This window comes from Pseudomonas sp. R3-18-08 (assembly GCF_003852065.1).
In the GTDB taxonomy this organism is placed as follows: Bacteria; Pseudomonadota; Gammaproteobacteria; order Pseudomonadales; family Pseudomonadaceae; genus Aquipseudomonas.
The window spans coordinates 1,368,699-1,594,146 of record NZ_CP027729.1; the positions used below are offsets into that span (position 1 = coordinate 1,368,699).

Sequence of the window (225,448 nt, forward strand, 5' to 3'; positions counted from 1 at the left end):
CTGTTCCTGCCGGGGTTCAGCTTGCGCGACAAGGTCACCGAAGTCTCCGGTCGCGGCGTAGGCCTGGATGCGGTGCAGCATATGGTGCGTCAATTGCGTGGCGCGGTGGTGCTGGAGCAGACGGCAGGGCAGGGCAGCCGTTTTCATCTGGAGGTGCCGCTGACCCTGTCGGTGGTGCGCAGCCTGGTGGTAGAAGTCGGCGAAGAGGCGTATGCCTTCCCGCTGGCGCACATCGAACGCATGTGCGACCTGGCCCCCGAGGACATTGTGCAACTGGAAGGTCGCCAGCATTTCTGGCACGAGGGCCGGCATGTCGGGCTGGTCGCCGCCAGCCAGCTATTGCAGCGTCCACCGGGGCAGACCCCTTCGGAAACCTTGAAGGTGGTAGTGATCCGCGAGCGCGATGCCGTGTATGGGATTGCCGTGGAACGCTTCATCGGCGAGCGCACCCTGGTGGTATTGCCGCTGGATGCTCGCCTGGGCAAGGTCCAGGATATTTCCGCCGGAGCCTTGCTCGACGATGGCTCGGTGGTGTTGATCGTCGACGTGGAAGACATGCTGCGTTCGGTGGACAAGTTGCTCAACACCGGCCGCCTGGAGCGCATCGCAAGGCGCAGCCAGCAGGCCACCGAAGCGCCGCGCAAGCGCGTGCTGGTGGTGGACGACTCGCTGACCGTGCGTGAGCTGCAACGCAAGTTATTACTCAATCGCGGTTATGAAGTGGCCGTCGCGGTCGATGGCATGGATGGCTGGAACGCATTGCGCTCCGAGGATTTCGACCTGCTTATCACAGATATTGATATGCCACGCATGGACGGTATTGAATTGGTCACACTCTTGCGCCGTGACAGTCGCCTGCAATCGTTGCCGGTGATGGTGGTTTCCTACAAGGACCGCGAAGAAGACCGACGCCGTGGCCTCGACGCCGGCGCCGACTATTATTTAGCCAAAGCCAGCTTCCACGACGACGCCCTGCTCGACGCCGTGGTTGAATTGATTGGAGGCGCCCGGGCATGAGGATTGCAATCGTCAATGACATGCCGTTGGCCGTCGAGGCGTTGCGTCGCGCCTTGAGTTTCGAGCCCGCCCATGAAGTGGTGTGGGTCGCCAGCAATGGCCTGGAAGCGGTGCAGCGTTGCGCTGAGGTGATCCCGGATTTGATCCTGATGGACTTGATCATGCCGGTGATGGACGGCGTGGAAGCGACCCGCCAGATCATGGCCGATACGCCATGCCCGATCGTGATCGTCACCGTGGACCGCCAGGCCAACGTCAGCCGTGTCTTTGAAGCCATGGGCCACGGCGCGTTGGATGTGGTGGACACGCCAGCGCTGGGGGTGGGCAACCCCAAGGATGCGGCGGCGCCGTTGTTGCGCAAGATCCTCAATATTGGCTGGCTGATCGGCCAGCGCGGCAGCCGCGTGCGTGCTGAAACCGCGCCGCAGCGCAGCACCGGCAAGCGCCAAAGCCTGGTGGCCATTGGTTCGTCGGCGGGTGGCCCGGCGGCCCTGGAAGTGCTGCTCAAGGGGTTGCCGCGTGACTTTCCTGCCGCGATCGTGCTGGTGCAGCATGTGGATCAGGTGTTCGCCGCCGGAATGGCCGAGTGGTTGAGCAGTGCGTCCGGCCTGCCGGTGCGCCTGGCCCGTGAAGGGGAGCCGCCCCAAAGCGGGGTGGTCTTGCTGGCCGGTACCAACCACCATATTCGCTTGTTGAAAAATGGCACGCTAGCCTATACCGCAGAGCCGGTGAACGAAATTTACCGGCCTTCCATCGATGTGTTTTTTGAAAGTGTCGCCAGCCATTGGAACAGTGACGCCGTCGGCGTACTGCTGACCGGCATGGGGCGCGACGGGGCCCAGGGCCTCAAGTTGATGCGAGAACAAGGATATTTGACCATCGCCCAGGACCAGAACAGTTCGGCGGTGTATGGCATGCCCAAAGCGGCAGCGGCGATTGACGCCGCTGTTGAAATTCGCCCACTGGACAGAATTGCGCCGCGACTGCTGGAGGTCTTTGCAAAATGATCGAACATCTCCCGCTGTGCTGGTTTGCAGGCAGTAATTCAGGTGACTGCACATGATTGATTTACAACTCGACGGCTTCAAGACCGACGAAAACGCCGCCATGGTGCTGCTGGTCGACGACCAGGCCATGATCGGCGAAGCCGTGCGGCGCGGCCTGGCCCATGAAGAAAACATCGACTTCCACTTTTGCGCCGACCCGCACCAGGCCATCTCCCAGGCGATTCGCATCAAGCCGACGGTGATCCTGCAAGACCTGGTCATGCCCGGCCTCGACGGCCTGACCCTGGTGCGCGAATACCGCAATCACCCGGCCACGGCGAATATCCCGATCATCGTGCTCTCCACCAAAGAGGACCCGCTGATCAAGAGCGCAGCCTTTGCGGCCGGGGCCAACGATTACCTGGTCAAGCTGCCGGACAATATCGAATTGGTGGCGCGCATCCGTTATCACTCGCGCTCCTACATGACCCTGTTGCAGCGGGACGCGGCTTACCGCGCGCTGCGGGTCAGCCAGCAACAGTTGCTGGACACCAACCTGGTGCTGCAACGGCTGATGAACTCCGATGGTTTGACCGGGCTGTCCAATCGCCGTCACTTCGACGAATACCTGGAACTGGAATGGCGCCGTGCCATGCGCGACCAGACCCAGCTCTCCTTGTTGATGATCGACGTGGACTTCTTCAAGACCTTCAACGATAGCTTCGGGCACGTCGAAGGCGACGAAGCCCTGCGCAAAGTCGCCGCCACCATCCGTGAAGCCAGCAGCCGCCCTTCGGACCTGCCGGCGCGCTACGGCGGTGAAGAATTCGCGTTGGTGCTGCCCAACACCTCGCCGGGCGGTGCGCGGCTGGTCGCGGAAAAACTGCGCATGGCGGTGGCCGCGCTGAACATTCCGCATATCGCGCCGGCTGAAGGCGCTAGCCTGACCATCAGCATTGGGCTGTCGACGTTGACACCCGTTCAGGGCACCGATTGCCGCCAGTTGATCATGGCGGCGGACAAGGGGTTGTATATGGCAAAGCACAATGGGCGTAATCAGGTCGGTATCGAGTAACTCAAGGCCGGCTCAGAGCCAAATGTGGGAGGGGGCTTGCTCCCGATGGCGGTGTGTCAGCTCAGGATAAACTGACAGACAGACTGCATCGGGGCACAGGTATCTACACAATTTTGCAGCAGCCTCCGGTAACCACGATGCGAAGCGAGCCGCTCTTGATCTTGATCTTAAGCGCCCCCTTAAACCACGCTGGCCGGAATTCGGCATTGATTTGGAGGGTAAACCGGCAGGGATGCCGGTTTAGCCGCCCCGCGCCATGGATGGCGCGTGGCGGCGGCCCTCCAAATCAATGTCGGATTACGGGCACACCGAGCCTAGGCGAGGTGCCGAGTGGTGGGGCAAGAGCCCTTTTGGTTACTTTTGGGGCTCTTTTCCAAAAGTGACCCGCCGTAAGGGCGGAACCCTAAGCCGCCGTTACCGCAGCAACGGATATGTACTCGCTCTGATCCAACATAATGGTCTGCTGCCAGGCCGCCATCGGGGGCAAGTCGAATCGTCGCACCGCCCCTCCCACATTTAGATCTTCATTGGCCTTGGGATTGTGTACCAATCCGCGCCTTTTCGGCCAGGCGGGCTGCCGTTTCCAGGCGTTTGCCGTTATACTCGCCGGCTTTCAAAAGTTCGCCAACGAGTGCTGCCCGCCATGGAAATCAACCCGATCCTGAACACCATCAAGGACCTGTCCGAGCGCTCCGAAACTATTCGGGGGTATCTTTGACTACGATCAAAAGCATGAGCGTCTGACCGAAGTCAATCGCGAGCTTGAAGATCCGAGTGTCTGGAACAAACCTGAATATGCCCAGGAACTGGGCCGCGAGCGCGCTGCGCTGGCGCAGATCGTCGACACGCTCGACGAGCTGAACACCGGCCTGGCCGACTGCCGCGACCTGCTGGACATGGCCGTTGAAGAAGATGACGAAGGCGCAGTGGGCGATGTCGTCGCCGAGCTGGCCCGTCTCGAGGAAAACCTCGCCAAGCTTGAATTTCGCCGCATGTTCAGCCACGAAATGGACCCGAACAACGCCTACCTGGACATCCAGGCCGGTTCCGGCGGCACCGAGGCCCAGGACTGGGCCAACATCCTGCTGCGCATGTACCTGCGCTGGGCCGACAAACGCGGTTTCGACGCGACCATCATGGAACTGTCCGCCGGTGAAGTAGCGGGCATCAAGGGCGCCACCGTGCACATCAAGGGTGAATACGCCTTTGGCTGGCTGCGTACCGAGATCGGCGTACACCGCCTGGTGCGCAAGAGCCCGTTCGACTCCGGCAACCGTCGCCATACCTCGTTCTCCGCTGTTTTCGTCTCGCCAGAGATCGATGACAAGGTGGAAATCGAGATCAACCCGGCCGACCTGCGTATCGACACCTACCGCTCCTCCGGTGCCGGTGGCCAGCACGTAAACACCACCGACTCGGCCGTCCGTATCACCCACGTACCGACCAACACCGTGGTCAGTTGCCAGAACGAGCGTTCCCAGCACGCGAACAAGGACACCGCCATGAAAATGTTGCGGGCCAAGTTGTACGAGCAGGAAATGCAGAAGCGCAACGCCGCTTCTCAAGCACTGGAAGACACCAAGTCGGACATCGGTTGGGGTCACCAGATCCGCTCCTATGTGCTCGATGCGTCGCGGATCAAGGATTTGCGCACTAACATCGAACGCAGCGACTGCGACAAGGTGCTCGACGGCGATATCGACGAATACCTGGAAGCCAGCCTCAAATCGGGCCTCTAAAGAACCCTGTAGGAGCGGGGGGGACGCCTAGTCCTTGCCTCGCGATCCCCAGCCGAAGGCTGGGGAAAACGTATCTGTGATGGAATTTCAAAAGACATGAGCGACCAACAACTCGACCCGCAAGCCCTGCAACAGGAAGAAAACTCCCTGATCGCCCTGCGCAAGGAAAAGCTTGCTGCCGAGCGCGCCAAGGGTAACGCCTTCCCCAACGACTTCCGCCGCGAAAACTACTGCGATGCCTTGCAGAAGCAGTACGCGGACAAGACCAAGGAAGAGCTGGCAGAAGCGGCGATCCCGGTCAAGGTGGCGGGTCGCATCATGCTCAACCGTGGCTCGTTCATGGTGATCCAGGACATGACCGGGCGTATCCAGGTCTACGTCAACCGCAAGACCCTTTCCGAAGAAACCCTGGCCTCGGTGAAAACCTGGGACATGGGCGACATCATCGCCGCCGAAGGCACCCTGGCTCGTTCCGGCAAGGGCGACCTGTATGTCGAAATGACCAGCGTACGCCTGCTGACCAAGTCGCTGCGCCCGCTGCCGGACAAGCACCACGGCCTGACCGACACCGAGCAGCGCTACCGCCAGCGCTACGTTGACCTGATCGTCAACGAAGACGTGCGCCAGACCTTCCGCGTGCGTTCGCAAGTCATCGCCCACATCCGCAGCTTCCTGATGCAGCGTGACTTCCTCGAAGTGGAAACGCCGATGCTGCAGACCATCCCCGGTGGTGCCGCAGCCAAGCCGTTCGAAACCCACCACAATGCGCTGGACCTGCCAATGTTCCTGCGTATCGCGCCGGAGCTGTACCTCAAGCGCCTGGTGGTCGGCGGTTTCGAGAAAGTCTTCGAAATCAACCGCAACTTCCGTAACGAAGGCGTCTCGACCCGGCACAACCCTGAATTCACCATGTTGGAGTTCTACCAGGCCTACGCCGACTACGAAGACAACATGGACCTCACCGAAGAACTGTTCCGCGAGCTGGCGCAGCTTGTTCTCGGGACTACCGACGTGCCGTACGGCGACAAGGTTTTCCACTTCGGCGAGCCGTTCGTGCGCCTGTCGGTGTTCGACTCGATCCTCAAGTACAACCCTGAGCTGACCGCCGATGATCTGAACGACATCGACAAGGCCCGTGCCATCGCCAAGAAAGCCGGCGCCAAGGTGCTGGGCTTCGAAGGCCTGGGCAAACTGCAGGTGATGATTTTCGAAGAGTTGGTGGAGCACAAGCTGGAACAGCCGCACTTCATTACCCAGTACCCGTTCGAAGTGTCGCCGCTGGCCCGTCGCAACGATGACAACCCGAACGTCACCGACCGTTTCGAGCTGTTCATCGGTGGCCGCGAAATCGCCAACGCCTATTCCGAGCTGAACGACGCGGAAGACCAGGCCGAGCGCTTCATGGCCCAGGTGGCCGACAAGGACGCCGGCGACGACGAAGCCATGCACTACGACGCCGACTTCGTACGTGCCCTGGAATATGGCATGCCGCCAACCGCCGGTGAAGGTATCGGCATCGACCGCCTGGTGATGCTGTTGACCAACTCGCCGTCGATCCGCGATGTGATCTTGTTCCCGCACATGCGGCCACAAGCGTAACCGTAGCGAAATCCGAAGCCGCCTTTTATAAGGCGGCTTTTTTATGTGGCGTGTACTCGCGTCAAGCAAACAGCGCCAGGGTTTTGTTGATGGTTGATCGTTCCCACGCTCTGCGTAGGAATGCATCTTGTGACGCTCCGCGTCACGCTTAAAAGAGGAAGTGTGGTGAACCGCGTAATGGCTCAAGAAGGCGCCGCCGGCATTGCCGCTGCCGTGGCTGAAAGCGTCCAGTACCAAGGCCGCAAGGCCAGCCGCCGGGGCAGTGAACAACGCCGGCAAGACATTCTCGATGCGGCCATGCGCATCGTGGTCCGCGAGGGGGTCCGTGCCGTGCGCCACCGGGCCGTGGCGGCGGAGGCCGGCGTGCCGTTGTCGGCGACCACGTACTATTTCAAAGACATCGATGACCTGCTCACCGACACCTTTGCTCAATACGTCGAGCGCAGCGCTGCCTTCATGGGCAAACTGTGGGTGCGCAACGAAGGCCTGCTGCGCGAGATGGTCGCGTATGGCGATGGCAGCCCGGCATCGCGCTCGCAGCTCGCCGATGACATTGCGCGGCTGACCGCCGACTACGTGCAGCGCCAACTGGCCAACCGCCGTGAATACCTGATGGCCGAGCAGGCCTTCCGCCAGGAAGCCTTGTTGAATCCGCGCCTGGCCGAACTGGTACGCTCCCACCAACAGATCCTGTTGCAGGGCACCGGGCAGTTTTTCCAGGTATTGGGCTCCCGCGAGCCGCAACAGGATGCCAAGGTGTTGACGGCGATTATCAGTCGGATGGAATATCAGGGCCTGTTGGGCGGCGCAGAGCCTCTGACCGGTGACGAGATGCTGGAGATACTCAAGCGTTACATGCACCTGGTATTGGCTTCGGTCTGATACCAGCAAGGCCACGTTTAAAGAGGAAGCACCGGGTGGACGATTACCAGCAGACGATACGCACCTTGTCCGATCGCATTGTGCTGGCGCAAACGCCGATCCGCGTCCTCGACGCCGTGAAGTGGGACGAGAATATTCGCCAGGGCTTTCTCAAGGCCAAGGGCAAGGCCATGCCCGCCGTGGATCGCGATTACTACCTGAACCGCCCGTTGTCGTTCGACTCCAGTGCGGTCAAGCTGGAATTCCAGAACATCGAGCGCGACATCACCCGCCGCCTCGGCCAGTTCAGCCCGGTGGGGCAGATCATGCGCCGTATGTGCCGGGAGTACCGCATGGTCGTGCGTATGCTCGAAGCCCGTGGCACCGAGGATTTCGGCCTGATTTCCCAGGAGCTCTACGGCGCCGCGTCCGACGCCTTCCATGCCGGTGACCCGACCCTGGCCGACCTGGGCCTGATGCTCTCGGACTACCTGAACAATATCGACGGCCGTGGCGACCTCAAGGACGAAGCCAAGACCTTGACCGCCAAGGACGCCGTCGCCTTGCTGCAAACGCGCTTGAACAAAGTGTTCGGCGAGGCCGAAGAAACCATCCGCGTGTTCGAATCCGATGGCATCGTCGCCGACGCGGCGGCGGGCGCCGACTACATTAAGATCCGCGCCGACGCGATGTTCAACGACCGTGACGTGCGCGCCCTGGAGGTGCACGAAGGCCTGGTGCATGTGGGCACCACCCTCAATGGTCAGAACCAGCCGATCTGCACGTTCCTGTCCAAGGGCCCACCCTCGTCCACCGTGACCCAGGAAGGTCTGGCGATCCTGATGGAGATCATCACGTTCGCCTCCTACCCCAGCCGGCTGCGCAAACTGACCAACCGCACCCGCGCCATTCATATGGTGGAGGAGGGCGCCGACTTCCTGCAGGTGTTCGAATTCTTCCGCGAGCAAGGCTTTGAAATGGCTGAAAGCTACGGCAACGCCAGTCGCGTGTTCCGTGGCTCGGTGCCCACTGGCTTGCCGTTTACCAAGGATCTGTCCTACCTCAAAGGCTTTATCATGGTCTACAACTACATCCAGCTGGCCGTGCGCAAGGGCAAGTTGGAACAAGTGCCGTTGTTGTTCTGCGGCAAGACCACCCTTGAAGATATGCGCACCTTGCGCCAACTGGTCGATGAAGGCCTGGTAGTGCCGCCCAAATACCTGCCCGAACAGTTCCGCGACATGAACGCACTGGCGGCGTGGATGTGCTTCTCCAACTTCCTCAACCATTTGAGCCTGGACCGCATCGAGGCGGACTACTCCAATATCCTGTAAGGGTGCTGGCTATTTTCAACTCACCCACGAGGCTTCAACGGATGAGAATCCTCGGCATACTTTGCCTGCTACTCACATTGAACGGCTGCAGCTCTCTGCTGTTCTACCCGGAGCCCGGCCAGCCGTTCACGCCGGAAAAAGCCCACCTTGCGTACCGCGACGTCACCCTCACCACCGCCGACGGCGTAAAGCTGCACGCCTGGTGGCTACCCGCCAAGCCCGGCGTGCCACTCAAAGGCACGGTGCTGCACCTGCACGGCAATGGTGGCAATCTGGCCTGGCACCTGGGCGGGAGTTGGTGGTTGCCGGAGCAGGGCTACCAAGTGCTGTTGCTCGACTATCGCGGCTATGGGCTCTCCGAAGGCAAGCCGTCATTGCCGGCGATTTATCAGGATGTGGACGCCGCGTTCAGTTGGCTCGATCAGGCGCCCGAAGTCCGCGGCCAGCCGCTGATCGTCCTTGGCCAGAGCCTGGGCGGTGCGTTGGCCGTGCATTATCTGGCGGCCCACCCCGAGCGCCAGTCCCGGCTCAAGGCCCTGGTATTGGATGGTGTGCCCGCCAGTTATCGTGACGTGGGACAATTTGCCCTGAGCACGTCCTGGTTAACATGGCCGTTGCAGGTCCCTCTGTCCTGGCTGGTACCCGACGCCGACAGCGCGATCAACGCCATGCCCCAACTGACTGGCGTGCCCAAGCTGCTGTTTCACAGCCTGGATGATCCAATCGTGCCCTTGTCCAACGGTATCCGCCTGTACCAGGCGGCGCCCGCACCCAGGGTGCTGCAACTGACGCGCGGTGGGCATGTGCAGACATTTGCCGACAAGACCTGGCAAACCGTAATGCTGCGTTACCTGGATGACCCGCTGCACTTCAACGGCCTGCGTCGTCTAGGCGAAATCCCGAATTATCCCCTACCTGAAGCTGACCCATCAGAGAGCCCGCAATGAGTGAAGAGCGCAATATGATCCCGCTGATTCTCACTGGCATCGGCACCATCATCGGTACTGTCGGTTGCCTGTGGTACTACGGCTACCTGCACTTCGCCAAGCCGGAGGATGCGCTGTTGCTCAGCGATTTCACGATGCTCAAGACCGTGCCGGGTGAGGACTACAAAGTCTCGTTGACCCCTGCCGCTCAAGTGGCGCAGTGCATTGATGGCGTATTGGTGATGTTCGACACCGACCAGAAAGGCCTGAGTGGCGTGCTGGTGAATAACAAGAAGCAGGCAGTGCGTTGCATGGGGCAGGAAACCCCACAACTGCAGCAGTGACGGCCGGCTTCCCCGCCGTGGGAAAGTGCCGTTATCTCTACAGATTATGGATTTGTCACCTGTCAGTCCGCCCGGCTGAGCGGAACCATCCTGACGCTCCCACCACAGATATGGACTGATTGGCGCTGCCGATCAGTCCATTTTATTCATTGGTTGGAGTGAGCGTTTATGGCGGGAATCAACGGCGTATCGGGTGGTGCAAACATGGGTGGCCTGGGCGGTGTCGGTAATACCGGCAATCGCCAGGGGGGCTCGCAGCAGGGGCTCGACCAACAGATTCAAGATGTAAAGAATCAGATTCAGGAGCTTAAATCCAAAGGTTCTCAGGAAAACCAGGGAAGTAGCGGTGGCGGTGGCGAAGATCCTCTCAAGGCATTGGAGGAACTGCTGAAGAAACTGCTCGCCCAGAAAGCTGGCGGGGCGCAGGGTGGTCAAGGCGCACAAGATGGCCAAAGCGGGGGACAAAGCGACGGTCAGGGCCAGGGCCAGATCCAGTCTCCGCCATCACAAGGTACAGGCTCCGTCGACTACTGATGGGTGCCTCTGGAAAACCGCCTTCATTGGCGGTTTTTCAGGTTGCATCAAGCGACCGGTTTTGTTGTTGACGCGATATCTGGAACCGTATCGCGTCAGATGCCACAGACAGCGATGAAACTACACAAAGCGGGGCCTAGAATGTGGCGATAACCATTGCTGCAATACGCAACATGTTGGACATGGCCAGGGAGCATCAGAAGCTGGAGCGCAGAGACGCTGAGGGCGATGAACTCAAGCAACTGATGGATAAGCTGTCGCAAAATGCTTATGGCCCCAAAATCGAAATGCCTGCCGACGATACTCACCGCACCATCCAGTTTGACGAACCCAAAAAAAACCCACCGTAAGGTGGGTTTTTTCATGCCGCTTAAACCAATCAGTTAGCGACGGAAGAACGTGGCTTGACCGGTTGGTTGTCGTTGGAGATGGTCACTTCAACGCGGCGGTTCATTGCACGGCCCGATACGCTGCCGTTGTCGGCAACCGGGTATTCCTTGCCGTAGCCCTGGGTCACGATGCGCGAGATATCCACGCCTTGCTGTGCCAGTGCACGTTGCACGGAAGCCGCGCGGCGCTCGGACAGGCTCTGGTTGTACGAGTCGGAACCGGTGCTGTCGGTGTAGCCTTCGACAATCACTTTACGGTCTGGGTTGTCGCGCAGGAACTGAGCCAGCTTGGTGATATTCACCAGGCCGCTGGACTTCAGGTCGGACTTGTTGGTGGCGAACAGTACGTCACCAAAGGTCACCAGGGTGCCGCGATCGGTTTGCTTGGCGTTCAAGCTGTCTTGCAGTTGCTTGATCTGCGCGTCACGGGCGTCCAGCAGGGCGCGGGCACGTTCGTCGCCAGCGTTTTTCAGCTTGGCTTCGGACTCACGCAGAGAAATGGTGTCTTTGGCCACTTCTACACGCTGGTTGGTCAGGTAAGCCAACTGGTCGACTTTCTTCTCGTCTTCCTTGTCGCGGTAGGCCTTGTCTGCCTTGTCCAGCCACTCGCTGGCGTCTTTGGTTTCCAGCGCTGCGAGCTTGGTAGCCTGCGGGTTGGTTTGCAGGGCCGTGAAATTGGTCCGTGCGTTTTCCAGATTTGCGTTCGGCGGGGTGGAGCAGGCTGCCAAGGCAACGCTCATCGCCAACAGGGCAGGGATCATCAATTGTTTACGCATAGTCGTGTCGTCCTTTCAATTCGATATCAGGTGCGATGCAGTCAAGGGGCAGCGGCTTACTTCTGCTGGATAGCAGCCGGGCGCATGCCTTCCTTACGCAACTCGTCAACTGCTTTCTGGGAATCCTTCACCGCTTGCTCAGCCTTGGCAGCCTGGGCTTTACGCTCAGCGACACGAGCGTCCCACTCGGCTTGTTCAGCCAACTGACGCGCTTTGTCGTAGTTCTTGTCGTGCATGGCGATTTCGGCTTCTTTGAGCTTGTCCTGGGCCGACTTCATTTCCACGGCTGCAAACTCGGTACCGCCGGCGCTGACCGCGCTGTTGACCGCAGATTGGGTCACTGCGTATTGCTCGGTCGGCGGGTTGCCGGCACAGCCAGCCAGAACGAAGCTGGTGCCGATTGCCAGCGCGGCCAATTTGAGCCCGCGCAGGTGGTTAAACGAGGATTTGGCAGTGCTGGTCTTCATCGTCTTCAACTCCATTGGATAACTCCTGAAAAATCCATCCTGGCGTTCGTTTGCGGGCCCGGCGGTTAAGCACATGACGCCAGTTCAAACGAGCGTTCCAAGTGATGGCTTACTGGCTGTGACCGGATGCTTTTTTCAAAAGTTCAGCGGAGATGGCGATTTGCCTAAAAAAATATCTGACTGAATGGTCAGCATCAGAAAATTGGAACTTTCACCCCGCGCAGTGGTACGCCGGGCCGCTGAAAGGCCCGGAATACAGGGGTTGAATCGGTTTGAATAAGGGGAGATCAGTGCTGCGATTCGTCAGCACTCGCTGACAAATCATGCAGATAGCGGCGCGACAACGTCAGAAAGCGCGGTGTGGGCCCGACGTCTTCATACAGCGGGTCGCCTTCCTCATCGGTGGCAATCACCTGCTGGCCCTTGACGTAGGGAAAGCTGGCTTCCAGCTCTTCGAGGGCGGCGCCGATCAGTTCGCCAAGCAGCTCTTCGGTGTGGCGCTTGGGGTACATCTCGGCGAGGGCAGCCAGCCGCGCGGCGGCTTCTACGTCCAGATGAATCGCGTATTGGGTTTGGGTCAGTCGACCCTTGGCGGTTTCTTCCCAATGCTGGGGCAGGTCTCGAATTTTCATGGCAACCTCAATAATGAGTGACCAGCCACCGGTGTGGATAACCCGGCGCCTTAACCTTGAGACTAGCTGCAAGCCGCAAGGTTTAAAGTGTCTTGTCAGAAAGCGCCGCCGACGGCACTCTGGAACACCTGCGCGTCCCGGATTTCTGGCTGGAGATTGGCTGATGAGTGATATCGATGCACGCTTGCGTGAGGATGTTCACCTGCTGGGTGAACTGTTGGGCAACACCATTCGAGAGCAATACGGCGATGCTTTTCTCGACAAGATCGAGCAGATCCGTAAAGGCGCCAAGGCTGACCGGCGCGGCGCGGGCGCTGAGCTCAGCGCGAGCCTGAATCAGCTGCAGGAAGATGAACTGCTGCCTGTAGCGCGGGCCTTCAACCAGTTCCTCAACCTGGCCAACATTGCCGAGCAGTACCAGTTGATTCATCGGCGCGATGAATCGCAGCCGGCGCCCTTCGAGTCCCGTGTGCTGCCGGAGTTGCTGGCCCGCCTGCAAAGCGAAGGCCACAGTGACGAATCCCTGGCCCGCCAATTGGCGCGGCTGGAGATCGAGTTGGTCCTCACCGCCCACCCCACCGAAGTCGCGCGCCGCACGCTGATCCAGAAATATGACGCGATTGCCGCGCAACTGGCGCTGCAGGACCACCGTGACCTCACCAGCGCCGAACGCGAGCAGATCCGTGAACGCTTGCAACGCCTGATCGCCGAGGCGTGGCACACCGAAGAAATCCGCCGCGTCCGGCCCACGCCGGTGGATGAAGCCAAATGGGGCTTTGCGGTCATCGAGCATTCGTTGTGGCAGGCCATTCCCAATTATTTGCGCAAGGCCGACCAGGCCTTGCACGCCGCCACCGGTTTGCGTCTGCCGCTGACGGCCGCGCCAATTCGATTTGCCTCGTGGATGGGCGGCGATCGGGACGGCAACCCGAATGTCACGGCGCCGGTCACTCGCGAAGTGCTGTTGCTGGCGCGCTGGATGGCGTCGGATTTGTATCTGCGCGATATCGATCAGCTCGCCTCCGAGCTGTCCATGCAGCAGGCCAGCCCGGCATTGCAGGCCCAGGTGGGGGACAGCGTCGAGCCTTACCGTGCCGTGCTCAAGCAACTGCGCGAACGCCTGCGCGCCACGCGCCAATGGGCCCATGCCGCGTTGAGTGGCCCTGCACCGGCGCCGGCGCAGGTGTTGCAAGACAATCGCGACCTGCTCGGCCCGCTGGAGCTGTGCTATCAGTCGCTGCATGAGTGCGGCATGGGCGTGATTGCCGATGGTCCGTTGCTCGACTGCCTGCGCCGCGCCGTGACGTTCGGCCTGTTCCTGGTCCGCCTGGATGTGCGCCAGGATTCCACGCGTCACTCGTCGGCCATGACCGAAATCACCGATTACCTCGGCCTGGGTCGTTATGAAGACTGGGACGAAGACACGCGCATCGACTTCCTGAGCAAAGAACTGACCAATCGTCGACCGCTGCTGCCGGGTTATTTCAAACCGTCGGCGGACACCGCTGAGGTGTTGAACACCTGCCGCGAAATCGCCGCTGCACCGGCCGCATCGTTGGGCTCCTATGTGATTTCCATGGCCGGCGCCGCCTCGGACGTGCTGGCGGTGCAGTTGCTGCTCAAAGAATCGGGCGTACAGCGGCCAATGCGCGTCGTGCCGCTGTTCGAGACCCTGGCCGACCTGGATAACGCCGGGCCGGTGATGGATCGGCTGTTGCAACTGCCGGGCTATCGCGCGCGGCTGCACGGCCCGCAGGAAGTGATGATCGGCTATTCGGACTCGGCCAAGGACGCCGGCACCACCGCCGCCGCTTGGGCGCAGTACCGGGCGCAGGAACGGCTGGTGGATATCTGCCGCGAGCAACAAGTGGAATTGCTGTTGTTCCACGGTCGTGGGGGCACCGTCGGCCGTGGCGGTGGCCCGGCGCATGCGGCGATCCTGTCGCAGCCGCCGGGCTCGGTGGCGGGGCGGTTCCGCACCACCGAACAGGGCGAGATGATCCGCTTCAAGTTTGGCCTGCCGGATATCGCCGAACAGAACCTCAACCTCTACCTGGCGGCGGTACTCGAAGCCACGCTGTTGCCACCGCCGCCACCGGAGCCGGCCTGGCGTCATCTGATGGACGAATTGGCCGCCGACGGCGTCAGCGCCTACCGCGCGGTAGTGCGGGAAAATCCGCAATTCGTCGAGTATTTCCGCCAGTCCACGCCGGAGCAGGAGCTCGGGCGTTTGCCGCTTGGCAGTCGACCCGCGAAGCGGCGCGCCGGCGGTATTGAAAGCCTGCGCGCGATTCCCTGGATCTTCGGCTGGACCCAGACCCGCCTGATGCTGCCCGCCTGGCTAGGCTGGGAAGCGGCATTGAGCAAAGCCCTGGAGCGCGGCGAGGGTGAATTGCTGGGGCAGATGCGCGAGCAGTGGCCGTTCTTCCGCACGCGCATTGACATGCTGGAAATGGTGCTGGCCAAGGCCGACGCCGATATCGCCCGCCTCTATGATGAGCGCCTGGTGCAGCCCGACTTGCTGCCATTGGGTGCGCACTTACGCGACCTATTGTCGCAGGCATGTGACGTGGTACTTGGCCTGACTGGCCAGTCGCAGCTGTTGGCCCACAGTCCGGACACCCTGGAGTTCATCCGCCTGCGCAACACCTACCTCGACCCGTTGCACCTGCTGCAGGCCGAATTGCTTGCTCGCTCGCGCCAACGCGAAGCGGCGCAAGACAGCCCTCTGGAACAGGCGCTGCTGGTGTCCGTCGCCGGTATTGCCGCCGGTTTGCGCAACACCGGTTGAGGTTTTTCGCCTGTTCTCAATAGCTTGCGAATCAACCGCGACGACCGCCCTGAAACGGGCGGTCGTTGTTTGAGGGGGTAGGTTGCGCCCAGGCAAACCCTTTGGCTGACGCATGCCTGGCGCGGGTTTCTCCTACTTTTGGCGGCTTGTGTGGTAAGGGCCTGCTGTGTATCTTGATCAGCCTTTGGCCGTTTGATCGGCCTGGAACCACATTTTTACGAGATTGGCCCCACGCGGCGAATCCGAGCGTCATCTCTATAAAAAATTGAGGAGCACATCGATGCGCGTCATTCTGCTGGGAGCTCCCGGGGCCGGTAAAGGTACTCAGGCAAAGTTCATCACTGAAAAATTCGGCATTCCACAAATCTCCACCGGCGACATGCTGCGCGCGGCCGTCAAGGCCGGCACCGAGCTGGGCCTGATCGCCAAGAGCGTGATGGACAGCGGCGGCCTGGTCTCCGATGACCTGATCATCAACCTGGTCAAGGAACGCATCAGCCAGGAAGACTGCAAGAACGGTTTCCTGTTCGACGGCTTCCCGCGCACCATTCCCCAGGCTGAAGCGCTGGTGAAAGCCGGTGTCGAGTTGGACGCGGTGGTCGAGATCGCGGTTGAAGACGAAGAAATCGTCCAGCGTATCGCCGGTCGACGCGTTCACGAAGGCTCCGGCCGCGTGTATCACATCGTTTACAACCCGCCGAAAGTGGCCGGCAAGGACGATGTCACCGGTGAAGACCTGGTGCAGCGCAAAGACGACACCGAAGAAACCGTGCGTCATCGCCTGTCGGTCTACCATTCCCAGACCAAGCCGCTGGTGGATTTCTACCAGAAGCTGTCCGCTGCACAGGGCAAGCCGAAATACAGCCATATTCCTGGCGTCGGCTCCGTGGAAGCGATCACTGCCAAGGTGCTGCAAGCACTGAGCTGATGCGTTGATCGGCTGCATTCACAACGGCCCGCTTGCGGGCCGTTGTTGTTTATACTGGCGCACTTTTTTTCGACTTGGACACCCACACCCATGAGCACCCTGCTGGCCCTGGACACCGCGACTGAAGCTTGCTCCGTGGCCTTGCTGCACGACGGCAAGGTAACGAGCCACTACGAGGTGATCCCGCGGCTGCACGCGCAGAAGCTGCTGCCCATGATCAAGCAACTGCTGGAAGACGCCGGAACCAGCCTGGCCGCCGTGGATGCCATCGCGTTCGGCCGTGGCCCCGGCGCGTTTACCGGCGTGCGGATTGCCATTGGCGTGGTGCAGGGCCTGGCGTTCGCGTTGGAGCGTCCGGTATTGCCGGTGTCCAACCTCGCGGTACTGGCCCAACGTGCGCTGCGTGAGCATGGCGCCACGCAAGTGGCAGCGGCGATTGATGCGCGCATGGACGAAGTCTATTGGGGCTGCTACCGCGAGAGCGCCGGTGAAATGCGCCTGATTGGCGTGGAAGCCGTGCAAGCGCCGGAGTCATCGGTACTGCCCGATGATGCCAGCGGCGACTGGTTCGGTGCCGGGACTGGCTGGGGCTATGGCGAGCGTATGGGAGTGCGGCTGGCGAATCAGGACGCTGCGATGCTGCCCCATGCCGAAGACCTGCTGACCCTCGCGCGCTTTGCTTTCGAGCGCGGCGAGGCGATTGCGGCGGATCTGGCGGCGCCGGTGTACCTGCGCGATAAAGTCGCACAGACCAAGGCAGAGCGAGGGATTATTTGACGCCAGAATTGCGGTAAATCTGCGGCAAATATCGCCAATCGTCAGAATTTGCACCGGGTTTTAAACCTTTTTCAAATTATGTGTTCTAGTTATCACCAGAGCATTTGCGCGCTACGGATCGCGCCACTAAAATGCCATTACTGATAGCGAGTTCGCGCCCATGCGTATTGATGGCTTTTCCTCACAGTCGTACCCAATCAAACGTAAGCCGCGTAAGGCTAACGTTACTGTGGACGACTCCGTCGAGGACTCGCCAGACTTCATTGAAGTCCACTCCGACGCCCAGCCCAGCACCCAAGCCCGCATCAGCGGTCTTCCCGCCCGTCAGCAAGACATGGTCTTCCCCCGCTCCATGAGCAAAAGCGTTGCCACTGCCCTGGCCAGCTACCTGACCACCGCCGGCTTTGTCGAATGGGATATGGAAGTGCTGGGTCTCGATATCCACATCTGATGCGTCTGCCTTACTACATCGGCTGCCCGTCCTGGAGTGAAAACGCCTGGCGGGAATATCTGTATCCCGCCGATGCGCGCTCCAATGATTACCTTGCACTCTATTCTCAAGTCTTCAACGCGGTTGAAGGCAACACCACGTTTTATGCGCGCCCCTCGGTCGCCACGGTGCAGCGCTGGGCCGAGATCATGCCCGAGCACTTTCGCTTCACCGCCAAATTCCCGGGTGATATCAGCCATGCCGGTGACTTGCGCGAGCAGTTGCCGGCGGCGGAAAGCTTCGTCGGCTTGATGAGCCCCTTGGGCGAGCGCGTTTCGCCGCTGTGGCTGCAACTGTCGAAGGCTTTTACCCCGCAGCGCCTCGGTGAGCTGGCCGGATTCCTCGATGGCATCGATCGCCCGCTGGCCGTTGAAGTTCGCCACGAAGAGTTCTTCGCCAAAGGCGAGGCCGAGCGTAGGCTGAACCGCCTGCTGCGCGATCGCGGTGTCGAACGCGTCTGCCTCGATCCGCGCGCGCTGTTCAGTTGCACCTCCACCTCGGCGGCCGTCCTGCATGCCCAATCGAAAAAGCCCAGGGTGCCTCCGCGCCCGGCGGCGCTGACTCTGTTTCCCCAAGTGCGCTTTATCGGGCATCCCGAGCTTGAAGCCAACGACCCGTTCCTGAAGCCCTGGGTCGAAAAAATCGCCAGTTGGATCGAAGAGGGGCGCACCCCCTACATGTTCCTGCACACCTCGGACAACCGCCTCGCCGCGCAATTGGCCTTGCGTTTCCACGACCAGTTGATGAAGCGTTTGCCAGGGCTCGAGCCGCTGCCGACCTTGCATCGAGAACCCGTCGCGGAGCAACTGGGGTTACTCTAGGGCTTCTTTCCCGCCAGGAGTCAGTCATGGATGCCCAAACCCTTCGCGCCGAAACCTTCAAAGCCCTGCACGCGCGCGATCGTGCCTTTGTCATGCCCAATCCGTGGGACGCCGGCTCCGCCATCATGCTTGCCAGCCTGGGCTTCGAAGCGTTGGCCACCACCAGCGCGGGCTTTGCGTTCAGCCTGGGACGGCCGGATGCGGAAGGCGCGCTGTCGCTGGAAGACACCCTGGGCAATGCCGGAGCCATTGTTCGGGCGACTTCGCTGCCAGTCGCCGCTGACTTGGAAAACGGCTTCAGCGACACCCCCGAAGGCTGTGCCCAGACCATCCTGCGCGCCGCCGCCACCGGTATCGTCGGCGGCTCCATCGAAGATGCCACCGGGGTTGCCGTCGATCCGATCTACCCCTTCGACCTCGCCGTCGAGCGCGTCGAGGCTGCCGTTGCCGCTGCCCGCAGTCTGGGGTTTCCCTTCACGCTGACAGCTCGTGCAGAAAACTTCCTACATGGTCGCCCGGACTTGCCCGACACCATTCGCCGCCTGCAAGCCTACGCCGAAGCGGGCGCCGATGTGCTGTATGCGCCGGGCCTGCGCAGTGCCGAAGAGGTGCTGGCGGTGGTCAAGGCCGTCGCGCCCAAGCCGGTGAATGTATTGATGTCCGGTGGCCTGAACCTCAGCGTCGCGCAGTTGAGCGAACTGGGCGTGCGGCGCATCAGCGTGGGCTCGGCCCTGGCCCTGGCGGCCTATGGCGAGTTCTATCGGGCGGCGCAGGAAATCCACGGGTTGGGCACCTTTACCTTTACCGAGCGCAAGATGCCATTCGACCAGGCCAATCGATTCTTCAAGGGCTAAGTGGTGCGGCCGATCAGGTGGATGGGCGCGTTGCTGTTGCTCGGCGGCGCGCTGGCCGTGGGTGTATGGCGCGGCTGGGTGCCGTTGCCGCATGAATGGAACCCATGGGCGCCGCTGGACGTGCGCGCCAGTCCGAACCTGTTGACGCGCTACAAACTGGGGCGGCTGCAGGATGATCCCGCGCTGTGCGACCAGGTGCTGAAAACCTCGGGGTTGCGGGTGAGCCATCAGGCCGACTCGCGCGCCGACGCCGCTTGCCCCCTGCGTAACACGTTGAGGGTACAGGGCGCAGAGGTTGGCTTGAGCAGCAGCTTCCTGGCCAGTTGCCCACTGGCGGTAGCGTTTGCCCTATTCGAGCGCCACAGCCTGCAACCGGCGGCTCAGGCGATATACGGCCAAGCGGTGATGCGGGTCGATCACCTGGGCAGTTTTGCCTGTCGCAATGTCTACAACCGCGCCGAAGGCCGACTCAGCCAGCACGCGTCGGCCAATGCATTGGATATCGCCGGGTTTCGCCTGGCCGATGGACGTCGTATCAGTGTGTTCAAGGACTGGCCGGGGGAGGGCGCTGACGCACGGTTTTTGCGTCAGGTGCGTGACGGTGCATGTCAGGCTTTCAATGGGGTGTTGAGCCCCGACTATAACGCCGCGCACCGTAACCACTTCCATCTGGATATGGGACGCTGGTGGATGTGTCGCTAAGCGTCAGGCGGCCAGGCGCAGGTTGTTGGCGATCAGCGGGCGTGCCCAGTGGTAGTCAAAATCCAGGGCCTTCTGTTGTTCTGCCAGAGCCTGTTCGGTGAACGGAGTCGCGGCCGGTGGCAACAAGTCCAGCTCGAACTCGGCAATCGGCAAGTGCAGCGGGCGGGGTTGCGGCGCCGGGCCCGGTTCAGCGACGGGTTGACCTGCACTCAGGACAATCGGGCGTACCCAGCCGCTTTCGAAATTCTGCTGGCGTTGCTGGGCGATGATGTCTTCATCAGGAAAGGGTTCCGCCGCGGGTGGCAGCAACTCGGTCTCGAATTCGGCAATCGGCAGGAACAGCGGCTCAGGCGGGGCGATCACGATGTCTTTCACGTCGCACTCGCGCTGGGTGAGGATCTGCGCGAGCAGGTCGGCGCCTTCGCTGGGTTCCACCGCCGGGTCTTTCGGTGCAGTCGCCATGGCGGCCAGCGCGCCCGGCGTGGCACCGAGCTGCTCGGCCAGGGCGCGGGCGAAGAAGTCCTGCCACACATGGCTCACCCCGGCCAGCGCTTGAGTATTGCGCAGGCCGTAGTGGTTGTGGGTCGGCAGTACACCGATAGTTAGGGGAAGAATGTCTGACATTTTTTTCGGTCGACGCTCAGCTCTGGCAAAATACCTGACTGTTGTTTTTATCGGCCGGTGTTTGCCGATCCTTAATATTTTTGAGCGTAGCGATTGATGAGCGAACAACCAGCGGCCAGCCGCATTCGGGTCGAGGCTTTGGCCGAAGGATTCCAGGCCCGCGCCGAGCAGTGGGCGGCGCTGCTTGGCTTGCCTGTGCAACTCGATGATGCGGACTTTTCCCTGCAAGTCGGGGAGCAAGGCCTGCAGTTGCAGCAGCTCGGGCCTGACGCGCCAGGGCCGGTGCGGGTCGACTTTATCGAAGGCGGCGCAGCGCACCGGCGGCTTTACGGCGGCGGCAGCGGGCAGATGATCGCCAAGGCCGTGGGCATCGCCCAAGGCGTTCGCCCGCGCGTGCTCGACGCCACGGCGGGCCTGGGCAAGGATGCCTTCGTGCTGGCCAGCCTGGGCTGCGAGATGAGCCTGGTCGAGCGCCAGCCGTTGATCGGCGCCTTGCTTGAAGATGGCCTGGCACGCGCTGCGCAGGATTTTGAAGTGGCGCCGATCGTGGCGCGGATGCAGCTGCTCAAGGGCAACTCCATCGAGGTGATGCGCAATTGGGAGGGCGAGCCGCCGCAGGTGATCTACCTTGACCCGATGTTCCCGCATCGTGAGAAAACCGCCCTGGTGAAGAAGGAAATGCGTCTGTTCCGGCCACTGGTCGGCGATGACCCGGACGCACCGGCCTTGCTCGCAGCGGCGTTGGCCCTGGCCAGCCACCGTGTGGTGGTCAAGCGCCCGCGCAAGGCACCGTGCATTGACGGGCCCAAGCCGAGCCATGCGCTGGAGGGTAAATCCAGTCGGTACGATATTTATCCTAAAAAAGCACTCAAGCCCTGAGCTTTAAGCTGCAAGCGCGCTGAACTTGGCGCTTGCAGCTAACCACTTGCCGCTGCCCCGCGCCCATATGCCCGCATAAACAACCCCACCACCTCCTGCACATGCGCCTCGGCGTCCGCCTCGCTCAACTGTCCGCCACAGCCATACAGCAGACGGAAGTTCGCCGTGCCTTTGAGCAGGCAAAAGAAGTGCTCGGCCGCCTTGAAGGGTTTGTCGATGCTCAGGGCGCCACTCTCGTCGATTCGACTGAGCAGACGCTCCATGCCCTGCAACATGCGCATGGGGCCTGCTTCGAAGAAGATCTGTGAGAGTTTCACGTCCTGATTGCCGGTCGTCATCATCAGGCGATGCAGGTTCACCGACTCCTCGCTGTTGATCAGCCGATGAAACCCGCGCGCGATGTTCAGCAGCACCGTTTGCACCGGCATGGCGTCGGGCAGTTCGAAATACATCACCGGCAGTTGTTCCTCGCACTTGGCGACGACGGCGGCAGTGAACAAGGTTTCTTTGTCGGTGAAGTGGCTGTAGACGGTCAGTTTCGACACCCCCGCTTCAAGCGCCACAGCGTCCATGCTGGTACTGGCATAGCCATTGCCCAAAAACAGAACTTTGGCAGCTTCGAGGATTGCCTGGCGTTTTGCCATGTCCTTGGGGCGCCCGGGGCTGTTGGTGTTTATAGGATTGTCGGACATTTTCACCTTTAATACTGGACTGGTGAGTTTGGTATTAATAACATACCGGCCAGTATAATTATTCCTAGCTTCATTTGCGAAAGGTCCTACAGCATGCGCAGCACTTTCCTGCCCCTTGCGTTGCCTGTCAGCTTGGTCTTCCTGTTAGCCGCCTGCGGCCACGAAGAAGCGGTCCAAACCACCCTTCGCCCGGCCATGGTGGTGCAACCCCAGCCTTCGGCGCAGGCGATGGACAGCTATCCAGGTGAAGTGCGCGCCCGCTATGAACCGGATCTGGCCTTTCGCATCGGTGGCAAAGTCAGCAAGCGCCTGGTGGAAGAGGGTGAGCGGGTCAAGGCCAACCAGCCCCTGGCAGAGCTCGACCCCCAGGATGTGCGCCTGCAACTGGAAGCCTCCCGTGCCCAAGTAGCGGCGGCCCAAGCCAACCTGAGCCTGGTGCGCGCCGAGCGTGACCGCTACAAGACCCTGATGGACCGTCAGATGGTTAGCCGGTCCCAGTACGACAATTCTGAAAATCTTTATCGAGCCGGTGAGGCACGTCTCAAGCAGATCAACGCTGAATTCGACGTGTCCAGCAACCAGGCCGGCTATGCGGTGCTGCGTGCGCCCCAGGACGGTGTCGTCGCCAGGCGCGCGGTTGAAGTCGGCCAGGTCGTCTCCGCTGGCCAAACCGTGTTCACCCTGGCCACCGATGGCGAGCGTGAAGTGTTGATCAGCCTGCCTGAGCAAGGCTTCGGCCGTTTCAAGATCGGCCAGCCGGTGTCGGTTGAGCTGTGGAGCCAGCCGGATCAACGGTTTGCCGGGCGCATTCGCGAGCTGTCGCCCGCCGCCGACCCGAAGTCGCGCACCTTCGCTGCGCGGGTGGCGTTCACGGGCGGTAAAGTCCCGGCGGAACTCGGCCAGAGCGCCCGCGTATTCATACAGGTCGACGGTGTGATTCCACTGTCGGTGCCGCTGTCTGCCCTGAGTGCGGAGAACGGCGCGTCTTACGTCTGGCGTGTGCAGCCGGACAACACCCTCAAGCGCACACCCGTGCGCATCGGCGCGTTTGGCGAGAAGACCGTGCCGGTACTCGAAGGCCTGGCGCCCACCGACTGGGTGATTGCGGCGGGTGTGCATGTGCTCCATGAGGGGCAGCAAGTGCGCCCGGTGGACCGCGCCAACCGTGTGGTGAATCTGGCGGCCAAGGAGTAGTCCCCATGGGTTTCAATCTTTCCGAGTGGGCGTTGCGTAATCGCCAGATCGTACTGTTCCTGATGATCCTGCTGGCGGTGGTCGGCACTTTGTCCTACACCAAGCTGGGGCAAAGCGAAGACCCTCCCTTCACCTTCAAGGCCATGGTGATCAAGACCAACTGGCCTGGGGCCACGGCCCAGGAAGTTTCACGCCAGGTCACCGAGCGCATTGAGAAAAAATTGATGGAAACTGGCGAGTACGAGCGCATTGTCTCGTTCTCGCGCCCCGGCGAATCCCAAGTCACCTTCATCGCGCGCGATTCCATGCACTCGGCGCAGATTCCCGAGCTGTGGTACCAGGTGCGCAAGAAGATCAGCGATATCCGCCAGACCTTGCCGCCGGATATCCAGGGGCCGTTTTTCAACGATGAGTTCGGCACCACGTTCGGCAATATCTACGCCTTGACCGGTGACGGTTTCGACTACGCCGTGCTCAAGGACTACGCCGACCGCATCCAGATTCAGCTGCAACGGGTGCCGGACGTAGGCAAGGTCGAGCTGCTTGGCCTGCAGGACGAAAAGGTCTGGATCGAGCTGTCCAATCTCAAGCTCGCTACCCTCGGCCTGCCAATGGCCGCTGTGCAGCAGGCGCTGCAGGAGCAGAACGCGGTCTCCACCGCAGGCTTCTTTGAAACCCCGACCGAACGGGTGCAGTTGCGGGTGTCGGGTAACTTCAAGAGCGTGGAAGAGATCCGCAACTTTCCGATTCGGGTGGGCGAGCGAACCTTCCGCATCGGCGATGTGGCCGATATTCACCGTGGTTTCAATGATCCACCGGCACCGCGCATGCGCTACATGGGCGCCGACGCCATCGGCCTGGCCGTGGCCATGCGGGACGGCGGCGATATTCTGGTGCTGGGCAAGGCCCTGGAGCGTGAATTCGCACGATTGCAGAAGAATCTTCCGGCGGGCATGGAGTTGCGCAAGGTCTCCGATCAACCGGCAGCGGTGAAAACCAGTGTCGGCGAATTCGTCCAGGTGCTGGCTGAAGCGTTGGCCATTGTGTTGCTGGTGAGCTTCTTTTCCTTGGGCGTGCGCACCGGCATGGTGGTGGCGTTGGCGATTCCGTTGGTACTGGCGATGACTTTCGCCGCCATGTACTACCTCGGCATCGGCCTGCACAAAATCTCCCTGGGCGCCCTGGTATTGGCCTTGGGTTTGTTGGTGGATGACGCAATCATCGCGGTGGAAATGATGGCGATCAAAATGGAGCAGGGCTACGACCGGCTCAAGGCTGCGAGTTTCGCCTGGACCAGCACCGCGTTCCCGATGCTCACCGGTACCTTGATCACGGCGGCGGGCTTCCTGCCGATTGCCACCGCGCAATCGAGCACTGGCGAATACACCCGCTCGATCTTTCAGGTGGTGACCATCGCTTTGCTGGCGTCCTGGGTTGCCGCCGTGGTGTTCGTACCGTATCTGGGCGAAAAGCTCCTGCCGGACCTGGCGAAGATTCATGCGGCCAAACACGGCACCAACGGTCCTGACCCTTACGGCACGCCGTTCTACCAGCGCGTAAGACGATTGGTGGAGTGGTGCGTACGTCGGCGCAAGACGGTGATCGTCCTGACGCTGCTGTTGTTTATCGGCTCGGTTGCCTTGTTCCGTTTCGTGCCGCAACAGTTCTTCCCGGCCTCGGGTCGCCTGGAACTGATGGTCGACCTGAAACTGGCCGAAGGTGCCTCCCTGAGCAACACTGCCGACCAAGTCAAACGCCTCGAAACCTTGCTCAAGGAACATGCTGGCATCGGCAATTACGTGGCCTACGTGGGCACCGGTTCGCCGCGCTTCTACCTGCCACTCGACCAGCAACTGCCGGCGGCCAGCTTCGCGCAATTTGTGGTGCTGGCTAACACCATCGAAGAGCGTGAAAGCCTGCGCACCTGGCTGATCGAAACCCTGAACGAACAGTTTCCCGAACTGCGTTCACGCGTCACTCGCCTGGAGAATGGCCCGCCGGTGGGCTACCCCGTGCAGTTTCGCGTGACCGGCGAGCACATCGAAGAAGTCCGCGCCCTGGCGCGCAAGGTGGCGACCAAGGTTCGCGAGAACACCCACGTGGTCAATGTGCATCTGGACTGGGAAGAACCGAGCAAAATCGTCTATTTGAATATCGACCAGGACCGCGCCCGCGCGCTGGGCGTGAGCACCGCCAATCTGTCGAAATTCCTGCAAAGCTCCCTGACCGGCAGCACCGTCAGCCAGTACCGGGAGGATAACGAGTTGATCGAAATCCTCCTGCGCGGCACCGTTCACGAACGCACTGAGTTGTCGCTGCTGCCCAGCCTGGCCGTACCCACCGATAACGGTAAAAGTGTGGCCTTGGCCCAGATTGCAACCCTTGAGTATGGCTTTGAGGAAGGCATCATCTGGCACCGTAACCGTTTGCCTACGGTGACCGTGCGCGCCGATATCTATGGCAAGGAACAACCGGCGACGCTGGTCCAGCAGATCCTGCCGACCCTTGAAGGCGTGCGTGCCGAGTTGCCTGACGGCTATTTGCTGGAGGTTGGTGGCACCGTGGAAGACTCTGCGCGCGGACAGAACTCGGTGAAGGCCGGCGTGCCGTTGTTTATCGTGGTGGTGCTGACCTTGCTGATGCTGCAACTGCGCAGCTTCTCACGCACCGCGATGGTGTTTCTGACTGCGCCCTTGGGCCTGATCGGCGTCACCCTGTTCCTGCTGGTGTTTCGTCAACCGTTTGGTTTCGTGGCGATGCTCGGCACCATCGCCCTGTCGGGGATGATCATGCGCAACTCGGTGATATTGGTCGACCAGATCGAACAGGACATCAAGGCGGGACTGGCGCCCTGGCAGGCGATCATTGAAGCCACGGTCCGACGCTTCCGGCCGATCGTGCTTACCGCACTTGCTGCGGTACTGGCGATGATTCCACTGTCGCGTAGTGTGTTCTTCGGGCCGATGGCGGTGGCAATCATGGGCGGGTTGATTGTGGCGACGGCGTTGACGCTGCTGTTTCTACCGGCGCTTTACGCCGCGTGGTTCAGGGTCAAGCGGCAATGATTGGAATCTTCGCAAGGAACGTTTCTTAAGGTTTCGCCACTCATGGACTACCTGATTACAGGTATTCAGTCCGACGGATTTCACGCCGGCGGGCCGGATCTCAAATCTGATGATTCAAGGAGTGTCCAATGGGATTTTTCATCGGCAAATCGTTGAGCGTTTCTGTCAGCAGCAGCTTCGGCGGCGGTAACTGCGCAAAACCCAAGCCACCTGCAAATGACTGTAATGACAAGTGCAAACCCAAACCCGACTGCCATGGCGGTGGTGGCTCGATCAAGTTCGGCGTAGGCGTGATGCCGCTGGGCGCGGTGATCTTTGGCGGGCTGGCCGGCAAGCTGTTCTGACGGTGCAGTGAGCGGCACCCGAGCAGGTGATCTTCCCCGCCTGCTCGGGTGCATACACTGTCTACAGGGCGCCGAACACTTTCTTGGCAAGGCTGGTGGCGGCAGCTGCCGGATTCTTGCGAATCGTTTCTTCCTGCTGCGCGATCATCTTGAACAAGCCGTCCAGCGCCTGTTCGGTCACGTAGTTTTCAACATTGGCGCTTTTGGCGTCCACCGCGCCAAACGCGGCGGCCTTGCCGGCGAGTGCGTTGTACTGCTGGGCCACGCCGACCTTGTCGGTGGCAGCCTTGACGATGGGCAGGAACTTGGCGCGGATTTGGTCGCGACTGCTCTTGTTCAGGTACTGGGTAGCTGAGTCCTGGCCGCCGCTGAGGATGCCTTTGGCATCGGTCACACTCATGTTTTTCACGGCATTGACCAGAATCGGCTGAGCCTGGGTAACGGCGGTTTCCGCCGCTTTGTTCATGCTGGTTTCGAGCTGGGTGACCTGATCGCCCATGCCGAACATCTTCAACTTGTCAGCGACCTTGCCCAGCTTGCCCGGCAAGCCGATCTTCACGTCGGGGTTATTGCTGAAACCACCGGGCGTGCCCAGTTGTTTCACGGCGATCTGTGCGCCTTGGGTCAAGGCGTCCTTGAGCCCGCCGCTGGCGTCGCCCTGGGACAGGCTGCCAAGGTCCAGGGCCATGGCGCTGGTGCCCAGCAGCAGGCCGGTGAGCAGGGCCGTGAGGCGAAGAGGGTTACGGAGCATGGGCGCTTCCTTGTGGTTGAATTCAGTGGGCTGCAGCATCGACGCGCACGCGCAGCGGCTGTTGATCCTGGCCGTCGAGCTGTACGGCGTGCCGTTCAGTGGTGATGAACAGTAGCTTGCCATCCACCTCGATGCGAGCGCTGACCGAGTAGCTATGGCCAGGTTTGACCTGCGCCGGGTCATAACTTAAGTGAAACGCCAGCGGCACCTGGCCTTTGATCGGGCCTTTCTGTTCGGCGAGCACCACGGCCGGGGCGTCCATCAGCGACACGTCTTGCAGGCTGACGCTCAAGGTGGCGGTGGGCGGCAGCGCGATGCGTTGCAGGTAGAACACTTCGCCGTCGAGGCTGGCCTTGGGAGTGGGAGACATGGATTGGCAGGCTCCGAGCAGGGCCGTGAGGCCCAGGAGGATGATCTTCTTCATGGTGCAGCTCCTTATCAACGGCGCCGGAAACCGCCCGGCGCCTTGTTCAATCTTGTGGGGATTGCGCCGGTTCCACCGGTTGCTCGGCCGCGCCATCGACGCGATGCAACGCCACTTGGCGGATCGACAAGCGAATGTCCGCCGGCAGTACACGTTTGGCCGCGCCTTCGGCCAGCTCGCCGAGCAGGTCGTGATAGCTCAGCTTGCCGGCTTCATCGCGGCGCAGCACATCTTGCTCCAGCAAGGTCTGGATGAAATGTCGGAAAAGGCTCTTGTCGAAGAACTCCGGAGCATTGAGGCCATGCAGGATCGACAGCCGCTGGGCCATGACCGTGCACAGGTCTTCCAGCTCCTCGGCGCTGATGCTGTTCTGGCCGCTGTTGAGCAGCAGCGAGATCGCCATGTAGAAGCGTTGCAGGGTCTGGGCGATGCTCTTGGACAGTAGCGTCAGCAGCACGAAATGCCGCGAACTCGGCGCCGGGCGCAGGTACACGTTGTTTTCGAAGCGCAGCAGGCCCTGTTCGACGAACGCATCCAGCCATTGGTCGACCACCGCATCCAGCTCCTCCAGTGACCAGCGGATGAACAGCTCCGACTGCAGGTACGGATAGAGCGCATGGGTGTAGCGCAGGATCTGTTCGCGGCTCATCCGCGAACTGCTCTGGAAGAAACTCGCCAGCAGCGCGGGCAGGGCGAAGATGTGCAGCACGTTGTTGCGGTAATAGGTCATCAGGACGGCGTTCTGCTCATCCAGATAGACGATTTTGCCCAGGGCATCGCTCTGTTCCGACAGCAGCTTCATGTCCTTGACGTGCTTGATCAGCGCCAGGCCGTCGCCTTCCGGCAGGGTGGTATGCGGTGAATAGGGCACGCGGCGCAGCAGCGCCAGGTACAGGTCCAACTGGCGGGCCATGGCCTGCTCATCCAATGCCAGCCGGGTGGTCGACAGCAGCGCCAATGCCACCAGGTTCACCGGGTTCACCGCAGCGGCTTCGTTCAAGTGGCGGGCCACCTGCTCGCCGAGGCGGTGAGTGGTTTCATTCAGCCAGGCCGGCTTGTAGTTCGGGCCCAGTTCCTGAGAGCGCCAATCCGGTTGCTCGTGGTCGAGAAACTCCGCCAGCTTGATCGGCTCGCCGAAGTTGACCGCGACCTGGCCGAAGCGCTGCTTGAGCGCGCCTGCCACTTTGAAAATATCGAAGATCGACTCTTTCTTCTTGCTCGCACCGCGCAGCTCGCCCAGGTAGGTACGGCCTTCCAGCACCCGTTCGTAGCCGATATATACCGGCACGAACACGATGGGCATGCGCGAAGAGCGCAGGAAACTGCGCAGGGTGATCGCCAGCATCCCGGTTTTCGGCTGCAGCATGCGCCCGGTGCGCGAACGGCCGCCTTCGACGAAGTACTCCACCGGGAAACCCTTGGTGAACAGGGTGTGCAGGTATTCGTTGAATACCGAGGTGTACAGCGGGTTGCCCTTGAAGGTGCGGCGCATGAAAAACGCACCGCCACGACGCAGCAGGCTGCCGATCACGGGCATGTTCAGGTTGATGCCGGCGGCAATGTGCGGCGGGGTCAGGCCATTCTTGAACAGCAGGTAGGACAGCAGCAGGTAGTCGATATGGCTGCGGTGGCAAGGTACGTAGATCACTTCGTAGCCTTGGGCAACCTGTTGCACACCCTCGATGTTATTGACCTTGATGCCGTCGTAGATTTTGTTCCAGAACCAGCTCAGCACCACTTCCAGGAAGCGGATCGCCGTGTAGGTGTAGTCCGAGGCGATTTCATTGCCATAGCGCAGGGCCAGGGCCTTGGCTTTTTCCGGCGAGATTTTCTCTCGCTCGGCTTCGTCGGCAATGGCCTGGCGCACCAGCGGCATATTGACCAGGCCCTTCACCAGGTTGCGACGGTGGGACAGGTCGGGGCCGATCACGGCGGTCTTCAGGTTACGAAAGTGCACGCGCAGGATGCGTTGGGCCATGCGCACGGTGCGTTCGTGCCCTTTATTGTGCTCGATCAATTCACGCAGGTTGATGGGCGCGGAGAATTGCACCCGGGTCTTGCGACCCAGGATCAGAATGCTCAGCAACCGGCGCAGGCGCCCGGTGACCGCCCAGCTGTCGGCGAACAACAGTTTCCAGGGGCTGGACTCACTTTCGGGGGATTGGCCCCAGAACACGCTGACCGGAATGATTTGTGCATTCTCTTCGGCATGTTCGGTCAGGGTGTTGACCAGGCGCGTCAGGGTGGGCGGTGTGCCGCGCTTGTCCTGGCGGCCGAGCCAATCCGGGTCCGGCGTGAGGTAAAAGAACGCTGCGGGTTCCATCAGTGGGCCTACCGAAACCGGCAGTACCGGGCGCGGCAGGCCGGCCTTGGTGCACTCGGTATCGACCACGGCCAATTCGGTCAGGGAGGGCGATTGCAGGACGTAGAACACCGGCCGGCTGCGGTCCAGGTTAAGGGTGAGGGACGACTGGTTGATCGTCTCCGAGCGAACCCAGAGGTACAGCAGTCGACGCAAGGTGCCAAACACCAGACGACGGAACGGGGAGCGGGTCATAGGCGAACTGCTTCAAGTGGAAAAAACCGAGCAGGCGCTCGGGCGGGTAGTGTGCCGTATTCATCGAAAATCGGCAAAAAAGCGGCGATGTAAAGTTGGGTTGATGGTTTTTGAACGTGTCTTATACTCGGCAGTTCAACGCCAGCGACTCAATAATAAAAACCAGTGGGAGTGAACAGATGACAACGCGCGAAACCGGCAGTGTGAAGTGGTTCAACGACGCCAAGGGCTATGGCTTTATCCAGCGTGAAGACGGCAAGGATGTGTTCGTGCACTACCGCGCTATTCGCGGTGACGGCCACCGCTCGCTGGCCGAGGGCCAACAGGTGGAATACGCCGTGGTGACAGGCGATAAGGGCTTGCAGGCCGAGGATGTGGTGGGCCTGTAAGTCCACCGCTGCAACCCATGTGGGAGGGGGCTTGCTCCCGATTGCTGAGTGTCAGTCGCTGAATAAATCGACTGATCCACCGCTATCGGGAGCAAGCCCCCTCCCACATTTTTTTGATTGGGTTTGCAACTCGGAATCAGGCGGTTTTCCAGGTGATTTCTTCTTCACCATCGGCACTGATGCGCATCCAGCGGTCGGCGCTTTCCTCACCCTCTTCCTCGACCCAAGTCCCTGGCGCGCAGCGCACTTCAACATTCAATGCGGCAAACGCGGCGCGGGCGCAGGCGATGTCGTCGTCCCACGGCGTCTGATCGCTTTCCAGGTACAGGCTGTTCCATTTGCCGACGGCTTTTGGCAGCCAGGTCACCGGCACGTTGCCGGCTTTGCACTTGTAGGTCTGGCCCTTCTGGACCCAGTCGGTGCACGGGCCCAGGGCGGCGCCCAGCCAGGCGGCGATGGCCTTGTAGTCGACGTCGGCGTCCTTCAGGTAAATCTCAATATCGGGTTGGCGCATGGATGTTCCTCGTTGCGGGATTCGAAAATCCATTCGCGGGTGCTGAAAAGTCGGTTATTGAAGCACGAAATAATCGTAGCGCATCGACACGGTCACCTGCAGCGGCTCGGCGGCTTCGATCACCTCGCTGCGGCGCTCGGCGCTCGCACGCCAGCCGTGAGGCGTCATGGCCAGCAGGTTGGCGCGGTCCCCGGGCTCGGGCAGGCACAGTGTGAACTCAAGAGTTTCACTGTGCGCCAGGCCCATGCCATCCGGCACCAGCGCCAGGTGTTTGTCGTCGGTGTATTCGCGCACTTCGTCGTACAAGCGTTCGCGCAGCTCCATCAGGTGGCCGCGGGTGGGGCCAACCTTCATCAAGCCGCCGCCAGGGCTGAGCAGGCGCTTGGCTTCCTGCCAGTCCAGCGGGCTGAACACGCTGGCGAGAAACTGGCAACTGGCGTCGGCCAATGGGACGCGGGCCATGCTGGCGATCAACCAGGTCAGCGCCGGGTTGCGCTTGCACGCGCGCTTGACTGCTTCCTTGGAAATATCCAGGGCGTAGCCGTCGGCGTCGGGCAGGGCATCGGCGATTTGCGCGGTGTAGTAGCCCTCGCCACAGCCGATGTCCACCCAGCGTTGTGGCGCGCGTTCGGCGGCCAGCTCGGCCAGTCGCTTGGCCACAGGGGCGTAGTGCCCGGCATTGAGGAAGTCGCGGCGCGCCTCGACCATCGCCAGGTTATCGCCCGGGTCGCGGCTGTTCTTGTGCTGCACTGGCAACAGGTTCAGGTAACCCTGGCGCGCGCGGTCGAAACGGTGCCCGGCGGGGCACGCCACACCGTTGTCCACCGCAGTGAGCGGGGCGCTGCAAAGAGGACAGGCAAGCATCAGGCGAGCAACTTGATCAGGGTCTGGTAGTAAATTTCGGTCAACACATCGAGGTCGCTGGCGAGGACGCGCTCGTTGACCTGATGGATCGTCGCATTCACCGGGCCCAACTCGACCACCTGGGTGCCCAGGGTCGCAATGAAACGGCCATCGGAGGTACCGCCACTGGTGGATGCCTTGGTTTCACGCCCGGTGATCGCCTTGATGCTGGCCGATACCGCGTCGAGCAATGCGCCCGGCTCGGTGAGGAACGGCAGACCCGACAACGCCCAGTCCACATGCCAGTCCAGGCCGTGTTTATCCAGGATAGCTGCGACCCGCTGCTGCAACCCTTCCACGGTGGATTCGGTGGAGAAACGGAAGTTGAACACCGCTGTCAGGTCGCCGGGAATGACGTTGGTGGCGCCGGTGCCGGAATTAAGGTTGGAGATCTGGAAACTGGTCGGTGGGAAGAAGGTGTTGCCGTCATCCCAATGCTCGGCGGCGAGTTCGGCCAATGCCGGTGCGGCCAGATGGATCGGGTTCTTCGCCAGGTGCGGATACGCCACGTGGCCCTGTACACCGCGCACGGTCAGGGTGGCGCCGAGGGAGCCACGACGGCCGTTCTTGACCACATCGCCCACCAGCGTCGTGCTCGATGGCTCGCCGACGATGCACCAGTCAAGGCGCTCGTTGCGTGCGGCCAGGCGCTCGACCACGGCCTTGGTGCCATGGTGCGCCGGGCCTTCTTCATCGCTGGTAATCAGGAAGGCCACCGAGCCTTTGTGGTCCGGGTAGTCTGCGACAAAACGCTCCGCCGCCACCAGCATCGCCGCCAGGCTGCCTTTCATATCCGCCGCGCCACGGCCGCAGAGCATGCCGTGTTCGTCGATCAGCGCGTCGAACGGGTCGTTCTGCCAGGCCTGCACCGGGCCGGTCGGTACCACGTCGGTGTGGCCGGCAAAGCACAGCACCGGGCCTTCCTGGTTGCCATGGGTGGCCCAGAAGTTATCCACCTCGAAAATGCGCATCGGCTCGAGCACAAAACCGGCGTCGCCCAGGCGCTGCATCATCAGCTTCTGGCAATCGGCATCGATCGGCGTGACCGACGGGCGACGGATCAGGTCGATGGCGAGTTGAAGGGTCGGCGAAAGGTCGGCATGGGCCGTCATGGGAGAACTCCGGAAATCGAGACAGCGACGTTCTAATTGTAGGAGCGAGGCGGGCGGCTAGCCCTTGCTCGCGAAAAACGCAAGGGCTCCGCGTGCATTCAGGGTGCCCGCTTCATCGTTAACGATTTTCGCGAGCAAGCTCGCTCCTACAGTGATGTGTGCAAGGCGTGTAAAACGGCCGTTATCTTATAGCAAAACGGCGGCCAGAGGCCGCCGTTTAGTGCATTGCGCAAGTTTTTACACGGCGGTGACAGGCTCTGCCTTCGGCGCCGGTTCCGGCAGCGACGACAAAAACGCCATGATCAGCGCCGCCAGATACGGCAGCGACTGCACCAGCAACATCACCACCCAGAAGCGCATGTCATTGCTCGGCAGGCCTTGCACCAGGTAAATCCCCAAAGCGGCGCCCCACAACAGCAGCATGATGAACATTTCTTCGCGGGCTTCGGAAATCGCCACCCAGAAGCCGTGGTTATCCGCGTTTTTCGGTGTACGAAAGAACGGAATGCTGGTGGTGAAGAAACCGTACAGCACCGCTTTGGCGATGGTGTGCGACAACGCCAGGCCGGCAAGGGCCGCGCAGAAGGCATCCTTGAGGTTTACCCCGACCGCACGGCGGTAGAGGAAGATGATCTTGCCCACCTTGAACACGAACAACGCCAACGGCGGGATCGCGAAAATCAGCAACGGCGGATCGACGCGGGTCGGCACGATGATCATCGCCGCCGACCACAGCAGCGCGCCCACGGTGAAGAAGATGTTCATGCCATCAGCCACCCACGGCAGCCAGCCCGCGAGGAAGTGATAGCGCTGGCCACGGGTCAGCTCGGTGCCTTTGCCGCGCAGCAGGCTGGCGGTGTGGCGCTTGATGATCTGAATCGCACCGTAGGCCCAGCGGAAACGCTGTTTCTTGAAGTCGATAAAGGTGTCGGGCATCAGGCCCTTGCCGTAGCTGTCGTGGTAATACGCCGCCGACAGGCCTTTTTCGAACACGCGCAGGCCCAGTTCGGCGTCTTCACAGATGCACCAGTCGGCCCAGCCGAGTTCTTCGAGCACCGAGCGACGGGTCATGGTCATGGTGCCGTGCTGGATGATCGCGTCGCGGTCGTTGCGGGTGACCATGCCGATATGGAAGAAGCCTTTGTATTCCGCGTAGCAGAGCTTCTTGAAGGTGCTTTCGTTCTGGTCGCGGTAATCCTGGGGCGACTGCACCACGGCGATTTTCGGGTCGGCGAAGTGCGGCACCATGTGCTTGAGCCAGTTGGGCGACACGCAATAGTCCGAGTCGATCACCGCGATCACTTCGGCGTCCTTGGCGGTGTGCGGGATCAGGTAGTTCAGCGCGCCACCCTTGAAACCGGCCAGGGGCGCGACATGGAAGAACTTGAAGCGCGGGCCCAGGGTTTCGCAGTAGTCGCGCACCGGTTCCCATACCGCCGGGTCCTTGGTGTTGTTGTCGATGATCAGGACTTCGTAGTCCGGGTAATCGAGTGCGGCCAGGGCGTCGAGGGTCTGTTTGACCATCTCCGGCGGCTCGTTGTAGCACGGCACATGGATCGACACTTTCGGACGGTAGTCCGATTCCCCTTCGACCGGCAGGAATTCACGTCGGCGTTTGTGGGTCCACACCGCTTCCGCCAGTTCGTGGGCTTCGGTCAGCAGCACGATAAACACACCCAGGGCACCGAGGGCCAGGAGAATGCCCACGGTCACGCTGAACCAGGTGCTGTATTGCTGGCTGTAGTCGTAGCCGATCCACACCAGCACCGAACCGCACAGGAACGCGATAAACGTCAGGAAGGTACGACCGCGCTGGCGCAGGGCCGAGCCGTCGATCATCAGTAGGGTCAGGGACAACAGCGCCAGCACCACCGAACCGATGGCCAGCACGCGCCACTGCGGGATTGCGACCACCGGGCCTTCAAAGTTGAATTTCTGCTGACGCGCGGCGTTGAATACGCCCCAATAAGCGCCCGCCGAGCCTTCGTCGCTGACTTTCCAAGGCTGATCGAACGCCTCGATGACAAAGTAGTTGTAGCCCTGGCGATTGAGTTTGTTCACCAGCGTGCGCAGGTAAACCGCCTGGTCGGCAGGTGAGGTTTCATTACCACCGCGCATGCGTCCGTTACTCGGCCAGCCAATTTCCGACAGCAGCAGCGGCTTTTTCGGGAACAGTTTCTTCAGGTCCCGCGCACGGTCGAGTACGTACTGGCCGGCCTTGTCCATCGGGATAAATTCCCAGAACGGCAGGATGTGCGCGGCGATCAGGTCGACGTGCTTGGCCAGTTCCGGGTTTTTTTCCCAAATGTGCCACTGCTCGGAAGTCGTCACCGGAACCTTGACCGCTGCACGCACGCGGTCCAGCAGCACGATCAGGTCCTGCGGGGTGATTTCTTCACGGAACAACGCTTCGTTACCGACCACCACGCGAACGACGCTGCGCGAGCTGTTGGCGATTTCGATGGCGCGCTGGATTTCGCGTTCGTTGCGCTCAAGGTCCGGGCTGATCCAGATCCCCAGCGTCACCCGCAGGCCGAACTCTTCGGCCAGCTTGGGAATGTCGCCCAGGGTGCCGTCGACCGAGTAGGTACGGATGTTGTCCGTCAGTTTGCTCATGATCGCCAGGTCCTGGCGCATCTGGTCGTCAGACGGGTACTGGTTTTTCTGAGGATACTGGCCTTGCTGGAACGGCGAGTAAGAGAACCCGGAAATCTGTTCGGGCCAGTTGGGAGCGGTGACCGGGCGGTTGATCAGCGCCCAGAAGCCAGTGAACAGCGCGGCGATTGCCAGCACGATCACCAGGTTGAGTCCAAATTTACGCGATGCCATGGTTATTTCGGGTTCCAAAGGGTGTGGAACGAAAAGAGGTGTCGGACTGCACCGAACGGCGCGCATCCTACACCGGCCTTTCCCTGAGCGTACAGCAGACAGAGAAAAGCCGGACGTTAGTCCGCGAATGTTCACCTAAGTTCTTTACTTGTAGCTGGAAGCTTCGAACTTGTCGCGGCGTAGTCCATAATGCGCGCCGGTTTTTAGGGTAATGGTCATGAGCACAGAAGATCCGCGGTTTGCAGGCGTCGCCCGCTTGTATGGCATTGAGGGCCTGGAACGCTTGAAAGCGGCCCATGTGGCGATCGTCGGCGTCGGCGGCGTGGGCTCGTGGGCGGCAGAAGCCATCGCCCGTTGCGGGGTGGGCGAGATTTCGCTGTTTGACCTGGATGACGTTTGCGTCAGCAACAGCAACCGCCAGCTGCATGCGCTGGACAGCACCGTGGGCAAACCCAAGGTCCAGGTGATGGCCGAACGCCTGCGCGGTATCAACCCGGATTGCACCGTGCATGCGGTGGCGGACTTCGTTACCCGCGACACCATGGCCGAGTACATCACCCCGAACATCGATTGCGTGATCGATTGCATCGACGCGGTCAACGCCAAGGCGGCGCTGATTGCCTGGTGCAAACGCCGCAAGATCCAGATCATCACCACCGGTGGCGCCGGCGGGCAGATCGACCCGACGCTGATCCAGGTGTGCGACCTGAACCGCACCTTCAACGACCCGCTGGCCTCGAAAGTACGCTCCACCCTTCGTCGTGACTATGGTTTCTCACGCACGGTGACCCGCCATTACAGCGTGCCCTGCGTGTTTTCCACCGAGCAGCTGCGCTACCCCAAGCCGGACGGCAGCATCTGTTTGCAGAAGAGCTTTGTCGGCGACGGCGTGAAGCTGGACTGCGCGGGAGGGTTTGGCGCGGTAATGATGGTGACCGCTACGTTCGGCATGGTGGCGGCGACCAAGGCGGTGGACAAGATTGTGGCCGGGGTTCGCCGGCCGTCGGAGCGGGTCAAGCCTGCCTGAAAATGTGGGAGGGGGCTTGCCCCCTCCCACATTCAGTTTTGTGTACGGCTCAGGGAACGCATGCGCTGCAAGACTGCATTGAGGCCATTGCTGCGTGACGGCGATAGTTGGCGGGAAAGCCCGAGTTGAGTGAACCAGTCGGGCAAGTCCACCGCCTGCAACTCAGCCGCCGACAACCCATTCACCCGCGCCAGCAACAACGCCACCAACCCCCGAATCATCCGCGCTTCGCTGCTGGCGGCAAACTGCCAGTGGCCATTGTGCAAATGCCCCACCAACCACACCAGGCTCTCACAGCCCTGTACGAGGTTGGCATCGACCTTATCCTCATCCGCCAAGGCGGGCAGGCGCTCACCCCATTGCATCAGCATTCGGGCGCGTTGTTCCCAACTGCCGACTGACTGAAAGGCTTCCAGCGCAGCCACCGCATCCACCGGCAAGCTCATCGCAGCATATCCAGCGCCTGGTCCAGCGCTTCAAAGAAGCGTTCCAGGTCATCGGAGTCGTTGTACAGCGCGAGGGACACGCGAATCGCCCCCGACAGTTGCAGCATCTTGAGCAGTGGCATCGCACAGTGATGACCGGCACGCACGGCGATCCCCTGCTCGGTCAGCAGGTGCGCGAGGTCGGCGTTATGCACGCCCTCGACCACAAAGCTGACCAGCGCCACTTGCGGCGCGCCGAGTATGCGCACGCCATTGCGCGCTTTTAAGCCGCGCAGCAAATAATCGTGCAGTGCCGCTTCATGCCTGACCACCGTTTGTGGATCCAGCGAAGTCAGGTAATCCAGGGTCGCCCCCAGGCCGATCACGCCGGCTATCGGTGGCGTTCCCGCCTCAAGACCCAGGGGGGCAGGGCGGAAGCTGGCGCTGTGGTAGTCCGTCTGTTGCACCATTTCTCCGCCAAACTGCCAGTGGCGCAGGCGGTGCAAGGCTTCGTGGCGGCCGTAGAGCACGCCGACCCCGTCTGGGCCGTACAGTTTGTGACTGGAAAATACATAGAAGTCGCAGCCCAGAGCCTGCACGTCGTGGCGGCCATGGACAATGCCTTGGGCACCGTCGATCACCGTCAGCGCGCCGTGGCTGCGGGCCAGCCCGAGCAAGGCGTCGAGCGGCTGCCAGGTGCCGAGTACGTTGGATAACTGGCTGACCGCCAACAGCCGCGTGCGCGGGCCGATCAGTCGGGCAGCGGCGTCAAGGTCGATCACGCCGTCAGCGTCCAGGGGCAGTATCACCAGCGTCAGTGCGCGACGTCTGGCCAGTTGCTGCCAGGGCAACAGGTTGGCGTGGTGCTCCAGGGCGCTGATGGCAATCTCATCGCCCGCGTCGAATAAGTGCTCGAGGCCGTAGGCCAGGAGGTTCAGCGCAGAGGTTGCGCCGTGGGTAAACACCACCTGCCCGCTGTCACCCGCATTCAACCACTGCGCAACCTTGCTGCGGCTGTCTTCAAACGCCTGGGTCGCATGGGCTCCCGGCAAATGCTGGGCACGGTGCACGTTGGCTGCGCCATTGGCGTAGTAATGGCTGATTGCATCCAGCAGGGCTTGGGGTTTTTGCGTGGTGGCGGCGTTGTCCAGGTAGGTCTGGTCTTGCCGTTGCAGGGTGGCGATGGCTGGAAAGTCGGCACGCCAGGGGGAGGGCACAAGCATGATGTTCAAGACTCGTATAAGCGAGCCGCACCCGAAGGTGCGGCCCGCTGGGGCATCGAGTGGCTGCTTAGTTGTGAGCGTGCAGCGCTTCGTTCAGTTCGATGGCCGATTTGTGGGTTTTGCACTCCACGGCACCGGTCTCGGAGTTGCGGCGGAACAGCAGGTCCGGTTGGCCGGCCAGTTCACGCGCCTTGACCACTTTGACCAGTTGGTTCTTCTCGTCCAACAGCGCAACTTTGGTCCCGGCGGTCACGTACAGGCCGGACTCCACGGTGTTGCGGTCGCCCAGCGGGATACCGATACCGGCATTGGCGCCGATCAGGCAGCCTTCGCCGACCTTGATCACGATGTTGCCGCCGCCCGACAGGGTACCCATGGTCGAGCAGCCGCCGCCCAGGTCGGAACCCTTGCCGACGAACACGCCTGCCGATACGCGGCCTTCGATCATGCCTGGGCCTTCGGTGCCGGCGTTGAAGTTGACGAAACCTTCGTGCATGACGGTAGTGCCTTCGCCCACGTAGGCGCCCAGGCGCAGGCGGGCGGCATCAGCGATACGCACACCGCTCGGTACGACGTAGTCGGTCATTTTCGGGAATTTGTCCACCGAGAACACTTCCAGCAGCTCGCCGCGCAGGCGTGCTTCCAACTGGCGTTCGGCCAGTTCGGCGATGTCGATCGCGCCCTGGCTGGTCCAGGCCACGTTCGGCAGTTGCGGGAACACGCCGGCCAGGTTCAGGCCGTGGGGTTTGACCAGGCGGTGGGAGAGCAGGTGCAGCTTGAGGTAGGCCTCAGGCGTGGAGGTCAGGGCGACGTCTTCGGCCAGCAAGGTCGCAACCAGCGGCGTATGGCTTTCAGCCAGGCGGCTCAACAGGGCGGCCTGGGTGGCGTCGACGCCTTTGAGCGCATCGGCCAGTTGCAGGGCCTGGGTAACGGTGAAGGTAATCGCCTGGTTGCCTTCGGTGTAGCCAAGGATCGGCGCGATGGCCGCGACGATGTCAGCCGACGGGTTGAGCAAGGGCTGTGCGTAAAACACTTCCAGCCAAGCACCTTGGCGGTTCTGAGTGCCGACGCCGAAGCCCAGGCTGAACAGGGAATTGGACATGCTGTTACCTCTACAAAAATGGAAGGCTGGCCTACTTGAGGGCCGCCGAATAACTATCTGGCTTGAAGCCAATCAGGGTTCTGTCACCGAGATCGAGCACCGGGCGCTTGATCATCGAGGGTTGCGCGAGCATCAATTCAATGGCTTTCGACTGATCGAGATCGGCTTTGCGTTCGTCTTCGAGTTTGCGAAAGGTGGTGCCCGCACGGTTCAAAACCACCTGCCAACCGTGCTCGTCGCACCATTGGGTCAAGTGTTCGCGGTCGATACCGGCCGTTTTGTAATCATGGAACTCATAGCTCACAGCGTGCTCATCAAGCCAGGTGCGCGCCTTTTTCATGGTGTCGCAGGCTTTGATGCCGAAAAGGTGCAAGGTTTTGCTTGAAGCGGTCAAGGAATTGCCCCCTTTGGACGAATGAAAAATGAAAGATCGCGGATTATGCCACGTCAATTCGCCTGGCGCCGCGACTGACTGTTACGGATCGGTCGTGACGATGGAACGACCGTAAACTGTGTGCATGCAGGCGTGACTGGACTTGTGGCACGGATGGAAAAAACCGGCCATGGCCGATTTTTTAGTGAGACATCTCCGGGACGCCGCGTTTTATTTCTTGGAGCTTTTGCGAGTTTGTCATGTGTGCGTTGATGACCCTCACACCGTCGAACTCAGCAAGTGCAAATGTGACTTCCTCGTAAGCCTTAAATAGCTTTGGTTTACCCTGGGCCGGAGGCTCAGCAATGAATAAGGTGTCCTTGGCTAACTTATTGGCTTTGTTCAGACGCATAACTTTCGACAGCCATGCGTCACCATGTTCAAGGATTTTACCCGGTTCAGACTGACCAAAGAAAATCGGTTTGATGGCCTGCTCAGCAATATGATCGTCAAGCATGACGAATGGGAATCTCACATCGTAGTCATTTGTACCCAATCGTTGCTCTTTATAAAGCTGCTTGAGATTCGACGAGGCCAAAAGAGTGCCTAGCTGACGCTCTAGGACCTTCTCTTGATATTCCTTACTGGCAAAGCTGTGATTTACATAATGCTCAAACAAGTCGTCCAGCGCTTGTCCGATATTATCGGTCGCCATGGATCCAGGCTGGCTGAAACGCATCATCGTTTCCCGTGGATGGATGAGGTGTTTGAACGTACTCGTCAGTAACGTCGTCTCAGTTTTATGGTTCGCGAAGAATTCCACGAGACGGTTGAACTCGTCCTCGACTTCACCTTTGGCGCGGAGATAGACTTTATGCTCAAGAGTCTCGAAGAAACGCGTGACACGTTGGCGTTTTGCAGCGACTTTGAATTTGAATTCGCCCGTATTTGCGAGCAGCACAATACCGATGTTCACGAACTCACCGGTTTCCGGGTAAGGCAGGAACCTAAGAATTGAGTAGTTACAAATATATTTCATAATTGCCCCCAGAATTGCTCGTCCTTGAACCTTTCCAGTATTTGTAGCCTTTGCTGAAGGGTTGGTTCGTACTCGTCATCGCAATCATGGTCGCGACAAAGCCATTCATCCGGTAGAAGGGAGATGATCCTACCCCAGTCTGCAAGGGCAGCGTCAAGCAATGGAAGGTAATCCAGACGAGCGAGCAGATTCCCATCAAATGAGCCCAATTGGTCTCTGAATACATGGTACCTCCTGAACTCATCCAAGCTGAGGTGCGGATCAAAAGCTACGTTATGATCGATTACGACCAGCTCACCTTTCGGATCAAGAATAAGGTTGACGTTGCCACCCATTTCTCCAAGGCCACGATCGCCGTTGAGTATCCACCAGTCGAAAAGTAGAACCGTTTTCTTCAAATCAGCGGGTAGAGACTTGAGGTTGGCCCACATGAAGTCGGATGCATTTTCAACCTGCAATGATGCGAATGCGGGTCCACCACTTAGGTCGCTTACACCGTCCATCACGCTAAAGTCGATCAAGCGCTGTGGGACGTCCATTATTCTCCACGGAGGAATGGGCAAACCGAGGTGTTTGCCCAATTCGGCACTCAATGCCTCCGAAACCAGGCCATTGCCGAGCGCTCTGGAAAGCCCTTTTACAAAATAGGTTTGGTCATCGTCAGCCCTGACCAGAAATGGCTGGACAGAGACGCCCTGATGGCTCTGCCTTATGATTTCCTTCGCGGTAATGCGCTTCAGCATCGGCATTCCTGATGATTTCACCGCGCTAAAGTGTGGCGGAATGGTGGGAGTCATTATTTTAAGCAAGGCATGCTGAGTATGCCACGCCCAGCGCGTTTCGGCGCCGTTCGTCAGCGCTGTGCGACGTTTGTGCAAAAGGCAGTGCGCCGCATAGCCGGTTACCATAGCCGGGTAATATGGCACTTCAACGGCCAGTTGTTGCCTCATGTGTGTCGTTGCAAGTCGATTGTCTGGGAAACCCGCGTTATGCAAACCGCCTACACCGTTCTTATCCTGCTGATGCTGGTCAGCGTGTCGCGTCTGGTCGGGCGCATCATTCCCCTGCCGCTGCCGCTGGTACAGATTGCCGCCGGGGCCTTGCTGGCCTGGCCCACGTTGGGGCTGCATGTGGCGCTGGACCCGGAGCTGTTCCTGTTTCTGTTCTTGCCGCCGCTGCTGTTTTCCGATGGCTGGCGCATGCCCAAGCGTGAGCTGTGGCGCCTGCGCGGGCCGATCCTGACCTTGGCCGTGGGGCTGGTGCTGTTTACGGTGGTCGGCGCGGGGTACTTCATTCACTGGATTCTGCCGACGATTCCATTGCCGGTAGCCTTTGCCCTGGCGGCCGTGTTGTCGCCGACGGATGCCGTGGCGGTGTCGGCGATTGCCCAGAATCGCCTGCCTACGCCCTTGATGCACATGCTCCAAGGTGAGGCCTTGATGAATGATGCGTCGGGCCTGGTGACCTTCAAGTTTGCCCTGGCGGCCGCGTTGACCGGGGTGTTTTCCCTGGCCGATGCCAGCCTGACCTTTGTCTTGGTCGCAGTGGGTGGGCTGGCGGTCGGTGTGGCGTTGAGCTGGCTGGTCGGTCGCCTGCGCGCCTGGATGATTGCACGGGGTTGGGATGACCCGGCCACCCACGTGGTGTTCATGTTGCTGCTGCCCTTCGCGGCCTACGTACTGGCGGAACGCTTGGGCGCGTCGGGCATTTTGTCGGCCGTGGCGGCGGGCATGATGCAGAGCTGGCTGGACCTGCTGCCGCGTCAAACCAGTACACGCCTGCTCAATCGCAGTGTCTGGTCGCTGCTGGAGTTTGCCTTCAACGGCCTGATCTTTCTGCTGCTGGGCCTGCAACTGCCGGACATCATCAAGGCAGTGGTGAGTCATGAACCGACGTTGTGGCCGACCTTGATGTACCGCTACCTGGACGTGATTGCGATCTTCGTGGTGCTGGTGGTGTTGCGCTTTATCTGGGTCCAGAGCATTTGGCGGCTGTCAGGCTTGCTGCGTCGTGTGCGTGGGAAAAGCGAGCTGACCCTGGTGCCCACGGCGCGATCCTGCTGGCTGCTGACGGTGGGCGGCGTACGCGGTGCGGTGACTCTGGCGGGCGTGATGTCGGTGCCATTGCTGCTGGCGCCGGGCCAGGCTTTTCCGGAGCGCGACCTGCTGATCTTTATCGCGGCCGGCGTCATTCTGTTGTCGCTGGTCGCCGCCTGTATCGCGCTGCCGTTGCTGCTTCGCGGGATCGAAAAGAGCCCCGATGAAAAGCGTCACCGAGAGGTTCGCGAGGCCTGGAAAAAAACCGCCGTGGCAGCGATCCATGCGCTGGAAGCTGAAGAGCCCGATGAAACCGTAGTGCCGGATGCGGCTCAAGCGGCATTGGCCACTGAGCTCAAGGCGCGATTGATGTCGGAATATCGCCACCAGCTTGAGGTATTCAACGATTCCGCCGAAGCCCAGGCCCTGGCGCTGCAGATGGATCAACTGGAACGCAAGCTGCGGCTCAAGGGGCTGCGTGCGCAGCGGCTGGAGTTGTATCGTTTGAGTCGCCAACATCAAATTGGCGATGATGTATTGCGCGAAGTCCTGGCGGATCTGGATATGAGTGAAGCGAACTTGGGCAGCGTCAAGTAGTTTGGGCATTGATCATTGCGCGGATGCCGGTACCGAGCAGTTTGCCGAGCAGTGTTTTATCTTCAGGGTACAGTGACTGCACAAAGCTTTTATCGCCTTCAGACAGTTTGAAGTTGCGCGGGATTGGATTTCCGCTATTCAGGTGTGAGGCGCGAATCCCATAGTGCATGATGGATTTGTCATCATAGTTTGAAGTCTTTACCTCTTTGCGCGAGAAGGGGCGGAGGATATCGTTTTTGGCCTTGTAGGAGGGTTCTCCTCTCGATGCATATTCGTCATAGATGTTCTGCCTGTTCAGGTCCAATGTCCGATCGGGGTGCTGATGTTCATGTTTGAGGCCGAGGGCGTGGCCGAATTCATGCTGGATCGTTGCGGCGACGCTGCTTGGCGAGACTGTGAAGTTAATGCCCATGGTCGGTTCGGATAAAGGCACCTTCTTTGCGTCGGTGCCCACGTTTGACCATCCCGCTCTCGTGTCAGCGTCCGCAGTGATGCGGATATCGCCATTGGGGCTGTTGGTGAACTTGAAGTAGAGATTGGTATGCGGCGCCCATGCGTTGATGTTGTGCTTTACCAACGCTTTTTGTTCTGGGGGCATGTTCAGCAGGGAGATAGTCAGCACCGAATGCTGAGGCCAGAGCTTGTCGGGCATGGCGACGCCGCGCTTACTTCTATTGAGCGGCGCGGTGAAGCAATGAACAGAAGGCGAAGTGGGCGAAATCGTGAGCGTCATGGGGGTTCACCTAAGTGTTTATATGAACTTAGGTGTAAGGTTTGCGTGTTTCTGTTCCCTCGCAATGGTTGCAAGAAACAACGCTGGAGGCCGCCCCGTTGGGAGCGGCTTGCGTCTCAACCGCGGCGCTGGATGAAATCGCGAATCCGCCCAGCCGCTTCGACACACTCGGCCAGCGGTGCAACCAATGCCAGGCGTACACGCCCGGCGCCTGGGTTGAAGCCATCCACTTCACGGGACAGGTAAGAGCCCGGCACCACCGTCACATGTTCTTCCACGAACAAATCACGGCAGAAAGCAGCATCGTCCCCATTCACATTCGGCCACAAATAAAAGCCGCCGTCCGGGCTCTGCACATCCAGCACCGGTTTGAGGATCGCCAGCACTGCGTCGAACTTCTCGCGATACAGGTCACGATTGGCCTGTACGTGCGCTTCGTCCTGCCAGGCGGCGATGCTGGCCAGCTGGGTTTGCACCGGCATTGCGCAGCCGTGATAGGTGCGATACAGCAGGAAAGCCTTGAGAATCTCAGCATCGCCAGCGACAAAGCCCGAACGCAGGCCCGGCAGGTTGGAACGCTTGGACAGGCTGTGGAACACCACGCAACGCTTGAAGTCCTGGCGACCCAGTTCGACGCAGGCGCTCAGCAGGCCTGGCGGCGGGGTTTGCTCATCGAAGTACAGCTCGCTGTAGCACTCGTCGGCGGCGATCACGAAGTCGTGTTCATCGGCCAGGGCGATCAGCTTTTTCAGGGTGTCCACCGGAATCAGCGCGCCGGTCGGGTTGCCCGGAGAGCACAGGAACAGGATCTGGCAACGTTTCCAAACGTCTGGCGACACGGCATCGAAGTCCGGGTTGAAACCATTGGTGTCCAGGCACGCCAGGTAATGCGGCTTGGCACCGGCGAGGAACGCGGCGCCTTCGTAGATCTGGTAGAACGGGTTCGGGCTCACCACCAGCGCGTCGTCACCGCGATTGACCACGGTCTGGGTGAAGGCGAACAGCGCCTCGCGTGTGCCGTTGACCGGCAGGATATTGCGCGCCGGGTCCAGCCAGCCTGCAGGTACGTTGAAGCGGCGCTCGCACCAGGCGCCAATGGCCTCGCGTAATGCGGGGATGCCCAGGGTGGTCGGGTACACCGCCATCTGGTCCAGGTTGTTGCTCAGCGCCTCGGCCACGAAACTCGGTGATGTGTGCTTGGGCTCGCCAATCGACAGGGCAATCGGGCGTTTGTCCGGGTTGGGGGTGACACTGCCGAGCAGGGCGCGCAGTTTCTCGAATGGGTAAGGCTGCAGCTGGTTCAGGGCGTTGTTCATCGCAAGTCTCGTCAATTCAGTTGTCGGCACGCGGTCTGGTTGCCGGCGAAAATTCAATGTGGGAGGGGGCTTGCTCCCGATTGCGTTGTGTCAGTCAGCTGATCTTTATCTGATCCGCTGCTATCGGGAGCAAGCCCCCTCCCATATACGCCGGTGTTCATAGGGTCAGGCGCGTCAGCGCGACGCCGGGTTCCTGGGTCACGCTCAATTGCTCCACGATCGCATCCTGCAAACGGCGGCACAGCTCAGGGTCGGACAGCGGCTGGTTATCGGCGTCGGTGATGAAGAACACGTCTTCCACGCGCTCGCCAAGGGTCGCAATCTTCGCGTTCTGCAGCGACAGGTCGAACTCCAGGAAAATCCCGCCGATGCGTGCCAGCAGGCCCGGGCGATCCGGCGCGCTCAGCTCCAGCACGGTCACCGGGCGCTGGGCGTCGTTGGAGATCGTCACCTGCGGCGCAAAGGCAAAGTGCTTGAGCTGGCGCGGTACCCGGCGCTGGATGATGGTCGGGTAATCATCCGGGTTGCGCAGGGCTTCGGTCAGGCCTTCGCGGATCTTCTTCACACGCACCGGATTGTCGCCAATCGAGTCGCCTTCGGTGTCGAGCACAATGTAGGTGTCGAGGGTGAACTGACTGCTGGAGGTGATTACCCGGGCGTCATGAATGTTCAGGTTGAGCTGGTCCATAGCCGCCACGGTTACGGCGAAGAAGTCATGTTGGTCCGGCGCATAAATGAAGATCTGCGTGCCGCCTTCGAATTCGCGCTGGGTGGTTTCCTTGATCAGGACCAGCGGGCCGCCATCGGCCGGCTGTTGAAGGATGGCGTCGGTGTGCCAGGCGACATCGCCGGCGGTGTGACGCAGGAAATAGTCGTCACCCAGTTGCGACCACAGTTGTTCGACATCGTCCGGGTCGTTGCCGCCGCGCACCAGGATATCCAGGGCCGCGCTTTGGGTGCGGCGAATCTGCTCTTCGCGGTCTACCGGGTTTTCCAGGCCGCGGCGCAGGGCGCGCTTGGTCTCGGTGTACAACTGGCGCAACAGGCTGGCGCGCCAGGAGTTCCATAACGTCGGGTTGGTGGCGTTGATGTCGGAGACGGTCAGCACGTAGAGGTAGTCGAGGCGGGTTTCATCGCCGACGATCTGCGCGAAGTCGTGGATCACTTGCGGGTCGGACAAGTCCTTGCGCTGGGCGGTGGTCGACATCACGAGGTGGTTCTGCACCAGCCAGACGATCAGGCGGCTGTCCCACAGCGGCAACTGATGGCGTTGGCAGAACGCTTCGGCATCCACCGCGCCGATCTCCGAGTGATCGCCATGCCGGCCCTTGCCGATGTCGTGGTAGAGGCCGGCCAGGTAGATCAGTTCCGGCTTGGGCAGCTTGGCCATGAGCTTGCTGGCCAGTGGGAATTTCTCTGACACCTGGGTGTACTGCAACTTACGCAAGTGCTTGATCAGGTTCAGGGTGTGGGCGTCCACGGTATAGATGTGGAACAGGTCGTGCTGCATCTGCCCGACGATAAAGCCGAACTCCGGCAGGTAGCGCCCGAGGATGCCGTAGCGGTTCATCCGCCGCAGGTTGCGGTGGATGCCGATCTTGCACTTGAACAGTTCGATAAACAGGCTGGTGTTGCGGATGTCATGACGAAACTCATCGTCGATCAGATGACGGTTTTCCCGCAGCAGGCGAATGGTATCGGCGCGCACGCCTTTGATTTCCGGCTGCTGGGCCATCAGCACGAAGATTTCCAGCATGGCGAACGGCGTGCGGTGGAACACGTTGTCGTTGCGCGCCTCGATGTAACCGTCGTGCAGCTGGAAGCGCGAATTGATCGGTTGCGGCGGCGCTTCGTCTTCGGGGGCCAGGATCACTTCTTCGAAGTGCTGGATGATCAGGTCGCTGAGCTGGGCAATGCTCATCACTACGCGGTAGTACTGTTGCATGAAGCTTTCGATGCTGGTCTTGGCGTCTTCGCCTTCAAAACCCAGCAAGGTCGCGATGGAGCGTTGGTGGTCGAACAGCAGGCGGTCTTCCGAGCGCCCGGCAAGCATGTGCAGGGCGTAGCGTACTTTCCACAGGAATTCCTGGGACGAGGCCAGCAGGGCGTTTTCGCTCTCCACCAAAAAGCCTTCGCCGGCCAGGGCGCGCAGGTTCAGGGTGCCGTATTGGCGACGGGCCACCCACAAAATCGTCTGGATATCGCGCAATCCGCCCGGGGAGCCTTTGACGTTGGGTTCCAGGTTGTATTCGGTGTCGTTGTATTTGTGGTGCCGCGCCTTTTGCTCGGCACGCTTGGCCAGGAAAAAATCCTTGCTCGGCCACATGTGTGCGGTGTTGGTGACTTCGAGCATGCGTTGGCGCAGGCGCTCGGGGCCGGCGATGGTGCGACTTTCCATCAGGTTGGTGATGACGGTCAGGTCGGCGCGGGCCTCTTCGGCGCATTCGTCCACCGAGCGTACGCTCTGGCCGACTTCCAGGCCGATGTCCCACAGCAGCGTCAGAAACCGCTCTATGGAATCGCGAAAAATCTCATGGTCGGCGCTGTCCAGCAGAATCAGCAGGTCGATGTCGGAGTAGGGGTGCAACTCACCACGACCGTAGCCGCCGACCGCCACCAGGGCAATATCCGCCTCGCTGCTCCAGCTGAACTGTTCCCAGGCTTTTTGCAGGATATTGTCGACGAACCAGGCGCGGTCCTCGATCAGCCGGCGTATGTCGCGGCCGCCGCGAAAGCGCTCATCGAGCACCTCGCGGGCCTGGCGGATCGCCTTCTTGAACGCGGCGATAGGGCTTGCCTTCAGCGCCAGTTCGGCCTGGAACTGGCCACGGTCGAAGAGTTCGGGATCCACCTGGGGCATCGATCGGCTTTCCTTTCTATCTATCAGTCATTCACAAAACAGTGGGGGAAAACCTGAGTAATCCCTAAGCTGAAGCAGCATCCGACGTGCGTGGGATCGTGTCGTCGGCGCGCAGGGTGAAAATCTCGTAGCCGGTTTCGGTGACCAGCAGGGTGTGCTCCCACTGGGCCGAGAGTTTGCGGTCCTTGGTGATGGCGGTCCAGCCGTCGCCCAGCACCTTGGTATCGGCCTTGCCCTGGTTGATCATCGGCTCGATGGTGAAGGTCATGCCGGCCTTGAGTTCCATGCCGGTGCCGGCGCGGCCGTAGTGCAGGATCTGCGGCTCTTCATGGAATACGGTGCCGATGCCATGGCCGCAGAACTCGCGCACCACCGAGAAGCCGTTCTTTTCGGCGTGCTTCTGGATCACTTCACCGATATCGCCCAGGCGGCAGCCTGGCTTGACGATCTCGATGGCCTTGTACATGCATTCCTGGGTCACCTGGGACAGGCGCTCGGCCCAGACCGGCACGTTGCCGACGTGGAACATGCGGCTGGTGTCGCCGAAGTAGCGGTTCTTGATCACGGTGACGTCGATGTTCAGGGTGTCGCCGTCCTTCAACGGCTTGTCACCCGGGATCCCGTGGCACACCACGTGGTTGACCGAGGTGCAGATCGACTTGGGAAAGCCTTTGTAGTTCAGTGGGGCCGGGATGGCCTTTTGCACATTGACGATATAGTCATGGCAGATCTGGTTCAGTTCTTCGGTGGTGACGCCGGGCTTGACGTGTTCGGCAATCATTTCCAGCACGTCGGCGGCCAGTTTGCCGGCGATGCGCATGCCGGCGATGTCTTCGGCGGTTTTCAAACTAACGGTCATACAGGCTCTCTCTAGCGCGACGCGCTGAAATCAATACGGTTCACGGGCGTGCGACACTTCGCACAGGCCACAAAAAAACGCGATTCTAACAGACGCGGGCGACAAACCATGAGCCCCTGACGATCGCTTCTCTCTATAGAGTGGGGGTATATCGGCGCCATTCAAAGGGTTGGCGCAAGGAAGCTTGCGGCAAATGTGATTGCGGGTTCCGTTTTCGCCCTTGCTGTGGTATAAAATGCGCCGCTTTCCGGGGATGCCCCGCAGAGCTTAAATCCACACACGTGTCGACACGATGACCTGGGTGCCGGAGGCCTTGAAGCCGCTGGTTGGTCATTGGGATACGTGGAGGCCAAACCCGACTTATTAAGGAACTATCATGTCCCAAGTCAACATGCGCGATATGCTGAAGGCCGGTGTGCACTTCGGTCACCAGACCCGTTACTGGAACCCGAAAATGGGTAAGTACATTTTCGGCGCGCGTAACAAGATCCACATTATCAACCTTGAAAAAACCCTGCCAATGTTCAACGAAGCTTTGACTTTCGTAGAGCGCCTGGCCCAGGGCAAAAACAAGATCCTGTTCGTCGGCACCAAGCGTTCCGCTGGCAAGATCGTTGCTGAAGAAGCAGCACGTTGCGGTTCGCCGTACGTCGATCACCGCTGGTTGGGCGGCATGCTGACCAACTTCAAAACCATCCGTGCTTCCATCAAGCGTCTGCGTGACCTTGAAGTGCAAGCCGAAGACGGTACTTTCGCCAAGCTGACCAAGAAAGAGGCGCTGATGCGCACTCGCGACCTGGAAAAGCTCGATCGTTCCCTGGGTGGTATCAAGGACATGGGCGGTCTGCCTGACGCACTGTTCGTTATCGACGTTGATCACGAGCGCATCGCGATCACCGAAGCCAACAAGCTGGGCATCCCTGTTATCGGCGTAGTCGATACCAACAGCAGCCCGGATGGCGTTGACTACATCATCCCAGGCAACGATGACGCGATCCGCGCTATCCAGCTGTACATGGGTTCGATGGCTGACGCTGTAATCCGTGGTCGCAACCACGTTGCTGGTGGTACCGAGCAGTTCGTTGAAGAAGCTCCGGTAGCCGCAGCTGAGTAATTGACGCCCTGGCGTTGACTCAGTAAGCAAAAAGGGGGCTTGGCCCCCTTTTTGCCACCTCGAAAACCATTTGTTGGCGCCCACTTGTGGCGGCGCATCGTTGCTCTGTAACGTGCAGCAGCCTACAACGGATATTCGGGAAGAATTGATCCCCCGTTCGATCGGGTGGAATGGTTGAAAACCTATCCAAGAGGAATTTGAAAATGGCAGCAATTACTGCAGCGTTGGTTAAAGAACTGCGTGAGCGTACCGGCGAAGGCATGATGGATTGCAAGAAGGCCCTGGAAAAGGCCGACGGCGACATCGAAAAAGCCATTGACGACATGCGTGCTTCCGGCGCCATCAAGGCCGCCAAGAAAGCAGGCAACGTGGCTGCTGAAGGCGCTATCGCTCTGAAAGAAGACGGCAAGTCCGCGGTACTGCTGGAAGTGAACTCGCAGACCGACTTCCTGGCTCTGCAGGACGACTTCAAGGCATTTGTTGCCGCCAGCGTTGAAAAAGCGTTCGCCGACAAACTGACTGACGCCGCTCCGCTGATCGAAGCTCAAGAAGCGGATCGCCTGGTACTGGTCGGCAAGGTTGGCGAAAACGTCAACATCCGTCGCCTGGTGCGCGTTGAAGGTGACGTGGTAGGTGGTTACCTGCACGGCAACAAGATCGGTGTTGCAGTTGTCCTGAAAGGCGGCAACGTTGAACTGGCCAAAGACATCGCTATGCACGTAGCGGCCAGCAACCCTGAGTTCCTGTTGCCTTCGGAAGTTTCTGCCGAAGCGATCGAGCGTGAAAAAGCTGTGTTCCTGCAGCTGAACGAAGAAAAAATCAAAGGCAAGCCAGAAAACATTGTTGAGAACATGGTCAAAGGCCGTATCAGCAAGTTCCTGGCTGAAGCAAGCCTGGTTGAGCAGGCGTTCGTCAAGAACCCTGAAATCAAGGTTGGCGAGCTGGCCAAGAAAGCCGGTGCTGAAATCGTTTCCTTCACCTACTTCAAAGTAGGCGACGGTATCGAGAAGCCGGTCGACAACTTCGCTGAAGAAGTTGCTGCCCAGCTGGCTGCCGCCAAGCAATAAGACAGTTTTCAACTGTCGCCCGAAAGAGGCTGCCCGCTCACGCGCGCAGCCTCTTTTCAAATGGGAAGGCGAATTTATTTGGCTTCCCCTCGGAACTGGCTTACAAAGCCGTGTTCCGATGGCGCTGTGATGGCGTCCAGCTAGAGTGAACGCAAGCCGTAAACGGCTCGCCAAGAATTTTTTAAAAAATACGCCGCAGGAGAGATTCGCAATGGCTCAGCAGGGCAGTGGTTATCAGGCTCGCTATAAACGCATTCTACTCAAGCTCAGCGGCGAGGCCCTGATGGGCTCGGAAGAGTTCGGGATCGACCCCAAGGTACTTGACCGCATGGCGCTCGAAGTCGGCCAACTGGTCGGTATCGGTGTTCAGGTGGGCCTGGTGATCGGTGGTGGCAACCTGTTCCGCGGCGCGGCACTGAGTGCTGCCGGGATGGATCGGGTCACTGGCGACCACATGGGCATGCTGGCCACTGTGATGAACGCCCTGGCCATGCGTGACGCCCTGGAGCGTGCCAATATCTCGGCCATCGTGATGTCGGCTATTTCCATGGTCGGTGTGACCGATCACTACGATCGCCGCAAAGCCATGCGCCACCTGAACGCCAAGGAAGTGGTGATCTTTGCCGCAGGCACCGGTAACCCGTTCTTCACCACCGATTCGGCCGCATGCCTGCGTGCTATCGAAATCGACGCAGACGTGGTGTTGAAGGCGACCAAGGTGGATGGCGTATACACTGCAGATCCATTCAAAGACCCGCATGCCGAGAAGTTCGATCATCTGACCTACGATGAAGTGCTGGATCGCAAGCTGGGTGTGATGGACCTGACGGCTATCTGCCTGTGCCGCGACCACAAGATGCCGCTGCGCGTATTTAACATGAACAAGCCCGGCGCCCTGCTGAATATCGTACACGGCGGCGCAGAAGGGACTCTGATCGAGGAAGGCCAACAATGATCAACGAAATCAAGAAAGACGCCCAAGCGCGTATGCAGAAATCCCTGGAGTCTCTGAGCCACGCATTCGGCCAGATTCGTACCGGCAAGGCGCACCCGAGCATCCTGGGCAGCGTGATGGTGCCCTACTACGGCACGGACACCTCCATTACTCAGGTGGCCAACATCACCGTAAAAGACTCGCGCACCCTGCAGGTCGTGGCCTTCGAGCGCAACATGCTCGCGGCGGTCGACAAAGCTATCCAGAGTGCCGGCTTGAACCTCAACCCGACCAACCTGGGCGAGTTGTTGTTGATTTCCATGCCTGCCCTGACCGAGGAGACCCGCAAGGGCTTCACCAAGCAGGCGCGCAGCGCGGCGGAAGATGCACGGGTTGCCGTGCGTAACATCCGTCGCGATGCCTTGGGTGACCTGAAGAAGCTGGTCAAGGACAAGGAAATCAGCGAAGACGAAGAGCGCCGTGCCGTTGCCGATATCGATAAGCTGACCAAGGATGCGGAGGCCCAGATCACCAAGGCCACCGAAGAAAAAGAAAAGGACCTGATGGCCGTATAAGGGGTCAGGACGCCTTCATGGAAAAGACCAAGCAGACTGTGCCCTCTGTGGTGCCGCGCCATGTCGCGATCATCATGGATGGGAATAATCGCTGGGCGAAAAAACGCTTTATGCCCGGTGTTGCCGGGCATAAAGCGGGTGTCGATGCGGTGCGCGCTGTCATCGAAGTGTGCGCCGAGGCCAAGGTCGAAGTGCTGACGCTGTTTGCCTTTTCCAGCGAGAATTGGCAGCGGCCCGCCGAAGAAGTGAGTGCCTTGATGGACCTGTTCTTCAAGGCGTTGCGGCGCGAGGCCAAGCGCCTCAATGACAACGGCATCAGCCTGCGCATCATTGGTGACCGTTCCCGGTTCCATCCGGAGCTGCAGGCAGCCATGCGTGAAGCCGAGGCTATCACGGCCGGCAGCAACCGTTTCGTGCTGCAAATCGCGGCCAACTACGGCGGCCAGTGGGATATCGCCCAGGCTGCGCAGCGACTGGCCCGCGAAGTGCAGGCCGGTCATTTGCGGCCCGACGACATCACGCCCGAACTGCTGCAAACCTGCCTGGTGACCGGCGACCTGCCGTTGCCGGACTTGTGCATCCGTACCGGTGGTGAGCACCGCATCAGCAATTTCCTGCTGTGGCAGCTAGCCTATACCGAGTTGTATTTCTCCGACCTGTTCTGGCCGGACTTCAAACACGATGCCATGCGCAATGCGCTGGCCGATTTCGCTTCCCGTCAGCGTCGCTTCGGTAAAACGAGCGAGCAGATCGAAGCTGGAGCCCGGGTTTAAATGCTTAAACAACGAATCATCACAGCACTGATCCTGCTGCCGATTGCCTTGTGTGGTTTTTTCCTGCTCGAGGGTTCCGGCTTTGCACTGTTCATCGGCCTGGTGGTAACCCTCGGCGCATGGGAATGGGCGCGTTTGGCGGGCTTCAGCGACCAGTTGCCACGCGTGGCGTACGCCGCGATCGTCGCGCTGTTGCTGTTCCTGATGTACATCCTGCCCGATATCGCGCCCTGGGTGCTGGGGGCGTCGGTATTGTGGTGGGCATCGGCGACGTTCCTGGTGCTGACCTATCCACGCACCAGCGGTCAATGGTCCAGTGTGGCCTGCAAGTTGGTGATTGGCTTGCTGATCCTGCTGCCGGCCTGGCAAGGCTTGGTGGAAATCAAGCATTTCCCGAATGGCAACGAATTGATCCTGGCGGTCATGGTGCTGGTCTGGGGCGCTGACATTGGTGCCTACTTTTCAGGCCGTGCCTTCGGCAAGCGTAAGCTGGCGCCGGCCGTCAGCCCAGGCAAGAGCTGGGAAGGCGTATACGGCGGGCTGGCCTTGACGCTGCTGATTGCGCTGGCGGTCGGTGTGTGGCGCGACTGGTCGGTGAAAGAGATTTTCCTGGCCTTGTTGGGGACTGCCGTCGTGGTATTCATTTCGGTGGTGGGCGACCTTACCGAGAGCATGTTCAAGCGCCAGGCCGGGATCAAGGACAGCAGCAACCTGCTGCCAGGTCACGGTGGTGTACTGGACCGTATCGACAGCCTCACCGCCGCGTTGCCGATCTTTGCCGTGTTGCTGTGGATGATCGCTTCGTGAGCCGTCTGCAGCAGGTCACCGTGCTTGGAGCGACGGGCTCGGTCGGGCTGAGCAGCCTGGATGTCATCGCCCGTCACCCCGATCGTTACCAGGTTTTCGCCCTGACCGGCTTTACGCGCATGAATGAACTGCTGGCGTTATGCGTGCGTCATTCGCCGCGCTTTGCCGTGGTGCCGCAGGCCGCTGCCGCGCGAAGCCTGCAGGATGATCTGCGGGCTGCCGGCCTTGCCACCCAGGTGCTGGTGGGCGAGGAGGGGCTGTGCCAGGTGTCCGCGGACGCCGAAGTGGATACGGTCGTGGCAGCTATTGTCGGTGCGGCGGGTTTGCGCCCGACACTGGCTGCCGTCGATGCGGGCAAGAAAATCCTGCTTGCCAATAAAGAAGCCCTGGTCATGTCCGGCGCGCTCTTTATGCAGGCCGTGCGCAGGAGCGGGGCGGTCCTGTTGCCCCTGGACAGCGAGCACAACGCGATCTTCCAGTGCATGCCCGCTGATTTTGCCCGCGGCCTGGGTCAGGTCGGCGTGCGCCGGATTTTACTGACGGCGTCCGGTGGTCCCTTCCGGCAGACTCCGGTGGATGAGCTGGAGCATGTGTCGCCCGACCAGGCGTGCGCGCACCCGAACTGGTCCATGGGGCGCAAAATCTCCGTGGATTCGGCAAGCATGATGAACAAAGGGCTGGAGCTGATCGAGGCGTGCTGGTTGTTTGATGCGCGGCCTGATCAGGTGGAGGTGGTGATTCACCCGCAAAGTGTGATTCATTCCCTGGTGGATTACGTGGACGGCTCGGTACTGGCGCAATTGGGCAACCCGGATATGCGCACGCCGATCGCCAATGCCCTGGCTTGGCCGGAGCGGATTGATTCCGGTGTGGCACCATTGGACCTGTTTGCCATCGCGCGCCTGGATTTCCAGGCGCCGGACGAACAGCGCTTCCCGTGCCTGCGTCTGGCCCGGCAAGCAGCTGAGGCGGGCAACAGTGCGCCAGCCATGCTCAATGCAGCCAATGAAGTGGCCGTGGCGGCGTTTCTCGAACGGCGCATCCGCTTTCCGCAGATCGCGAGTATCATCGAGGACGTTCTGGATTCTGAGCCGGTTGTGGCTGTGGATGACCTGGGGGCCGTGTTCGAGGCCGATACAAAGGCTCGGGCCCTGGCCGAGCAATGGCTGGGCCGCAACGCGCGTCAGGCTGTAGGCGGGTAAGCGCCTTCAGGCATTGGATTGAAATGCGGAGAAATTAGATGAGTGCGCTCTACATGATTGTCGGCACCCTGGTTGCTCTGGGTGTGCTGGTTACCTTCCACGAATTCGGCCACTTCTGGGTGGCGCGTCGTTGCGGCGTCAAGGTATTGCGTTTTTCCGTCGGTTTCGGCATGCCGCTGGTTCGCTGGCATGACCGTCATGGCACCGAGTTCGTGATCGCAGCCATCCCGCTGGGTGGCTATGTGAAGATGCTCGATGAACGAGAAGGCGAAGTGCCTGCGGACCAGTTGGATCAATCCTTCAACCGCAAGACCGTTCGTCAGCGCATCGCCATCGTCGCTGCCGGCCCGATTGCCAATTTCCTGTTGGCAATGGTGTTCTTCTGGGTCCTTGCCATGCTGGGCAGCCAGCAAGTGCGTCCGGTCATCGGTGCGGTCGAGACGGGCAGTATGGCGGCCAAGGCCGGGCTGCTGGCAGGGCAGGAAATTGTTTCGATTGATGGCGAGCCCACCACAGGTTGGGGCGCGGTCAATTTGCAGTTGGTGCGGCGACTGGGTGAGAGCGGCACTGTCAATGTGGTGGTGCGTGAGCCGGACTCCAGTGCCGAAAGCCCGCGTGAGCTGGCCTTGGACCATTGGCTTCAAGGCGCTGACGAGCCGGATCCGATCAAGTCCCTGGGCATCCGTCCGTGGCGTCCGGCGTTGCCGCCGGTACTCGCCGAGCTGGACCCTAAAGGCCCGGCCCAGGCCGCAGGCCTGAAAACCGGCGACCGGTTGTTGGCCCTTGACGGCCAGGCGCTGGGCGATTGGCAGCAAGTGGTCGACCTGGTACGTGTACGCCCTGATACGAAAATTGTGCTGAAAGTTGAGCGCGAAGGTGCTCAAATCGACGTCCCCGTAACCTTGTCGGTGCGTGGTGAGGCCAAGGCTGCCGGGGGTTACCTGGGGGCCGGGGTCAAAGGTGTCGAGTGGCCGCCATCGATGGTGCGAGAGATCAGCTTCGGGCCATTGGCAGCGATTGGCGAGGGTGCTAAACGCACTTGGACCATGAGCGTGCTGACCCTCGAATCCCTGAAGAAAATGTTGTTCGGCGAGCTCTCGGTAAAAAACTTGAGTGGACCGATAACCATTGCTAAAGTGGCGGGCGCTTCTGCCCAGTCGGGTGTCGCGGATTTCTTGAATTTCCTGGCTTATCTGAGTATCAGCCTTGGAGTTCTGAATTTGCTGCCCATTCCAGTGTTGGATGGGGGGCATCTGCTGTTTTATCTGGTCGAGTGGGTGCGTGGTCGCCCCTTGTCGGATCGGGTGCAGGGTTGGGGGATACAGATCGGTATCAGTTTGGTGGTCGGAGTGATGTTGTTAGCTCTGGTCAACGATCTGGGACGACTGTAACGCTTCGCTGAATTGCGAATCTGCCGCATTTTGCGGCAGTTTGTTTATTGCCAGTTGGAATAAGAAAGGACTTCATGAAACGTCTGCTGCTAACTGCGGTTCTCACCGTATTGATGATCGCCGAAGTTCACGCCGAGTCCTTCACCATCTCCGATATTCGCGTCAACGGCCTCCAGCGGGTTTCCGCGGGTAGCGTCTTTGGTGCCTTGCCGTTGAACGTCGGGGAACAGGCTGATGATCGTCGCCTGGTGGAATCCACTCGTGCGCTGTTCAAAACCGGGTTCTTTCAAGATATCCAACTGGGTCGCGAAGGCAACGTCCTGGTCATCACCGTCGTCGAGCGGCCTTCCGTCGCGAGCATCACGATCGAAGGTAACAAGGCCATCTCCACTGAAGACCTGATGAAGGGGTTGAAGCAGTCGGGCCTGGCCGAGGGTGAAATCTTCCAGCGCGCCACCCTTGAAGGTGTGCGTAACGAGCTGCAACGCCAGTACGTTGCCCAAGGCCGCTACTCGGCAAGCGTGGAGACGGAAGTCATCCCGCAGCCGCGCAACCGGGTAGGCCTGAAGGTCAATATCAACGAAGGCACCGTGGCGGCCATCCAGCACATCAACGTGGTGGGCAACACCAAGTTCGCGGATGAAGACCTGATCGACCTGTTCGAACTCAAGACCACCAACTGGTTGTCGTTCTTCAAGAACGATGACAAGTACGCCCGTGAAAAACTGTCCGGTGACCTGGAACGCCTGCGCTCCTACTACCTGGACCGTGGCTACATCAATATGGACATCGCTTCGACCCAGGTGTCCATCACCCCGGACAAGAAGCACGTCTACATTACCGTCAACGTCAACGAAGGCGAGAAGTACAAGGTTCGTGACGTCAAGCTCAGCGGTGACTTGAAAGTGCCTGAAGATCAGGTCAAGTCCCTGTTGCTGGTCCAGAAAGACCAGGTGTTCTCGCGCAAGCTGATGACCACCACCTCCGAGCTGATTACCCGTCGCCTGGGTAACGAAGGCTATACCTTCGCCAACGTCAACGGCGTGCCGACCCCGAACGATGAAGACCACACCGTGGACATCACCTTCGTTGTCGATCCAGGCAAGCGTGCCTACGTCAACCGCATCAACTTCCGTGGCAACACCAAGTCCTCGGACGAAGTGCTGCGTCGTGAAATGCGCCAGATGGAAGGCGGTTGGGCGTCGACTTACCTGATCGACCAATCCAAGACCCGTCTTGAGCGCCTGGGCTTCTTCAAGGAAGTCAACGTCGAAACCCCAGCCGTACCGGGTGTGGATGACCAGGTCGACGTAAACTACGCCGTTGAAGAACAGGCCTCGGGCTCGATCACCGCCAGCGTCGGTTTCGCACAGAGCGCGGGTTTGATCCTGGGCGGTTCCATCACCCAGAACAACTTCCTCGGTACCGGTAACCGTGTGTCCATCGGCCTGACCCGAAGCGAATACCAGAGCCGATACAACTTCGGTTACACCGACCCCTACTGGACTGCAGACGGTGTGAGCCTGGGCTACAACGCCTTCTACCGCACCACCGACTACGACAAGTTGGACACCCAGCTTGCCAGCTATGCGATCGACAGCCTCGGTGCCGGCGTCAACGTGGGTTATCCGATCAGTGAAACCTCGCGTCTGACCTTCGGCCTGACCGCGCAGCAGGATGAGATCAAGACCGGTATCTACACCGTGGATGAGATTTTCGACTTCACCCGCCGTGAAGGCGACAAGTTCCTGAACTTCAAGGCGTCTGCCGGCTGGTCCGAGTCGACCCTGAACAAAGGTGTACTGGCGACCCGTGGTCATTCCCAAAGCCTGACCGCAGAAGTCACCACGCCGGGCAGCGACCTGTCGTTCTTCAAGCTTGACTATCGTGGCCAGTTGTTCCAGCCGTTGAGCGATAACTACACCATGCGCCTGCACACCGAGCTGGGTTATGGCGATGGTTACGGTTCGACCAATGGCTTGCCGTTCTATGAGAACTACTACGCGGGTGGTTTCAACTCGGTACGTGGCTTCAAGGACAGTACCTTGGGCCCTCGTGGTACACCGAGCCGCGGTGCCGATAGAACAGGCAACCAGGGCACAGCGCTGGACACGGACGACGACCCGCTGCCGTTCGGTGGTAACGTGCTGATCCAGGGTGGTGCGGAGATTCTGTTCCCGCTGCCGTTCGTCAAGGACCAGCGTTCCCTGCGCACCTCGGTCTTCTGGGACGTGGGTAACGTGTTCGACTCCAAGTGCGAGCAGATCAAGAACCCAAGTGGCTTGAAGTCCAACACCCAGTGCAACGATGTGAGCCTGAGCAATATGGCCAGCTCCGTCGGTGTGGGTGTGACCTGGGTGACTGCGTTGGGCCCGTTGAGCTTTGCTCTGGCCATGCCGATCAAGAAACCGGATAACGCTGAAACCCAGATTTTCCAATTCTCCCTTGGCCAGACGTTCTAAGCGTCTGACCTAAGATAACGACAACGGATTCTGTAGGAGTACATCGTGCGTAAGTTGACTCAATTGGTCCTGCTGGCCACTGTGCTGGTAACCACCCCGGCCTTCGCCGAAATGAAAATCGCCGTGCTGAACTATCAGATGGCCCTGCTGGAATCTGACGCGGCCAAGAAGTACGCCGTGGATGCAGAGAAGAAATTCGGTCCGCAATTGACCAAGCTTAAAACCCTGGAAAGCAGCGCCAAAGGCATCCAGGACCGTCTGGTTGCCGGTGGTGACAAGATGCAGCAAGGCGAGCGCGAGCGTCTGGAGCTTGAATTCAAGCAAAAGGCCCGTGACTACCAGTTCCAATCCAAGGAACTGAACGAAGCCAAGGCAGTTGCCGACCGCGAAATGCTCAAGCAGCTCAAGCCGAAACTCGACAGCGCTGTGGAAGAAGTCATCAAGAAGGGTGCCTTTGACCTGGTGTTCGAGCGTGGCGCCGTGATTGACGTCAAGCCTCAATACGACATCACCCGCCAGGTGATCGAGCGCATGAACCAGCTGAAGTAAACCATGACCGCGACCATCAAGCTCGGCGAGTTGGCCGAGTTCCTGGGAGCCACCTTGCGTGGTTCCCCGGAGAGAGACATCACTGGGCTAGCCACCTTGCAGGAGGCTGGCCCAGCTCAGTTGAGCTTCCTCGCAAATCCTCAATACCGTAAATACCTGGTCGATTGCCAAGCCGCAGCCGTGTTGCTGAAGGCTGCTGACGCCGAGGGGTTCATCGGGGATGCGCTGGTAGTGGACGACCCCTACCTGTGCTACGCGAAAGCATCGCACCTGTTCGATCCCAAGCCTAAGGCGGCTGGAGGTATTCACCCGTCAGCAGTGATCGCCGAGGATGCCCAGGTCGACCCTGCGGCCAGCATTGGTGCCTTTGCCGTGATCGAGAGTGGCGCCCGTATTGGCGCTGGCGTCACCGTCGGCGCGCATTGCTTTATTGGCGCGCGCTGCGAAATCGGTGCCGATGGCTGGCTGGCGCCTCGCGTTACCCTTTACCACGATGTGCGTATTGGGCAGCGGGTGGTCATTCAGTCGGGCGCGGTGATTGGCGGTGAGGGCTTCGGCTTTGCCAACGCCAAGGGTGTCTGGCACAAGATCGCCCAGGTGGGCGGCGTGTTGATCGGCGACGACGTAGAGATCGGTGTCAACACTGCTGTCGATCGCGGGGCCCTGGCCGATACCGTGATTGGCAACGGCGTGAAGCTCGACAACCAGATTCAGATCGCCCACAACGTGCAGATTGGCGATCACACCGCCATGGCTGCCTGCGTGGGGATTTCCGGCAGCACCAAAATCGGCAAGCATTGCATGCTCGCCGGTGGCGTGGGGCTGGTAGGGCATATCGATATTTGCGACAACGTCTTCATCACCGGCATGACCATGGTCACTCACTCGATTACCGAGCCAGGGGCTTATTCATCCGGTACCGCCATGCAGCCAGCGGCTGAATGGCGCAAGAGCGCAGCACGTCTGAGGCAGCTCGACGACATGGCGCGACGTCTCAAACAGCTGGAAAAGCGTGTTGCAGACGTGACCCCTGGCGGTAATGCTTCATCAGAAGGCTGATACCATTTCCATATCAAGTGTGCACAGCCGCTAGACTGCCTCCTTGATTTGCTAGCGGGGCGTGCTTTTAGTCCGCCCGCCCCCAATCTTTATTACAGGCTTCCCCCGAAATGATGGACATCAACGAGATTCGCGAATACCTGCCTCACCGTTACCCGTTCCTGCTGGTGGATCGTGTAGTGGACCTCAATGTTGAGGAAAAGCGCATTCGTGCCTACAAGAATGTCAGCATCAACGAACCGTTTTTCAATGGCCACTTTCCTGCGCATCCCATCATGCCGGGCGTGTTGATCATCGAAGCAATGGCCCAGGCTGCCGGTATCCTTGGTTTCAAAATGCTCGACCTCAAGCCTGCCGACGGCACGCTTTACTATTTCGTGGGCTCCGACAAGTTGCGTTTTCGCAATCCGGTCACCCCGGGTGACCAGTTGATCCTGGAAGCCAAGTTCATCAGCTGCAAGCGCCAGATCTGGAAGTTCGAGTGCCAGGCTTCGGTGGATGGCAAGCCGGTGTGCTCTGCCGAGATCATCTGCGCGGAACGCAAACTATGAGTTTGATTGACCCTCGCGCAATCATCGATCCGTCGGCCGTACTGGCCGCCGACGTTGAGGTCGGCCCTTGGTCGATCGTCGGCGCAGGTGTGGAAATCGGCGAGGGGACTGTCATCGGGCCGCACGTGATCCTCAAGGGTCCGACCCGCATTGGCAAACACAATCGCATCTACCAGTTTTCCTCGGTAGGCGAAGACACGCCGGACATGAAGTACAAGGGTGAAGAAACACGCCTGGTAATCGGTGACCACAACATCATCCGTGAAGGCGTGACCATCCACCGTGGCACCGTGCAGGATCGGGCCGAGACCACGCTGGGGGATCACAACCTGGTTATGGCCTATGCCCATATCGGCCACGACAGCGTGATCGGCAACCACTGCATCCTGGTCAACAACACCGCTTTGGCCGGGCATGTGCATGTGGACGACTGGGCGATCCTGTCCGGTTTCACCCTGGTGCACCAATATTGCCATATCGGCGCCCATAGCTTTTCCGGCATGGGCACCGCCATCGGCAAGGATGTCCCTGCATTCGTCACGGTGTTCGGCAACCCCGCTGAAGCCCGCAGCATGAATTTCGAAGGGATGCGCCGTCGCGGCTTCAGCGACGACGCGATCCAAGCCCTGCGCCGCGCCTACAAGACGGTTTACCGTCAAGGGCTGACGGTTGAGCAGGCCCTGACCGAACTGGCCGAGCCGGCAGCGTCGTTCCCGGAAGTCGCGGTGTTTCGTGACTCGATCCAGGCGTCGACTCGCGGCATCACCCGCTGACCATGGCCAAGTTGCGTATCGCACTGGTCGCCGGCGAAGCTTCCGGCGATATTCTCGGCACCGGCCTGATGCGGGCCCTCAAAGTCCAGCACCCTGCCATCGAATTTATTGGCGTCGGTGGCCCGCTGATGCAGGCCGAAGGCCTTACCTCCTACTTTCCGATGGAGCGCCTGTCGGTCATGGGTTTGGTAGAAGTACTGGGGCGCCTGCGTGAGTTGCTCGCGCGTCGCAAGCTACTGATCAAGACGTTGATCGAAGAAAAGCCCGACGTCTTTATCGGTATCGATGCTCCGGACTTCACCCTCAACATTGAACTCAAGTTGCGCCAGGCCGGGATCAAGACGGTGCACTATGTCAGCCCGTCCGTGTGGGCGTGGCGGCAAAAGCGCGTGCTGAAGATTCGTGAAGGCTGCGACTTGATGCTGACCCTGCTGCCGTTCGAAGCGCGGTTCTACGAAGAGAAGGGCGTGCCGGTGCGGTTTGTCGGGCATACCCTGGCCGATGCCATTCCTTTGCAGGCCGACCGTGCTGCGGCGCGTACCGAACTGGGGTTGCCCGATGGCCCGCTGGTCGCACTGATGCCGGGTAGCCGGGGCGGTGAAGTCGGGCGCTTGGGTAGCCTGTTCTTTGATGCTGCCGAACGTCTGCAAGCGCTCAAGCCGGGGATTCGGTTTGTGCTGCCGTGCGCCAGCCCGCAGCGTCGCGCACAAATCGAAACACTGCTTGAGGGGCGCAACCTGCCGTTGACCCTGCTCGACGGTCAGTCGCACCTGGCCCTGGCCGCCTGCGATGCCGTACTGATCGCTTCGGGCACCGCCACCCTGGAAGCCTTGTTGTACAAGCGCCCCATGGTTGTGGCCTATCGCCTGGCGCCGCTGACCTTCTGGATTCTCAAGCGGATGGTCAAGAGCCCGTATATTTCTTTGCCCAATCTGCTGGCCCAACGGTTGTTGGTGCCGGAGTTGTTGCAGGACGATGCTACGCCCCAGGCACTTGCACAGACCCTGCTACCCTTGATTGACGGTGGCGAAGAGCAGACCCGTGGTTTCGATGCTATTCATCGCACTCTGCGGCGTGATGCCTCGAACCAGGCGGCTGACGCCGTGTTGAACTTGATCGGCCATAGACAGGAAGCCTTATGAGTACGCAGATGGGCCTGGATTTCAGCCTGGTTGCACAGGCCCACGAACTGGTCGCCGGTGTCGACGAAGTCGGGCGCGGCCCGCTGTGCGGTGCGGTCGTAACGGCGGCGGTGATTCTCGACCCGAACCGTCCGATCCTTGGCCTCAATGACTCGAAAAAGCTCACCGAAGCCCGCCGTGAAAAACTCTATGACGAGATCTGTGAGAAAGCCCTGAGTTGGCATATCGCCCGGGCGGAAGTGGAAGAAATCGATACGCTGAACATCCTGCACGCCACCATGCTTGCTATGCAGCGTGCGGTTGAAGGGCTGCATATCACGCCCAGGCTGGCGATGATCGACGGCAATCGTTGCCCCCAGCTGGCGATGCGCGCTGAAGCCGTGGTCCAGGGCGACAGCAAGGTGCCGGCGATTGCGGCGGCGTCGATTTTGGCCAAGGTCAGCCGCGACCGCGAAATGGCGGCGTTCGACCTGATTTACCCCGGCTACGGCATGGGCGGCCACAAAGGCTACCCGACGCCCGTTCATCTGGAAGCCTTGGCGCGACTCGGCCCTACGCCGATCCATCGCCGCTCGTTCGCCCCGGTGCGCCAGGCTTATGAGCTGCGCGAGAGCCTCAGCGAGGTGTAGTCGCGAGGCTGATGTTTTGCTCAAGGCCCGGTACAATCCCGGGCCTTGTTGTTTCCACGTTACTGCACAGGATCACTATGCCGGCTTCATTCGTTCATCTACGCCTGCACACTGAATACTCCCTGGTCGACGGCCTCGTACGGATCAAACCGCTGGTCAAGACCCTGGTGGGCATGAACATGCCAGCGGTAGCGGTTACCGACCAGAACAACATGTGTTCCCTGGTCAAGTTCTACAAAAACGCCATGGGCGCAGGTATCAAGCCGATCTGCGGCGCCGACCTGTGGCTGTCCAACAAGGATCCGGATAACCCCCTGAGCCGCATCAGCCTGCTGGCGATGAACGGCGTGGGTTATCGCAACCTGACCGAACTGATTTCCCGTGGCTTCATCGATGGTCAGCGCAACGGCTCGATCATCATCGAGCGCGAGTGGGTCGCACAAGCCAGCGAAGGCTTGATCATGCTCTCGGCCGCCAAAGAGGGCGAGATCGGTATCGCGCTGCTCGGCGGCAACCCGCAGGAAGCCGAAGTGCTCGCCCGCGAGTGGATGCAGGTGTTCCCTGACCGCTTCTACCTGGAAGTGCAGCGCACCAATCGCCCCAACGATGAAGAGCATCTGCACGCCGCTGTGGCCCTGGCCGACAAGCTGGGCGCGCCGCTGGTGGCAACCAACGATGTACGTTTTATCAAGAAGGAAGATTTCGAGGCCCACGAGACCCGCGTATGCATCGGCGAGGGCCGGGCCCTGGATGACCCGCGTCGCTCCAAGAACTACAGCGAAGAGCAGTACCTCAAAAGCGCCGAGGAAATGGCCGAGCTGTTCAGCGATTTGCCCGAGGCCTTGGAAAACTCCGTCGAGATCGCCAAGCGCTGCAATATCGAAGTGAAACTGGGCAAGCACTTCCTGCCCAACTTCCCGATTCCCGATGGCATGACCATCGACGAGTACTTCCGCAAGGTGTCGTTCGATGGCCTGGAAGAGCGGCTCAGCGTGCTGCTGCCCAGGGACACCACCGAAGACTACGAAGCCAAGCGCCAGGTCTACGTCGACCGGCTGAATTTCGAGCTGGATATCATCATCCAGATGGGGTTTCCCGGTTACTTCCTGATCGTGATGGACTTTATCCAGTGGGCCAAGAGCAACGGCGTACCGGTGGGGCCGGGCCGGGGGTCAGGTGCTGGCTCGCTGGTGGCCTACGTGCAGAAGATCACCGACCTCGACCCGTTGGAATATGACCTGCTGTTCGAACGCTTCCTGAACCCGGAACGGGTGTCCATGCCCGACTTCGACGTCGACTTCTGCATGGACGGTCGCGACCGCGTGATCGAATACGTGGCCGAGAAATACGGTCGCAACGCGGTCAGCCAGATCATCACCTTCGGTTCCATGGCGGCCAAGGCGGTCATCCGCGACGTGGCCCGCGTGCAGGGCAAGTCCTACGGCCTGGCCGACCGCCTGTCGAAGATGATTCCGTTCGAAGTCGGCATGACCCTGGAAAAAGCCTACGAGCAGGAAGAAATCCTGCGCGACTTTATCAAGGTCGATGAAGAAGCCGCCGAAATCTGGGACATGGCGCGCAAGCTCGAAGGCGTAGTGCGTAACGTCGGTAAACACGCCGGTGGCGTGGTGATTGCGCCTACCAAGCTGACCGACTTCTCGCCGATCTACTGCGATGAAGAGGGCGGCGGCCTGGTGACCCAGTTCGACAAGGATGACGTGGAGGCGGCCGGCCTGGTGAAGTTCGACTTCCTCGGCCTGCGTACCCTGACGATCATCGACTGGGCGCTCAAGACCATCAACCGCGACCGCGCCAAGGTTGGCGAGGCACCGCTGGATATCGCGTTCATCCCGCTGGACGACAAGCCGACCTACAGCCTGCTGCAAAAAGCCGAAACCACTGCGGTGTTCCAGCTTGAGTCGCGCGGCATGAAGGAGCTGATCAAAAAGCTCAAGCCCGACTGCCTGGAAGACTTGATCGCACTGGTGGCCTTGTTCCGTCCGGGGCCGCTGCAATCGGGCATGGTTGATGACTTTATCAACCGTAAGCACGGCCGCGCCGAACTGGCGTACCCGCACTCCGACTATCAGTACGAAGGCCTCAAGCCGGTACTGGCGCCGACCTACGGCATCATCCTGTATCAGGAACAGGTGATGCAGATCGCCCAGGTGATGGCCGGTTACACCCTCGGCGGTGCGGACATGCTGCGTCGGGCCATGGGTAAAAAGAAACCCGAAGAAATGGCCAAGCAACGCGGCGGTTTCATCGAGGGCTGCGCCACCAACAATATTGACGCGGACCTGGCCGGTAACATCTTCGACCTGGTAGAGAAATTCGCCGGTTACGGCTTCAACAAATCCCACTCCGCCGCGTACGGCCTGGTGTCGTACCAGACCGCCTGGTTGAAAGCCCACTATCCGGCGCCGTTCATGGCTGCGGTACTCTCGGCGGATATGCACAACACCGACAAGGTCGTGACCTTGATCGAGGAAGTGCGCACCATGAAGCTGCGCCTCGACGCGCCGGACGTGAACGCCTCGGAGTTCAAGTTCACGGTGAACGACGAAGGCCGCATCATCTATGGCCTCGGCGCGATCAAGGGCGTAGGTGAGGGGCCGGTGGAAGCCATCACCGAGGCGCGTCAGGACGGGCCTTTCAAGGATCTGTTCGACTTCTGCGCGCGGGTCGACCTCAAGCGTATCAACAAACGGACCCTCGACGGCCTGATCCGCAGCGGTGCGCTGGACCGTCTCGGCCCGTATTTCCATGATGAGCCGAAGGCTTACCAGGCCAATATCGACCGCAACCGCGCGGTGCTGCTGACTGCCATGGAAGAAGCGATCAAGGCCGCCGAACAGACGGCGCGTACCCATGACAGCGGCCACGCCGACCTGTTTGGCGGACTGTTCGTCGAAGAAGATGCGGATGTGTATGCCAACCACCGCAAGGCCAAGGAGCTGACTCTCAAGGAACGCCTCAAGGGTGAGAAAGACACCTTGGGCCTGTACCTCACGGGTCACCCGATTGACGAGTACGAAGGCGAGATTCGCCGTTTCGCCCGTCAGCGCATCATCGACCTGAAGCCGGCCCGGGATACCCAGACGGTTGCCGGGATGATCATCGCCCTGCGGGTGATGAAAAATAAGAAGGGCGACAAGATGGGTTTTATCACCCTCGACGACCGCTCGGGCCGGATCGAAGCGTCACTGTTTGCCGACGCGTTCCACTCCGCCCAGTCGCTGCTGCAGACCGACGCCATGGTGGTGGTGGAAGGGGAGGTCAGCAACGACGACTTCTCCGGCGGCCTGCGCCTGCGCATCAAGCGCGTGATGAGCATGGAAGATGCACGTACCAACCTGGCCGAAAGCCTGCGCCTGAAGGTCAAGACCGAGGCGCTCAAGGGCGATCAGCTACGCTGGTTGGGTGACCTGCTCAAGCGTCACCGTGGTGCGTGCCCGGTGACCATGGAGTACACCGGCAACGACGCCAAGGCCATGTTGCAGTTTGGCGAAACCTGGCGAATCGATCCCGCTGACGGCTTGATTCAAGCATTGCGTGACCAGTTCGGCCGTGACAACGTCTTTCTCCAATACCGCTGATGGCCAGGCGCTTGCTTTTCCCTGAAGAGTATTCGCCTGATCTCGGCCAAACATTTAATCTCGACCTAAACGCGCCTCTCCCTTAAGGTAGGGCGCGAATAGACAACCGGCTGGCCAGGCACCCCTTGGCCGTCGACCCAAGACGGACGCTTATGAACCCGAATTTTCTTGATTTCGAACAGCCGATCGCTGACCTGCAAGCCAAGATCGAAGAGCTGCGCCTGGTCGGCAATGACAATTCGCTGAATATCGGCGATGAGATCGCCCGCCTGCAAGACAAGAGCAGCACGCTCACCGAAGATATTTTCGGCAAGCTGACCAGCTGGCAGATCGCGCGCCTGGCTCGCCACCCGCGCCGTCCGTACACTCTGGACTACATTCAGCACATCTTCACCGAGTTCGACGAGCTGCATGGCGACCGCCATTTCTCCGACGATGCGGCTATCGTGGGCGGCATCGCTCGACTGGACGACCAGCCAGTGATGGTGATCGGCCATCAGAAAGGCCGTGAAGTGCGCGAAAAAGTGCGTCGCAACTTCGGCATGCCGCGTCCGGAAGGCTACCGCAAGGCTTGCCGTCTGATGGAAATGGCCGAACGCTTCAAGATGCCAATCCTGACCTTCATCGACACCCCAGGTGCCTACCCAGGTATCGATGCCGAAGAGCGGAACCAGAGCGAAGCGATTGCCTGGAACCTGCGCGTCATGGCGCGCCTCAAGACCCCGATTATTGCGACCGTGATCGGTGAAGGCGGTTCCGGCGGTGCATTGGCCATTGGCGTTTGCGACCAACTGAACATGTTGCAGTATTCGACCTACGCGGTGATTTCGCCGGAAGGTTGCGCCTCCATTCTGTGGAAAACCGCCGAAAAGGCGCCGGACGCTGCTGAGGCCATGGGCATCACCGCTGATCGCCTCAAGGGCCTGGGGATCGTTGATAAAGTCATCGCCGAGCCACTGGGCGGCGCGCATCGTGATCCGGCTGCGGCTGCCGCGACTATCCGTGCTGAACTGGGTTCGCAACTGGCGATGCTCAAGAAGCTGGATAACGAAGCGCTGTTGGCCCGTCGTTACGAGCGTCTGATGAGCTACGGTCTCTAAGCCGACGCCGTCACTCAATGTGGGAGGGGGCTTGCCCCCGATAGCGGTGGACCCGTCACTAGATTCGGTGACTGACACTCAGCAATCGGGGGCAAGCCCCCTCCCACATTTGCTTTGTGTATGCTTGGCCAACGTATTCAAGGGTTGCGGCGTTACTATCTGATGAAGCCACTCCTATCCGCCAAGCTCCTGCAAACCCTGGCCCCCTGGCGCAACGCCCCGGCCTGGCATGTCGCATTTTCGGGTGGCCTCGATTCCACCGTCCTGTTGCATCTCTTGGCTTCTCTGACAAACATTCCACCGCTGCGTGCTGTGCATGTTCACCATGGCCTGCAAGCTGCCGCTGACGCCTGGTCAGGTCATTGCCAATCGGTCTGCGACAGCCTGGGCGTGCCCCTGCGGGTCATGCGCGTACAGGTGCAGCCCGGCGCCAGCCTTGAACAGGCAGCGCGTGATGCACGCTATCAGGCCTTTGCCGAGGTGACCGGGGCAGGGGAGGTGCTGCTCACCGGCCAGCATCGCGACGATCAGGCTGAAACCCTGTTGTTCCGCCTGTTGCGCGGCGCCGGGGTGCGTGGGCTTGCGGCAATGCCCGCGCATCGCGCTTTGGCGCAAGGTCATCTGGTGCGCCCGCTGCTGGACGTCACGCGTGTCGAGCTGGAGGCCTACGCCCAGGCACATCATTTACAGTGGATCGAAGACCCTTCGAACGCTGACCCACGTTTCTCCCGTAATTATCTGCGGCACCGCGTCTTCCCGGTGCTGGCGCAGCGCTGGCCTCAAGTGGTGTCAAGCCTGGCCCGCACGGCTGAACATCTGGAACAAGCCCAAGGCTTGCTCGATGAGCTGGCCGCCATGGACCTGCAGCGCGCCGATCATCCCTCGCTGTTTCCCTGGTTGCCTTTGCGCTCCCTGGCCCTTGCGCCCTTGCGCGAGCTTTCCGACGCACGCCAGCGCAATGCACTGCGCCATTGGCTGGCTCCACTCACCCGCCTGCCCGACAGCGACCACTGGGCCGGCTGGCATTCCATGCGCGATGCCAAGAATGATGCGCAGCCCCTATGGCGTCTGGCTGACGGCGAGTTGCACCGCAGCGGCGAGCGCATCTGGTGGCTGCCCTCTACATGGTCGGAATTTTCCGACGCATCGGTGAGCTGGCCCGATCCGCAAAAACCACTGGAGTTACCCGGCAATGGTCAGTTGAAACTGATTGGCGAGGCGCCTGAAGGTCCGCTGGAAATCCGCTACCGCCAGGGTGGCGAAGTCATCGAAGTGCCAGGTCGCGGCCGGCGCGACCTGAAACGCCTGCTCAATGAGTGCGGCATGCCCGGGTTTGTCCGTCGCAGATTGCCGCTGCTGTATCGGGGCGAGCGATTGCTGGCTGTCCCAACCCTCGCGGGGCTATGGGCCGGCACGCCGAACGACTGGCAATTGCATTGGTTGCCACAGACCTGCGATCAAGGTTTGAGCTGATAGAGCCTTTCCGGTAGACTACGCTCCCTTCTTGATACAACTTCTGTGGATTCGCCTGAATCGCAGCAGTTGCCGATTACCAAGCAGTCTTTGCTGGGCGATTCCAAAAAATGTGTAGCGATCAACGTACCGGTGTTCCATTGCTGGTCTGTCACAACGCGGCGGTTTTTTTGAAAGGTGCACTGTGATTAATGCAGGTGATCGGGGGCTTCGGCCTCTCTTCGCTTTCCCCGGCGGCTCGTACCGCTTTAACGCAGACTTCTAGGGTTTTTCATGACGCGCTACATATTCGTCACGGGCGGTGTTGTTTCTTCATTGGGGAAAGGCATTGCCTCCGCTTCATTGGCGGCCATCCTGGAGGCGCGGGGGCTTAAAGTCACCATGCTCAAGCTGGACCCGTACATCAACGTCGACCCGGGCACCATGAGCCCGTTCCAGCACGGTGAAGTGTTCGTCACCCATGACGGCGCCGAGACCGACCTGGACCTGGGCCACTACGAGCGGTTCATCCGCACGACCATGACCCAGAACAACAACTTCACCACCGGCCGTGTCTACGAGCACGTGCTGCGCAAAGAGCGCCGTGGTGACTACCTGGGTGCAACCATCCAGGTGATCCCGCACATCACCGACGAAATCAAGCGCCGCATCATCAAGGGCGCAGGCGATGCCGACGTGGCGATGGTCGAGATCGGTGGCACCGTGGGTGACATCGAATCCCAACCGTTCCTCGAAGCCATTCGCCAGTTGCGTTTCGAAGTCGGCGCCAAGCGCGCGATGCTGATGCACCTTACCCTGGTGCCGTACATCGCCACTGCCGGCGAAACCAAAACCAAACCAACCCAGCACTCGGTCAAGGAACTGCGTTCCATCGGCCTGCAGCCGGACGTGCTGGTCTGCCGCTCCGATCACCCGATCGATATTTCCTCGCGTCGCAAGATCGCGCAGTTCACCAACGTTGAAGAACGTGCGGTGATCGCCCTGGAAGACGCCGACACCATCTACAAGATCCCTGGCATCCTGCATTCCCAGGGCCTGGATGATTTTGTAGTCGAGCGTTTCGGCCTGCAGTGCAACGGCGCGGACCTGTCCGAGTGGGAAGCCGTGGTCGACGCCAAGCTCAACCCTGAGCATGAAGTCACCATCGCCATGGTCGGCAAGTACATGGAACTGCTCGACGCGTACAAATCCTTGATCGAAGCGATGAGTCACGCCGGCATCAGCAATCGTACCAAGGTCAACCTGCGCTACATCGATTCCGAAGACATCGAGAACCAGGGCACCGCGCTGCTCGAAGGCGTGGACGCGATCCTCGTCCCCGGCGGTTTCGGCCTGCGTGGCGTGGAAGGCAAGATCACCGCCGTGCAATACGCTCGCGAGAACAAGGTGCCCTACCTGGGTATCTGCCTGGGCATGCAAGTGGCCGTCATCGAGTTCGCTCGTAACGTGCTGGGCTGGAAAGACGCCAACTCCACCGAGTTCGATCACACCAGCGGCCACCCGGTCGTGGGCCTGATCACCGAGTGGGAAGACGCCACCGGTGCCGTCGAAACCCGTACCGAAGCCTCCGATCTGGGCGGCACCATGCGCCTTGGCGCACAGGACTGCCTGCTGGAAGCCGGTTCGCTGGTCCACGACTGCTACGGCAAGGACGTGATCGTCGAGCGTCACCGTCACCGCTACGAAGTGAATAACAACCTGCTGCCGCAGATCAAAGAAGCGGGCCTGAAGATTTCCGGCCGCTCCGGCGACGGCAAGCTGGTTGAAGTGGTCGAGGCACCGGATCACCCGTGGTTCGTGGCCTGCCAGTTCCACCCTGAGTTCACCTCGACGCCGCGCGACGGTCACCCGCTGTTCAGCGGTTTCGTCAAAGCGGCACTGACGCAACATCAGAAGAAGGCATAACCCTGATGGCCCAGAAGATCATTCGCGTAGGCGACATCGAGATTGCCAACGACAAGCCCATGGTGCTGTTCGGCGGCATGAACGTACTGGAAAGCCGCGACATGGCGATGCAGGTCTGTGAAGAGTACGTGCGGGTTACCCAGAAGTTGGGGATCCCCTATGTATTCAAGGCCAGCTTCGACAAGGCCAACCGCTCGTCCGTGACCTCCTATCGCGGCCCGGGCCTTGAAGAAGGCATGCGGATCTTCCAGGACATCAAGCAAGCCTTCGGCGTGCCGATCATCACCGACGTCCACGAGCCCGAGCAGGCTGCCGTGGTCGCCGAGGTGTGCGACATCATCCAGTTGCCGGCCTTCCTGTCGCGCCAGACCGACCTCGTGGTCGCCATGGCCAAGACCGGCGCGGTGATCAATATCAAGAAAGCCCAGTTCCTCGCGCCCCAGGAAATGAAACATATCCTGAGCAAATGCGTGGAAGCGGGTAACGACCAGTTGATCCTGTGCGAGCGTGGTTCGAGCTTCGGCTATAACAACCTCGTGGTGGACATGCTCGGTTTCGGCATCATGAAACAGTTCGAATACCCGGTGTTCTTCGACGTGACACACGCGTTGCAAATGCCCGGTGGTCGCGCCGATTCCGCCGGCGGTCGCCGTGCCCAGGTGCTGGACCTGGCCAAGGCGGGCATCAGCCAGTCCCTGGCCGGCCTGTTCCTGGAAGCCCACCCGGACCCGGACAACGCCAAGTGCGACGGCCCCTGTGCCCTGCGCCTGGACAAGCTGGAGCCGTTCCTGGCCCAGCTCAAGCAGTTGGACGAACTGGTCAAGAGTTTTCCGACGGTAGAGACCGCGTAAGCGTCGTTTCTCCGGTAGAATTTCCCACGCTTTATGCTCAGGCCCCAGGCCTGAGCCTTGTCGTCTGCAAGCCTGCCCTGTTGTTCCACCCTTGCGGTCGGTCAAAAGATTTCCTTCAGCTGCGTCGTTTTCGTCAACTTTGGAGTGTTTACAACAATGGCAAAAATCGTCGACATCAAAGGTCGTGAAGTTCTCGACTCCCGTGGCAACCCCACCGTCGAAGCCGACGTGCTTCTCGATAACGGCATCATCGGCAGCGCCTGCGCGCCGTCCGGTGCTTCCACAGGTTCCCGTGAAGCGCTGGAACTGCGTGATGGCGACAAGAGCCGTTACCTGGGCAAGGGTGTACTCAAGGCGGTAGCCAACATCAACGGCCCGATCCGTGACCTGTTGCTGGGCAAGGACCCGCTGGACCAGAAAGCCCTGGACCACGCGATGATCAAGCTCGACGGCACCGAAAACAAAGGCAGCCTGGGCGCCAACGCGATCCTCGCCGTGTCCCTGGCCGCCGCCAAGGCCGCCGCCCAGGACCAGGACCTGCCGCTGTACGCGCACATCGCCAACTTGAACGGCACGCCGGGTGTGTACTCGATGCCGGTGCCGATGATGAACATCATCAACGGTGGCGAGCACGCCGATAACAACGTCGACATCCAGGAATTCATGGTGCAGCCGGTTGGCGCCAAGTCCTTCTCCGAAGGCCTGCGCATGGGCACCGAGATTTTCCATCACCTCAAGGCTGTGCTGAAGGCCCGTGGCCTGAGCACTGCAGTGGGTGACGAAGGTGGTTTCGCACCGAACCTGGCGTCCAACGAAGATGCACTCAAAGTGATCTCCGAAGCTGTGGCCAACGCCGGCTACACACTGGGCACCGACGTGACCCTGGCCCTGGACTGCGCTGCCAGCGAATTCTATGAAGATGGCAAGTACAACTTGTCCGGCGAAGGCCAGGTGTTCAATTCCGAAGGCTTTGCCGAATACCTGAAGGGCCTGACCCAGCGCTACCCGATTATCTCGATCGAAGACGGCCTGGATGAGTCCGATTGGGACGGCTGGAAAATTCTCACCGACAAGATCGGCGAAAAAATCCAGTTGGTGGGCGACGATCTGTTCGTGACCAACACCAAGATCCTGAAAGAAGGCATCGACAAGAAGATCGCCAACTCGATCCTGATCAAGTTCAACCAGATCGGCACCCTGACCGAAACCCTGGAAGCCATCCAGATGGCCAAGGCTGCGGGCTACACCGCCGTGATCTCGCACCGCTCCGGCGAAACCGAAGATTCGACCATTGCCGACCTGGCCGTGGGCACCTCGGCGGGCCAGATCAAGACCGGTTCCCTGTGCCGTTCCGACCGCGTGTCCAAGTACAACCAATTGCTGCGCATCGAAGAGCAATTGGCGGGTAAAGCCAAGTACAACGGTCGCAGCGAGTTTCGCGGCTGAGCAGTAAATGGTAAAAAGTCGGCCGATTGCGTCGGAAATCTCACGACAGTGGGCATTTCGGCGCTAATCTGCTGACTGACAAGCACAAGCCTGGTTTATCCAGGCTTCGTGCTATCAGTTGCTGCAAAAGGTTTGCATGACTGTCTTTTTTCACTGGATACCCGGATTTCGATGCGCAGTCCCAATTGGTTGTTCCTCGTCTTGCTCTTGTTGCTGGCTGGCCTGCAGTACCGCCTATGGGTCGGTAACGGCAGCTTTGCGCAGGTGGAAGAGCTGACCCAGCAAATTGCCGACCAGCACGCCGAAAACGAACGTCTGCTGGAGCGCAACCGCGTGCTTGATGCCGAAGTGCTTGAGCTGAAAAAAGGCACGGAGACCGTTGAAGAGCGGGCGCGTCATGAATTGGGCATGGTCAAGGAGGGCGAAACCCTCTACCAGTTGGCCCAATGAACACCGAGTTACCGGCCTTCTGGGCCGTGATTCCGGCCGCGGGTGTTGGTGCCCGTATGGCCGCCGACCGTCCCAAGCAGTATCTGCAACTGGGCGGGCGCACCATTCTCGAACACAGCCTTGGCTGTTTCCTTGACCACCCTGCGCTGCAAGGGCTGGTGGTCAGTCTTGCAGTTGATGATCCCTACTGGCCCAGCCTGGCATGTGCCGCCGACCCGCGTATTCAGCGTGCGGATGGCGGATCGGAGCGCTCAGGTTCCGTGCTCAATGCGCTGCTGCAGCTCAATGCCCTGGGCGCCAGTGATGAAGATTGGGTGTTGGTGCACGATGCAGCGCGGCCCAACCTGAGCCGTGATGATCTCGACAAGCTACTGGGTGAACTGGCTGACGATCCCGTGGGTGGCCTGCTGGCCGTGCCGGCCCGTGACACCCTCAAGCGCGTCGACAAACACGGCCGTATCGTCGAGACCGTTGATCGTAGCCTGATCTGGCAGGCCTTTACGCCCCAGATGTTCCGCCTGGGCGCCTTGCACCGGGCCTTGGCGGACAGCCTGGTGGCCGATGCGGTGATTACCGACGAAGCCTCGGCCATGGAGTGGTCCGGCCAGGCGCCACGCCTGATCGAAGGGCGTTCGGACAACATCAAGGTGACGCGGCCGGAAGACCTGGAATGGCTGCGGTTGCGCTGGGCTAACCGCTCTTTGTAGGAGCGAGCTTGCTCGCGAAAATCGCCAACGATAACGCGGGTTTCCTGGCTAGGCGCGGCGCTCTCAGGTTTTTCGCGAGCAAGGGCTAGCCGCCCGCCTCGCTCCTACAACGTCTGGCCATACTCCGGCCTCCCAGCCAGCCCCTCCTTCAAGAAATCCACCAACTTCCTGACCTTCGGCGATAAATGCCGCTGCTGCGGATACAACGCCCACACCGCCGTATTCGGCGGCTGATGCGCCTCCAGCAGCGACACCAGCGCGCCACTGTGCAAGTGCTCCAGCACGTAATAGTCCGGCAACTGGCATAGCCCCATGCCTTGCAGCGCGGCATCCAGCACCGCCTGCCCACTGTTGCAGCGCCAGTTGCCCTGCACCCGCTGGGAAAATTCGCGGCCGTCCTGGGCCAGTTGCCAGATGTCTGAACTGCCGATCAGGCAGTTGTGCCGACTCAATTCCGACAAACTGTGTGGTCGACCATACCGGGCCAGGTAGGAAGGTGACGCACACAAATACATGCGGCGCGCAGCCAGGCGGCTGGCAACCATGCGTGAGTCTTGCAGGCGCCCGAGGCGAATCGCCAGGTCGAGGCCTTCGTGCACCAGGTCCAGCGGGCGGTTGCTCAGCTCGATATCGACGCGCAACTGTGGATAGAGCGCCATGAACGCTGTTACCAGCGGCACGATAAAGCGTTCGCCATAGGCCACCGCGCAGGTCATGCGCAACATGCCCTTGGGTTCGCTGGTCAGGTCGCCCACCGCACGTAACGCTTCTTCGCGCCCGTCCTGCAAGCGCTGGCAATGTTGCAGGAACGTCTGGCCCGCTTCGGTCAGCGTCACCTTGCGTGTACTGCGATACAACAGGCGGGTTTGCAGGCGTTCTTCCAGGCGCGCCACCTGGCGGCTGATATGGGACGACGAGACCCCCAGACGCTCGGCCGCAGCCGTGAATTGGCTGCACTCGGCCACGGCGACAAACTCATCGATGCCCTCCCAACGATTCTCCAGCATGAACATTGTCCCCATACAGCAATAATGTTTTGCTTTTGCCTGGATTATTAATCAATCAGCCATGTTTTACACTGAGCCAATCAACTTTTACTCCATGGAGAACCCCGGATGATCAAGTCCCGCGCCGCCGTAGCCTTCGAAGCCAAGAAACCCCTTGAGATTGTGGAAGTCGATGTCGCCATGCCCAAGGCGGGCGAAGTGCTGTTGCGCGTGGTCGCGTCCGGCGTGTGCCATACCGACGCCTACACGCTGTCGGGGGCAGACCCGGAAGGGATCTTCCCGTCGATCCTTGGTCATGAAGGCGGTGCCGTGGTCGAGGCCATTGGCGAAGGCGTAACCTCGGTGGCCGTCGGCGACCATGTGATCCCGCTGTACACCCCGGAATGCGGTCAATGCAAATTCTGCCTGTCCGGCAAGACCAACCTGTGCCAGGCCATCCGTTCCACCCAGGGCAAAGGCTTGATGCCTGACGGCACTACGCGTTTCTCCTACAAGGGCCAGCCGATTTTCCACTACATGGGTACCTCGACCTTCTCCGAGTACACCGTGCTGCCGGAAATCTCCGTCGCCAAGATTCCTAAAGAAGCGCCGCTGGAAAAGGTCTGCCTGCTGGGCTGTGGCGTTACCACCGGTATCGGCGCGGTGATCAACACCGCCAAGGTCAAGCCGGGTGACACCGTGGCCATCTTCGGTCTGGGCGGTATCGGTCTGTCGGCGGTGATTGGCGCAGTGAAAGCCAAGGCCGGTCGCATCATCGCCATCGACATCAACCCGGCCAAGTTCGAAATCGCCAAGCAACTGGGCGCTACCGACTGCATCAACCCGAAAGACTATGACCGTCCGATCCAGGACGTGATTGTCGATTTGACCGATGGCGGCGTGGACTTTTCCTTCGAGTGCATCGGCAATGTCCAGCTGATGCGTGCGGCCCTGGAGTGCTGCCATAAAGGCTGGGGCGAGTCGGTGATCATTGGCGTGGCCGGTGCAGGCCAGGAAATCGCCACCCGTCCGTTCCAACTTGTGACCGGTCGCGTCTGGCGCGGTTCTGCATTCGGCGGCGTACGCGGACGCACAGAATTGCCAAGCTACGTGGAAATGGCCCAGACCGGCGAGATCCCGCTGGATACCTTCATCACCCACACCATGGGCCTGGAAGACATCAACAAAGCGTTTGACCTGATGCATGAAGGCAAAAGCATTCGTACCGTCATCCATTTCTGAGGTCGGCCATGAGTCTGGAAAACCTGTCCTGCCAGAAAAGCTTCGGCGGCTGGCATAAACGCTATAAGCATCATTCCGCTGTGCTTGATTGCGACATGACCTTCGCCGTCTACCTGCCGCCGCAGGCGGAGCAGGGCGGCAAGCTGCCGGTGCTGTATTGGCTGTCCGGGCTGACCTGCACCGACGAGAACTTCATGCAAAAGGCCGGTGCCCATCGCATGGCCGCCGAGCTGGGCTTGATCATCGTGGCGCCGGATACCAGCCCGCGCGGCCCCGGTGTGCCGGATGACCCGGATAGCGCCTGGGACTTTGGTCTGGGCGCCGGGTTCTATCTGAACGCCACCCAGGAACCCTGGGCCAGGCATTATCGGATGCATGACTATGTGGTGCAGGAATTGCCGGAGTTGGTGGAGGCGCATTTCCCGGCGTCAGACAAGCGGGGCATCAGCGGCCACTCGATGGGCGGCCACGGTGCGTTGGTCTGCGCGCTGCGTAACCCAGGGCGTTACCAGAGCGTGTCGGCGTTTTCGCCGATCAACAATCCGATGGACTGCCCCTGGGGCCAGAAAGCCTTCTCCCGTTACCTGGGAGAAGAGCGCTCGAAGTGGCGCGAATGGGATGCCTGCGTGCTGATCAGCGAAGCGTCGGAACAGTTGCCGCTGCTGGTGGACCAGGGCGATCGCGACGATTTCCTCGCCGTGCAGCTCAAGCCCGAGGCCTTGCAGCAAGCCGCCAAGGCGGCCGGTCATCCGCTGGAACTGCGGCTGCAACCTGGCTACGACCACAGCTACTTCTTTATCGCCAGCTTCATCGATGACCATTTGCGCCATCATGGTCGTGCTTTGCTCGGTTAATGTGAGGCAAAAGTAGGTAGAATCACGCCCTGAATTAAATCGGGGCGTTTTTTTATGCGTATTGGCCACGGCTACGATGTGCACCGTTTCGCTGAAGGCGATTTCATCACCTTGGGCGGCGTGCGTATCGCGCACCACCATGGGCTGCTGGCTCATTCTGACGGCGACGTTGTCTTGCACGCCTTGAGCGATGCGTTGCTCGGCGCAGCGGCATTGGGTGATATCGGCAAGCACTTTCCGGACACCGATCCCACCTTCAAGGGCGCCGACAGCCGTGTGTTGCTGCGCCATGTCGTCGGCTTGATCCACGCCAAAGGCTGGAAGGTCGGCAACGTCGATAACACCATCGTGGCCCAGGCGCCGAAAATGGCCCCGCATATCGAATCGATGCGCGCCTTGATTGCCGCAGACCTGCAAATAGAATTGGACCAAGTCAACGTGAAAGCCACCACCACCGAAAAGCTCGGGTTTACCGGTCGTGAAGAGGGCATCGCCGTGCACTCCGTCGCCTTGTTGCTGCGCGCATGAACGAACTTGAGTTGCTGGGCCCGCGTGCCTATGGCGAAGCGTTGGGCAGCGCGGTCCTGAAGGCCACTGCCGAAGATTTCCAGGTGGACGAAGTGCTCGATATCCCGCTGACCGGCGAAGGCGAGCACCTGTGGTTGTGGGTGGAGAAGCGCGGCCTGAATACCGAGGAAGCGGCGCGGCGTATCGCCAAGGCGGCTGGCGTGCCTTTGCGCACCGTCAGCTATGCCGGGCTCAAGGATCGCCAGGCATTGACCCGCCAGTGGTTCAGCGTGCAATTGCCCGGCAAGGCCGACCCAAACATGAGTGCCGCCGAGAACGACACCCTCAGGATCCTGAAAACCGCGCGGCACAAACGCAAGTTGCAGCGCGGTGCGCATGCGGCCAATGGCTTTACCTTGCGCCTGACCCAGTTGAACGGTGATACCGCCGCCATCGACGCGCGTCTGCAACAGATTGCCCAGCACGGTATTCCCAACTATTTCGGTGCCCAGCGTTTTGGCCATAATGGCGGCAATGTCGTCGATGCCCGTGACTGGGCGGCTCGCAAGGCCTTGCCGGAACAGCGCAATGTGCGTTCGCGGTTGCTGTCCACCGCCCGTAGCTTGCTGTTCAACAAAGTGTTGGCGGCGCGTGTCGCCGACGGCTCCTGGCAGCGCGCCCAAGTCGGCGACTTGCTGGCCTTCACCGACAGCCGCAGCTTTTTCCCGGCCGGTGAGGCTGAATGCAGCGACCCGCGCCTGGCGATCCTCGACCTGCATCCCACCGGCCCGCAGTGGGGGGAGGGCGAGTCTCCGGCGAAAGGTCTTACCTATGAATTGGAACAATCTGTCGCCGCCGCAGAAGCTGACCTGCGTGATTGGCTGGTGAATGCGGGAATGAGCCAAGAACGTCGCATTCTGCGACTGCCCATTGGCGGGTTGACGTGGCATTATCCCGAGCCTGACATTCTGCAATTGGAATTCGTCCTGCCGGCTGGATGCTTCGCCACTGTATTGGTGCGCGAACTCGTTGATCTAGTGCCGGTGGGGCCGACGGACAACCCATGCGTATTCTGATATCAAACGATGACGGTGCCACCGCACCCGGCCTCGCCGCGCTTCATGCTGCGCTGGCGGATTACGCCGAATGCGTGGTGGTGGCCCCCGACCAGGACAAGAGCGGCGCCAGCAGTTCGCTGACGCTCGACCGTCCGTTGCACCCCAAGGTGCTGGCCAATGGCTTTATCAGCGTGAACGGCACCCCCACCGACTGCGTACACCTGGCGATCAACAGCTTGTTGGAGCACGCGCCGGACCTGGTGGTGTCGGGCATCAACCTGGGCGCGAACCTGGGCGATGATGTGCTGTATTCCGGCACCGTGGCGGCCGCCCTTGAAGGGCGCTTTCTCGGCGGTATCGGGTTCGCCTTTTCCTTCGCCTCACGGCAACTGGATAACCTGGCGACGGCGGCGTACTACGCGCGCAAGCTGGTGCAAGCGCACGCGTCCCTGGACCTGCCGCCGCGCACCGTGCTTAACGTCAATATCCCCAACCTGCCTCTTGACCATATTCGCGGTATCCAGCTGACGCGGCTGGGGCACCGTGCCCGTGCGGCGGCACCCTTGAAGGTGGTCGACCCGCGTGGCAAGGAAGGCTATTGGATCGCCGCGGCCGGCGATGCCGAGGATGGTGGCGAGGGCACGGACTTTCATGCGGTGATGCAAGGCTATGTATCGATTACCCCGTTGCAATTCGATCGCACCTTCAGTGATGCCTTCAGTGGACTTGATGGCTGGCTGGAGGGACTGCGCTGATGGCTCGTGAACAAGACGACTTGCTGCGCCGTGGCATCGGGATGACTTCCCAGCGCACGCGCGAGCGTTTGATCCAGCGTCTGTACGAAGAAGGCTTGTCCAACGCGCAGGTCCTGGAAGTGATCCGGCGCACGCCTCGGCACCTTTTTGTCGACGAAGCCCTGGCGCACCGCGCCTACGAAGACACGGCGTTGCCGATCGGCCACAACCAGACCATCTCCCAGCCCTATATGGTCGCCCGCATGAGCGAGTTGTTGCTGGCCGCCGGGCCGTTGGACAAGGTGCTGGAAATCGGCACCGGCTCCGGCTATCAGACCGCCGTGTTGTCTCAGTTGGTCGAACGGGTGTTCTCGGTCGAGCGCATCAAGGTGCTGCAGGACCGCGCCAAAGAGCGCCTGGTGGAGCTGAACCTGCGTAACGTAGTGTTTCGTTGGGGCGATGGCTGGGAAGGCTGGCCGGCATTGGCGCCCTATAACGGCATCATTGTGACTGCGGTGGCCACCGATGTGCCGCAAGCGCTGCTCGATCAACTGGCGCCTGGCGGCCGGCTGGTCATCCCGGTGGGCTCCGGCGAAGTGCAACAATTGATGCTCATTATTCGCGAGGACGATGGCTTTTCCCGGCATGTGCTCGGGGCTGTGCGCTTCGTGCCGCTGCTCAACGGCCCGCTGGCCTGATCATTTATTTCCAGGCAGTGAATTCCACAGGCGCACATGTGTCTTACGGCGGGGTCTATAGATTCAACGGGGGAAGGCGCCGGAATTAAACATGATGAAGTTTTCGTTTCAGTTCGTGTGCCGGTAAAAAGCTAATGCCCAGTTATACTTGCGTCATCTTTCAAGCCTGATACAGGCGTTAACGTTCAGCCACCACAAAGGGAGCGGCGGGTGAGTCTCACAGGTCCTGCGCAGCGAATGAGTAAAACAAGCTTTCAGCGACTGGTGCTTGGCCTTGTCTTGAGTTCCTTACTGGCAGCCTGCTCGAGCACGCCATCCGGCGGTGCGCGGGTAGTTGACCGCACCAATGCGGCACCGCAGAAGCCGACGGTGACCACCGGCCAATACGTCGTGCGCAAGGGCGATACGCTGTTCTCGATTGCCTTCCGTTATGGTTGGGATTACAAGGCGCTCGCAGCTCGTAACAACATTCCCGTGCCTTATACGATTCATCCGGGGCAGACGATTCGCTTCGATGGCCGCGCCGGTTCGGCGCCCACGGCAGTTGTGACAAAGTCGGGATCTTCGGCTTCTTCTTCGAGCAAAACCACGGTTATCACCAGGCCTGCAGGTACCGCCACACCTTCGGTGGCGAGCAAGCCGGCACCCGCGCCGTTGCCACCTGCAGGGCCGGCGCCGACCGGTTGGGGATGGCCTTCAAACGGCGTGTTAATTGGAAAATTCTCTTCAAACGGCAGTTTGAATAAAGGCATTGATATCGCCGGGGATTTGGGACAGCCTGTTTTGGCTGCGTCTGATGGGACAGTGGTGTACGCCGGGAGTGGTCTACGGGGCTACGGCGAGCTGGTCATCATCAAACACAGCGATACCTACGTCAGTGCCTACGGTCATAACCGCAGGTTGTTGGTTCGGGAGGGGCAGCAGGTCAAGGTCGGACAGACAATTGCCGAAATGGGTTCAACGGGTACAGACCGGGTGAAACTGCACTTTGAGATTCGCCGCCAAGGGAAACCTGTAGACCCACTGCAATTCCTACCCCGTCGTTGATGTGTTGCCAGCCTGTTCCCTCACGTAGAAGGAACAGGCTCCAGCGTTGCCAAGGATAAAGGCGTCGCTTGAGCTTGAGGTCGAACTCACCAAAGGACTATAACAATGGCTCTCAGTAAAGAAGCGCCGGAGTTTGACATCGACGATGAGGTTCTCCTTATGGAGACCGGTATCGCTACGGAACCGATGTCAGATAATGAGGGGGCATCACCACCCTCAGTTCGCACCAAATCCAAAAACTCCTCCGCGTTAAAGCAACACAAGTACATTGATTACACACGGGCGCTCGACGCGACCCAGTTGTACCTCAATGAAATCGGCTTTTCCCCTCTGCTCACCCCCGAAGAAGAAGTTCATTTTGCGCGTCTGTCGCAAAAGGGCGATCCGGCTGGGCGCAAACGCATGATTGAAAGCAACCTGCGCCTGGTGGTTAAAATCGCCCGCCGCTACGTCAATCGCGGATTGTCGCTGCTGGACTTGATCGAGGAAGGCAACCTGGGCTTGATCCGGGCGGTGGAGAAGTTCGACCCTGAGCGGGGCTTTCGCTTCTCGACTTATGCCACCTGGTGGATTCGCCAGACCATCGAACGGGCGATCATGAATCAGACCCGCACGATCCGGTTGCCGATCCATGTGGTCAAGGAGCTCAACGTGTACCTGCGGGCAGCGCGTGAGCTGACACAAAAACTCGATCATGAACCTTCGCCCGAAGAAATCGCCAACCTGCTGGAAAAACCGGTAGGGGAGGTCAAGCGCATGCTTGGCCTGAACGAGCGCGTATCTTCGGTCGATGTCTCGCTGGGTCCGGATTCGGATAAAACCCTGCTGGACACCCTGACGGATGATCGCCCGACAGATCCGTGCGAGCTGTTGCAGGATGATGATCTGTCCCAAAGCATCGACCAGTGGTTGTCGGAGCTCACCGATAAGCAGCGCGAGGTGGTGATTCGCCGCTTCGGCCTGCGCGGCCATGAGAGCAGCACCCTGGAGGACGTAGGCCTGGAGATCGGCCTGACCCGTGAGCGGGTTCGGCAGATTCAGGTAGAGGGGCTCAAACGCTTGCGCGAGATCCTCGAGAAGAATGGCCTGTCGAGTGAGTCGCTGTTTCAATAAACGACGCCGCTTGAATGCTTGAATGTGGGAGGGGGCTTGCCCCCGATAGCGGTGGGTCAGTCGATATAGCTGTCGACTGATGTGCCGCCATCGGGGGCAAGCCACCTCCCACATTGTTTTGTGTCAGGCATTTGATTGGGATGAATGCCAAATTGCAGGCATAAAAAAACCCCGCTTTTAAGGGCGGGGTCTTTTCGACTAAGTCAGTACAAGTTAGATAACTTGAACTTCTTCAGCTTGCATGCCTTTCTGACCGCGGGTAGCGATGAAAGAAACCTGTTGGCCTTCTTTCAGGCTTTTGAAGCCGTCGGATTGGATAGCTTTGAAGTGAACGAACAGGTCGTCACCGGATTGTGGAGTGATGAAGCCGAAGCCTTTTTCATCGTTGAACCACTTAACGGTACCAGTTTGGCGATTAGACATGGTGTAACTCCTTGAACAAAGTTAACTGCGACTCAGGAAAAGCCCTGGCCGAGACTGAGTGCAAAGAGCAGGAAAAATTCTTGGAGATGGTTGGATCGAAATTCAACATATCGTGTAGAGATTCTCAGTGACACAAGCAACACAGTGACGCCACCTTAACCCTTTTTCCGGAACGTGCCAATGGTATTTCCGAAGGTTTCTCTATTTTCGTGACTGGCGGTGGTATTTATTGTCCCCGAAAGTCGCGCCAGGAGCCCCGGCCCCGTTGGCTGCGGGTAATGGAGGCCGGTGCATTCGTCATTAAAAGTCCTGCGCCCTTTGAACCCCACAGCCGGCCCCGGTAAGATGCCCCACAGAATTTTTTCACCTCGCATTCAGGACACCGCCATGAGCATCAAATCGGACAAGTGGATTCGCCGCATGGCGCAGGAACACGGCATGATCGAACCGTTCGTCGAGCGCCAGATCCGTGGCGAAGGCGACGCGCGCGTGATTTCGTACGGGGTTTCCAGCTATGGCTACGATGTGCGTTGCGCCGATGAATTCAAGGTGTTCACCAATATCAACTCGGCGATTGTCGATCCGAAGAACTTCGACGAAAAAAGCTTCGTCGACGTCAAGAGCGATGTTTGCATCATCCCGCCAAACTCCTTCGCCCTGGCCCGCACCGTGGAGTTCTTCCGTATCCCGCGTGACGTATTGACCATCTGCCTGGGTAAAAGCACCTACGCCCGTTGCGGCATCATCGTCAACGTGACCCCGCTGGAACCCGAGTGGGAAGGCCATGTGACCCTGGAGTTCTCCAACACCACCACCTTGCCGGCGAAAATCTACGCCAACGAAGGCGTGGCGCAAATGCTGTTCCTGCAATCCGACGAGGCGTGCGAAGTGTCCTATAAGGACCGTGCCGGCAAGTATCAGGGCCAGCGTGGCGTCACGCTCCCACGCGCTTGATCGAAAGCTCCTACGAGTAAAGGGAATTAGTCTGCGGAAATTGACTCTATCTAGGTGTACTGCCTCGGCGCGTGTAAAACGCGTCGAGCCACGCTTGAGGAGTGCCCTATGAAGATCAACCCGCGAATCAGCGCAGAACTTGCCCGGCTTGAACCCAATCAGATTGGTGTTCTGGCTTGGTCCTTGATGGCCGACCCTGCTTATGCGGGCGGCATTCCCGGCCAACCTGAACCGGACTATCCGCAGCCTACCGAACCGGGGGAGCCCACCCTGCCGGATGAGCCGCCTCCTTCACCTGTTGCCTGACCCAGCACGCACGCCTGTGCGTCGCTGAACCGGCCAGACCTCGTGATCGCCGATCACAAAGATTCGGCACTCATCGTCCAGCTCCACGGCGTAACCGCCGGTAAAGGCGCCAAACGCCGGAAGTAGGCTGACGCGTTTGCCAATCTGGAAGCACGGCAGGCGCAGGCTCTGCCGGCCTTTGCCGCGCAAGCGGTACACCGGATGGACATGCCCCGCCAGCACATGATGGCTGGGGTGGGCGTGCGGTTCGTGCTGTAGAGCGAATGGCCCTATCAATAGTGGCTCCGTTACCACCTCAATGTTCAGGTCGGCAGGCGGGTCGCCAGCGCGTTGATCGTGATTGCCGCGAATCAACGTAATCGGCAACTCAGCGTGGCGCGTTCGCCAGGCCCTGAGCGCGCCCAGGGTGCCGCTGGCGTGGGAGCCTGGGCCGTGGAGGAAATCTCCGAGGAAGATCACCCGAGCGCAGGCAAAGGCCACCAGCAACCGATCCAGGCGCTGCAGGTTTTCGCTGGTGGTGCCCTGGGGCACGGGTTGCCCGAGGCTGCGGTAGGCCGAGGCCTTGCCGAAGTGAGCGTCGGCGATCAGCAGGTATTGGCGCGCCGGCCAGTACATCGCCTTGTCCGCCAGCAGCCACAATTGCTCACCCTCAAGCGTTACCGAACACACCATCAAGCGTTCCCTTTATCCGCGACTTTTTCCAGGTCCTTGACCATCCGCGCAATGCGCTCCGAGAGTTTTTCCGAACTCAGGCTCTCGCGCATCCGCTCCACCAGCAGCGGAAAGGCCAGGGGGGTGGGCCGCTGGATCAGATGCAGGTCCAGTTGCAGCGCCGACAGGCGAAGCAATGTCTCTTCCAGGCGCTGAATGTCCAGTTCGTTGCGCAGGACTTCTTCCCCAGCCTGGGTCAACAGCAGGTTGTGCGGATCATATTGTTTGAACACTTCGAAGAACAGGCCACTGGAGGCCTGCACCTGGCGGGTGCTTTTCGGCGCGCCGGGGTAACCGGCGAACACCAGCCCGGCGATGCGTGCGATTTCGCGAAAGCGCCGCAACGCCAGTTCACCGGCGTTGAGGCTGGCTGCCACGTCCGTGAGCAAATCCTGTGGGCTGAGCAGCGCCTCGGTCAACACATCGGGCCAGTGCACCTCGGTGGCGCTCAGCAATTCCAACCCATAATCATTGACCGCAATGGAAAAGGTCACGGGTTGCTGCCGGCTGACGCGCCACGCCAGCAGACTCGCCAGCCCCAGATGCACCTGACGCCCGGCGAAGGGGTAAAGAAACAGGTGCCAGCCTTCGCGCGACTTGAGAAACTCCGCCAGCAAGTGATCACGGGTCGGCAGGCCGGACCAACGCAGTTGTGTCAACAGCAATGGCTGCACCGCCTGCATCTCCGGGCCGTCGAAGCGACCCTGCGCCGCCGCGTCGAAGCGCTCGATCACCGCCTGCGCCAGCTCGTTGGAAAGCGGCATGCGCCCGCCATTCCAGCGCGGCACGGCGGCTTTTTTCGCGGTGCTGCGGCGCACGTACGCGGTCATGTTTTCGACGCGCACCAACTCCAGCAGGCGTCCGGCGAACAGAAAGCCGTCACCCGGCTTGAGTCGCGCAATAAAACCTTCCTCGACACTGCCGAGGTTTTTGCCGCCACCGCCTTTGCTCCAGTACTTCAGATGCATACTCGCATCGCTGACAATCGTGCCCACGCTCATGCGATGGCGGCGCGCCAGTCGCGCATCGGGAACGCGCCAGATGCCCTGTTCGTCGGGCTCTACGCGGCGGTAATCCGGATAAGCGGTGAGCGACAGCCCGCCATGGCGCACAAAGGCCAGGGCCCAGGTCCAATCGGCGTCAGTAAGATCGCGATAGGCCCAGGCCCCGCGGACCTCCGCCAACAGCGCATCGGGAACAAACCCGCCGCCCAGAGCCATGCTGACCAGATGTTGCACCAGCACATCCAAGGGTTTGTGGGGCGATTCGCGGGCTTCGATGCGTCGCTGGGCAATCGCATCCTTTGCGGCGGCGGCTTCCACCAGCTCCAGGCTGTGGGTCGGCACCAGGGTCACCCGTGATGGCCGCCCCGGAGCATGCCCCGAGCGGCCGGCGCGTTGCATCAGGCGCGCCACACCTTTGGCCGAGCCTATCTGCAGCACCCGCTCCACCGGCAGGAAATCTACGCCCAGGTCCAGGCTGGAGGTGCACACCACCGCCTTGAGTTGGCCGTCTTTGAGCGCACGTTCCACCCAGTCCCGGGTCTCGCGGGACAGCGAACCGTGATGCAGCGCAATCAGGCCGGCCCATTCCGGCCTGGCCTCCAGCAGCGCCTGGTACCAGATTTCCGACTGCGCCCGGGTATTGGTGAACACCAGGCAACTGCTGCTGGCGTCTACTTCGGCCACCACTTGCGGGAGCATTTTCAAGCCGATATGGCCGGCCCAGGGAAAGCGTTCGGCGATGGGCGGCAGCAGTGTGTCAACCAGCAACTGTTTGGGCGATTGCCCTTGCACATTGACCCCGCCACCCTGTGGGACCAATACATCCAGCGCGTGGGCCTGATTACCCAAGGTCGCGGAAATGCCCCAGACCAGCAAGTCGGGGTGCCAGCGTCGCAGCCGTGCCAACGCCAGTTGCAGTTGCACACCGCGCTTATTGCCGATCAGTTCATGCCATTCGTCCACCACCACCATGCGCAGATGCGCCAGGCTGACCTCACTGTCGGCGCGCGCAAGCATCAGTGTCAGGCTTTCCGGGGTGGTGATCAGTGCAGTGGGCTGGCGGCGGGTCTGGCGGGCGCGTTCGCCGCTGCTGGTGTCGCCCGTGCGCAGGCCAACGCTCCAGGGGATCTGCAAGGCCGTCAGCGGCGCCTCAAGCGCGCGTGCGGTGTCGGCGGCCAAGGCGCGCATCGGTGTGATCCACAATACGGTCAGTGGTTCGGCCGGCGCCTTGCGCTTGCCGGTAGCGGGCGGGCGCGTGATGGCGAAACGATTTAGGGCGGCGAACCACAGCGCGTAGGTTTTACCCGCGCCGGTACTGGCATGCAGCAAGCCGGATTGACCGTCTTTGACGGCCTTCCACACTTCTTTCTGGAATGCGAACGCACGCCAGCCACGGGTGGCAAACCATTGTTTTGCGAAGTCGACGGGTTTTGCCATGCGGCAGCTGACGCTCTGGAGGCTCTATTGCACAGACCCTCCAGGCGTCACAAAGGTTTACTTCAAGTTGCCGCTCAAAAACTGCTGCAGGCGCTCGCTCTTCGGATTGCCCAGCACATCCGCCGGCGCACCTTGCTCTTCCACCCGGCCTTGGTGCAGGAACAGCACCTGGCTGGAAACCTTGCGCGCAAAGCTCATTTCGTGGGTCACCATGATCATGGTGCGGCCTTCTTCGGCCAGGCCCTGGATGACCTTCAGTACTTCACCGACTAACTCCGGGTCCAATGCCGAGGTGGGTTCGTCGAACAGCATCACCTCGGGCTCCATCGCCAACGCGCGGGCAATCGCTACTCGTTGCTGCTGGCCGCCGGACAGGAATGCCGGGTATTGATCGGCCACCCGCGCGGGCAGGCCGACTTTGTCCAGGTAGCGCCGGGCGCGGTCTTCGGCGTCTTTCTTGCTGCACCCCAGCACCCGGCGCGGCGCCATCGTGATGTTTTCCAGCACGCTCATGTGGCTCCACAGGTTGAAGTGCTGGAAGACCATCGCCAGTCGCGTGCGCAAGCGCTGCAACTCGGCATCGTCGGCCACGCGCATGCCGTGGCGGTCACTGACCATGCGGATGGTTTGTCCGTCCAGGGTCATGGCGCCGTCGTTGGGCGTTTCCAGGAAGTTGATGCAGCGCAGGAAGGTGCTCTTGCCCGAGCCGCTGGCGCCGATCAGGCTGATCACGTCACCGGTCCTGGCCTTGAGTGAGACACCTTTGAGCACTTCATTGTCGCCATAGCTTTTATGCAGGCCTTCAACGGTCAATTTGTACATGGGGCGTGCATCCTCAAGGCGAAAGTAAGTAGCCGCTACGGTAGGCCTCAGTGCCGGCGACATGGCTGATCACCATCCCGGCAGTGGCCATGCGGCGTAGCGAACGGGCGTAAAGCAGGCCGGCATGCTGGCAGTGCACGGGCGTTACGCGGTCAGTGATGGGGTCGATGATTTCTGCGATCAGTTGCCCGGCCTCCAGGTATTCACCCGGCAAGGCACTGAACACCAGCAAGCCGCCCACCGGTGTGGTCACCGGCTCCACACCCGCCAATGGCGTGGCCGGGTAGGGCAGCGCGGGCAGGGGCGTCGCGTCGTCTTCAATCGCACCGAAGTGGATCAGGTAATCGATGATCGCCTGGCAGTCCAAGGCCGCCAGGCCGTGGTTGACGTCGCCTTGGCCGCGCAGCTCGACGGTCACGGAAAAGCTGCCCAGGGGGATCGGGAAGCGCGCGCCGAAGCGTTGTCGCAACTGCCACCACACCAGGGTGAAACATTCATCAAAGGACTGCCCGCCGGAGTCGGTGGCCAGCAGGTTGGCCTCCGAGCCCAGGTACCGCGCCAACGGCTCCACCTGTGGCCAGGCCTCAGGCGTGGTGTAGAGGTGCGCCACGGCTTCGAAATCGCAATGCAGGTCCAGCACGATATCGGCATCGCACGCCAGGCGTTGCAGCACCAGGCGCTGGGATTGCAATTGCGTCGATGCGGTTTGCCTGGCGAGGGCGTCGGATAACGCGGTGCGGATCAATCGGGCGTTGTGCTGGGGGTCATCGCTCAGCGAGTCTTCAACCTGATCACCGACTGCGTCGCTGAGGTCGACGAACAGGCGATTGAAATTCTGCCCGCTTTCCAGCTCGTAGCGGCCCAGGGGGATGTCCATCAGCACCTGTTCCAGCCCCACCGGATTGGCGACCGGCACCAGGACGATTTCGCTGCGCAAGCGCCCGGCGGTGGCCAATTGGGCCAGGCGCGCCTTCAGGTGCCAGGCCACCAGCATGCCCGGCAGTTCATCGGCATGCAGGGACGCTTGGATGTAAATCTTGCGGTCGGCCTGTTCCGGGCCGAAATGGAAACTGTGAATCTGCCGCGCCGTGCCAGGCACCGGCGCAATCAGGTCATGTTGCTGATGACGCATGAAAGCTCCTTAATGGCTCGGCCCGAGGAAGGCCAGCCAGCGGCGTTCGGCCAATCGGAACAGGCCGACCAGAGCGAAGGTCACGGCCAGGTAGATCAAGGCGGCGATGCCGAACGATTGGAAGGTCATGAAGGTGGCCGAGTTGGCGTCCCTGGCGACTTTGAGGATGTCCGGGATGGTGGCGGTGAACGCCACGGTGGTCGAATGCAGCATCAGGATCACTTCGTTGCTGTAGTAGGGCAACGAACGGCGCAGCGCCGACGGCATGATCACATAGGCATACAACTTCCAACCGCTCAGCCCGTAGGCCTTGGCCGCTTCGACTTCGCCGTGGGCCATGCTGCGGATCGCCCCGGCGAAAATTTCCGTGGTGTAGGCGCAGGTGTTGAGGGCGAAGGCCAGGATCGTGCAGTTCATCGCATCGCGAAAGAACGCATCGAGCACCGGTTGCGCACGCACGGCGGCGATGCTGTAGATGCCGGTGTAGCAAATCAGCAACTGAATATATAGCGGCGTGCCGCGAAACAGGTAGGTGTAGAACTGCACCGGCCAGCGCACCAGGCGCCTGCGCGAGACCCGGGCGATAGACAGTGGAATCGACACCACAAACCCGATCACCAGTGCCGCGCTGAGCAGCCACATAGTCATGGCCAGGCCGGTGATGTGCTGGCCGTCGCTATAAAGGAAGGGGCGCCAGTATTCCTGCAAAAGCTCGATCATCGCACGGCCTCCCGTGAGCCTGCGGCGTAGCGCCGTTCAAGACGACGCAGGACGAAGTTGGACGCGCTGGTGATCAACAGGTAGATCAGCGCGGCGAGTACCAGGAAGTAGAACAGTTGGTAGGTGCTCTTGCCGGCATCCTGGGCGGCTTTCACCAGGTCGGCCAGGCCGATGATCGACACCAGGGCGGTGGCCTTGAGCATCACCATCCAGTTATTGCCGATGCCCGGCAGGGCAAAGCGCATCATCTGCGGGAAGGTCACGTAGCGAAACCGTTGCCCGCGCTTGAGCCCATAGGCGGTGGCGGCTTCCAGCTGGCCACGGGGCACCGCGAGAATCGCGCCGCGAAAAGTCTCGGTGAAATAGGCACCGTAGATAAAGCCCAGGGTGATGACCCCGGCGCTGAATGGGTCGATCTCGATGTACTCCCATTCCATAACGTCGGTCAGGCCGGTCAGCCAGGTTTGCAGGCTGTAGAAAATCAATAGCATCAACACCAGGTCGGGTACGCCGCGAATCAAGGTGGTGTAGAGCTGGGCGGGGATACGCAGGAACGGCAGGCTGGACAGTTTCGCGCTGGCGCCGAGCAGGCCCAGCAACACGCTGACGGCCAGGGACAGCACCGACAATTTAAGGGTCATCCAGGTGCCTTGCAGCAACAGCGGGCCGAAACCCTTCAAGCTGAACGCGCTCAGCCCGAGGGTTTGCAACAGATCTTCGAACATAAATCAGGACCTATGGCGATAAAAAAGCGCCCCTTCAAAAAAGGGGCGCCCCAGGCATTATTTGCCGCTGTACAGGTTCAGATCGCCAAAGTGCTTCTTCTGAATAGTGGCGTAGGTGCCATCATCGTGTAACGCTTTGATACCTTTATCCAAAAGAGCCTTGAGCTCAGTGTTACCTTTTTTGATACCGATCGCGGTTTTCGACGGCAGCAGCGGGTCATCGATTGCTGCGCTGACTTCGTATCCAGCACCGGCTGGGGACTTCAGAAAACCCAGTTCAGCCTGCAGCATATCCTGCACGGAGGCATCGAGACGGCCGGACGTCAGGTCCGCATACACCTGATCCTGGTTGGCGTAGGCCTTGGTGGTCACGCCGGCCTTGTCCAGCACAGCCTTGGCGTAGGCTTCCTGGATGGTGCCCTGCTCGTAGCCCACGGATTTGCCCTTGAGCGACTCAGGCGTCGAGTACCCGGCGCCTTTCTTGAACACCAGCGAGGTAGGCCCCGAGAACAGCTCGTTGGAGAAGTCGATCGCCTTCTCACGCACCGGGGTCACGGTCATGGACGAAATCACACCGTCGAACTTGTTGGCTTTCAGGCCCGGAATCATGCCGTCGAAATCGCTTTCAACCCATTTGCACTTGACCTTCAGCTCTGCACAGATGGCATTGCCCAGGTCGATGTCGAAGCCCACCAGGCTGCCGTCGGCGGCTTTGGATTCGAACGGCGCGTAGGAGGGATCGACACCGAAACGCAATTCCTTGTATTCCTTGGCGGTTGCAACACCTGCAGCCATGCACAGAGCCAGTGCAGAAAGGGTCAGCAATGCTTTTTTCATTATGTATTCCCTGGAAACCAAGATAAGCGCTTGTGGCGCATTTAGGACTGTTACTGAACGGTGTCAGACGGATCCCAAGTAGCAATTTCTGCACCATAGTTCCGAATGATCGTTTTAAAAGGTGGGATGAGGGATTTCTGAGCGTAGGAAATGCCCATTAGTGGGCACTGATAGAGTAGTGCACCATTTAGGATCGAACGGAAATCCAAATGTGGGAGGGGGCTTGCCCCCGATGGCAGTGGATCAGACACAAATGCTGTGACTGACACACCGCCATCGGGAGCAAGCCCCCTCCCACATTTGAACTGTGTCAGGCCAGTAAGTCCTGCAGCGTGGCGAGATTGTCGGCTTCCTCCACCGGTTTGTCCTGGCGCCAACGCAACATCCGTGGGAACCGCACCGCAATCCCGCTTTTATGCCGCTTGGACAGGGCGATGCCTTCGAAACCCAACTCAAACACCATGCTCGGCGTAACGCTGCTGACCGGGCCGAATTTTTCCACCGTGGTTTTGCGCACGATCGCGTCGACCTTGCGCATTTCTTCGTCAGTCAGCCCGGAATACGCCTTGGCGAACGGCACCAGGGTGCGCTCGCTGCCCGGCGGGCCGTCCCACACCGCGAACGTGTAATCGCTGTACAGGCTGGCGCGCCGACCGTGACCGCGCTGAGCGTAGATCAACACCGCGTCGACGCTGAACGGGTCGACCTTCCACTTCCACCACAGGCCCATATCCTTGGTGCGGCCCACGCCGTAGAGGCCTTTGCGATCCTTGAGCATCATGCCTTCCACACCCTGGCTGCGGGAGGCTTCGCGCTGCTCGGCCAACGCTTGCCAGGTTGGCCCCTCAAGCAGCGGCGAGGGCAATAGCACCGGTTGGTTACACGCTGCGATCACGCTTTCGAGCTGCGCACGCCGTTCAGCCAGGGTGTGGTTGCGCCAGTCGTCTCCCTGGTACTCCAGCAGATCGTAGGCAAGCACCGCCACCGGCGCATCCTCCAGCACCTTTTTACTCAAAGTTTTGCGGCCGATGCGCTGCTGCAGCAGGGCGAAGGGTTGCACCGCGTCCTTCCAGACCACGATCTCACCGTCGATCACCGTGCCATCCGGCAAGCCACTGACCAGGCTGTGCAGCTCGGGGAAACGCTCAGTCACCAGTTCTTCACCGCGCGACCACACCCACAGGCGTCCCTCACGCTTGACCAGTTGCGCGCGAATGCCATCAAACTTCCATTCCACCTGCCAGTCGGCGGGGGAGCCGAGCAGGGCATCGAACTGCTCCACTGGTTGCGCCAAGCCGTGGGCGAGAAAAAACGGATAGGGCTGACCGCCACGTTGCGCATGTTCGTCGGACGATTCGGCAGCGATCAGCTTGAGGTAGCCCGCAGGCGTAGGGCGATTGGACAAGTCGGTGTAGCCCACCAGCCGTTGCGCCACGCGCTTGCTGTCGAGCCCGGCCATAGCGGCAAGCGCGCGGGTCACCAGCAGCTTGGACACGCCCACGCGAAAGCTGCCGGTGATCAACTTGATGCACACCATCAGGCTCGGTTGATCCAGCTGCGCCCACAACGCAGGCAGGCGTTCGGCCAGTTCAGCAGGCGCAAGGCCACGCAGCGGCAGCAGCTTTTCTTCCAGCCACACTGCCAGGCCGTCTTCGGAGGTGTAGGTCGATTCGGGTAGCAGCAGGGAAATCGTCTCGGCCAGGTCGCCGACGGACTGGTAACTCTCTTCGAACAACCACGGCTCGATGCTCGCCGCTTGCGTCGCCATATCCCTCAGCAGACGGGTCGGTACCAGTTGCCGCGGCCGCCCGCCGGAGAGGAAGTACACCGCCCATGCCGCATCCTGCGGCGGGGCCTGCTGAAAATAGTCTTGCAGCGCCGCGAGCTTGGCGTTGCTGGAGGTCGTCGCGTCGAGGTTGGCGTACAGCTCGGCGAAGGCTTTCATGCGCTGGCCTCCTCTTCGTCATCGCCATATTCGGTGCTGAAACCCTGGGCATCCAGGCCTTTTTCGCGCAGATGGCGCACCAGTACGCCGACCGAGCCGTGGGTGACCATCACCCGTTCGGCGCCGGTCTGTTCGATGGCCCACAACAGTCCGGGCCAATCGGCGTGGTCCGACAGCACAAAGCCACGGTCCACCCCGCGCCGTCGCCGAGTCCCGCGCAGGCGCATCCAGCCGCTGGCGAACGCGTCGCTGTAATCGCCAAAACGGCGTATCCAAGTGCTGCCGCTGGTGGAGGGCGGGGCGATGATCAAGGCCTGGCGCAGCAGCGGGTCGTTTTTTTTGAAGTCGCCGGCGTATAGCGTTTCCGGAATGTACACCCCGGCCTCGCGGTATACCCGGTTCAGCGGCTCGACGGCGCCATGGCTGAGGATCGGACCGATGCTGGCATCGATGCCATGCAGAATGCGCTGGGCCTTGCCGAAGGAATAGCAGAACAGCACGCTGGCTTTGCCGGCAGCGATATTGGCCTGCCACCAGTCATTAATGCCGGCAAAAATCTGCGCCTGCGGCTGCCAGCGGTAGATCGGCAGGCCAAAGGTGGATTCGGTAATGAAGGTGTGGCAGCGCACCGGTTCGAACGGCGCGCACGTGCCATCGGGCTCGACCTTGTAGTCGCCGGACGCGACCCAGACTTCGCCCTGGTATTCCAGGCGCACCTGGGCCGAGCCCAACACATGCCCGGCCGGATGAAAACTCAAGGTCACACCGTGGTGCACCAACTGTTCGCCGTAGGCCAGGGTTTGCAGGTTGATGTCCTGGCCCAGGCGCGAACGCAGGATGCCTTCGCCGGGGGCGGCGGCCAGGTAATGTTGATTGCCGGTGCGGGCGTGGTCGCCGTGGGCATGGGTGATGACGGAGCGTTCCACCGGGCGCCAGGGGTCGATGTAGAAATCCCCGGCGGGACAATAGAGGCCTTCGGGTCGGGCAATGACAAGGTCCATGGGGTGACCGAGGAGGTGGGCTTATCATTTAGGAGGATATGACGGTGAGAGAAGTTCTATCTGAATGCATGGGGTCCAAATGTGGGAGGGGGCTTGCTCCCGATGGCGGTGTGACAGGCAACACATTCATTGACTGAATTACTGCTATCAAGGATCGCTCCCACGCTCCCGCGTGGGAATGCAACCCGTGACGCTCTGCGTCACCTGTGCACGGTAGCTGAAACTCGGCTCGGTTCGCGCGACGCGGAGCGTCGCAAAAGGCATTCCCACGCAGAGCGTGGGAACGATCAGAGCGCCGGGTTACTTGCCGGGTGTCAGGGTCAACCTGGTCTTGCCATACACCTTGTCAAAGTTCTGCGGCTGCATCGGGAAACTCAGGTATTGCGCCTTGAGCGACGGGTCGATGCCGTTGGCATAGTTGGGGCTGGCCGGGTTGCCGGACTGGCCGGTGCCGCCCTGGCCCATCATCGGTTCCGGCTGGCCGAAGTCGACAATCATGCGCAACGACGACGTCTGGGCCGCATTGAAGTCCTGCCCCCAGCGGTACGGTGCCGGGTTCAGGGTGTTGTGGTCGCCACCACTGGCCAACGGGCCACGGATCACCTGGCCGCTGGTGTTTTTCCAGGTGGTGGTGTGCAGCTTGCCCCATTGCCAGGCCTTGTGATCAGCGCCCAGCAGGCTGTCGCCGGTGCTGATCGTGGCGGCCAGGGTGCGTGCGAGGATCGCCGGCTTGTCTTCTTTGTGCGGCGTGCGCATGTCATCCCACAGCGGGCTGTCTTCACGGCCCAGCAAATGGTCTGCGGTGGCTGAGTAGGACAGGCTGGCGTTGCTTACAAAGGCTTTCCAGCTGGCGCTCTGTTCCGGACCGAGTTTGTCGAGGAAGATCTGTCTGGCGCTCTCTTGCAGGAACAGCTCGTAGAGCGCCGCGTCGGCGGACGTTGGCGCAAGGCGACCATCGAAGGCCATCAGACGGCCCAGTGCTTCGCGTGCCTTGGCCTGTTCGGCGGCAGGCAGCGCATCGATTGCCTGTTTCAGCGGCTGAGCCATGCCCGGCGCCTGGAACATGCCTTTGAGTTTGGCGGCAAAGAGGGTGGTCTGGTCGTATTGCATGGCGATCAGACTGCGGCTGTCATGCTTGCCAGCATTGGCCAGTTGCGCCAGGCGCTCGCTGCGCTCCGGCGCATCCCAGGAATTGGACAACTGCATGCCATAGCCACGCGGGGCGGTGCGCTGGTTGGCGGTGCCGATCCAGCCTTGCGCCGGGTCCTGGTCATAGGGATGCAGCATGGCGTCGGCGTAACCGTCCCAGTCAAAGCGCGTATCCCAGCCCGGCGAGGGCAGCAGGCCTTCGCCTTCGCGGCGGTTGGGGAAGCGGCCGGTGACTTGCCAGCCGATATTGCTGGCGTCGGCGAAGATCATGTTCAACGCAATGGCGCGAATTTCGCGGGTGGCGTCCGAGGCCTTGCCGGCGTTTTGCGCGCGGGACAGGTCGAAGAACGCATCCAGGCTCTTGTCGTCCTTCAAATCGGCGGTTTGCAGGGCCAGGCCATAACCGCTGGTGAGGGCCTGGCTGCTGTTGAGCAAGGCGCCGTGGCGGGTTTCGTACACCACGTCGCGAATCGAGCGTTGGCCTTTGACGAAGAAGGTCTCGTTACGCACACCGGCCGGTAGCCATTTTCCGTTGTTCTCGTAGTACAACGCGCTGCCCTGGCGTTTGACCTTCTCCAGGAACAGGTCTTGGGTATCACCCTTGACCGCGCTCATGCTCCACGCGACCTTGCCGTTGAAGCCCGACAGCAGGGTCGGCAGGCCGGCAATCGACGCGCCGGCCGCCTGATATTTCGGGGCACGGATCTGCACATAGCTCCAAGGTGACGGCGCTTGCGGCTGGGCGGCGAGATCGTTGGCCAGCAGGCTTTTGCCGCTGCGGCTGCGTTGCGGCCCGATGGCCCAGTTGCTGGACGTGGTCACGCCCAGGGCATTGAGGCTGTTGAGTTGCTGGCTGACCGTGTCCAACCCGGCGAGGCCGGTGATCTGGCTCAGGTTCACGCCCTTGAGCTTATCGGCTTCGGCCAGCGGGATGGCCTCGTCCGGCGCGCTTGGGATAAGCCAGGCGAGCTTGTCGACACCGACTTTCTGCGCCAGCACCAGCGACGAGATTTCTTCCTGCAGGTTGCTCGACTCGCTGAAATTCAGCAGGCAGAACAGCAGCGCCGAATCTTCCGGTTTCCAGTACTCGGGCTTGTAGCCGGTCTGGGCCAGGTCGGTCGGCAGCTTGTCGCGGTAGCGGAACAGGTAGGCGTTAACGCCCCGTGCGTAGACTTCAAAGAACCGCTTGAGCCGTGGCGATGAGGCGTTGTACAGCTCGCCGGCGCTCTTTTTAAGGTTGACCGCGCGCATGAAACGGTCGACATCGAGTACCTCAGGGCCGGACATTTCCGCCAGACGGCCCTGGGCCAGCAGCCGCAGGGTGACCATCTGGGTGATCCGGTCGCTGGCGTGCACATAACCCAGGCTGAACAGCGCGTCGTGGAAGGTGTTGCTTTCAATCAGCGGCATGCCTTGGGCGTTGCGGCGTATCGACACGTTTTGCGCCAGGCCCTTGATCGGCTGTACGCCGGCCATGGGGGGCAGGGTGTCCTGGGTGCTCTGGAGCTGGCAACCGGCCAGGCTTAACGCACTGGCCACTGCCGCGGCAACGCCGAACCGGGGAAGAAAATGTATAAGGGCTGGCGAGGCCATGGCAAAGCTCCTGCGGGGGGGTAGCGTCATTAAAGGCGCTACGTTAGTGAGCGCGGCGAAACGACGCAAGCGGGAGTTTTGTAATTACGTGAGTACTCAGGCTTATGTGCAAATCAATGTGGGAGGGGGCTTGCTCCCGATAGCGGTGTGTCAGTCGACATAGGCATCGACTGGATGACCGCTATCGGGAGCAAGCCCCCTCCCACATTGGATATTGGGTAGCTTAAGCGCCGTGGCACTTCTTGAATTTTTTCTCGCTGCCGCAGGGGCAAGGGTCGTTGCGACCAACATCTTTCAAGGCGTTGCGCACCGGCTCCTGGTGAGCGTGGCCGCAGTTCGGGCCGTGGACATGGCCGTGGTCGTGATCATGGTGATCGTGACCATGATCGTGAGCATGATCGTGGTTGCAGTCAGGACCATGGACATGGGGTTGCTGAGTCATCGATGTCGCTCCGGAATAAAATCGCCGGGGATTATCTCGCCATTGTGGGCCACCTGCACGTCATTACCGATGAATAATCCGGTTTTCAGCTCGCCTTCCAGGCGATAGGGCACGGGGCGGTCGGGATTCTTCAGCATCTGCACTACATCGCGTATGCGTGGCCACAGGTTGGTGCGCACCGACACCCGGAAGAATTTATGACTGCGCGGCGGCACGGTCAGCCATTCGTTGGACTCACCTTCGGTCAGCACCAGATCGCCAAGGGTGACCTTGTAGATCAGGCCACGCACGGTCAGGTCAGCGTCGTCGCGGTTGTCCACGCGAAAGTAGAGCTTGAACTTCTGCTCCAGCAGCTTGGCCCGCACCACTTCGACATTCACCAGGGAGACGTGGGGCGGCGGCGAATCGTCTTCGAACCACGAGGCGCAGCCGGTCAGGCCCAGGGTTAACGCCAGCATCAAGCTGAAGGTGCGGAGCATTGGCGTTATCCCTGTCAGGTCGTTAAAAGTAGCTGGAGCAGCACTTCTTGAATTTCTGTCCGCTGCCACACAAACATACATCATTACGCCCGGCCTTCACCTCCACCGTCGGATCGATGAAGTACCAGTGCCCCTCGTTCTGTACGAAAGAAGAGCGTTCACGGTGGCTGTGTTCACCAGCACTGTCGTGCCAGCGCGCCGTAAAGGTGACGAAGGCGTGCTCCGGCTGGCCACCGAACACCTCTGAGCTTTCCACCTCAAGGCCGAGCCAGGTGCTTTGAGCGCTCCAGGCGGCAATCGCGTTGCGGTCGAGGCCCGCTTGTTGCGCCGGCAGGGTGGTGCTCACCAGATAGTCCACCAGGCCCAACACGTAGGCGCTGTAACGCGAACGCATCAGCGCCTCGGCAGAGGGCGCCGGGTGGCCGGCGTGGTAATGGCCGCAGCAGGCGTCCAGCAGATTGCCACTGCCGCAGGGGCAAATGGATGTACTCATCGTGTTACCACCAATACTTTCCAAAATTTTCCGGATTGGCCCAGAAGCGGGCGTTGAGCCAGTCCGGCACTTGTTTATAGTCAAGCAGATCGTAGGTAAACAGCGTCAGCACCTGCTCATCACGCTGGAAACGCTCACCGGCTTGCAACGCCAGGGAGAAAAAGTCGGTGTCCTTCCAGGCGCAGGCATCCATGTCCACCAGCACCGCGATGCGACTGGCATTGAGGTTACGGATACCACCCAATAACCTCAGACCCTGGGGTTTGGGCAGGTGTTCAAGGCAATCGACCACCAGCGCCAGGTCAAAACGCTGCGCCGCCAGGTCGGCAGGCAGTGGTCCGGGTTGCGCAACACTGACGAGCACATCGGGGTGCGCCGTTTTAAACGCATCCAGTGCCGGGAAGTGGCTGGCGCCCAACAGCAGCAGGCGTTTGGGAGCGTGCAGGTCCAGCAGCGCAGCCAACGCTTGCTGGGGCGTACGGGCAGAAATTCCAGCGATCATCGCAGATCCTCACATCAGGACCGTAGAGACTAGCGCGCCTGGGCGTGCGGGCCTAGAGCATCAGGGCAATACCGCTGGCGTTGCGAAGTTTTTTGATCCTTCACTGGCAAAGCGCCTGTAGAAGTCGTTACTGTGCGTCCAAAGAAAAATTTGAAAACACTCGGGAGCCCCATGATGCGTAAGGTTTTTCTGCTGGCCCTGTTGGTCAGCCCCATTGCCCTGGCCCAGAGTGTCAGCGTCGAAACCAACTCGTTGATGCGCCTGCCCAGCAGCACCAGCGTGTTGCAACTGGAGCGCCTGGACGTGGCGGACTACGGCACCCTGCTGATTCCGGCCACCATCAGTCAGATCGCGGTGGAAGAACTGCATCTGGGGCGTGACGCGCGCATCGCCATTGTTCCTGGCAATACCGCGCTGCAGTTGCAGGTGCGCCAGGCGCAACTGGAGCACGGCAGCCAGATCACCTCCCGAGGCGCACCCGGCACTCATGAAAAACCGGCCAAAGCCGGGCGTGACCTGACCTTGCGCATTGATTCGCTGACGGCCGAAGAACTGTCGGTGGATGCCCGTGGTGGCGCCGGTGCCCAAGGGTATGCGGGGCTGGATGGCGCCAATGGCGTCGACCCGGGTTGCACCTGGGGTTCAGCCGGGCGCGGGTTCAATGGCGATAACGGCGGCGATGGGTTGCCGGGGGCGTCGGGGGCGGCGGTGCGTATTGAGCTGCCTCAGGATTTCCCTGGCGACAAGATCAAGGTCTTGGTGGACGGCGGCGCCGGTGGTTTGGCCGGTGTAGCGGGCAAACCTGGCAAGGGCGGGCAGTCCAAGGGCTGCCTGGTGTACCGCGCCGATGGCGGCGACAAAGGCCGGCCTGGGTTGGAAGGGCAGCCGGGGCCGGCTGGGCCTGCGGGATCTGTGACCATTCAGCGGCTCTGAGTCGCCCGTTAGCCCGCTATCGGGAACAAGCCCAGTCGTCGCACCGCCCCTCCCACCTTGGAAACCCATTCCAAAGGTGGGAGGGGGCTTGCCCCCGATAGCGGACTACAGGTCTATTCAGAACATCGGCCGAGCCGAAGCAATCGCCACCACCACCAGCCCCACAATCAAGTTAACGCCCACCAGTTTGCGAATCTGCCCCAATGCAGCCGCGCCTGCCGCCCAATCCTCAGCCGCTACCGCCGCCTTCAACGCCGGAAACTTCAAAGCCTGGATGCGAATAAACAGCGCCGTCATCACCAGGTACAAGCCCATCATCACCTGTACGTAACGCGGTGCGGTTTCAAAGCCGTTGAAGCGCAGGTGCAGCAGGCCGACGCCGCTGATCGGCAAAATCAGCACCGCCACCCACACCCATACAAAAAAACGTTGAAACACATTTGCCCACAGCTTCAGCCGGGCAGGGCCCTCAAGGGCCGCCATGGCGGCGGGGCGCAGGATCATCCAGGCGAAAAACATACCGCCGACCCAGATCAGGGCGGCCAATACATGCAGGGTGTAAGCGAGGCTAAACGCGGTCATTGTGGTACTCCGTTCTGCGCGGGATTAATTAGCGGGGTATGATAGCGGCCGATCCGAACCACTGAAAATTTATCCAGCGTTTTTTGCGCCCGACTATCCATGATCAGCACTGAACTCAAAACTACGATCCAGGGCGCCTATACGCGTTTTCTCGAAGCCAAGAGCTTGAAACCGCGCTACGGCCAACGCCTGATGATCGCCGAAGTGGCGAAAGTCCTCGGGGATATCGACACTGACGACGAGGGGCGCCGTGCGGGCGAACCGGCGGTCGTGGCCGTCGAGGCCGGCACCGGCACCGGCAAGACCGTGGCCTACAGCCTGGCTGCGATCCCCACCGCCAAGGCCGCAGGCAAGCGCCTGGTGATCGCCACGGCGACCGTCGCACTGCAGGAGCAGATTGTCTACAAAGACCTGCCTGACCTGATGCGCAATAGCGGCTTGAGTTTTACCTTTGCCCTCGCCAAGGGGCGTGGCCGCTACATGTGCCTGTCCAAGCTCGATGTGTTGCTGCAGGAAGGCCACGCGCAGACCGCCACGGCCTCGCTGTTCGAAGAAGAAGGCTTCAAGATCGAGGTCGATGAGGCCAGCCAGAAGCTGTTCACCAGCATGATCGAGAAACTCGCGGGCAATAAATGGGACGGTGATCGCGACAGCTGGCCCACCGCCCTGGAAGATTCCGACTGGGCGCGCCTGACCACCGACCACAGCCAGTGCACCAACCGTCATTGCCCCAACTTCGGCCAGTGCGCCTTCTACAAGGCCCGCGAAGGCATGGGCAAGGTTGATGTGATCGTCACCAACCACGACATGGTGCTGGCCGACCTGGCCCTGGGCGGCGGCGCCGTACTGCCGGACCCGCGCGACACCCTGTACGTGTTCGACGAAGGCCATCACCTGCCGGACAAGGCCATCGGCCACTTTGCCCATTACACGCGCCTGCGCTCTACCGCCGACTGGCTGGAAACCACCGCCAAGAACCTCACCAAGCTGCTCGCCCAGCATCCGCTGCCCGGTGACCTGGGCAAGCTGATCGAACAGGTGCCCGAGCTGGCGCGGGAGATCAAGACCCAGCAGCAGTTCATGTTCAGCGCCTGCGAGCAGGTGGCCGACTTCAAGCCCGGCGAAGACGTGGAAGGCCGTGAGCGGCCGCGTCACCGGTTTGTTGGCGGGATGATTCCCGAGCATATGCGTGAAATGGGCATTGAACTGAAGAAAGGCTTTTCACGCCTGACCGACCTGTTCACCCGTCTTACGGACTTGCTCAAGGAAGGCATGGATGGCGAGGTCAATATCGGCATCGCCAGCAACCAGGCCGAAGAGTGGTACCCGCTGTTCGGTAGCCTGCTGTCCCGCGCCCAGGGCAACTGGGAGTTGTGGACCGCCTTTACCGTCGAAGACCCGGAAGACAACCCGCCCATGGCGCGTTGGCTGACCTTGTCGGAAAGCGGTGCGCTGTTCGATATCGAGGTCAATGCCAGCCCGATCCTGGCCGCCGAAATGCTGCGCCGCAACCTGTGGAACGTGGCCTACGGCTGCCTGGTGACGTCGGCCACGCTGACCGCCCTTGGCACCTTCGACCGCTTCCGCATGCGCGCCGGCCTGCCGAAAAAGGCTGTCACTGCGGTGGTGCCGAGCCCGTTCCACCACGCCGACGCCGGCGTGCTGCGGGTGCCCGACCTCAAGGCCGACCCAAGGGACGCGCCGGCGCACACTGCGGCGATCATCCGCGACCTGCCCGGATTGGTGGAAGGCTCGCGGGGCACCCTGGTGCTGTTTTCGTCGCGCAAGCAGATGCAGGACGTGTTTGACGGCCTTGATCGCGACTGGCGTAAACAGGTGTTTATCCAGGGCAACCTGTCCAAGCAGGAAACCTTGAACAAGCACAAGGCGCGGGTCGATGGCGGTGATTCCAGCGTGTTGTTCGGCCTGGCGAGCTTTGCCGAGGGCGTAGACCTGCCCGGCGCCTATTGCGAACACGTGGTCATCGCCAAGATCCCGTTCTCGGTGCCGGACGACCCGGTCGAAGCCGCGCTGGCCGAATGGATCGAAGCCCGGGGCGGCAACCCGTTCATGGAAATCTCGGTGCCCGATGCTTCCCTGAAACTGGTGCAGGCCTGCGGGCGCTTGCTGCGCACCGAGCAGGACCGGGGCACCATCACCTTGCTTGATCGCCGCCTGGTCACCCAGCGCTATGGCAAGGCCATCTTGAATGCCTTGCCGCCGTTCAGGCGCGAAATTTCTTAAGCCACCGTTGGCAAATTCGCCCACTGCGTGGTCTATCTCACTGTATGTCATCAGGCCAGCCATCGGCCGTTTGGGAGAACCTTGTTCGTATGATTCGCACGCTGCCTGCTCTTTTTGCCCTGCTGTTCGCCGCGCCGCTGTTGGCCGCGCCGGCCGGGCAACAAACCCTGTTCAACTTCGTCCGGCCCGCCGATGTGGTCAAGGTGGCGACCCAGGACGCCAGCCTGCCGCAATACAACGCCGAACAAACCCCCGAAGGCGAGGTGCTGCGCCGCATCACCTTCAACCCGGCCGCCGAACCGAGCCTGGTGCTCAGCCCGCAAACCGGCGTGTGGGACTGGTCGCAATCGGGCGCCATGAGCCTGCGTATCCAGAGCGCCATGAACTGGGCGCTGACCCTCTACGTAAAAGTACAAAGTGCCGACGGCAAGACCCTGGTCAGCCGCATCGACTTGCCGGCCGGCCCGGCCCAGACCTTGCTGGTGCCGCTGCAAGCCCACTCGCCGCTGAGCCAGGGCATGAAGGCCGGCCCGCCGATGCCGATGACCGTGGACGGCCAACGTGTTTTGCTGGCTGCCAGCGCCGGGGAAATCGACCGCAGCCAGGTGGTGTCGGTGACGCTGTCGATGAGCAAGCCGAATGCCGCCCAAAGCATCCTGCTGGAGCGCTTTGGCGTGCAGGACAGCGAGCCGGTGATGAAAGCTGCCTACAGCGAACTGGTGGACGCTTACGGCCAGTCCACCCGCGCGCGCTGGCCGGAAAAAGTCAGCAACGACGAGCAGCTCAAGGCTGCGGCGGCCAAGGAGCAACAACAACTGAAGGTGTGGCTTGCCGAGCGTGACAAGTCGTCCCTGGATCAATACGGCGGCTGGAACAAGGGCCCGGCGTTCGACGCCAGCGGTTTCTTCCGCACCGAAAAGCGCGACGGTCGCTGGTATCTGGTCACACCGCAAGGCCATCCGTTCTACTCGCTGGGTGTCAACACCGTGGCCCCGGACAACAGCCAGACCTACGTGGCCGGGCGTGAGTGGATGTTTGCCGCGTTGCCCAAGGCCGGCGAGCCCTTCGACAAGTATTACGGCAGCGGCGATAACCGCACCGGCAACGGCGCGGGCCAGGGGCGCGGTTTTGGCGCAGGGCGTTGGTATGATTTTTATGGCGCCAACCTGCAGCGTACCTATGGCACTGAAGCCGGCACCGACGGTTTCGACCAGCAGCGCTGGGTGAACCACACCCTTGATCGCCTGCAAGCCTGGGGCTTCAACACCGTGGGCAACTGGAGCGATCCGGACCTGGCCACGGCCGACCGCGTGCCCTACACCTTGCCGCTGTCGATTGTGGGTGACTACGCCAGCATCAGCACCGGCACCGACTGGTGGGGCGGCATGCCCGACCCGTTCGACCCACGTTTCGCCATGGCCACTGAACGCGCCGTGGCGATTGCCGCTCGCGATCATCGCGACGACCCTTGGCTGATCGGCTTTTTTGCCGACAACGAACTGGCCTGGGCCGGCCCTGGCGACGATGCAAAATCCCGTTACGCCCTGGCCTACGGCACCCTGCGCATGACCACCGACGTACCGGCCAAGCGTGCCTTCCTCAAGCAACTGCGCGACAAATACCGCAATGAAGAAGGCCTGTCGAAAGCCTGGGGCATCCACCTGGCCGGCTGGGAACTGATGGAAGACCCTGGCTTCGAGCCGCCGATGCCTGACCCGGAACACCCCGAAATCGAGGCTGACTTCAAGTATTTCCAGAAGACCTTCGCCGACGCCTACTTCAAGACCATCTCCGATTCGCTGAAATGGCACGCGCCCAACCAGTTACTGCTGGGTGGGCGTTATGCGGTGAGCACCCCCGAAGCCGTGGCAGCCTGTGCCCAGTACTGCGATGTGCTGAGCTTCAACATGTACACCCTCAAGCCCCAGGACGGTTATGACTTCGCCGCCTTGCGCGCACTCGACAAGCCGGTACTGATCACCGAATTCAATTTTGGCTCGACCGACCGTGGCCCGTTCTGGGGCGGCGTCACCCAGTTGGCCGCCGAAGAAGAGCGTGGCGCGGCGTACGCGGCCTTCCTCAAGCAAGCCATGGCGGAGCCGTCGATTGTCGGCGTGCACTGGTTCCAGTACCTGGACCAGCCGGTGACCGGGCGTTTGCTGGACGGTGAAAACGGCCACTTCGGCCTCGTTGGCATTACCGACGTGCCCTTTCAGGGCTTTGTCGACAGCGTGCGCAAAAGCAATCTCGCGGCGGTCGACCAGTTGGGTAAGACGGCCGAAAAGGCCAAGGCGGTCGGCGCGGCACGCGAGAGCGAAGGTGGCAGGGCAGGCCAGGCCGGCAAAGACGCAGGCCAGGGCGCCGGGCACGCCGGCGGGCACTCCGCCAATGGGCATTGATTCGTCGTTGATGGGTTCACAAAACCCCTAATGGCTGGAACAATGTCGGCCACTTTTCATGATGTTTTTCGAGGTCGCTCAGGTGCAGATTCAGGGTCATTACGAGCTCCAGTTCGAAGCGGTACGTGAAGCGTTCGCCGCATTGTTCGATGACCCTCAGGAGCGCGGTGCCGGGCTTTGCATCCAGGTCGGCGGCGAGACGGTCGTCGACCTGTGGGCCGGCACAGCCGACAAGGACGGCGCCGAAGCCTGGCACAGCGATACGATCGTCAACCTGTTCTCTTGCACCAAGACCTTCACTGCGGTCGCTGCGCTGCAACTGGTGGCCGAAGGCAAGCTGAAGCTGGACGCGCCCGTGGCCGAGTACTGGCCGGAATTCGCGGCGGCGGGCAAGGAATCCATCACCCTGCGCCAGTTGCTCTGCCACCAGGCCGGGTTGCCGGCGATCCGCGAGATGCTGCCCGCCGAAGCCCTGTACGACTGGCAACTGATGGTCGATACCCTGGCGGCCGAAGCGCCGTGGTGGACACCCGGCCAGGGCCATGGCTACGAGGCGATCACTTATGGCTGGCTGGTCGGCGAACTGCTGCGCCGTGCCGATGGGCGCGGGCCTGGGGAGTCCATCGTGGCGCGGGTGGCGCGGCCATTGGGGCTGGATTTTCACGTCGGCCTGGCGGACGAAGAATTCTATCGTGTCGCCCATATAGCGCGCAGCAAAGGCAATATGGGCGATGCAGCGGCACAACGGTTACTTCAAGTAATGATGCGTGAACCCACGGCCATGACTACCCGTGCATTTGCCAACCCGCCGTCTATTCTGACCAGCACTAATAAACCCGAGTGGCGGCGTATGCAGCAACCGGCGGCAAATGGTCACGGGAATGCACGGAGCCTGGCCGGGTTTTATAGCGGTTTATTGGACGGTAGTTTGCTGGAAAGCGACATGCTCGAACAATTGACCCGTGAACACAGTATTGGCCCGGATAAAACCTTATTGACCCAAACCCGTTTCGGCCTGGGTTGCATGTTGGATCAACCGCAGTTGCCGAATGCGACATTCGGCCTTGGCCCGCGCGCCTTTGGGCATCCCGGGGCAGGGGGCTCGGTAGGGTTTGCCGACCCAGAGCACGATGTAGCGTTCGGTTTCGTGACTAATACCCTGGGGCCCTATGTACTTATGGACCCACGTGCGCAGAAGTTGGTCGGAATATTGGCCGGTTGTCTATAAACCCCTTGCTGTTTCACAATTTTTTGTTACAAAGACACGTATAAGAAGACGCTGAACGCAATGATGTAACTTCAATGTTCTTTAAGCGTCGGTTTAACGGGGCACCTGGCCCCCCTGGTTTTTTCTCATTTTGTGGATATCTCATGTTATCGAACAAGTCCTTGGCACTGGCGCTGTGCCTCACTATTACCGGCTGTGCACAAACACCACAGAATGATGCCGAAGGTGGGCACTGGTGGTCATTTGGGTCCGATAAGGCTGCTACCAAGGACGCAGTGACCCAAACCGACGCCAAGCCGGACGCCAAGCCCGCTGCCGGCGCCAAGGATGCCGCGCCTGTTGCCGCTGCCGCAGCGCCTGCTCCGGCAGCCAAGGCTGACACAGGCTCCAGCTGGTGGCCCTTCTCCACCAAGAGCGCCGACGAAAAGGCCGCCGAGGCCAAGGCCGACCTGAAAGCTGACCTCAAGGCCGCAACCCCGGCTCCGGACGGTGCTCCGGTCGTGGCCAAGACCGATACCGAAGCCCACTGGTGGTGGCCGTTCGATACCAAGCCAAAGCCGCTGGCCAAGGTCGATGTGACCAACGTGCCGATGCCTGATCCAAAAATCACCCAGGCCTGGTTGGACGATTACGAGCCGCGCCTGCGTGCCGCCATCAAGGACAGCAACCTGCAATTGGAACGTCGTGACAACGTGCTGGTAGTGATTGCCCCGGTGGACGGCTCCTACAATCCGAAACGTCCAGCGATGCTGCTGCCGGTGACCCTGGGCCCGTTCACTCGCGTCGCCAAGGCCGTCGAAGCGGATCCAAAGACCGCCGTACTGGTGCTGGGCCACGTCGATGCTACCGGTAGCGCGCCGGCCAGCCAGGCGCTGAGCAAGGAACGTGCGCAGTCGATTGCCTCGATTTTCAGCCTCAGCGGTTTGAAGCAGGATCGCCTGATGCTGCGTGGCATGGGCGACCTGATGCCGCGTGCCGCCAACGACAGTTCCCAGGGCCGTGCGCTGAATCGTCGCATGGAAATCATGTTCACTCAGCGTACAACTATGTTGGCGCTGCTGAACAAGTACAACTCGGGCAAGACCCCGCCTGTGGCGGAAATGGTTGCCGTGCAGGATGTTCCCGCACCGGCCCCGGTGGTAAAAGCCCCTGCGAAGAAAGCGCCAGCCAAGAAGGCCGCCGCCAAGCCAGCTGCTAAAGCCGCAAAAAAAGCCCCGGCCAAACCGGCTGCAAAGAAACCGGCTCCGGCCAAGGCCAAGGCTGCTGCACCGGCGAGTAACGACCAGGCGAAAAACTGATCCGTTGAACCAGAAGGATAACGCCGCATGACCCAGGCACTGGCCGATATGCGCCGTGACTACACACGGGACGGTTTGAGCGAGGCCCAGGCCCCGGACGAGCCGTTTGCCTTGTTCCACCAATGGTTCGCCGATGCGGTGAAAACCGAGCAGGCACCGGTGGAGGCCAATGCCATGACCCTGGCCACGGTCGACCAGGAGGGGCGGCCGCACTGTCGCATCCTGTTGCTCAAGGGCCTGGATGCGCAGGGCTTTACCTTCTTTAGCAACTATCAGAGCGCCAAAGGTGAACAACTGGCGGCGCGGCCATTCGCGGCAATGACCTTTTTCTGGCCGACCCTCGAGCGCCAGGTGCGCATTGAAGGTCGCGTGGTCAAGGTCACGCCTGAAGAATCGGATGCGTATTATCAGGTACGACCTCTGGGCAGCCGCCTGGGGGCGTGGGCATCGCCGCAGAGCAAGGTCATTGGTGATCGCGAAGAACTGCAGGCGCTGCTCAAGGCGACCGAACAGCGTTTCAGCGACACCCAGCCCGACTGCCCCGAGCATTGGGGGGGCTATCGTTTGTTACCCGAGCGCATCGAGTTCTGGCAAGGCCGCGCCAGCCGCCTGCATGACCGTCTCAACTATCGGCTGCAAGCGGGCCAATGGACGCGCGAGCGTCTGGCGCCCTGAGCGTCCCCTTTCGTCATCTAATTTGAATCATGCCCTTTGCGCCGAAGTCTTTATGCAGGAGACTTCGGCGTTTTCGGCTGTATGACTACACTGACTAACCACGCTATGGCATGTTTTGGTTAAGCTACCGTTCGTCGAGCTGTGTGGTGCCGACAGCCTGTACTCAGGCTGAATGAAAGCACTTTTCTGCCTGGCTCGCCGTGACAGGCGCCAGGTTGCAGCGTTTAATGAATACCTGTCCTTTGGAGTTGATGCTATGCGTAAGTCCGTTTTACTAGTTGCCTGCTTTACCACCCTGTCATTGCTGTTGGGTGGCTGCGCCTCGAGTCTGACCGGCGACTCGTACTCCCGTGACGAGGCGCGTCGTGTACAGACCGTCCGCATGGGTACCATCGAATCCCTGCGTCCGGTCAAAATCGAAGGCACCAAGACCCCAATCGGCGGTGCTGCGGGTGCAGTCATCGGCGGCGTTGGCGGCAGCGCCATCGGCGGCGGCCGTGGCAGCATCGTCACTGCTGTGATCGGCGCGGTAGCCGGTGGCCTGCTGGGCTCGGCCACCGAAGAAGGTCTGACCCGTACCCAGGGCGTGGAAATCACCGTTCGTGAAGACGACGGCAGCATGCGTTCCTACGTACAAGCCGTGCAGGAAAATGAAATTTTCCGCATTGGCGACCGTGTGCGCATCATGACGGTCGACGGCACCAGCCGCGTTACTCGCTAAAAGCGTAGGCAACAGGCAAAGAAAAACCCCAACCGGGTGACTGGTTGGGGTTTTTTGCCTGTGGGCCTGATCTTTTTAAAAACGCATAAGTTGCAGGCAATAAAAAACCGCCTTAGTAGGGCGGTTTTTTATCGCAAGGCCATTATGAAGCTTGGCTTGCATGCTCACAGAACGCAATGACATGTCGGAATACTACTGTCGGTTGATGCTTCACGCAAGATGCAGCTCTAAGAGGAACTATCGCTTCTGATACTTTTTTTGTCAGAAAAAAATGGCAATAAATATCACGAGTCATTCTGTGCTTGGTCACACCTTCGAAGGGCCGCTCAGCTAGTATCGAGGCCGTTCTACGTTCGTCACTTTGTGAGTCGACGGGGTTAGCAAAAACAAGTTTTCTGGACCAGCCGCCACGGGCTAGTAATCCGTGCCGGATTGATGCGGAGGGCCCGTCAACCCTGCCGCCTCATGGAACGCAATGACAGCATTCGAAGGCTCACATGTTCCGGTAAGTGCGCTGGAGGTAGGCCCAACTCTAGGAGGGCCGAGTATGTCTAAGTTTGCACGACGTACGTGGAACCTCGTAGTGAATGCCCTGCGTGTTTATCACGTATGGGTATTCCTGCGGGACAGCTTTGATGACCTGTAAGGTCTGAGAAGTGGAGCCGCCTCGATTCAGGTCGAGGCGGCTTTTTGGTGTTTGGATGTCACCTCAACTATGAAATAACGGCTTTCTTGCGACTCGCCATCGCCGTCACCGCATAACCAATACACGCCGCAATTATCGACCCGGTCAGAATCCCCATGCGATCTTCGCCGGCGAACTCGCTGACCCCCGGTACAAATGCCAGTGAGCCGACAAACAGGCTCATGGTAAAGCCGATGCCGCACAGGATCGCCACGCCCAGCACCTGGCCCCAGTTCGCACCGCTGGGCAGTGAGGCGATGCCGGTCTTGATGGCCAGCCAGGTAAGGCCGAACACACCGACGGTCTTGCCGATCAACAGGCCGGCGGCGATGCCCATGGGCACAGGGTGGGTGAAACTCTCGAGGCTGACGCCGGTGAGGGACACCCCGGCGTTGGCAAATGCGAACAGCGGCAGGATGGCGTAGGCCACCCACGGGTGCAGCGCATGCTCCAGGGTCAGCAGGGGCGAGGTTTCGGCATTCCTGGTGCGCAATGGAATGCAGAACGCCAGAGTCACCCCGGCGAGGGTGGCGTGGACGCCGCTCTTGAGCACGCACACCCACAGGATCAGGCCGATGATCATGTACGGCCCGAGCTTGACCACCCCCAGGCGGTTCATCGCGATCAGGGCGACCAGGCAGGCCGCAGCACCAGCCAGGGATGCGCCGGACAGGTCAGCGGAATAGAACAGCGCAATGACGATAATGGCACCCAGATCGTCAATGATTGCCAGGGTCATCAGGAACAGTTTCAGCGACACCGGCACGCGCTTGCCCAGCAGCGCCAGGACGCCGAGCGCAAAGGCGATATCCGTGGCCATCGGGATCGCCCAGCCGGCGAGTGCTGCAGGGTTATCCTTGTTCAGCGCCCAGTAGATGAGCGCGGGGACGACCATGCCGCCGATCGCCGCCGCGCCGGGAAGGACCACCTGCGACGGTTTCGACAGGTGCCCATCGAGCAGCTCGCGTTTGACTTCGAGGCCGATCAGCAGGAAGAACAGGGCCATCAGGCCGTCGTTGATCCACAGCAAGGCGGGCTTAGCGATTTGCAGCGCGCCAACCTGTGCTACCACCGGGGTGTCGAGAAAGGCGCCATACAGGTGCGACAAAGGTGAGTTGTTGATAATCAGCGCCAACGCGGCAGCGGCAATCAATAACAGGCCGCTGGCGGCTTCCAGCTGGAAAAAACGGGTGAAAGTGCTTCGCAGAGGCAAGGGATGCTCTCCAATCCAGGTTCAATAGGTGGGTACCCTACCCCGTACCGTTAGTTGTTAAAACAAAAGTTATATTCTTATTTGTTATAAGCGTTGGTCAGAGCGGGCGCTGTTTCAAAGCCTAGCAATTGTGTGTCCAATTGAGTCCTCACTGTATCTGTGTGCAGTGTAGGAAACCCCCTAATATCGGGGCTGAAATTCTTAGAGAAACCTCCTCATGAGCGATCACCGTCCCTGGGCCCGCGAAGCCATTCGTATCATTGAAGCGGATTTCCAGCGCAGCGCAGACACCCATCTGATCCCTTTGCCATTGCCGGGGTTGCCGGGTATCGAGTTGTATTTCAAGGATGAATCCAGCCACCCGACCGGCAGCCTGAAACATCGGCTGGCGCGCTCGTTATTCCTGTACGCGTTGTGCAATGGCTGGCTGAAGCCGGACGCCCCCGTGATCGAGGCCTCCAGCGGTTCGACGGCGATCTCCGAAGCCTATTTTGCGCGCCTGCTCGGCCTGCCGTTTATCGCCGTGATGCCCGCCACTACTTCCCAGGAGAAGATCGCCCAAATCGCCTTTTATGGCGGCAAGAGCCATCTGGTGCAGGATCCCACGCAGATCTACGCCGAATCCGAACGCCTGGCCCAGGAAAGCGGCGGCCACTTCATGGACCAGTTCACCTACGCCGAGCGCGCCACCGACTGGCGTGCAAACAACAACATCGCTGAGTCGATCTTCCAGCAGTTGCGTTTCGAGCAGCACCCGGAGCCGAGCTGGTTGATTTCCAGCCCCGGAACTGGCGGCACTACCGCGACCCTGGGGCGCTATGTGCGTTATCGCCAGCATTGCACGCGAGTGCTATGTGCCGATGCCGAACGTTCGGTGTTTTTCGATTATTACCTGAGCGGCGACGCCAGCCTGCGTCTGGACTGCGGCTCACGGATCGAAGGGATTGGCCGGCCACGGGTCGAAGCCTCGTTTTTGCCCGCTGTGATCGATGCGATGGTCAAGGTGCCGGATGCGCTGTCTCTGGCGGCCATGCATTACCTGGCCGAGCGGTTGGGGCGGCGTGTGGGCGGTTCCAGCGGGACCAACCTGATCGGTGCCCTGGTAGCTGCGCAGCAGATGAAAGCGGCGGGGGAGTCGGGGTCGATCGTGGCGATCTTGTGTGATGGCGGCGAGCGCTATGCCACGACTTACTATGATCAGGCGTGGCTGGCGGCGCAGGGGTATGCGTTACAAGGGTTGATTGCGGCCGTTGCGGCGAGTGTCGAGCAGGGTGAGCCACTGCCGGCCAGCATCCTGCGTGCCAATATTTGACACGCCGCAAACTCAATGTGGGAGGGGGCTTGCCATCGATTGCGGTGTTTCAGTCAAAAAATTCAGACTGAACCACTGCTATCGGGACATAGGTATCTATACAGCTTTGTAGCAGCCTACGGTAACCACGATGCGAAGCGAGCCGCTCTTGATCTTGCTCTTGATCTTAGGCGCCCCGTTAAACCACGCTGGCCGGAATTCGATAGTGATTTGGGGGGTAAACCGGCAAGGATGCCGGTTTAGCCGCCCCGCGCCATGGATGGCGCGTGGCGGCGGCCCCCCAAATCACTGTCGGATTACGGGCACACCGAGCCTAAGCGAGGTGCCGAGTGGTGGGGCAAGAGCGTTTTGCTTACTTTTGCGCTTTTCAAAAGTGAGCCGCCGTAAGGGCCAGCCCTTTCAAGGTCTTTGATAAAATCCCGCAAAACTCCGATCAGGGTGACGAAAGCGATGTGGGCAGAGGTTCTAGCGCGGTTTGAGAAAAAAGCACCGGCCAGTGTCATGACCAGAGTGATATTGGAGCAGGCTGTTCCTGCTGAATGGGTCGACCAGGTGTTCGAAGAGCACCGTCAGCGGCAGTACCCACGAGAGCTTTTGTTTTCAACCATCGTTGAACTGATGTCCCTTGTTTCATTGGGTTTGCGACCTTCGCTGCATGCCGCCGCGCGACAGATGGAAGATCTTCCTGTCAGCTTGGCGGCGCTGTATGACAAGGTCAGTCGTACAGAGCCTGCGCTACTGCGCGCCCTGGTCACCGGTAGCGCAGAGCGTTTGGCACCGACGATAAAAGAACTGGGGCACACAGCCATTTTGCCTGGTTGGCAACTACGGGTCGTTGACGGTAACCACCTGCCTTCCAGCGAAAAGCGTCTGGGCGCTTTGCGCCGTGAACGAGGCGCCGCCCGGCCTGGTTTTTCCGTTGTGGTTTACGACCCCGATCTGGACCAGGTCGTTGATCTTCAGCCTTGTGAAGATGCCTATGCCAGCGAACGCGTCAGCGTGCTGCCGTTGCTGGAAAAGGCCAGCGCGGGGCAACTGTGGATGGCTGATCGACTCTACTGCACGCTCCCGGTCATGCAGGCCTGCGAAGATACCGGGGCCTCGTTCATCATTCGCGAACAGAGCAAACATCCACGCCTGCTTAAGGAAAGCGACTGGCAGCTGCCTGTTGCGGTCGCGGCAGGCAGCGTGCGCGAGCAAATCATCGAAGTAAAAGGTGGACGACAGTGGCGGCGAGTCGAACTGAACCTGCAAAACCCCACCGAATCCGGCGACGCTACGCTGCTGTTCTGGAGCAACTTGCCCGACTCTATCAGTGCTGAGCAAATCGCCGATTTGTACCGCCGTCGCTGGAGCATCGAAGGGATGTTCCAGCGCCTGGAAGCGGTGTTGGACAGTGAAATCGAAACCTTGGGCAATCCTAAGGCAGCCCTGTTGGGATTTGCATCGGCCGTGTTGGCTTACAACGTTCTGGCCGTGCTCAAACGCAGCGTCGAACAAGCTCATCGCCAAACTCTGCCCGACGACTGGGAAGCATCGATTTTTCACCTGACGGTGCAGGTACGCAGCGGTTACGAGGGGATGCAAATAGCCTTGCCAGAATATTTATCCATCCCTATCCCCGCAGCGGGGCTGGCTCAATACCTGCTTGCCCTTGCTCGAAATATCCAGCCCAAAGCGGTCGTCAAGAGCAAACGGGGGCCGAAGGTGCCTAAACCCAAGGAATGGCTGGAAGGCAAAGCCGCGAATGCCCATGTGTCGACGGATCGGGTGCTCAAAGCCGCTAAAATCAAAAGACCTTGAAAGGGCTGGCCGTAAGGGCGGAACCCTAAGCCGCCGTGACCGCAGCAACGGATATGTACTCGCTCTGATCCAACATTCTGGTCGGCTGTCAGGCCGCCATCGGGGGCAAGCCCCCTCCCACATTGTACCGAGGCGTTTTCAGGCCTCGATGCCCAGCATATCCCGCGCCAACGCTTCGGCAATCCGGATCCCGTCAACGCCTGCCGACAGGATCCCGCCGGCATAACCCGCGCCTTCACCGGCCGGGAACAAGCCTTTCACGTTGAGGCTCTGCATCGACTCATTACGGGTAATCCGCAATGGCGATGAGGTGCGCGTCTCGATACCGGTCAAGACCGCATCGTGCAGCGAGTAGCCTTTGATCTGCTTTTCGAACGCCGGCAAGGCTTCGCGGATGGCTTCGATGGCGAAGTCCGGCAGGGCCAGGGCCAGGTCACCCAGAGCTACCCCAGGCTTGTAGGACGGTTCTACGCTGCCGATGGCCGTGGACGGCCGGCCTGCGATGAAATCGCCGACCAACTGGGCCGGGGCCTCGTAATTACTGCCGCCGAGCACGTAGGCATGGGACTCCAGGCGCTCCTGCAGTTCGATACCGGCGAGCGGGCCGCCTGGGTAGTCCACCTCAGGCGTGATGCCGACCACGATGCCTGAGTTGGCGTTGCGCTCATTGCGCGAATACTGGCTCATGCCGTTGGTCACGACGCGATTGGGCTCCGACGTCGCGGCCACCACGGTGCCGCCAGGGCACATGCAGAAGCTGTAGACCGAGCGACCGTTCTTGGCGTGGTGCACCAACTTGTAATCAGCGGCGCCGAGTTTCGGGTGCCCGGCGTATTTGCCCAGGCGCGCGGCGTCGATCAGCGACTGTGGGTGCTCGATACGGAAGCCCACCGAGAACGGCTTGGCCTCCATGTACACGCCACGGCTGTGAAGCATGCGGAAGGTGTCGCGGGCGCTGTGGCCCAGGGCGAGGATCACGTGCCTGGAGAGGATCTGCTCGCCGCCGTCGATGACCACGCCCTTCAACTGGCCCTCTTCGATCAGGACGTCGGTAACCCGTTGTTCGAAGCGCACCTCACCGCCCAGGGCGATGATCTGCTGGCGCATGTTTTCCACCACGCCGGTCAGACGGAATGTGCCGATATGCGGCTTGCTGACGTAGAGAATCTCTTCCGGGGCGCCGGCCTTGACGAACTCATGCAGCACCTTGCGACCGTGGAATTTCGGGTCCTTGATCTGGCTGTACAGCTTGCCGTCGGAGAAGGTCCCGGCGCCGCCTTCGCCGAACTGCACGTTGGACTCGGGGTTGAGTACGCTTTTGCGCCACAGGCCCCAGGTGTCCTTGGTGCGCTGGCGTACTTCCTTGCCACGCTCAAGGATGATCGGCTTGAAGCCCATCTGTGCCAGCAGCAGCCCGGCGAAGATGCCGCATGGGCCGAAACCGACCACCACCGGCCGTTCGACCAAGCCTTCCGGTGCCTGCCCCACTACGTGGTAACTGACATCCGGCGCCGGATTGACGTTGCGATCATCGGCGAACTTGAGCAGCAGGGCGGCTTCGCCCTTTACATTCAAGTCGACGGTGTAGATGAAGCACAGCTCCGAGGACTTCTTGCGGGCATCGTAGCTGCGCTTGAACAGGGTGAAATCGAGCAGGTCATCACTGGCGATGCCCAGGCGCTGCACGATGGCGGGCCGCAGGTCTTCTTCGGGATGGTCGATGGGCAGCTTGAGTTCGGTGATTCGTAACATGACAGGATCCGGTAGGCGGCGGGCAAGAAGGCCGGCTGTTTTGCAAACCGGCGATTATAAGCCCCAATGGCGTGTTCCCGTCAGGTTAAAAAACAATGCAGGGCGCAATCAGTCGTCCCGCGAGCCACCAAAGGCTGCACAACCGCGCTGGACCTGGCCGTTGACACGCAATTCGGCGCTCATGTGCTGCAGGCTGCCGCTCACGCTGTCGACGCATCGCTGCGGGGCGACCCACAATTCGATGTGCTGGTTATTGGCGTCGGTCATCAGGTTGAAGCGCCCGTCACCCAGTTGCTCTTCGACATAAGGCACTGCCAGGGGCGGTTGGCCTTCGCGCTCCAGCACCATGCCCTTGGCCGTGACGCTCATCGCCCAGGCCGGCTTATGGCCGTTTGCCCGCAGGATCATGCGCTTGAAGTCCGGGTCGCCACAGGCTGAGGTCGAGCGCTCGACGCGATACAGCTGTTGCAGGTCCACCGAACCCTGGGTGCCGCTGGCAACGCCGGAAAACTTGCCACGCAAATCTGCAAACAACGCGCCCTGCTGACCGGCCAGCGAGGCGGCGTCCTGCAGGATGCTGGTGCCACCGGTGTCGTTGATCACGTAGTTGCGCTGGTCGCTGCAGGGCTGGAATAACAGCTTGCCGTCCACCGCCGTCAATTCACCCTGCATGCGGGTCAGCCCGGCGGTAGACAGCTTGGCGGGCTCGCTGTCGAACATCTGGCAAGCGGCGAAGAAGGGGAACAGGGCTAGCAACGTTAGGGTCGAGGCGGCACGCATTTTCGGTCTCCAGACAAGTGCCGCCACGTTACGCAGGCTCGCGCCGCATCACAAGCCCGTGGCCCAGCTTCAGGCGATTCTTACAGACCTGAAACTCAGCCCACGATAAAGGTCTGACCGGTCTGTAAGCCCTCGACACTTTTTGCGTAGGCCAAGGCCACTTCAGCGCCGGCAACCGGTTTGAACCCACGGAAGTACGGCGCATAGCTGCCCATGGCTTCCACCAGCACCGTCGGGCTCACGGCATTAATGCGCAAGCCGCGTGGCAGTTCGATTGCCGCTGCTTTGACGAAGGCATCCAGCGCGCCGTTGACCAGCGCAGCAGAGGCGCCGGTGCGAATCGGATCACGGTTCAAAATGCCGCTGGTAAAGGTAAACGACGCGCCGTCATTGGCGAACTCCCGGCCGATCAGCAGCAGGTTGACCTGGCCCATCAGCTTGTCCCGCAGGCCCAGTTCGAAGTCTGCTTCGCTCATGTCGTCCAGCGCCACGAAGTTCACGCTGCCTGCCGCGCACACCAGCGCGTCGAACTTGCCGGTCTGCTCGAAGAGCTTGCGAATCGAGGCGCTGTCGCTGATGTCGACGTGGAAGTCGCCGCTGTGGCGGCCGATGGCGATCACCTCGTGACGCTGCGCCAGCTCTGCCTTGACCGCTGAACCGATCGTGCCGTTGGCGCCAATCAAAAGAATTTTCATCGTGCTGCTCCTTCAGGGGCTGGGTGAAGGTTGAGTCTAGGGTGGCTTTTTCAGCAGATAAACCTGCTAATAGGCAACCTTTGGTTTTCTACTGGAAACAATCCATGAGCGAAATGGATGACTTGGCGGCCTTCGCGGTGTTGATCGAAGCCGGCAGTTTCACCGTGGCGTCGGAGCAACTGGGGTGCAGCAAGGGCCAGTTGTCCAAGCGAATCAGCCAGCTCGAAGCGCAGTACGCCGTGGTGCTGTTGCATCGCACCACGCGCAAGCTGAGCCTGACCGCCGCAGGCGCGGCCTTGCTGCCCCAGGCACAGGCGCTGGTGGTACAGGTGGAGCGTGCGCGTCAGGCCTTGGCGCGACTCAAAGATGATTTGGCCGGGCCGGTGCGTATGACGGTTCCGGTGTCATTGGGAGAAACCTTCTTCGATGGCTTGTTGCTGGAATTTTCCAAGCACTACCCGCAAGTGCAGATCGAGCTGGAGCTCAACAATAGCTATCGGGATCTGGCGCGAGACGGCTTCGATCTGGGCGTACGCTCGGGGGCCATCGAGAATGAGCGTCTGGTGATCAAGCCGCTGCTGGCCTGGCACGAGATGACCTGCGCCAGTCCGGCCTACCTGGAACAGCACGGTGAACCGCTGCACCCGGCGGAGCTGGCGGGCCATACCTGTTTGCTCAACAGTCACTACAGCGGCCGCGAGGAGTGGCTGTATCACCAGCAGCATGAGCTGTTGCGTGTGCGGGTCAGTGGCACTTTCGCGTCCAACCACTACAACCTCTTGAAGAAAGCCGCATTGGTGGGCGCCGGTATCGCGCGCCTGCCGTCCTACCTGTTACCGACGGAATTGGCGGAGGGTCGATTGCGCTGGCTGCTGCGCGATTATCAAACGCGCAGCCAGCCGATGTACCTGGTACACCCCTATCAAGGTGGCCTGCCGCGGCGCACCCAGGTACTGGCCGACTATCTGGTGGACTGGTTCAAGCGCAGCGGCGCGGCCCTGGACCGTCTTCAGCGGGAGTGACGGGCGATCCAGTGGTCGATGGACAGCCGGCCCGGGCCCTTGGCCACCAGCAGCAGTAACAGCGCGATCCAGGTGCCATGGGTCGGGTAGGCGTCCGGATAGACAAACAACTGAATGGTCAGGGTCATGCCGATCAAGGCAAGGGCGGAGAATCGCGTGGCGAATCCCAGCAGGATCAGCACCGGGAAAAAGTGCTCGGCAAACGCTGCCAGGTGCGCGGCGACTTCGGGTGACAACAGCGGCACGTGGTATTCGCTGCGAAATAACGGCAAGGTCGAGGCGGCCAGTTTGGGGGCGCCGAGTTGGAAGGTGCCGCTGATCAGATCAATGGCAAACCCTTCGACTTTGGTTTGTCCGGATTTCCAGAACACCGCCGCGATAGAGAAGCGCGCGATAAAGGCGATCAGGCTGTAGGGAATTTTTTCAAAAAGTGCGATGGCCTGTTTCAGCAGGCTGGCGGCGGAATTGTTCATGGCGATACCTTGGGTTCCAGGTGTAAATGAGTAATGGCGTCGTGGCTGATCAACAGCGTCAGGCACCGATGCAGATCGAATTCGGAGGAGGCCTGCAAGGCATGCTCCACCGCCATCTCCAGCCCCGCGCCCTGGTTCAGGCAGTTGATAAAGGCCACCGAGCCGCTGTCGATGGCGAAGACCTTGACCGCCAGCCCGTGGCGCAACACCAACGCGTTCTCGGCAGGCCATCCGGCCACGCCAGCGAGGTCGCCGTCCGCCTGGTGCGCGGCCCATACCGTCACGATCGGGTAAGGAGAGCTCAAGGTGGCGAGCGATGGATGCAGCGTCAGGCTCAACCGCGCTACGCCTGCTTGACCTTGCAGATGCTGGAGAACAGCGTGTTGGCACAGCGCCGGAATATCGGGCGCGTGATAAGCACGCACCCGCAGGCGCTCCAGCCGCGCGACATCCGCCAGGTAGGGCACGCTGGCGGCTGGTGCGAATGCCTGGATAAAGTCGGCCAATGTGCTGCCGTACGCGTTGATGAGCGGGCTGGTGGGCGGGTTGGCCTGGACGAAAACGCCAGCCATGGCACGGAAAAACTCATCGCCCGCCAGCTGCAGCGTCACGGGATAACTGGCGGCCAGGGCATTGATCAACGAACTGTGGACGTTATTGCGATACACCGCAAAGCGGCTGGCGGGATCGGCGCCGTTACTGCTGAACACCCCCTCCGGGCAGGAACCGTGCGCCGCGAGCAGGGCGTTGGTGAACGCGTCCTGAAAGCTCATGACATCACCTGCGACAGATACCATTCGGCGTGCCTGGCCTCGGCGTGCAGCGTGCTGAAGCTCGGCACCTGGTTATCCCGTTCAATCAGCGTAGCGACCGGCCCCGTGCGTTTGAGCAGTTGCGCGTATAGCTGCCACACCGCGTCATCGACCGGCGCACCGTGATCATCGATAAGCAGCCTGTCGCCCAGGCTGTCGGTGTCTTCGGCAAACCCGGCCAGATGGATCTCGCCGACTGCGTGCAAAGGTAAGGCATCGATGTAGGCCAGCGTATCGCGCTGATGATTGATGCACGACACGTAAACGTTATTCACGTCCAGCAGCAAGCCGCAGCCGGTGCGCCGAATGACTTCGTTGATGAAGTCCGCTTCGTCCAGGGTGGAGCGTTGGAACTGCACATAAGTGGATGGGTTTTCCAGCAGCATCGGCCGCTTGAGCGTGCTTTGCACCTGATCTACGTGCGCGCAGACACGCGCCAGGGTTTGCGCATCGTAGGCCAGGGGCAGCAGGTCATTGAGAAATACCGGGCCGTGGCTGGACCAGGCCAGGTGTTCGGAAAATGAGTGGGGTTGATAGCGTTCGATCAGCCCGGCCAACCGTGCCAGGTGCTCAGGGTTGAGCGGACCTTCGCCACCGATGGAGAGACCCACGCCGTGTAACGACAGCGGGTAGCGTTCGCGGATCAACCCCAGGTAATGGTGAAAAGGGCCGCCGGCGACCATGTAGTTTTCGGCATGCACTTCAAAGAAACCAATGTCTGGTGCAGAGCCGAGCACTTCAGTGAAGTGCTCGGTCTTCAGTCCCAATCCGGCCCGACGCGGCAGGCCGGATGCCTGAGCCTGGGAGACGGCTTGCAGGGATGAAAGGGTCATCATCAGTACTCAGGTCGCGCTGGGCTTCAGGACTTTGCGGTGAAAGCAGCTTCCTGGCCGAAACCGGTCGGCGAGGTCGTGCTTGGGGTTTTCAGGCAGGTACCGGCTGGGACCAGTTTCCAGGCGTTGGCCTGGTCCTTGGTTTTGGACGTACCGGCGCACGAGGTGCCAGCGCCGGCGGCGCAGTCGTTCTTGCCGGCCTCGGCGATGCCGAAGCATTTCTGCATGTCGTCGGCAGCATGGGCGGTGGTGGTCAGGGCGGACAGGCTCAGGGTCGAACCGAGGGCCAGGAGGAGGGCGGCAGCGGACAGTTTGGTGGTCATGGAGTATCTCCAGCAGTGGTCGAGTTGGCAGGCTTGATTGCCTGCTTGCACCACTAGAGAGAGGGGGACGAACTTCGTTACAAGCCAGCCGGAAAAAATTTAAATATCACGCAAAGCAAATGTGGGAGGGGTTGCCCCTCCCACATTCTAAAGCCGGTTCATCCAGCAACCGTTTTAACCGCCCAGGTAGGCTTCACGCACCTTAGGATCGGTCAGCAATTGCTCGCCGGTGCCCTGCATCACCACCCGGCCGTTTTCCAGCACGTAGGCCCGGTCGGCGATTTTCAGGGCCTGGTTGGCGTTCTGTTCCACCAAAAACACCGTTACCCCGTCCTTGCGCAGTTGCTCGATGATGTCGAAGATCTGCTGGATGATGATCGGTGCCAAGCCCAGGGACGGCTCGTCCAGCAGCAACAGCTTGGGCTTGCTCATCAACGCCCGCCCGATGGCGAGCATTTGCTGCTCGCCGCCGGACATGGTGCCGCCGCGCTGGCTGAAGCGCTCCTTGAGCCGAGGGAACAGGTGCAGCACCTTGTCCATCTGTTCCTGGTAATCGCCCTTGTCGGTGAAGAACCCGCCCATGGCCAGGTTCTCTTCCACGGTCAGGCGCGAAAACACGCGACGGCCTTCCGGTACCACCGCAATGCTCTTGCGCATGATCTCGGCGGAGTGCTTGCCCACCAGCTCTTCACCCATGTAGCGGATGCTGCCGCTGTAGGCCTGGGGCGAACCGCACAGGGTCATCAGCAACGTCGACTTGCCGGCACCGTTGGCGCCGATCAGGGTCACGATTTCGCCCTGGCGCACTTCCACGTTGACGCTGTGCAGGGCCTGGATCTTGCCGTAGAAAGTGGAAACGTTTTCGAATTGCAGCATTTTACGCTTCCCCCAGATAGGCTTTGATCACTTCGGGATTGTCGCGGATCTGCTCCGGCGTCCCGTCGGCGAGCGGCGTGCCCTGGTTGATCACCACGATATGGTCGGAAATGCTCATGACCAGTTTCATGTCGTGTTCGATCAACAGCACGGTGGCATTGTTTTCCTCACGCAACACGCCTATCAGCGCCTTGAGGTCTTCGGTTTCCTTGGGGTTCAGGCCCGCCGCCGGCTCGTCGAGCATCAGGATCCGCGGACGGGTCATCATGCAGCGGGCGATTTCCAGGCGGCGTTGCTGACCATAGGCCAGGGTGCCGGCCGGGCGGTTGGCGAACTCGGTGAGATTGACCTTGTCCAGCCAATACTCCGCGTATTCCATGGCTTCGCGCTCGCTCTTGCGGAACGCCGGGGTCTTGAACAGGCCTGCGAAGAAGTTGGTGTTCAGGTGACGGTGCTGGGCGATCAACAAATTCTCGACCGCTGTCATGTCCTTGAACAAGCGCACGTTCTGGAACGTGCGCACCACGCCCTTGCGGGCGATCTCGTGACCGGCCAGGCCCTGGATCGGCTGGCCGTCCAGCAGGATACTGCCGCCGCTCGGCTTGTAGAAACCGGTGAGGCAGTTGAACACCGTGGTCTTGCCGGCGCCATTGGGGCCGATCAGCGCGACGACCTGCTTCTCTTTGACGGTCAGGGCGACGCCGTTGACCGCGAGCAAGCCGCCAAAGCGCATGCTCAGATTTTCGACTTTCAGGATCTCGCGGCTCATTTGCGCAGCTCCATGTGTGGACGTTGCATGGGCAGCAGGCCTTGAGGGCGCCATATCATCATCAGCACCATCATGGCGCCGAACATCAACATGCGGTACTCGCTGAACTCTCGCATCATTTCCGGCAGCAGGATCATCACGATCGCGGCCAGAATCACACCCAGTTGCGAGCCCATGCCACCCAGTACCACGATGGCGAGGATGATCGCCGACTCGATGAACGTGAACGACTCCGGGGTCACCAGGCCTTGGCGTGCGGCGAAGAAGCTGCCGGCGAAACCAGCGAATGTTGCCCCAAGGGTGAAGGCCGAAAGTTTGATGACTGTCGGGTTCATGCCCAGTGCACGGCAGGCGATTTCATCTTCGCGCAGCGCTTCCCACGCGCGGCCAATCGGCATGCGCAGCAGGCGGTTGATCACGAACAGTGCCGCCAGTGCCAGCAACAGCGCCACCAGGTACAGGAACACCACTTTGCTCACCGGGTTGTAGGCAATTCCGAAGTACTCGTGGAAAGTCTGCATGCCCTCTGCGGCGGTGCGGTCGAACGACAGCCCGAAGAACGTCGGCTTGGGGATGCTGCTGATGCCGTTGGGGCCGCCGGTGATATCGGTGAGGTTACGCAGGAACAGACGGATGATTTCACCGAAGCCCAGGGTCACGATCGCCAGGTAGTCACCGCGCAAACGCAACACCGGGAAGCCCAGCAGGAAGCCGAACGTGGCCGCCATCAGACCGGCGAGGGGCAGGCAGACCCAGAAGCTCCAACCCAGGTAGTGCGACAGCAGCGCGTAGGTGTAGGCACCCACCGCATAGAAGCCCACATAACCCAGGTCGAGCAGGCCGGCCAGGCCCACCACGATGTTCAGGCCCAGGCCCAGCAACACGTAGATCAGGATCAGGGTGGCGATGTCGACTGCACCGCGCGAGCCGAAGAACGGCCAGATCAACGCGGCCACGATCAGGCCGATGATGATGTAGCGCTGGGTGCGCGGCAGGGTCAGGAATTGGCTGACCTTGGGCGACACCAACGGCGCACGGTTGCCCTTGAACAGGGCGCCGACCTGCTGGGTGAACAGCACGCGCAGGAACATCAGCACCGAGCACAGGGCGATGATGGTCAGGGTCACGGGGCCGGTGCCATGCACTTCCAGGTTGATGCCGACAATGCTCAGCTTGAGGCCGAGTACCGGGAAGGCCACGGCCCACACCAGCAAGGCGCTGAAAAACGCCGATTTAAGATATCTGCTCATACTTTCTCAACCTCCGGACGGCCCAGGATGCCGGTCGGACGGAACAACAACACCAGGACCAACAAGCCGAACGCCACGACGTCCTTGTACTGGTCACCGAAGATATCGGCGCCAAAGGCTTCGGCCACGCCCAGCACCAGCCCACCGAGCATGGCGCCCGGAATACTGCCGATACCGCCCAGCACCGCTGCGGTGAAGGCCTTGAGGCCCACCAGGAAACCGGCGTTGGGGTTGATCACGCCGTACTGCATGCTCAGCAACACGGCCGCGACCGCCGCCAGCGCGGCGCCGATCACGAAGGTCAGGGCGATGATGTTATTGGTGTTGATGCCCAACAGGTTGGCCATCTTGATGTCTTCGGCGCAGGCCCGGCAGGCGCGCCCCAGACGAGAGCGGGAAATGAACAGCGTGAGGCCGAGCATCGCCACCAGGGTCACGACAAAGACCAGGATCTGCATGTAGGAAATCAGCACTTCTTGTGCACCACCGGGGCCGAAGGAGAAGCTCCCTGGGATCAGGTTGGGAATGGACTTGTCCTTGGAATCCTGGGACAGCAATACGGTGTTCTGCAGGAAAATCGACATGCCGATGGCGGAAATCAGCGGGATCAACCGGTTGCTGCCGCGCAAGGGGCGGTAGGCAACACGCTCGATACTGTAGCCATAGGCACTGGTCACGACGATCGATGCCAGGAACGCAGCGGTCATCAACAGCGGCAGGGAGTGGATACCCATCATGGCCAGCCCGGCAAGGGCGATGAAGGCCACGTAGGAACCAATCATGTACACCTCGCCATGGGCGAAGTTAATCATTCCAATGATGCCGTAAACCATTGTGTAGCCAATGGCTATCAAGGCATAGGTGCTGCCAATGGTCAGGCCATTAACCAGCTGTTGGAAAAAATGATAGATCTCAGGCATTACAGCGCTCCTAAAAACCCGATACGCATTTCACTGGTGGAGTCATGTTCCGGCCCTGCGCTGTGTTCTGCGAGCACATTTGCACAAAGCGTTTGCCAGCGAACCGCTGGTGACGGTTTTAAGATTTTCAGGTGAGCCAGCGCCCGGATCGCGGGTGACATGGCCCATAAACCTCGTAAAACAAAACCCACTGCTTTCACAGTGGGCTTGTTGACCAGTAATGCCTGGCTTACTGAGGGGATACTTCGGTTTTTGGTTTGCCGAAGTGCCATTCGTAGACCACGAACTTGAAGTCCTTCAGGTCGCCCTTGGCGTCGAAGCTGAGTTCGCCGGTCGGGGTCTTGAAGGTACCCGCGTGGATGGCCTCGGCCACCTTGGCGGTGTCTTCGCTCTTCGCGGCTTTGATACCGCCGGCGATTACTTCGATGGCCGAGTAGGCTGGGAACACGAACGGACCGGTTGGGTCCTGCTTGTTCTTGGCGAACTCTTCAACGATGGCTTTGTTGGCCGGGTCGGTGTCGAAGGATTTAGGCAGGGTCACCAGCAGGCCTTCGGAAGCGCCCTGGGCGATTTGCGAGATGGAGTCGTTGCCGACGCCCTCTGGGCCCATGAATTTGGCGTTCAGGCCTTTTTCCTTGGCTTGGCGCAGGATCAGGCCCAGCTCAGGGTGGTAGCCGCCGTAGTAGACGAAGTCGACGTTGGCTTGCTTGAGTTTCTGGATGATCGAGGAAAAGTCTTTATCACCGGCGTTCAGGCCTTCGAAGACGGCAACCTTGGTGCCTTTCTTCTCGAGGGTCTGCTTGACGGCGGTGGCGATGCCTTCACCGTATTGCTGCTTGTCGTGCAGTACGGCAACGATCTTCGGCTTGACGTGGTCGGCGATGTAGTTGCCGGCCGCCGGGCCCTGGGCGCTGTCCAGGCCGATGGTGCGGAAGATCAGCTTGTAGCCACGGGCGGTGATCTCGGGGCTGGTGGCAGCCGGGGTAATCATGATGACGCCTTCGTCTTCATAGATATCGGAGGCTGGCTGAGTGGAGCTGGAGCAAAGGTGACCGACCACGAACTTGACGCCGTCATTGACCACTTTGTTGGCGACGGCAACGGCTTGTTTCGGATCGCACGCGTCGTCGTATTCCTTGGCTTCAAGCATTTTGCCGTCGACGCCGCCCTTGGCGTTGATGTCGGCGATGGCCTGCTTGGCACCCATGAATTGCATGTCGCCGTATTGCGTTACAGGCCCGGTCTTGGGGCCGGCAATGCCGATCTTGATGGTGTCGGCTGCGAACGAATGGCCGGCAACCCCAGCCAGGACCATAGCGGCAAACAGTTTGGAAATCTGCTTAGTAGCCTTATTCATAGTGCTCCACTCTTACTGTTGTATTTTTTATAGTTCTAGCGGCCTTGTGAGCTGCAGAACCGGATCAGATATCTCGGATATCCCCCGGCGATGCCCTGGCAACTGTACCGGTACAGTGTAGAGCGCCGGCTGATCGCTTGGAAAGCTGGCTGCTGGGGGCAAAACCGGGTTGTGTCGCTTAAATGAAAGAAAAAGACAGAATTGCGGCGGAGTAATGCCAGCCTTTCGAGCATTCCTTGGCTTTTCCGACACTTTCAATCGCCAGCTTATTTGCTACTGGGTTTTTCCAACTGAGACACGACGTTATGATTGCGCCGATTTTTTACTCAGGTGAACTCCCATGACGCAAGAACCTAGCACCCTCTATGCCAAGCTGCTCGGTGAAACCGCCGAAATTTCCTGGAAGGAGCTCGAACCGTTCTTTGCCAAGGGTGCCCTATTGTGGGTCGACGCCGGCCTGGATTTGATCGAAGCGGCCGAAGCGATGGCCGAAGACAATCGCGAGAAAGTCGCTGCCTGGCTGGCTGCGGGGAGTCTTGGCGAAGTGTCTGCGACGCGGGCGGTGGACTTGGTCACGCGTGACCCCGGCCTGTGGGCGGTGGTGGTCTCGCCGTGGATTTTGATCCAGGAAAGGGCAGCGTAAGAAACCAGTGAGCCAAATGGGTGCACGGCTCGCGCCTGCGTAAGTGTGTAGCGGAGTAACCGCTTCCCCCGTGATGGCACGTTGCCGTAGAGAAAGGTCACAGGTGACGGTGACGTTAACGTCACGGGAACAGTTGGAGCGCTGGCGTAAAGGCTGGGAAATTGTTTCAAGGTATTGGCGCTGACTACTGGCAGCCTGCCACGTCAGCGGATGGGCCTGACGACTGAAGGCGGGCTGATGCACGCCGGGGCAGTTTCCTTTGGCGGCGGGGCGTCTTTATTACCGTCTGCGCTGAATGTGTGGAGCGGGTTGCGTATCTGCATGCCTTGCATGACGCCAATGATGTCGCTGAAGGCCACCGCCGGGCTCAGCAAATAACCCTGAATGAAATCACAGCCATGCTGCTGCAACAGCTCGAATTGCGCCTGGGTCTCCACCCCTTCGGTCACCACCTCTAAGTGCAGCGTATGAGCCATGGCAATGATGGCCTGGACAATTTCGCTGTCGGCGGTGGACCTGGGTATGTCCTGGATAAACGACCGGTCGATCTTCAAGGTGTTGAGCGGCAGGCGCTTGAGGTAGGCCAGGGATGAATAGCCGGTGCCGAAGTCATCGATCGCCAGGGATACGCCCAAGGCGCGGATTTGCCGCAGCAGGGCCAGGGTGCTGCTGATATTGCCCATCAATGCGTTTTCGGTGACTTCCAGCTCCAAGCGATTGGCGGCAATGCCGGCAAAGCGCAGGGCCGCTTCGATTTCATCCGCCAGTTCATCACGGGCCAGGTTCAGGGCCGAGCAATTCACGGCCATGGTCAATTCGCTATAGCCGCGATCAGACAGCAGGCTCAAGTCATGACAAGCCTGGCGCAATACCCAGTGGTCCAGTTCGGCAATCAAACCGTTATTCTCGGCAATCCCGATAAACCGGTCCGGCGCCAGCAACCCATGTTGTGGGTGCTGCCAGCGCACCAGGGCCTCCAGGCGCGTGACCTTGCCGAGCTTCATGTCGAAGATCGGCTGATAAAACAGCACCAACTCATTGCGCCCGCGCAGGGCCGCGCGCAGTTGCTCTTCAAGTTGCAGCTCAAGGAAAGCGCGGGTTTTCAGGTTGGAGCTGAAGAAGTGCAGGCTATTGCGGCCAGCATCCTTGGACTGGTAAAGCGCCAGGTCGGCGGTTTTCAGCAGTTCTTCACAGGTTTGGCCATCGTCGGGAAACAGGCTGATACCGATGCTGGTAGTCATGACCATGCGCCGGCCTGCCAGCTCGATGGGTTCCTTCATTTTTTGCATGATGCGCTGGGCCATGTGCCGCGCTTCGTCGCGATGATGGATATTGATCAGAATGCAGAATTCATCCCCGCCAAAACGCGCGACCACGTCGGCATGGCTGCGTACCGAGCCTTTGATATGGCTGGCCAGCACGGAGAGCAACTGGTCACCGGCATCATGTCCAAGGCTGTCGTTGATGCGCTTGAAATGATCGATGTCGAGGAAGATCACCGCCATCATGCCGCGTGTCGCGGTTTTTTCCGCGACTTTTTCCGCAAAGATCTGGTTGAAGCCACGCCGGTTGAGCAAGCTGGTCAGCGCGTCGTAATGGGCTACCTGTTGCAGCGAGGCACGGGCCTGGTCCAGCTCGCTGAGCAGTGCGTTGACCCGGCGCAAATCGCGTTCCTTGTGCTGCAGCTTTTTGTCGGCCAACGCTGCGCTGATGCTGCTGCCGATAACCAGCAAGGTGATCGTTGCCACCGAAAGGCTCAGTTGCAGCGGATTGTTATCGACGGGCAACGACAGATCCGCGCCGTCCGGTATCAGCATTTGCATGGCCGCCATGCCGGTGAAATGCATGCTCAGGATGCCGGCGCCCAGCACCAGGCTGGCGGCGTATTTGAGCAATTGATGAAACACGCCGGTACCGTCGCGCAGGTAGCTCGACAACAACAACGCTGCCAGGCTTGCGCCGATGGCAATCGCGACCGAGGCCATGAGCAGCCCGGAGTCGAAGTAGGCCTGGGCCTGGGAACGCATGGCTGACATGCCGACGTAGTGCATCAGCGCGATACCCAGCCCCATCCACACCGAGGCCAGCAGGTACTGATGGAACCGCAGGTGCGCATGACTGAGGGTTTGCATGGCGAACAGCGAAGCGATCAACGCAATCACCAACGAGGCGAAGGTCATCAGCAATTCGTAATGAATGGCGACGGGGGCCTGAAAGGCCAGCATGCTGATGAAGTGGGTCGACCAGATACCGCCCGCCAGGCAACCGGCGCCCAACCAACACCAGCGACGGCGGGCGGTGGGGTCTTCGACATGACCGACGCGCTCGGCCATGTCCAGCGTGCCAAAGCCGGCCGCGCAGGCGACCAAGTACGCCAGCAGCACCAGAAAGGGGTTATGACTGCAATTGAGTAATAAGTGCCCGTTGTCTGGAAGGTCGGTGAAAAAGTGCAGTCCCAGCCATTCCATAGCGTGTCCCGTCATAGTGTCGCGTCATTGCCTCAGGCGATGACCTATGAGGTCGAGTATAGAAGCCTCGCGGGATTTGCCAGGAATAATGGCACTTTGATACAACTCTTTTTGCATGCCAGTCATAGCGTTTGATGCTAAGCGCTGATGGGCAAATCCAGCTCGAAAAGCGGCTCGTCGAGCGGCGCCAGGCCGAAGGCGGCACGGGCAGCATCGCAATCGGCGTTCTGCACGCCCTGGCTCCAGGAGGCGTCGAACTCGCGGCAGGGGCTTGAGCGCTGTTCATAAATTGAGCAGCGCGTGCCTTTGCCCACTTCACCCTCGAGGCTGCAGCAGCGTGCGGGCTTCTGGTCGGTACCGATCATCGCCACGCGGGTGGGGTTGATCTGCACCACCAGGTCATCGGGCACGGTGCCGCCCGATGAGGCGCACTCGCCCCAGAAGAAAGACACACGAAAGTATGAACAGCAGGCACCGCAATTCAGACACGGACTGGCTTCGGACATGGGCGTCATCGATTAAGGATAGGTAAGGGGGACTGCGGGAAGGCTCGCCATTCTATCCGGGCGCTGGCCGTTGGGAAGGGGGGCGCACACATATATTTTTGTAGGGAAAGCCCCGTAATGCCGGGTGAAATCACGTCCTATCAGCTTTACGAATCATTACAGACAAGCGCCGCCAGCCTGACTATGTTGCAGATACCTGAGCAGGATGCAGTGGGCATCGCAGCTCTCATAACAATAAAAGAGACGGACCCATGCAGAACTCGACCCAAGCGGCGAATGCCTGGCGCATTCTGTTCCTGCTGTTCCTCGCCAACCTGTTCAACTTCTTCGACCGGACCATTCCCGCGATCATCATCGAGCCGATCCGCATGGAATGGCACCTGAGCGACTTTCAGCTCGGCATCATCGGTACCTCTTTCACCATCGTCTATGCCATCGCCGGGCTGCCGCTGGGGCGCCTGGCCGACACCGGCTCGCGCAGCAAACTGATGGGCTGGGGCTTGTTTGCCTGGAGCGGGCTGACTGCGCTCAATGGCCTGGCCGGCAGTTTCTGGAGCTTCCTGGTGGTGCGCATGGGCATTGGCATCGGGGAGGCCAGTTATGCCCCCGCCGCCAATTCATTGATTGGCGATCTGTTTCCCGCCCACCGCCGCGCGCGCGCCATGGGCATCTTCATGCTGGGCCTGCCGTTGGGCTTGCTGCTGGCGTTCTTCACCATCGGCTGGATGGTCAAGGCGTTCGACAGCTGGCGTGCGCCGTTCTTTATTGCCGCCGTACCGGGGCTGATCCTCGCGGTATTCATGTTCTACATCAAGGAGCCCAAACGCGGCGCGGCGGAAACGGTGCAAGTGCCCCAGGAACGCGTCGACCGCCCGATCCGCCGCGTACTCGCGGTGCCGACCTTCCTGTGGCTGGTGCTGGCCGGGCTGTGCTTCAACTTCGCCACCTATGCGTGCAACTCGTTCCTGGTGCCGATGCTGCAGCGTTACTTTCTGATGCCGTTGCAGGACGCGGCGGTGGCCACCGGTGTCATCGTCGGTGTGACCGGCCTGGTGGGCCTGACCCTGGGCGGCTGGATTGCCGACAAGATCCATCAGCGGGTCGCCAATGGTCGGCTGCTGTTTGCCGCGTGCAGTCTGATCATCTCCACGCTCACCACCGCCTGGGCATTGCACGCCGGGCGGATCGAGATCGGCGTGTTCGTCGCGCTGTTCAGCGTGGGCTGGTTGTTTGCCTATAACTTCTATACCTGCGTGTACACGGCAATCCAGGACGTGGTTGAACCGCGCCTGCGGGCCACGGCGATGGCGTTGTTCTTTGCCGGCTTGTATCTGCTGGGCGGGGGCATGGGGCCGATTGTGGTGGGCGGGCTGTCTGATCACTTTGCGCATGCGGCGATGTATGCGGCGGGGGCCGAGCAGATGACCGAGGCATACAAGGCCGTAGGTTTGCACGACGCCATGTACCTGATTCCGGTGGCATTGTTCCTGACCATGCTGTTTCTGTTCCAGGCGTCGCGCAGTTTTGTGCGCGATGCCAAGCGGATGAAAGAGGGGTTGAGTGCGGTGGAGGTGCCGGCGTTGGCTACGGCTTGAGACCGAGTTGACGCTATCGGGAGCAAGCCCCCTCCCACACTCGAATGTATTCACAGTTCAAATGTGGGAGGGGGCTTGCTCCCGATGAGGCGCGCAACGCCAACGGTGTTCTCAAGTGAATAAAAAAGGCCCGCATTGCGCGGGCCTCTCTCATTCAGCGCAGGATCAACCTGCGACCAACACCCGAATCGCTTCCAGTCGTAACGCCGCCTTGTCGAGCATGGCCAGGCCTTGCTCGCGCTGGTTGCGCAGGGCGACCAGCTCGCTGTCGCGCACGGTCGGGTTGACCGCTTGCAGTGCGGTCAAGCGTGCCAGCTCTTCGTCGGTGTCTGCCGCCAGGCGACGCTTGGCCTCGGCCACACGTTCGGCGTGACGCGGGGCGATTTTCTCTTCGCCGGCATTGATGCGCGGCGTCAACTGGTCGCGCTGGGCCTGCACGAATTTGTTGGCGCTGGCCCGGGGCACGCTTTCCAACTGCTCGTTCAAGGTCACGAACGACACGCGGCCGGACAGGTCATTGCCGTTGGCATCCAGCAGGCAGCGCAGCGCTGCCGGTGGCAGGTAGCGACCCAGTTGCAGCGAGCGCGGGGCAACCACTTCGCTGACATACAGCAGTTCGAGCAATACGGTGCCCGGCTTGAGCGCCTTGTTCTTGATCAGCGCCACGGCGGTGTTGCCCATGGAACCGGACAGCACCAGGTCCATGCCGCCTTGCACCATCGGGTGTTCCCAGGTGATGAACTGCATGTCTTCACGGGACAGCGCCTGGTTACGGTCGTAGGTGATGGTCACGCCTTCGTCGTCGCCCAGGGGGAAGCTGGCGTCGAGCATCTTCTCGCTGGGCTTGAGGATCAGTGCGTTTTCCGAATGGTCTTCGCTGTCGATGCCGAAAGCGTCGAACAGGGTTTCCATATAGATCGGCAGGGCGAACTGGTCGTCTTGCTCGAGGATGTCTTCGACCAGCGCATCGCCTTCACCGGCACCGCCGGAGTTGAGCTCCAGCAAGCGGTCACGACCGGTGTGCAGTTCCTGCTCCAGGCGCTCGCGCTCGGCACGGGCTTCGTCGATCAGGGCCTGCCATTCGCCATCGTCGGCGTTTTCCAGCAGCGGCAGCAGGCGCGGGCCGAACTGATGCTGCAAGGCGTTGCCGGTCGGGCAGGTGTTGAGGAATGCGTTCAGCGCTTCGTGGTACCACTGGAACAGGCGCTCTTGCGGGCTGGTTTCCAGGTACGGCACGTGCAGTTCGATCACGTGTTTCTGGCCGATCCGGTCCAGACGGCCGATGCGCTGTTCCAGCAGGTCGGGGTGCGACGGCAGGTCGAACAGCACCAGGTGGTGGGAGAACTGGAAGTTGCGGCCTTCACTGCCGATTTCCGAACAGATCAGCACCTGGGCGCCGAACTCTTCATCCGCGAAGTACGCTGCGGCGCGGTCGCGCTCGAGGATGTTCATGCCTTCGTGGAACACCGTGGCCGGAATGCCGGAGCGTACGCGCAGCGCGTCTTCCAGGTCCATGGCGGTTTCGGCGTGGGCGCAGATCACCAGGACCTTGGTGCGCTTGAGCATTTTCAACTGGTCGATCAGCCACTCGACGCGCGGGTCGAAGCGCCACCAGCGGTTGTCTTCCTCGATGTCCGGCTGCGACTGGAAGCTGACTTCCGGATACAGCTCGGCATGTTCACCCAGGGGCAACTCCATGTATTCGTCTGGGTTCGGCAGCGGGTAGGCGTGCAGTTTCCGCTCGGGGAAGCCCTGTACGGCGGCGCGGGTGTTGCGAAACAGCACGCGGCCGGTGCCGTGGCGGTCGAGCAGTTCACGCACCAGGCGCGCGCTGGCCTCGCTGTCGCCATCGTTGACGGCGGTAAGCAAGGCTTCGCCTTCATTGCCGAGGAAACCCTGGATGGTTTTGTGCGCGGCGGGCGACAAGCGGCCCTTGTCCAGCAGCTCCTGCACGGCTTCGGCCACCGGGCGGTAGTTCTCGCTCTCGGCGCGGAAGGCGTGCAGGTCGTGGAAACGGTTCGGGTCCAGCAGGCGCAGGCGCGCGAAGTGGCTGTCCTGGCCCAGTTGTTCCGGGGTAGCGGTGAGCAGCAGCACGCCGGGAATCACTTCGGCGAGTTGCTCGACCAGCGAGTACTCGGCGCTGGCTTTTTCTTCGTGCCACACCAGGTGGTGGGCTTCGTCGACCACCAGCAGGTCCCAACCGGCCGCGAACAGCGCGTCCTGGGCCTTCTCGTCGTCCACCAGCCATTCCAGGGCGACCAGCGCCAGTTGAGTGTCTTCGAACGGGTTGGTGGCATCGCTTTCGATAAAGCGCTCTTCGTCGAACAGCGCAACCTGCAGGTTGAAGCGCCGGCGCATTTCCACCAGCCACTGGTGCTGCAGGTTTTCCGGGACCAGGATCAGCACGCGGCTGGCGCGGCCCGACAGCAGTTGACGATGGATCACCAGGCCGGCTTCGATGGTCTTGCCCAGGCCCACTTCGTCGGCCAGCAATACCCGTGGCGCGATACGGTCAGCGACTTCACGGGCGATGTGCAGTTGGTGCGCGATAGGTTGCGCACGCACGCCGCCCAGGCCCCACAGTGCGGACTGCAATTGGCGACTGGTGTGTTCCAGGGTGTGGTAGCGCAGCGAGAACCAGGCCAGCGGGTCGATCTGCCCGGCGAACAGGCGGTCGCTGGCGAGGCGGAACTGGATGAAGTTGGACAGTTGGGTTTCCGGCAGGGTGACCTGTTCGTTCTGCCCGTTGAGGCCGTGGTAAACCAGCAGGCCGTCGACGTCGTCGACTTCCTGCACGGTCATCTTCCAGCCTTCGAAATGGGTGATGCTGTCGCCCGGCGAAAACCTCACGCGGGTGAGGGGCGCATTCCGTAGCGCATACTGGCGGGTGTCGCCAGTGGCCGGATAGAGCACGGTCAACAAGCGGCCGTCCTGTGCCAGAACGGTGCCTAACCCCAGCTCTGCTTCGCTGTCACTAATCCAGCGTTGCCCCGGTTGATACTGCTGCGCCATGCTGCCTGACTCCCGCCGTGAAAAAGCCGACTATCTTAACGGAACAAGGCTCCACGCCCAAGGACTCTAACAAAAAGTACTCTGACAAAAACTACTGCGTCAGCGCCCAGGCCCGCAGGGCGAATCGACAGGTGGCGGGCACTCATAAGTGTCGACTGGGTCACAGCTTGACCAGCGAATGTTCAAGTCGCCCCGGGGCGCGCCGACAGCCTGTTGATCAGGAGAATCAAGATTATGTTGCCACCCATGCTGCCCGTCAGCGTTGTGCCGGTCACGTCACAACTCGATCCGGTACGCCAGAAGCCGGATATCCCGCCTGTGGTGCCGGTTCAACAAGGCTCCAACGAGAGCACCATCGACCTGAAAAAAGGCGATGCCGAACAATCGACCTTTCTGCTGCGCGAAGAACAGCGCCGCCAGCAAGAGCAGCAAAGGCGTCAGCGTGAAGCCAGCGAGGACCCCGAGCAGCACCTGCCGATCCCTGGCGATCTGCTCAACGCCGACAATACTGTCCCCGTGGCGCCGCTGATTGAAGACGCGCCGCGCCAGGGCCTGTGGGTGGATATCGAGGTTTGATCGCCAGCTGATTTGCCGTCGAGCGGAGGAGGCCGCATTATTGGAACATTCCCGCCATAACGTAAGCCAAGCCATGAGTGATGATGACAAGCTGATCGACCTGAATGCCGAACGCGCCAAGCGTGTGCATGATCTCAATGACAAACGCCTGAATGAAGTGCGCCAGGCGTTTGAACAGGCCATGCCCCTGGGTAAGGCCAAGAAAAAATCGAAGAACAAGCCGAAAAAACGCTGAATCAACTGGCCTCCATTGATGCAGGTCAGTTATTGCCTTTCTTTACGCCCCGTTGAGGGCGACATTGATCCCCGTCAATTTTCCATTCCGCCTTCTCGATTAACTTAGCCCTATCGCAACAGGGCAAGTGCAGGAGGCCGGTCATGTTTATCGATAATGTGGTATTTGCCGGAGTGCTGACCGTAAGCCTCATGGTGCTGTTTTTTGTAGGGTTTGGCATTTTTATCTGGAAAGACGCACACAAGCGTAAAAAACCATAAGTCTTTCCGGGTTACAGGGCACGCAAGGCATTTTGGGCGACTTCGGTCGCCTTTTTTTTTGGCCGATCGTTCCCACGCTCTGCGTGGGAATGCCGCCTCGGACGCTCCGCGTCCCGCTGTTGAGGCCTGCGCATGGGTGACGCGGAGCGTCACGGGGCGCATTCCCACACAGAGCGTGGGAACGATCATCAGGGCCATAAAAAAAGGTGCGATTCTCGCGAATCGCACCTTGTTCATTGCTGGCTGCTATCAGCTGCCCAGCGCCTTGGACGCCAGCCAGAACAACCCGGCCGAGAGGCCTACGGTTGCCGGCAGGGTCAGCACCCACGCCATCAGGATGGTCTTGACCGTGCCGCCTTGCAGGCCGCTTTTGTTGGCGACCATGGTACCGGCCACGCCAGAAGACAACACGTGGGTGGTGGATACCGGCAGGGCGAAGATATTGGCAAAGCCGATCATGGTGGCTGTGGTGATCTGCGCCGACATGCCCTGGGCATAGGTCATGCCTTGCTTGCCGATCTTCTCACCGATAGTCAGTACCACGCGTTTCCAGCCCACCATAGTGCCCAGGCCCAGGGCCAGTGCGACCGCGAGGATCACCCAGAACGGCGCATACTCGGTCGTGGCGGTCAGGTCTTTGCGCAGCTTGTCGAGGTCGGACTTCTCACGCGCATCCAGGCCAGGCAGCTTGCCGACTTTCTTCGCGGTATCGTCCAGGCAGAGCAGGTAGCGACGCACTTCAATGCGCTGGTCGGCATTCAACGAGTGGTAGTCGGACACACCTTTGAGCGTGTCAACGAGCGCGTTGATGGTCGGCTCGGTCTGCTGCGGGTTGCACTGGAACTTGCCCGGCAGGTCGTCCTTCACGCTTTTGCCCAGTGCCAGGAACTCGCCGAGGGTGGCGTTGTTGCGCTGGTAGAACTGGCTCAGATGCACAGTGGCGTCGCGGGTCCGTTCGATCTGGTAGGTGGTGCTGCCCAGGTCGAGCACGAACTGCGCCGGCACGATACCGATCAGCACCAGCATGATCAGGCCGATACCTTTCTGCCCATCGTTGGAGCCGTGCACGAAGCTCACGGCCATGGCGGAAATCACCAGGACCAGGCGGTTCCAGAACGGCGGGTGCTTCTTGTCATCAAGCTTGCGGCGTTGGTCCGGGGTCTTGTGCATCTTCGACAGCGGGCGCCACCACTTCAGGCCGATCAGCACCAGGGCTGCGACCAGGAAACCGGCCATCGGCGAGAACACCAGGGACGCACCGATATCGATCGCTTTCTGCCAGTTCACACCGTCAGCCAGGGGAATATCGTTGATCAGGGCGTTGGCCAGGCCCACGCCGAGGATCGAGCCGATCAGGGTGTGGGAGCTGGAGGCCGGGATTCCGAAGTACCAGGTGCCCAGGTTCCAGGTAATTGCCGCCGCCAACAACGAGAAGACCATCGCCAGACCATGGCCGGTGTTCACATTGATCAGCAACTCCACCGGCAGCAAATGCACGATGGCGTAGGCGACACCCACACCACCGAGCAGCACGCCGAGGAAGTTGAACACCCCGGAGAAGAACACCGCCAGGTGTGGCGGCATCGCTTTGGTATAGATGACTGTGGCCACCGCGTTAGCGGTGTCATGAAAGCCATTGATGAACTCGAAGGCGAGGACAAAGGCCAGGGCGAGCAACAGGCTCACTAGAACCCAAGCATCCAGTCCGCTGAATAAATCGATCATGAAGGTTTTCTGACCCGGTCGTAAGGGGGCGCGATTATGCCAGAAAACCTCAGTAATCGATGCATTAGCTGCTCATTGGTAACAATCTACATTGAAAAAAACTGGTTGAAATGGGCGCATCCCAGGGTTTTCGGGGCTTTGGCAAGTCTTTGATTTTTAACGCCGGGGCGCGAAAAGACGCGGTTTTGTCACGAAAATGTCATGTGTGAAACATTTGTATGAAATTTCGTTGGCGGCAGTGGAGTGCCGACCAGCGGCAGCCAATGCGTGCTGCCCTCGGCCGGTGGTGGGCCGCAGAGGCAGCAAAAACCTGAAGACTCAACCCAAAGAGCACTCAGGGCTCTTCGGTCTTGAGTTCCTGCTCGATTTTCTGGATTTCCTGGGCGAATGCCTGATCCAGCAGGCTGGCGCGCTTGCGCCATGGCTTACGTTCCGGCTCAGGCTGGGCGGCGTAGGTGGTGACTTCCCCGCCGTAAACATCCTTGTAACGTTGCTCCTGGCGCTCAAGTTCCGCGCGCAGTTCATCTTTCGTCACAGTTGTACCTAATTGAGTTGAGTTTAATAAAAGTGCAACGTCATGCCAAAAGGCGGCCTTGGGGTGTACGAACTTGAACAGATGGACTGTTCAAGTTTGAAGTGGGGACCCGAGGTCGCTTTTTCAATCCGATATTTTAATCGACCCTGCGCTCGAGTATGCGGCGCCGGGCGAGCTCTGATCCCAACAGGTAAATTGGGCTGACCTCTGCACAGGCTGCATTATAGCGATGCATGTGAATAACGCTATCGGCATAAAGTTAAAAGCATCAACTTCATATGCGGGTTTTGTTACATCACAACGTAAGTGTTGGCTGAAGATATCTATCCATGTCATCTGGTTTTTCTTCCACAAGGCCTTGAAACAGGCTTGGCCGCTGAAAATTGCGATAATCGAATGATTGTCCGATAATCGCCCAATGTTGCCGGCCCCGTCTTGTACATCTCTACTGGCGCGGCTAGAAATGACAGCCAGCCCTTCTGTGGTTGAAAACAAGAAAAAGGATCCCTGCAATGAACGATCAATTGCGCAATTCTTTCGCGTCCGTGGCGCCGCCGATCGTGGCCTCACCCGCCAAGCGCATCCAGGCCTTCACGGGTGATCCGGACTTCATGACCTCCCTGGCCCGTGGCCTGGCCGTGGTGCAGGCGTTTCAGGAGCGCAAGCGTCACCTGACCATCGCCCAGATCAGCCACCGCACCGAAATCCCCCGCGCCGCCGTGCGCCGTTGCCTGCACACCTTGATCAAACTCGGTTACGCCACCACCGATGGTCGTACCTACTCGTTGCTGCCCAAAGTGCTGACCCTTGGCCATGCGTATCTGTCATCGACGCCCTTGGCCGTGTCGGCCCAGCCTTATCTGGACCGCATGAGCGAACAGCTTCACGAAGCCTGCAACATGGCGACCCTCGAAGGCGACGACATTCTGTACATCGCCCGTTCCGCCACCACTCAACGCCTGATTTCCGTGGACCTTTCCGTGGGCGGCCGCTTGCCGGCGTACTGCACCTCCATGGGCCGTATCCTGCTGGCCGCCCTGGACGATGCCTCGCTGCAGGATTATCTCGACCACGCCGACCTGCAAACCAAGACCAGTCGCACCTTGACCACGCCCGAAGCCTTGTTCGAATGCCTGCAACAGGTTCGTCAGCAAGGTTGGTGCATCGTCGACCAGGAATTGGAGCAGGGCCTGCGCTCCATCGCCGTACCGGTGTACGACGCGTCCGGCCAGGTGTTGGCCGCACTCAATGTGAGTACCCATGCCGGGCGGGTCAGCCGCAGCGAGTTGGAGCAGCGCTTCCTGCCGAGCATGCTCAGCGCCAGCCGCGAGCTGAGTACGCAACTGTTTGCCTAAGTGTTCGGTGACCGCACAGATCCCGGCTTGATCGATTGACGCTGTTTCCCCTGGCTCATTAATGTGCGGCAGCGCTCCCAAGCGCTCCAATAATAACGGCGACCCCCGGTCGCTGACCCGCCATCGGTGTGGAATAAAAATAATGAATCAGCCCTCTGTCGGTACCACCTTGGACGTGCAGTCCTTCATCAACGCCCAGCCGTTGTCGCGTTATCAATGGCGTGTGGTGATCCTGTGTTTCCTGATTGTCTTTCTCGACGGCCTCGACACCGCCGCCATGGGTTTTATCGCGCCCGCGCTGTCCCAGGACTGGGGCATCGACCGCGCCAGCCTCGGCCCGGTGATGAGCGCCGCATTGATCGGCATGGTGTTCGGCGCGCTGGGTTCCGGCCCGCTGGCCGACCGCTTCGGGCGTAAAGGCGTGCTGGTGGGCGCGGTGCTGGTGTTTGGCGCCTTCAGCCTGGCATCGGCCTACAGCAGCAATGTCGACCAACTGCTGGTGTTGCGTTTCCTGACGGGCCTGGGCCTGGGCGCCGGCATGCCCAACGCCACCACGCTGCTTTCTGAATACACCCCGAGCGGCACAAGTCGCTGCTGGTGACCAGCATGTTCTGCGGCTTCAACCTAGGCATGGCCGGTGGCGGGTTTATCTCGGCCAAGTTGATCCCGGCGTTCGGCTGGCACAGCCTGTTGCTGATCGGCGGCATCCTGCCGTTGATCCTGGCCGCCGTGCTGTTGGTGTGGTTGCCGGAATCGGCGCGTTACCTGGTGGTGCGCAACCGTGGCACCGACAAGGTGCGCAAGACCCTGTCTCCCATTGCGCCCGCTATCGTTGCCCAGGCCAGCGCCTTCAGCGTGCCGGAGCAGAAGACCGTCAAGACACGCAACGTGCTCGCGGTGATTTTCTCTGGCACCTACAGCGCCGGCACGTTGTTGCTGTGGCTCACCTACTTCATGGGCCTGGTGATCGTTTATCTGCTCACCAGTTGGCTGCCAACCCTGATGCGCGACAGTGGCGCCAGCATGGAACAGGCCGCGTTCATCGGCGCCTTGTTCCAGTTTGGCGGCGTATTGAGCGCAGTGGGTGTGGGCTGGGCGATGGACCGGTTCAACCCGCACAAGGTGATCGGCACCTTCTATCTGCTGGCCGGGGTGTTTGCCTACGCGGTGGGGCAGAGCCTGGGCAATATCACCTTACTGGCCACCCTGGTGCTGATTGCCGGGATGTGCGTCAACGGTGCGCAATCGGCGATGCCCTCCCTGGCCGCGCGTTTCTACCCGACCCAAGGCCGCGCCACCGGCGTGTCGTGGATGCTCGGTATTGGCCGTTTCGGTGCAATTCTGGGAGCGTGGATGGGGGCTACCTTGCTGGGCCTGGGCTGGAATTTCGAGCAGGTGCTGACGGCATTGGTGATTCCGGCAGCGCTGGCCACCGCTGCCGTGGTGATCAAAGGCATGGTCAGCCATGCCGATGCTACTTGACTCTGGCACAGCTAAAAATGTGGGAGGGGGCTTGCTCCCGATGGCGGTGTATCAGTCAGGAATTATTAAGCTGACCCACCGCTATCGGGAGCAAGCCCCCTCCCACATTTGAATTGCGTTGGCTTAGAAGTTTAGTAAGCAACAATTCGTTCGATAATCGAACACTGAGTCGATTATCGGATTGTTCCACCCATTTCCCCGGCTTAATCTTCAAGCACTTCGGCGCCACCTCAGCGCCTTTTTCGATCAACACCGGGAGCCCAACCCATGGCTGAAATTCTCACCCTGCGTGATGCGGTCAAGCGCTTCGTGAGCGATGGCGATACCGTCGCGCTCGAAGGCTTTACTCACCTGATCCCTACAGCCGCAGGTCATGAAATCATTCGTCAGGGCAAGAAAGACCTGACGCTGGTGCGTATGACGCCTGACCTGATCTACGACCAGTTGATCGGTGCCGGCTGTGCGCGCAAGTTGATTTTCTCCTGGGGCGGTAACCCTGGCGTGGGTTCCCTGCATCGCCTGCGCGACGCCGTGGAAAAACACTGGCCGCAGCCGCTGGAGATCGAAGAACACAGCCATGCCGACCTGGCCAATGCCTACGTCGCCGGCGCCTCCGGCCTGCCGTTTGCGGTGTTGCGTGCCTACGCCGGTTCCGACTTGCCCAAGGTCAACCCGCTGATCAAGACGGTCACCTGCCCGTTCACGGGCGAGGTGCTGGCGGCAGTGCCGTCAGTACGCCCGGATGTCACGGTGATCCACGCGCAGAAGGCCGACCGCAAGGGCAACGTGCTGCTCTGGGGCATCCTCGGCGTGCAGAAGGAGGCGGCCCTGGCGGCCAAGCGCTGCATCGTCACCGTCGAAGAGATCGTCGATGACCTGAATGCGCCGATGAACAGCTGCGTGCTGCCGACCTGGGCCTTGACTGCGGTGTGCCATGTGCCGGGTGGCGCGCACCCGTCCTACGCCCACGGCTATAACGAACGTGACAACCGTTTCTACCAGGCGTGGGACCCGATTGCCCGCGACCGTGGGACATTTACCGCCTGGATCGACGAATACATTCACGGCACCGCCGACTTCAGTGAATTCCAGGCCAAGCTGGCCACCGCGCAGGAGGCCAAGTGATGGCTTACTCCACCAATGAAATGATGACCGTCGCCGCCGCGCGTCGCCTCAAGAACGGCTCGGTGTGCTTTGTCGGCATCGGCCTGCCGTCCAAGGCGGCCAACCTGGCGCGCCTGACTTCGTCGCCCGACGTGGTGCTGATCTACGAGTCCGGCCCGATTGGCGCCAAGCCATCGGTGCTGCCGCTGTCCATCGGCGACGGTGAGCTGGCGGAAACCGCCGATACGGTGGTGCCTACCGGTGAGATCTTCCGCTACTGGCTGCAAGGCGGGCGCATCGACGTGGGCTTTCTTGGCGCGGCTCAGGTTGACCGTTTCGGCAATATCAACACCACCGTGGTCGGCGATTATCACCAGCCCAAGGTGCGTTTGCCGGGGGCCGGCGGCGCGCCGGAGATCGCCGGTTCCGCCAAGAGCGTGTTGATCATCCTTAAACAGTCGTCCCGTTCGTTTGTCGACAAACTGGACTTCATCACCTCGGTCGGCCACGGCGAAGGTGGGGACTCGCGTAAACGCCTGGGCCTGCCGGGCGCCGGTCCCGTCGGCATCATTACCGACCTGTGCATCATGGAGCCCGAAGAGGGCACCCATGAGTTCGTGGTCACCGCGTTGCACCCGGGCGTGAGCCGTGAGCAGGTGACAGCAGCGACCGGCTGGGCCATTCGTTTTGCCGAGCAGGTCGAGACCACCGCCGAGCCGACGGAGGTCGAACTGAGCGCGTTGCGTGACCTTGAAGCGCGCACCGCAGCCGCCCATGGCCAAGCGCCGGGAGAAGCCTGATGCGTGATGTCTTTATCTGTGACGCCATTCGAACCCCCATCGGCCGCTTCGGCGGTGGCCTGTCCACGGTGCGTGCCGATGACCTGGCGGCCTTGCCGATCAAGGCACTGATGGAGCGCAACCCGACGGTGGACTGGAATGCCGTCGATGAAGTGTTCCTCGGCTGCGCCAACCAGGCCGGCGAAGACAACCGCAACGTGGCACGCATGGCGTTGCTGCTGGCGGGCCTGCCGGAAAGCACCCCAGGCGTGACCCTCAACCGCCTGTGCGCCTCGGGCATGGACGCCATCGGCACGGCCTTTCGCGCGATTGCCAGCGGCGAGATGGAGCTGGCGATTGCCGGTGGCGTCGAGTCGATGTCCCGCGCACCGTTCGTGATGGGCAAGGCCGATGCGGCGTTTTCGCGCAGCATGAAACTGGAAGACACCACCATTGGCTGGCGCTTTATCAACCCGTTGATGAAAGCCCAGTACGGCGTGGATGCGATGCCGCAGACCGCCGATAACGTCGCCGACGACTACCACATTTCCCGCGCCGACCAGGACGCGTTCGCCCTGCGCAGCCAGCAACGTACCGCCGCCGCGCAAGCTGCCGGCTTCTTCGCCGAAGAAATCGTACCGGTGCGGGTCGCCCATAAAAAAGGCGAAACCCTGGTGGAGCACGATGAGCATCCGCGGGACACCACCCTGGAAGCGCTGGCCAAACTCAAACCGGTGAATGGTCCCGACAAAACCGTTACCGCCGGCAATGCCTCGGGCGTCAACGATGGCGCTGCCGCGCTGATCCTTGCCTCTGGCGAGGCGGTGAAAAAACACGGCCTCACCGCCCGCGCCCGAGTACTGGGCATGGCCAGTGCCGGCGTCGCCCCGCGTGTGATGGGCATCGGCCCGGTGCCGGCGGTGCGCAAGCTGGTGGAGCGCCTGGGGTTGGCGGTCACCGATTTTGACGTGATCGAGCTCAACGAAGCCTTCGCCAGCCAAGGCCTGGCGGTGCTGCGCGAGCTGGGCCTCGCCGACGATGCGCCGCAGGTCAACCCCAACGGCGGCGCCATCGCCCTGGGCCATCCCCTGGGCATGAGCGGCGCGCGGTTGGTACTGACCGCCCTGCATCAGCTGGAAAAAACCGGCGGCCGCAAAGGCCTGGCGACTATGTGTGTGGGCGTCGGCCAAGGCCTGGCACTGGCGATTGAACGCATCTAACAAGAGAGGATTGCTCCATGAGTGACAAGCCCGGTTACCGGCGCCCGCAAGCGGGCACTCAACCTGATTACCTGCACCCGGCCTACCAGTCGACGAACCTGCGTTCGCCGTCCCAGCCGTTGGTGTTCCTGCCCCATTCGTTGTCGGAAATCACCGGCCCGACCATCGGTGCCGAGCGCATCGATACCAAGGACAACGACCTCACCGCCCAGCATGAAGGCGAGCCCCAGGGTGAGCGCATCATCATTCACGGGCGTGTGCTGGACGAGAACGGCCTGCCGGTGCCGGGCATCCTCGTGGAGATCTGGCAAGCCAACGCTGCCGGTCGCTACAACCACAAGCGCGACCTGCACGATGCGCCGCTGGACCCGAATTTCACCGGCACCGGGCGCACCGTCACCGACGCCGACGGCTGGTACCAGTTCCAGACCATCAAGCCCGGCGCCTACCCGTGGGGCAACCACCACAACGCCTGGCGTCCGGCACATATCCACTTTTCGCTGTTCGGCCCGAGTGTGCTGACGCGGTTGGTCACGCAAATGTATTTCCCCGGTGACCCGCTGCTGGAATACGACCCGATCTACAACTGTGTGCCGGACACCCGCGCCAAGCAACGCCTGATCGCCAGCTTCGACCTGGAAAAAACCATTCCTTCCTATGCCCTCGGCTACCGCTGGGACATCGTCCTGCGCGGCCGCGACGCCACGCCGATGGAGAAATGAGATGAGCCTTTACGCAACCACGTCCCATACCGTCGGGCCGTATTACCACATCGGCCTGACCTGGCTTAACCGCGAAGACCTGACCGTCGCCGCCACCCTCGGCGAGCGCGTGGCGATCAGCGGGCAGGTGCTGGACGGCAACGGTGAGGTGGTCAACGACGCCATGCTCGAGGTCTGGCAGGCGAACGCCGCCGGCAAGTACGCCCACCCGGAAGACGAGCAGGACAAAGCGCTGGACCCCCACTTTGAAGGCTTTGGCCGCGTGCCGGTGGATGCCGAAGGGCGCTTTCGCTTTACCACGATCAAGCCGGGCAGCGTGCCGGGGCTTAAAGGCACGACCCAGGCGCCGCATCTTGTCGTGCTGGTGTTTGCCCGAGGGTTGGTGAAGCACCTGCTGACGCGGATTTATTTTGACGGTGAAGCGTTGAATGGTGATGACCCGCTGCTGGCGTGTGTGCCGGCCGAGCGGCGCGGCACCTTGATTGCCAAGCCGGATGCGGCGGGTGTGCATCAGTGGAATGTGATTTTGCAAGGGACAGATAAGGAAACGGTGTTCTTCGATTACTGAGTTGGCTGGAGGGCCTCATCGGGGGCAAGCCCCCTCCCACATTTTGACCGCGCCGCCTATCAAGTGTGGGAAGGGGCTTGCCCCCGATAGGGCCCTCCCAGGCAACACTGTCCGAAAAGTCTGCTTGCGGAACATGGTTGTTGCCAAGTATGTCTAGGCTATAACCGTTCCCATTGAGTAAAAACCATGACAACAAAAACCAGTCACTACACCGGAGAAGAACGCAGCAAACGGATTTTTGCGATTGTCGGTGCTTCCTCCGGCAACCTAGTCGAATGGTTCGACTTCTACGTCTATGCCTTCTGCGCCATCTACTTCGCCCCGGCGTTTTTCCCCTCGGACGATCCCACCGTTCAACTGCTCAACACCGCTGGCGTATTCGCCGCCGGGTTCCTGATGCGCCCCATCGGCGGCTGGCTGTTCGGCCGGGTGGCCGACAAGCATGGCCGCAAGAACTCAATGATGATCTCGGTGCTGATGATGTGCGCCGGCTCCCTGGTCATTGCTTTCCTGCCCACTTACAAGGATATCGGCGCCTGGGCCCCGGCGCTGCTGTTGGTGGCGCGGCTGTTCCAGGGGTTGTCGGTGGGTGGCGAATACGGCACCACGGCCACCTACATGAGCGAAGTGGCGCTCAAGGGCCAGCGCGGTTTCTTCGCCTCGTTCCAGTACGTGACCCTGATCGGCGGGCAACTGCTGGCGGTGCTGGTGGTGGTGATCCTGCAACAGATCCTCACCGAAGAAGAATTGCGCGCCTGGGGCTGGCGGATTCCGTTCGTGATCGGCGCCATTGCGGCGGTGATCTCCCTGCTGCTGCGTCGCACCCTCAAGGAAACCACCAGCAAGGAAATGCGTGAAGACAAGGACGCCGGCAGTATCGTCGCGCTGTTCCGTGACCACGGCAAAGCGTTCATCACGGTGCTGGGCTACACCGCCGGTGGCTCGCTGATTTTCTATACCTTCACCACCTACATGCAGAAGTACCTGGTGAACACCGTCGGTATGCACGCCAAGACGTCCAGCTACATCATGACCGGCGCGCTGTTTCTGTACATGTGCATGCAACCGCTGTTCGGCATGCTGGCCGACAGGATCGGCCGGCGCAATTCCATGCTCTGGTTCGCCGGCCTCGGCACGCTGTTCACGGTACCGATCCTGCTGACCCTGAAAACCGTCACCAGTCCGTTCCTGGCCTTTGTCCTGATTACCCTGGCCCTGGCGATCGTCAGCTTCTACACCTCGATCAGCGGCCTGGTCAAAGCCGAGATGTTCCCGCCCCAGGTGCGTGCCCTGGGCGTGGGCCTGGCGTACGCCGTGGCCAACGCGGTGTTCGGCGGTTCGGCGGAAGTGGTCGCGTTGAGCCTGAAGTCCATCGGGATGGAAAACACCTTCTACTGGTACGTCACCGCGATGATGGCGGTGGCGTTCCTGTTCAGCTTGCGTCTGCCCAAGCAGGCTGCTTATTTGCACCATGATTTGTAAGGGATGAGTTATGACACTGCGCACGAGCAACCAACTGTTCGACGCTTACTTCACCGCTGACAGCATGGCCGAGGTGTTCTGTGACCAGGGCCGCTTGCAGGGCATGCTGGATTTCGAGGCCGCGCTGGCCCGGGCCGAGGCCCAGGTCGGGCTGATCCCGCAGGCCGCCGTGGCACCGATTGCCCAGGCCTGCCTGGCCTCGTTGTATGACGTGGACGCGCTCAGCGTGGCGATTGCCACGGCGGGTAACTCGGCGATTCCGTTGGTCAAGGCGCTGGGCAAGCTGATTGCCGAGGAAGATGCCGGGGCCGAGCGCTATGTGCACCTGGGCGCGACCAGCCAGGATGTGATGGACACCGGCCTGGTGCTGCAACTGCGCCGCGCGCTGGGGTTGATCGAAGCGGACTTGGCGCGCCTGGGCGATGTGCTGGCCGCCCAGGCGCAGCGGCATGCGTCGACACCATTGGCCGGACGCACCTGGCTGCAACACGCCACGCCCGTCACCCTGGGCATGAAAATCGCCGGCTGGCTGGGCGCGGTGACGCGCAGTCGCCAGCGTCTGGCGGAGTTGAAGCCGCGTTTGCTGGTGCTGCAATTTGGCGGTGCGTCCGGCACCCTGGCCGCGCTCGGCGAGCAGGCCATGCCGGTGGCGCAAGCCTTGGCCGCCGAGCTGCAACTGAGCTTGCCCGAACAGCCCTGGCATACGCAACGTGATCGCCTGGTGGAGTTTGCCAGCGTGCTGGGCCTGATCGCCGGCAGCCTTGGCAAGCTGGGCCGCGATATCAGCCTGTTGATGCAAACCGAAGCGGCGGAAGTGTTCGAGCCCTCGGCGCCGGGCAAGGGCGGTTCGTCAACCATGCCCCACAAGCGCAATCCCGTCGGCGCTGCCGTGTTGATCAGCGCCGCGACCCGCGTGCCCGGTCTGGTCGCGACGATGTTCAGTGCCATGCCCCAGGAGCACGAACGCAGCCTGGGACTGTGGCATGCCGAATGGGAAACCTTGCCCGAGATCTGCCGATTGGTATCGGGTGCGCTGCAACAGGCGCTGCTGCTCAGCGAAGGCCTGGAGGTGGACGCCGCGCGCATGACCCGCAACCTCGACCTGACCCAGGGCCTGGTGCTGGCCGAAGCCGTCAGCATCGTGCTGGCCCAACGCCTGGGCCGTGAAACCGCGCATCACCTGCTGGAGCAGTGCTGCAAACGCGCCGTCGCCGAGCAGCGCCATTTACGTGCGGTGCTGGCGGACGAGGCGCAGATCACCGCCGAGTTGTCGTCGGCCGAACTGGACCGTTTGCTCGACCCGGCCCACTACTTGGGCCAGGCTCAGACCTGGGTCAGCCGCGCCGTGACCGAACACTTTGGATTGACTGCGTAAGGAGACCGCTGTGGCTTTCGTACAACTCGCCGAGGGCGAACTGCATTACCAACTCGATGGGCCCGTCGATGCGCCGGTATTGGTGCTGTCCAATTCCCTGGGTACCGACCTGCATATGTGGGACATCCAGATTCCGGCGTTCACCGAGCATTTTCGTGTGCTGCGCTTCGACACCCGTGGCCATGGCAAGTCCCTGGTCACCGAGGGGCCCTACAGCATCGAACAACTGGGCCAGGATGTGCTCGCGTTGCTGGATGCGCTGGATATCCAGCGCGCGCATTTTTGCGGGCTGTCCATGGGCGGGCTGATCGGCCAGTGGCTGGGCATCAACGCAGGAAAGCGGCTGCAGCGCCTGGTGCTGTGCAATACCGCCGCCAAGATCGGCACGCCAGAGGTGTGGAACCCGCGTATCGACATGGTCTTGCGCGATGGCGCGGCGGCGATGGTCGCGCTGCGCGATGCCTCGATTGCACGCTGGTTCACCGCCGATTTTGCCGCCGCCCATCCCCACCAGGCCAAGCAGATCACCGACATGCTCGCGGCCACCTCGCCCGAGGGGTATGCCGCCAACTGCGCGGCGGTGCGTGATGCGGATTTGCGTGAGCAGTTGGCGTCGATCAAGGTACCGACCCTGGTGATTGCCGGCACGGAAGACGCGGTAACACCGCCGGCCGGCAGCCACTTTATCCAGAACCATGTGCAGGGCGCCGAATACGCCGAGTTCTATGCGGCGCACCTGTCCAATGTCCAGGCCGGCGCTGCCTTCAGCGACCGTGTCGTTGAATTTCTGCTGGGTCGCTGAGGAGCTTTTCGTGGACGAGAAACAACGTTATGCCGAAGGTCTGCAAGTGCGCCGCGACGTGCTGGGCGACGCCCATGTTGAACGCAGCCTCAACGCGCTGACCGAATTCAACAGCGAGTTCCAGGAAATGATCACCCGCCATGCCTGGGGCGACATCTGGACCCGTCCTGGCTTGCCCCGGCACACCCGCAGCCTGATCACCATTGCCATGCTGATCGGCATGAACCGCACCGAAGAGTTGAAGCTGCATCTACGTGCCGCCGCGAGCAACGGCGTGACCCGCGCCGAAATCAAGGAAGTGCTGATGCAGAGCGCGATCTACTGCGGCATACCGGCAGCGAATGCGACGTTTCATCTGGCCGAGTCGGTGTGGGATGAGCTGGGCGTCGAGTCACGCGAGACCTGACTCTGGAACACAGGCAAATGTGGGAGGGGGCTTGCTCCCGATAGCGGTATATCAGTGATAGACACATTTACTGAACCACCGCTATCGGGAGCAAGCCCCCTCCCACATCAGATCTCTGTAGGCCATGAAATTTCAGGCATCAACGCATATCGGCATCCCACAGCCAATTCCACACCCCAGGCAGATGCACCGGCTCGTTCACGTCCTTGACCGTGCGTGCCAGCGCCGCACGCTGCAGCGCAGCGGTGTCGGTGTAGAACGGCTCGGCGGCGGTAGTCATCCCGTTGATGCGTGCACTGTCCATCAGGATCTGCAGGTACTCCTGCATATGCCGCGCGGTGTAGCGGTTGATGTCATGGAAAGTCACCACCACCGGTATCACGCCGTCCACCGTCGGCAACTCGCCCAAGGCTATGCGTTCACGCACCACTGACAGCTGCCGGTACAGGTTGGCGCGGCGGCGCGGGCTGGCGTTGAAGCCCCAGATTTTGCCGTCATTGGCACTCAGGTCGGTCAGTAATACCTGCATGCCGTGGCGCTGGTAGGCGGCGAATGTGCGGCGGTCGTAGTTCCAGAACGGTGGTCGCACCAGCAGGGGCGGCGTGCCGGTGATGGCGCCAATGTGCGCGGCGCCTTCGGTGAGTGTGCGTTCCAGCTCGGCATCGTTCAGCCAGCGGTGGTTGGTGTGAAACGCCGTGGCCGTATGGAAGGCCAGGACATGGCCGGCGGCGTACTCGCGCTCCATGGTCTTGCGCCCCCGGGCGCTGCCGCCGGAGCGTGCCGCTTCGGTCTGCAGGAAGAACACCGCCTTGATCCCTGGCAGCACCGGGTTGTGCGCCAGGTCGGCCATCACCGAACGGGTCGGGTTGTTGTACCCCGATGCGCTGGGGCCATCATCGAAGGTCAGCAGGAAGCGGATCGGCGCCTGCACTTGCAGGCGCTGTTCGGTCTGCGGCGTCAGGACGATGGGCGCACCGATACAGCCCCCCAGGCTCAGGGCCAGGGCCAACACTGCGATGGCTGTAGCGAAGGTTTTCATGCTGTGCGCGGGCCCGAATGAAAGGCCACTGCTGGGGCGATCAGCAGCGGCAGGTGCGCACCATACAGTAACTGCGGCGCCGGTTTACAGCAGACTTATCGGGTAGCTGACGATCAACCGGTTTTCGTCGAACTCATTATTGCTGTAGTCGCGACGCATGCTGGAGTTGCGCCAGCGCAGGGTGAGGTTTTTCAGGCTGCCGCTTTGCACGGTGTAGCCCAATTCGCTTTCGCGGCCCCATTCCTTGCCGTCGGTCACCGTGCCGGTGTGCACGTTGCTGCCGCTGATATAGCGGTTCATCAAGGTCAGGCCGGGTACGCCAAGGGCGGCGAAGTTGTAGTCGTGGCGCACCTGCCAGGATTTTTCCTCGGCGTTGTCGTAGCTCGCGTTATAGCTGTCGTTGGCCAGGGTGCCGCCGCTGGTGCCGTTGACCCGCATCCAGGCGCTGTCGCCGGTGAGCTTTTGCAGGCCGACGTAAAAGGTGTTGCCACCGTGGCGGGCGGATAACAAGCCGGACCAGGTCTTGTTGTCCAGGCCGCCGGCGCGGGCGCTGCCGTCGTCCTGGCCGTAGAAGAACCCCAGGTTGGCGCCCAGGGTCCAGTCGCCCACCGGCTGGCTGTGGATCAGATTGACGAATTGCTGGCGGTAGATGTCCTTGAGCTGGGCATTCCATACCCCGACTTGCGTGCGTTTGTCGTTGAAAGCGTATTCGGCGCCCTGGAAATTGAAGCGGTCGGAGGTGAACGCAGGTTTGCCGGTCATCGACATATCGCCCATGCTGCTGTCGTCGCGCGGGCTGTTGGCACGGAACTGACCGCCATACAGGGTCAGGCCCCCGATTTCCTTGGATGTGATCTGCCCGCCACGCAGGGTTTGCGGCAGTGAGCGGCCATCGTCCGCGCGCAGGATCGGCAGCACCGGCATCCATTCGCCGACTTTCACTTCAGTCTTGGAAAAACGCGCCTTGAACGCCACGCCCAGGCGACCGAACTCATCGGCCGGTCGGCCGTCGTGGTCCAGCGGCAATAACTGAGTGCCGCCGGTGCCGCGCCCGCCATCGAGCTTGAGCGAGTACAGGCCCAGCACGTCCACCCCGAAGCCGACCGTGCCCTGAGTGAAGCCGGACTTGGCGTCGAAGATGAAACTTTGCGTCCACTCCTGCGCGCCGCCCTGGGTTTTGGTCGGGTTGGTGTAGTTGCGATTGAAGAAGAAATTGCGCAGGTTGAGGTTGGCGCTGGCATCTTCAAGAAAGCCGTGTTCTTCGGCGACCACGGGGAGGGCAAGACTGGCGACCGCAGTTGCCAGCAACAGCCGGCGCGGGTGGAAAGTGCTCATGGTTTCGGACCTGTTGTTATTGGGTTTATGCAGGTGGCGGCCATGGTGCGCGGCGGTGCGGGGGCGATGAAAGTGGGGGAGGGCGGGTTGTGGGCGATGTTCGAACGCAAGTTGGTGATAAAAAACCGGCGTAAAAAAAACCGCCTCCGGTGAGGGAGGCGGTTTGTTTACATCGGCGCTATTAAAACAACTTCAGCGGCGGCGCTTCTTCTTTCACTGGCTCGTTCTTCGCAGTCTGCTCGTTCCAGCCACCGCCGAGGGCCTTGTACAGGTTGACCTCGCTGGTCAGCTGCGCCAGGCGGTCGGTGATCAGCGATTGCTGGGCACTGAACAGTTGGCGCTGGGCATCGAGGAAGGTCAGGTTGCTGTCCACACCGATGCGGTAGCGACGCTCGGCCAGGCGGTAGTAGTCCTGGTTGGCGGCGACGAAGCCACGTTGTGCATCCAGTTGCTGCTTGTAGGTCGCACGCGCGGCGAGGCCGTCGGAGACTTCCTGGAAGCCGGTCTGGATGGCCTTCTCGTAGTTGGCCACGTTGATCTCTTTCTGGATCTTCGAGTAGTCCAGGCTTGCGCGCAGGCTACCGGCGTTGAAGATCGGGATGTTGATCTGCGGCGCGAACGACCAGGTGCCCGAGCCGCCCTTGAACAGGCCGCCCAGGTTCGGGCTGGCGGTACCGGCGCTGGCGGTCAGGCTGATGCTCGGGAAGAACGCCGCGCGGGCCGCACCGATGTTGGCGTTGGCGGCCTTGAGGTTGTACTCGGCCTGAACGATGTCGGGACGCCGTTGCAGCAGGTCCGACGGCAAGCCGGCCGGGACTTCGCTGAGCAGGTCATCGGACAGTGGCTTGCTGGCGATATTCGCCGGCAGGCCGGTGCCCAGCAGCAGGGTCAGGCTGTTTTCGTCCTGGGCCACCTGGCGCGTATAGCGGGCCAGCTGCACGCGAGCGTTTTCCACCGAGGTGCGCGCCTGGCTGAGGTCGAGGGCCGAGGCCACGCCGACTTCGTTGCTGCGCGAGGTGAGCTTGAAGCTCTGCTCGAACGCGCCAAGGGTGTCCTGGGTCAGCTTGAGCAGTTCCTTGTCGGCCTGCCAGGTCAGGTAGGCATTCGCCACACTGGCCACCAGGCTGATCTGGGTGCTGCGCCGCGCTTCTTCGGTGGCGAAGTATCTCTGCAGCGCTTCTTCACTCAGGCTGCGGACGCGACCGAACAGGTCCAGCTCATAAGAGCTGATCCCCAGGCCTGCCGAATACTGGCTGGCGATGGTCGATTCGCCGGTCTGCGACAGGCGCGCCGGCGTACGCGAACGGCTGCCGCTGCCAGTGGCCGAGACGGCCGGGAACAGGTCGGCACGCTGGATCTGGTACTGCGCCGCATACGCGTCGATGTTCAGGGCCGCGACGCGCAGGTCACGGTTGTTCACCAGCGCGGTCTGGATCAGCTGTTGCAGGGCAGGGTCATGGAAAAACTGCTTCCAGCCTTGCTCGGCAGCAGCCTGGCCCGGCGCCTGGGCCGACGAATACGCCGGCCCCTGCGGGAACTGCGCTGCTACCGGCGCTTCGGGGCGCTGGTAGTCAGGGATCAGCGAGCAGCCACTGAGCACGAATGCGGTGACGGCTAAGGAAAGTAGCGACTTGCTCATTGGCCAGCCTCTTTAGGAGTTTGCTTGGTTTCAGTCTTTTTACGCTCGCCAGCGGAGGACACGGTTGCGTAGAACAATGGCACCCAGAAGATCGCCAGCACAGTGGCCGTGATCATACCGCCGATAACGCCGGTACCGATCGCGTGCTGGCTGCCTGAGCCGGCGCCGGTGGAAATCGCCAGCGGCAATACGCCGAGCACGAACGCCATGGACGTCATGATGATCGGGCGCAGACGCATGCGGGACGCCTCGATGGCCGCCTCGACGATGCCCTTGCCCTGTTCGTGGAGCTCTTTGGCGAACTCCACGATCAGGATGGCGTTTTTCGCCGCCAGGCCCACTGTCACCAGCAAGCCCACCTGGAAGAACACGTCGTTGGACAAGCCGCGCATGCTGGTGGCGATCAGCGCACCGATCACACCCAGTGGCACTACCAGGATCACCGCGATCGGAATCGACCAGCTTTCGTACAATGCCGCAAGGCACAGGAACACCACGAGCAGCGACAGGGCGTACAGCGCAGGCGCCTGGGAGCCGGACAGACGTTCTTCGTACGACAGGCCTGTCCACGCATAGCCGATGCCGGCCGGCAGTTCCTTGGCAATGCGCTCGACTTCCGCCATCGCGTCACCGGTACTGTAGCCAGGCGCCGGCGTGCCGAGGATTTCCATCGCCGCTACACCGTTATAACGCGAGAGTTTCGGCGAGCCGTAGATCCACTTGCCCGACGAAATGGCCGACAGTGGCACCATTTTCCCGGAGTCGGCGCGCACGTACCATTTGTCCAGGTCTTCCGGCGACATACGGCTGGCCGCGTCACCCTGCACATACACTTTCTTCACACGACCACGGTCGATGAAGTCGTTGATGTAGCTACCGCCCAGGGCGATGGCCAGGGTCTGCTGGATGTCCGAGAGGCTGATGCCCTGGGCGCTGGCTTTCTCGTCATCGACGGTCAGTTCGTACTGCGGCTCATCGTTCACGCCGTTGGGCCGCACGCCCGCCAGTATCTTGCTTTGGGCTGCCGCACCGAGGAACTGGTTACGGGCTGCCATCAGCTTGTCATGGCCGACACCACCCTGGTCTTGCAGGAACACGTCGAAGCCGGTGGCGTTACCTAATTCCAGAACCGACGGCGGCACGATGGCAAAAACCATGGCGTCCTTGAAGGTCTGCATGAAGTAGCCCTGGGCGCGCTTGGCAATCTCGAATACCGACGTGGACGCATCACGCTCGTCCCACGGCTTGAGCATCACGAAGGCCAGACCCGAGCTTTGACCACGACCGGCAAAGTTGAAGCCGTTCACGGTGAACACCGATTTCACGCCCTTGCCTTCGCCTGGCTCGCCTTCCTTGTCATGCAGCAGGAAGGAACGCATGTCGTCGATGACTTTTTGCGTGCGTTCCGCCGAGGAGCCTACCGGTGTCTGCACCTGGGCAAAGATCACGCCCTGGTCTTCTTCAGGCAGGAACGCGCTCGGAATACGGGTGAACATCCAGATCATGCCGGCCAGGATCAGCACGTACACCAGGAAGGCCGGGATTTTGTGCTTGATCATCGCGCCCACGCCGCGCTCGTACTTGAGTACGCCGCTGTCGAAGGTGCGGTTGAACCAGCCAAAGAAGCCGCGCTTGGGTTGGCCGTGTTTTTCCGGGTCGATCGCCTTGAGCATGGTGGCGCACAGGGCTGGGGTGAAGATCAGGGCAACCAGTACCGACAACGCCATCGCCGACACGATCGTGATGGAGAACTGGCGGTAGATCACACCGGTGGAACCGCCGAAGAAGGCCATCGGCAGCAGTACCGCCGACAGTACCAGGGCAATACCCACCAAGGCGCCCTGGATCTGGCCCATGGACTTGATCGTCGCTTCCTTGGGCGACAGGTGTTCCTCGGCCATCACTCGTTCGACGTTTTCCACCACGACGATGGCATCGTCCACCAGCAAGCCGATGGCCAGGATCATGCCGAACATGGTCAGGGTGTTGATGGTGAAGCCGAACGCCGCCAGGATCCCGAAGGTACCCAGCAATACCACCGGTACGGTCATGGTGGTGATGATGGTGGCGCGGAAGTTCTGCAGGAACAGGAACATCACCAGGAACACCAGCACGATCGCTTCGACCAGGGTGTGCACCACACCGGAGATCGATTCGGTCACCACCGGGGTCGTGTCGTACGGCACCACGGCTTTCATGCCCGGCGGGAAGAACGGTTCCAGGGACGCCACGGTAGCGCGGATCGCTTTACCGGTGTCCAGGGCGTTCGCACCGGCTGCCAGTTTGATCGCCATACCGGAGGCCGGCTTGCCGTTGAACTGTGCACTGATGCTGTAGTTCTGGCCGCCCAGTTCGATACGCGCAACGTCGCCCAAGCGCACTTGGGAACCGTCGGCATTCACCTTCATCAGGATCTTGGCGAACTCTTCAGCGCTTTGCAGACGGGTCTTGCCGATGATGGTGGCGTTCAGCTGGGTGCCGGGCAAGGCAGGCAGGCCGCCCAGTTGGCCGGTGGCCACCTGCACGTTCTGGGCCTTGATGGCGTTGCTGACATCCACCGGGGTCAGCTGGAAGTTGTTCAGCTTGGCCGGGTCGAGCCAGATACGCATGGCGTACTGCGAACCGAACACCTGGAAGTCACCCACACCCGAAGTACGGGAGATCGGGTCCTGGATGTTGGACACGATGTAGTTGGAGAGGTCGTCCTTGGTCATGCTGCCGTCTTCCGACACCAGACCGATCACCATCAGGAAGTTCTTCACCGACTTGGTCACGCGGATACCCTGCTGCTGCACTTCTTGCGGCAGCAGTGGGGTCGCCAGGTTCAGCTTGTTCTGCACCTGGACCTGGGCGATATCCGGGTTGGTACCCTGGTTGAACGTCGCGGTGATGGTCATGCTGCCGTCGGAGTTACTGTCCGAGGCCACATAGCGCAGGTTGTCGATACCGTTGAGCTGTTGCTCGATGACCTGCACCACGGTGTCCTGCACGGTTTGTGCGGACGCGCCTGGGTAGGTCACCTGGATATCAATAGCGGTTGGCGCAATGGCCGGGTATTGGTTGATGGGCAACTTCAGGATCGACAGTGCCCCGACCAGCATGATCACCAGGGCAATTACCCAGGCAAAAATGGGACGGTCGATAAAAAATTTCGACATGGATTACTCCCCTTGACCAGCAGCGGCAGCAGGCGCTGCAGCAGTACCGGCGGGTTTGGCGTTGTCGGCGTCCTTGACCTTGACTTCAATGCCCGGCTTGATGAATTGCAGGCCTTCGGTGATCACGCGGTCGCCGGCGTCCAGGCCTTTTTCCACCAGCCAGTAGGCGCCGGAAGTCCGATTGGCAACCAGTACGCGCTGCTCGACCTTGTTGTCCTTGTTCACGATCAGTGCGGTTGGAATGCCCTTCAGGTCACGGGTCACGCCTTGTTGCGGCGCGAGAATGGCCTTGCTGTTCACACCGGCTTGCAGCTGGGCGTGCACGAACATGCCGGGCAGCAGCACATGGTCAGGGTTAGGGAACACGGCGCGCAGGGTCACGGAACCGGTGGTCTGGTCGACCGACACCTCAGAGAACTCCAGCTTGCCTGGGTGGCCGTAGTCGCTGCCGTCTTCCAGGGTCAGCTTGACCATGGCGGCGTTGTCGCCGGCTTTTTGCAATTGGCCGCTTTCCAGGTCGCGGCGCAGTTTCAGCATTTCTGCCGAAGACTGGGTGACGTCGACGTAGATCGGATCCAGTTGCTGGATCACGGCCATGGCATCGGCCTGGCCATTGCTGACCAGCGCGCCTTCCGTCACGGCAGAACGGCCAATGCGCCCGGAGATCGGCGCGAATACCTTGGTGTAGCGCACATTGATCTGCGCGCTCTGCAGGTCGGCCTCGGCGGTCATGCGGTCGGCGACGGCAGTGTCGTATTCCTGGCGGCTGACGGCTTGCTCATCGACCAATTGCTTGTAGCGATCGGTGATCGACTTGGTCTGGGTCAGCTTGGCCTGGGCGCTCTTGAGCGTGGCCTCATACACCGACGGATCGATCTGGTAGAGCTGCTGCCCTTCCTTCACGTCGGCGCCTTCCTTGAACAGGCGTTTGAGAATGATGCCGTTCACCTGCGGGCGCACTTCGGCAATGCGGTAGGCCGTGGTGCGGCCTGGCAGCTCGGTGGTCAGGGTAAAGGCTTGCGGTTGAATGGTGACCACGCCGACCTGAGGGGTTTGAGCGGGCGGTGCCGCTTCTTCCTTTTTACATCCGCTGAGCAGCGATGCCAGGGCGACGGCAGTGACCAGAGCGGTAACAGCTGGCTTAAGTTGCATGAAGATCCTCGGGTCAGGCGCGCAGGGTGCGCACAAGAAGTGTGGAAGGGTGAAAAACAAGCTGTGAGTAGATAAGTAGCTTGCTACGCAATATACTTACGTTCATGGTTGTTTGTAAACTCTTGACAGGCGGGGCGGAATGTAGACAAAGCACCGCCCAAAGCCTCGATTTTAGTACGTTCGGCGCCCATGACGGTGTCGTCCCACAATTATTCTGATGATCGTTCGCATCTATTAACCTTGCGTTAACGATAGTCCCCAGTGTTCTGATTGAGGTTTTACTGCCATGGTTCGTCGCACCAAAGAGGAAGCTCAGGAAACGCGCAGCCAGATCCTCCAAGCCGCCGAGCAAGCCTTTTATGAACGGGGCGTTGCGCGGACCACGCTGGCGGACATCGCCGCTCTGGCGGGCGTGACGCGCGGTGCCATCTACTGGCATTTCAGCAACAAATCCGACTTGCTGCAGGCGCTGCTCGACACGCTGCACGAACCCTTGGACGAATTGGCCCGGGCGAGTGAAAGCGAGGATGAAGTCGACCCGTTGGGGTGCATGCGCAAGCTGCTGATTCATCTTTATCATCAAGTGGCTCTGGACCCGAAAACCCGGCGCATCAACGAGATCTTGTTCCATAAGTGCGAATTCACCGATGAAATGTGTGACATGCGCCGCCAGCGCCAGGCCCATACCCTGGAGTGCAACCTGCGCATCGGCCTGACGTTGCGTAATGCGGTGCATCGTGGGCAATTACCGGAAAATCTCGATACCGCCCGTGCAGCGGTGTGCATTCATGCCTTCATCCAAGGCCTGATCGGCCAGTGGCTGTTGGTGCCCGACAGCTTTCAACTGCATCAGGACGCCGAACGCTGGGTGGATGCCGGGCTGGACATGCTGCGCCTGAGCCCCAGCCTGCGCAATTGAGACAAAATGCGTAATTACGTCCAGTTGTGTCAACAGTAAAGCCTAAGGATGGTCAATCGTCCTTCTGCCTGATTGAAGGGATGACTTTATATACGCGCTGGCGGGCGGTTGATAGGTAGCGGCCTAAGTATTTTGTAGCGATTTTGTTGCGGTTCTGTGAAGCGATGTTTCCAAGGGGCTACACACAGGCAAAATGTGGGAGGGGGCTTGCTCCCGATGACGGTGTGTCAGTCAATGATGTGTTGACTGAACCACTGCTATCGGGGGCAAGCCCCCTCCCACATTTTGTGTCCGGCTATGTATTAGATCGGCAGCGTTGGATAGTCGATATAACCCACCGGGCCTTTGCCGTAGAAGGTTTCCGGGTGCGGCTCGTTCAGTGGCGCATCGGCCTTCAAGCGTGCCGGCAGGTCCGGGTTAGCAATGAACGGTATGCCGAAGGCCACCGCATCGGCCTTGCCGGCGGCCAGCCAGGCGTTGGCGCTGTCTTTGGTGAAGCGTTCGTTGGCGATGTAGACGCCGCCGAAGGCTTTTTTCAGTTGTGGGCCGAGGCTGTCCGCGCCTTCTTTTTCACGGGCGCAGATAAAGGCGATGCCACGCTTGCCCAGTTCACTGGCCACGTAGGTGAAGGTTTCCGTCAGGTTGGCGTCACCCATATCGTGAGCGTCGACGCGCGGTGCCAGGTGCACGCCCACGCGGCCGGCGCCCCAGACTTCGATGGCGGCATCGGTCACTTCCAGCAGCAGGCGCGCACGGTTTTCCAGGGAACCCCCGTACTGATCGGTGCGCTGGTTGGTGCTGCTTTGCAGGAACTGGTCGAGCAGGTAACCGTTGGCGCCGTGGATTTCCACGCCGTCGAAACCGGCGGCCTTGGCGTTTTCGGCGCCGGTGCGGTAAGCGTCGACGATGTCGGCGATTTCAGCGGTTTCCAGGGCGCGTGGGGTCGGGTAGTCGGCCTGTGGGCGCACCAGGCTGACGTGGCCTTTGGGCTGGATCGCGCTCGGCGCCACCGGGGTTTCGCCGTTCAGGTACGACTCATGGGAGACACGACCGACGTGCCACAGTTGCAGGAAGATCTTGCCGCTCGCGCCGTGGATCGCCTTGGTCACATTGGACCAGCCGCGAACCTGGTCATTGGACCAGATGCCCGGCGTGTCCGGGTAGCCCACGCCCATGGGCGTTACGGAGGTGGCTTCGCTGAGGATCAGCCCGGCGGACGCACGCTGCACGTAGTACTCGGCCATCAGCGCATTGGGCACGCGGCCGGCGTCGGCACGGCAGCGGGTCAGCGGCGCCATGATGATGCGGTTTTTCAGTTCCAGGTCGCCCAGTTTGATGGGATCGAAAATAGTCGGCATGTGAAAGCACCTTTGTCTCAAGTTAATCAGTGGGTCGTGGGGGCCAGCTCGGCATCGCCGGGGGCGCTGAGTTCGGTGAAGAGCGCGGTGAGGAAGGCTTGGATCACGTCCTCATTGCGTTTGAAAAAATGCCACTGTCCGGCCTTCTGGCTGGTGATCAAGCCCGCCCGTTGCAACGTCGCCAGGTGGGCCGACACGGTCGACTGGGACAAGCCGCAGCGCTGGTCGATCTGCCCGGCGCAGATGCCGTATTCGTGATTGTGCAGTTGCTCGGGAAATTGCACTTTCGGGTCTTTCAGCCAGGTGAGGATGTCTCGTCGTACTGGGTGCGCCAGGGCTTTTATTATGTCGTCGAGGTCGAAGGGCATGGCAGAGGCTCGGTGTCGTAAAACGTTATATCGCGATGAGGCGAACCTTAAATCGTTATATCCCGATATACCAATATGATTTTGCTCTGAGGTCAGTCGAATTGGGTATATCGGGTTATAACGATACGTTGGCGGCGGTGGTAGACTGCGCGCCATGAATTATCTCGCACACTTGCACCTGGGCGGCCAACTGCCTGCGCAACTGCTGGGCAGCCTGTATGGCGACTTCGTCAAAGGCCGCTTGCAGGGCCAGTTCAGTCCCTCGATCGAAGCGGCGATCCAATTGCACCGTTCCATCGACCGCTTTACCGACAGCCACCCGTTGGTAGGGGAGGCGTTGTCGCGTTTCAGCCTGACCCGCAGGCGCTATGCCGGGATCGTGCTCGATGTGTTTTTCGACCATTGCCTGGCGCGGGACTGGGCGCGGTATGCCGACCAGCCGCTGGAGCACTTCACCGCGCAGGTGTACCGCGTACTGGCGGCCGAACCGCAGTTGCCGGGGCGGTTGGCGCAGATTGCGCCGTATATGGCAGCGGATGACTGGTTGGGCTCGTATCGTGAGTTCGCGGTGATGGAGCAGGTCTTGCGCGGGATCTCGCGGCGGTTGACGGACCCTGAAGCGTTAGGATTTGCGATGCGTGAGTTGCGCGAGCTCTATGAGCCTTTGAGTGAAGATTTCCGGGTTTTCTACCCCGAATTACAGAGCTTTGCACGTATCCAGCTGACCACTGAGATCTAAATGTGGGAGGGGCGGTGCGACGATTCGACTTGCCCCCGATGGCGGTGTGTCAGTCACTGTATGTAGTGACTGAACCACTGCTATCGGGAGCAAGCCCCTCCCACATTTGGATGTATTCACAGTATTCAGGCGGCGAACGCTGGTCGCACATGCGCCTGTTCAGTCTCCGGCAACGGCCCAAACAACGCCCTCTGCACCGCCTGCTGCGCCTGATACGCCAGCGCCGCGCGTTCCTGCCCGGCGCAGGCAATCGGCTTGAGCAGGTGAATCTCCACATCGCCCTGGTCATGGGCAAACAGCCGCATCAGGTGCGACAGCAGATCATCGTCGCCAATGAACGGTGCCAGTGCGTCCACCTCGCCGTTGCGCAGATAACGAATCGCCACCGGCTGCAGCGACACGTCCGCATCGATCGCACTGGCCAACAACCGCCCGTGAAACGTGCGCAGGCTGCGACCGTCCGTGGTGGTGCCTTCCGGGAACATCAACAGCGGGTGCTGTTGCTCCAGGTGACGGGTCATCTGTTTGCGAATCAACTGGCTATCACCTGAGCCGCGGCGGATGAAAAGGCTGCCGGCCTTCGCCGCCAACCAGCCGGCCACCGGCCAGGTGCGCACTTCGGCTTTGGACAGGAACGACAGCGGCGTCACCATGCCCAGCAGCGGAATATCCGTCCAGGACACATGATTGCTGACCCACAGCATCGGCGTTTGCGGCAACTGGCCGTGCACCGTCACGCGAAAGGGCAGGGCGTGGGTCAACCGCGCCATGAAGAACCGCGACCAACGCTGGCGCCGCACCATCGAATTGGCCACGCCCAAACGCTCGAACAGGCCAAACACACTGGCCATGGTCAAGCCCAGCGCCACCACCAGCAGCACCCGGGCGATGCGCCCGTACACGCGCAGGCGGCCCATCACATGGCTGCCTTGAAGTGACGCGCATAGCGCGGGCACAGCTCATCGCGCTTAAGCAGGATGAACACGTCGGCCACCTGGAAGTCTTCATCCCAGCACGGCTCGCCGCAAATCTTCGCGCCCAGGCGCATATAAGCCTTGAGCAGCGGTGGCATTTCGGCGATGACGTTGGACGGCAGGTCCATCGCCGGCAGGGGCTTTTTCGGCTCGGCGCGCAGGTGTTCATTGCACAGGTAGCGCTCGCGCAGACGCTGCATGATCGCGTGGGCCTGAATGCCACCGTCGTGCATCGGGATGCTCGCGCACCCCATCAGGTAGCTGTAGCCGCCCTCGTTGAGCACCTCGGCCAACTCGCCCCAGAGCACCGCGATGGTGCCGCCGTTGCGGTAGGCCGGGTCGACGCAGGTACGGCCGATTTCCAGGATCGGGCCCTGCAAGTGCAGCAGCCCATGCAGGCTGAATTCCTCTTCGCTGTAGAACCGGCCCAAGGTGCTGGCGGCCTGGTGATCGAGCAAACGGGTGGTGGCCACCAGTCGACCGCTGTTTAAGTCACGCACGCCGATGTGGCTGCAGTGAACATCATAGTCATCCATGTCCAGGCCCAGTTCCGCGCCTTTCAGCTTGGCGTTGAACTCGCCGCTGAACACGTTGAACCGCAGGGCCTGGGCTTCCTGCAAGGCCGCGGCGCCAACCAGGCGTTCGGCTTGCAGGCGGCGTTCATTGCCGGTGTCGCTGATGCGGGCGAGCTGAGTCATAGCGAGTCTCCGAGTGCCGGCCAGGTTGTGCGGCCAGTCGACTTTGTTGTCCAAACTCAGGCTATGTAGGCTCGGTGTCATCTCCATGAAGTTACGGTGACGGTTGGATGACAGGCCCCTTGTCGTCAATCTGTCATCGGCCTGGATTAGGCTCGCGGGCTTGAATGCCCCTTGAGTTTGCGTCCATGGTCAAAGGCCTGCTGTGCGTTGTCTTGTTATTCATCACCGTGAGTGCGCGTGCTGAAACCTGGCCTGGCCAGGACTGGGTGACGGGCAGGTTGATCGAAGGTCCTGCTGTCGACGCGCTGAATGCCTACGCTTTCCCGCCCCGTGACGACAACACTCGCCAAGGTATTCGTACCGACGCGCTGTTGGTGATCCGCGATGGCCAGATCATCTATGAACGCTACGCAGCACCCACTAGCGCCAGCACGCCGCACCTGACCTGGTCGGTCAGCAAAAGCCTGATGGCGACCGTACTGGGGGTGGCCTACGGCGAAAACCGCTTCAAACTGAACGACCCCGCCGCGCGCTTTTGCCCACCGATGAAGCAGCACCCCAAGGTGACGATGGCCGACCTGCTGCACTGGGCCTCGGGCCTGGACTGGCAGGAAGACTATGAATACGCGCCGCTCAAATCCTCGGTAGTGGCGATGCTCTACACCCGTGGCCGCGCCGATATGGCGCAATTCGCGGCCGAGACCGAGGCCGCCGATGCACCCGGCCAGGCTTTTCGTTACTCCAGCGGCGACAGCAATATTCTGTCGGCCGCGCTCAAAGGCATGCTCGGGCACAAGGCTTATATGAGCTACCCGTGGGAGGCGCTGTTCAAGCCATTGGGCATTCGCACTGCAACCTGGGAAACCGATGCCGACGAGACGTTTGTCGCTTCATCCTATGCCTACCTCACCGCCCGCGATCTGGCGCGGGTCGGGCTGTTGATGGCGCGGGGCGGGCGTTGGGAAGAACGACAACTGCTGCCCAAGGAGTGGGTCGCGTTCAATCGTCAACCCTTCGCCAATTACAAAGCGGGCCAGGATGAAGCTGTGCCAGGCGGGCAATGGTGGCTCAACCAGGGCACCCCCGCACCCTGGCCCGACGCACCGGCCGACACCTTCGCCGCACTGGGGCACTGGGGGCAGGCGCTGTTCGTACTGCCCGACGAACACTTGGTCATCGTGCGCTACGGAGATGACCGCGACGGCAGCTACCGACATAACGAACTGCTCAAACGCGTGCTCGCGGCGGTGCGGTCATGATTCGTCGCCATCCGTTTATCAGCGTTTTGCTGCTGCTGTTGCTCGTGTTGTTGGGCTGGGTGTGGCATGAGCGCATCAACCTGCAAGCCTTTCCCGACATCATCGCGGCGTACACGGCCAAGGAGTATTGCTCGTGTCGCTATGTGGAAAACCAACCTGCCGACTACTGCCGTGGCTATGTGAAGCAATACGTGCCGACCAGCGCTTTCAGTGATAATCCCGAGCGCAGTGAAGTGACGGCGAGTGGGCTGGGACGTACGCACACGGCACGGTGGCTGGGCGATCGTCAGGGCTGTCGCCTGTACCCCTGAATATACACATCACCCCTGTGGGAGGGGGCTTGCCCCGATGACCATGGGTATCTACACAATTTTGGCGCGGCCCTGAACCTGTGACGGCTTAGGAGTCGAAGCCTCTCTAACTGACACCCCGCGTTCCAAATGTGGGAGGGGGCTTGCTCCCGATGGCGGCCTCCGGGCCGGCCAGGATGTTGGTTCAGAGCGAGTACATATCCGTTGCTGCGGTAACGGCGGCTTAGGGTTCCGCCCTGACGGCGGGTCACTTTGGAAAAGCCCCAAAGTAACCAAAGGGCTCTTGCCCCACCACTCGGCACCTCGCCTAGGCTCGGTGTGCCCGTAATCCGACATTGATTTGGGGGGCCGCCGCCACGCGCCATCCATGGCGCGGGGCGGCTAAACCGGCATCCCTGCCGGTTTACCCCCTAAATCACTGTCGAATTCCGGCCAGCGTGGTTTAACGGGGCGCTTAAGATCAAGAGCAAGATCAAGAGCGGCTCGCTTCGCATCGTGGTTACTGTTGGCTGCTCCAAAGTTGTGTAGATACCTATGCCCCGATGACAGCGTGTCAGTCACAGGATGAATTGCTGACCCACCGCTATCGGGGGCAAGCCCCCTCCCACATTGGATTTGCGCCGTTCGTGAGATTGCGCTTAAGGTTCATCCAGATTTTTTGCCCCATGAGCCTTTATGTTCAATCTCAAACCTTTGGTCTTTGCACTGCTGACCTGTGCCGCTGTGCCTGCCCATGCCGACTGGTACCTGGATAACGAGTCTTCACGCCTGTCCTTCGTCACCACCAAAAACACCGAAATCGCCGAAGTGCAGCGCTTCCTCGTGCTGCACGGCAAGGTCGACAGCCAGGGCGCGGCCCAGGTGCAGGTGGAGCTGGAGTCGATCAACGGTGGTGTCCCGCTGCGTGACGAGCGCATGCGCAAAGAGTTGTTCGAGATCAAGCAGTTTCCCGAAGCGTTGATCAGCACCCAGATCAACCTGCAACCGATCAATGACCTGGCCTCTGGCGCGCAACTGGAGTTGCGCCTGCCGCTGAGCATCACCTTGCATGGCAAGACCCAGACCTACACGGCCGAGCTATTGGCCACGCGCCTGGATGACCGGCGCTTCCAGGTGGTGACCCTGGAGCCGGTGGTGCTGCATGCCGAGGATTTTGACCTCGCGCCAGGCGTGGCCGCGCTGCGCAAGGTCGCAGGTCTTAAATCGATCAGTTTGTCGGTGCCGGTGGGTGCGGTGCTGATCTTTACGGCGCGCTGACGTGGGCGGCGCGGTGTTCCCGTGGCGCAGCGCCAACCGTTTCGAGTTGCTGATCGACGGGCCGAGTTTCTTCCCGCAGATGTTGGCCGGGATTGCGCGGGCTGAGCAGCAGGTCGATCTGGAGTTGTACCTGGTGGAAGCCGGCGCCTGCGCCGAAGCGATGGTGCAGGCGCTGGTGCTCGCGGCTGAACGCGGTGTGCAGGTGCGTTGCCTGTTCGATGATTACGGCAGCCTGGCGTTTACCCTCGGGCTGCGCAAGCGCCTGACCGACGCGGGTGTGGAGCTGCGGTTCTACAACCGCCTGAGCTGGCGGCGCTGGATGCGCAACCTGTACCGTGACCACCGCAAGGTGTTGTTGGTCGACCAGGGTATCGCGGTGGTTGGCGGCACCGGTGTGACGGATGAGTTCTGGACGCCGGGCCAGGACACCGCCGACTGGCATGAAGTGATGGTGCAGATCAGCGGTCCGCTGGTGCTGGATTGGCAGGCGCTGTTCGATCGTCAATGGCACGCCAACGCCGCCCGCCGCGAGTGGAAGCCCGCCACCCACTTTGGTTTGCCGCGTTTGCCCAAGGTGCCCGCGACCGGGCCGGGCCTGGGGCGGGTTGCCTATGCCGACGCCCGTCAGCATCGCGATATCCTGCAGTCGCTGATCCGCGCCTTGAACAGCAGCCAGCAGCGGATCTGGCTGGCCACCCCGTACTTCCTGCCGACCTGGAGCGTGCGTCGCGCGTTACGCCGGGCGGCGGGGCGCGGCGTCGATGTACGCCTGCTGCTCACCGGCCCGCGTACCGACCACCCATCCGTACGTTACGCCGGGCACCGTTATTACCCACGGTTGCTGCGCTCGGGGGTGCAGGTCTTTGAATACCAGCCGTGTTTTTTGCACCTGAAGATGGTGCTGGTGGACGATTGGGTGAGCATCGGCTCGTGCAATTTCGACCACTGGAATCTGCGCTTCAACCTGGAGGCCAACCTTGAAGCGTTGGACCCCGAGTTGACGCAGGCAGTGGCTGGCAGTTTCGAGCGCGATTTCGCCCAGAGCCAGGCGGTGAGCCTGCAGGCATGGAAGGCGCGGCCGCTGTGGCGGCGGGTGAAGCAGAGGTTGTGGGGGTGGGTCGACAGGTTGGTGGTCAACCTGTTGGATCGGCGAGGGTAGGGCGCCCCCGCCTTTGGTTACTTACGCGGTTTAGAACTGCAACGAATACTGCGCCGTGATGTTCTGGTCCCGTGAATTCTCGCCGCGCTGTTGGCTGAAAGCCAGGTCCAGCGCGCTGTTGCGGCTCAGGCGTGCGGTGGCGCCCAGCTCCAGTCGTGTGCTGAGCCGATCCAGCGGGGCGCCGTTCGCCTTAAAGGTGTAGCCGTCTTCCCAGGCCACTTGAGCCGCCGATTGGCGATCGCCGCCAGCATGGGTATAGGCCAGGCCGCCACGCAGTCTCAGCCATGACGGGCCAGTCTGTGCCTGGGCCAAGTCGAGGTTCACGCGCACGCCGCCGGTGGTCAGCTTGACACTGTCGTTCGCGCGTTGGCCGCGCAGTGACGCCATGCCGCCGCGTTCGGTGAAGCCGTCGCTGCGCTGCTGCACAGTGGCCAGTTGCAGGTAGGGCTGCCAATCCCAGAAACCGTGATTGAAGCGATAGTTGGCTTCGGCGAACGCCTGCACGGTACGGCTGGTGTAGTCGGCAGACAGCCGATTCTCCACGCCTGGGAAGCTGACTCGGCGCTTGGTTGCGATCTGATGCTGCGCATAGACGATGCCGCCGTACAGGCCCAGAGCGTCCCAGGTATGCCCCACGTGCAGGCCCAATTGGTAGCTGTCGACACTCGCCTTACCGCGAGCGCCGGCCTTCACGTCGCCAGTGCTGCTGCCCGCAACCATCCCCACGCGTGTGCCTTGTTCCAGCCGGTGATCGAACCCGACCAAGAAGCCTGTGCTGCTGTGGGACGCGCGGGCGGTGTTGCTATTGCCTTGCAGTTGGCCGGTCTGGCGTGGCAGTTGCACCCAGGCGCCCTCGCTCAGTGCTTCGGCCTCGGTAGCGCTACGACCATGGGCGTTACGCTGCCGGTCGAGTACGGCTTCACGCACTACCCGGCTGTTTTCGATCAGTGCCGCCTGGGTACTGGCATGCAGCTCGCCGCTCAGTTGGTCCAGGGCCGAGGGGGCCTGCTCGGGGAACAATGCGGTGAGGCGCTGCAGCAGCGGGGTCGGCGCAGCTTGAGCATCGGCAGCCGTGGCGACGGCGCGTTGGTTGGTGGTGTTTGCCGCAGAAGCCAGTGGCCTTCCCCGGGCAAACTCGACCAGCAGGTTATTGGCTTGCTTGACTTGGGACACGCTGAGGAAGGGCGAGAACTCTCGATGGTCGATCGCGGCAAACTCGCCGCTCACGGCACCTTTTGCCTGGAGGATGCTGTATTGCTGGCCCAATGGGTAGGTGCCGGGTTGTGCGCTCAGGTACAGCGTGCCGCCGTTGACAGTGGCCTGGTTATCGACCTGCAGTTTTGCCGCCCGGCCCTGGGCGACCAGCTCGGCCATCAGGGTTGCGCCGGGTGCTTGACGGTAGTCACCTTCGACGGCCAACGAGCCGTTCAGGCGCAGAACGCCGCCTTCGAGGTTCACATCGCCCTTGAGGGTGTTGTTGCCGGCCAGCTCCAGAATACCTGCGTTGAGCGTGGCCCCGGCAAAGCTGTTATTGCCGCTCAAGCGTAACCAGCCGGCGCCGCTTTTTTCCAGGCGCCCAGGGCCGCTGATATCGTTGCGCCAGTCGTCCCATGCGCCGCCTTGCCATACCACCGCGCCGCCGGCGGGGCTGTCCATGTTTACCTGTGTGTCCACCCGCAGTTGGCCGGGCCCGTCGATGGCTTTTTTCAGGTCTATCAGGCCCCAGCCGTACACATCGTCGACGCCAGGCTCACCCAGGTCGGTGGCGGTGGTCAGCAACACATCGCGGATGTGCGGGTTGTCGAGGTAAGGGAAGCGCTCGATCAGCAAGGCCAGTGCACCTGTTACGTGAGGCGCGGCGATGGAGGTTCCGGAAGCGGTGAAGTCTGTAAATTCGGGTTTGTCGCCGGTCACTGTAAAGCCGTCGGCGTCGCCTTCGTTGTCGTAGTGGGTTTCGGTGTGTATGGCCCCTGTTACCCCGGCAGAAGTGATATCCGTTCCCGGCGCCGCCAGGCACCAGTCCTTGCTGAAGCCACAGCGGTACGAACCATCGCTCAAGGTCAGCGCCTGGTTGACGTTGACCACGGTCAACCAATAGCGCTCGAGTTCGGCGACCGCGCGCGGCAGACTCGAATGAACCCCAGCAAAGGGTGCTGCTCGTGGTGTTGCATTGGCGGTAAGTGTATTGCCCGCCGCCCACACCTGGAGCATGCCGTATTTGACGGAGGCGTCGGCTATGGCTCTGAGCTCTGCATAGCTGCGGGTATGGGTTTGGTCCAATTCCTCGTCCAGTGCCGCCTCATCTGCCAAGGGGGCTGCATGCCCCCAGCTATGGTTGACGACTCGCACATTTTGCTCGTGCAGTTGGGCGTAGGCGGCGTTGACTGCCTCCGGTGTTGGATGGGGGACGCTGTACGGCCGCACACCGGGGCCGTCCTGGTAAGTGTTGCTGAATCTGCGCAACGCACTCACATTGGCCCCGAAAGCTACGCCATGGGCCCCGGCGCCATTTCGGTTGGCGAGTATGTTGGCGGCCACGAAGGTGCCGTGCCATTCATAGCGAGCTCCTGTGTTTCTAAGATAGTCATCTACTTGTTCGCGGGTGAAATCACCGTTGAGGATTTCCTCCTCTAATGCGACCAAGGCTTCAGGCGGCAGAGCCTCAAGCACATGCGCGGCGGAACGATCACCCTCGCTGAAGAAGCAGCCGCCAAACAGCACCGTATCGCTTTTACATCCGGGGTCTGCCAGGCGCACGCCGGAATGCGATTTGCCGGCAAACTCGTCATGGCGCAAGTCGGTGCCGGAATCATAAACCCCCACTTGCACGCCCGCGCCACTCAACCCCCAGGCATAAGCGTAATCGGCACCGATGGCGCCCAGCCCCCAGCTTTTTTTGAACTCATCGCTGCGCCAGCTGGCGGCGTCGTGCAATCGACCCTGCTCGCTGTAGCTCGCGGCTTCAACGGGCATGCCCGGCAGACTCCCGAGCATGCACAGCGCGAGTGCTTTTCGCTTGAACACTGAGTAAAAAAGGATGTTGTAAATGGCCCGTGGGACGTTTTTCGTCGGCGACATAGTCCACCTGCACACTGATTTAGGGCAGACAGAGTGTGCGAGCAGGCAGGGGGCGGGATGTCGGACGAAGCTGGGACTGTGGAACGAAACTTGACTTTATGTTGACGGCGACAGATGTGGGTGCAAGCCCCCTCTCGCACGAAAGAGGGGGCTGCGTGGGTTACAGCAACTCGAAAGTCTGCTGCTGCACATCCTGCGAGTCCAGCCCGATCTGTACATTGAACTCACCCGGTTCTGCGGCGAATTTCAGCTGGGCGTTATAGAACTTCAAATCTTCCTCGGTAATGGTGAAGTGCAGCGTGCGCTCCTCTCCAGCCTTGAGCATGACTTTCTGGAAGTTCTTCAACTCTTTCACCGGGCGGATCATCGAGCCGGCCACGTCCTGGATGTACAGCTGCACCACGGTTTCGCCCTCCACCTTACCGGTGTTTTTCAGCGTGACGCTGGCGTCGAGCTTGCCGGTCTTGTTCAGGGTGGTGGACGACAGCGCCATGTCCGACAGGCTGAACGTGGTGTAGCTCAGGCCATAGCCAAACGGAAACAGCGGGCCGGTGGTGTCATCGAAGTACTGCGAGGTGTAGTTGCCCGGTTTGCCCGGCGTGAACGGCCGGCCGATGCTCAGGTGGTTGTAGTAAGTGGGAATCTGCCCCACCGAACGCGGGAAGGTGATCGGCAGTTTGCCCGACGGGTTGTAGTCGCCGAACAGCACGTCGGCAATGGCGTTGCCGCCTTCGGTGCCGGCGAACCAGGTTTCCAGGATGGCGTCGGCCTGTTGGTTTTCCTCGAGAATCGACAGCGGCCGGCCATTCATCAGCACCAATACCAGCGGTTTGCCGGTGGCCTTGAGGGCCTTGATCAGGTCGCGCTGGCTTTGTGGAATGTTCAGGTCGGTACGGCTGGAGGACTCGTGGGACATGCCACGGGACTCGCCCACGGCGGCCACGACGACGTCCGCATTCTGGGCCGCCTTGACCGCCTCATCGATCAACACTTGCGGCGCACGCTTGTCATCCACCACTTCCGGGGCGTCGAAGTTGAGGAAGTTGAGGTAGTCGACCACGGCCTTGTCGTTAGTGATGTTGGCGCCGCGGGCGTAGATGATTTTGCCTTTATCGCCGATCACGGCGTTCATGCCGTCCAGCAACGTCACCGACTGCTCCGGTTTGCCGGCGGCGGCCCAGCTGCCCATCATGTCGATCGGCGCCTTAGCCAGCGGGCCGACCAGCGCGATGGTCGCGGATTTTTTCAGCGGCAGGGTCTGGTTCTGGTTCTTCAGCAACACCAGGCTGCGGCGCGCGATGTCACGCGCGTCGGCACGGTGCAGGCGGCTGTCGGCATAGGTGTCGGCCGGGTCATCCTCGGCCTTGCCGATGCGCAGGTACGGGTCCTTGAACAGGCCCATGTCGTACTTGGCGCCGAGCACTTCGCGCACGGCGTTGTCGATGTCGCTCTGTTCGATCTCGCCGGACTTGAGCAGCCCCGGCAGTTCCTTGCCGTACAGCGTGTCGTTCATGCTCATGTCGATGCCGGCCTTGATCGCCAGCTTGGCGGCTTCACGCCCGTCCTTGGCCACCCCGTGCTTGATCAGTTCGAAGATCGCGCCGTGGTCGCTCACGGCCAGGCCCTTGAAGCCCCAGTCCCTGCGCAGCAAGTCGTTCATCAGCCAGGTGTTGGCGGTGGCGGGCACGCCGTTGATCGAGTTGAGCGCCACCATCACGCCGCCGGAACCGGCCTTGATCGCCGCGTGGTAGGGCGGCAGGTAGTCCTGGTACATCTTGACCGGGCTCATGTCGACCACGTTGTAGTCGCGCCCGCCCTCTACCGCGCCGTACAGGGCGAAGTGCTTGACGCTGGCCATGATGCTGTCGGCGTTCGCGGCGCTGGCGCCCTGGAATGCCTTGACCATGACTTCGGCAATCCGCGACACCAGGTACGTGTCTTCGCCGAAGCCTTCGGAGGTGCGGCCCCAGCGCGGGTCACGGGAGATGTCGACCATCGGCGCGAAGGTGATGTCGAGGCTGTCGGCGGCGGCTTCCTGGGCGGCGATGCGCCCGGAGCGGCCGATGGCGTCCATGTCCCAGCTGGAGGCCAGGGCCAGGCTGATCGGGAAAATCGTGCGGTGGCCGTGGATCACGTCGTAGGCGAAGAACATCGGGATCTTCAACCGGCTGCGCATCGCCGCGTCCTGCATCGGCCGGTTTTCCGGGCGAGTGATGGAGTTAAACGTGCCACCGATGCGGCCGGCGGCGATTTCCTTGCGGATCAGCTCGCGGGGCATCTCGGGGCCGATGCTGATCAGGCGCAATTGGCCGATCTTTTCATCGAGGGTCATCTGCTTGAGCAGGTCGCTGACGAAGGCGTCCTTGTCGTCAAGCGCAGCAGGCTTTGTTTCTGCCCATGCGGGGTGGCTGGCCAGAGTGGCAACAAGGCCGAGCAAACACAGCTTCTTCATGAATATCCTTTTTCGGCTCACTGCACAGCGGTCAGGCTGATCGGCCAAAATGTGGGGAGCGTCTATTGTTGTTCGGGTGTTGTTCAGATAAATGCAGCACACTCTGAACTCTTTTTCGCGCTGGGCATCTTTGTAGCTGATTGGCTCGAAGCATTCCAGTGGTGGCGGATTATGCCCCAAGCGCGTGGTTTATAGGGTTAGTCATCACATTCCATCCAGATTGGGCAGGAGATACACCATGCAAGCAGCACAAGGTTACCGCTGGGGCTTGAAAGCCGCGGCGCTGTTATTGATCAGCAGTGTATTGAGCGGTTGCGGCATCAACAACATTCCGACCCTCGACGAACAGGCCAAGGCGGCCTGGGGCCAGGTGCAGAACCAGTACCAACGCCGTGCCGACCTGATCCCCAACCTGGTGGAAACGGTGAAGGCCTATGCCGCCCATGAGCAGGACACGCTGACCGCGGTGATTGAAGCGCGGGCCAAGGCCACCTCGATCCAGGTCGATGCCAGCACCCTCGACAACCCGGAAAAACTCAAGCAGTTCCAGCAAGCCCAGGACGGCCTCAGCGGCGCACTCAGCCGTTTGATGGTGGTGTCCGAACGCTATCCGGACCTGAAAGCCAACCAGAACTTCCTGGCCCTGCAATCGCAGCTCGAAGGGACTGAAAACCGTATCGCCGTGGCCCGTCGCGATTTCATCCAGACCGTGCAGGCCTACAACACCGAAATCCGCACCTTCCCGGGCCGCCTGTGGCACAGCGTGATGTACAGCGACCTGCCGATCCGCGCCACGTTTGAAGCCACCAGTGCCGATGCCGATAAGGCGCCGCAGGTGAAGTTCAAATAACGCTGCCTTGAGGTGTCGATGCGTTTATTACGGATAGGCCTGGCGCTGTGGCTGCTGGCCTGCGTGGGCATGGCCCAGGCGGCCCTGACCTTCCCGGCGTTGACCGGGCGGGTGGTGGACAACGCCCAGCTGATCGACCCGGCGGTGCGCCAGCAACTGACGCAGCAATTGCAGGCGCTGGAACAGACCTCCGGTGACCAGATCGTGGTGGTCACCGTGCCCGACCTGCAGGGCGTGCCGATTGAAGACTACGGTTATCAATTGGGCCGCCAGTGGGGGATCGGCCAGAAGGGCAAGGATAACGGCGCGCTGTTGATCGTGGCCCGTGACGAGCGCAAGTTGCGCATCGAAGTTGGCTACGGCCTGGAAGGCGTGCTGACGGATGCGCAGTCCTGGGTGATCATCAACCAGGTGATCGCACCCAAGTTCAAGGCCGGCAATTTCAGCCAGGGCATCAGCGACGGTGTCGCGGCGATGATTCAGGTGGTGGGCGGTGAACCGCTGGCCGTGCCGGCCCATGTGGCGGATTCAAATTTCGCCAAGGACAATCCCGGGTTTTCCATCGGTTTGTTCATCCTGCTGATCGGCGTGTTGTGGCTGTGCAATCGCATGGGCCTGCCGGTGGGCGCTATCCTGCTGGCGATCCTCAGCAGCAGCGGGCGTGGCGGCGGTGGGGGAGGCGGCGGCGGTGGTTTTCGCGGCGGCGGTGGTGGTTTCGGCGGTGGCGGGGCGTCGGGCGGCTGGTAATGACAATAACGAGAAAAGAGCATCTACAACCATGGCATTACTGACTGAACACGAGCAGCGCCAAGTGGCCGAAGCGATCGCCCGGGTCGAGCAACAGACCGACGCCGAGCTGGTCACGGTGCTGGCTGCACGCGCCGATGACTACGCCTACATTCCGTTGCTGTGGGCCAGCCTGATCGCATTGGTGGTACCCGGGGTGGTGCATTACCTGTCGGGCTACCTGACCATGTACACCTTGTTGTTGGCGCAGTGGGCGACCTTCATTGTGTTGTGCCTGCTGTTTCGTCTGCCCAAGGTCACCACCCGCTTGATCCCTCGCTCGGTCCGCCACTGGCGCGCCTCGAACCTGGCACGCCGCCAGTTCCTCGAGCAGAACCTGCACCACACGCTGGGCAGCACCGGTGTGCTGATTTTTGTCAGCGAGGCCGAGCGTTATGTGGAAATCCTGGTGGACGAGGGCATCTCCAAGCGCCTGGACGACAGCAACTGGGATGGCATCGTCAAGGCGTTCACCCAGCAGGTGAAGCAGGGGCAGACGTTGGCCGGTTTCATTGCCTGCATCGAGGCGTGTGGGGAATTGCTCAAGGTGCATGTGCCGGTGACGCAGACGCGTAATGAGCTGCCGAACCGTCTGGTCGTACTCGAATAGCCCAGCCAACACCGTTCTAAAATGTGGGAGGGGGCTTGCCCCCGATGGCCATAGGTATCTACACAACTTTGTAGCGGCCCACGGTAACCACGATGCGAAGCGAGCCGCTCTTGATCTTGCTCTTGATCTAGGCGCCCCGTTAAACCACGCTGGCCGTAATCCGATATTGATTTGGGGGGTAAACCGGCAGGGATGCCGGTTTAGCCGCCCCGCGCCATGGATGGCGCGTGGCGGCGGCCCCCCAAATCAATGTCGGATTACGGGCACACCGAGCCTAGGCGAGGTGCCGAGTGGTGGGGCAAGAGCGTTTTGCTTACTTTTGCGCTTTTCAAAAGTGAGACGCCGTAAGGGCGGAACCCATAGCAGCCGTTACCGCAGCAACGGATATGTACTCGCTCTGATCCAGCATCTCGGTCGGCTGTCAGGCCGCCATCGGGAGCAAGCCCCCTCCCACATTTGGATCTACTTTGGCTGTTGGAACGTACCATTGGTCAAATAACTCCGTGCCCTGGCCAGTTATCCCCCCTAAAATGCCCGGCATTCTTTGCCCGAGGCGTTTTTGTTCATGTCCGTCACCGCTCAACCTGCCAGCCCTGCGCCGGATCATCACGCCCAGTTCATCGAACTGCTGAGCGCAAGCCTGGCGCAGAACGCCTTCATCAAGCTGGTGTTGGCCAAGTACGTGGGCACGGAGGCCGAACTGCAGCGGCTGATCGTCAAGCCGGTGACGGTCAAGGAGCAGCCCTGCCTGTCCTTCGTCTACCGCTACAAGACCCGCGACATCACCAAGAACTTCCCGCTGGCGGACGGTGTGGCGGCGATTGCCGAGCTGCTGCCAGCCTCGTTCAAGAACGCACACTTGTTGTCGCTGACGGACGAAGCCCAGCTGGAATACAGTAAGAAGAACAAAAGCTCGCTGTTCAAAAGCAAGCCGCAACAATTGCGTGAGGCGCCATCTGCCGAGCATAACCGCGAGAAAAATCGCTTCCTCGACCTGAGCCGGCCGTTCCTTGCCGACCTGGGCGTGACCGACGCCAGCCAAGCGCTGATCCCGTCGATGTCGCGCAAGTGGAAGCAGATCAACAAGTTCATCGAAGTGTTCAGCCATGCGCTGACAGCCTCGCCGTTGCAGCTGGACCAACCCATGCGCGTCGCCGATTTCGGCTCGGGCAAGGGCTACCTCACGTTCGCGATCCATGACTACCTGCGCAACACCCTCAAGGTCGAAGGCGAAGTGACCGGTGTCGAGCTGCGTCAAGACCTGGTGACCCTGTGCAACGCTGCCGCCGCACGCCTGGAACACCCGGGGCTGGTATTCAAGTGCGGCGACGTGCGCAGCGTCGCGCCGAGCGAGCTGGACGTGATGATCGCCCTGCATGCGTGCGATATCGCCACCGACTACGCGATTCACACCGGCATCCGTTCCGGCGCGTCGATCATCATGTGCTCGCCGTGCTGCCACAAACAGATTCGCCTGCAGATCCAGAGCCCGGTGCTGCTCAAGCCAATGCTGCAATACGGCCTGCACCTGGGCCAACAGGCAGAAATGGTCACCGACAGCTTGCGCGCCTTGTATCTCGAAGCCTGTGGCTATGAAACCAAAGTGTTTGAGTTCATCTCGCTGGAGCACACCAATAAGAACAAGATGATCCTGGCGATCAAGCGCGCGCAGCCGTTGGACAACGCGCAACTGCTGGGGAAAATTCAGGAACTGAAGGCGTTCTACCACATCACCGAACATTGCCTGGAAACCCTGCTGCGCGCCGATGGTTTCTTGAACTAGGCGCGGGGCCCCCTCCCACATTTAGACTCCACTTGGCTTGAAGACGGGTGTTCAGGTGTAGCAATCAGAAGAATCGCGTCACGCTGATCTTCGCATCGCGCCCTTTGGTATAGGCGCGGTCGCCGCTCAACGCCGGGCGGAAGTTTTCGTTGAACAGGTTGTCCACGGTGAAGTTCACCTCGGTGCCCTTGAGGTACGCCTGTTGCGGTGTCCATTTGGCGAACAGGCCCTGGGTGTTGTAGCGCTTGTTGCCATACTGGTCGTAAAACAGATCGCCGACCCCGGAGCCCGGGCCGCCGGAATATTTGTCGCTGGGCAAGCGGTCAGTGGCGCCGATGAACTGGCCCATCCAGCCTACCTGGGCATCCCAGGCCGGAATGTGGGTACCCAGTACCAGCACCCATTTGGTCGGCGGGATATCCCGCGCTGCCACGTCCGGGCCCCAGGGGTTGGTATAGGCGCCTTCGTGCTGGCCTTTGGCATAGGCGAATGACACCGAGCCGAACACATAGGTGGAGTTATAGATCGACTCGACTTCGATACCCTTGATCGTCAGGCCGCCGATATTGCGGTAGTTGGACATCGCCCCCGCTGGGCAGGCGGAGCCAATCGTGCCGCCGTTGACGGCCTGGTTCCGGCACCCCACGCCGGTGGCCTTGAAGATTTCGTCTTCGACCTTGTTGTGGAACAAGGTGGTGCGCAATTGCAGGTTGTCATCCTGGGCGACGAGATTGTCGAAGTGGGTGATGTTGCCCAGGGTGATCGAGGTGATGCGCTCCGGGTCCAGGTCCACGCTGGTGGCGGTGCGGCTACCCAGGCCCTGCACTTCGTATTGCTCGTCGATCACCGGCGCACGCCAGGTCTGGCTCCAGTTGGCGAACAGGCCGACGTTTGGCGTGACGGTCCAGAACAGCGCCAGGCGCGGCGACCAGCCGGTATAGGTGCGGTCGCTGTAGTCGTGGCCGATCGCAGGGTCAGGGTTGTTGTAGTACGGCGCATCATTGCCTTCGCCACGGTTGCGCACATGGTCGTAGCGCAGCGACGGGGTGATGGTCAGGTCGCCCAGGGTCACCGCGTCCTGGATGAACAAGCTGTTGGTGTCGACCTTGCCATGGGGCATGAAGCCCGGCTGGAAATGGCCATAGTTATAGCGCGGCGTATTGTAAGTGCTGCCGGGCATCCACATTTCGGTTTCGCGCACGTGCTTGCGCACCTGCCCGCCGACTGTCAGCGCATGCTGCAGGGGGCCAGTATCGAACAGGCTGACGTTGCGGATATCCAGATGCTTGTCGGTGTAGGCGGTGTCCATCTTGCGCCCGCCGGTGGCCAACTGGAAAAACGCAGTGGCGTCACGCTCGTCGCTCTGTTCGGTGTTGGACTGGGAGTACTTGATGGTCACGTCCACCAGCGGGTTGTCCAGTGGCTGGTAGTGGTACTTGCCCGACCAGGTGGTGTCGACGGTATCGCGGTGCGCCAGAAAGCGCTTGAGTGCACCTTCGTAACCGTAGCGGTCGATGTTGAGCTGGGTCGGCGGTGTCGGGTAGCTGGCGGCGGAGAAGGGCGTCCAGCGGTTGCTGTGGGAGCGCGAGTAGGACAGGCCGACACTGTGCTCCTCGGTGAAGTACGCGTTGACCTTGAACAGCTTGCCGTCCACATCCTGGGCGCTGTTGGGCAAGCGCTGAGGATTGATCGGGTACTGGTTGTTCTCGTTGGGCAACTTGGCGGCGACCTTCATGTCGCCGCCGTCGCGTTGGGTCAGATAGGCCAGAGCGTCAAAACGGCCGTCGTCGGTGCGGCCGTACACGGCACTGCTGTAGACCTGTTCATGGTCGTTGCTTGAGTAGCCGTATTTGAGCATTGCGCCGCTGTTGCGGCCGTCCTTGAGCAGGTCCGGGGCATCCTTGGTGGTCATGTTGACCGTACCGCCAAAGCCGCCGTTGCCGGTGAACGGCGAGTTCGGGCCTTTCTCTACCTCAATGCTCTTGATCAGCTCGGGCTCGATAAATACGGTGCCTTGCTGGTAGCGCTCGAAACCACTCTTGGTCGCGCCATCCACGGTCATCGGTACGTCTTCGGCATCGCCGAAGCCACGGATGTTGATGGTTTGGCCGCCGGGCTTGAGCGAGCCGCCCTGGCTGACGCCGGGCAGGGTCTGCAACAGGCTGGGGATGTTATTGGACTGGTAGCGGTCAATGTCGGCCTGGGTCAGGGTGGAGCGGTTGACGGTACTGGAGTCCACTTCGTTGCCGGTACCGATCACGCTCGAGGTATCGAGCTGGATTGCGCGGCCTTGCGTGGTCCTGGCCGCATCGGCGCGCACCACATAGGTCGTGCCAACCTTGATCAGGGTGAATTCGGCGCCTTTGAGCAGGGTACGAATCGCCCCTTCTGCGCTGTACTCCCCCTTGAGGGCCGGCGCCTGCACATGCTTGAGCAACGCTTCATCGAACAGCAGCTGGATCTTCGCCTGCCGGGCCACCTGGCTCAGGGAGGTCGCCAACGGCTGGGGCGGCAGTTGCAGCGTGAATGACTCGGCCTGGGCGCTGACGCTGAACGCTAGGCAAGTGGCAAGCAGGGTCGGTCGTAGAAACAAGTGCGAAGCAGGGCAAGGCGCGCGAAACATGAGATCCCCCGGTGCGGCTAAATAGCCAAAAAGGTGTGCGCATCAAACGCAGACGGGAGGAAGACGGGGCAGGCAAAAAAATCCACACATGCGAATGCAAAATATTCTCATGTGTGGGTTATTGGCTCGATTCTATTCTCACAATACCGTCGGCGCCGGTTACGGTTTTTACCGGCAACAAGGCGGGCAGGGCGTTGAGCAGTGCGTCCGGGTCATTCACATCCAGATTGCCCGACACCTTGAGGCGCGCCACGGCCTTGCTGACCTGCAAAGGCGCCTGGGGACGGTACAGGCTCAACTCGTCGATCAGGCTGGCCAGCTCGCGATTACGAAACGCCAAGTGTCCGCTGCGCCAGTCGGCGACGTCTTCGGCGTCGAGGGTTTGCTGCTGCAGCGTGCCGTTGGCGTACTGGTAACTGGCGCGTTGCCTGGCCTGGAGCAACGCGGCGGGGTGTGTTCGATCCGGCTCGAAGGCCACTTGACCATGGGCCACGCTGACCACCAATTGCTGTTCGCTGCGGCGCACATCGAAACCGGTGCCCACCACCCGCACATTCGCCTCGCCGGCTTGTACGTACAGCGGGCGTTCCTGATCGGCCGCCACTTCGATGTACAACTGGCCTTTGTCCAGGTGAAGGATGCGCTGGTGCGCGGTGAAATCCACGCGAATGCGGGTGTTGGCGTTCACATACAAGGTGCTGCCATCGGGCAGGTGCAGGGTGCGCATGCCCTTGGCATGACCGGCAACCTGGGAGTGATACAGCTCGCGTGGCGCACCGAGATGAGGGGCAAGAACGGCGCAGAGCAAGGCGGCCGCGATTGCCAGCGCGGGGCGCCATACAGGTTGGCGCCGGGGCAGCGCCAAGGGTTTGTTCAATGGCTGCAACTGGGCGAGGTCCGTCCACAATTGCTCGAATTCGGCATAGGCGCGCGCATGGGCCGGGTTGGCCCGCCAGGCGGCGAAGGCCTTGCGGTCGACACGGTCTGCGTGGCTGCGGTTGCGTGCAAACCAGCTGGCGGCTTGGGCATCAATGGCGTCGCTCGCTTCGATGTCCAGCGCGTCGAGGTCGCTCAGGCGGCTCATTGGGGCTGCTCCGTGCCGGGGTCAGGTTGAAGACGTCGCTTGCAATGCAGCAGGGCAAAAGCAATGTGCTTTTCCACCATGCTCGTCGAAATGCCCATGCGCGCGGCGATCTGTGCCTGGCTTAAGCCTTCGAAGCGATGCAGCATAAGGGCTTCGCGCCGGCGCGGCGAGAGTTCGGCGAGGACTTCTTTCAAGTGTTCCAGGCGCTGGATGCGCAGCGCTGCGGCCATGGGCTCGTTTTGCTCGTCGGTGACGGCTTCGGTGGGGGCGTCGGCTGAATCGGCGTGGACATTGCGGCGTACCTGCTGTTTACGCCAGTGATCGCGCAGCAGGTTGCGCGCCATCTGAAACAGAAATGCCCGTGGCTGCTCGACCTTGGCCCGGTCGCGGTAGTCCAGCCATTGGGTAAACACATCCTGGGTCATATCCGCCGCGTCACTGGCATTGTCCGTGCGTTTGCGCAGGAAATGCAGGATATCTGCATAGAACCCGCGACAGGCATCAGCCGACAATGGGTCGGGCTTGGGACGAGACATGGATATCCTTCTTGACGCAGCACGGCTTGGAAAGGTCGCGAATGATATCGAGAATTATTGTTATTTGTCTCTTTTTAAAATCTGTACCCAATTCAAAATGTGGGAGGGGGCTTGCTCCCGATGGCGGTGTGTCAGCCGACGCATTCATTGGCTGTTCCACCATTATCGGGAGCAAGCCCCCTCCCACATTTGATCTTTTTTGTGCACTGGATCAGTGTTCGACAGGCACCGACAGCGCCGGGTTACCCAGCGGATGGGTGCGCGCCGCGAAGAATTTCAGCTGCGCCCCAGTACCTGCAAACAGCTGCGAATACCGCTGCTTCTGCTGGCGAATGAACCCGTCGCTGCGCCCCGATACTGAAATCGCCAGAGTGGTGATGCTGGCCTGGCGGATGGCATCCACCAAGTGTTTATCCTGCGGCCCCAGGCCATGGCCGAAGATGCACAGCGCGCCTTCGTGGGTGAGCAACTGTTCATAACAGAACGACAGATAATCCGAACTGCGGATGGTCTTGAGCTTCTCGTGCACCGGGCCTTCACTGACGAACAGCGGCACGTCGTCGAGGGTCTTGATCGTGTTGTTGATCGCGAAACTGCTGAGCAATGTGCTGTCGGTGGACGGCAGTTTGCGCGCCGTGCCGTCGAGGTTGCGCACCAGGTGCAGGCCGCCGTGCAGGTACAGGATACGTGTGGCGTCGGTGCGGGTATCGCGCAGGTCGAAGCTTGAGTCGGCGCTGCGGAACAGGTCGTCGATACCCGGCGTGTGCAGGATCGCCCAGTAGTTGAGCAGGTCGTAGTTACTGGTGAAGACTGTAGCGTAGCGGGCCATTTCGGTGTTCAGGGCCGTCAGGGTCGAGGGCTGCACCAGGCGCCAGGGGATGTGCACGGCGTGGATCGTATTGATCAGCGCTTCCTTGATCGCGTAGTAGCGATTGCGTGGCGCCGCCGAGCTGACTGCCAGGGCCTTGTTGACGCGACTGGTGGTTTTCAGTGCGCCCAGGGCCTGCTCGAAACTGCGGGTTTGCAGCGCGTCGAATACGCTGAGTTCGGATTGGCCCAGGGGCTTTTCTTCCACTGTGCGGGCGTTTTCAAACAGCGAGTCGTAGGCAAAGTCTTCCCAAATCGTGCGGCTTGCGCCGTTGCCGATCAGAATCCCGTTGAAGTCGATGGCGCCGCGCAGTGCGCTCCAGTCTTCAAGGTGGGCGTCAATATCCTGGAAATCCTTCATTGCGGCGGGTCTACTCGAAATCGGCTGGACGGTGACTTTATCACGAGCCGGCGTTGATCCTGGTCAAGATGCGGCAAGTGGTACCGGTGGATTCTGTGGGTATAAAGCCCCTGAGGATCGACCATGAGCAGCACGTTCTTTATTCCCGCCGTCAATATCATGGGCATCGGCTGCCTCGACGAAGCCATGATTGCTATACGCAACTACGGCTTTCGCAAGGCGTTGATCGTCACTGACCAGGGCCTGTGCAAAGCCGGCATGGCCAGCATGATCGCCGAAAAGCTGGCGCTGCAGGACATCGATTCGGTGGTCTACGATGGCGCCAGGCCCAACCCCACGGTGGAAAACGTCGAAAAAGGCCTGGCGCTGCTGCAACAGAGCGCCTGTGATTTTGTGGTGTCCCTGGGCGGCGGCTCGCCCCATGACTGCGCCAAGGGGATCGCCCTGTGCGCCACCAACGGCGGGCGTATCGGCGACTATGAGGGTGTCGATCAATCGAGCAAGCCGCAATTGCCGCTGGTGGCGATCAACACCACTGCCGGCACGGCCAGTGAGATGACCCGTTTCTGCATCATCACCGACGAAACCCGCCACGTGAAAATGGCCATCGTCGACCGCAATGTCACGCCGCTGCTGTCGGTCAACGACCCGGCGTTGATGGTCGCAATGCCCAAGGGCCTCACCGCTGCCACCGGCATGGATGCCTTGACGCATGCCATCGAAGCCTACGTGTCCACCGCCGCTACACCGATCACCGACGCCTGCGCAATCAAGGCGATCGAACTGATCAGCGCCAACCTGCGCCTGGCCGTGCGCGATGGCAGCGACATAGCCGCGCGGGAAAACATGGCGTATGCGCAGTTCCTCGCGGGCATGGCGTTCAACAACGCGTCGCTGGGATTCGTGCACGCCATGGCGCATCAGCTCGGCGGCCTGTACGACCTGCCCCATGGTGTGTGCAATGCGGTGCTGCTGCCCCACGTGCAGAGTTTCAATGCCAGTGTCAGCGCCAAGCGTTTGAGTGACGTGGCGCGCGCGTTGGGGGCCGATATCAAGGGCGTTACCCCGGAAGAGGGCGCGCAGGCCGCTATCGTCGCGATTCGCGCCCTGTCCCAGGACGTGGAAATCCCCGCCGGCCTGCGCGAACTTGGCGCCAAATTGCAGGATATTCCGCTGCTGGCGAGTAATGCGCTGAAGGATGCATGCGGCCTGACCAACCCACGACGGGCGGATCAGCGTCAGATCGAGGAGATTTTCCGCAGCGCGTTTTGATCTGCACGGCAGCGGGCGACGCACATCCCTGCACCGCCCGCCAATGCCACACACAACAGCGACAATGGCCATGCCTGCTGACTCACCAGCAGGCTCGCCACACCGCCAATCAATGCGGCCATCCACTGATGCATGAAACCGCTCAGCGCCATGGCATAGGAGCCACTTACCGGTGACTCATCGCTGGCCAGTGACAAACTGATCGGGTAACTCATCGACTGCCCCACTATGGCCAGGCAATACGGTAGCCACAGCAGTACGGCGAGCTCGCTGGCAAACACACTGCCCAACAACATCACTGTCGTTCCCGCCAACACCAACGTCACGCCCCACCCCATCATCATCAACCGTCCCGTGCGAGCGACGAAGCGATTGACCATCAACGCGCCCACCAGATACGCCGCGCTGATCGGCCAGCCCAGCCAGCCGTACTGCGCCGCGCTCCATTCAAAACGCCCCTGCAATATCAACGGTGCACAGGTGTTGAATGCAATGATTACCCCGTAGCCCAATCCGCCAGCCAGTGCCGCATGCAGAAAGGGTGGATACCGCACGATCAGGACGTAAGTGCGCCAGGCGCAAACCGACAAATCGACTTTCGCCCGCATCGGGAATTCCACCCGCTGCAGCACCACCATCAACACGACAGCGCCAATCGCTAACCCATAAAAAATCGCCTCCCAACCGAACGTCACCAGCAACAACGAACCCACGAACTGGCCCACACCCAAGGCGATCACAAACGTCATGCCCAGCCACGATAAGCCTTTGGCCAATAACGCACCGCTGAAACTGTCACGCACCAACACCCGCGCCATCACCGAAACACCACCTGCGCCCAAGCCTTGAATCAACCGTAGCGATAGAAAGGCTTCAACGTTGAATGCCGATGGAATCGCCGCGCTGGCCGATGCATAGACCGCGAGCGCTGCCAGCAGCACCGGCTTTCTGCCAAAGCGTTCGCCCAGGCTGCCCCATAGCAACATCGGCAATGCCATGCCGACCAGGTAAATCGCCAGGGCGAGTGCTACGTGGTCTTCGGCGCCAGGGAGGGCGTGGGCGATGGCTGGGACTGCAGGCAGGTAGCTGCTGATGCCGACTTGAGCGAGGAAGGCGGAGCAGCAGGCTAACGTGAGGGTGGTGCTATTTTTCAATGAGGGCCGTCCGTTGCTCAAGGATATGAGAACTTCATCTAAAGTTAGTGTGTTCAAGACGTTTTAGCGTGCTTGAGCACATGAGTGTATTGAGAGCGTGTTAGCTAGTTTGTGATTTTGTTTTCTTAATATAAAAGCTAATAGTTTTGAGCAAGATGAAAACGGAAGTTTTGACGTAAGTAAGTTCCTATATTTTGGAAGATCAATACGCATCGATTCGATGATTGTTTGAGCCGTTCGGCGGATAGGTCAAAGACGTATTTAGTGGTGACGTGCTGGGGCCGACATCGAGGCGGGAATGCGATTTGTTGAAGCCGTTCCGTACTGGATTGAGTAAGGTGTGGGGGCGGCGGCCTGAATGTGACGATCGGCTTCAAAGATCTGTCTCTCGGGGTGTCAAAACCAGCTGCATGAATGGAGTAGTTGATGAGAATTCTATTATTCGGCGCCACCGGCATGATCGGTCAGGGCGTACTGCGCGAGTGCCTGCTGGCGCCCGACGTGCAGGAAGTCGTTGCCGTCGGCCGCACGTCGTTGACCCAGGAGCACGGCAAACTGCATCAAGTGTTGCACAGCGACATGCTGGATTTCCAACCCCTGGAAAATCTGCTGCAAGGCTTTGATGCGTGTTTCTTCTGCCTGGGCGTTTCCTCGGCGGGCATGAATGAAATCAACTACACCCACCTCACTTATGACCTGACTTTAGTCGCCGCCAGCACCCTGGCGCGGCTCAACCCGCAGATGACGTTTATCTATGTCTCCGGCGCCGGCACTGACAGTTCCGAGACGGGCAAGTCGATGTGGGCGCGGGTCAAGGGCAAGACCGAGAACGCCTTGCTGCGCTTGCCGTTCAAGGCGGTCTATGTGTTCCGGCCGGGGATTGTCCAGCCGTTGCACGGTGTGCGTTCGAAGACGCCGTTGTACCAAGCGTTCTATAGCGTGCTCGGGCCGTTGCTCTCGTTTGTACGTCGGATAAAGCCGAGCTGGGTCGTCAGCACCGAGACCGTCGGCCGTGCGATGTTGCAGGCGGTGAGCCATGGCGCGCCGCAGCCTGTGGTGGAGCAGGCCGAGATCAACCGCTTGGCCGCCGAGCGTCGCTGATGCTGCACAAAAGTCTGGTGTGCTGCGGTTGGATTTTTCCTGCCCGAGTGCTTTAGCCTCGGTGCACACTCCAAGAATAAGAGGTACATCCCATGACGGCCCCCCTGAGCGGTATCAAGGTTATCGAGATCGGCACCCTGATTGCCGCGCCCTTCGCGGCGCGGATGATGGCCGATTTTGGTGCCGAGGTGATCAAGATCGAAGCCATGGGGCAGGGCGATCCGCTTCGCAAATGGCGAAAGCTGCACGAAGGCACGTCGCTGTGGTGGTACCTGCAGTCGCGCAACAAGCAGTCCCTGGCCCTGGACCTCAAGTCGGCAGAAGGCTTGAGCCTGATCAAGCAACTGCTCGGCGACGCCGACGTGCTGATCGAAAACCTGCGCCCCGGTGGCCTGGAAAAACTCGGCCTGGGTTGGGATGTGTTGCATGCCCTCAACCCCAAGCTGACCCTGGTGCGCATCTCCGGCTATGGCCAGACCGGGCCCTATCGCGACCGCCCGGGTTTCGGTGCGATCGGCGAGGCCATGGGTGGCATTCGCTACACCACGGGCAACCCGGATTCGCCACCGGCGCGGGTCGGCGTGAGCCTGGGGGATTCGCTTGCGTCGTTGCACGGTGTGATCGGCGCGCTGATGTCGCTGCTGCGGGTCAAGACCGGTCAGGGTGACGGGCAGATCGTCGATGTGTCACTGGCGGAAAGCGTGTTCAACCTGATGGAAAGCCTGGTGCCCGAATACGACATGCTCGGCCATGTACGTGAGCGCAGCGGCGGTGCCTTGCCCGGTATCGCGCCGTCCAATACCTACCTGACCGCCGACGGCGCCTATGTGGTGATCGCCGGCAATAGCGACCCGATCTACAAGCGCCTGATGACCGCCATCGGCCGCGCCGACCTGGCCGCTGCGCCTGAGTTCGCCCATAACGATGGCCGTGCGGCACAGAGTGGTTTGCTCGACGCGGCAATCACCCACTGGACCAGCAGCCTGCCCATCGAGCAGGTGCTCAGCGCCCTGGAGGCCGCTGAAGTGCCGGCCGGGCGCATCTACTCCGTGGCGGACATTGTCAGCGACCCGCACTACCAGGCACGGGATATGTTGCTCGATGCCGATTTGCCCGGTGGTGTGTCGGTAAAAATGCCCGGCATCGTGCCCAAACTGTCGGAAACGCCCGGCGCGGTGAACTGGCAAGGTCCTGCGCTGGGCCAGCATACCGATGACATCCTCGCAGGCCTGGGCCTGACAGACGCTGACATTCAACGTCTGAAGGCTTTGGGAGTGGTGCAGTGATCACTGATTATTCCGACTCGCTGATCGTGTAGGAGGTCTGCCCGCGCCGGGTTTTCGTGTATCAGCATGGCGGTTCGCTGTGGTCGTCAGCCAGCCGTTGCCAATGCACGGGCCGGCGGCGCGCTGAACTGAATCAGCGCGACGCCGCCGATCAACAGCAACGCCCCTACCACGCGGGGCGTTGTGAGTTGGCGCTCCACCAGGCCGAACAGGCCGAAATGGTCGAGCAGCAACGACGCGAGAATCTGCCCGGCCATCGCCAGGGCAACGAAGCCTGATGCGCCCAGCGTGGGCATCAGCACCAATGCCAGCGAGATAAAGCACACGCCGAATGCGCCACCGGCCCACATCCACAGCGGCGCCTGGGTGATAAAGGCCAGGCTCGGCAAGGGCAGCCGTAGGGCGATGATCACCGGCAGCAACACAATGATGCTCACCAACAGCGAAGCCAGCGTCGCCCACAACGGGTGACCGAGCCCGCGACCCAGGTTGGCGTTGATCGCACTTTGAAACGGCACCACGGCACCAGCGATCACCGCCAGCAGCAACACACCCAGCCAATGCAACGTCGTCATGGCGAATCTCCCAGAGGTTTTGCTGGACTTTAGGTTATTCGTCACGCAAATTTAAATTCCAACTTCTTATGGTGAGTATGCAGCTGATGAATGATCTAAGGCGCATCGACCTCAACTTGTTGGTGATCCTCGACGTGTTGCTCAGCGAGCAACACGTCACCCGCGCCGCCGAACGCCTGCACCTGAGCCAACCGGCGGTCAGCCACGCGCTGGCGCGCTTGCGTGACCTGCTGGGCGACCCGTTGCTGGTGCGTCAGGGCGGCTCATTGATACCAACGGCGCGTGCGCTGGAGTTGGCTACGCCGTTGGCGGAGGCGCTGGCCCAGGTGCAAAGGCTGCTGGCGCCGAACCGCTTTGACCCGGCGTCGGCCAAACGCCGCTTTCGCGTGGCAATGTCGGACTACAGTGCGGCGATTTTCCTGCCGGGATTGGTGCGCTTGTTGCGCCGTGAAGCGCCGGGCATCGACCTGCAAATCATCCAGGCCAGCCGCGAAGGCATGGTCGACGGCGTGCTCAACGGTGATCTCGACCTGGCCGCCGGGGTTTTCCCTGACATGCCTGCCGAACTACGGACTACGCCGTTATTCGAAGAGCATTACACCTGCCTGGTCGACCGCGACAGCCTGTCGACGACGGGTGTGCTGGACCTGCCTGCCTACCTGTCACGCCCCCATGTCTTGCTGGAAATGCGCGGCAGCGGCACGCCGGAAATCGAGCGTGCGCTGACCGCGATTCGCCAGCGCCGGCATGTGGCCGTCAGCCTGCCGCACTGGGGCGTGGCACCACAGTTGATTCAGGGCACGGACCTGATCCTGACCGTCTCCTCCCGAGGCTTGTTGAATATCGATCATGCCCAACTGATCGCCGTGCCACCGCCGTTTCATATTCCTTCGTTTGCGTTCGAACTGGCATGGCATGCGCGACGGGGTGGGGATGCGGGGTTGCAGTGGTTGAGTGGGCGGGTGCAGGGTGTGCTAAAGGGCTGATCAGCCGCTACCAGGAGGTCGGTGGTTGGCGGCGGGTATGAAAAATTCGCATCACCTGTAGTCGCCCTTCACGAATACGGTAAGGGACAATGTAGGGCCACCGGGGCACCACCCATTCACGCGTCCCTGGGACGCGCCCGGTTTTTCCCAGCGCGGGAAATTGCGCAATGTGTTCAATCCCGGCCAAAATCGCCTGGACGAACTCGTAGGCGGCTTTGGGGTTTTCTTCAGCAATAAAGGCCGCTTCATCATCCAGGTTTCTGAGGGCTGTCCTCAGCCACTCAACCTGCATTGTTGCGCCATTTGTCAGCGACGGCTTTTACCTCGGCAGCCGTCGCGAAATCCCCCGCATCAGCTTCTTTCAGCGCCTTTTGAATCTCTTCGATTTGCCATGCTTCACGTGTCAGGTATTCACGTAGCGCGTCAACAGCGAGGAACGATTTGCTGCGACCGGTCGCTTTGGCCAGACTGGCAAGCGTATCGGCGACATCGTCCGGTATCCGCAGGGACATAACAGACATACGAACCTCAATGTAGTGATAGGTAGTGCGACATACTACAGCGTCAACTCATTGATCGATTGTCCCGTTCGTCAGAGGCATTCGAGGCATCCCGCCTCGCGGCTGCATGCCTGTCGCGCCAAGCCTTATGCGGGCATGAAGTTTTACGCCCAGCCCGAGAACGTGCAGAATCCCTGAACCTTTCAACTGCCATCAGAGCCACGCCCATGACCCCATCGTTGTTGCTCGCGGTCCTTGCGTCCGGGTTTATCTACGGTATTACGCCCGGTCCCGGCGTGTTGGCCGTGTTCGGCATCGGCGCCGCTCGTGGCCGGCGTGCCGGGGCAGGCTTTTTGGCTGGGCATTTGCTTGGCGACGTGGTGTGGTGCAGCACCGCATTGGTTGCGATTGTGGGCGCTCGGGAAGTTGGCAGCAGTGCATTTGATGTACTGGGCGTGCTCAGCGGGCTGTATCTGTTCTGGCTCGGCTGGCGTGCGATTCGCACCCAGCGGCGTAGCAGCGAGGCTCCTCAGGGAGCGGCGCGGCATCCGTTCTGGCACGGTATTCTGTTCGGCCTGACCAACCCCAAGGCGTACCCGGTGGCTGTAGCGACATTCACTGCATTGCTCTCCAGTCGTGCCGAATTGCTGACGTGGTCGATGCTGCCATGGCTGATTGTCCTGAGCTTCATCGGGGGCCTGTTGGCCTATGCGATCCTGATCGGCGTGGTCGGTGCCCAACGTGTGCGTACGCTGTATCAGCGTCATGAAATCCTTATCACGAGACTGTGCGGCGTGATGTTTATCGGGTTCGCCATCAACGCGTTGGCGCATGCGTTGCCGGGTCTGTTTGCCAGCAAGCCCGTCTGACTCAACAACGACCGTTCGTCGCACTGGAAAGTTTTTTCTAAACCTTTGCCTCAAGCAAAATTCGAATCCAGGGCGAGGCGCTGTTTCTTCGCACCTATTTTTGCCCTGGAGGAACCCATCATGAGCCGCATGGCTATCCGGTTACGCACCGCCAGTTTCGCGATGCTGCTGGGCCTCGGCGCCAGCAATGCTTTCGCCCAGTCACCTGCCGAATTCATCGAGCAGGCTTCGGCCAAAGGCATGGCCGATATCGAAACCAGTCGCATGGCCCACGCCAGAACCTCGTCCCAGGAGATCAAGGATTACACCATCGAGGTGATCAATGAGCGCACCCTGGCCAACCAGCATCTGGCGGCTATCGCTAAAAAGCTCGACTTGCCGGTAGCCCCGCGCGAGAAGATCGTCGACAAGGCCGAAACCCTGATGCCCGAACTCAAGGACGGCGACTCCTTCGACGCCGCCTACACCGCGCAGCAGGTCAAGGAAAACGAAGACGCCATCGCCCTGTTCAAGCAGGAAGGCGCGGCGTCGCAGGTGCCAGAGATAAAAGCGTTGGTGGATGAGACGCTGCCCAAGCTGCAGGAGCGTCTGGAAAAGGCCCGCGCCCTGGCCTCGACCTACGGCAAGGGGCACCAAGGCGACGGTTGAAGCTCCCTTTGAGTTGAAGCTCCCTTTGAAATGAAAACGGCGGTTGGATCATCTCCAACCGCCGTTTTTTTCAGGCTTGGTTCAAATTTGTTTTCGGCGCCGCCGCGTCGTCGGCGGCAGGGCCGCAACTGCTGTTGAGGTTCAAGCTGCCGGCTTTGCCGATATCGCGATATTCCTGGCGTAGCTTTTCAAGCTCCTTACGGTCCAGGCCGTCCAGGCTCAGCACCGCGTTCTGCGCATCCTTGGACACACGCAACAGCTCGTCGATCTTGATATGCAGGATGTCATTGTCGCGGTTCTGTGTGTTCTGGATCAGGAACACCATCAGGAACGTGATGATGGTGGTCGAGGTGTTGATGATCAATTGCCAAGTGTCGTTGTAATGAAAGTACGGCCCGCTCAGGCTCCAGGCCAGGATCAGCGCCACCGCCGTGTAGAACGTCCGGGGGCTGCCGGCCCAGCGCGACAGGGTTTGGGAGACTGCAGAGAAGTTCATGACCGTTTTCCTCAAGAAGGGTGATGAAACTACTGACAGCAGTCGCTCGCTGAAATTTCTTTTTACAACTTATCGGTCGGATAAAAGTAGAGGTTTTTCTGTCGGGCTTTTAGGAGCGGGCCTACGGCGCTGTGAAACCTTGAGCACAAGACTGGGTTTTTGCCTGGTTATTGCTTATGCACGCTAAAAACGCCTATGACCTATTCGCACGCTATGACTTGACCGAAGCGCATTTTTTTGCGGCGACCTGCGCGATGTATTGTCGGCATAGCGCCGGTATCAGCACCTACTTTGCTGAGGAACATTGCGCGCCGTGGAATATGTTGTTTATTCGTCTGGGCAGCGACCCGCTGCGCGAAGCGACGGAGTTACCCCGGGAACTGATCCGCCGTACCTTGATCCCCATCCGTATCGTGATTCCTCAGGAACAGGTCGATGGCTTGCGCGACATGCTCGCGCAGCTCGGCTTTCAGCCGGCTGAAGACACGACGGCGATGGTCCTGTCATTGGCGCGCCTTGCGCCATTGATAAACGAGGAAGGTGTGCAGATCAGCCTGACTCGGAACCTGAACGAATGGGCGACTCCGCTCGACAGTGCATTCCTGATAGCGCCTGAGGCGGTCGCGCATTACCAGGCTCGGCATCAGCGATCCCTGGACGCCGGTGAAGCCCTTTATCACTTCACATTGTCTGTTGAGGGGCAGGTGAGCTGTTCGTTGACCTTGTCGTTATGTGAGGGGGAGGCCCGGCTGAGTGATGTCGGCACGCGGGTCGGCTTTCGTGGAAGAGGCTACGCCACTCGATTGATTCAAGCGGCTCTGCTTCACGCCTCGGGCCTGGGGGCTCGCCGGTGTTTTCTCGAGGCCTCGACGGCCGCCGTTGCACTGTATGGAAAGCTCGGTTTCCAACGCTTGTTCGATTGCGCGTCCTTTATTCGCGCAGCTGCCCCACAGCCATGATCAGAACGCCAGTTTCGCCTGGCCGCGATTCTCCAGCGTCAACAGATATTGCTTGGCCTCAAGGCCTCCCGCGAACCCGGTCAGCCCGCCCGAAGCACCCACCACTCGGTGACAGGGCGCAATGATCGAAATCGGATTACGCCCATTCGCCGCCCCGACTGCACGCACGGCTTTCGGGTTGCCGATCTGCTGGGCTATCTGGCTGTAGCTGCGCGTTTCGCCAAACGGAATGGTCAGCAGGGCCTGCCAGACTTGTTTCTGAAAGTCGGTGCCGGCGAAGTCCAACTCCAGCTCGAACTGGCTGCGTGTTCCCGCGAAGTATTCGTTTAGCTGGCGCTGGGCTTCCAATAGCACCAGGCTGTTGTTGGTCTCGATCAATTCACCCAGGCGTACGCGGTTGGCGCGCTCTGTTTGCCACAGGATGGCGCCAAGTTTGCCATGGCGCGCCACCAAGGTGAGTTCGCCGACAGGGGAGGGCATGAGTGTGTATTCACAGGGCATGGGCGGGCTCCTCGAAGGGATGCTGAAGCGTAAGGCGCCAGTGTAGGTCCATCAGGGTATTGGCAAACTACGTTTCTTGCGCTCGAATTCTTTGTAGAAGGCGAGCGTTATAGGCAGCTGAACGTCAGCCAAAAAAAACCGGCTCTCAGGAGCCGGTTTTTTATGCATTCGTGTCAGCGATGGCATGACATGAAAGCCAATTTGAGTGGAGCGGGTAGAGGGAATCGAACCCTCAACTAAAGCTTGGGAAGCTTTCGTTTTGCCACTAAACTATACCCGCTCAAAGCGGCTGACTTTGTACCAGATGTTCACCCGGATTTGAAGTTTTTCTTCGAAAAAATCGCATGTTGCGCGCGCACCTTACGCAGACAAGCGGCGCCACTGCAGGAACCCGCTCCTACAGTGGGCCTCACTTCAGACCGCCCATGCATGTTGCGTCTGACCCTGCTGGTAGCGTAACCGACTCACCGGCCGCTGCCCTTTCAAAAAGCCTACCACCGCCTCCCGGCTGTCCCGGCATGCCGCTTTATGCTCCATATCCAGGAAATGCCCCGTGGCCTGGACAGTGCTGAAGCTGCTGTGGGTTATATGTTGCCCAAACAGCCTGGCATCCTCGGCGCTGGTGTACTCGTCCCATTCGCCGTTCAGGAATAGCACCGGAATGTCGATCTGCCTGGCTGCGTTGAGGTAACACAAACGATCGCTGTGAAGCACCTGGCTGATGTGGAAGTGCATCTGCCCGTATTCATGCTCGGCCAGGCTGCTGACGTGCTTGTAGTTGAAGCGCTTGAACAGCGACGGCAGGTGCTTGCCGATGGTGCTGTTGACCAGATGGCCGACGCGGTCGCGGTCGAGGTTGCCGAGGTAGTCGACGCCGCGCTCGAGGTAGTCGCGCATGGGCGGGTTGATCACCGGGGAGAATGAGCTGATCACCGCCTTTTCAATGCGTCGCGGGCGTTGGGCGAGGGCGAACAAGGCGGCGATACCGCCCCACGAGAAGGAGAGCACGTGCTCGGCGGCAAAGCGCTCAATCAGCTCCAGCAGGATCTGGCCTTCGACTTCCTTCGTCAGCATCCGCTCGTGGCGGTTGTGGATTTTGGAACGTCCGGCGTAGGGCTGGTCGTACAACACCACATTGAATTGCGGGTAAAGGCTTTTCACGGTTTGGGCGAAAGAGGCCGTGGTGGCCATTGAGCCGTTGACCAGAATGATGGTCTTTTCAGCGGCATCCGCGCGATAGAACTCCGTGTAAACCCGGTACTGACCCTGTATATCCAACACAGCGATTTCTGGCCTCATGTCGTAAGACTCCTGGCAAGCGGGTAGGGCGCGCAAATGACTTTGCACGAGCTTTATGACAGGTAGGCATACGCCTGGAAGATGAGCGCCCCTGTCGGTCCGATTGCGGCTGGCCGACAGCGGTTGTCAGGGCGGGATGTTTGCCGGGACGGCCCGTCAATCAAGCACGGGCGGGGCAAGGTGTTTCTTGGAGGTTATAGGTGACTCGCCAGTCATATTTCAACGGGTGAGCTTGATTCAAGCACAGACTCGGCAGGTCGCAAGCCGCCTGGCTGGTTTTTTGCCACCAGCGGCTGAACGGTCGTCAGACTTGTCGGATTTCATCGTCAGTCAGGGCTCGGTAATCCCCCGGCGCAAGGGACGGATCCAACTGCAGCGGGCCCATGCGCTCACGGTGCAGCGCAATCACCTTGTTATTGAAGTGCCCGAACATGCGTTTCACCTGGTGATAACGGCCTTCGATGATGCTCAAGCGCGCCGTGGTCGGTCCCAGTAATTCCAGCTCGGCGGGTTGGGTGGTGAGATCTTCGAACGCGAAGTACAAGCCCGCCTTGAATGTCACCGCGTATTCGGGACCGATTTCCTGCGCTGTTTCCACGCGGTACACCTTGGGCAACTTGGTCGTCGGTTGTGTCAGGCGCCGCGACCACTGGCCGTCGTTGGTGATCAACATCAGGCCGGTCGTGTTGTAGTCCAGGCGCCCGGCAATATGCAGCGTGCCTTTGTCCGGCTCATTCAGCAGATCGAGCACGGTAGGGTGTTGCGGATCCGCCGTGGCACTCACACACCCTTGGGGTTTGTGCAGCATGAAATAGCGCGCCGGTTTGCCCGCCTGCAGCACCTCACCATCAACGCACACCTGGCTGAACTCGCGTACCTCATGGTGGGGATCACTGACCGTTACTCCCTCGACGCTGACGCGGCGTTCCACCAACAGCAACCGTACTTGCCTGCGATTGAAGCGCGGCAGGTTGCTGAGGAACCGATCAACGCGCATCAGGGGTGCGCAACTGTTCATCCACTTGGGCGCAACGCGGGCACAGGCAGGCTTTATTGCGCAGTTCGTCAGGCAGCGCGAGGAGTACCGCCGGGTCAATGGTGACATTGAAGCACCAGCACGCCTGGTCAACCGTGCGTGGGTCTGCCAGGGCGCAGTCGTTGACGGCTCCGCAGGCGGGGCAAAGCGTGGGTGTAGTCATGGCAGGGTCAGGCTGTATAGGCAGGTGTGCTCGGCCTTGCACAATACAGCGCGGACCCGCAGCAGGACAATGCCGTCATCGAGAGCGATATGGTATCTGCCTGAAAGTGACTGAAACGATATAGCTTGGGCTCCCGTCGGTTGCCCTTACAGGAGTTGCGTGTTGATGTATCAAGTTGTTACTGAAACGCACCAGATGTTGTTTTTGATGTCAGATATTGTGTCATTCGGCGCAAGCTGGATGCCGCTCTCCAGCGTCGCTGGAGGTGCTCTTCCGCGGTCCAGGAGGCCGCCATGTATCGACGACTGCTGCTCACTGCATTACTCGGCCTGACCTTGTCAGCTTGTGTGCCCTACTACGATGGAGGCGCCACTTACTATCGCTCCGAGGTGTATACCGCACCGGCGCCTGCCTATTACTACGGTGGCCCTCGCTATGACAGGGGCAGCTACTACGCGCCGGCTCCACGTTACTATCCGGCCCCGCGCTATTACTCGGCGCCGCGTTATTACCAACCCGCGCCACGTTATTATCCGAGGTCTGCCTACCGGGCGTATCCGAACCAGGGCTGGGGAGGAAATCGTTGGGGAAACGGCGGTCACGGACGGGGTGGTGAGCATGGCGGTGGGCGCGGTGGTCACCGCTGAAGAAAGGCTTTTAACGAAGCGGCGCATGATGCGCCGCTTTTTTTTGCCTGCCATTCGTCGGCACTGTCAGATTTAACAGCTATCTTTGAGGCTCAAGATATATTTCACTGCGGGGAAACGCTGTGTGTTTGTCGAAGGAAAGCCTCTATGTTCAAACAACTGATGTGCGTGCTTTTACTAGTCGGCTGCGTCATGGGCCCGGCGGGGGCAAAGCAGTTTTGTCCGGATAAATCGATGATCCGAAACGTCAAAGGCTACTTTCAATACCAGCAGGATGGCGTGCTCTGGCAAGGTCCCAAGGTTGAGCCTAACGAATATATACATAGCTTTCTTGGCGCTTTATTCACGCCTGAAAAGGGCACTGACCGAAAAAACGGCTACGTGGAAAAGTGCGTTTATGAAAACCAGCGTGAAGAGCTGGTCGTTATGCGTCCTTGCATTTCAGGCGCTGCCAACACCATGTCGCTGACCGACAGCTTGCATTGGGAGCTTGGCAAGATTCCGTTCGATCAACAGGTTTACGTCTGCCGTGACAATCAACCCGATAATTGCGCATTCACGATAAATGACTCGCAACGATAGGCTGTCAATAATCGGATAAATCTGCCAGAGGATTCCTACCCTCCCAGGCTTTTTCAAAATGCGCCTGCACCACCGCCTCTGGAATTGTGTTGATATCCGGCCAGTGCCAGTGCGGCGCCTGGTCCTTATCGATCAACCGCGCCCGCACCCCTTCGGCGAATTCCGGATGACGGCAGCAGTTGAGGCTCACCGTGTATTCCATCTGGAACACTTGGGCCAACGACAAATGCCGAGCCCGGCGGATTTGCTCCCACACCAGATGGGCGGTCAGTGGGCAGCCTTCGCTCAGCGTCTTGCCGGCGCGAGCCAGCAGCGGATCAGCGTGATCACGCAACTGGCTCAACGCGCGCCAGGCGCAGCGTATGTCACCCACATCCAGCCAGTCGTCGATCTGCCCACGGCGCGGTAACCACTGCGCTTCGGGTTGCTGGTCGACGGCTTCCTGGGCGAGGGCCTTGAGCAGGCTGTTGAGCTGCATCGCGCTCTGTTCCTGCCAGTTCAGTTGCAGCAGGCCTTCGAGCAGTTCGTCTTGCTGGTCATCGCGCAGGAAACGGTCGGCCAGGCCCAGGTCCAAGGCATCGCGGCCATTGATGTGGGCGCCGGTAAGGCCCAGGAACAACCCGAGTTTGCCGGGCAGGCGCGACAAGAACCTGCTGGCGCCGACATCCGGGTACAGTCCGATGCTGATTTCCGGCATGGCCAGACGGCTGGTGGGCGTCACGATGCGCACTGACGCGCTTTGCAACAGCCCCATGCCGCCGCCCAGCACATAGCCGTGGCCCCAACAGATCAGCGGCTTGGGATAGGTGTGCAAGCGATAATCGAGGCGGTACTCCGCAGCGAAAAACTGCGCGGCCAGGGCGGGTACTTCGCCGGGTTGTTCGCGACAGGCCTGCGCCAGGCTGCGCACTTCGCCACCGGCGCAAAAGGCCTTGGGGCCATTGCCGCGCAGCAATACGCAGACGATGTTCGGGTCCTTGGCCCAGGCATCCAGGCGATCACCCAAGGCCAAAATCATCGGCAGGGACAGGGCGTTGAGGGTCTTTTCCGCGTCCAGGCTGGCGATGCCGATGCGGGCGCCGTCGCTGCCGGTCAGTTCTTCGAAGTGCAGGTTCATCGTGACCTCAATCGAGAAGGTGAAGGATGAGTATGATCCCTTCGTGGGAAAGCGCCGGTGGTGTGTCAGATCAATTGACAAGCGGGGTCGGCTTTCCTAGGGTTCGCCTCATTCTTTTTTACAAGACAATTCAACTATGACCGATGGCGACCGTATCAAACTCGAACCCAGCTGGAAACACGCCCTGCGCGATGAGTTCGAGAAGCCCTACATGGCCCAGTTGCGCGAGTTCCTGCGCCAGGAACATGCGGCCGGCAAGGAGATCTACCCGCCTGGCCCGCTGATTTTCAATGCCCTCAACTCGACGCCGCTGGACAAGGTCAAGGTGGTGATCCTCGGCCAGGACCCGTACCACGGCCCCGGCCAGGCCCACGGCCTGTGCTTCTCGGTGCAACCAGGTGTGCCGGCGCCGCCGTCCCTGGTCAATATCTATAAAGAACTCAAGCGTGACCTGAACATCGACATCCCCAACCACGGCTACCTGCAAAGCTGGGCAGACCAGGGCGTGCTGATGCTCAACACCACCATGACTGTGGAACGCGCCAATGCCAATGCGCATGCGGGCAAGGGCTGGCAGTTCTTTACCGACCGGATCATCGAGGTGGTCAGCGAGCATCAGCCGCATCTGGTGTTTTTGTTGTGGGGCGCCCACGCCCAGAGCAAGCAAAAGCTGATCGATGCCACCAAGCACCTGGTGCTGACCTCGGTGCACCCGTCACCGTTGTCGGCGTATCGCGGGTTCCTGGGCTGCGGGCATTTCAGTCGCGCCAACAAGTTTCTGGAGCAGAATGGCGAGGCGCCGATCGAGTGGCGGTTGCCGCCGCTCTGAACTGCGAAGAGGGTTCAGATGGTTTCCGGCCGGCGGTTCCAATGCCTGAACAACGGCTCCGCCAGAAACAGCACAAACAACAGCCGCATCACCTGCATCGCCGTCACCAACGGCACCGACAATTGCAAGGTTTCAGCCGTGAGGCTCATTTCGGCAATGCCGCCAGGCATCATGCCCAGTGTCAAGGAGCGCAGGTCCAACTGGGTCAGGGCGCTAAGGCCCACCGCCGCCAATGTTGCCAGTGCCATGGTCAAGGCGGTGCCGATCAACGTGCGACCCATAAAGGATGGAGCCCTGCGAAAGAACTGGCGGTTGAAGTGACACGCCAAGCCGCTGCCGATCAGCCATTGGCCGATCTGGCTGCCGCCATCGGGCAGGCCGATATGCAGGTCCCAGACCACACTGGCAGTCGCACTCACCAGCAACGGGCCGAACAGCCAAGGGTTCGGCTGGCGCAAACGCTGCCAGCCCCAGGCGACCAGCGCGCCTAGCGGAAACAGCAGCGCCAGCCAGGCCCAGTCAACGGGCGCTGGATGAAACTGCGGCGCGCCACCGCCGAGCAGGTACTTGAAGATCGCCGGCACACACAGCACCACCACCAGCACGCGCAAACTCTGGCCCGCCGCAACCCGGCTGAGCACCGCACCATTGCGCGCGCCGAGGTTGACCATCTCACCGGAACCGCCCGGCATGCTGGAGAAAAACGCGGTAGCGCGGTCTTCACCGCTGCGGCGCATCAACCACACCCCGACCACGCTCGACAAACTCGTCACCAAGGCGCCGAAGAAGATCAGCCCGAAGTGGCTCATCACCTGTTCGATCACCACTGGCGTGAAGTGCAGGCCGATGCCGATGCCCACCACCCATTGGCCGCATTTGCGCCCGCCGGGAATTTCCGCCAATTGCCAGGGCGTGAGGCAGCGCACCAGGATGATCGCCAGCAACGAGCCGATCATATAGGGCAAGGGCCAGCCGACGAGGCTGGCCAGGTAACCGCCGGCCAGGCCGACCAGCGGTGTTCCCCACCAATGTTTGAAGGTGACTTCAGACATCGGCTACGGCACGACGCTGCAAGGAGCGCTTGCGCCAGATACGCAGCAGCGGCACGAGTAGCATGATGGCGGTCAGTACCCAGACGCCGAAGGTGATCGGGCTCGACCACAGGATCTCCAGCGCACCATTGGAAATCGACAGCGCACGACGCAGGTTCTGTTCCATCAGGCCGCCAAGAATAAAGCCCAGCAGCAACGGCGACAGCGGGAAGTCCAGCTTGCGCAGGATGTAGCCGAAGATGCCGATGGCGATCATCAGGAACAGGTCAAAGGTGGTGGCGTGTACGGCGTAGACGCCAATCGCGGTGATGATGGCGATCACCGGCACCAGCGCCCAGTTCGGCACGGCGAGGATGCGCGTGAAGATACGGATCATCGGGATGTTGAGGACCACCAGCATGATGTTGGCGATAAACAACGAAGCGATCAGCCCCCAGACGATATCGGGTTGCTGTTGGAACAGCAGCGGGCCCGGGGTGATGTTGTACAGCGACAGCGCGCCGATCATCACGGCCGTGGTGCCCGAGCCAGGAACGCCCAGGGTCAGCATCGGCACCATAGCGCCGCAGACCGAAGCGCCGATGGCCGTTTCCGGTGCTGCCAGGCCGCGCATGTCACCTTGACCGAACTTGCCGCTGGCGCCCGCGATACGTTTCTCGGTCATGTAGGCCACGGCCGAGGCCATGGTTGCGCCAGCACCGGGCAAGACGCCGATGATAAAGCCCGATACCCCGCAACGCAGGTTCACGGTCAGCACCGACAGGGCTTCCTTGACGTTGAACATCATGCGCCCGGTGGCTTTTACCGCTTCCTGGCCACGGTGGGTTTTCTCCAGCAGCAGCAGGATCTCACTGATGGAAAACAGGCCCAGCACCAACACCACGAACTGGATGCCGTCGGTCAGATGGATGTTGTCGCCGGTAAAGCGGTACACGCCACTGTTGGCGTCGATGCCCACACAGGCAAGGAACAGGCCGATCAACGCCGAGACAAAGGTTTTCAGCGGCTTGTCACCGGCCATGCCGCCCAGGCAGACGATCGCAAACACCATCAGCACGAAGTACTCGGCGGGTCCAAAGGCAATCGCCCATTTGGCCAGCAGCGGGGCGAACAACACCATGCCGCAGGTGGCGATAAACGCGCCGATGAACGAACTCCAGGCAGACAGCGACAACGCTACGCCGGCCATGCCTTTGCGGGCCATCGGGTAGCCGTCGAGGGTGGTCATCACGGTGGAGGCTTCGCCCGGGATGTTGAGCAGGATCGAGCTGATCCGGCCGCCGTATTCGCAGCCCAGGTACACGGCTGCCAGCAGGATCAGTGCCGACTCGGGCGGCAGGCCCAGGGCAAACGCGATGGGAATCAACAATGCCACGCCATTGATCGGCCCCAGGCCCGGCAGCAGGCCGACCACGGTGCCGATCAGGGTGCCGCACAGTGCGGTCACCAGGTTATAGGGGCTCAGCGCGACGCCGAAACCCTGGCCCAAATAGCCGAAAGTATCCATATCAGTTCTCCAGAACGTCGAGCAGACCGAGGGGTAGTGGCACGTCCATGGTTTTATCGAACAGCAGATAAAGACCGATGCTCATCAAGGTGATGATGACCACGCTGGGCAACCAGCGACCGCCGTACAGCCGTGCCATCGGAATACCGATCAGCATGCTGCTGAGAATGAAACCCAGGGATTCGAACGTACCGGCAAACACCACCAGCAAGGCCACGCACAGGCAGATCTTGATCAGGGTCGGGCGGTCCAGCGCTGGTTCGTCGTCGGTGTGTTTGGTCGGTTGCGGGCGAATCAGCATGTAGATCAGCGCCAGGCCCATCAGCCCGATCAGCAGCAGGGGGAAGGCCCGAGGCCCTACCGGCTCGTAGGAAAAGGCCGCCTGATAGGGCCAAGCCATCAGCGCGAGGCCGATGCAGGCCACTAACATCACAGCAGCGAAAATACGTTGTAAGAGCATGGTGAACTCCTGGGCCACACCGCGTGTTTAAACGGGCGTGGCCGCGCGAAAGCGGGGCGTTTACTGGATCAGGCCGAACTCTTTGGCCAGCACTTTGTAGTCAGCCACCTGTTTTTTCACGTAGGTGTCCAGTTCCGGGCCGGTCATGGCGAACGGGAACAGCTCGCGCTGGTCACGCAGCTTGGCGAACTCGTCGGAAGCCAGCAGTTTGTCGAACGCATCCTTCCACCAGGCGTAGTCGGCATCGCTGACTTTTGGCCCGAGGTAGAAGCCACGCACCACTGGCCACACGATGTCATAGCCTTGCTCCTTGGCAGTCGGGATGTTCTTCATTTCCGGCTCGTCCAGGCGCTGCTCGGAGAACACCGCCAACAAGCGCATGTCACCGCTGAGGATGTGTGGCATGGAGTCGGAAATATCGGTGCTGCCCACCTGAATGTGGCCGCCGAGCAACGCGGTAGCGATTTCGCCGCCGCCTTCCAGCGCGACGTAACGCAGCTCGCGCGGATTGATCCCGGCGGCCTTGGCGATCAGGGCGGTTTGCATCCAGTCCTGGCTGCCAACCGTACCGCCGGAACCTATCACTACGCTGCCTGGATCTTTCTTCAAGGCTTTTACGAGATCGTCGAGGGTCTTGTAGGGCGAATCACTTTTCACTGCGATGGCACCGTAACTGGTGCCTACCGCTGCGAGCCAGCGCACGGCGCTTTCATCGAAGCGACCGAACTTGCCCTGGGCCAGGTTCAGCAATGAACCGCTGGACCAGGCCACCAGGGTACCTCCATCCGCAGGGCGCTGAGCGACCACCGCGTTGTAGGCCACTGCGCCCACGCCGCCTGGCATGTAGGTCACGCGCATCGGCTTGCTCAGCAGTTTCTGGTTGACCAGCGCGCTTTGTGCCAGCTTGCAGGTCAGGTCAAAACCACCGCCCGGGGAAGCCGGGGCGATGCATTCAGGGCGCTTGGGTTCGTCGGCGGCCAGCAGTTGGCCGGCAAACAGCATGCAGCCGGCGGTAATGGCAACTTTACGCAGTGAAAGGGTCATGGTGATCTCCGTATTTTTGTTATGGGTGGCTTAGCCGCGTGCAATGCTGTGCCTGGCGTTGCGCGAGCGCACGGCCACCGTCTTCGAAGACGGCAAGAGCAGAGTGGTGTGAGTAAGGCGGGAATTTCTTGCAGGCGGGCGAGCCTGGGACTGTATCGACAGCATCGTGGTGCACTCCGTTATTGTTCTTATTTTGGCGAAAACGCTTCGAGGCGTTTTTCGGGCGCTACGGGTGAGGTAGCTCGGCGGGCGTAACCACCGTGACTGGATGCTAAAGGGCGAAGCTTTCACTAACCTTTCAGTTGCCTTTCAATGTTTTCGGGCTTCACAGGGCAGGTTGCGCCTGTAAACTGCCCGCCAAAGCGTGGCGTCGCCCACGCCTGCACGAGGTAGAAATTCATGCGTGTCCTTCTGGTTGAAGACCATTTGCAACTCGCCGAAAGTGTCGCCCAAGCGCTCAAGAGCATAGGGTTGACCGTCGACGTATTGCACGATGGCGTGGCTGCGGACCTGGCGTTGAGCAGCGAGGAATACGCGGCGGCGATCCTTGATGTGGGGCTGCCGCGCATGGATGGCTTCGAAGTGTTGGCACGCTTGCGCGCCCGTGGAAAAAATTTGCCGGTGTTGATGCTGACGGCACGCAGCGATGTAAAAGACCGCGTGCATGGCTTGAACCTGGGCGCCGACGATTACCTCGCTAAACCGTTTGAACTGACGGAACTGGAGGCGCGGGTCAAGGCGCTGCTACGGCGCAGCGTATTGGGCGGCGAGCGCCAGCAGGCGTGCGGCGTGCTGGTGTACGACCTCGATACCCGGCGCTTCACGGCCGGTGGCGAACTGCTGACGCTGACCTCGCGCGAGCAAGCGGTGCTCGAGGCGCTCATCGCCCGGCCTGGCCGCGTGATGAGCAAGGAGCAACTGGCCTCCCAGGTGTTCGGTCTCGACGAAGAAGCCAGCCCGGACGCTATCGAGATTTATGTGCACCGCCTGCGCAAGAAACTCGACGGCCAGCCTATCGCCATCGTGACCTTCCGTGGCCTTGGCTACCTGCTGGAAGCCCGCGATGCATAAGCCCAGCAGCTTGCGCTGGCGCCTGCTGTGGAACCTCGCGCTGTTGCTGGTGCTGCTGATGCTCGCCAGCGGCATGAGTGCCTACTGGAACGGGCGCGAAGCGGCCGACACCGCCTATGACCGCACGCTGCTGGCCTCGGCGCGCACCATTGCCGCCGGCTTGACCCAGGTGGATGGCACGCTCAGTGCCAACGTGCCCTACGTGGCCCTGGACACCTTTGCCTACGACAGCGCCGGACGCATCTATTACCAGGTCAACGACATCAACCAGAAGCTGATATCGGGTTACGAAAACCTTCCCGGCCCGCCGCCCGGCACCCCACGTACGGATGATTACCCAGCCTTGGCGCGGTTCTACGACGCCGTGTATCAGGGCCAGCCGGTGCGCGTGGTGAGCCTGCTCAAGGCCGTCTCCGAGCCGAACATGAATGGCATGGCGGAGATCCGTGTCGCGGAAACTGACGAAGCCCGGGTCGCCATGGCCCGCAGCCTGATGGCCGACACCTTGTTGCGCCTGGGCATGCTGGCCATTGGCGCGCTGTTGCTGGTGTGGTTTGCCGTCAGCGCGGCGCTGCGCCCGCTGGAGCGCCTGCGCACGGCGGTGGAAGAACGCCAGCCTGACGACCTGCGGCCCTTGCCGCTGGTAGAGGTGCAGGATGAGTTCGGCCCGCTGGTGCGCTCCCTCAACCATTTCACCGAACGCTTGCGCGGCCAGTTCGAACGCCAGGCGCAGTTCATTGCCGACGCCGCCCACGAGTTGCGTACGCCGCTGGCCGCGCTCAAGGCCCGCCTGGAACTGGGCCTGCGCGCCGAAGACCCGGCCACGTGGCGCTCCACCCTGGAAACCGCCGCCCAGGGCACCGACCGTCTCACGCACCTGGCTAATCAGTTGCTGTCCCTGGCACGCATCGAAAACGGTGCCAGGGCCATTGCCGAAGGCGGCGCGCAGTTGCTCGACCTCAGCCAATTGGCCCGGGAGCTGGGCATGGCCATGGCGCCATTGGCCCACGCGCGAGGCGTTGCCTTGGCGCTGGAAGCAGACGAGCCGGTGTGGCTGCGCGGCGAACCGACGCTGCTCAATGAGTTGCTGAGCAACCTGGTGGACAATGCGCTGGCGCACACACCACCGGGTGGCAACGTGATTTTGCGGGTGACGGCGCCAGCGGTGCTCGAAGTCGAAGACGACGGCCCCGGTATCCCGCTGGATGAGCGGGACCGGGTGTTCGAGCGATTTTATCGGCGCAGCCAGCAGGGTATGGGGTCGGGCCTGGGACTGGCGATTGTCGGGGAGATCTGCCGTGCGCACCTGGCGCAGATCAGCCTGCACGATGGCGAATCGGCGGGGTTGAAAGTGCGCGTGAGTTTTATCGCCGGGGATCAGTAGAACATCGAACGTGCTTCATCCAGCTCGGTGCGCAATTTTTCGCTATAGGGATCAATCCGCAGCTTCTTCACCGCCGGTACACCCGCCATATCGACGTTCGCCAGTGGGTGTCCGGTGTGGCGGTGACAGTAGAGCACGGCGACCTGCACCACATCGATGTAATCGAGCTGGGCGCCGTCGCGTTCCAGGTTCAGATACTGGCCGGGCAGTTTTGCCAGCATTTCGGGGAAGTCCCAGCCGCTGAGCAGCTTGTCGCCCAATACCGGATGGATGCTGTCGATCACGTGGTTGAGGCTGACCGGGTCGGACAGCAGCTCGTAATGGTCTTCGGCGTAGGTGAGGATCGGCAGCACCCCGATCTGGTGCACCAGGCCGCCCAGGGCCGCCTGGTCCGGCTTGAGTTGGCTATGCCGACGACACAAGGCATAGCTGACGCCCGCGACCTCCAGGCTGCGGCGCCACACTTCGCGCATTTTCTGTTCGACCACCTCGGAGCGGGCGTGAAAGATCTGCTCCATGACCAGGCCGATGGCCAGGTTGCTGCTGTAATTGGTGCCGAGCCGGGTGATGGCGGTGTGCAGGTCGGTAACTTCCTGAGTTGCTCTGAGCAACGGGCTATTGACCACTTTGATCAGGCGCGCCGACAGGGCGGTATCGCGACTGATCACTTTACTCAAGTGGCTGATGCTGATCTCCGGGTCTTCGGCGGCCTGACGAATTTTCAGGGCCACCTCCGGTAATGTCGGCAGAACCAGGTCATCGTTGTCGATGGCCTTCATCAAAGCCTGTTGGACTTTTTCCGCCAGCTCGTTCATTCATACTCTCTAGGGTGTTGCAAAAAAAAGTACGGCGGTTAACGCTGGATCTCACGATCACGGTCCAGCGCGTAGGGCAGGTCAAGCAGCCGCAGGCGCGGGCCTTCCAGGCTGCCTAAGCGTACGTCGCCATTATCGGCAGCTTCGGCTTGCAGCACGGCAAGAAGTTCAATGGACTGATCCGCTTTTGCCGCGATGACCACTTCGCCGATCGAACTGTTATGACTCGGGGAAAATAGTGCGGTGCCTGGCTCGGGTAATTCGGTCGCAGCCAGACTCAGGCGGTACAGGCGGCGTTTGAGTTTGCCCAGGTACTGCATGCGCGCGACGATTTCCTGGCCGGTGTAGCAGCCTTTCTTGAAGCTGACGCCGCCCACCGCTTGCAGGTTGAGCATCTGCGGGATGAACAGTTCGCGGGTCTGCGGCATCACCTGGCCGATGCCGGCGCGGACCTGGCCCAGCAGCCATTCATTCAGCTCGGCTTGCGGCAGGCTTGCCGCCAACTGGCTGCGCAGGCTTTCGGCGTGTTCGGCGGGTGCCCAGAGTTCAGCGCGGTCGGGCGACACGCGGATGGCGATCAACGTCTCGGTGCGCGCCACGCTGTCGGTCTCGACCGGCAACGCCAGGCCCAGCGCGGCCAGCGCCTGGTCGGCATGCGCCAGGCCAAAACGCACCCAGGCGGCGCTTTCATCGGTGAGTTTGGATTTGGAGAACACTGCGTATTTCTTCAGGTCTGCCAATTGCGGCTCGAGCAGTTCGCTGGCCATGGCCAGGAGCACGCCGTCACCTTGTAGCAGGATGCGAAAACTTGACTGCATCCGGCCTTTTTGCGTGCAGCGCGCGCCCAGGCTGGCCTGGGTGTCACTCAGGTAATTGAGGTTGCAGGTCAGTTGGCCCTGCAGGAATTTGGCAGCGTCCGCGCCGCGGACGGCGAGAACGCCTTCGTGGGACAGCGAGCAGAAGAAAGCAGAGTCGGCCATGGGTCATCGCAGGTCAAAAAGTCATGGGTGCATCATAGAGGGGCGCCCGGCAAATGCATAGTTTCCATGGGGCGCGACCAAAGCCGGCTGTCCCGGTGCCGTCGGGCCTGTATACTTGCGCTCTATTTGAGGAGCGTTCCATGGTCGAAGATGTAGAAATCAATCGCCTCTACTGGCACAGCCGTCGCGGCATGCTGGAGCTGGACGTGTTGCTGGTGCCTTTCACCAAAGAAGTCTACGCGACGCTCAACCAGGTAGACCGCGACCTTTACGTACGGCTGCTGGAATGCGAAGACCAGGACATGTTCGGCTGGTTCATGGAGCGCGCCGAATCGGAAGATCCGGAGCTGCAACGCATGGTTCGGATGATCCTGGACCGTGTCCAGCCCAAGTAACCGTTTTGAATGCCGCTGGCAGGCCTCACGGCTGTTGCTGGCGGCGTATCTGCTTGCGCAGCTGTTCGCACTGGGTGCCTGCCTTGTAGTCGATCTGCCGCTTGCATCCCTTGGCATGCTGGCGTGCCTGGCCCACGCCGCCTGGGTGTTGCCGCGGCATGTGTTGCTGACTCACCGCTCGTCGATTCGGGGCCTGCGCCGCGATGAGGATGGCTGGCAATTGTTCAGCGCCGAGCGCGGCTGGCACAGCGTGCAACTGCGGCCTGACAGCCTGGCGCTGCCGCTGGTCGTGGTGCTGCGCTATCGTGTGCAAGGTGAACGATGGGTGCGCTCGACGTGCGTGCCTCACGACGCGCAGACCGCCGATATGCACCGGCGCCTGCGCGTACGCTTGAAGTTCAGTCGCCGTAGGTGGCTGGCACCAGAATAGTGTCGCGGGCCTTAGGCAGCATCTGCGGGTAGTCGAGGGTGTAATGCAGCCCTCGGCTTTCCTTGCGCGCCATGGCCGAGCGGATCATCAACTCGGCGACTTGGGCCAGGTTGCGCAATTCGATCAGGTCGCGGCTGACTTTATAGTTGCTGTAGAACTCGTCGATCTCATCCAGCAGCAAACGCACCCGGTGCTGTGCCCGTTGCAGACGCTTGTTGGTGCGCACGATCCCCACGTAGTCCCACATGAAACGCCGCAGCTCGTCCCAGTTGTGCGCGATGATCACGTCTTCGTCCGAATCCGTCACCTGGCTGGCATCCCAGCGCGGCAGGGCGGCCGGCACCGCGATGCGCGGCAGTTGTTCGAGGATGTCCGCCGCCGCCGAGCGCGCATACACAAAGCATTCGAGCAGCGAGTTGCTGGCCATGCGGTTGGCGCCGTGCAGGCCGGTGAAACTGGTTTCGCCAATAGCGTACAGGCCGGGCACGTCGGTGCGGCCATGCTGGTCGACCATTACGCCGCCGCAGGTGTAATGCGCGGCAGGCACGACCGGGATCGGGCCTTTGGTGATGTCGATGTTGAAGGTCAGGCAGCGTTCATAGACGGTGGGGAAGTGCGTCTTGATGAAGGCTTCGGGTTTGTGGCTGATGTCCAGGTAGACGCAGTCGATGCCCAGGCGCTTCATCTCATGGTCGATGGCGCGGGCGACGATGTCGCGCGGTGCCAGCTCGGCACGTGGGTCGAAGCGTTGCATGAAGCGTTCGCCATTGGGCAGCTTCAAGTGTGCACCTTCCCCGCGCAACGCCTCGGTGATCAGGAAACTCTTGGCCTGGGGGTGGTACAGGCAAGTGGGGTGGAACTGGTTGAATTCCAGGTTCGCCACCCGGCAGCCCGAGCGCCAGGCCATAGCGATGCCGTCGCCGCAGGCCCCGTCGGGGTTGCTGGTATAGAGGTAGACCTTGGCCGCGCCACCTGAGGCAAGGATGGTGAAGCGCGCGCCGTAGGTGTCGACTTCGCCGCTAGTGCGGTTGAGCACATAGGCGCCGAGGCAGCGCTCGCCGGGAAGGCCCAGGCGTTTTTCGGTGATCAGGTCGACGGCGACGCGCTGCTCCAGCAATTCGATGTTGGGGCGTTGGCGCGCCTGGTCGAGCAAGGTCCTGAAAATGGCGGCGCCGGTGGCGTCGGCGGCATGGATGATGCGGCGGTGGCTGTGGCCGCCCTCACGGGTCAGATGGAACTCGAAGCCGCCGTCATCGCTGCCCGCGTGTTCATCGCGGGTAAAAGGCACACCCTGGTCGATCAGCCATTGGATCGCCTCGCGACTATGCTCGACGGTGAAGCGCACCGCGTCTTCATTGCACAGGCCGCCGCCGGCATTGAGGGTGTCTTCGACATGGGACTGTACGGTGTCGGTGTCGTCCAGTACGGCAGCGACGCCGCCCTGTGCCCAGAATGTCGAACCGTTGGCCAGGTCGCCTTTGCTCAGCACGGCTATACGCAGATGGCTGGGGAGGGTCAGTGCCAGGCTCAGGCCGGCGGCGCCGCTGCCGATCACCAGGACATCGTGTTGAAACTGTTGGCTCATTGAATGGATTCCGCAAAAAGCGATCCGAAGAGGAGGCGCAAGCAGGACGCCTGGATCGGCGAATCAAAGGGGCACACGGACCACTAGTATATAGAGGGGTGGAGCGGCACAATAGCCAGGCATTCGTGGCATTGTGAGATTACGGTGCACAGCACCCGGTTAAACAGCCAGTCAGCGAGCGGGAACTTTTTGCATAAGCCCCGACTCAATAGCAGGTTGCCCGAAAGCTGGGAAAAACGTTGTGTTTATTGGCCCGTCGGGAGCATTGGACGTGTCAGAAAACCGACGAAAAGATTATTCGCGCAGCCGGCGTTGCCTGAGCTGCGTTTTTCGTGTGTGCCAAATCAGTGCGTGCCGGAAACTTGCTTGAAGGGGGAGAACTTTTGCGAAAAGCCCGAGTCTATGTTTACAAGCCTGATCGTTTAGTTATGCAAGCCTCCTTCGAGTACAACGAGGAGTGTTCATGCTAACCCAGGAAGAGGATCAGCAGCTGGTCGAGCGCGTACAACGCGGCGACAAGCGCGCATTTGATCTGCTAGTGCTGAAATATCAGCACAAAATTCTCGGGTTGATCGTGCGGTTTGTGCACGACACCCATGAAGCGCAGGACGTTGCACAGGAAGCCTTTATCAAGGCGTACCGTGCACTGGGCAATTTCCGCGGTGATAGTGCGTTTTATACGTGGCTATATCGCATCGCCATTAATACGGCGAAGAACTATCTGGTGTCTCGCGGCCGCCGCCCACCAGACAGTGATGTCAGTTCAGAAGATGCTGAATTCTATGATGGTGATCACGGCCTCAAAGATCTCGAGTCGCCGGAGCGTGCGTTGCTGCGCGACGAAATCGAGGGAACCGTTCATCGAACAATTCAGCAACTGCCAGAAGATTTACGTACGGCGTTAACTTTACGTGAATTCGATGGTCTGAGTTACGAAGACATTGCGAGCGTCATGCAATGTCCGGTGGGGACTGTAAGGTCACGGATTTTCCGGGCCCGGGAAGCCATCGACAAAGCCTTGCAACCGTTGTTGCAGGAAAACTAAAGACAGCGGCGACAGCCAAGAGAGGAACCGCCATGAGTCGTGATGCCCTGCAGGAATCGCTGTCCGCAGTGATGGATAACGAAGCGGATGAACTGGAACTTCGTCGAGTGCTCAACGCATTTGATGATGCCCAAACCCGTGATACCTGGTCTCGTTACCAAGTCGCTCGGGCGGTGATGCACAAGGATCTTCTAATCCCTCGTCTGGATATTGCTGCGGCCGTTTCTGCCGCGTTGGCCGATGAAGCCGTTCCGGCAAAAGCTGCTCGTGGTCCATGGCGTAGCCTGGGGCGTCTGGCAGTCGCTGCCTCGGTGACCGTCGCCGTACTGGCCGGTGTTCGTCTGTACAACCAGGACGAAATCGCCGGTGCCGAGCTGGCCCAGCAGACTCAGCAACCGGTCATGGCCGGTCCGCAAGTCAAAGGCCCGGCTGTACTGGCTGGCTACAAGGAAAGCTCTGATACCGCCGGCCCTATGGCTAACGGTGTGCTTCAGGGGCAATCCGGCTGGCAGGACCAGCGTCTCCCAGGCTACCTGCGTCAACATGCACAGGAAGCGGCTGGCAAGAACGCTGAAAGTGCTCTGCCATACGCTCGCGCAGCAAGCCTGGAAAACCGCTGAACCGCTAAGGAGCCCTATGCGCGCCATACCGCTCCTTACGCTCTTGTTCAGTAGTTGGTTTGCACTACCCGCCCATGCCGATGAAGCCCAAGACTGGCTGACTCGACTTGGGCGTGCAGAGCAGCAGCAAAGCTTTCAAGGTACGTTCATCTATGAGCGTAACGGCAGTTTTTCTACCTACGATATCTGGCACCTTGTTCAGAACGGTCAGGTTCGGGAGCGGCTATTGCAGCTCGATGGCTCTGCCCAGGAAATCGTGCGGGTGGAAGGTCACACTCAGTGCGTCAGCGGCACCCTTGTTGCCGGCCTGGGCAATTCCCGTGACAGTGCGTCACGTTCGCTGAACCCGCAAAAACTCAATCAATTCTACGATCTGGCCGTTATCGGCAAATCTCGCGTGGCCGGTCGTAATGCAATTATTGTTTCGATCACCCCGCGCGACCCTTACCGCTATGGTTTCGAGTTGCACCTGGATCGTGAAACCGCGTTACCCCTCAAGTCGTTGCTCCTCAGCGAGCAGGGGCGACTGCTGGAGCGCTTTCAGTTTGTTCGATTGAATACGTCCGCCGCTCCCATTGATCGAGACTTGCAGCCCAGCAGAGACTGCACGCCTGTTGCGATTGGCCGCAGCGAGACATCACAAACGCCCGCCTCCAATGCATGGCACCTGGACTGGTTGCCGCCGGGCTTTGAGCTGAGCAGCACTACATCGCGCAAAGACCCCCAGACAACCACCCTCGACAGCTTGATGTACGACGATGGGCTTGCACGTTTCTCGGTATTTCTTGAACCGACCGACGGCGCAAGTGTGTCGGAAACCCGCACTCAGCTTGGGCCTACGGTTGCGGTGTCGCGGCATGTGAATACGGTGGACGGGCAGATGATGGTGACGGTTGTCGGGGAAATCCCAATCGGCACCGCCGAGCGCATCGCGTTGTCGGTTCGCGGTGAAAAGGCCGCAGCCAATCCGTGAGTCGTTAATCCAGTGTTCATCCTGATCTTTCACTCTGCTGCCATGCTAGGGTGCCTGTCGAGAGCATGAAATGTCTGGATCAGCATTTTCACTTGCAAAAAATCCTTATGTTTTTTATAGGTCAGGGCTTCTCGGCCCTTGCCTTGTTTTGTTCGCGGAACAAAAAATGCCGGGCGCGGTTTCCGGCTTTTTTGAACCCTGTCGCTCAACCCTGCTCGTCGTAACGGGAGCTGTATGTCGATACCACGTTTGAAGTCTTACCTATCCATAGTCGCCACGGTGCTGGTGCTGGGTCAGGCCGTACCCGCGCAAGCGGTCGAGCTGCCTGATTTCACCCAACTGGTGGAGCAGGCCTCGCCTGCGGTGGTGAACATCAGTACCACGCAGAAATTGCCCGATCGCAAAGTTTCGAACCAGCAGATGCCCGACCTGGAAGGCTTGCCGCCGATGCTGCGCGAGTTTTTCGAGCGAGGCATGCCGCAACCACGCACCCCGCGCGGTGGTGGCGGTGGCCAGCGCGAAGCGCAGTCCCTGGGCTCCGGTTTCATCATTTCGCCCGACGGCTATATCCTCACCAACAACCACGTGATTGCCGATGCTGACGAGATCCTCGTGCGCCTGGCTGATCGAAGTGAGTTGAAAGCCAAGCTGGTCGGCACCGACCCGCGTTCCGACGTGGCCTTGCTGAAAATCGAAGGCAAAGACCTGCCGGTGCTCAAACTCGGCAAATCCCAGGACCTGAAAGCGGGCCAGTGGGTGGTGGCGATCGGGTCGCCGTTCGGTTTTGACCACACCGTCACCCAGGGGATTGTCAGCGCCATCGGCCGCAGCCTGCCCAATGAAAACTATGTGCCGTTCATCCAGACCGACGTGCCGATCAACCCAGGCAACTCCGGCGGGCCGCTGTTCAACCTGGCCGGCGAAGTAGTCGGGATCAACTCGCAGATCTACACCCGCTCCGGTGGTTTCATGGGTGTGTCCTTTGCGATTCCGATCGACGTGGCCATGGATGTCTCCAATCAGTTGAAGGCCGGTGGCAAAGTGAGTCGCGGTTGGCTGGGCGTGGTGATCCAGGAAGTGAACAAGGACCTCGCTGAGTCTTTCGGTCTCGATAAACCGGCGGGTGCGCTGGTCGCGCAGATCCAGGACGACGGCCCGGCTGCCAAGGGCGGCCTACGGGTTGGCGACGTGATCCTGAGCATGAACGGCCAGCCAATCATCATGTCGGCTGACCTGCCGCATCTGGTCGGCGCACTCAAGGCGGGTAGCAAAGCCAAGCTGGAAGTGATTCGTGACGGCAAGCGCCAGAATGTCGAGCTCACCGTGGGGGCAATCCCGGAAGAGGGCGCGACCCTGGATGCCCTGGGTAACGCCAAGCCAGGCGCCGAGCTCAGCAGCAACCGCTTGGGCATTGCCGTGGTTGAGCTGACTGCCGAGCAGAAGAAAACCTTCGATCTCAAGAGCGGTGTCGTGATCAAGGAAGTGCTGGACGGCCCAGCCGCCTTGATCGGCCTCCAACCGGGCGATGTGATCACTCACCTGAACAACCAGGCGATCGATACCACCAAGGAATTCGCCGACATCGCCAAGGCGTTGCCGAAGAATCGTTCGGTGTCGATGCGCGTGCTGCGTGAGGGGCGTGCGAGCTTCATCACCTTCAAGCTGGCCGAGTAACTTCCAGCCCACAAAAAAGCCCCGCCATCGGTGAATGATGGCGGGGCTTTTTTGTGGGCGATGGGTTTAGCTCATCATCCCTTTCACCAGGCGTTCCTGTTCGATCAACTCGCGCTGGCGTGCATCGATGCGCGAGGACAGTGGAAAATTATTGCCTGCGCGGCGCTTGGCAAAGTCCAGTTGCTGGATGGCTTGCTGGAAGTCGCCCACCAGGGCGAAATATTCGGCGCGTGCCTGGTGCAGGCCGATGATATTGCCCGACAAGCCACGGGTCTCGGCGACCTGATACCACACGTCCGGATCATCCGGGCGGGACTTGAGCAAGCCATCCAGGGCTTTCTCTGCATCAGCGGTGCGATTCTGTTTGAGCAGCAGATCTACGCGTACCTGGTTCAGCGGGTAGTTGCTGGGGTACTGGGCAAGCATGCGGTCAGTGCGTTGTTGTGCGTCTGGCATGCGATTGCTGGTGATGTCCAGCTCAATCTGCGCCAGGTTGTAGGTGATGTCGTTGGGCGCTTTGGCCAGCAGCGGTGCCAGGCTCTCCCGTGCTTCCTTGAGCTGGGTGCCCTTGATCTGGGCGATGGCCAGGCCATAACGCGCCACATCGTTCTTCGGGTTCTCGTCCAACTGGGCCTGGAAGCGCTTGGCGGCGAGGCCTGGCGTATCTTCGTACTTCAATTGCACCCGAGCGCGGATTAACTGATAGCGCAGGCTGTCTTCCTTTCCGCCGGGTTTGGCCTGCTCGGCGCGGTTGCGGGTGTCGGCGATCCGCGATTCCGTCACCGGGTGCGTCAACAGGAATTCCGGCGGCTTCGCGTCGAAGCGGTACTGGCGCATCAGGCGCTCGAACATGGTAGGCATGGAGCGCGGGTCGTAGCCGGCTTTCTCCAGGTTGAGGATGCCGATACGGTCGGCCTCCTGCTCATTCTGCCTGGAGAATCGACGCTGCTCCTGGATCGCGGCGGCCTGGGAGCCGGCAATCGCGGCGATGCCTGCATCGCCAGCGCCGGCTGCGGCAGCAATGATGCCGCCGAGCAGGGCAGCCATCATCGGGATCTGCATGCGCGACTGCGCTTCCACGCCTCGAGCAAAGTGGCGCTGGGACAAATGCGCCAATTCGTGAGCCAGCACTGATGCGTACTCACCTTCGGTCTGGGCATTGAGGAACAAGCCGCCATTGACCCCGACGATCCCGCCGGGTGCGGCGAAGGCGTTGAGTTGTGGGCTGTTGATCAGGATGAATTCCAGGCGACGGTCATTGACTTGGCTGGTCTCCACCAGCTTGTACACGCTGGTTTCGACGTAGTCCTTGAGCTGCGGGTCGTTGAGTTGCGAGACCTGGCCGCGCAGGTAGGCCAGCCAGGCGCGGCCCAGTTGGTATTCCTGTTGAGGCGAGACAATGGCAGAACTGGCGTCGCCAAGTGAGGGCAGCTCGTCAGCGAAGGCCGGGGAGGCCAGCAGGCAGGCCAGCGTCAGCAGGGTAGGGCGCAGGAAAGTCATGCACAAAGCCTTTCGACAAAGAGCTTACTGTAGCCGGACACTGAGCTTCGGACCAGATATTCTAAGCAGCTCAAATGTTTGCCTGGAGTAACACCATGACCGACGCTGTAGCCTTTGACGCCGAACTCGACGCCAGCGGCCTCAACTGTCCGCTGCCCTTGCTCAAGGCCAAGCTGGAGCTCAATCGACTGGCCAGCGGGGCTGTACTCAAAGTAACCGCCACGGACGCAGGCTCCCAGCGCGACTTCCGCACCTTTGCCAAGCTGGCGGGCCACACGCTGGTCCAGGAAGAAGAAGCGGCAGGTGTGTACCGTTATTGGTTGCGCAAAGCCTGATGGCTTTATGGGCTGAAGATCAGCCCTTGTTCAGCGCCTGCGCCGCCGCCAAGACTGCGTCCACATGCCCTGGCACTTTCACGCCGCGCCATTCCTGACGGAGCACACCTTCGCTGTCGATCAGAAAGGTGCTGCGATCCACGCCCAGGTATTCCTTGCCGTACAGCTTCTTCAGTTTGATCACATCAAACAGCTGGCACACCGCTTCGTCCTTGTCACTGATCAGCTCGAACGGAAACGCCTGCTTACTCTTGAAGTTCTCATGGGACTTCACGCTGTCGCGCGACACGCCAAACACTTCGGTATTGGCGGCCTGGAACGCGGCGTATTGGTCGCGGAAACCCTGGCCCTGGGTGGTGCAGCCCGGGGTGCTGTCTTTCGGGTAGAAATAGAGCACCACTTGCTTGCCCTTGAGGGCCGCAAGGCTGAAGGTTTGGCCGCTGGTGGCCTGGGCTTCGAAATCGGCGACGGGTGTGTCGATGGCTACCGGCATGGGCAAGTCCTTACATGGGGTTCTGTGGGCGCCAAGGCTCGATCAGGGCGTCAAGATTCAGGGCGTCGGCGAAATCCAGGAACTGGTCGCGTAGCCAACTGATCTGCACGCCGGCCGGCAAGGTCACGGTGAATGTGGCGTTGAGCATGGTGCCGCCGGTTTGTGGCGCCTGGTAGGTGTCGCAGGTCAGGTTCTCCAACTCGACGTTGTGGTCGATAAAGAACTGGCACAGCTCGTTGACGATGTCCGAGCGGTAGGCCGAGCTGACGTACGCCACGTAAGGCAGGGCCTGCGGGCGATTTTCCAGGGCTGCGCTGCGCACCACATTGACGGTGAAGTCGTGCTTCTTGGCCAGTCCCGGCAGGCCGGTCTCCAGGCGCGCCAAGGCGTCCCAACTGCCGGAAATCTGCAGCACCAGCGCACTGCATTCGCCATGGCGGGTCAGGCGCGAGGTCACGACGGCGCAGCGGTTCTCATGGCTGGCGCGGCACAGGACGTTGGTCAGCTCCATGGGGTTGGCGCCGAGGGCACTGATAACAAGGAATTGTTCGCGAACTGTGGGGGTGGACATGCAGCCTTCCTAAAGCGATGAGCGGTCGATACCGTCAGAGCTGTATCGATCAAAGGATGAAGGGTAGCGAAAACCATCGCCAAGGGCTAGGAGGTGGCGTTTTCATTACGTGAACGGCGTGCTTCACGCGGTGCTTTGGCCCAATGATGGCATTGCCCGTCGTTTAGTTACGCCAGAACGCATCGTCGCACGGTACTTCGCTTGTACAAGCATCTTGGCGCCAGTACCATTACGGCTCTCTTTTTCCGGCAGGAGCGGTTGCATGATTGCGGGCAGTATGGTGGCACTGGTCACACCCATGGATGCACAAGGTCATCTCGACTGGGACAGCCTGGGCAAACTGGTGGACTTCCACCTGCAAGAAGGCACCAACGCCATCGTAGCGGTCGGCACCACAGGTGAATCGGCCACCCTCGATGTGGAAGAACACATCCAGGTGATCGAGTTCGTGGTCAAGCGCGTTGCGGGCCGCATCGCCGTGATCGCCGGTACCGGCGCCAACTCGACGCGTGAAGCAATCGAGCTGACCAAAAACGCCAAGAAGGCCGGCGCCGATGCGTGCCTGCTGGTGACTCCGTATTACAACAAGCCGACTCAGGAAGGCCTGTACCAGCACTTTCGCACCATTGCCGAAGCTGTCGACATCCCGCAGATCCTCTACAACGTACCCGGCCGCACTGCGTGCGATATGAAAGCCGAAACGGTGATCCGCCTGTCCACCGTGGCGAACATCATCGGAATCAAGGAAGCCACCGGCGACCTGCAGCGCGCCAAGGACATCCTGGCCGGCGTGAGCAGCGATTTCCTGGTGTATTCCGGTGACGACGCCACCGCTGTCGAGCTGATCCTGCTGGGCGGCAAGGGCAATATTTCCGTGACCGCCAACGTCGCCCCGCGCGCCATGAGCGAAATGTGCGCCGCCGCCATTGCCGGTGACGCCACGACCGCACGTGCGATCCACGAGAAGCTGATGCCGCTCAACAAGACACTGTTTATCGAATCCAACCCTATTCCCGTGAAGTGGGCGCTGTTTGAGATGGGCCTGATGCCGGACGGTATCCGTCTGCCGCTCACCCGGCTCAGCGAAGCCTGTCACGAACCGCTGCGACAGGCCCTGCGCCAGTCCGGCGTCCTGGTTTAATTGAGGAAGCACTACGCATGAAGCGATTGGCCGGACTTTCCGCACTTGCCTTGATTATCTCCAGCACCAGTGGCTGCGGTTGGGTATGGGGCCCGGAAGGCTACTTCCGTGACCGTGGCAGCGATTACCTGGACGCGCAAGCAACCAAACCGATGCAACTGCCGCCTGACGTGAGCGTCGCCAAGCGCCTCGACCCGCTGCTGCCGATTCCGCGCAATGTCGCCGACGACACCGTCAAGGGCGAATACGTGGTGCCACGCCCGCAACCGATCACAGCGGTGGCCGATGCCAGCGATTACAGCCTGCAGAAGAGTGGCGACAACCGCTGGATCGTGGCTCAGCGCCCACCCGCCGAAGTCTGGCCGGTGGCCATGCAGTTCTTCCAGGACAACGGTTTTCGTCTTGATCAACAGCGTCCGCAGACCGGTGAGTTCACCACGGCCTGGCAGCACGGCAGCGAACTGTCCGCCAACATGGCCCAGCGTCTGCAGGCCAGTGGTGTAGCCGCCGATAACGAAGCCCGTGTGCGAGTGCGCATCGAGCCTGGCGTGCAACGCAATACCAGTGAAGTCTATGTGGTCAGCGCCGAGCGTCCTGCCGGCAGCACCGCCAACGTCGATTTCACCAACCGCTCGGTCAATACCGGTGTCGACGCCGCGCTGGTCGACGAGATGCTGGCCAGCATGAGCCGTATCTCCGAGAAGGGCGGCTCGGTTTCCCTGCTCGCCGCACGCGATTACGACACACCGAGCCGCGTCAGCCTTACCGAAGATGGCAGCGGCAACGTGGTGCTGAACCTGGGTGAAGACCTGGACCGTGCCTGGGCCAGCGTCGGTCGCGCGTTGGAGCAGGGTCCTTGGCGCGTTGAAGACATCAACCGCAGCCTGGGCCTGTACTACATCAACGTGGCCGAAAAGGCCGAGAAAAAGGACGACGAGCCAGGTTTCCTCGGCAAGTTGTTTGGCAGCCAGCCGACCAAGGAAGAAGTCGAGACCCGCGCCGAGCGTTACCAGGTTCGTTTGAGCAAGGTTGGCGAGAGCGTGCAAGTCACGGTCGAGAAGAACATCAACACCGTCGCGCCAGCTGAAACAGCGCGCAAAGTGTTGGGCGTGATTCAGGACAACCTGGGCTGATCCGATGCGTTTTGCTGTTCTCGGTAGCGGTAGCCAAGGGAACGGCACGCTGGTCGCCCACGACGACACGTACGTACTGGTGGATTGTGGTTTCTCGTTAAGAGAAACCGAGCGGCGCCTGCTGCGCCTGGGGGTTCACCCCGCGCAGCTGAGCGCGATTCTGGTGACCCACGAACATGCCGATCACGTGCATGGCGTGGGTTTGCTGTCTCGGCGCTACAATCTTCCGGTGTACCTGAGTCGCGGCACGTTGCGCGGGATGCGCAAACCCGTTGAACCCGCAGGTTTCCTGGCGGGAGGCGAGCAACTGCAGATCGGTGCCCTGAGCATCAGTGTTGTCGCGGTCGCTCACGATGCCCAGGAACCCACGCAATATGTATTCAGTGACGGCGAGCGGCGCTTCGGTGTGCTCACCGACCTGGGTTCCTACTGCGCCAAGGTGCTGGACGGTTACCGCGACCTCGATGCCTTGATGATCGAGTCCAATCACTGCCGAGACCTGCTGGCTCGCGGTCATTACCCCTACTTTCTCAAGCAGCGGGTGGGCGGCGAACTGGGACATTTGAACAACCATCAGGCGGCGTACCTGGTGTATGAGTTGGGCTGGCAAGACCTGCAACACCTGGTCCTGGCCCACCTGAGCAGCAAGAACAACCTGCCGACGCTTGCCCGGCAATGTTTTGTCGACACCCTCGGGTGCGACCCGGACTGGCTGCAACTGGCCGATCAAGATTCAGGGCTCGACTGGCGACATATCGCCTAGCCCACCTCACTCAAAGCGGAGCCCATCATGGAAAAACGTGAAGAACTCTACCGCGGCAAAGCCAAGTCGGTATACAAGACCGACGACGCCAACCGCCTGATCCTGCTGTTTCGCAACGACACCTCGGCGTTCGACGGTAAGCGCATCGAGCAGCTTGATCGCAAGGGTATGGTGAACAACAAGTTCAACGCTTTCATCATGCAGAAACTCGAAGAGGCCGGTATTCCGACCCAATTCGACAAACTGCTGGGCGACAACGAGTGCCTGGTCAAGAAGCTCGACATGATCCCGGTCGAATGCGTCGTGCGTAACTACGCTGCCGGCAGCCTGGTCAAACGCCTGGGCGTGGAAGAGGGCCTCAAGCTCAATCCCTACACCTTCGAACTGTTCCTGAAGGACGACGCCAAGGGCGACCCGTTCATCAACGAATCGCACGTCGTGGCCTTCGGCTGGGGCACTGCTGAACAATTGGCGCGCATGAAAGAGTTGTCCCTCAAGGTCAACGACGTGCTGAGCAAATTATTCGACGACGCCGGCCTCTTGCTGGTGGACTTCAAACTCGAATTCGGCGTGTTCCACGACGGCTCCATCGTCCTGGGTGACGAATTCAGCCCTGACGGCTGCCGCCTGTGGGACAAGGACACCAAGAAGAAGATGGACAAAGACCGCTTCCGCCAGGGCCTCGGTGACGTTATCGAAGCCTACGAAGAAGTCGCCAAGCGTCTCGGCGTACCGCTTTAATCGACGCAAGCATCTGATAGCACGGAAAAAAATCTCAACAGAGCTTTGCTTCCACGAAACAGGCTGTTATGATGCGCGCCGTTGGAGAGATGCCAGAGTGGCCGAATGGGACGGATTCGAAATCCGTTGTACCTTCACCGGTACCTAGGGTTCGAATCCCTATCTCTCCGCCATAAATACCTAAGAAATCCCGCGAGTTAGACGCTCTGCGGGATTTTTTTTGCCCGCTAGATTGTGCATCAACTATCAAACGATGTGCGCCATTCAATGGACGTTCATGCTTGACCGTGGCTACCAGGGGACGGGGCATTTTTTTAGACGAGCGGTGCGCCACGATGCATCGTTGACTCGGCAGCAGCCGCATTTCTGGATTGGCGAGCAGCTTGAAGAACGCATGAGCATTGCTGTTTGTGGCGTGCTGATGGATGCGCTGCTGTTGATGCCTGACGATTGACGTCTACGATTCACTCGGGTTGGTCCTTGCTCTATGGGTGTGGGTTCGAAACTATCACCGTAGATCAATACCAGCCTTACTTCCTTTTTTTCGTAATCACATCAGCTAGTTAGCAGCTAAGTGAGTACCATTCAAATAAGTCCCCTTTTTTACAAATACGTGAGCGACACAAAGTAATTGCCGTCGAGAGCGGCACCCTTTCTATCGGCATGATTGCTTAAGCCCGCGCACTGGGGGGCTCGGGATAGATATCAATCCCCCTTTTTCACCGGCATGGACCTGCCCTACTGAGTTTCGAGCGTTAAAAAATCAAAAACAGTATGACACAGGCTATATATAGCCTTGGAATATAAGGTAAAAAGAGCATGCAAAAAAAATATAAAAAACTGTCACTTATAACAGGTTACCTGAATTCTAACTTCTCCCATCATTAAACGCAGCGTCGTTGCGATTCTAACGGCGTTTACAACAATGCTTAATAAAAATTGAGGAGTACATGACATGGCACAAACACCAGTCATCCACGGAAATGGCGGTCTTGGATGTGGCCCCACCCCCCGGCTATGGGGGACGGCAGAACCAAATCAATCGGTCAGAATTATTCAAGCCAATACTGGCGTGCAGTATGGACAAGGAGTGGCAGGCCCCGACGGGCAATGGGCTATCGACGTAGATCTCTCGAGTACTGGCCAATGGGTTACAGTTCAGGCCCAGTCCTATGTAGTTGAATCTGATCTTAATACATACTCACCTTATAGTGCACCTATAACCTTACAGAAGTAACATTCAGCACTGAGTTATAAAAAAACGGCCAAGCAGACTTTGTGAAAACCTAGCAATCTGCGCGGCACTCAAAGAAAATGCTCCGTATCGAAAGATACGGAGCATTTTCGTTATGGCCTACATCTAAGGAGAGCCGCGCAGTCAGACCTGCCTGTTCCCGGTCTCGCTGGAAGAGTTGATCCCCGAGGATCACCTAGTTCGTGTAATCGATCTTTAGTAAGCGCGCCATAAAGCCCACATTCCAACTCGAAATCTAATGACTGATGCTGTGCTCCCGATGTCTTTCAGGAGCCAGCCGTCATGATGTGCCCGTGTTTAATGGGCTGGTTTTTTCGGCGAACTTGCACTCTTCAGATGATGCCTTGCGAATGCAGTTGTGAACCTCAACCAAGAGCTGAGATTCGTGGATATCTGCGGGATTCGCCACGAGGCGGACTCCACCCTGATTGAACGCCTACGCAACCAAGCGAGAGCAAAACTGCCGATTCTTGAGGTCTGAGCGAAGCTTTGGTACGAGCGATCCAGCTGCTTCTTTCTTCGAGTACTTAGTTCCTACCATTTGGCGGGCATAGATGATTGCGTTTTCAACGACAGTGTCCTTGTCCAAGTGGTTTAAACGCAGAACAGTTACGCGATCCGGAGAATCAAACAGTAGGTCCGGATGCGGCCACTCTCAATATTCAGCGCGCCTGCGAGGCCGCTCTGGCCATAGGGCAGCATCTAATACGTCGTGAGCGCCTGGGCGTTCCCCAGGGCGCTCGTGATGTGTTCGAATTGCTGGCACAGGGCGGATGGGTGGATCCTTCTTTGTTGACCAACCTGAAAAATATGGTCGGTTTCCGCAACATCGCAGTGCGTGAGTATCAGACGCTTCAATTGCCGATCACGGTTGCCATCATTACTAAACACCTGGGCGATTTTCTGGCTTTCAGTTCACATGTTTTAACCAGGGATTCGGGCCAGCCGCCCGCTTCGAAAGACGCTCCATAATGCGTTAGCGCACCCGTGTAGCCGGCAGCTAATTCTCAGTCACCAGATCGGGCGTGGAAGGCAATCGGCTCCGCTCGTCTACAGAGTGCGACGCCTGAAGCTTCGGTTTTTTACCCTTTGATTCTGCTGACGGCTTTTTATCGGTTTCCCGCACCGTTTCCCGTGGCCTCTTCTTCGCCTCGTCCGCAGTTACATATTCCCCTGTGACGGCATCTCGATATTTTGTTGGCATATAAGCTCCCTGAAAGTATGTCGCCAAACCAGCGACCTTCTCAGGCTAGTCCAAGGAATTACGCACGCCCGTCTTGCGCTGGGAATTCTCATTACCAGGCTTTTCAATAAGCATGTTCAATAATCATCCACGCTCAAAATGAAAAAGCCTGCTGAACTCACGCTCAGCAGGCTTTTTCGCGGTCTCAACCCGGTCAGGCCGGCTGCGCCACCAGGCTATTACTCACCTTGCGCCCCAACACCAATACCGTCGCAAAACCACATCCCACCAACATCGTCGCCAGGCTCAACAACACCGAGCTACCCATCTGATCGACAATTCGTCCACCAAAGAACGAGCCCAGGGCAATGATCACCTGAAACAGCGCGACAAACAGTGGCATGCCGCGCTCCACGTCCTTGGGCGCCACGACGAACATCCAGATGCTGGCGCAGGCCGGGAACGCACCGAAGGCGAAGCCCCAGAGGGCGATCAGCATCGCGGCGCCGGTCATGCCGGTGGCGAAGTAGGGGAACAGCGCGGTGCTGGTGCCGATCATCAGCGCGACCAGCAGCAGGGTGTTGCGTACGCTGCGGTTGGCGGCGAAGCCGGCGAAGACGTTACCCATCACGCCCGCCACGCCATACAGCAGTAACAGTGAGCCAATTGTCGGGCCGTCAAAGCCTGAACTGTTTTTGAAAAACGGCGCGACATAGGTGTACGCGGCAAAGTGTGCCAGGCCGATCAGCAGTACGGCGATCAACCCGACCCGAGCTTGTGGGTTGATGAACAAGGCCGGCAGGTCGCGGATATGAATGGCTTTTTCCGGGGTAAGTCGGGGCAGCAGGAAAACCTGCGCCAGCAACACCGGAATGCCCACCAGTGCGGTGACCAGGAAGGTCATGCGCCAGCCCATCAAACCGCTGAGCCAGGTGCCGACAGGCACGCCCAATACGGTGGCCAGGGTCACGCCCATCATGATGATCGAGGTGGCTTTCGCAACGCCCACGCCCTTGGGCGCCAGCCGTCCGCTGAGCGCAATGGCCGTGGCCCAGAAGCCGCCAATGCTGATGCCGAGCAGTACACGACCGAACAGCAACAGGCTGAAGTCACTGGCGAAGGCCACCACCGAGTTGGCGATGATCATCACCAACGTCAGGCCGATCAGCAGGTAGCGACGGTCCATGGTGCCGATGCTGACTGACAGAAACGGCGCGGCAAGCGCGGCCATGATGCCGGGCAGGGTCACCATCAGCCCGGCGTGACCGGCGCTGATGCCCAGATCGCTGGCGACATCGTTGAGCACGCCCACCGGCAGAAACTCGCTGGTCACCAAGGCGAATGCGCCCACGGCGACCGAGAGAATCGCCAGCCACTGCTGTTTGACACTTTGTTGGTTATGTTCGGGAAGCCCGCTAGGGGCCTGGCTCGCGCTTGGCATGGGATTGGGTTCCAACAGGAATGTCGCCTGAAGCCAGGCGGGGGAGGGAATTCGGAAGGGATTATAGGAAGCAGTATGGGCAATCGGGCAGGCGCTCGTTTCGATAGTAATCATCAGTGCCATCGATGTGACGAGGCGTGCACTTATTCAATCAGCGAGAAGAATACTAAGAGCCTGCTGACCCGTTTTCAGCAGGCTGTTTTATCCAGTGTTGGACGTTAACTCTCATCTCCCTGCAACAACGCCGTGTAGTCT

Annotated in this window: 212 protein-coding genes, 2 tRNA genes and 1 pseudogene (2 of these 215 only partly in view); 120 read left to right on the top strand and 95 right to left on the bottom strand. The window is 60.7% G+C overall.

Annotated features, from left to right (window positions below):
- The 11 genes from C4J92_RS06190 to C4J92_RS06240 all read left to right on the top strand — a co-directional run.
- A protein-coding gene (locus tag C4J92_RS06190) for a hybrid sensor histidine kinase/response regulator (RefSeq protein ID WP_124403278.1) crosses the window boundary here: on the top strand, window positions 1-1,017 show its final stretch. Its footprint begins 1,239 nt before the window's first position; 1,017 of the gene's 2,256 nt are visible here — the last part of the coding sequence; its start codon lies off the left edge, out of view; its stop codon occupies window positions 1,015-1,017.
- Window positions 1,014-2,024 carry a chemotaxis response regulator protein-glutamate methylesterase gene (locus C4J92_RS06195; RefSeq protein WP_124403279.1) on the top strand — a complete coding sequence of 337 codons (1,011 nt, stop codon included), beginning with the start codon at window positions 1,014-1,016 and terminating at the stop codon, window positions 2,022-2,024. The genes C4J92_RS06190 and C4J92_RS06195 overlap by 4 nt, the downstream gene beginning before the upstream one ends.
- 52 nt (window positions 2,025-2,076) lie before the next feature.
- Window positions 2,077-3,078: a PleD family two-component system response regulator gene (locus C4J92_RS06200; RefSeq protein WP_124366083.1), complete on the top strand. Its 1,002-nt coding sequence runs from the start codon at window positions 2,077-2,079 to the stop codon at window positions 3,076-3,078.
- Between the two features lie 643 nt (window positions 3,079-3,721).
- Window positions 3,722-4,817, top strand: a protein-coding gene (gene prfB / locus C4J92_RS06205; protein WP_100226016.1) for a peptide chain release factor 2 whose coding sequence is annotated in 2 segments (ribosomal slippage) — window positions 3,722-3,793 and window positions 3,795-4,817 — 1,095 coding nt in all. Because the reading frame shifts where the segments join, the coding sequence is not laid out codon by codon here.
- 96 nt (window positions 4,818-4,913) lie between these two features.
- Entirely contained in the window at window positions 4,914-6,416 is a 1,503-nt protein-coding gene (lysS, locus tag C4J92_RS06210) for a lysine--tRNA ligase (protein ID WP_124369851.1), read from the top strand.
- A gap of 165 nt (window positions 6,417-6,581) precedes the next feature.
- Complete coding sequence (locus C4J92_RS06215; RefSeq protein ID WP_124366085.1) at window positions 6,582-7,298, top strand: TetR/AcrR family transcriptional regulator; 717 nt, start codon at window positions 6,582-6,584, stop codon at window positions 7,296-7,298.
- A gap of 35 nt (window positions 7,299-7,333) precedes the next feature.
- Window positions 7,334-8,611 carry a flavohemoglobin expression-modulating QEGLA motif protein gene (locus C4J92_RS06220; protein ID WP_124361575.1) on the top strand — a complete coding sequence of 426 codons (1,278 nt, stop codon included), beginning with the start codon at window positions 7,334-7,336 and terminating at the stop codon, window positions 8,609-8,611.
- Between the two features lie 41 nt (window positions 8,612-8,652).
- On the top strand, window positions 8,653-9,558 hold the full coding sequence (locus C4J92_RS06225; RefSeq protein WP_124403280.1) for an alpha/beta hydrolase: 906 nt from the start codon (window positions 8,653-8,655) through the stop codon (window positions 9,556-9,558).
- Window positions 9,555-9,881, top strand: a complete 327-nt coding sequence (locus C4J92_RS06230; RefSeq protein ID WP_124361577.1) for a hypothetical protein — start codon at window positions 9,555-9,557, stop codon at window positions 9,879-9,881. The genes C4J92_RS06225 and C4J92_RS06230 overlap by 4 nt, the downstream gene beginning before the upstream one ends.
- Window positions 9,882-10,049: 168 nt before the next feature.
- On the top strand, window positions 10,050-10,415 hold the full coding sequence (locus C4J92_RS06235) for a hypothetical protein (protein WP_177413177.1): 366 nt from the start codon (window positions 10,050-10,052) through the stop codon (window positions 10,413-10,415).
- Between the two features lie 143 nt (window positions 10,416-10,558).
- The gene (locus tag C4J92_RS06240) at window positions 10,559-10,765 is read left to right on the top strand and encodes a hypothetical protein (protein ID WP_124403281.1); all 207 of its coding nucleotides are present in this window, start codon (window positions 10,559-10,561) and stop codon (window positions 10,763-10,765) included.
- A gap of 29 nt (window positions 10,766-10,794) precedes the next feature.
- On the opposite strand, the gene C4J92_RS06245 is transcribed toward C4J92_RS06240, so the two are convergent.
- The 3 genes from C4J92_RS06245 to C4J92_RS06255 all read right to left on the bottom strand — a co-directional run bounded on the left by C4J92_RS06245 (window position 10,795) and on the right by C4J92_RS06255 (window position 12,679).
- Window positions 10,795-11,580 (bottom strand): OmpA family protein, encoded by a 786-nt coding sequence (locus C4J92_RS06245; protein WP_104501912.1) that lies wholly within the window; start codon window positions 11,578-11,580, stop codon window positions 10,795-10,797.
- Between the two features lie 56 nt (window positions 11,581-11,636).
- The gene (locus tag C4J92_RS06250; protein ID WP_124361579.1) at window positions 11,637-12,062 is read right to left on the bottom strand and encodes a DUF4398 domain-containing protein; all 426 of its coding nucleotides are present in this window, start codon (window positions 12,060-12,062) and stop codon (window positions 11,637-11,639) included.
- Between the two features lie 272 nt (window positions 12,063-12,334).
- On the bottom strand, window positions 12,335-12,679 hold the full coding sequence (locus C4J92_RS06255; RefSeq protein ID WP_124403282.1) for a pilin assembly protein: 345 nt from the start codon (window positions 12,677-12,679) through the stop codon (window positions 12,335-12,337).
- A 163-nt stretch (window positions 12,680-12,842) separates the two neighbouring features.
- Between C4J92_RS06255 and ppc the strand changes: the two genes are divergently transcribed.
- The 7 genes from ppc (at window position 12,843) to C4J92_RS06290 (ending at window position 20,042) form a co-directional block, all read left to right on the top strand.
- The gene (gene ppc / locus C4J92_RS06260; RefSeq protein ID WP_124403283.1) at window positions 12,843-15,470 is read left to right on the top strand and encodes a phosphoenolpyruvate carboxylase; all 2,628 of its coding nucleotides are present in this window, start codon (window positions 12,843-12,845) and stop codon (window positions 15,468-15,470) included.
- A gap of 280 nt (window positions 15,471-15,750) precedes the next feature.
- Window positions 15,751-16,398, top strand: a complete 648-nt coding sequence (adk, locus tag C4J92_RS06265) for an adenylate kinase (RefSeq protein WP_124369856.1) — start codon at window positions 15,751-15,753, stop codon at window positions 16,396-16,398.
- Window positions 16,399-16,488: 90 nt separating this feature from the next.
- Window positions 16,489-17,175, top strand: coding sequence for a tRNA (adenosine(37)-N6)-threonylcarbamoyltransferase complex dimerization subunit type 1 TsaB (tsaB, locus tag C4J92_RS06270; RefSeq protein ID WP_124403284.1), 687 nt, complete (start codon window positions 16,489-16,491; stop codon window positions 17,173-17,175).
- 160 nt (window positions 17,176-17,335) lie between these two features.
- Window positions 17,336-17,626, top strand: coding sequence for a hypothetical protein (locus tag C4J92_RS06275; protein ID WP_124361584.1), 291 nt, complete (start codon window positions 17,336-17,338; stop codon window positions 17,624-17,626).
- Complete coding sequence (locus tag C4J92_RS06280; RefSeq protein WP_124403285.1) at window positions 17,626-18,486, top strand: DUF72 domain-containing protein; 861 nt, start codon at window positions 17,626-17,628, stop codon at window positions 18,484-18,486. The genes C4J92_RS06275 and C4J92_RS06280 overlap by 1 nt, the downstream gene beginning before the upstream one ends.
- Before the next feature lie 26 nt (window positions 18,487-18,512).
- Window positions 18,513-19,340 (top strand): isocitrate lyase/phosphoenolpyruvate mutase family protein, encoded by an 828-nt coding sequence (locus C4J92_RS06285; protein WP_124403286.1) that lies wholly within the window; start codon window positions 18,513-18,515, stop codon window positions 19,338-19,340.
- Window positions 19,341-19,361: 21 nt separating this feature from the next.
- A complete protein-coding gene (locus C4J92_RS06290; protein WP_124403287.1) occupies window positions 19,362-20,042 on the top strand; it encodes an extensin family protein in 681 nt (226 codons plus the stop codon).
- Between the two features lie 3 nt (window positions 20,043-20,045).
- On the opposite strand, the gene C4J92_RS06295 is transcribed toward C4J92_RS06290, so the two are convergent.
- A complete protein-coding gene (locus C4J92_RS06295; RefSeq protein ID WP_124403288.1) occupies window positions 20,046-20,666 on the bottom strand; it encodes an energy transducer TonB in 621 nt (206 codons plus the stop codon).
- A 96-nt stretch (window positions 20,667-20,762) separates the two neighbouring features.
- On the opposite strand from C4J92_RS06295, the gene C4J92_RS06300 reads away from it, so the two are divergent.
- Window positions 20,763-21,545, top strand: a complete 783-nt coding sequence (locus C4J92_RS06300) for a class I SAM-dependent methyltransferase (protein ID WP_124403289.1) — start codon at window positions 20,763-20,765, stop codon at window positions 21,543-21,545.
- 38 nt (window positions 21,546-21,583) lie between these two features.
- On the opposite strand, the gene C4J92_RS06305 is transcribed toward C4J92_RS06300, so the two are convergent.
- A complete protein-coding gene (locus tag C4J92_RS06305; protein WP_124361589.1) occupies window positions 21,584-22,237 on the bottom strand; it encodes a TetR/AcrR family transcriptional regulator in 654 nt (217 codons plus the stop codon).
- A 93-nt stretch (window positions 22,238-22,330) separates the two neighbouring features.
- On the opposite strand from C4J92_RS06305, the gene C4J92_RS06310 reads away from it, so the two are divergent.
- From C4J92_RS06310 to C4J92_RS06320, 3 genes are all read left to right on the top strand, one after another.
- Window positions 22,331-23,431, top strand: a complete 1,101-nt coding sequence (locus tag C4J92_RS06310) for an efflux RND transporter periplasmic adaptor subunit (protein WP_124403290.1) — start codon at window positions 22,331-22,333, stop codon at window positions 23,429-23,431.
- Window positions 23,432-23,436: 5 nt separating this feature from the next.
- Window positions 23,437-26,496 carry an efflux RND transporter permease subunit gene (locus tag C4J92_RS06315; protein WP_124403291.1) on the top strand — a complete coding sequence of 1,020 codons (3,060 nt, stop codon included), beginning with the start codon at window positions 23,437-23,439 and terminating at the stop codon, window positions 26,494-26,496.
- A 128-nt stretch (window positions 26,497-26,624) separates the two neighbouring features.
- On the top strand, window positions 26,625-26,840 hold the full coding sequence (locus tag C4J92_RS06320; protein WP_124366099.1) for a hypothetical protein: 216 nt from the start codon (window positions 26,625-26,627) through the stop codon (window positions 26,838-26,840).
- A 61-nt stretch (window positions 26,841-26,901) separates the two neighbouring features.
- Here C4J92_RS06320 and C4J92_RS06325 read toward each other — a convergent pair whose 3' ends face one another.
- Genes C4J92_RS06325 through plsB form a run of 3 tightly spaced genes read right to left on the bottom strand, consistent with a single transcriptional unit; the run spans window position 26,902 to window position 30,572 of the window.
- Entirely contained in the window at window positions 26,902-27,591 is a 690-nt protein-coding gene (locus C4J92_RS06325; RefSeq protein ID WP_124361593.1) for a DUF4197 domain-containing protein, read from the bottom strand.
- Window positions 27,592-27,613: 22 nt separating this feature from the next.
- Complete coding sequence (locus C4J92_RS06330) at window positions 27,614-28,015, bottom strand: YbaY family lipoprotein (protein ID WP_124403292.1); 402 nt, start codon at window positions 28,013-28,015, stop codon at window positions 27,614-27,616.
- Window positions 28,016-28,061: 46 nt separating this feature from the next.
- Window positions 28,062-30,572 carry a glycerol-3-phosphate 1-O-acyltransferase PlsB gene (gene plsB, locus C4J92_RS06335; protein WP_124403293.1) on the bottom strand — a complete coding sequence of 837 codons (2,511 nt, stop codon included), beginning with the start codon at window positions 30,570-30,572 and terminating at the stop codon, window positions 28,062-28,064.
- Between the two features lie 179 nt (window positions 30,573-30,751).
- Between plsB and C4J92_RS06340 the strand changes: the two genes are divergently transcribed.
- Window positions 30,752-30,961 carry a cold-shock protein gene (locus C4J92_RS06340; protein ID WP_124366102.1) on the top strand — a complete coding sequence of 70 codons (210 nt, stop codon included), beginning with the start codon at window positions 30,752-30,754 and terminating at the stop codon, window positions 30,959-30,961.
- A gap of 136 nt (window positions 30,962-31,097) precedes the next feature.
- Here C4J92_RS06340 and C4J92_RS06345 read toward each other — a convergent pair whose 3' ends face one another.
- The 4 genes from C4J92_RS06345 to C4J92_RS06360 all read right to left on the bottom strand — a co-directional run bounded on the left by C4J92_RS06345 (window position 31,098) and on the right by C4J92_RS06360 (window position 36,319).
- Window positions 31,098-31,475: a hypothetical protein gene (locus tag C4J92_RS06345; protein WP_065932867.1), complete on the bottom strand. Its 378-nt coding sequence runs from the start codon at window positions 31,473-31,475 to the stop codon at window positions 31,098-31,100.
- A gap of 54 nt (window positions 31,476-31,529) precedes the next feature.
- Window positions 31,530-32,339, bottom strand: coding sequence for a putative RNA methyltransferase (locus tag C4J92_RS06350; RefSeq protein ID WP_124403294.1), 810 nt, complete (start codon window positions 32,337-32,339; stop codon window positions 31,530-31,532).
- Window positions 32,339-33,490 carry a succinyl-diaminopimelate desuccinylase gene (gene dapE / locus C4J92_RS06355; protein WP_124403295.1) on the bottom strand — a complete coding sequence of 384 codons (1,152 nt, stop codon included), beginning with the start codon at window positions 33,488-33,490 and terminating at the stop codon, window positions 32,339-32,341. The genes C4J92_RS06350 and dapE overlap by 1 nt, the downstream gene beginning before the upstream one ends.
- Window positions 33,491-33,727: 237 nt before the next feature.
- Window positions 33,728-36,319, bottom strand: a complete 2,592-nt coding sequence (locus tag C4J92_RS06360; protein ID WP_124403296.1) for a glycosyltransferase — start codon at window positions 36,317-36,319, stop codon at window positions 33,728-33,730.
- Window positions 36,320-36,536: 217 nt separating this feature from the next.
- On the opposite strand from C4J92_RS06360, the gene tcdA reads away from it, so the two are divergent.
- Window positions 36,537-37,346 carry a tRNA cyclic N6-threonylcarbamoyladenosine(37) synthase TcdA gene (gene tcdA, locus C4J92_RS06365; RefSeq protein WP_372237484.1) on the top strand — a complete coding sequence of 270 codons (810 nt, stop codon included), beginning with the start codon at window positions 36,537-36,539 and terminating at the stop codon, window positions 37,344-37,346.
- Between the two features lie 32 nt (window positions 37,347-37,378).
- On the opposite strand, the gene C4J92_RS06370 is transcribed toward tcdA, so the two are convergent.
- The 6 genes from C4J92_RS06370 to C4J92_RS06395 form a co-directional block, all read right to left on the bottom strand.
- On the bottom strand, window positions 37,379-37,792 hold the full coding sequence (locus tag C4J92_RS06370; protein ID WP_124369871.1) for a SufE family protein: 414 nt from the start codon (window positions 37,790-37,792) through the stop codon (window positions 37,379-37,381).
- Window positions 37,789-38,994 carry an aminotransferase class V-fold PLP-dependent enzyme gene (locus C4J92_RS06375; RefSeq protein ID WP_124369872.1) on the bottom strand — a complete coding sequence of 402 codons (1,206 nt, stop codon included), beginning with the start codon at window positions 38,992-38,994 and terminating at the stop codon, window positions 37,789-37,791. The genes C4J92_RS06370 and C4J92_RS06375 overlap by 4 nt, the downstream gene beginning before the upstream one ends.
- A 67-nt stretch (window positions 38,995-39,061) precedes the next feature.
- Complete coding sequence (dapD, locus tag C4J92_RS06380) at window positions 39,062-40,096, bottom strand: 2,3,4,5-tetrahydropyridine-2,6-dicarboxylate N-succinyltransferase (protein ID WP_124403297.1); 1,035 nt, start codon at window positions 40,094-40,096, stop codon at window positions 39,062-39,064.
- A gap of 31 nt (window positions 40,097-40,127) precedes the next feature.
- Complete coding sequence (locus tag C4J92_RS06385) at window positions 40,128-40,490, bottom strand: ArsC family reductase (RefSeq protein ID WP_099583364.1); 363 nt, start codon at window positions 40,488-40,490, stop codon at window positions 40,128-40,130.
- Between the two features lie 181 nt (window positions 40,491-40,671).
- Window positions 40,672-41,508: a DUF3037 domain-containing protein gene (locus tag C4J92_RS06390; protein ID WP_124403298.1), complete on the bottom strand. Its 837-nt coding sequence runs from the start codon at window positions 41,506-41,508 to the stop codon at window positions 40,672-40,674.
- Window positions 41,505-42,458, bottom strand: a complete 954-nt coding sequence (locus tag C4J92_RS06395; RefSeq protein WP_256657459.1) for a HipA family kinase — start codon at window positions 42,456-42,458, stop codon at window positions 41,505-41,507. Before C4J92_RS06395 ends, C4J92_RS06390 begins: the two co-directional genes overlap by 4 nt.
- Window positions 42,459-42,497: 39 nt before the next feature.
- On the opposite strand from C4J92_RS06395, the gene C4J92_RS06400 reads away from it, so the two are divergent.
- Window positions 42,498-44,141 (top strand): Na+/H+ antiporter, encoded by a 1,644-nt coding sequence (locus C4J92_RS06400; protein ID WP_124403299.1) that lies wholly within the window; start codon window positions 42,498-42,500, stop codon window positions 44,139-44,141.
- On the opposite strand, the gene C4J92_RS06405 is transcribed toward C4J92_RS06400, so the two are convergent.
- The 4 genes from C4J92_RS06405 to map all read right to left on the bottom strand — a co-directional run bounded on the left by C4J92_RS06405 (window position 44,134) and on the right by map (window position 49,909).
- Entirely contained in the window at window positions 44,134-44,874 is a 741-nt protein-coding gene (locus C4J92_RS06405) for a M12 family metallopeptidase (RefSeq protein ID WP_124403300.1), read from the bottom strand. The genes C4J92_RS06400 and C4J92_RS06405 overlap by 8 nt on opposite strands.
- A 116-nt stretch (window positions 44,875-44,990) precedes the next feature.
- Window positions 44,991-46,190 (bottom strand): succinyldiaminopimelate transaminase, encoded by a 1,200-nt coding sequence (gene dapC, locus C4J92_RS06410; RefSeq protein WP_124369877.1) that lies wholly within the window; start codon window positions 46,188-46,190, stop codon window positions 44,991-44,993.
- 157 nt (window positions 46,191-46,347) lie between these two features.
- On the bottom strand, window positions 46,348-49,050 hold the full coding sequence (locus C4J92_RS06415) for a [protein-PII] uridylyltransferase (protein ID WP_124403301.1): 2,703 nt from the start codon (window positions 49,048-49,050) through the stop codon (window positions 46,348-46,350).
- A 64-nt stretch (window positions 49,051-49,114) separates the two neighbouring features.
- Window positions 49,115-49,909 (bottom strand): type I methionyl aminopeptidase, encoded by a 795-nt coding sequence (gene map / locus C4J92_RS06420; RefSeq protein ID WP_124403302.1) that lies wholly within the window; start codon window positions 49,907-49,909, stop codon window positions 49,115-49,117.
- 376 nt (window positions 49,910-50,285) lie between these two features.
- Between map and rpsB the strand changes: the two genes are divergently transcribed.
- From rpsB to ispD, 23 genes are all read left to right on the top strand, one after another.
- The gene (gene rpsB / locus C4J92_RS06425) at window positions 50,286-51,023 is read left to right on the top strand and encodes a 30S ribosomal protein S2 (RefSeq protein WP_048719953.1); all 738 of its coding nucleotides are present in this window, start codon (window positions 50,286-50,288) and stop codon (window positions 51,021-51,023) included.
- A 203-nt stretch (window positions 51,024-51,226) separates the two neighbouring features.
- A complete protein-coding gene (gene tsf, locus C4J92_RS06430; RefSeq protein ID WP_124361608.1) occupies window positions 51,227-52,090 on the top strand; it encodes a translation elongation factor Ts in 864 nt (287 codons plus the stop codon).
- 211 nt (window positions 52,091-52,301) lie between these two features.
- A complete protein-coding gene (pyrH, locus tag C4J92_RS06435; RefSeq protein ID WP_003172271.1) occupies window positions 52,302-53,045 on the top strand; it encodes a UMP kinase in 744 nt (247 codons plus the stop codon).
- Entirely contained in the window at window positions 53,042-53,599 is a 558-nt protein-coding gene (frr, locus tag C4J92_RS06440; RefSeq protein ID WP_124403303.1) for a ribosome recycling factor, read from the top strand. The genes pyrH and frr overlap by 4 nt, the downstream gene beginning before the upstream one ends.
- Before the next feature lie 17 nt (window positions 53,600-53,616).
- Window positions 53,617-54,372, top strand: coding sequence for a polyprenyl diphosphate synthase (gene uppS, locus C4J92_RS06445; protein WP_057723202.1), 756 nt, complete (start codon window positions 53,617-53,619; stop codon window positions 54,370-54,372).
- Window positions 54,373-55,179: a phosphatidate cytidylyltransferase gene (locus C4J92_RS06450; RefSeq protein WP_124403304.1), complete on the top strand. Its 807-nt coding sequence runs from the start codon at window positions 54,373-54,375 to the stop codon at window positions 55,177-55,179.
- Window positions 55,176-56,381 carry a 1-deoxy-D-xylulose-5-phosphate reductoisomerase gene (ispC, locus tag C4J92_RS06455; RefSeq protein ID WP_124403305.1) on the top strand — a complete coding sequence of 402 codons (1,206 nt, stop codon included), beginning with the start codon at window positions 55,176-55,178 and terminating at the stop codon, window positions 56,379-56,381. Before C4J92_RS06450 ends, ispC begins: the two co-directional genes overlap by 4 nt.
- A 38-nt stretch (window positions 56,382-56,419) precedes the next feature.
- Window positions 56,420-57,772 carry a sigma E protease regulator RseP gene (rseP, locus tag C4J92_RS06460; RefSeq protein ID WP_124403306.1) on the top strand — a complete coding sequence of 451 codons (1,353 nt, stop codon included), beginning with the start codon at window positions 56,420-56,422 and terminating at the stop codon, window positions 57,770-57,772.
- A 74-nt stretch (window positions 57,773-57,846) separates the two neighbouring features.
- Window positions 57,847-60,234: an outer membrane protein assembly factor BamA gene (gene bamA / locus C4J92_RS06465; protein ID WP_124403307.1), complete on the top strand. Its 2,388-nt coding sequence runs from the start codon at window positions 57,847-57,849 to the stop codon at window positions 60,232-60,234.
- Between the two features lie 45 nt (window positions 60,235-60,279).
- The gene (locus C4J92_RS06470; protein WP_003172279.1) at window positions 60,280-60,783 is read left to right on the top strand and encodes an OmpH family outer membrane protein; all 504 of its coding nucleotides are present in this window, start codon (window positions 60,280-60,282) and stop codon (window positions 60,781-60,783) included.
- A 3-nt stretch (window positions 60,784-60,786) separates the two neighbouring features.
- On the top strand, window positions 60,787-61,842 hold the full coding sequence (gene lpxD / locus C4J92_RS06475; RefSeq protein WP_124403308.1) for a UDP-3-O-(3-hydroxymyristoyl)glucosamine N-acyltransferase: 1,056 nt from the start codon (window positions 60,787-60,789) through the stop codon (window positions 61,840-61,842).
- Between the two features lie 110 nt (window positions 61,843-61,952).
- Window positions 61,953-62,393, top strand: a complete 441-nt coding sequence (fabZ, locus tag C4J92_RS06480; protein ID WP_003172281.1) for a 3-hydroxyacyl-ACP dehydratase FabZ — start codon at window positions 61,953-61,955, stop codon at window positions 62,391-62,393.
- A complete protein-coding gene (gene lpxA, locus C4J92_RS06485; protein WP_124361615.1) occupies window positions 62,390-63,166 on the top strand; it encodes an acyl-ACP--UDP-N-acetylglucosamine O-acyltransferase in 777 nt (258 codons plus the stop codon). Before fabZ ends, lpxA begins: the two co-directional genes overlap by 4 nt.
- A gap of 2 nt (window positions 63,167-63,168) precedes the next feature.
- Window positions 63,169-64,308: a lipid-A-disaccharide synthase gene (gene lpxB / locus C4J92_RS06490; protein WP_124403309.1), complete on the top strand. Its 1,140-nt coding sequence runs from the start codon at window positions 63,169-63,171 to the stop codon at window positions 64,306-64,308.
- Window positions 64,305-64,937, top strand: a complete 633-nt coding sequence (gene rnhB, locus C4J92_RS06495; RefSeq protein ID WP_124403310.1) for a ribonuclease HII — start codon at window positions 64,305-64,307, stop codon at window positions 64,935-64,937. Before lpxB ends, rnhB begins: the two co-directional genes overlap by 4 nt.
- A 77-nt stretch (window positions 64,938-65,014) precedes the next feature.
- Window positions 65,015-68,536 (top strand): DNA polymerase III subunit alpha, encoded by a 3,522-nt coding sequence (gene dnaE / locus C4J92_RS06500; protein ID WP_124403311.1) that lies wholly within the window; start codon window positions 65,015-65,017, stop codon window positions 68,534-68,536.
- A gap of 152 nt (window positions 68,537-68,688) precedes the next feature.
- On the top strand, window positions 68,689-69,636 hold the full coding sequence (locus C4J92_RS06505; RefSeq protein WP_016976871.1) for an acetyl-CoA carboxylase carboxyltransferase subunit alpha: 948 nt from the start codon (window positions 68,689-68,691) through the stop codon (window positions 69,634-69,636).
- Between the two features lie 162 nt (window positions 69,637-69,798).
- Window positions 69,799-71,109 carry a tRNA lysidine(34) synthetase TilS gene (gene tilS, locus C4J92_RS06510; RefSeq protein WP_124403312.1) on the top strand — a complete coding sequence of 437 codons (1,311 nt, stop codon included), beginning with the start codon at window positions 69,799-69,801 and terminating at the stop codon, window positions 71,107-71,109.
- Between the two features lie 273 nt (window positions 71,110-71,382).
- Complete coding sequence (locus tag C4J92_RS06515; RefSeq protein WP_124361620.1) at window positions 71,383-73,014, top strand: CTP synthase; 1,632 nt, start codon at window positions 71,383-71,385, stop codon at window positions 73,012-73,014.
- A 5-nt stretch (window positions 73,015-73,019) separates the two neighbouring features.
- Window positions 73,020-73,865 carry a 3-deoxy-8-phosphooctulonate synthase gene (kdsA, locus tag C4J92_RS06520; protein WP_124366122.1) on the top strand — a complete coding sequence of 282 codons (846 nt, stop codon included), beginning with the start codon at window positions 73,020-73,022 and terminating at the stop codon, window positions 73,863-73,865.
- A 156-nt stretch (window positions 73,866-74,021) separates the two neighbouring features.
- The gene (gene eno, locus C4J92_RS06525) at window positions 74,022-75,311 is read left to right on the top strand and encodes a phosphopyruvate hydratase (RefSeq protein ID WP_124403313.1); all 1,290 of its coding nucleotides are present in this window, start codon (window positions 74,022-74,024) and stop codon (window positions 75,309-75,311) included.
- 171 nt (window positions 75,312-75,482) lie between these two features.
- Window positions 75,483-75,761, top strand: a complete 279-nt coding sequence (gene ftsB / locus C4J92_RS06530) for a cell division protein FtsB (RefSeq protein ID WP_057723188.1) — start codon at window positions 75,483-75,485, stop codon at window positions 75,759-75,761.
- Window positions 75,758-76,468 (top strand): 2-C-methyl-D-erythritol 4-phosphate cytidylyltransferase, encoded by a 711-nt coding sequence (ispD, locus tag C4J92_RS06535; protein ID WP_124403314.1) that lies wholly within the window; start codon window positions 75,758-75,760, stop codon window positions 76,466-76,468. The genes ftsB and ispD overlap by 4 nt, the downstream gene beginning before the upstream one ends.
- Before the next feature lie 104 nt (window positions 76,469-76,572).
- Here ispD and C4J92_RS06540 read toward each other — a convergent pair whose 3' ends face one another.
- Window positions 76,573-77,475, bottom strand: a complete 903-nt coding sequence (locus C4J92_RS06540; RefSeq protein ID WP_124403315.1) for a LysR substrate-binding domain-containing protein — start codon at window positions 77,473-77,475, stop codon at window positions 76,573-76,575.
- 108 nt (window positions 77,476-77,583) lie between these two features.
- On the opposite strand from C4J92_RS06540, the gene C4J92_RS06545 reads away from it, so the two are divergent.
- The 8 genes from C4J92_RS06545 to rpoS all read left to right on the top strand — a co-directional run bounded on the left by C4J92_RS06545 (window position 77,584) and on the right by rpoS (window position 84,707).
- Window positions 77,584-78,696 carry an S-(hydroxymethyl)glutathione dehydrogenase/class III alcohol dehydrogenase gene (locus tag C4J92_RS06545; RefSeq protein ID WP_065880066.1) on the top strand — a complete coding sequence of 371 codons (1,113 nt, stop codon included), beginning with the start codon at window positions 77,584-77,586 and terminating at the stop codon, window positions 78,694-78,696.
- An 8-nt stretch (window positions 78,697-78,704) separates the two neighbouring features.
- Window positions 78,705-79,550, top strand: a complete 846-nt coding sequence (fghA, locus tag C4J92_RS06550) for an S-formylglutathione hydrolase (protein ID WP_124403316.1) — start codon at window positions 78,705-78,707, stop codon at window positions 79,548-79,550.
- 54 nt (window positions 79,551-79,604) lie between these two features.
- Window positions 79,605-80,078 (top strand): 2-C-methyl-D-erythritol 2,4-cyclodiphosphate synthase, encoded by a 474-nt coding sequence (gene ispF / locus C4J92_RS06555; RefSeq protein WP_012722614.1) that lies wholly within the window; start codon window positions 79,605-79,607, stop codon window positions 80,076-80,078.
- The gene (gene truD / locus C4J92_RS06560) at window positions 80,075-81,133 is read left to right on the top strand and encodes a tRNA pseudouridine(13) synthase TruD (protein WP_124403317.1); all 1,059 of its coding nucleotides are present in this window, start codon (window positions 80,075-80,077) and stop codon (window positions 81,131-81,133) included. Before ispF ends, truD begins: the two co-directional genes overlap by 4 nt.
- Window positions 81,121-81,870, top strand: a complete 750-nt coding sequence (gene surE / locus C4J92_RS06565) for a 5'/3'-nucleotidase SurE (RefSeq protein ID WP_124369892.1) — start codon at window positions 81,121-81,123, stop codon at window positions 81,868-81,870. Before truD ends, surE begins: the two co-directional genes overlap by 13 nt.
- Before the next feature lie 41 nt (window positions 81,871-81,911).
- Window positions 81,912-82,547 carry a protein-L-isoaspartate(D-aspartate) O-methyltransferase gene (locus C4J92_RS06570; protein WP_170827533.1) on the top strand — a complete coding sequence of 212 codons (636 nt, stop codon included), beginning with the start codon at window positions 81,912-81,914 and terminating at the stop codon, window positions 82,545-82,547.
- A gap of 210 nt (window positions 82,548-82,757) precedes the next feature.
- Window positions 82,758-83,594 (top strand): peptidoglycan DD-metalloendopeptidase family protein, encoded by an 837-nt coding sequence (locus tag C4J92_RS06575; RefSeq protein ID WP_124403318.1) that lies wholly within the window; start codon window positions 82,758-82,760, stop codon window positions 83,592-83,594.
- 105 nt (window positions 83,595-83,699) lie between these two features.
- The gene (rpoS, locus tag C4J92_RS06580; protein ID WP_124361628.1) at window positions 83,700-84,707 is read left to right on the top strand and encodes an RNA polymerase sigma factor RpoS; all 1,008 of its coding nucleotides are present in this window, start codon (window positions 83,700-83,702) and stop codon (window positions 84,705-84,707) included.
- Between the two features lie 213 nt (window positions 84,708-84,920).
- Here the strand turns inward: rpoS and C4J92_RS06585 are convergent, their stop codons facing one another.
- Window positions 84,921-85,130, bottom strand: coding sequence for a cold-shock protein (locus C4J92_RS06585; protein WP_002554837.1), 210 nt, complete (start codon window positions 85,128-85,130; stop codon window positions 84,921-84,923).
- A gap of 387 nt (window positions 85,131-85,517) precedes the next feature.
- Here C4J92_RS06585 and dcd point away from each other — a divergent pair, with 387 nt between their 5' ends.
- Together dcd and C4J92_RS06595 are read left to right on the top strand one after the other, a co-directional pair.
- The gene (gene dcd / locus C4J92_RS06590; protein WP_048719838.1) at window positions 85,518-86,084 is read left to right on the top strand and encodes a dCTP deaminase; all 567 of its coding nucleotides are present in this window, start codon (window positions 85,518-85,520) and stop codon (window positions 86,082-86,084) included.
- A 108-nt stretch (window positions 86,085-86,192) separates the two neighbouring features.
- Complete coding sequence (locus C4J92_RS06595; RefSeq protein ID WP_057723177.1) at window positions 86,193-86,390, top strand: hypothetical protein; 198 nt, start codon at window positions 86,193-86,195, stop codon at window positions 86,388-86,390.
- On the opposite strand, the gene pdeM is transcribed toward C4J92_RS06595, so the two are convergent.
- From pdeM to C4J92_RS06665, 14 genes are all read right to left on the bottom strand, one after another.
- Entirely contained in the window at window positions 86,376-87,062 is a 687-nt protein-coding gene (pdeM, locus tag C4J92_RS06600) for a ligase-associated DNA damage response endonuclease PdeM (protein WP_124403319.1), read from the bottom strand. The two genes, C4J92_RS06595 and pdeM, sit on opposite strands and share 15 nt — an antisense overlap.
- On the bottom strand, window positions 87,062-89,542 hold the full coding sequence (locus tag C4J92_RS06605) for a ligase-associated DNA damage response DEXH box helicase (RefSeq protein WP_124403320.1): 2,481 nt from the start codon (window positions 89,540-89,542) through the stop codon (window positions 87,062-87,064). The genes pdeM and C4J92_RS06605 overlap by 1 nt, the downstream gene beginning before the upstream one ends.
- Before the next feature lie 57 nt (window positions 89,543-89,599).
- Entirely contained in the window at window positions 89,600-90,364 is a 765-nt protein-coding gene (locus C4J92_RS06610) for an ABC transporter ATP-binding protein (protein ID WP_065951958.1), read from the bottom strand.
- A 13-nt stretch (window positions 90,365-90,377) separates the two neighbouring features.
- Complete coding sequence (locus C4J92_RS06615) at window positions 90,378-91,496, bottom strand: succinylglutamate desuccinylase/aspartoacylase family protein (RefSeq protein WP_124403321.1); 1,119 nt, start codon at window positions 91,494-91,496, stop codon at window positions 90,378-90,380.
- A 9-nt stretch (window positions 91,497-91,505) separates the two neighbouring features.
- Window positions 91,506-92,216 (bottom strand): ABC transporter permease, encoded by a 711-nt coding sequence (locus C4J92_RS06620; protein ID WP_124361632.1) that lies wholly within the window; start codon window positions 92,214-92,216, stop codon window positions 91,506-91,508.
- A complete protein-coding gene (locus tag C4J92_RS06625) occupies window positions 92,213-92,941 on the bottom strand; it encodes an ABC transporter permease (protein ID WP_124369896.1) in 729 nt (242 codons plus the stop codon). Before C4J92_RS06625 ends, C4J92_RS06620 begins: the two co-directional genes overlap by 4 nt.
- A gap of 57 nt (window positions 92,942-92,998) precedes the next feature.
- On the bottom strand, window positions 92,999-93,778 hold the full coding sequence (locus tag C4J92_RS06630) for a transporter substrate-binding domain-containing protein (protein WP_057723170.1): 780 nt from the start codon (window positions 93,776-93,778) through the stop codon (window positions 92,999-93,001).
- 310 nt (window positions 93,779-94,088) lie between these two features.
- Complete coding sequence (locus tag C4J92_RS06635; protein WP_124403322.1) at window positions 94,089-95,723, bottom strand: ATP-dependent DNA ligase; 1,635 nt, start codon at window positions 95,721-95,723, stop codon at window positions 94,089-94,091.
- Window positions 95,720-96,724: a ligase-associated DNA damage response exonuclease gene (locus C4J92_RS06640; protein WP_124366136.1), complete on the bottom strand. Its 1,005-nt coding sequence runs from the start codon at window positions 96,722-96,724 to the stop codon at window positions 95,720-95,722. Before C4J92_RS06640 ends, C4J92_RS06635 begins: the two co-directional genes overlap by 4 nt.
- Window positions 96,725-97,024: 300 nt before the next feature.
- Window positions 97,025-99,466 (bottom strand): penicillin acylase family protein, encoded by a 2,442-nt coding sequence (locus C4J92_RS06645; RefSeq protein ID WP_124403323.1) that lies wholly within the window; start codon window positions 99,464-99,466, stop codon window positions 97,025-97,027.
- A 223-nt stretch (window positions 99,467-99,689) separates the two neighbouring features.
- On the bottom strand, window positions 99,690-99,908 hold the full coding sequence (locus C4J92_RS06650; RefSeq protein ID WP_124369900.1) for an SEC-C metal-binding domain-containing protein: 219 nt from the start codon (window positions 99,906-99,908) through the stop codon (window positions 99,690-99,692).
- Window positions 99,905-100,387 carry an LEA type 2 family protein gene (locus tag C4J92_RS06655; protein WP_124361638.1) on the bottom strand — a complete coding sequence of 161 codons (483 nt, stop codon included), beginning with the start codon at window positions 100,385-100,387 and terminating at the stop codon, window positions 99,905-99,907. The genes C4J92_RS06650 and C4J92_RS06655 overlap by 4 nt, the downstream gene beginning before the upstream one ends.
- A gap of 22 nt (window positions 100,388-100,409) precedes the next feature.
- Window positions 100,410-100,880: a YchJ family protein gene (locus C4J92_RS06660; RefSeq protein ID WP_124361639.1), complete on the bottom strand. Its 471-nt coding sequence runs from the start codon at window positions 100,878-100,880 to the stop codon at window positions 100,410-100,412.
- Window positions 100,881-100,884: 4 nt separating this feature from the next.
- On the bottom strand, window positions 100,885-101,382 hold the full coding sequence (locus C4J92_RS06665; RefSeq protein WP_124369902.1) for a DUF6231 family protein: 498 nt from the start codon (window positions 101,380-101,382) through the stop codon (window positions 100,885-100,887).
- 174 nt (window positions 101,383-101,556) lie between these two features.
- Here C4J92_RS06665 and C4J92_RS06670 point away from each other — a divergent pair, with 174 nt between their 5' ends.
- Complete coding sequence (locus C4J92_RS06670; RefSeq protein ID WP_124403324.1) at window positions 101,557-102,315, top strand: collagen-like protein; 759 nt, start codon at window positions 101,557-101,559, stop codon at window positions 102,313-102,315.
- Window positions 102,316-102,432: 117 nt separating this feature from the next.
- On the opposite strand, the gene C4J92_RS06675 is transcribed toward C4J92_RS06670, so the two are convergent.
- Complete coding sequence (locus C4J92_RS06675) at window positions 102,433-102,897, bottom strand: CopD family protein (RefSeq protein ID WP_124403325.1); 465 nt, start codon at window positions 102,895-102,897, stop codon at window positions 102,433-102,435.
- Between the two features lie 99 nt (window positions 102,898-102,996).
- Here C4J92_RS06675 and dinG point away from each other — a divergent pair, with 99 nt between their 5' ends.
- The 6 genes from dinG (at window position 102,997) to C4J92_RS06705 (ending at window position 111,462) form a co-directional block, all read left to right on the top strand.
- On the top strand, window positions 102,997-105,141 hold the full coding sequence (gene dinG, locus C4J92_RS06680) for an ATP-dependent DNA helicase DinG (RefSeq protein WP_124361643.1): 2,145 nt from the start codon (window positions 102,997-102,999) through the stop codon (window positions 105,139-105,141).
- Window positions 105,142-105,230: 89 nt separating this feature from the next.
- The gene (locus C4J92_RS06685) at window positions 105,231-107,540 is read left to right on the top strand and encodes a beta-galactosidase (protein WP_124403326.1); all 2,310 of its coding nucleotides are present in this window, start codon (window positions 105,231-105,233) and stop codon (window positions 107,538-107,540) included.
- 82 nt (window positions 107,541-107,622) lie between these two features.
- The gene (locus tag C4J92_RS06690) at window positions 107,623-108,768 is read left to right on the top strand and encodes a serine hydrolase domain-containing protein (RefSeq protein ID WP_124368943.1); all 1,146 of its coding nucleotides are present in this window, start codon (window positions 107,623-107,625) and stop codon (window positions 108,766-108,768) included.
- 143 nt (window positions 108,769-108,911) lie between these two features.
- Window positions 108,912-110,066, top strand: coding sequence for an OmpA family protein (locus C4J92_RS06695; RefSeq protein ID WP_124403327.1), 1,155 nt, complete (start codon window positions 108,912-108,914; stop codon window positions 110,064-110,066).
- Between the two features lie 27 nt (window positions 110,067-110,093).
- Window positions 110,094-110,741 carry a pyridoxamine 5'-phosphate oxidase gene (pdxH, locus tag C4J92_RS06700; RefSeq protein WP_124403328.1) on the top strand — a complete coding sequence of 216 codons (648 nt, stop codon included), beginning with the start codon at window positions 110,094-110,096 and terminating at the stop codon, window positions 110,739-110,741.
- Between the two features lie 256 nt (window positions 110,742-110,997).
- The gene (locus tag C4J92_RS06705; RefSeq protein WP_065886131.1) at window positions 110,998-111,462 is read left to right on the top strand and encodes a glycine zipper 2TM domain-containing protein; all 465 of its coding nucleotides are present in this window, start codon (window positions 110,998-111,000) and stop codon (window positions 111,460-111,462) included.
- A gap of 713 nt (window positions 111,463-112,175) precedes the next feature.
- Here C4J92_RS06705 and nhaA read toward each other — a convergent pair.
- Window positions 112,176-113,360, bottom strand: coding sequence for a Na+/H+ antiporter NhaA (nhaA, locus tag C4J92_RS06710; RefSeq protein WP_124403329.1), 1,185 nt, complete (start codon window positions 113,358-113,360; stop codon window positions 112,176-112,178).
- A gap of 217 nt (window positions 113,361-113,577) precedes the next feature.
- Here nhaA and C4J92_RS06715 point away from each other — a divergent pair, with 217 nt between their 5' ends.
- Together C4J92_RS06715 and C4J92_RS06720 are read left to right on the top strand one after the other, a co-directional pair.
- Window positions 113,578-114,672 carry a PLP-dependent cysteine synthase family protein gene (locus tag C4J92_RS06715; protein WP_124403330.1) on the top strand — a complete coding sequence of 365 codons (1,095 nt, stop codon included), beginning with the start codon at window positions 113,578-113,580 and terminating at the stop codon, window positions 114,670-114,672.
- A 501-nt stretch (window positions 114,673-115,173) separates the two neighbouring features.
- On the top strand, window positions 115,174-116,475 hold the full coding sequence (locus tag C4J92_RS06720; RefSeq protein ID WP_124404373.1) for an IS4 family transposase: 1,302 nt from the start codon (window positions 115,174-115,176) through the stop codon (window positions 116,473-116,475).
- Between the two features lie 138 nt (window positions 116,476-116,613).
- On the opposite strand, the gene C4J92_RS06725 is transcribed toward C4J92_RS06720, so the two are convergent.
- The 3 genes from C4J92_RS06725 to C4J92_RS06735 form a co-directional block, all read right to left on the bottom strand.
- Window positions 116,614-118,227, bottom strand: coding sequence for an NAD(P)/FAD-dependent oxidoreductase (locus C4J92_RS06725; protein ID WP_124403331.1), 1,614 nt, complete (start codon window positions 118,225-118,227; stop codon window positions 116,614-116,616).
- A 108-nt stretch (window positions 118,228-118,335) separates the two neighbouring features.
- Window positions 118,336-119,007: a COG3650 family protein gene (locus C4J92_RS06730; RefSeq protein ID WP_124403332.1), complete on the bottom strand. Its 672-nt coding sequence runs from the start codon at window positions 119,005-119,007 to the stop codon at window positions 118,336-118,338.
- 95 nt (window positions 119,008-119,102) lie between these two features.
- Window positions 119,103-119,702 (bottom strand): short chain dehydrogenase, encoded by a 600-nt coding sequence (locus tag C4J92_RS06735; protein ID WP_124403333.1) that lies wholly within the window; start codon window positions 119,700-119,702, stop codon window positions 119,103-119,105.
- Between the two features lie 104 nt (window positions 119,703-119,806).
- Here C4J92_RS06735 and C4J92_RS06740 point away from each other — a divergent pair, with 104 nt between their 5' ends.
- Complete coding sequence (locus tag C4J92_RS06740) at window positions 119,807-120,724, top strand: LysR family transcriptional regulator (RefSeq protein ID WP_124361652.1); 918 nt, start codon at window positions 119,807-119,809, stop codon at window positions 120,722-120,724.
- On the opposite strand, the gene C4J92_RS06745 is transcribed toward C4J92_RS06740, so the two are convergent.
- From C4J92_RS06745 to C4J92_RS06785, 9 genes are all read right to left on the bottom strand, one after another.
- Window positions 120,712-121,197, bottom strand: coding sequence for a DoxX family protein (locus C4J92_RS06745; RefSeq protein WP_124361653.1), 486 nt, complete (start codon window positions 121,195-121,197; stop codon window positions 120,712-120,714). The two genes, C4J92_RS06740 and C4J92_RS06745, sit on opposite strands and share 13 nt — an antisense overlap.
- Window positions 121,194-121,970, bottom strand: coding sequence for a DUF2063 domain-containing protein (locus tag C4J92_RS06750; protein WP_124403334.1), 777 nt, complete (start codon window positions 121,968-121,970; stop codon window positions 121,194-121,196). The genes C4J92_RS06745 and C4J92_RS06750 overlap by 4 nt, the downstream gene beginning before the upstream one ends.
- A complete protein-coding gene (locus C4J92_RS06755) occupies window positions 121,967-122,845 on the bottom strand; it encodes a DUF692 domain-containing protein (protein WP_124403335.1) in 879 nt (292 codons plus the stop codon). Before C4J92_RS06755 ends, C4J92_RS06750 begins: the two co-directional genes overlap by 4 nt.
- Window positions 122,846-122,868: 23 nt before the next feature.
- Window positions 122,869-123,165 carry a DUF2282 domain-containing protein gene (locus C4J92_RS06760; RefSeq protein ID WP_124361656.1) on the bottom strand — a complete coding sequence of 99 codons (297 nt, stop codon included), beginning with the start codon at window positions 123,163-123,165 and terminating at the stop codon, window positions 122,869-122,871.
- 174 nt (window positions 123,166-123,339) lie between these two features.
- A complete protein-coding gene (locus tag C4J92_RS06765) occupies window positions 123,340-124,041 on the bottom strand; it encodes an ABC transporter ATP-binding protein (protein WP_003193540.1) in 702 nt (233 codons plus the stop codon).
- A gap of 1 nt (window position 124,042) precedes the next feature.
- Entirely contained in the window at window positions 124,043-124,810 is a 768-nt protein-coding gene (livG, locus tag C4J92_RS06770) for a high-affinity branched-chain amino acid ABC transporter ATP-binding protein LivG (protein WP_012722652.1), read from the bottom strand.
- The gene (locus C4J92_RS06775; RefSeq protein ID WP_124361657.1) at window positions 124,807-126,060 is read right to left on the bottom strand and encodes a high-affinity branched-chain amino acid ABC transporter permease LivM; all 1,254 of its coding nucleotides are present in this window, start codon (window positions 126,058-126,060) and stop codon (window positions 124,807-124,809) included. The genes livG and C4J92_RS06775 overlap by 4 nt, the downstream gene beginning before the upstream one ends.
- Window positions 126,057-126,980, bottom strand: coding sequence for a high-affinity branched-chain amino acid ABC transporter permease LivH (gene livH / locus C4J92_RS06780; RefSeq protein WP_003231100.1), 924 nt, complete (start codon window positions 126,978-126,980; stop codon window positions 126,057-126,059). Before livH ends, C4J92_RS06775 begins: the two co-directional genes overlap by 4 nt.
- Before the next feature lie 229 nt (window positions 126,981-127,209).
- Window positions 127,210-128,337, bottom strand: a complete 1,128-nt coding sequence (locus C4J92_RS06785) for a branched-chain amino acid ABC transporter substrate-binding protein (protein WP_027604422.1) — start codon at window positions 128,335-128,337, stop codon at window positions 127,210-127,212.
- Between the two features lie 340 nt (window positions 128,338-128,677).
- Between C4J92_RS06785 and C4J92_RS06795 the strand changes: the two genes are divergently transcribed.
- Window positions 128,678-128,980 carry a DUF2288 domain-containing protein gene (locus C4J92_RS06795; protein ID WP_124403336.1) on the top strand — a complete coding sequence of 101 codons (303 nt, stop codon included), beginning with the start codon at window positions 128,678-128,680 and terminating at the stop codon, window positions 128,978-128,980.
- Between the two features lie 203 nt (window positions 128,981-129,183).
- Here the strand turns inward: C4J92_RS06795 and C4J92_RS06800 are convergent, their stop codons facing one another.
- A complete protein-coding gene (locus C4J92_RS06800) occupies window positions 129,184-131,448 on the bottom strand; it encodes a bifunctional diguanylate cyclase/phosphodiesterase (RefSeq protein ID WP_124405775.1) in 2,265 nt (754 codons plus the stop codon).
- A gap of 137 nt (window positions 131,449-131,585) precedes the next feature.
- Window positions 131,586-131,954 carry a YkgJ family cysteine cluster protein gene (locus C4J92_RS06805; protein ID WP_124361661.1) on the bottom strand — a complete coding sequence of 123 codons (369 nt, stop codon included), beginning with the start codon at window positions 131,952-131,954 and terminating at the stop codon, window positions 131,586-131,588.
- A gap of 251 nt (window positions 131,955-132,205) precedes the next feature.
- On the opposite strand from C4J92_RS06805, the gene C4J92_RS06815 reads away from it, so the two are divergent.
- A complete protein-coding gene (locus tag C4J92_RS06815) occupies window positions 132,206-133,549 on the top strand; it encodes an MFS transporter (RefSeq protein ID WP_124366156.1) in 1,344 nt (447 codons plus the stop codon).
- Between the two features lie 165 nt (window positions 133,550-133,714).
- Here the strand turns inward: C4J92_RS06815 and rapA are convergent, their stop codons facing one another.
- On the bottom strand, window positions 133,715-136,561 hold the full coding sequence (rapA, locus tag C4J92_RS06820) for an RNA polymerase-associated protein RapA (protein WP_124361663.1): 2,847 nt from the start codon (window positions 136,559-136,561) through the stop codon (window positions 133,715-133,717).
- A 234-nt stretch (window positions 136,562-136,795) separates the two neighbouring features.
- Between rapA and C4J92_RS06825 the strand changes: the two genes are divergently transcribed.
- The 3 genes from C4J92_RS06825 (at window position 136,796) to ccoM (ending at window position 137,632) form a co-directional block, all read left to right on the top strand.
- Window positions 136,796-137,137 carry an aspartate-semialdehyde dehydrogenase gene (locus C4J92_RS06825; RefSeq protein WP_124403337.1) on the top strand — a complete coding sequence of 114 codons (342 nt, stop codon included), beginning with the start codon at window positions 136,796-136,798 and terminating at the stop codon, window positions 137,135-137,137.
- 73 nt (window positions 137,138-137,210) lie between these two features.
- The gene (locus tag C4J92_RS26930) at window positions 137,211-137,372 is read left to right on the top strand and encodes a hypothetical protein (RefSeq protein ID WP_090408332.1); all 162 of its coding nucleotides are present in this window, start codon (window positions 137,211-137,213) and stop codon (window positions 137,370-137,372) included.
- A 143-nt stretch (window positions 137,373-137,515) separates the two neighbouring features.
- The gene (gene ccoM / locus C4J92_RS27340) at window positions 137,516-137,632 is read left to right on the top strand and encodes a cytochrome c oxidase subunit CcoM (protein WP_034096309.1); all 117 of its coding nucleotides are present in this window, start codon (window positions 137,516-137,518) and stop codon (window positions 137,630-137,632) included.
- A 249-nt stretch (window positions 137,633-137,881) separates the two neighbouring features.
- On the opposite strand, the gene C4J92_RS06830 is transcribed toward ccoM, so the two are convergent.
- Both C4J92_RS06830 and C4J92_RS06835 read right to left on the bottom strand, forming a co-directional pair.
- Complete coding sequence (locus tag C4J92_RS06830) at window positions 137,882-139,357, bottom strand: inorganic phosphate transporter (RefSeq protein WP_124361665.1); 1,476 nt, start codon at window positions 139,355-139,357, stop codon at window positions 137,882-137,884.
- A gap of 334 nt (window positions 139,358-139,691) precedes the next feature.
- Window positions 139,692-139,892 carry a hypothetical protein gene (locus C4J92_RS06835; protein WP_003189295.1) on the bottom strand — a complete coding sequence of 67 codons (201 nt, stop codon included), beginning with the start codon at window positions 139,890-139,892 and terminating at the stop codon, window positions 139,692-139,694.
- 512 nt (window positions 139,893-140,404) lie between these two features.
- Here C4J92_RS06835 and pcaR point away from each other — a divergent pair.
- The 11 genes and pseudogenes from pcaR (at window position 140,405) to pcaC (ending at window position 151,187) form a co-directional block, all read left to right on the top strand.
- Window positions 140,405-141,247, top strand: coding sequence for a pca regulon transcriptional regulator PcaR (gene pcaR, locus C4J92_RS06840; RefSeq protein ID WP_124361666.1), 843 nt, complete (start codon window positions 140,405-140,407; stop codon window positions 141,245-141,247).
- A gap of 142 nt (window positions 141,248-141,389) precedes the next feature.
- Window positions 141,390-142,729 (top strand): annotated as a pseudogene (locus C4J92_RS06845) (MFS transporter).
- A 267-nt stretch (window positions 142,730-142,996) separates the two neighbouring features.
- On the top strand, window positions 142,997-143,854 hold the full coding sequence (locus C4J92_RS06855; protein ID WP_124366160.1) for a CoA transferase subunit A: 858 nt from the start codon (window positions 142,997-142,999) through the stop codon (window positions 143,852-143,854).
- The gene (locus tag C4J92_RS06860; RefSeq protein ID WP_177413178.1) at window positions 143,851-144,633 is read left to right on the top strand and encodes a CoA-transferase subunit beta; all 783 of its coding nucleotides are present in this window, start codon (window positions 143,851-143,853) and stop codon (window positions 144,631-144,633) included. Before C4J92_RS06855 ends, C4J92_RS06860 begins: the two co-directional genes overlap by 4 nt.
- Entirely contained in the window at window positions 144,630-145,832 is a 1,203-nt protein-coding gene (pcaF, locus tag C4J92_RS06865) for a 3-oxoadipyl-CoA thiolase (protein WP_177413196.1), read from the top strand. The genes C4J92_RS06860 and pcaF overlap by 4 nt, the downstream gene beginning before the upstream one ends.
- A 17-nt stretch (window positions 145,833-145,849) precedes the next feature.
- The gene (pcaH, locus tag C4J92_RS06870) at window positions 145,850-146,554 is read left to right on the top strand and encodes a protocatechuate 3,4-dioxygenase subunit beta (protein WP_124403341.1); all 705 of its coding nucleotides are present in this window, start codon (window positions 145,850-145,852) and stop codon (window positions 146,552-146,554) included.
- A gap of 1 nt (window position 146,555) precedes the next feature.
- Window positions 146,556-147,122 (top strand): protocatechuate 3,4-dioxygenase subunit alpha, encoded by a 567-nt coding sequence (gene pcaG / locus C4J92_RS06875; RefSeq protein WP_124403342.1) that lies wholly within the window; start codon window positions 146,556-146,558, stop codon window positions 147,120-147,122.
- 186 nt (window positions 147,123-147,308) lie between these two features.
- Window positions 147,309-148,604, top strand: coding sequence for an MFS family transporter (locus C4J92_RS06880; protein WP_124366165.1), 1,296 nt, complete (start codon window positions 147,309-147,311; stop codon window positions 148,602-148,604).
- Between the two features lie 10 nt (window positions 148,605-148,614).
- The gene (locus C4J92_RS06885) at window positions 148,615-149,979 is read left to right on the top strand and encodes a 3-carboxy-cis,cis-muconate cycloisomerase (protein ID WP_124403343.1); all 1,365 of its coding nucleotides are present in this window, start codon (window positions 148,615-148,617) and stop codon (window positions 149,977-149,979) included.
- Window positions 149,980-149,989: 10 nt separating this feature from the next.
- Complete coding sequence (gene pcaD, locus C4J92_RS06890) at window positions 149,990-150,781, top strand: 3-oxoadipate enol-lactonase (protein ID WP_124403344.1); 792 nt, start codon at window positions 149,990-149,992, stop codon at window positions 150,779-150,781.
- A gap of 10 nt (window positions 150,782-150,791) precedes the next feature.
- A complete protein-coding gene (gene pcaC / locus C4J92_RS06895; RefSeq protein WP_124366168.1) occupies window positions 150,792-151,187 on the top strand; it encodes a 4-carboxymuconolactone decarboxylase in 396 nt (131 codons plus the stop codon).
- Between the two features lie 139 nt (window positions 151,188-151,326).
- Here the strand turns inward: pcaC and C4J92_RS06900 are convergent, their stop codons facing one another.
- The 5 genes from C4J92_RS06900 to C4J92_RS06920 form a co-directional block, all read right to left on the bottom strand.
- Window positions 151,327-152,226, bottom strand: a complete 900-nt coding sequence (locus C4J92_RS06900) for a polysaccharide deacetylase family protein (RefSeq protein WP_124403345.1) — start codon at window positions 152,224-152,226, stop codon at window positions 151,327-151,329.
- Between the two features lie 84 nt (window positions 152,227-152,310).
- A complete protein-coding gene (locus C4J92_RS06905) occupies window positions 152,311-153,561 on the bottom strand; it encodes an OprD family porin (protein ID WP_124403346.1) in 1,251 nt (416 codons plus the stop codon).
- Between the two features lie 181 nt (window positions 153,562-153,742).
- The gene (gene adeC / locus C4J92_RS06910; protein WP_124361680.1) at window positions 153,743-155,200 is read right to left on the bottom strand and encodes an AdeC/AdeK/OprM family multidrug efflux complex outer membrane factor; all 1,458 of its coding nucleotides are present in this window, start codon (window positions 155,198-155,200) and stop codon (window positions 153,743-153,745) included.
- Window positions 155,197-158,358, bottom strand: a complete 3,162-nt coding sequence (locus C4J92_RS06915) for an efflux RND transporter permease subunit (protein WP_124369921.1) — start codon at window positions 158,356-158,358, stop codon at window positions 155,197-155,199. Before C4J92_RS06915 ends, adeC begins: the two co-directional genes overlap by 4 nt.
- 3 nt (window positions 158,359-158,361) lie before the next feature.
- Window positions 158,362-159,510: an efflux RND transporter periplasmic adaptor subunit gene (locus C4J92_RS06920; RefSeq protein ID WP_124369922.1), complete on the bottom strand. Its 1,149-nt coding sequence runs from the start codon at window positions 159,508-159,510 to the stop codon at window positions 158,362-158,364.
- Between the two features lie 286 nt (window positions 159,511-159,796).
- Between C4J92_RS06920 and C4J92_RS06925 the strand changes: the two genes are divergently transcribed.
- The gene (locus C4J92_RS06925; RefSeq protein WP_124369923.1) at window positions 159,797-160,429 is read left to right on the top strand and encodes a TetR family transcriptional regulator; all 633 of its coding nucleotides are present in this window, start codon (window positions 159,797-159,799) and stop codon (window positions 160,427-160,429) included.
- A 302-nt stretch (window positions 160,430-160,731) separates the two neighbouring features.
- Here C4J92_RS06925 and C4J92_RS06930 read toward each other — a convergent pair whose 3' ends face one another.
- The gene (locus C4J92_RS06930; protein ID WP_124403347.1) at window positions 160,732-161,787 is read right to left on the bottom strand and encodes an alkene reductase; all 1,056 of its coding nucleotides are present in this window, start codon (window positions 161,785-161,787) and stop codon (window positions 160,732-160,734) included.
- A gap of 26 nt (window positions 161,788-161,813) precedes the next feature.
- Window positions 161,814-162,155 carry a helix-turn-helix transcriptional regulator gene (locus C4J92_RS06935; RefSeq protein WP_124361685.1) on the bottom strand — a complete coding sequence of 114 codons (342 nt, stop codon included), beginning with the start codon at window positions 162,153-162,155 and terminating at the stop codon, window positions 161,814-161,816.
- A gap of 154 nt (window positions 162,156-162,309) precedes the next feature.
- On the opposite strand from C4J92_RS06935, the gene C4J92_RS06940 reads away from it, so the two are divergent.
- Window positions 162,310-162,894, top strand: a complete 585-nt coding sequence (locus C4J92_RS06940; RefSeq protein ID WP_124403348.1) for an ACP phosphodiesterase — start codon at window positions 162,310-162,312, stop codon at window positions 162,892-162,894.
- Between the two features lie 125 nt (window positions 162,895-163,019).
- Here the strand turns inward: C4J92_RS06940 and C4J92_RS06945 are convergent, their stop codons facing one another.
- The gene (locus C4J92_RS06945; RefSeq protein ID WP_124403349.1) at window positions 163,020-163,811 is read right to left on the bottom strand and encodes a 1-acyl-sn-glycerol-3-phosphate acyltransferase; all 792 of its coding nucleotides are present in this window, start codon (window positions 163,809-163,811) and stop codon (window positions 163,020-163,022) included.
- A complete protein-coding gene (gene olsB, locus C4J92_RS06950) occupies window positions 163,811-164,566 on the bottom strand; it encodes an L-ornithine N(alpha)-acyltransferase (protein ID WP_124366177.1) in 756 nt (251 codons plus the stop codon). The genes C4J92_RS06945 and olsB overlap by 1 nt, the downstream gene beginning before the upstream one ends.
- Before the next feature lie 185 nt (window positions 164,567-164,751).
- On the opposite strand from olsB, the gene C4J92_RS06955 reads away from it, so the two are divergent.
- The 4 genes from C4J92_RS06955 to C4J92_RS06975 all read left to right on the top strand — a co-directional run bounded on the left by C4J92_RS06955 (window position 164,752) and on the right by C4J92_RS06975 (window position 168,552).
- The gene (locus C4J92_RS06955; protein WP_124405776.1) at window positions 164,752-165,825 is read left to right on the top strand and encodes a serine hydrolase; all 1,074 of its coding nucleotides are present in this window, start codon (window positions 164,752-164,754) and stop codon (window positions 165,823-165,825) included.
- Window positions 165,822-166,136: an amidase gene (locus C4J92_RS06960; protein WP_124403350.1), complete on the top strand. Its 315-nt coding sequence runs from the start codon at window positions 165,822-165,824 to the stop codon at window positions 166,134-166,136. Before C4J92_RS06955 ends, C4J92_RS06960 begins: the two co-directional genes overlap by 4 nt.
- A gap of 675 nt (window positions 166,137-166,811) precedes the next feature.
- Window positions 166,812-167,393 carry a YceI family protein gene (locus C4J92_RS06970; RefSeq protein ID WP_124403351.1) on the top strand — a complete coding sequence of 194 codons (582 nt, stop codon included), beginning with the start codon at window positions 166,812-166,814 and terminating at the stop codon, window positions 167,391-167,393.
- Between the two features lies 1 nt (window position 167,394).
- A complete protein-coding gene (locus C4J92_RS06975; protein ID WP_124403352.1) occupies window positions 167,395-168,552 on the top strand; it encodes a phosphatidylserine/phosphatidylglycerophosphate/cardiolipin synthase family protein in 1,158 nt (385 codons plus the stop codon).
- Window positions 168,553-168,582: 30 nt separating this feature from the next.
- Here C4J92_RS06975 and C4J92_RS06980 read toward each other — a convergent pair whose 3' ends face one another.
- Together C4J92_RS06980 and bglX are read right to left on the bottom strand one after the other, a co-directional pair.
- The gene (locus tag C4J92_RS06980; RefSeq protein WP_164487517.1) at window positions 168,583-171,525 is read right to left on the bottom strand and encodes an autotransporter domain-containing protein; all 2,943 of its coding nucleotides are present in this window, start codon (window positions 171,523-171,525) and stop codon (window positions 168,583-168,585) included.
- Between the two features lie 265 nt (window positions 171,526-171,790).
- Window positions 171,791-174,082 carry a beta-glucosidase BglX gene (gene bglX / locus C4J92_RS06985; protein WP_124403354.1) on the bottom strand — a complete coding sequence of 764 codons (2,292 nt, stop codon included), beginning with the start codon at window positions 174,080-174,082 and terminating at the stop codon, window positions 171,791-171,793.
- A gap of 238 nt (window positions 174,083-174,320) precedes the next feature.
- Between bglX and C4J92_RS06990 the strand changes: the two genes are divergently transcribed.
- From C4J92_RS06990 to C4J92_RS07005, 4 genes are all read left to right on the top strand, one after another.
- A complete protein-coding gene (locus C4J92_RS06990) occupies window positions 174,321-174,932 on the top strand; it encodes a LemA family protein (RefSeq protein ID WP_124361693.1) in 612 nt (203 codons plus the stop codon).
- A gap of 18 nt (window positions 174,933-174,950) precedes the next feature.
- On the top strand, window positions 174,951-175,679 hold the full coding sequence (locus C4J92_RS27345; protein ID WP_124403355.1) for a YgcG family protein: 729 nt from the start codon (window positions 174,951-174,953) through the stop codon (window positions 175,677-175,679).
- 31 nt (window positions 175,680-175,710) lie between these two features.
- The gene (locus C4J92_RS07000) at window positions 175,711-176,328 is read left to right on the top strand and encodes a TPM domain-containing protein (RefSeq protein WP_124403356.1); all 618 of its coding nucleotides are present in this window, start codon (window positions 175,711-175,713) and stop codon (window positions 176,326-176,328) included.
- Between the two features lie 565 nt (window positions 176,329-176,893).
- Window positions 176,894-178,111, top strand: coding sequence for an SAM-dependent methyltransferase (locus C4J92_RS07005; protein ID WP_124403357.1), 1,218 nt, complete (start codon window positions 176,894-176,896; stop codon window positions 178,109-178,111).
- 64 nt (window positions 178,112-178,175) lie between these two features.
- Here C4J92_RS07005 and C4J92_RS07010 read toward each other — a convergent pair whose 3' ends face one another.
- From C4J92_RS07010 to C4J92_RS07030, 4 genes are all read right to left on the bottom strand, one after another.
- Complete coding sequence (locus C4J92_RS07010; protein WP_124403358.1) at window positions 178,176-180,734, bottom strand: TonB-dependent receptor; 2,559 nt, start codon at window positions 180,732-180,734, stop codon at window positions 178,176-178,178.
- Window positions 180,735-180,852: 118 nt separating this feature from the next.
- Window positions 180,853-181,818, bottom strand: a complete 966-nt coding sequence (locus tag C4J92_RS07015; RefSeq protein WP_124403359.1) for a FecR domain-containing protein — start codon at window positions 181,816-181,818, stop codon at window positions 180,853-180,855.
- Entirely contained in the window at window positions 181,815-182,354 is a 540-nt protein-coding gene (locus tag C4J92_RS07020) for an RNA polymerase sigma factor (protein ID WP_124403360.1), read from the bottom strand. The genes C4J92_RS07015 and C4J92_RS07020 overlap by 4 nt, the downstream gene beginning before the upstream one ends.
- A gap of 211 nt (window positions 182,355-182,565) precedes the next feature.
- A complete protein-coding gene (locus tag C4J92_RS07030; protein ID WP_124403362.1) occupies window positions 182,566-183,582 on the bottom strand; it encodes a DUF4917 family protein in 1,017 nt (338 codons plus the stop codon).
- A 123-nt stretch (window positions 183,583-183,705) separates the two neighbouring features.
- On the opposite strand from C4J92_RS07030, the gene yiaY reads away from it, so the two are divergent.
- Window positions 183,706-184,854, top strand: a complete 1,149-nt coding sequence (yiaY, locus tag C4J92_RS07035) for an L-threonine dehydrogenase (RefSeq protein WP_124369936.1) — start codon at window positions 183,706-183,708, stop codon at window positions 184,852-184,854.
- On the opposite strand, the gene C4J92_RS07040 is transcribed toward yiaY, so the two are convergent.
- Window positions 184,821-186,008, bottom strand: coding sequence for an MFS transporter (locus C4J92_RS07040; protein ID WP_124403363.1), 1,188 nt, complete (start codon window positions 186,006-186,008; stop codon window positions 184,821-184,823). The two genes, yiaY and C4J92_RS07040, sit on opposite strands and share 34 nt — an antisense overlap.
- A gap of 426 nt (window positions 186,009-186,434) precedes the next feature.
- On the opposite strand from C4J92_RS07040, the gene C4J92_RS07045 reads away from it, so the two are divergent.
- Window positions 186,435-187,109 (top strand): NAD-dependent epimerase/dehydratase family protein, encoded by a 675-nt coding sequence (locus tag C4J92_RS07045; protein WP_124403364.1) that lies wholly within the window; start codon window positions 186,435-186,437, stop codon window positions 187,107-187,109.
- 92 nt (window positions 187,110-187,201) lie between these two features.
- Entirely contained in the window at window positions 187,202-188,395 is a 1,194-nt protein-coding gene (locus C4J92_RS07050) for a CaiB/BaiF CoA-transferase family protein (protein WP_124403365.1), read from the top strand.
- An 86-nt stretch (window positions 188,396-188,481) separates the two neighbouring features.
- Here C4J92_RS07050 and C4J92_RS07055 read toward each other — a convergent pair whose 3' ends face one another.
- Window positions 188,482-188,970, bottom strand: a complete 489-nt coding sequence (locus tag C4J92_RS07055; RefSeq protein WP_124361705.1) for a DMT family transporter — start codon at window positions 188,968-188,970, stop codon at window positions 188,482-188,484.
- Between the two features lie 68 nt (window positions 188,971-189,038).
- On the opposite strand from C4J92_RS07055, the gene C4J92_RS07060 reads away from it, so the two are divergent.
- Window positions 189,039-189,956: a LysR family transcriptional regulator gene (locus C4J92_RS07060; protein WP_124403366.1), complete on the top strand. Its 918-nt coding sequence runs from the start codon at window positions 189,039-189,041 to the stop codon at window positions 189,954-189,956.
- Between the two features lie 7 nt (window positions 189,957-189,963).
- On the opposite strand, the gene C4J92_RS07065 is transcribed toward C4J92_RS07060, so the two are convergent.
- A complete protein-coding gene (locus C4J92_RS07065; RefSeq protein WP_124403367.1) occupies window positions 189,964-190,248 on the bottom strand; it encodes a type II toxin-antitoxin system RelE/ParE family toxin in 285 nt (94 codons plus the stop codon).
- On the bottom strand, window positions 190,238-190,477 hold the full coding sequence (locus tag C4J92_RS07070; RefSeq protein ID WP_124361708.1) for a CopG family ribbon-helix-helix protein: 240 nt from the start codon (window positions 190,475-190,477) through the stop codon (window positions 190,238-190,240). The genes C4J92_RS07065 and C4J92_RS07070 overlap by 11 nt, the downstream gene beginning before the upstream one ends.
- 206 nt (window positions 190,478-190,683) lie before the next feature.
- Here C4J92_RS07070 and C4J92_RS07075 point away from each other — a divergent pair, with 206 nt between their 5' ends.
- Together C4J92_RS07075 and C4J92_RS07080 are read left to right on the top strand one after the other, a co-directional pair.
- Window positions 190,684-191,325 (top strand): LysE family translocator, encoded by a 642-nt coding sequence (locus C4J92_RS07075; protein ID WP_124403368.1) that lies wholly within the window; start codon window positions 190,684-190,686, stop codon window positions 191,323-191,325.
- Between the two features lie 120 nt (window positions 191,326-191,445).
- Window positions 191,446-191,973 carry a DUF4142 domain-containing protein gene (locus C4J92_RS07080; protein WP_057723086.1) on the top strand — a complete coding sequence of 176 codons (528 nt, stop codon included), beginning with the start codon at window positions 191,446-191,448 and terminating at the stop codon, window positions 191,971-191,973.
- Between the two features lie 70 nt (window positions 191,974-192,043).
- On the opposite strand, the gene C4J92_RS07085 is transcribed toward C4J92_RS07080, so the two are convergent.
- A complete protein-coding gene (locus tag C4J92_RS07085; protein ID WP_124361712.1) occupies window positions 192,044-192,469 on the bottom strand; it encodes a low affinity iron permease family protein in 426 nt (141 codons plus the stop codon).
- 176 nt (window positions 192,470-192,645) lie between these two features.
- Here C4J92_RS07085 and C4J92_RS07090 point away from each other — a divergent pair, with 176 nt between their 5' ends.
- A complete protein-coding gene (locus C4J92_RS07090; protein ID WP_124403369.1) occupies window positions 192,646-193,428 on the top strand; it encodes a GNAT family N-acetyltransferase in 783 nt (260 codons plus the stop codon).
- Here the strand turns inward: C4J92_RS07090 and C4J92_RS07095 are convergent, their stop codons facing one another.
- From C4J92_RS07095 to C4J92_RS07115, 5 genes are all read right to left on the bottom strand, one after another.
- Window positions 193,429-193,929, bottom strand: a complete 501-nt coding sequence (locus C4J92_RS07095; protein WP_124366199.1) for a methylated-DNA--[protein]-cysteine S-methyltransferase — start codon at window positions 193,927-193,929, stop codon at window positions 193,429-193,431.
- Window positions 193,930-194,135: 206 nt separating this feature from the next.
- A tRNA-Gly gene (locus tag C4J92_RS07100) sits at window positions 194,136-194,209 on the bottom strand.
- Between the two features lie 134 nt (window positions 194,210-194,343).
- Window positions 194,344-195,228 (bottom strand): alpha/beta fold hydrolase, encoded by an 885-nt coding sequence (locus tag C4J92_RS07105; protein ID WP_124403370.1) that lies wholly within the window; start codon window positions 195,226-195,228, stop codon window positions 194,344-194,346.
- Between the two features lie 304 nt (window positions 195,229-195,532).
- Complete coding sequence (locus C4J92_RS07110) at window positions 195,533-196,225, bottom strand: pseudouridine synthase (protein ID WP_124403371.1); 693 nt, start codon at window positions 196,223-196,225, stop codon at window positions 195,533-195,535.
- Window positions 196,215-196,427: a cysteine-rich CWC family protein gene (locus C4J92_RS07115; RefSeq protein ID WP_124366203.1), complete on the bottom strand. Its 213-nt coding sequence runs from the start codon at window positions 196,425-196,427 to the stop codon at window positions 196,215-196,217. The genes C4J92_RS07110 and C4J92_RS07115 overlap by 11 nt, the downstream gene beginning before the upstream one ends.
- Before the next feature lie 293 nt (window positions 196,428-196,720).
- Between C4J92_RS07115 and C4J92_RS27150 the strand changes: the two genes are divergently transcribed.
- Complete coding sequence (locus C4J92_RS27150) at window positions 196,721-197,074, top strand: hypothetical protein (protein ID WP_124361718.1); 354 nt, start codon at window positions 196,721-196,723, stop codon at window positions 197,072-197,074.
- A 147-nt stretch (window positions 197,075-197,221) separates the two neighbouring features.
- A complete protein-coding gene (locus C4J92_RS07125; protein ID WP_124361719.1) occupies window positions 197,222-197,656 on the top strand; it encodes a DUF3757 domain-containing protein in 435 nt (144 codons plus the stop codon).
- A gap of 4 nt (window positions 197,657-197,660) precedes the next feature.
- On the opposite strand, the gene C4J92_RS07130 is transcribed toward C4J92_RS07125, so the two are convergent.
- On the bottom strand, window positions 197,661-198,773 hold the full coding sequence (locus C4J92_RS07130; RefSeq protein ID WP_124403372.1) for an enoyl-CoA hydratase/isomerase family protein: 1,113 nt from the start codon (window positions 198,771-198,773) through the stop codon (window positions 197,661-197,663).
- Window positions 198,774-198,909: 136 nt separating this feature from the next.
- Between C4J92_RS07130 and ung the strand changes: the two genes are divergently transcribed.
- Window positions 198,910-199,602, top strand: a complete 693-nt coding sequence (ung, locus tag C4J92_RS07135; protein ID WP_124369947.1) for a uracil-DNA glycosylase — start codon at window positions 198,910-198,912, stop codon at window positions 199,600-199,602.
- A 14-nt stretch (window positions 199,603-199,616) separates the two neighbouring features.
- Here the strand turns inward: ung and C4J92_RS07140 are convergent, their stop codons facing one another.
- The 4 genes from C4J92_RS07140 to C4J92_RS07155 are packed head-to-tail and all read right to left on the bottom strand — an operon-like array spanning window position 199,617 to window position 203,671.
- Complete coding sequence (locus tag C4J92_RS07140; protein ID WP_124403373.1) at window positions 199,617-200,654, bottom strand: AbrB family transcriptional regulator; 1,038 nt, start codon at window positions 200,652-200,654, stop codon at window positions 199,617-199,619.
- Window positions 200,647-202,161 (bottom strand): tripartite tricarboxylate transporter permease, encoded by a 1,515-nt coding sequence (locus C4J92_RS07145; RefSeq protein WP_057701193.1) that lies wholly within the window; start codon window positions 202,159-202,161, stop codon window positions 200,647-200,649. Before C4J92_RS07145 ends, C4J92_RS07140 begins: the two co-directional genes overlap by 8 nt.
- Before the next feature lies 1 nt (window position 202,162).
- Window positions 202,163-202,621, bottom strand: coding sequence for a tripartite tricarboxylate transporter TctB family protein (locus tag C4J92_RS07150; RefSeq protein ID WP_124403374.1), 459 nt, complete (start codon window positions 202,619-202,621; stop codon window positions 202,163-202,165).
- A 60-nt stretch (window positions 202,622-202,681) separates the two neighbouring features.
- A complete protein-coding gene (locus C4J92_RS07155) occupies window positions 202,682-203,671 on the bottom strand; it encodes a tripartite tricarboxylate transporter substrate binding protein (protein WP_164484579.1) in 990 nt (329 codons plus the stop codon).
- 393 nt (window positions 203,672-204,064) lie between these two features.
- Here C4J92_RS07155 and C4J92_RS07160 point away from each other — a divergent pair, with 393 nt between their 5' ends.
- Window positions 204,065-204,736 carry a response regulator gene (locus C4J92_RS07160; RefSeq protein ID WP_124366210.1) on the top strand — a complete coding sequence of 224 codons (672 nt, stop codon included), beginning with the start codon at window positions 204,065-204,067 and terminating at the stop codon, window positions 204,734-204,736.
- Window positions 204,729-206,120 carry a sensor histidine kinase gene (locus C4J92_RS07165; RefSeq protein WP_124403375.1) on the top strand — a complete coding sequence of 464 codons (1,392 nt, stop codon included), beginning with the start codon at window positions 204,729-204,731 and terminating at the stop codon, window positions 206,118-206,120. The genes C4J92_RS07160 and C4J92_RS07165 overlap by 8 nt, the downstream gene beginning before the upstream one ends.
- Here C4J92_RS07165 and C4J92_RS07170 read toward each other — a convergent pair.
- Both C4J92_RS07170 and C4J92_RS07175 read right to left on the bottom strand, forming a co-directional pair.
- Complete coding sequence (locus C4J92_RS07170; protein ID WP_124403376.1) at window positions 206,114-206,935, bottom strand: HDOD domain-containing protein; 822 nt, start codon at window positions 206,933-206,935, stop codon at window positions 206,114-206,116. The two genes, C4J92_RS07165 and C4J92_RS07170, sit on opposite strands and share 7 nt — an antisense overlap.
- Window positions 206,936-206,973: 38 nt before the next feature.
- Window positions 206,974-207,915, bottom strand: coding sequence for a folate-binding protein YgfZ (locus tag C4J92_RS07175; protein WP_124403377.1), 942 nt, complete (start codon window positions 207,913-207,915; stop codon window positions 206,974-206,976).
- Between the two features lie 140 nt (window positions 207,916-208,055).
- On the opposite strand from C4J92_RS07175, the gene C4J92_RS07180 reads away from it, so the two are divergent.
- Both C4J92_RS07180 and C4J92_RS07185 read left to right on the top strand, forming a co-directional pair.
- Window positions 208,056-208,310, top strand: coding sequence for a succinate dehydrogenase assembly factor 2 (locus C4J92_RS07180; RefSeq protein ID WP_003189444.1), 255 nt, complete (start codon window positions 208,056-208,058; stop codon window positions 208,308-208,310).
- Window positions 208,294-208,740, top strand: a complete 447-nt coding sequence (locus tag C4J92_RS07185; protein WP_124369954.1) for a protein YgfX — start codon at window positions 208,294-208,296, stop codon at window positions 208,738-208,740. The genes C4J92_RS07180 and C4J92_RS07185 overlap by 17 nt, the downstream gene beginning before the upstream one ends.
- Here the strand turns inward: C4J92_RS07185 and nadB are convergent.
- Window positions 208,709-210,325, bottom strand: a complete 1,617-nt coding sequence (gene nadB / locus C4J92_RS07190) for an L-aspartate oxidase (RefSeq protein WP_124403378.1) — start codon at window positions 210,323-210,325, stop codon at window positions 208,709-208,711. The genes C4J92_RS07185 and nadB overlap by 32 nt on opposite strands.
- Window positions 210,326-210,788: 463 nt before the next feature.
- Here nadB and rpoE point away from each other — a divergent pair, with 463 nt between their 5' ends.
- The 4 genes from rpoE (at window position 210,789) to C4J92_RS07210 (ending at window position 214,637) form a co-directional block, all read left to right on the top strand.
- The gene (gene rpoE, locus C4J92_RS07195; protein WP_003172477.1) at window positions 210,789-211,370 is read left to right on the top strand and encodes an RNA polymerase sigma factor RpoE; all 582 of its coding nucleotides are present in this window, start codon (window positions 210,789-210,791) and stop codon (window positions 211,368-211,370) included.
- 32 nt (window positions 211,371-211,402) lie between these two features.
- Complete coding sequence (locus C4J92_RS07200; protein WP_057723059.1) at window positions 211,403-211,990, top strand: sigma-E factor negative regulatory protein; 588 nt, start codon at window positions 211,403-211,405, stop codon at window positions 211,988-211,990.
- Between the two features lie 16 nt (window positions 211,991-212,006).
- Window positions 212,007-212,963 (top strand): MucB/RseB C-terminal domain-containing protein, encoded by a 957-nt coding sequence (locus tag C4J92_RS07205; protein WP_124403379.1) that lies wholly within the window; start codon window positions 212,007-212,009, stop codon window positions 212,961-212,963.
- A gap of 234 nt (window positions 212,964-213,197) precedes the next feature.
- A complete protein-coding gene (locus C4J92_RS07210; protein WP_124403380.1) occupies window positions 213,198-214,637 on the top strand; it encodes a DegQ family serine endoprotease in 1,440 nt (479 codons plus the stop codon).
- 66 nt (window positions 214,638-214,703) lie between these two features.
- Here C4J92_RS07210 and C4J92_RS07215 read toward each other — a convergent pair whose 3' ends face one another.
- Window positions 214,704-216,137 (bottom strand): M48 family metalloprotease, encoded by a 1,434-nt coding sequence (locus tag C4J92_RS07215; protein WP_124369958.1) that lies wholly within the window; start codon window positions 216,135-216,137, stop codon window positions 214,704-214,706.
- Between the two features lie 95 nt (window positions 216,138-216,232).
- On the opposite strand from C4J92_RS07215, the gene C4J92_RS07220 reads away from it, so the two are divergent.
- On the top strand, window positions 216,233-216,472 hold the full coding sequence (locus C4J92_RS07220) for a sulfurtransferase TusA family protein (RefSeq protein WP_124361736.1): 240 nt from the start codon (window positions 216,233-216,235) through the stop codon (window positions 216,470-216,472).
- A 19-nt stretch (window positions 216,473-216,491) separates the two neighbouring features.
- Here C4J92_RS07220 and C4J92_RS07225 read toward each other — a convergent pair whose 3' ends face one another.
- Both C4J92_RS07225 and C4J92_RS07230 read right to left on the bottom strand, forming a co-directional pair.
- The gene (locus C4J92_RS07225) at window positions 216,492-216,965 is read right to left on the bottom strand and encodes a peroxiredoxin (protein WP_124369959.1); all 474 of its coding nucleotides are present in this window, start codon (window positions 216,963-216,965) and stop codon (window positions 216,492-216,494) included.
- A gap of 10 nt (window positions 216,966-216,975) precedes the next feature.
- Entirely contained in the window at window positions 216,976-217,536 is a 561-nt protein-coding gene (locus C4J92_RS07230) for a glycine cleavage system protein R (protein WP_003189463.1), read from the bottom strand.
- 262 nt (window positions 217,537-217,798) lie between these two features.
- On the opposite strand from C4J92_RS07230, the gene dapA reads away from it, so the two are divergent.
- The 7 genes from dapA to C4J92_RS07260 all read left to right on the top strand — a co-directional run bounded on the left by dapA (window position 217,799) and on the right by C4J92_RS07260 (window position 223,541).
- Window positions 217,799-218,677 (top strand): 4-hydroxy-tetrahydrodipicolinate synthase, encoded by an 879-nt coding sequence (gene dapA, locus C4J92_RS07235; protein ID WP_124366220.1) that lies wholly within the window; start codon window positions 217,799-217,801, stop codon window positions 218,675-218,677.
- Between the two features lie 17 nt (window positions 218,678-218,694).
- On the top strand, window positions 218,695-219,810 hold the full coding sequence (bamC, locus tag C4J92_RS07240; RefSeq protein ID WP_124403381.1) for an outer membrane protein assembly factor BamC: 1,116 nt from the start codon (window positions 218,695-218,697) through the stop codon (window positions 219,808-219,810).
- Between the two features lie 4 nt (window positions 219,811-219,814).
- Window positions 219,815-220,573, top strand: coding sequence for an MBL fold metallo-hydrolase (locus C4J92_RS07245; RefSeq protein ID WP_124369961.1), 759 nt, complete (start codon window positions 219,815-219,817; stop codon window positions 220,571-220,573).
- Window positions 220,574-220,600: 27 nt separating this feature from the next.
- Window positions 220,601-221,314 carry a phosphoribosylaminoimidazolesuccinocarboxamide synthase gene (purC, locus tag C4J92_RS07250; protein ID WP_048726015.1) on the top strand — a complete coding sequence of 238 codons (714 nt, stop codon included), beginning with the start codon at window positions 220,601-220,603 and terminating at the stop codon, window positions 221,312-221,314.
- Between the two features lie 83 nt (window positions 221,315-221,397).
- Window positions 221,398-221,487: transfer RNA gene (locus C4J92_RS07255), tRNA-Ser, on the top strand.
- A gap of 104 nt (window positions 221,488-221,591) precedes the next feature.
- The gene (locus tag C4J92_RS26935) at window positions 221,592-221,768 is read left to right on the top strand and encodes a hypothetical protein (RefSeq protein WP_164487518.1); all 177 of its coding nucleotides are present in this window, start codon (window positions 221,592-221,594) and stop codon (window positions 221,766-221,768) included.
- A gap of 1,359 nt (window positions 221,769-223,127) precedes the next feature.
- Window positions 223,128-223,541, top strand: a complete 414-nt coding sequence (locus C4J92_RS07260; RefSeq protein ID WP_256657460.1) for a DUF86 domain-containing protein — start codon at window positions 223,128-223,130, stop codon at window positions 223,539-223,541.
- 425 nt (window positions 223,542-223,966) lie between these two features.
- On the opposite strand, the gene C4J92_RS07270 is transcribed toward C4J92_RS07260, so the two are convergent.
- Window positions 223,967-225,193, bottom strand: coding sequence for an MFS transporter (locus tag C4J92_RS07270; protein ID WP_124403382.1), 1,227 nt, complete (start codon window positions 225,191-225,193; stop codon window positions 223,967-223,969).
- Between the two features lie 218 nt (window positions 225,194-225,411).
- Window positions 225,412-225,448 carry the end of a type II toxin-antitoxin system RelE/ParE family toxin gene (locus C4J92_RS07275; RefSeq protein ID WP_124403383.1) on the bottom strand. Its footprint extends 281 nt past the window's final position, so the window shows 37 of its 318 coding nt (coding positions 282-318); its start codon lies beyond the right edge, outside the window; its stop codon occupies window positions 225,412-225,414.

Bases quoted from the DNA above. Each gene is read 5' to 3' on its own strand.
- C4J92_RS06375 (WP_124369872.1), bottom strand. From the start codon at position 38,994: ATGCTTGTGCCCTCCCCCTGGCGTGCCGACTTTCCAGCCATCGCCACC.
- C4J92_RS07095 (WP_124366199.1), bottom strand. From the start codon at position 193,929: ATGCCCTGTGAATACACACTCATGCCCTCCCCTGTCGGCGAACTCACC.
- C4J92_RS06980 (WP_164487517.1), bottom strand. From the start codon at position 171,525: ATGCCCGTTGAAGCCGCGAGCTACAGCGAGCAGGGTCGATTGCACGAC.
- C4J92_RS06795 (WP_124403336.1), top strand. From the start codon at position 128,678: ATGACGCAAGAACCTAGCACCCTCTATGCCAAGCTGCTCGGTGAAACC.
- C4J92_RS06955 (WP_124405776.1), top strand. From the start codon at position 164,752: ATGGTCAAAGGCCTGCTGTGCGTTGTCTTGTTATTCATCACCGTGAGT.
- C4J92_RS06615 (WP_124403321.1), bottom strand. From the start codon at position 91,496: ATGCGTCATCAGCAACATGACCTGATTGCGCCGGTGCCTGGCACGGCG.
- C4J92_RS07110 (WP_124403371.1), bottom strand. From the start codon at position 196,225: ATGCGCGTTGATCGGTTCCTCAGCAACCTGCCGCGCTTCAATCGCAGG.
- C4J92_RS06585 (WP_002554837.1), bottom strand. From the start codon at position 85,130: ATGTCTAATCGCCAAACTGGTACCGTTAAGTGGTTCAACGATGAAAAA.
- C4J92_RS06925 (WP_124369923.1), top strand. From the start codon at position 159,797: ATGGTTCGTCGCACCAAAGAGGAAGCTCAGGAAACGCGCAGCCAGATC.
- C4J92_RS06915 (WP_124369921.1), bottom strand. From the start codon at position 158,358: ATGTCGAAATTTTTTATCGACCGTCCCATTTTTGCCTGGGTAATTGCC.
- tilS (WP_124403312.1), top strand. From the start codon at position 69,799: ATGAAGCCACTCCTATCCGCCAAGCTCCTGCAAACCCTGGCCCCCTGG.
- C4J92_RS06800 (WP_124405775.1), bottom strand. From the start codon at position 131,448: ATGGAATGGCTGGGACTGCACTTTTTCACCGACCTTCCAGACAACGGG.
- C4J92_RS07080 (WP_057723086.1), top strand. From the start codon at position 191,446: ATGAGCCGCATGGCTATCCGGTTACGCACCGCCAGTTTCGCGATGCTG.
- C4J92_RS06200 (WP_124366083.1), top strand. From the start codon at position 2,077: ATGATTGATTTACAACTCGACGGCTTCAAGACCGACGAAAACGCCGCC.
- tcdA (WP_372237484.1), top strand. From the start codon at position 36,537: ATGAGCACAGAAGATCCGCGGTTTGCAGGCGTCGCCCGCTTGTATGGC.
- lysS (WP_124369851.1), top strand. From the start codon at position 4,914: ATGAGCGACCAACAACTCGACCCGCAAGCCCTGCAACAGGAAGAAAAC.
- rpsB (WP_048719953.1), top strand. From the start codon at position 50,286: ATGTCCCAAGTCAACATGCGCGATATGCTGAAGGCCGGTGTGCACTTC.
- ccoM (WP_034096309.1), top strand. From the start codon at position 137,516: ATGTTTATCGATAATGTGGTATTTGCCGGAGTGCTGACCGTAAGCCTC.
- C4J92_RS06715 (WP_124403330.1), top strand. From the start codon at position 113,578: ATGAGCGATCACCGTCCCTGGGCCCGCGAAGCCATTCGTATCATTGAA.
- C4J92_RS26935 (WP_164487518.1), top strand. From the start codon at position 221,592: ATGCTTGACCGTGGCTACCAGGGGACGGGGCATTTTTTTAGACGAGCG.
- plsB (WP_124403293.1), bottom strand. From the start codon at position 30,572: ATGACCCGCTCCCCGTTCCGTCGTCTGGTGTTTGGCACCTTGCGTCGA.
- C4J92_RS06670 (WP_124403324.1), top strand. From the start codon at position 101,557: ATGCGTAAGGTTTTTCTGCTGGCCCTGTTGGTCAGCCCCATTGCCCTG.
- C4J92_RS07210 (WP_124403380.1), top strand. From the start codon at position 213,198: ATGTCGATACCACGTTTGAAGTCTTACCTATCCATAGTCGCCACGGTG.
- C4J92_RS06515 (WP_124361620.1), top strand. From the start codon at position 71,383: ATGACGCGCTACATATTCGTCACGGGCGGTGTTGTTTCTTCATTGGGG.
- C4J92_RS06255 (WP_124403282.1), bottom strand. From the start codon at position 12,679: ATGAAAATTCGAGACCTGCCCCAGCATTGGGAAGAAACCGCCAAGGGT.
- C4J92_RS07015 (WP_124403359.1), bottom strand. From the start codon at position 181,818: ATGAGCCGCCTGAGCGACCTCGACGCGCTGGACATCGAAGCGAGCGAC.
- lpxA (WP_124361615.1), top strand. From the start codon at position 62,390: ATGAGTTTGATTGACCCTCGCGCAATCATCGATCCGTCGGCCGTACTG.
- dapA (WP_124366220.1), top strand. From the start codon at position 217,799: ATGATTGCGGGCAGTATGGTGGCACTGGTCACACCCATGGATGCACAA.
- uppS (WP_057723202.1), top strand. From the start codon at position 53,617: ATGGAAAAGACCAAGCAGACTGTGCCCTCTGTGGTGCCGCGCCATGTC.
- C4J92_RS06940 (WP_124403348.1), top strand. From the start codon at position 162,310: ATGAATTATCTCGCACACTTGCACCTGGGCGGCCAACTGCCTGCGCAA.
- C4J92_RS06755 (WP_124403335.1), bottom strand. From the start codon at position 122,845: ATGATGACCCTTTCATCCCTGCAAGCCGTCTCCCAGGCTCAGGCATCC.
- C4J92_RS07150 (WP_124403374.1), bottom strand. From the start codon at position 202,621: ATGCTCTTACAACGTATTTTCGCTGCTGTGATGTTAGTGGCCTGCATC.
- C4J92_RS06720 (WP_124404373.1), top strand. From the start codon at position 115,174: ATGACCAGAGTGATATTGGAGCAGGCTGTTCCTGCTGAATGGGTCGAC.
- bamA (WP_124403307.1), top strand. From the start codon at position 57,847: ATGAAACGTCTGCTGCTAACTGCGGTTCTCACCGTATTGATGATCGCC.
- C4J92_RS06885 (WP_124403343.1), top strand. From the start codon at position 148,615: ATGACACTGCGCACGAGCAACCAACTGTTCGACGCTTACTTCACCGCT.
- ppc (WP_124403283.1), top strand. From the start codon at position 12,843: ATGAGTGATATCGATGCACGCTTGCGTGAGGATGTTCACCTGCTGGGT.
- C4J92_RS06400 (WP_124403299.1), top strand. From the start codon at position 42,498: ATGCAAACCGCCTACACCGTTCTTATCCTGCTGATGCTGGTCAGCGTG.
- C4J92_RS06290 (WP_124403287.1), top strand. From the start codon at position 19,362: ATGGGCGCGTTGCTGTTGCTCGGCGGCGCGCTGGCCGTGGGTGTATGG.
- C4J92_RS07170 (WP_124403376.1), bottom strand. From the start codon at position 206,935: ATGAACGAGCTGGCGGAAAAAGTCCAACAGGCTTTGATGAAGGCCATC.
- C4J92_RS06275 (WP_124361584.1), top strand. From the start codon at position 17,336: ATGCGTATTGATGGCTTTTCCTCACAGTCGTACCCAATCAAACGTAAG.
- C4J92_RS06805 (WP_124361661.1), bottom strand. From the start codon at position 131,954: ATGTCCGAAGCCAGTCCGTGTCTGAATTGCGGTGCCTGCTGTTCATAC.
- purC (WP_048726015.1), top strand. From the start codon at position 220,601: ATGGAAAAACGTGAAGAACTCTACCGCGGCAAAGCCAAGTCGGTATAC.
- adk (WP_124369856.1), top strand. From the start codon at position 15,751: ATGCGCGTCATTCTGCTGGGAGCTCCCGGGGCCGGTAAAGGTACTCAG.
- C4J92_RS07020 (WP_124403360.1), bottom strand. From the start codon at position 182,354: ATGTCTCGTCCCAAGCCCGACCCATTGTCGGCTGATGCCTGTCGCGGG.
- C4J92_RS06745 (WP_124361653.1), bottom strand. From the start codon at position 121,197: ATGAACAATTCCGCCGCCAGCCTGCTGAAACAGGCCATCGCACTTTTT.
- C4J92_RS06330 (WP_124403292.1), bottom strand. From the start codon at position 28,015: ATGAAGAAGATCATCCTCCTGGGCCTCACGGCCCTGCTCGGAGCCTGC.
- pdeM (WP_124403319.1), bottom strand. From the start codon at position 87,062: ATGGTGTGTTCGGTAACGCTTGAGGGTGAGCAATTGTGGCTGCTGGCG.
- C4J92_RS07125 (WP_124361719.1), top strand. From the start codon at position 197,222: ATGTTCAAACAACTGATGTGCGTGCTTTTACTAGTCGGCTGCGTCATG.
- C4J92_RS07140 (WP_124403373.1), bottom strand. From the start codon at position 200,654: ATGTCTGAAGTCACCTTCAAACATTGGTGGGGAACACCGCTGGTCGGC.
- livH (WP_003231100.1), bottom strand. From the start codon at position 126,980: ATGCCTGAGATCTATCATTTTTTCCAACAGCTGGTTAATGGCCTGACC.
- C4J92_RS07215 (WP_124369958.1), bottom strand. From the start codon at position 216,137: ATGACTTTCCTGCGCCCTACCCTGCTGACGCTGGCCTGCCTGCTGGCC.
- livG (WP_012722652.1), bottom strand. From the start codon at position 124,810: ATGAGCCGCGAGATCCTGAAAGTCGAAAATCTGAGCATGCGCTTTGGC.
- C4J92_RS07055 (WP_124361705.1), bottom strand. From the start codon at position 188,970: ATGACGACGTTGCATTGGCTGGGTGTGTTGCTGCTGGCGGTGATCGCT.
- C4J92_RS07075 (WP_124403368.1), top strand. From the start codon at position 190,684: ATGACCCCATCGTTGTTGCTCGCGGTCCTTGCGTCCGGGTTTATCTAC.
- C4J92_RS06675 (WP_124403325.1), bottom strand. From the start codon at position 102,897: ATGACCGCGTTTAGCCTCGCTTACACCCTGCATGTATTGGCCGCCCTG.
- C4J92_RS06405 (WP_124403300.1), bottom strand. From the start codon at position 44,874: ATGACGCTCACGATTTCGCCCACTTCGCCTTCTGTTCATTGCTTCACC.
- C4J92_RS06825 (WP_124403337.1), top strand. From the start codon at position 136,796: ATGTTGCCACCCATGCTGCCCGTCAGCGTTGTGCCGGTCACGTCACAA.
- pyrH (WP_003172271.1), top strand. From the start codon at position 52,302: ATGGCTCAGCAGGGCAGTGGTTATCAGGCTCGCTATAAACGCATTCTA.
- C4J92_RS07005 (WP_124403357.1), top strand. From the start codon at position 176,894: ATGTCCGTCACCGCTCAACCTGCCAGCCCTGCGCCGGATCATCACGCC.
- C4J92_RS06625 (WP_124369896.1), bottom strand. From the start codon at position 92,941: ATGTTCGAAGATCTGTTGCAAACCCTCGGGCTGAGCGCGTTCAGCTTG.
- C4J92_RS06960 (WP_124403350.1), top strand. From the start codon at position 165,822: ATGATTCGTCGCCATCCGTTTATCAGCGTTTTGCTGCTGCTGTTGCTC.
- C4J92_RS06645 (WP_124403323.1), bottom strand. From the start codon at position 99,466: ATGGCCTCGCCAGCCCTTATACATTTTCTTCCCCGGTTCGGCGTTGCC.
- C4J92_RS07175 (WP_124403377.1), bottom strand. From the start codon at position 207,915: ATGGCCGACTCTGCTTTCTTCTGCTCGCTGTCCCACGAAGGCGTTCTC.
- C4J92_RS07085 (WP_124361712.1), bottom strand. From the start codon at position 192,469: ATGAACTTCTCTGCAGTCTCCCAAACCCTGTCGCGCTGGGCCGGCAGC.
- pdxH (WP_124403328.1), top strand. From the start codon at position 110,094: ATGACCCAGGCACTGGCCGATATGCGCCGTGACTACACACGGGACGGT.
- C4J92_RS06280 (WP_124403285.1), top strand. From the start codon at position 17,626: ATGCGTCTGCCTTACTACATCGGCTGCCCGTCCTGGAGTGAAAACGCC.
- C4J92_RS06320 (WP_124366099.1), top strand. From the start codon at position 26,625: ATGGGATTTTTCATCGGCAAATCGTTGAGCGTTTCTGTCAGCAGCAGC.
- adeC (WP_124361680.1), bottom strand. From the start codon at position 155,200: ATGAGCAAGTCGCTACTTTCCTTAGCCGTCACCGCATTCGTGCTCAGT.
- C4J92_RS06595 (WP_057723177.1), top strand. From the start codon at position 86,193: ATGAAGATCAACCCGCGAATCAGCGCAGAACTTGCCCGGCTTGAACCC.
- yiaY (WP_124369936.1), top strand. From the start codon at position 183,706: ATGAGCAGCACGTTCTTTATTCCCGCCGTCAATATCATGGGCATCGGC.
- C4J92_RS06340 (WP_124366102.1), top strand. From the start codon at position 30,752: ATGACAACGCGCGAAACCGGCAGTGTGAAGTGGTTCAACGACGCCAAG.
- lpxD (WP_124403308.1), top strand. From the start codon at position 60,787: ATGACCGCGACCATCAAGCTCGGCGAGTTGGCCGAGTTCCTGGGAGCC.
- dapE (WP_124403295.1), bottom strand. From the start codon at position 33,490: ATGACGGCCCATGCCGACCTTTCGCCGACCCTTCAACTCGCCATCGAC.
- C4J92_RS07160 (WP_124366210.1), top strand. From the start codon at position 204,065: ATGCGTGTCCTTCTGGTTGAAGACCATTTGCAACTCGCCGAAAGTGTC.
- C4J92_RS06880 (WP_124366165.1), top strand. From the start codon at position 147,309: ATGACAACAAAAACCAGTCACTACACCGGAGAAGAACGCAGCAAACGG.
- C4J92_RS07045 (WP_124403364.1), top strand. From the start codon at position 186,435: ATGAGAATTCTATTATTCGGCGCCACCGGCATGATCGGTCAGGGCGTA.
- surE (WP_124369892.1), top strand. From the start codon at position 81,121: ATGCGTATTCTGATATCAAACGATGACGGTGCCACCGCACCCGGCCTC.
- ispD (WP_124403314.1), top strand. From the start codon at position 75,758: ATGAACACCGAGTTACCGGCCTTCTGGGCCGTGATTCCGGCCGCGGGT.
- C4J92_RS06665 (WP_124369902.1), bottom strand. From the start codon at position 101,382: ATGATCGCTGGAATTTCTGCCCGTACGCCCCAGCAAGCGTTGGCTGCG.
- C4J92_RS06605 (WP_124403320.1), bottom strand. From the start codon at position 89,542: ATGGCAAAACCCGTCGACTTCGCAAAACAATGGTTTGCCACCCGTGGC.
- C4J92_RS07205 (WP_124403379.1), top strand. From the start codon at position 212,007: ATGCGCGCCATACCGCTCCTTACGCTCTTGTTCAGTAGTTGGTTTGCA.
- C4J92_RS07220 (WP_124361736.1), top strand. From the start codon at position 216,233: ATGACCGACGCTGTAGCCTTTGACGCCGAACTCGACGCCAGCGGCCTC.
- C4J92_RS07225 (WP_124369959.1), bottom strand. From the start codon at position 216,965: ATGCCGGTAGCCATCGACACACCCGTCGCCGATTTCGAAGCCCAGGCC.
- dinG (WP_124361643.1), top strand. From the start codon at position 102,997: ATGATCAGCACTGAACTCAAAACTACGATCCAGGGCGCCTATACGCGT.
- C4J92_RS06705 (WP_065886131.1), top strand. From the start codon at position 110,998: ATGCGTAAGTCCGTTTTACTAGTTGCCTGCTTTACCACCCTGTCATTG.
- bglX (WP_124403354.1), bottom strand. From the start codon at position 174,082: ATGAAGAAGCTGTGTTTGCTCGGCCTTGTTGCCACTCTGGCCAGCCAC.
- C4J92_RS07105 (WP_124403370.1), bottom strand. From the start codon at position 195,228: ATGAGGCCAGAAATCGCTGTGTTGGATATACAGGGTCAGTACCGGGTT.
- C4J92_RS06310 (WP_124403290.1), top strand. From the start codon at position 22,331: ATGCGCAGCACTTTCCTGCCCCTTGCGTTGCCTGTCAGCTTGGTCTTC.
- C4J92_RS07050 (WP_124403365.1), top strand. From the start codon at position 187,202: ATGACGGCCCCCCTGAGCGGTATCAAGGTTATCGAGATCGGCACCCTG.
- ung (WP_124369947.1), top strand. From the start codon at position 198,910: ATGACCGATGGCGACCGTATCAAACTCGAACCCAGCTGGAAACACGCC.
- C4J92_RS06505 (WP_016976871.1), top strand. From the start codon at position 68,689: ATGAACCCGAATTTTCTTGATTTCGAACAGCCGATCGCTGACCTGCAA.
- C4J92_RS06345 (WP_065932867.1), bottom strand. From the start codon at position 31,475: ATGCGCCAACCCGATATTGAGATTTACCTGAAGGACGCCGACGTCGAC.
- frr (WP_124403303.1), top strand. From the start codon at position 53,042: ATGATCAACGAAATCAAGAAAGACGCCCAAGCGCGTATGCAGAAATCC.
- dcd (WP_048719838.1), top strand. From the start codon at position 85,518: ATGAGCATCAAATCGGACAAGTGGATTCGCCGCATGGCGCAGGAACAC.
- C4J92_RS06570 (WP_170827533.1), top strand. From the start codon at position 81,912: ATGACTTCCCAGCGCACGCGCGAGCGTTTGATCCAGCGTCTGTACGAA.
- pcaG (WP_124403342.1), top strand. From the start codon at position 146,556: ATGAGCCTTTACGCAACCACGTCCCATACCGTCGGGCCGTATTACCAC.
- C4J92_RS06300 (WP_124403289.1), top strand. From the start codon at position 20,763: ATGAGCGAACAACCAGCGGCCAGCCGCATTCGGGTCGAGGCTTTGGCC.
- C4J92_RS06635 (WP_124403322.1), bottom strand. From the start codon at position 95,723: ATGAAAGCCTTCGCCGAGCTGTACGCCAACCTCGACGCGACGACCTCC.
- C4J92_RS07010 (WP_124403358.1), bottom strand. From the start codon at position 180,734: ATGTTTCGCGCGCCTTGCCCTGCTTCGCACTTGTTTCTACGACCGACC.
- C4J92_RS06935 (WP_124361685.1), bottom strand. From the start codon at position 162,155: ATGCCCTTCGACCTCGACGACATAATAAAAGCCCTGGCGCACCCAGTA.
- C4J92_RS06415 (WP_124403301.1), bottom strand. From the start codon at position 49,050: ATGCCCCAGGTGGATCCCGAACTCTTCGACCGTGGCCAGTTCCAGGCC.
- C4J92_RS06545 (WP_065880066.1), top strand. From the start codon at position 77,584: ATGATCAAGTCCCGCGCCGCCGTAGCCTTCGAAGCCAAGAAACCCCTT.
- C4J92_RS06920 (WP_124369922.1), bottom strand. From the start codon at position 159,510: ATGCAACTTAAGCCAGCTGTTACCGCTCTGGTCACTGCCGTCGCCCTG.
- C4J92_RS06225 (WP_124403280.1), top strand. From the start codon at position 8,653: ATGAGAATCCTCGGCATACTTTGCCTGCTACTCACATTGAACGGCTGC.
- C4J92_RS06250 (WP_124361579.1), bottom strand. From the start codon at position 12,062: ATGGAGTTGAAGACGATGAAGACCAGCACTGCCAAATCCTCGTTTAAC.
- kdsA (WP_124366122.1), top strand. From the start codon at position 73,020: ATGGCCCAGAAGATCATTCGCGTAGGCGACATCGAGATTGCCAACGAC.
- tsaB (WP_124403284.1), top strand. From the start codon at position 16,489: ATGAGCACCCTGCTGGCCCTGGACACCGCGACTGAAGCTTGCTCCGTG.
- C4J92_RS06360 (WP_124403296.1), bottom strand. From the start codon at position 36,319: ATGGCATCGCGTAAATTTGGACTCAACCTGGTGATCGTGCTGGCAATC.
- C4J92_RS06765 (WP_003193540.1), bottom strand. From the start codon at position 124,041: ATGCTGCAATTCGAAAACGTTTCCACTTTCTACGGCAAGATCCAGGCC.
- C4J92_RS07030 (WP_124403362.1), bottom strand. From the start codon at position 183,582: ATGAAGGATTTCCAGGATATTGACGCCCACCTTGAAGACTGGAGCGCA.
- C4J92_RS07270 (WP_124403382.1), bottom strand. From the start codon at position 225,193: ATGCCAAGCGCGAGCCAGGCCCCTAGCGGGCTTCCCGAACATAACCAA.
- C4J92_RS07060 (WP_124403366.1), top strand. From the start codon at position 189,039: ATGGTGAGTATGCAGCTGATGAATGATCTAAGGCGCATCGACCTCAAC.
- C4J92_RS06630 (WP_057723170.1), bottom strand. From the start codon at position 93,778: ATGAAAAAAGCATTGCTGACCCTTTCTGCACTGGCTCTGTGCATGGCT.
- C4J92_RS26930 (WP_090408332.1), top strand. From the start codon at position 137,211: ATGAGTGATGATGACAAGCTGATCGACCTGAATGCCGAACGCGCCAAG.
- tsf (WP_124361608.1), top strand. From the start codon at position 51,227: ATGGCAGCAATTACTGCAGCGTTGGTTAAAGAACTGCGTGAGCGTACC.
- fghA (WP_124403316.1), top strand. From the start codon at position 78,705: ATGAGTCTGGAAAACCTGTCCTGCCAGAAAAGCTTCGGCGGCTGGCAT.
- C4J92_RS06740 (WP_124361652.1), top strand. From the start codon at position 119,807: ATGAGCGAAATGGATGACTTGGCGGCCTTCGCGGTGTTGATCGAAGCC.
- C4J92_RS06315 (WP_124403291.1), top strand. From the start codon at position 23,437: ATGGGTTTCAATCTTTCCGAGTGGGCGTTGCGTAATCGCCAGATCGTA.
- C4J92_RS06620 (WP_124361632.1), bottom strand. From the start codon at position 92,216: ATGATCGAGCTTTTGCAGGAATACTGGCGCCCCTTCCTTTATAGCGAC.
- C4J92_RS06295 (WP_124403288.1), bottom strand. From the start codon at position 20,666: ATGTCAGACATTCTTCCCCTAACTATCGGTGTACTGCCGACCCACAAC.
- C4J92_RS06725 (WP_124403331.1), bottom strand. From the start codon at position 118,227: ATGTTACGAATCACCGAACTCAAGCTGCCCATCGACCATCCCGAAGAA.
- C4J92_RS06540 (WP_124403315.1), bottom strand. From the start codon at position 77,475: ATGCTGGAGAATCGTTGGGAGGGCATCGATGAGTTTGTCGCCGTGGCC.
- C4J92_RS07090 (WP_124403369.1), top strand. From the start codon at position 192,646: ATGCACGCTAAAAACGCCTATGACCTATTCGCACGCTATGACTTGACC.
- C4J92_RS06390 (WP_124403298.1), bottom strand. From the start codon at position 41,508: ATGAAATATATTTGTAACTACTCAATTCTTAGGTTCCTGCCTTACCCG.
- truD (WP_124403317.1), top strand. From the start codon at position 80,075: ATGAACGAACTTGAGTTGCTGGGCCCGCGTGCCTATGGCGAAGCGTTG.
- C4J92_RS27345 (WP_124403355.1), top strand. From the start codon at position 174,951: ATGCGTTTATTACGGATAGGCCTGGCGCTGTGGCTGCTGGCCTGCGTG.
- C4J92_RS06655 (WP_124361638.1), bottom strand. From the start codon at position 100,387: ATGCTCCGCACCTTCAGCTTGATGCTGGCGTTAACCCTGGGCCTGACC.
- dnaE (WP_124403311.1), top strand. From the start codon at position 65,015: ATGCCGGCTTCATTCGTTCATCTACGCCTGCACACTGAATACTCCCTG.
- C4J92_RS06195 (WP_124403279.1), top strand. From the start codon at position 1,014: ATGAGGATTGCAATCGTCAATGACATGCCGTTGGCCGTCGAGGCGTTG.
- C4J92_RS06350 (WP_124403294.1), bottom strand. From the start codon at position 32,339: ATGCTTGCCTGTCCTCTTTGCAGCGCCCCGCTCACTGCGGTGGACAAC.
- C4J92_RS06735 (WP_124403333.1), bottom strand. From the start codon at position 119,702: ATGAAAATTCTTTTGATTGGCGCCAACGGCACGATCGGTTCAGCGGTC.
- C4J92_RS07180 (WP_003189444.1), top strand. From the start codon at position 208,056: ATGGTCGAAGATGTAGAAATCAATCGCCTCTACTGGCACAGCCGTCGC.
- ftsB (WP_057723188.1), top strand. From the start codon at position 75,483: ATGCGCAGTCCCAATTGGTTGTTCCTCGTCTTGCTCTTGTTGCTGGCT.
- C4J92_RS06855 (WP_124366160.1), top strand. From the start codon at position 142,997: ATGGCTGAAATTCTCACCCTGCGTGATGCGGTCAAGCGCTTCGTGAGC.
- C4J92_RS07065 (WP_124403367.1), bottom strand. From the start codon at position 190,248: ATGCAGGTTGAGTGGCTGAGGACAGCCCTCAGAAACCTGGATGATGAA.
- nadB (WP_124403378.1), bottom strand. From the start codon at position 210,325: ATGAGCCAACAGTTTCAACACGATGTCCTGGTGATCGGCAGCGGCGCC.
- C4J92_RS27150 (WP_124361718.1), top strand. From the start codon at position 196,721: ATGTATCGACGACTGCTGCTCACTGCATTACTCGGCCTGACCTTGTCA.
- C4J92_RS06905 (WP_124403346.1), bottom strand. From the start codon at position 153,561: ATGAGCACTTTCCACCCGCGCCGGCTGTTGCTGGCAACTGCGGTCGCC.
- C4J92_RS06695 (WP_124403327.1), top strand. From the start codon at position 108,912: ATGTTATCGAACAAGTCCTTGGCACTGGCGCTGTGCCTCACTATTACC.
- pcaR (WP_124361666.1), top strand. From the start codon at position 140,405: ATGAACGATCAATTGCGCAATTCTTTCGCGTCCGTGGCGCCGCCGATC.
- C4J92_RS06990 (WP_124361693.1), top strand. From the start codon at position 174,321: ATGCAAGCAGCACAAGGTTACCGCTGGGGCTTGAAAGCCGCGGCGCTG.
- C4J92_RS06830 (WP_124361665.1), bottom strand. From the start codon at position 139,357: ATGATCGATTTATTCAGCGGACTGGATGCTTGGGTTCTAGTGAGCCTG.
- C4J92_RS06640 (WP_124366136.1), bottom strand. From the start codon at position 96,724: ATGGACCTTGTCATTGCCCGACCCGAAGGCCTCTATTGTCCCGCCGGG.
- pcaH (WP_124403341.1), top strand. From the start codon at position 145,850: ATGAGTGACAAGCCCGGTTACCGGCGCCCGCAAGCGGGCACTCAACCT.
- C4J92_RS07115 (WP_124366203.1), bottom strand. From the start codon at position 196,427: ATGACTACACCCACGCTTTGCCCCGCCTGCGGAGCCGTCAACGACTGC.
- C4J92_RS06730 (WP_124403332.1), bottom strand. From the start codon at position 119,007: ATGCGTGCCGCCTCGACCCTAACGTTGCTAGCCCTGTTCCCCTTCTTC.
- dapD (WP_124403297.1), bottom strand. From the start codon at position 40,096: ATGTCCAATTCCCTGTTCAGCCTGGGCTTCGGCGTCGGCACTCAGAAC.
- C4J92_RS06325 (WP_124361593.1), bottom strand. From the start codon at position 27,591: ATGCTCCGTAACCCTCTTCGCCTCACGGCCCTGCTCACCGGCCTGCTG.
- rpoE (WP_003172477.1), top strand. From the start codon at position 210,789: ATGCTAACCCAGGAAGAGGATCAGCAGCTGGTCGAGCGCGTACAACGC.
- C4J92_RS06660 (WP_124361639.1), bottom strand. From the start codon at position 100,880: ATGAGTACATCCATTTGCCCCTGCGGCAGTGGCAATCTGCTGGACGCC.
- rpoS (WP_124361628.1), top strand. From the start codon at position 83,700: ATGGCTCTCAGTAAAGAAGCGCCGGAGTTTGACATCGACGATGAGGTT.
- C4J92_RS06610 (WP_065951958.1), bottom strand. From the start codon at position 90,364: ATGTACAAATTGACCGTTGAAGGCCTGCATAAAAGCTATGGCGACAAT.
- olsB (WP_124366177.1), bottom strand. From the start codon at position 164,566: ATGACTCAGCTCGCCCGCATCAGCGACACCGGCAATGAACGCCGCCTG.
- rnhB (WP_124403310.1), top strand. From the start codon at position 64,305: ATGAGTACGCAGATGGGCCTGGATTTCAGCCTGGTTGCACAGGCCCAC.
- lpxB (WP_124403309.1), top strand. From the start codon at position 63,169: ATGGCCAAGTTGCGTATCGCACTGGTCGCCGGCGAAGCTTCCGGCGAT.
- eno (WP_124403313.1), top strand. From the start codon at position 74,022: ATGGCAAAAATCGTCGACATCAAAGGTCGTGAAGTTCTCGACTCCCGT.
- C4J92_RS06305 (WP_124361589.1), bottom strand. From the start codon at position 22,237: ATGTCCGACAATCCTATAAACACCAACAGCCCCGGGCGCCCCAAGGAC.
- map (WP_124403302.1), bottom strand. From the start codon at position 49,909: ATGACCGTTAGTTTGAAAACCGCCGAAGACATCGCCGGCATGCGCATC.
- C4J92_RS06775 (WP_124361657.1), bottom strand. From the start codon at position 126,060: ATGAGCAGATATCTTAAATCGGCGTTTTTCAGCGCCTTGCTGGTGTGG.
- C4J92_RS07070 (WP_124361708.1), bottom strand. From the start codon at position 190,477: ATGTCTGTTATGTCCCTGCGGATACCGGACGATGTCGCCGATACGCTT.
- C4J92_RS07145 (WP_057701193.1), bottom strand. From the start codon at position 202,161: ATGGATACTTTCGGCTATTTGGGCCAGGGTTTCGGCGTCGCGCTGAGC.
- C4J92_RS06285 (WP_124403286.1), top strand. From the start codon at position 18,513: ATGGATGCCCAAACCCTTCGCGCCGAAACCTTCAAAGCCCTGCACGCG.
- C4J92_RS06930 (WP_124403347.1), bottom strand. From the start codon at position 161,787: ATGCCGACTATTTTCGATCCCATCAAACTGGGCGACCTGGAACTGAAA.
- rseP (WP_124403306.1), top strand. From the start codon at position 56,420: ATGAGTGCGCTCTACATGATTGTCGGCACCCTGGTTGCTCTGGGTGTG.
- C4J92_RS06245 (WP_104501912.1), bottom strand. From the start codon at position 11,580: ATGCGTAAACAATTGATGATCCCTGCCCTGTTGGCGATGAGCGTTGCC.
- C4J92_RS07200 (WP_057723059.1), top strand. From the start codon at position 211,403: ATGAGTCGTGATGCCCTGCAGGAATCGCTGTCCGCAGTGATGGATAAC.
- C4J92_RS06370 (WP_124369871.1), bottom strand. From the start codon at position 37,792: ATGAGCTTGCCGGTGGATGCGGTGGCTGCGCTGGAAGCCTTTCAGTCA.
- C4J92_RS07165 (WP_124403375.1), top strand. From the start codon at position 204,729: ATGCATAAGCCCAGCAGCTTGCGCTGGCGCCTGCTGTGGAACCTCGCG.
- C4J92_RS06760 (WP_124361656.1), bottom strand. From the start codon at position 123,165: ATGACCACCAAACTGTCCGCTGCCGCCCTCCTCCTGGCCCTCGGTTCG.
- C4J92_RS06785 (WP_027604422.1), bottom strand. From the start codon at position 128,337: ATGAATAAGGCTACTAAGCAGATTTCCAAACTGTTTGCCGCTATGGTC.
- dapC (WP_124369877.1), bottom strand. From the start codon at position 46,190: ATGAACAACGCCCTGAACCAGCTGCAGCCTTACCCATTCGAGAAACTG.
- C4J92_RS06450 (WP_124403304.1), top strand. From the start codon at position 54,373: ATGCTTAAACAACGAATCATCACAGCACTGATCCTGCTGCCGATTGCC.
- C4J92_RS07230 (WP_003189463.1), bottom strand. From the start codon at position 217,536: ATGTCCACCCCCACAGTTCGCGAACAATTCCTTGTTATCAGTGCCCTC.
- bamC (WP_124403381.1), top strand. From the start codon at position 218,695: ATGAAGCGATTGGCCGGACTTTCCGCACTTGCCTTGATTATCTCCAGC.
- C4J92_RS06685 (WP_124403326.1), top strand. From the start codon at position 105,231: ATGATTCGCACGCTGCCTGCTCTTTTTGCCCTGCTGTTCGCCGCGCCG.
- C4J92_RS06750 (WP_124403334.1), bottom strand. From the start codon at position 121,970: ATGAGCTTTCAGGACGCGTTCACCAACGCCCTGCTCGCGGCGCACGGT.
- C4J92_RS06235 (WP_177413177.1), top strand. From the start codon at position 10,050: ATGGCGGGAATCAACGGCGTATCGGGTGGTGCAAACATGGGTGGCCTG.
- C4J92_RS07000 (WP_124403356.1), top strand. From the start codon at position 175,711: ATGGCATTACTGACTGAACACGAGCAGCGCCAAGTGGCCGAAGCGATC.
- rapA (WP_124361663.1), bottom strand. From the start codon at position 136,561: ATGGCGCAGCAGTATCAACCGGGGCAACGCTGGATTAGTGACAGCGAA.
- C4J92_RS06230 (WP_124361577.1), top strand. From the start codon at position 9,555: ATGAGTGAAGAGCGCAATATGATCCCGCTGATTCTCACTGGCATCGGC.
- C4J92_RS06970 (WP_124403351.1), top strand. From the start codon at position 166,812: ATGTTCAATCTCAAACCTTTGGTCTTTGCACTGCTGACCTGTGCCGCT.
- C4J92_RS07130 (WP_124403372.1), bottom strand. From the start codon at position 198,773: ATGAACCTGCACTTCGAAGAACTGACCGGCAGCGACGGCGCCCGCATC.
- C4J92_RS06395 (WP_256657459.1), bottom strand. From the start codon at position 42,458: ATGAGGCAACAACTGGCCGTTGAAGTGCCATATTACCCGGCTATGGTA.
- C4J92_RS06815 (WP_124366156.1), top strand. From the start codon at position 132,206: ATGCAGAACTCGACCCAAGCGGCGAATGCCTGGCGCATTCTGTTCCTG.
- ispF (WP_012722614.1), top strand. From the start codon at position 79,605: ATGCGTATTGGCCACGGCTACGATGTGCACCGTTTCGCTGAAGGCGAT.
- C4J92_RS06945 (WP_124403349.1), bottom strand. From the start codon at position 163,811: ATGGGCCGCCTGCGCGTGTACGGGCGCATCGCCCGGGTGCTGCTGGTG.
- C4J92_RS06650 (WP_124369900.1), bottom strand. From the start codon at position 99,908: ATGACTCAGCAACCCCATGTCCATGGTCCTGACTGCAACCACGATCAT.
- C4J92_RS06900 (WP_124403345.1), bottom strand. From the start codon at position 152,226: ATGAAAACCTTCGCTACAGCCATCGCAGTGTTGGCCCTGGCCCTGAGC.
- fabZ (WP_003172281.1), top strand. From the start codon at position 61,953: ATGATGGACATCAACGAGATTCGCGAATACCTGCCTCACCGTTACCCG.
- C4J92_RS07245 (WP_124369961.1), top strand. From the start codon at position 219,815: ATGCGTTTTGCTGTTCTCGGTAGCGGTAGCCAAGGGAACGGCACGCTG.